This is a genomic window from Antarctobacter sp. (assembly GCF_965277915.1).
Lineage (GTDB): Bacteria > Pseudomonadota > Alphaproteobacteria > Rhodobacterales > Rhodobacteraceae > Antarctobacter.
This window is the reverse complement of record NZ_OZ255849.1, coordinates 1984596-2207472: the sequence shown is the minus strand read 5'-3', so window position 1 is coordinate 2207472 and position 222877 is coordinate 1984596. Positions and strand designations below refer to the sequence as shown.

Sequence of the window (222877 nt, the reverse complement as noted above, 5' to 3'; positions counted from 1 at the left end):
GGCGGAATAGGCATCCCAGCGGGCCAGCCCCTCGACGTCGATACGGCTGAGCTTCCACTGTTTCAGCGGGTCGTTCTCGCGCTTCAGAAAGCGACGCAACTGTTCGGCGCGGCCGACGTTCAGCCAGAACTTGAAGACATGGATGCCCTCGTCCACCAGCATCTTTTCGAAGGCGGGGACCTGGCTGAAGAAATGCTCGCGCTGTGCGTTGTCGCAAAAGCCGAAGACATGTTCGACCACGCCCCGGTTGTACCAGGACCGGTCGAAAAAGACGATTTCCCCGGCTGCCGGCAGGTGGTCGATGTAGCGCTGGAAATACCATTGCGTGGCCTCGGTGTCCGAGGGTTTGCCAAGCGCCACGACACGGGCGCCGCGCGGGTTGAGGTTCATCCGGAAACGCTTGATCGTGCCGCCCTTGCCGGCGGCGTCGCGTCCCTCGAAGACCAGCGCAAGGCGGGTGCCGCTTTCCTTGGCCCAGGCCTGCATCTTGACCAGTTCGATCTGCAGGCGTTCCATTTCCTTGTCGTAGGTCTTGCGCTTCATTTCCTCGGAATAGGGATAGCTGGTGTCGAGGATGTCGTCCTTGTCGGCGCGGCTGATCGCCTCGCGCACGGGCTTGGGGGCGTCATGCTCGAAGTAGCTGGAGATGGCGCCGTCGAAGGGGAGCGTCATGGAGGGCCTCGCGCGTCTAAGTGACCGGCACTATGGGATGTTAAGAGGATTAACGCAAACCATTGTCGCCCCCGTGACGGCCCGGGCGGGGGCGGGGATCAGCGCAGGCCCGCCCGTTCTGCGGCCCGTCGGATCGCCTCGACCACGGCGCCGGGGCGGGCGTGCTGGGGCATGTGGCCGACGCCATCCAGAGGGGTGACGCGGGCGTTGGGCAAGAGCTTGTCGGCGGCAACGCTGTGGATTTCATAGCCCACGGTCGTATCGGCGGTGCCATGCAGCAGTTCGACGGGAATCGTCATCTGCGGGTAGCGTTTCGACATTTCGACGAGCGCGGGGCGCAGGGCGGCGACCTGCCGGCCATTGGCGCGGATCGTCTCGCGCCGCAGGCTGAGGCCGGGGCCGATGTGGTCGAGGTAACCCTCGGGCACGTCCTGGGGCGCGAAGATGCCCGCCACCGCCTGCCGGGCGCGGTCGCTGCCGTAGTAGGCGGTCACGAATTGCGGCACGACGGCGCCGCCGAGTGGATTGCCCAGCACCTGGTACTGGCTGTCGAGCGACCCCGGCCAGGGCATGATCGCGCCGCCGAGGCTGACAACGGCGGCAGCGTCCTGGTCCAGCCCCCAGGCCATCGCCACCGCGCCGCCAAAGGAATGGCCGACCACCACGGGCCGCCGGATCCCCAGCTTTTCCGCTGCCGCCGCCAGCGCGGCAGCCTGGTCCTGCGGGGTTTCCGCGCGGGCGTTGAAGGCGCCCTGAAAGCGCGCCTCGCGCGTGGTGTAGCCCAGTCCCGGACGATCAAAGGCGGTCACGCGATAGTCGCGCGCCAGCCGGTCGACCAGTTGAAAGGTGAAGTCGCGCAGGTTGCCGCTGGCCCCGTGCAGCAGAACAACGTCGGGGCCGCTGCCCTTCTGGACGTAATGGACGCGGAGGCCATCGACCTCGACGAACTGGCCCACGGGGGGCCAGCGTGTCTCTGCCTCGCGTTCCATGCGGTCGGCGCGGATCTGCGTGACGGCGCAACCGCCCAGCAGCGAAAGAAGAAGAACAGCACCCAGAATACGCAACACCTTTTACTCCGTGTCGAACCGGGCCCCTGTCAGGCGTCGACGGGGGCCTTTCCGATCAAGGATAGTTCGAACGGCGTCGACTGGTAGATCTGGTTGATCCAGTTTCCGTAAAGAAGATGCGCATGGCTGCGCCAGCGGTTCTGCGGCGGTTTCGACGGGTCGTCGTCCGGATAATAGTTGGCGGGCACGTTGATCGGGTTTCCCGCCGCGACATCGCGATCGTATTCTTCCTTCAGCGTGCCGCTGTCGTATTCCAGGTGGTTGAAGATATAGAGCGCCCGGTGGCAGGAATCCTCGACCAGGCAGGGGCCGGTTTCCTCGGAGTCGATCAGGATCGGCAGACCGGCGGCGGACACTTCTTCGCGGTGGATTTCCGTCCAGCGCGACACGGGGATCACCATGTCGTCGGAGAACCCGCGCAGGTAGGGCGAGGCCGGTTCCAGGTTGCGGTGCCGCACGGCGCCAAAGGCCTTGGCCTCCAGCATGTGTTTCTTGACGCCGTGAAAATGGTTGATCATCGCCATCCCGCCCCAGCAGACGCCGAAGGTGGAATGCACATGGGTCTGGGTCCAGTCGAAGACCTGGCGCAACTCGTCCCAGTAGGTGACCTCGTCGAAGGGCAGATGTTCGATCGGGGCGCCGGTGATGATCAGCCCGTCGAACTTCTCGCCGGAGGCCGCAACCTCGGCGAAGGGCCGATAGAAGGTCTCCATGTGCTCGGCGGCGGTGTTCTTGGTCTGGTGCTCCGACATGCGGATCAGGCTGAATTCGATCTGCAGCGGCGTGGCCCCGATCAGGCGGGCAAACTGGTTTTCCGTCTGGATCTTCTTGGGCATCAGGTTCAGCAGACCGATGCGCAGCGGGCGGATGTCCTGCCGGGCTGCCTGTTCCTCGGTCATGACCATGACACCTTCACGCGTGAGCACGTCGAAGGCGGGCAGGTCGGAGGGCAGCTTGATGGGCATCGGTCGGGTCCTTTCACGGCGCGGAGGCCTAGATAGGGGATCGGCTGTCATGGGGCAAGCGGGAGAAACGGGCCGCCCGCACGGATCCGGGCCAAATGGCCGGGGCGGAGCCGGGGCAGCGGTGAAAACCGGGGATGAGGCGGGGGTACGGGAACCGTCAGGGCGGCCTTGTGCCGGAGACATGCGTCCCTGCCCGGATTGCCGGTCCGCCTCCGCGGGCACCGGCGCGCCGATGGGGCCGGGCCCCGGTTTGTCCGCCGGTCTTTCCGAATGTGAACCAGGATGTTCGCATATGCGCCCGACACTATGTGTCGGGATCATGCCGAGCAACATTCCCCGGCGTTTCCGGCAGAGATATTGCCGGGGGCGTCCAATTCTTGTGCAGCGACCGGTTCAGGTGCCGCGCATCAGCTCCGTGGCAGAGCGGCGGCGATCAGTTCAATGAAATCGGCCTGGTCGCGCACCTGCGCCATATCCGTGGCCTCGACCGTCACGCCCCAGTTCTCGGCCATCGCCTCGTACAGCGGCTGGCGGTGGGCCAGGGCCTGGGCATAGGTCCAGCGGATGAAGGTGTCGGGGTCGACCTGCTGTTCGGTCAGGTCGAATTCATCCAGGTAGCGGGCCCAGGCGTCCTCGAGGAAGGCGGGCTGGTAGGCCATCGGCTTGGGCGCGCGGTCGAACCGGCGGATCAGTTCCTCGGTATGGGCCTCGCTGCCCTTGATCCAGACCATCAGGGCCTGCTGGCTGAGCGCGGTCAGGATCTCGTCCTCGGGGTCCGCGGGGTCGACCCATTCGCAGATGCTGCCGCCGGTGTCGCAGATGAAATGCGGGTAGCCGTAGAGATCCTCGGCCCGCCAGATGAAATACTCGGTGTCCAGCAGGGCCTGGCGTTCGGCGCGTTCGAATTGCGACTGGCGCAGGCGGTAGGTGTCCATCGTCAGGCCGCCAAGCTCGGGGTTGCCGGGCTTGCCGAGGTAGGTCGAGACAGGCGTGAGGTTGTCGAAGGAGATATTGGAGCCGATGTAGATCGAATCCGTCAGCAGCAGCTTGCGGAGGAAAGGCACCTGCATGGCGTGACGCTTGGCATTGTCGGCGATGTATTCGCCCATGTAGCGGGTGCCGATGCGGTAATCGATGGAATAGTGGAACCAGCCGCCTTCCTCGCGCAGCAGGTTCGACACATGGGTCTTGCCAAGGCCCGACATGGCATAAAGCACAACGCGTTTGCGGGGCGCATCGCGCCAGGCCTGGGCAGTGGGGTAGAGCATCGTGGATCGCATCCCGTTTCGTCGGTTTGGGATGGATTACGCGGGCCATGCGCCCGCGTCAAACCCTGACCGCCGTCCGGAACAGCCGTCCGTCCAGAACGCACAGGCCAAGGGCAAGCAGCGCCAGCCCCGCGTAGGCGCCCGGGTGCAGGTCCTCGGCGCGCACCAGTGCGCCAAGCGCGATGGCCGTGGGCGGGATCAGCAGCGTGACCAGCATCAGGTTGCCCGCGCCCGCCATCGCCAGCACGCGGTAATACAGCAGGTAGGCCAGCGCGGTGGCGATCAGCGCATAGTAGAGGATGCCGACCCAGGTGGCCGGGGACAGCGCGAGGCTGGGCATCCCTTCGGTCATCAGGGTCAGCGGTGCCATGACCAGCGTCGAGGAGGTCAGCATTCCGGCGGCGGCGGCCAGCGGTGCCAGCCCGCGCAGGTGGATGCGCGCCCAGGCCCCCGCACAGGCGTAGGAGAACGTCCCGGCGATCACGGCCAGTTGCGCGGTCGAGGTCAGGTCGAGGCTCAGCAGCGCCGCCGGACCGATCGCGGTCACGACCCCGGCAAAACCCAGCGTGACACCCAGTGCCTTGCGCGGGGTCAGCCGCTCGTCTGCAAAGACCGCCGCGGCCACCAGCACCCCGAAGATTGCCGTCGTCGCGTTGAGGATCGAGGTCAGGCCGGAAGGAATGTGCAATTGCCCCCAGGCCATCAGGGTGAAGGGGATCACGTTGTTGAGCACGCCCATGACCAGCAGAGCGCGCCATGTCCGCCAGCCGCGCGGCAGGGCGATCCCGCGCCAGAGGATCACCGGCCAGAGCACGAGCGCCGCGATGCCGGTGCGAAAGAGGACGGAGGCCAGCGGCCCGATCTCGTCCAGCGCGGTGCGGATGGCCAGAAAGGAGCCGCCCCAGATCAGGCCCAGCAGGATCAGTTCGGCCCAGGCGCGGGGGGATAGCGAGGTCTGTGTCATGTCACCGGATTAGTCGCGAACGGCCCGCCGCGCGATCCGGAACCTGCGCATTGGACAGCGCCAGACGAAAAAACCGGGGCCGCTGGCAGCCCCGGGTCACTCCGTTCGGTGCGGTGCGGGATCAGAAGTTGACCGCGATTTTCATGCCGACGCCGATGGCGTGGTTGTCGTCAAAGGAGGTCGCGGGCGAGAAGGGGCCGACCTCGGTTTCCGCGTCGCCGATGCGGACATAGCGCACGCCGCCGGAAATCTCGTACTTGCCCTGGGTATAGGCGGCGCCGAGTCCGATGCTCCAGTTGCCGTTGGTCGGTCCGAGGTTGGAGGCGAAATTGCTGTTCGCGGGCTCATAGCCGACCGAGACGGAGCCGGCCCAGTTCTCGTTGAAGCGGCGGCCGACGCCGAGGTTGTAGGTGATCGTGTCATCCTCGTAGGCGACAAGAGCAACGCCCGGGCCGCCGGCCAGGGTGCCGGTCAGGGCGTCGTAATCGGTGGGACGGATTTCGAACTCGCTCCAGTCGACCCAGCGGACCGAACCGAAGAGCAGCGTGTCCTGGGCGATGCCGGTCTGGAATTCCAGGTTCACCGATTGCGGCGTCTTGATCCCGGTGGTCGAACTGTTGGCGAGGCCGATGGCCGAGCTTTCGACCGTCGGCAGATCATGCTGGATTCCCGAGTTGTAGGTCAGCGCGACGCGCAGGGCGATGTCGGGGCGTTCGTAGGCGGCCCCCAGCAGGTAGCCCCAACCGCCGTCACGGTCGGTATCCGCGCTATAGGGCGTGCCGGCCAGCGGCCCGGCGGGCAGCGTGATGTAGGGAATGAAGGCTTCGGCGGTGAGGCGCTGGTAGCGGACGCCGCCATGCACGCTGAAGTTCTCGTTGAACTTGTACCGCGCGACGGCTGTCAGCCCTTCGGATTGCAGCTTGGCGCTGGCGCTGGAAGCGAAGTAGCCGGTGCCGGTGTCGTATTCCACGTCGGCGCCGAAGGGTTGTTCAAAGATTAGGGCGACCGACAACTTGTCGTTGTAGTCGTGTTTCAGCGCGGCGCCGAATTGCAGGTAGCTGTTCGTCATGTCGCCGGACTTGCTGCCCGCCGTCGAGCCGCCCAGTGAGGCGGGAAAGGTGACGAGCTGCGTGCCGGACACGTCCGGCGAAACCGAGCCGAAGCTGAATTCGGCATAGGTGCCTTCTTCGAAGATCACGCCGATCGATTGGCCCGAACGGTCGATGCCACCGGCCTGCGCCGCCAGCGGTGCCAGCGCAAGCGCGCCCACCCCTATAAGTCGTTTTTTCATTTTGTCCCTCTATCCCCGAGTGTGGGAAGTCTCCTGTGGATAGGCTATTGAGGGGGTAAGGAAACGGTCAATCTGTGACGATACGTCATCACCCGTGTCCGCAACGCAACGTCACGAAATTGTAACACCTCGAATCCGGGCGCCATTGTCCGCTAAACGGTCCTGTTTAGCGTGTTTTGCGCGTTTCGAACCAGATGTTGCCGTAGTTGGCGCCGAAAATGACCAGCGCGCCCAGCAGGACCAGGGGGTCCAGCGCCTCGGCGTAGATCAGCATGCCGACCAGCGCGATCACCGGCAGCCGGGCAAAGTCGATGGGCATGACAACCGTTGCCGGCGCCAGCGAAAGCGCCGTGGTCAGGCAGAAGTGGGCCACCAGTCCGGCAATGGCGATCAGCACCACCCAGTGCAGGCTGCTGGCGGCGGGCACGGCGATGTCGCCGTCGATCCCTGCACAGACAAGGCCGAAGGCCGCCTGCATGACGGTCAACCAGAAGAGGATGCAGGTGATCCGCTCGGTCCGGGTCAGGAGGCGGGTAAAGACCGCCGATCCGGCAAAGCCGACGGCGGCCAGCGCGGCGGTCAGCTGGCCGATATGGGCGGTCTCGGGAGAGGGGCGGGTGACGATGAGAATGCCGATGAAGCCGAGGATCGCCGCACCCACACGGTTCGGGGTCAGCCGCTCGCCCAGGATCAGCGCGCTCAGCAGCATGACCCAGAAGGGCGAGGTGAACTCGATCGCGAAGACCTGCGCCAGGGGGATCGCGGTGATCGAGAAGAACCAGAGGTTCTGGCCGGAAAAGTGAAAGACGTTGCGCAACAGGTGGGTGCGCATGTTCCGCGTCGTGATGTGGGACAGGGTGCCCGCCATCCCGGCCACGGCCAGCACGATCAGGATGCCGATGAGCGAACGGTAGAGCATGATCTCGAAGGTATCGAGATCGAGGCTGACCGCGCGCCCTGCGATGGCCATGACAGTGAAAGAGGCGATGGCCCCTGTCATCCAGAGGCAGCCGCGCAACGTGTCGTGCATGTGGGAGGTCCCGTTCCGTATCTGCCGCGCATCTGTGCAGAGCGGCGCGGAAATGTCCAGCCGACAGCAGGCGAGGCATCCGGAGACCCGGCGCCGGAAACGGAAAGTCACATGCGGATCGCGCCGCTGAGCCGGTGCGGGGCAATCGCGCGATAGCGGTCGACGAGGGTCATGTGGTGGCGGGTCAGGGCCCCCACCTGCTGATCCTCGCGCGAGCAGGCCGTTCGGATCATCGTCATGCGTGGACGGGGGGCGGCGTTGTCGATCAGGCAGGTCGTCAGGACAATTGCCCGGCGGTGGACCTTGTCCAGCGGTCCGACCCATGCCCGCCCTTCCACATGGCTCCAGTCCGGGGCGTGCCGCAGCAGAGCAAATCCGGTGCCTTGCGCCAGAATGGCCTGCGCCTCGGGAACGGTGAGCGCAGCAAGGTCCGAGTCGTCGCAGGCCGCGTTGCGGGCCAGGTCCGCATAGCGGGCTTGGTCATGCCGGGCGACATCAATGGCATCGGATTCAAAGCTGACATGGACCTCTGCGCTCAGCGAGGCGGATCCATGTCGCAAGAGGCCCTTTTCATTGCGGGGAAAGTCCCCGGACAGATGGTAGAGGTATTCGCCGCAGGGTTCGACCTCCCATAGCAGCTGTTCGTAGGTGGTCTCGCTGGGCATGTCAGGGGCGATATCGACCCAAACCGGCAGGTCAAGCTCTGCCACGGTTCCGACCGGGCGGATCTGCACATAGGGATGGGCGGCCAGGTTTTCCTCGTGGTTGCGCTCGGCCATGACATGAGGCGAGGCAAAACGCGGGCGGAACAGGTTGAACAGGCGTTTCACTGTTGGGCTCCGGTGACGGGGAAACGGCACAAAAAAAAGCCGGCCAGGGCGGCCGGCTTTTCGCTCGTACGAGAGGCGCCTTCAGGCCTCTTTCATGACCTGGTCCTTGGCCATGACCAGCAGGGCTGCGCGCTTGTTGCGGATCTCGTCTGCCGTGGCCTTGTCGCCCAGATCGGCCGCGACCTTGCGCACCACGTCCTCGTGGCCGGTTTCTTCGAAGTCAGCCTTGATGACCTCGACCGCATAGGCGTCGGCGTCGGGGCCGGCCTTGCCCAGCAGTTCGGCAGCCCACAGGCCCAGAAGCTTGTTGGCGCGCGCCTCGGCCTTGAACTTCATCTCTTCGTCGTGGGCGTACTTGTTCTCGAACGCATTTTCGCGATCGTCGAAGGTGGTCATGAGCAGGGCTCCCTCGGCAACATGGCTTTCCCTTCGGATATGCCGCTCCGGGGCGCGCGGTGCAAGAGGTAGAAGCGCCGCAGGCCGCGCGTGGCTTGCAGCATTCCGGCCCCTGATATAAGGAAAACGCCACCGCGCCCGGATTCTCCATGCGCGGTCTATCCGTTTGGAAAGGGCCCCGATGGCACGGCGCAAGAAAATCTACGAAGGCAAGGCGAAGATCCTGTATGAAGGCCCCGAACCGGGCACCATCGTGCAATACTTCAAGGATGACGCCACTGCTTTCAACGCCGAGAAGAAGGACGTGATCGAAGGCAAGGGGGTGCTGAACAACCGGCTGTCCGAGTTCTTCATGACCGGGCTGAACGGTATCGGCGTCCCGACCCATTTCCTCAAGCGGCTGAACATGCGCGAACAACTTGTCCGTGCCTGCGAGATCGTGCCGCTGGAAATCATCGTGCGCAACTTTGCCGCCGGGTCGATGTCCAAGCGTCTTGGCATCGAAGAGGGCACGGCGCTGCCGCGTCCGATCGTCGAATACTGCTACAAGGACGACAAGCTGGGCGATCCGCTGGTGACAGAGGAGCATATCGCGGCGTTCGGCTGGGCCAGCCAGCAGGACATGGACGATATCGTGGCCCTGGCGCTGCGGGTGAACGACTATCTGTCGGGCCTGATGTACGGCGTCGGCATTCGGCTGGTGGACTTCAAGATCGAGGTCGGCCGGGTCTACGATGGCGATTACCAGCGCCTGATCGTGGCGGATGAGATCTCGCCCGACAGTTGCCGTCTGTGGGACATCGAGACCGGCCAGAAGCTGGACAAGGACGTGTTCCGGCAGGATCTGGGCAACCTTGCGGACGCCTACACTGAGGTGGCCCGCCGCCTGGGGGTCATGCCGAAATCCGCAACCCACATGGCGAAGCCCAAGCTCATCAATTGATGTTCGGCCTGTTCCGCAAGCGAAAGGCCCCTCACCGGGCGCGCAACGACGCGCTGAGGGCGGAGCTTGCGGAACGAGGCGACAACGGCACCGTTGCGCGGCGCGTGGTGCATCGCACGACGCCCAGCCCGGCAGGGGATATCAACGCCACCGTTGTCCAGGATTTCCTGGCCATGAAGGGATTCGAGCTCTGCGGCACAGAGGGCGGAGGCTTGGCCTTTGCCGAGGAATGCGCCGTGGCGGGCGAAGATTTCGACGCGCATACAGCCGAGCTTGAAAAGGCTCTCGGCGAATGGCGCTGGCGGTACGAGGGCTGGAACTGCACGGAGGAGTGAACGGGGCCTTGACGGCCGAGGTGTGACGTCACACCATTTTCTTGTCAGTGTGTTACGGATCAATGATGTTCAGAACGGTTGCTTGTGTCTTCGCCGTAGCGATCTTGATCCTTGGTCCGATGGTGCCCGCATCGCAGGCGCAGCCGTTCGATGGCGACCCATTGGCGTTTGGCCGGGTTCTCCAGCCGGTTCCTGTGAGGTCTGTCCGGGTTGGCGCCGCGGGTACGCGGAACATCAATACGGCGCTGTCGATCTTTGCCGAGACATCCCCGATGCGCATGGCCGCCCGGTCCGTCGGGCGGCTGGACGTGCTTTATTCCAGCCAAGGCAACAAGGTGCGCCACTGTACCGCCGTCGTGCTGGATGAGGATCTTGTCCTGACCTCCGACCTTTGCTTCCCCTCTGAGGGAGGTATCGTGATGGCGACGTTGGTGATGGGATTTGTCGATCGCGACAAGCCTTCGGCGGCACAGACCTTTACCGTCCATCACCTGCCGATCGAGATCGACCGTGACGCGGGCTATGCGCTCTTGCAGGTTCTTGGCGACCCGTCCCGGCGCTATGGTACCGCGCGGCTGGCAACGCGCGGGGTCCAGGACGCGCAGCCGTTATGGATGATCGGCCATCCATTGGCCGGCCAGATGCGGATCGCGCGCCGGGACTGTGCCGCGACAGACCCGGCCATGACCGAAGACGGCTGGCTGGGGCATGGCTGCGATAGCCTGCCGGGGGCTTCGGGTGCGCCGCTGTTCGACGTTTCGGGGCCACTGGCGGTGGCCGCGCTGCATCGGTGGGGTAACGGGCTGGCAGGCAATGCAATCGCGGTGCCCATCGACCGGATCATCGCGGCCAGCCCGAGGATCGCGCGGATCGCGCGGAAACAGGCCGAAACCTGCCATCCGGGGCCGGACGACGACTGCCTGCCTTAGCGCCGCGGCCCGGCGTCGGCAAAACCCGCCCTTGGTCTTTGTCCGGTGACGTCCTAGCGTGGGGGAAACTTCATTCGAGGCCAGGTCTCCATGATCCGATATTTCACGTTTGTTTTTGCCCTGTTCTGCGGTGCGCCCGTCGTGGCCCAACCGGTCGAGTTCGATCCGGCCGATTTCGGCAAGGTCATTCTGGCACCGAAACAATCCGCCGGAGGTGGTGGGCTGGCCTTTGAACAGGCCTTTGGCGCCTATCAGAACGAGCCGATCCTGACTTATGGCGAAAACAGCCTGCCGCGCCGTCTTGGCCGGCCCGTGGGGCGGTTGGATGTGCTGTATGACAACGGCAAGACCGGGGTCTGCACCGCCTTTATCGTCGATGCGCAACATATCCTGACCAACAACCACTGCATTTCCGGAGCCGGAGGAGCAGGGGTCGAAGCCGCGCAGTTCGTTGCCGGGTTCGTGGACGGGGGCCAGGCGCGTGGCGCGGAAAAGTTCCAGGTCTCGACCAAGCCGGTCGAAACCAGCGTTCCGCTGGACTATTCCGTGTTGCGGGTCTTTGGCGATCCCTCGGCGCGCTTCGGCAGGGCGGAACTGGCGTCAGAGGCGCCCGAGGATGCGGAACTGCTCTGGATCATCGGTCACCCGCAGGGGCAGGCGCAGCATATCAGCCGCGAGGGCTGTGCCGCCGACGATCCCGCCGTGTCGCCCGAGGGCAAGCTGGTGCACAGCTGTGACACGCTGGGCGGCAATTCAGGCTCGCCGGTCTTTCGGATCACCGATCGCAAGGTCGTGGCATTGCATCACGCGGGCGACAATCGGACGGGTTACAATTTCGCCATCCCGATGGCGCGCATCCTGGCCGAAAGCGCGGTGCTCAAGGCGGCGGCGCCGGTTCCGCAACTGCCGCAGGTGGATGCTCGCTGCGAGGCGATGCTGGAGGCCGCGCCGGATTATGGCTGCGCGGGCTACGAGACCTTCCTGGAGACCTGCGAGGCACATCCGCTGGCGGCGATGGTGTCGCGCCACGCGGAACGGGTCTGCGAGCTGGAGGCGGAAGAGGACGCCCGCCGTCTTGCCGCCGTGCCCGAGGAAAAGGCGCCCGACGCACCCGAGAAGCTGCCCGCCGGGGAGACCGCGCGGACCGATTCACTGCCGCCGACCAAACCCGATGTCCCGGCAGAGAACGTCGTCGATCTGGACGCGCTGTCGCGCGAGGCTCTGGAGGACTGGGCGCGGGAGACGGAGCGCGAGATCGAGGAGGTGCTTGACGATACGCGTTGGGCCCGGGCCGATGCGATCAACGCAAAAATCCTGACCGAAATCTTCGCCGAGGCGATGGACGGAAATCCCCTGGCCGCGCCTGCGCGTGAGGCTGTCGCGCCTCATGTAGCGAAGATCCTGGATATCCATGCCGAGGTCGAGGCCATTTATGGGGCGCGTGACCTGGAGGACAAGCGGATCCTGGCGCGGGTGCGCGGTGACCTTGCCATCATTCGCGAAGGTGCAGAGACCGCCGCGCGCGAGTCCGCAGCGGACTTGCTGGCGAGACTCCAACGCTACACGACAAAGAAAGACCGGCTGGTGCCGCTGGCGACCGACGTGAAAAAGCAACGCGAAGCGGCGATGAAAGCCTTGTCCGCCACCCTGATCGAACCCGATCCCGGCCCGCTGGCCGGGCTGCAGATCGTATTCTACGAGCGCAGCTACGATTTCACCGAGGACGCGTTAAGCAACTCGCAACGTCAGGATGTCACGGCGCACTTCATGCCCGCGCCGGATGGGCATGTGGCCTACCTGTGGTGCGAGGAGGGCAACAGCAAATGCCAGGGCTTCGTTCAACGCGACGGGTACAAGTTCGTGGCCGCCGACTATTCCGCCAGAGTCCTGGAACCGGGAAAGGGCTTGACCGGCGCGGACATCCTGAAAGACCGCGCCGCCTCGAAAGTTGAGATCACGGATGAGACGGGCGGTCCGTTCTATCCGATGCGCAACGGCAAGCGAATGACATGGACCGAAAACTGGGACTGGGACACGGATCCCGAACCGGAGGCCGTCTATCGCATGACCCTCGTGCAGCGGTGCTGCGAAGTCTATCGCACCGCACACTCGAGCCGGCGGCTGGTCTGGGAGATCGAATTCAATTTTGAAACCAGAAACCTGCAGGCAAGCTATTTCGATTGGTTCGATCCCGGTCTGGGCTGGGTTATTCGTTCCAAAGGCGAACAGGTCCGGACAGGATCGGACAAGGACGAACCCGGCAGATCGATCAACAAGACCCTGAGGGACGTGGTTTCCCGCCCGGACTAGGGCCAGAGATTCCGGACTTGGCGATAGGGGGCGACGCGGCGTAACCTGTCGCAACCCATTTGCCGATGAGGCCACAAATGCGCCATTCCGTCCTGAGTGTCCTTCTGACCGCCATGCTCGCCGCGCCGCTGGCCGCGCAGCCGGTGGAATTCGACCCCTCCGACTTTGGCAAGATCGTCGTGGCCAAGCGCCAGTCCGCGGGCACCGGGCTGGTTCTGGAACAGGCCTTTGGCGACTATCAGAACGAGCCGGTCATCTCATACGGCGAAAAGAGCATCGCGCGCCGCCTGGGCCGCCCGGTGGGGCGGCTGGACGTGCTCTACAAGAACGGCAAGACCGGCTATTGCACGGCCTTCATCGTCGACAGCCAGCACCTGGTGACCAACAATCACTGTATTCCGGGCATCGACGGCACGGGCGTGCAGGCGGCGCAGTTCGTCGTGGGCTATGTCGATGCCGCCAAGCCCGACCAGGCCGAGAAGTTCCAGGTGGGTCTGGAACCGCTGGAGACCAGCGCCGCGCTGGATTACTCGGTGCTGCGCGTTTTCGGCGACCCCTCGACACGTTACGGCACGGTCGAACTGGCCGATGCGGATCCTGATCCGTCGGAATTCCTCTGGATCATCGGTCACCCACAGGGGCAGGCCCAGCATATCAGCCGCGAGGGCTGTGCCGCCGGTGATCCCCCCGTCTCGACCGAGGGCAAGGTCGTGCATACCTGCGACACCCTGGGCGGCAACTCGGGCTCTCCGGTGTTCCGGATTTCCGACCGGCAGGTGGTGGCATTGCACCACGCCGGCGACAACCGCACCGGGTTCAACTTTGCCATCCCGATGGCGCGCATCCTCAAGGAAAGCGCGATCCTCAAGGCCGCCGCCCCGGTCCGTCCGCCGGAGCCGCCCAAGGGGCAGGACGCTTGCGAGATTCTCTGGACGGCGGCGGAACAGCATGGGTGCCTTGGCTACCAGACCTTCCTGGGCCAGTGCGCGGAACACCCGCTTGCGCCGTTGGCGCAGGGGTTGGCGGAACGGGCCTGCAAGCTGGCCGAGGAAACCGATCCGGACCCGGTCGACACGGACAAGGCCGACGCCCTGAAAGCACGTATCGACGAGGCCCTGCGTAGCGCCGAGGTGCAGCGGGCCGAGATTTCGCGCGAGGTCAGCGCCGCACAACGCGCGGTGCTGAGCCTGGAAGGCACGGTCAACCGCGCCCGTGCCCGCGCCGGGGATGCCGAAACCTCGGTCAACCCGGGCAGCGCCGAGGTGTCGGCGCTCTGGGACCGGATCACGCAGCGCTTGCGCTCCCCGCTCACCGAGGCGCAGGAGCGCGCCCGGGCGATGCCGACGCTGCTCAGTTCGTTCGACCGGGAAGTGGAGGTGCTGCGCGGCGCCACGACCGAGGCGGAGATCGAGTCGGCCTTGAAGCGCACCGCCACGCTGGCGGAGTCCAGCCGCGAGCGGCTTGCCTTTGTCTCGTCCCGCAAGAGCGAGGCCGAAACCCTGTTCAAGGACGGAGAACTGCGCGCCGTGGCGATGCTGAAGGACGCGGTGCAGGATCAACGTTCCGCTGCGTTGCGCCGCACGATCGACCGGGCGCTGATCAAGGCCAACGATGCCCGTCTGGCGATGAGCGTGGATCATGAAAAAGCCAAGGAACTGCTGGCCGTCTACGAGGCCCTGGTGGACCGGGCCAAGACGCAGGCCGCCACCGCCCGCCGGTCCGGTGGCCCCGGCGACGCCGAGGCGGCCGATGTCTGGGAAAGCCTTGGGCGCGGGCTGGCTGGCGAAACCCTGCGGGTGAAATCCCGCGTCGAAGGCATGGAGCGTTTTGGCCGTGCCATCGGAAGCGGGCTGGAGACCATCCGAAAGGCCGGAACCGAAACAGAGGTCCGCCAGGCGCTGGAGCGTGTCGAAAGCACGGCTGCGCTGGCGGATGACTGGCTTTCGGTGGTCGAGGCGCATCTCGCGGACGCCCGCGAACAATATGCCACGACCGAGGTCCGTGTTGCCGCGCTGCGGCTGGAGGCCGAAGAGACCGCCGCGCGCCCGCCCATCGTCATCCGCTGTCTCGAGGTTTCGATGCCCGTGTTCGCGGTCGAGGGAATTACCGGCGTGTCGCGCGCGGATTTCGATGCCGATGCGGCGGAACTGGCCTGCAGCGCGGCGCGCAAGGTCAGTGACGACCCGGCGGTGCACTACGGGTATGCCCGTGCCATGATCACCAAGAAACGCTATGACGAGGCTTTGCCGATCCTGCGGAACCCGCGCATGTCCGGTTTCATGCCCGCGCGCTATTCGCTGGGGGTGGCTTATAACAGCGGTCTTGGCGTGCGGAAGGATTATGACCGGGCGCTGGCCATCTACCGCGAGACCGCGTCGGCCGGACTGCCACAGGGCAAGTTCTCGCTCGGGGTCTACTACAGCCTCGGCCGTGCGGTGCGTGCCGATCACGTCCAGGCGGCGCGCTACCTGGTCGAGTCCATCGCCGATGGCTATGCCCATCCGATCACCCAGCTGCACAAGCTGCCCAATGCCACCACGCGCGAGATCCAGCGAGAGCTTGTGCGGCGCGGCTACCTGGGGGCAGGGCAGGTGGACGGCGCCTTTGGCCCGACCACGCGCGGCGCGCTGGAACGGCTTCAGCAGGCTTCCGGGCGCGGGTGATCACGCAGGCGTGAACGGGGCGGCAACAGCGGCGCGTTGCGTCGCTGTTTCGTCTTTTGAAACACAGTGATCGTTGCCCGAATCCACCGCACAACGGGCGCTGGCGCGACGTCAGGCAAGGAATTCTTTACTTGGCGGCAAGGCGGCGCTCAAAGTAGTTTCAAAGAGTATTCTTTCCAACGGGGACATTATCATGCGTCAACTCATGTCAGCACTCGCACTTTGTGCCGGGGCGGTGGCCGCATTCGGCCCAGCCGTAGCGCAGCAGGCTCCCGCCGAATTCGATCCCGCAGACTTTGGCAAGATCGTCATCCAGCCGCGCCAGGCGGCGGGCGGTGACGGGCTTGTCTTCGAGCAGGCCTTCGGCGATTACCAGAACGAACCGATCATCAAGTACGGTGAAAGCAGCCCGATCATCAAGCTGGGCCGGCCGATCGGCCGCCTGGACATGCTGTTCAAGAATGGCAAGACGGGCTTTTGCACCGCCTTCATCGTCGACGATCAGCACATCCTGACCAACCACCACTGCATTCCGGGCATGGACGGTGATCCCACCGGCCGTGACAGCGGCGTGCAAGCGGCGCAGTTCGTGGCCGGTTTCATCAAGCCCGGCAGCTCGGAAGGGGTGGATCGCTATACCGTCAGCCCGCAGATCATCGAGACCAACCGCGAGTTGGACTACACGGTGCTGCGCGTCTTCGGGAACCCGTCGACCAAATACGGCAAGCTGAAGCTGGCCGAGGCCGACCCGCAGGACAGCGAATTCCTCTGGATCATCGGCCACCCGCAGGGTCAGGCCCAGCACATCAGCCGCGAAGGCTGTGCCGCCGCGATCCCGGCGATCTCGGCCGAGGGCAAGCTGATGCACAGCTGTGACACGTTGGGCGGCAACTCCGGCTCGCCGGTGATCCGCCTGAGCGACCATGCCGTGATCGGCCTGCACCACGCGGGCGACAGCCGCACCGGCTTCAACATGGCGATCCCGATGACCCGCATCCTGCCGCAGAGCCGCGTGCTCAAGGCGACCGCGGGCATTGCCGTCGATCCCGGTCCCGGCCCCGATCCGGATCCCGTCGTCGACCCGAACCGGGGTCGCGCGCAGGCATGTTCGGCCATGTGGGCCGAGGCCAAGATCCTGGGCTGTGCCGGCTACGAAGTCTACGCCGCGCAATGTGGCGACCACACCTTTGCGCCGATGGCTCAGCGCATCATCGAACGTGAGTGTTCGATCCCCGATCGGACGGTCGACAATACCAAGAAACCCACCGAACACGGTGGCCCGGTTCTGACGGTCCGTCCCTCGGGTGGTGACTATTCCGACTTGTCCGCAGCCGTGGCCGCGGCAGAGCCCGGCACACGCATCGAGGTCTACCCGGGCACCTACACCCGTGGCATCGACGTTTCGAAGCCGCTGGAAATCGTCGGTGTCGGCAACAAGCGAGACATCGTCCTGAAGGTCGCCGACGACAATGCGATCCGCTGGACCGCGGAATCCGGTCTGGTCTCGAACCTCTCGATCCACCAGGACGGCGGCAAGTTCTTCAACTTCCACGTCGCGGCGGGGTCCGTCATCATCGAGAACAACGACATGACCTCGAAGGGCCTGGCGGTTCTGGCGATCCGGGCCAACGACGGTGCGACTGTCCGCAACAACACCATCCGTGACGGTGCTCAGGGCGGTATCTTCATGTTCGAGGCCGGCAGGGCGACGATCGAAGGCAACACCATCTTCGGCAACTCGCTGGCAGGCCTGGAACTGAAGGAAGGCGCCGATCCGGTCGTCAAGGGCAACACCTTCCGCGATGGCGGCGGCTCGGGCATCTTCATCAACGAAGGTGGCAAGGGGCGGTTCGAAGGCAATACGATCTTCAACAACTCGCTGTCGGGCATCGAGGTGAAGGCCGCGGATAATCCGATGATCTCGGGCAACACGATCCGGGACGGTCAGCAGGGCGGCATCATGACGTCCAACGGTGCCGTGGCACGGATCACTGGCAACGAGATCTACGGCAACGCCTACGCCGGGATCGAGATCAAGACCGATGCCAATCCGCAGATCTACAACAACAAGCTGCGCGACGGTCAGCAGTCGGGGATCTACATCCACGACGGTGGCCGCGGTGTGATCGAGAACAACGAGATCTTCCGCAACGGTTTCTACGGTGTCTCGGTCAAGGGTGACTCCAACCCGACGGTCCGTGACAACAAGATCTTCGGCAACATCTACGAGGCGATCCGCATCCGCGAAGGCGGCGGCGGCACCTATGAGCGCAACGACCTGTCGGGCAACACCGCCGGCACCTTCCGCATCGAACCCGATGCCGGCAAGGTCATCCGGATCGGCAACATCGAGGGCCCGGGCCAGGTTACCCGGACCCCGGATCCGGTCAGCACCAATGTCGTGACGGTCAAGGCCTCGGGGGGCGGTGACTACTCCAGCCTGGCGGATGCTGTCCGCGCGGCAGAGCCGAACGCCCGCATCGAGGTCTATCCCGGCGTCTACACCCAGGGCATCGACGTGTCGAAGCCGCTGGAAATCGTCGGGGTCGGCCCGGTCAAGGACATCGTCCTGCGGGTGGCCGATGACAACGCGATCCGCTGGACCGCAGAATCGGGCCGCGTGGCACGTCTCTCGATCCACCAGAACGGCGGCAAGTTCTTCAACTTCCACGTCGCGGCGGGGTCCGTCATCATCGAGGACAACGACATGACCTCGAAGGGCCTGGCGGTTCTGGCGATCCGTGACAACAAGGATGCCACCGTGCGTCGCAACACTATCCGCGACGGTGCACAGGGCGGTATCTTCATGTTCGAGGCCGGCAAGGCGACGATCGAAGGCAACACGATCTTCGGCAACTCGCTGGCAGGCCTGGAGCTGAAGGAAGGCGCCGATCCGATCGTCAAGGGCAATACCTTCCGTGACGGCGGCGGTTCGGGCATCTTCATCAACGAAGGTGGCAAGGGCCGGTTCGAGGGCAACACGATCTTCAATAACTCGCTGTCGGGCATCGAGGTGAAGGCCGCGGACGATCCGCTGATCACGGGCAACACCATCCGTGACGGTCAACAGGGCGGCATCATGGCGTCGGAAGGCACCATCGCCCGGATCACCAAGAACGAGATCTACGGCAACGCCTATGCCGGGATCGAGATCAAGACCAATGCCAACCCCTCGATCTTTGACAACATCCTGCGTGATGGTCAGCAGTCCGCGATCTACGTCCATGACGGCGGCCGCGGCGTGATCGAGAACAACGAGATCTTCCGCAACGGCTTCTACGGCGTGTCCGTCAAGGGCAAGTCCACCCCGCTGGTGCGTGGCAACAAGATCTTCGGCAATGTCTACGAGGCGATCCGCGTCCGCGAAGGCGGTGGCGGCACCTACGAGAACAACGATCTGACCGGCAACACCGCCGGCACCTTCCGGATCGAGGCGGACGCCGGCAACGTCATCCGCCGCGGCAACAAGGAATAAGCGGTCCTGACGGACTGCCACGGCGCCGCCCCTTCGGGGGCGGCGTTTTTCTTTGCCCTTGCATTCCAGCGCGTGATGCGGTTCCTGCCCAACAAGACAAGCAAGGGGATGATCATGAAAGTGCGCGTGCATGTGATGCTCAAGGACGGTGTTCTGGATCCGCAGGGCGAGGCGGTGCGCCATGCGCTTGGCGCCCTGGGCTTTGACGGGGTCGGATCGGTGCGCCAGGGCAAGGTGATCGAGATGGACCTCGCCGATGGCACCTCCGATGAGACCGTGGCCGAGATGTGTGAAAAGCTGCTCGCCAATACGGTAATCGAGAGTTACCGCATCGAGGTCCTGTGATGCACGCGGCCGTCCTGAGCGAGTACCAGGCGCCGCTGACCATCGAGACCCGTCCCGATCCGGCCTGTCCCGAGGACGGCGTCGTGCTCAAGGTTCTGGCCTGCGGTGTGTGCCGCTCGGACTGGCATGGCTGGATGGGCGAACACCCCCGGGTGAAACCGGGCGCCATTGGCGGGCATGAATTCTGCGGCGAGGTGGTCGAGGCCGGCCCGCGCGCGCAATTCGCTGTCGGCGACGTGCTGGTCGCGCCCTTCCTGCTGGGGTGCGGCACCTGCAACGACTGCCGGGCAGGGGCCCAGCACACCTGCAGCGACATGGTCTATCCGGGCATCGGCTCGGACGGGGCCTTTGCCGAATACGTCGCCGTGCCGCGCGACTTCAACCTGTCGCGCCTGCCCGAGTTCATGACGCCGACAACCGCTGCCGGTCTGGGTTGCCGGGTGATGACATCGTGGCACGCGCTGACCGACCGCGCGGGGCTGCAGCCGGGCGAATGGCTGGCTGTGCATGGAACCGGCGGGATCGGTCTTGCGGCGCTTCTGATCGGCAAGGCGATGGGCGCGCGGGTCATTGCCGTGGACGTTGTGCGTGAAAAGCTGGACCACGCGCTTGCACATGGCGCCGACGCGGTGGTCGATGCCTCCGACGGCAAGGCGCACCGCGCGATCAAGGACCTGACCGGCGGCGGCGCCCATGTCTCGATCGAGGCGGTGGGCATCGCGGCCACGGCCAATGCCTCGATCAAATGCCTGCGCCCGCTGGGGCGCCACGTCCAGGTCGGGATGCCCATCGGCCATACGGCCAGGATGGAGATCGACATGAACGGAATTTTCATGAAGAACCTCGCCGTCTACGGGTCGCGCGGAATGCCGCCCTGGCGTTACGAACAACTGTTCAGCCTGATCCAGTCCGGAGCCGTCGACATGGCGCCGATGATCGGGCGCGAGATCGGCCTTGGTCAGGTCTCGGACGAACTTGCCGCCTTCAACGGGCCGACGCCGCCGGGCGTGGCCGTCGTCACCGATTTCACCGCCTGACACTCACCGCCTGACAAGGAGCGTGCTGATGAAAGCTGCCGTCATCGTCTTTCCCGGGTCCAACTGCGACCGTGATCTTGCCGTTGCCTTCGAGCAGGCCGGCCTGCAGGTGCAGATGGTCTGGCACAAGGACACGGACCTGCCCGCAGGTATCGACCTGGTCGGTATTCCCGGCGGGTTCTCCTTTGGCGACTACCTGCGCTGCGGCGCCATCGCGGCCAACGCGCCCATCGTGAACGCGGTCAAGGCGCATGCCGAACGCGGCGGCTATGCCCTGGGGATCTGCAACGGCTTCCAGGTGCTGACCGAAACCGGTCTGCTGCCCGGGGCGCTGCTGCGGAACGCGGGGTTGAAATACATCTGCCGCACCGTGGGTCTGCGCGCCGAGGGCGCCAGCGTGTTCACCGAGGGTTATGGCCGCGATACCGAGATCGCGCTGCCCATCGCGCACCATGACGGCAACTATTTCGCCGACGAGGCGACGCTGGACATGCTGGAAGCAGACGACCGGGTGGCCTTCCGCTATACGGACAATCCGAACGGATCGGCGCGCGACATCGCCGGGGTGCTGTCGGCCAACCGGCGCGTGCTGGGCATGATGCCGCACCCCGAACGCGCAAGCGAAGCGGCGCACGGCAACGAGGATGGTGCGCGCCTTTTCGCCCATCTGGCAGGGGCCCTGACCGCCGCCTGACTTGAGGGTGCGGCCCGCGCAGCCTATTCTGGGCGCCATGGCATCGGATGGCACCAGAACTGGACTGCGTCGCGCCGGCCCGTTCTCGGGCCGTGCGCGCATCGCGCTAGTCCTGCTGCTGCTGGCCGCCGTCGGCACCGTCTGGGTCACCAACTGGCTGCTGACCGACCGTTTCACCGAGACCGTGCGCAACCGGGCCGAACTGCGCCTGGCGCTTTATTCCGGCAACCTGATCTCGGAGTTGCGCCGCAATGCCATCGTGCCGCAACTGCTGGCCCGCGACCCGGCCCTGATCGCCGCGCTGAACGCGCAGGACTACAGCCAGAGCTCTCAGCGCCTGATTTCCTTCGTTGACGAGATCGGCGCCGCCTCGCTGATGCTGCTGGACCGGGACGGACGTACCGTGGCCGCAACCGACCGTAACCGGCTGGGCCAGTCGCACCGCGAAGCGGCCTATTTCGTCGATGCGCTGCGCTCGAACACCACCGTCTTTACCGCTCTCCCGCTAGAGACGGGCAACTTCAGCTTTACCTATGCCCGGCGCATGGAAAGTGGCGGCGATACGGTCGGCGTCATCATGGTCGAGGTCGACCTGGCCAAGTTCGAACGGGCCTGGGCGGGGATCACCGATGCGGTCATGGTGACGAATTCCGAGGGCACGATCATCCTGGCGACGGAACCCCGCTGGCGCGGGCTGACACCCACGGACGCCTTGCAGCGCCAACCCGCCGAAGGTGCGATCGAACGCGCCATCCGCGCCACCGCCGATTGGACCGCGCAACAGGCGGACGCCTACCTGCGGGGCGAGGCCGTCATGCGGATAGACGGGCGTATTCCCTTTCGCGGCTGGACGCTGGTGACCTTCACCACCTATGCCAGCGTGCGCGAGCGGGTGAACGCGGTTCTGGCGCTGGAAATCATGGGGTTTGCGCTATTGGCGGCGCTGGTCTTCTACGCGCTCTCGCGCAAGACGGCGATCCGGATGGCGCTGTTCCAGCGGGACGCCACGGAATTGCGCGCGCTGAATGCCCGTCTGCAACGCGAAATCGCGGAACGTGAGCGGTTGCAGAAGAACCTGGCCGTTGCGGAACAGTCGCTGGCGCAGTCGTCGAAACTGGCCGCCCTTGGGGAGATGTCCGCCGCCGTCAGCCACGAGTTGAACCAGCCTCTGGCCGCAATGAAGACCTATCTGGCCGGCGCGCGCCTTCTGCTGCGCCGCAACCGCCCCGACGAGGCGCTCAGCGCCTTTCACCGCATCGACGACCTGATCGAACGCATGGGCGCGATCACGCGCCAGCTGAAGAGTTTTGCCCGCAAGGGGCAGGAACAACTCAGCCCGGTGGACATGGGAGAGGCGCTGGCCTCGTCGCTGGCGATGATGGAACCGCAGCTGAAATCGCGCCGCGTGAAGATCACCAAGATCCTTCCAGAGACGCCCGTGCGCGTCATGGGGGACCGGATGCGGATCGAGCAGGTTCTGGTCAACCTCTTGCGCAACGCGCTTGACGCCACCAAGTCGGTTGATGACCCGCAGGTGGACATCATCCTGGCCGCGGGCGAAACCGCGACACTGACCGTGCGCGACAACGGAACCGGGATCGAAAACCTCGATGCGCTCTTCGAGCCCTTTTACACAACCAAGCAGCCGGGCGATGGCGTGGGTCTTGGCCTCGCGATCTCCTCGGGCATCGTGTCCGAACTAGGGGGGCGCCTGACCGCCCGCAACGGAGAGGGCGGCGGTGCAGTCTTCGAGATGCAACTGCCCGTCTTGAACGAATCCACAGAAGCAGCGGAGTAAACTGCCAATGGCCAACGCAATGAAAATCGCCATCGTGGATGACGAACAGGACATGCGCCAGTCGATCAGCCAATGGCTGGCCTTGTCCGGTTACGACACCGAAACCTTTTCCAGTGCCGAAGAAGCGCTGGGGCGGCTCAATGCGGATTTCCCGGGCATCGTCATCTCGGACATCAAGATGCCGGGCATGGACGGGATCCAGTTCCTAAAAAAGCTGATGGGCACGGACAGCGCGCTACCGGTCATTATGATTACTGGGCACGGCGACGTGCCGATGGCGGTGGAGGCGATGCGCATCGGGGCCTTCGATTTCCTTGAAAAGCCGTTCAACCCGGATCGCATGTCGGAACTGGCGAAAAAGGCCACCAACGCGCGACGCCTGACGCTGGATACGCGCGCGCTGCGCCGGGAACTGGCGGATGGCAGCCAGATCATGTCCAAGCTGATCGGCGCCAGCCCCGCGATGGAACGCCTGCGCGAGGACATTCTGGACCTGGGCCAGGCGGACGGGCACGTCCTGATCGAGGGGGAGACCGGCACCGGCAAGACACTGGTGGCCCATGCGCTGCACGCGGTCGGCGCGCGGGCGGGCAAGAAATTTACCCTCGTGCGCTGCGCGGCAATGGACGAGGATGCGCTGACCCGGCGCCTGTTCGGCCCGATGCAGCCTGAGGACACGCGCCTGCCGGCCATGGAGGAGGCGCGCGGCGGCACGCTGGTTCTGGAAGATATCGAGGTCCTATCGGATGCGGCGCAGGCTCGCCTGCTGAACGCGATCAACGACGAGGGCACGCCGCCCGAAACACGCATCGTTGCCATTTCCAACCTGCAGGAAGAGGGCCGCACCTGCGAGCAGGCGCTGCGTCCGGATCTCTACTACAGGCTGGCCGCTCTCAAGATCGTCGTTCCGCCGCTGCGGTCGCGCGGTGAGGATATCCTGACGCTCTTTACCCGGCTGTCGGAAAGCTTTGCCGAGGAATACGGCTGCGATGCCCCCAAGGTCAGCGCACAGGAGGCCGCGCAGCTCTTGCAGGCGCCCTGGCCGGGCAACGTGCGACAGCTGATCAACCTTGCCGAACGTGCGGTGCTGCAATCGCGGCGCGGGCAGGGGACCATCGCCTCTCTGCTGATGAGCGACCATGACGACATGCAGCCGGTCATGACGACGGAGGGCAAACCGCTCAAGGAATACGTCGAGGCATTCGAACGCATGCTGATCGACAACACCATGCGGCGACACAAGGGCTCGATCTCGGCGGTGATGGACGAGTTATGCCTGCCGCGCCGGACGCTGAACGAGAAGATGGCCAAGTACGGACTGGCCCGCGCCGACTATCTCTGAGGCCCGTGATGGACCGCGCCCCCGATCTCGACAGTTTTTTTGCCGACGAGACCTGGGGCGGGGTTCTGTCCGCTTTGCGCGCGGTACTCGCGGGGACCGAGCTGGGCGAGACGCTGAAATGGGGGGCTGCCTGCTACACCTTTGGGGGATCCAACGTGGCGATCTTGGGTGGGTTTTCTGACGGCTGCCGGCTGGCCTTTTTCAAGGGTACCCTGATCGACGACCCGGAAGGCGCCTTGATCCTGACCGGTCCGCGCTCGCGTGCGTCGAAATATCTTCGGTTCCAGACATCAGAGGAGGTCGCTGCCCGGGCGGGGCAGGTCCGCGACTATGTCGCGCGGGCCATCGCCGTTGAGAAGAGCGGCGCAAAGGTCGATTTCGCCAAGGACGATCTGGACTACCCAGAGGAACTGACGGCACGGCTGGAAGAGGACGAGGCCCTGCGCGCGGCATTCGAGGCGCTGACGCCAGGACGCAGGCGCGGCTACCTGCTGCATTTTTCGGAGGCAAAACAATCGGCCACGCGCAGCGCCCGCATCGACAGGCATGCGCCGCGGATCCTGGCGGGCAAAGGAATGCATGACCGCTAGCGGGCTGTTGGGATCGGTCTTTGGGGGCGGTTTCGAAGAACTCGATCCCGTCGGCGCCAAGACCAATCAGGCGCAGCTCATAGCCGACATCGTCGGACACTTCTATATGCAGATGCGTCATCTCGGCAGGCAGAGTGGCCGGCTCGAACCCATCAAAGATCGGGGCCAGCTTTGGGACCAAACTGTCCAGGCGGGCGCGCAGAAAACTGTCAAATTCCCGTCGGAGGGTCTCGGGTCTTGCGGCGGCGGTCCGTCATCGTGACTGCGGATCCCCAAGAGCTTCTTTAGCCAATCCATCGTCTACCTGGAGAAGCAACATTACCGCGACCCTCACAAAGGGACGCGGCGAGAGCAAGGTTCTGATGCTCCGATCAATGCAGCAGGCGGCCCATCGCGGCGGCAACATCGGCCATGCGGGCGGAAAAGCCCCATTCGTTGTCATACCATGCCAGCACGCGGACCATGCGCTTGCCGACGACCTTGGTCTGGTCGGGGGCAAAGACCGACGAATGCGTGGTGTGGTTGAAGTCGATCGAGACCTTCTGTTCCGGATCGTAGGAGAGCACGGCGCCCATGCGGCCCGCCGCGGCCTCTGCCACCACTTCGTTGACGTCCTCGACGGTCACGTCGCGCGAGGCATAGAAGGTCAGGTCCACGGCAGAGACATTCGGTGTGGGCACCCGGACGGCAGAGCCGTCGAGCTTGCCCTGGAGGTTCGGCAACACCTCACCCAGCGCCTTGGCGGCGCCGGTCGAGGTCGGGATCATCGCCATTGCGGCGGCCCGGGCGCGGTAGAGATCGGCATGGCGCCGATCCAGCGTCGGCTGGTCGCCGGTGTAGCTGTGGATCGTCGTCATGATGCCGGATTCGATGCCGATGCCCTCGTCCAGCACCTTGGCCAGCGGGGCGAGGCAGTTGGTCGTGCAGGACCCGTTCGAGATCATGGTCTCGCCCTTGACCAGGTCACGGTGATTCACGCCGTAGACCACGGTGCGCTGCACGTTCTTGGCGGGCGCCGAGATCAGCACCGACTTTGCGCCCCGGTTCATGTGGGCGCTGGCCTTTTCGCCATCGTTGAACTTGCCGGTGCATTCCAGGACCACGTCGCAGCCGCTCCAGTCGAGGTCACCCATCTCGTAGGAGGACATCACGTCGATGGGGCCACGGCCCAGATCCAGCGCCTGGTCCTTGACTGTGACATCGCCGGGAAAGCGACCGTGGATGCTGTCGTAGCGCAGCAGGTGAGCATGGGTCTCGATCGGACCGGGTGCATTGATCCTGACGACCTGGACATCGTTGCGTGCGGATTCCGCGATATGCGCCAGAGTGCAGCGGCCGATGCGGCCAAATCCGTTGATCCCGATCGTGACGGTCATGCTCGCCTCCTGAAAATTCTGTCGGCTTCCGTATAAGGAGCCCTTCTGCATCTGCAAAGTCCAATAACCATTGTGGAACAATATGTTAGCGGTAAACGTGACAAGGATTCGCGTGGTGGCGCTAACCCTCCGATCGCGTTTGCGGTAACGTGGTGGGAACCACAGGGGATCTTCGCCATGCAGAGATGGAACAACCTTGTCAGCCTTGCCGGGCGCATCCTTATCGCGGCGCTGTTCCTTGCCGGGGCGGTGCAGAAGGCCATCGATTCGACCCCGGCCGGAGAGATGCTGGAAGGTTGGGGGCTGCCATTCGGGTTGGTCTGGGTGGCGATGGCCTACAACCTCGGGGCGGCGGTGGCGCTGATCCTGGGAATCGCGCTGCGTCCGGTGGCCCTGTCGCTGGCGCTGTATTGCATGGGGACGTCCTTCTTTCACCTGGTTCCGGACGATCCCTGGCAAATGAGCATCTTCGTCAAGAACTGGGCCATCGCCGGTGGCTGCCTGGTGCTGGCCGGGCAGGGCGGCGGGGCGTGGCGCTTGCGGTTTGCGTCCCAAGGGGTAGGTTCGCGATGAACAGGTTGAGTGGGGGCGCGGTATGAGCGGACTTCTGGCACTTCTTGATGACGTTTCTGCGATCGCCAAGGTGGCGGCGGCCTCGGTCGACGATATTGGCGCGGCGGCAATGAAAGCCGGGTCCAAGACCGCGGGCGTCATCATCGACGACGCAGCGGTGACACCGAAATACGTGCAGGGTTTTGAACCGGCCCGCGAATTGCCGATCATCTGGCGGATTGCGCGGGGGTCCCTGATCAACAAGCTGGTTTTCCTGATGCCGGCGGCCCTGTTGATGGCGGCTTTTGCGCCCTGGCTGGTCTGGCCCTTGCTGATCCTGGGCGGGTGCTACCTGTGTTTCGAGGGGGCAGAGAAGATCGTCCATGTGCTGATGCCCCATGACGATCATTCCGGTGGTCCGGACGGCAGCCATGACGTCGGCGATCCCACGCACCTTGAAGAGGCCAAGGTCAAGGGCGCGATCAAGACGGATTTCATCCTTTCGGCAGAGATCATGGTGATCTCGCTCTCGGCCATTGAGGCGCCGAATTTCGCCATGCAGGCCGCGACGCTGGCCGTGGTTGCGGTGCTGATCACCTTTGCCGTCTACGGCGCCGTGGCCATCATCGTGAAAATGGACGACGTGGGCCTGTGGTTGAGCCAACGCGGTCGCCTGGGCGCGACGCGCGGCTTTGGTCGTGCCATCGTCAAGTTCATGCCTTGGCTGCTGAAGGCGCTGGCGATCATCGGGACGGCAGCCATGCTTTGGGTTGGTGGGCACATCCTCACCAATTCGCTGAAGGAAATGGGATGGGGCGTGCCGTACCAGGCGGTGCATGACATCGCGCATTCCATCGGCAATGGAGATGCGCTGCTGGAATGGGGCGTGACGGCGGGGATCGACTTTGTGATCGGGTTCCTGGCCGGGCTGGTCCTTATTCCCATCGGGACCAAGCTGGTCGCGCCGGTCTGGGCGCGTTTCTTCGGAGAGGGTGACGCCAAGGCGCATTGAGTGCCCGGCAATGGACCGGAAACGAAAACGGCGCCCCGGTTTCCGGAGCGCCGACCAAATTCGGTCAGAGCCTCAGGGCCTGACGACGCTGACCTCCGCCAAGGCGGCGGTAAAGCCCTTGAGCGAGAGGGAAAGAGGAATCGGCTGGTTCATCGCAAGAAACGGCACAATGGTGATCGTCGCGACATTCCCGGCCTTGTAGGCCTCGACGTCCTCAGCGACGAGTCCATATCGCGACATGCAGCCGATACGCGAGCAGACGTCATAGGGGTATTGCTTGCCTTCGCGCCCGTCGATGGACACCTTGAGGCCATGTTTCAGTGAGCTTTCAAGGGGAACGATAACGGTCACAAGTGCCGCGATCTGACCAGCGTTCTCGACCCTTTTGACTTCGACCTGTGCGATGTCCTGGTTGTTCTGGGGATCTTTCAGGAGCTGAACCATCGTGCAGGCTTCGTTGTCAGCTTGATCCTTGATGCATTCGAGCGTCCAGTCGTCGTAGACCTCTTTGATATAGGGTTCGTTGCGAACAGGCTGCCCGAGTTCGATTCCCGGATCGGCCGGTTGGGCCGCCGGATCGCCGCCGTCGGCGGATTGGGCATAGCCCGTGCCTGCGCCCAACGAGGCGATCAACGACAGTAGGATAAGCGGTTTCTTCATGATGTCCTCTAAAATCCGGTCATTTGCCTGACCTGTCGATTAGCACGCGTCGGACGGACTGTCAGGGAAGAATTCCGCCGTGCCGCAGCGGCAATGCGCGACATGCCGCGGACATCTGGCAGAGCCTCGGCGCCGGTATCCCCGGGGACGGGCGTCTGCGATCAAAAGGAAAGGGGCCCGAGGGCCCCTTTCCATTTCACTCCCTGTCGGACCGGCCGACTTTGTCATTGGTCGTGACGCTACGAGAAGACTTGCGCTTGGTCAACAGGGATTTCCACCTTCTTTTCACGTCAGTAGGTGCAATTCTGCCGGAACAAAAAAGCCGCGCCCTAGGGCGCGGCCAGTCTGACAGGGAGGAAGTCTGCCCGGGACAGGAGAGGACATGTCGTCCCGGACCAGAAACATACTGGCATCAAATGGTTAACGTTGTATGTTCATGCCGTGCGAGCTGGGGGATCAATCATGAACAAGGCGGTTTTCGTGGGTGGCGCGGGCGAGAGTCATGACGTCAGGCAGTTTCTGGACCTTGGCTATGCCAACCGGCACGGGCTGGTGGCGGGGGCGACGGGCACCGGCAAGACCGTCACGCTTCAGATCCTGGCCGAGGGGTTTTCCGCCGCCGGTGTGCCGGTGTTTCTGTCCGACGTGAAAGGCGACCTGTCGGGTCTGGCGGTTGCGGGCAACGAGACGCACAAGCTGCACGGCGCTTTCATGGATCGCTGCGCCAAGATGGGGTTCGACGATTTCGCCTATGATGCCTTTCCGGTCAGGTTCTGGGACCTCTTCGGTGCCCAGGGCCACCCGGTGCGCACCACGGTGACGGAGATGGGGCCGCTGATGCTGTCGCGCCTGCTGGATCTCAGCGAGGCGCAGGAGGGCATCCTGAACATCGCCTTCCGGCTCAGTGACGAGGAGGGGTTGGCGCTGCTGGACCTCGATGACCTGCGGGCGATGCTGGTCTGGCTGGGGGAGAACCGCAAGGACCTGTCGCTACGCTATGGCAATATCTCCGTCGTCTCCATTGGCGCGATCCAGCGGCGTCTGCTGGTGCTGGAAAACGAAGGTGGCGCAGCGTTCTTTGGCGAACCGGCGCTGGACTTGGCGGACCTGATGCAGGTTGCGGCGGATGGACGGGGCATGGTCAACGTATTAGCCGCCGACAAGCTGATGGCGCGACCGCGCCTCTACGCGACCTTCCTGCTGTGGCTCTTGTCCGAACTTTTCGAGGAACTGCCAGAGGTGGGCGACCCCGAGAAGCCGCGGCTTGTCTTTTTCTTCGACGAGGCGCACTTGCTGTTCGACGACGCCCCCAAGGCACTGGTGGACAAGGTGGAACAGGTGGCGCGCCTGATCCGGTCCAAGGGGGTCGGCGTCTATTTCGTCACCCAGTCGCCGGACGATATCCCAGAGGATGTGCTGGGCCAGCTTGGCAACCGGGTCCAGCATGCCTTGCGGGCCTTCACCGCACGCGACAAGCGGGCACTGCGACTGGCCGCCGAGACCTACCGCGAAAACCCTGCCTTCGACATCGAAGTGGCGATCCGTACGGTCGGCGTGGGCGAGGCCGTGACATCGTTTCTCGAGGCGAAAGGCGCGCCCGGAATCGCGCAGCGTACGTTGATCCGTCCGCCGTCCTCGCAGCTGGGGCCAATCACCGAGGCTGAGCGACGCGCCGTTATGGCCGGGTCGGAGATGGCCGGGAAATACGACACTGCCATCGACCGGGACTCCGCCCACGAGATCCTGCGCGCCCGGGCCGAGGCCGCGGCAAAGGCCGCCGAGGCCGCAGAGCGCGAAGAGGAAGAGGCCGCGGCGCGTGAATTCCGCGCAGCCCGTCGGTATTCGGGCGTGCGAGTCAGCCGGTCGACCTCTCGCCCGGTACGGCGGGGCAAGAGCTTTGGCCAGGCGATGGGCGACATGGTCATGAAGGAACTGACCGGCACAACCGGACGCCGCATCGTGCGCGGCGTCCTAGGCAGCTTGTTTAAGGGCCGGTGATCCGGGCGCGCCCGGACGGGCAGGGCGCGCCCCTTTCGTTACAGCGTGAAGTCATCCGCCGTCAGGCCGGTCACGCCTGCGACGCGGATTTCCGCATCCTGTATGCCATCGCCATCGGCATCGAGAAGGACAAGCGTCGAGCCCGTGGCGGTTTCCAGCAGGCGCAGTTCGGGGTTGCCCGAAGGGGCAAATCCACCGGTGCCGCGGAACTCGAAGACACCCGGCGACAGCCCGGCGACCACGATCAGGTCGACGCCCTGCTCGAAGTCCAGGATCTGGTCCCGGTTGGCGCCCACGACCGTTTCTGCCAGCGAACGGAAGACGAAAATATCCGCATCCTGGCCGCCGGTCAGGAAATCCCGTCCAAGACCGCCCACCAATTCGTCTTCTCCAGCGCGGCCGCGCAGGATGTCGTTGCCGTCGTCGCCTTCCAGGCTGTCGTCCCCGTTGCCGCCTTCCATCGTGTCGTTTTGGGAACCGCCTTCGATAAGGTCGGAGCCGTCGCCGCCAACCAGCAAGTCATTGCCCGCATCGCCGGTGATGGTATCGGATCCGGCGCCACCGTTCACCGTGTCGTCGGAGCTTCCACCGATCATCGAGTCGTTTCCATCCCCGCCGATGAGCGTGTCAAAACCAGTGCCCCCATCCAAGGTGTCATCGCCGTCGTGGCCCACGAGCAGGTCATCGTCATTGCTGCCGGAAAGGTTATCGTCTGCTGCGCTGCCGATCAGAGTGTCATTGCCGTTTGAGCCAAAAACCTCGCCATCGACGAACCCGTTTATCAGACCGCGGTAAAGATCGGCTCCGTCGCCAAGGAGGACGTCGCCGAAGATCTTGCCGCTGTTGGAGACTTTGTCGTCCCCGCCAGCGGTAACGATCGCTGCGGCATTGGCGGAATCGATGGTGCCGTCGTTCCGGATCGTCTCGACGTCAGCGCCCGTGGTGATTGTTGCTAGTGAATTCGACTGAAGCAGTCCGGCGTTGAAAATGTAGTTTGCATGCGATCCGCCTTCGAACGTCGAATCGATCTGTATCGCATTGTCGGAGTTGGACGTTATCGTCCCGTAATTGTAGAGAAAGTTCCCGCCGGAAGCCAGCAGAAGACCATCGGACAATGCGCCGCTTCCGATGATGTCCCCGTAGTTCAACAGCCTCAGGCCGGTCAGCGCGGCGTTTGAGCCAGCGTCGATGACGGCCGGGAAGTTGCTGGTTTCCATTGTCCCGAAGTTGGTGATGGTGCTGAAGCCGACGGGGTCCGAGAACGCGTTGCCCTCGGTGTATATGAGTCCGTAGTTTGTCAACTTGGCGTTCCCGGATGGGGCCGAAACGGCCCCAGCCGACAAGACTATGCCTCCGGTCGACAGGATCAGCAGATCGTCATCGGACACGATGGATTGCGTGGTGTTAACGATTGTCGAAAGCGTTGTGATCGCCATGGATCGGTATCCTTGGAAATTGTGGAAAGGAAAGGCGGATGGAGCGTAACAATGTCTGGCCGTCATCAACAAGGCATGAGCCAGCCCGCATGGCCCCGCGGCCAGAGCCGATGCGGAGCGGCCGGATCACAACGATCAGACCACGGAGGCGTCCGCGAATCGAAGAGCGGGGGGAGTGGTAGGCCCGGAGGGACTCGAACCCCCAACCAAGGCGTTATGAGCGCCCTGCTCTAACCAATTGAGCTACAGGCCCACCGTGACGTTCTCACTACCACGGCGCCCTGCCGCGTCAAGCGTCCACGTTGCAGGGCGCCCTGCGATGCGCTAAGCGCGAGCGAAAATCGGGCACGGGCCTGAAGGAGATCCCAATGAGCGATGGCAAGAACGGGCTGACCTATGCCCAGGCGGGCGTGGATATCGACGCAGGCAACGCGCTGGTCGAACGGATCAAGCCGGCCGCGAAACGGACCACGCGTCCGGGCGTGATGAGCGGGCTGGGCGGCTTCGGCGCGCTCTTCGATCTCAAGGCCGCGGGCTACGACGATCCGGTGCTCGTGGCGGCCACCGATGGCGTGGGAACCAAGCTGCGCATCGCGATCGACACCGGCCATGTGGACGGCGTCGGCATCGACCTCGTCGCCATGTGCGTCAACGATCTGGTCTGCCAGGGGGCAGAGCCGCTCTTTTTCCTCGACTACTTTGCCACCGGCAAGCTGGAGACAGAGACCGCCGCGCGGGTGGTCGAAGGCATCGCCGAGGGATGCGTGCGCTCGGGCTGTGCCCTGATCGGCGGCGAGACGGCCGAGATGCCGGGCATGTACCCCGCAGGGGATTTCGACCTTGCTGGCTTTGCCGTGGGTGCGATGGAGCGCGGCGCGGCGCTGCCCGATGGGGTCAAGGACGGCGACGTCCTGCTGGGCCTGGCCTCGGACGGGGTGCATTCCAATGGCTACAGCCTCGTGCGCAAGCTGGTCGAAATGTCGGGACTGGGCTGGGACGCGGCCTGCCCCTGGGGCGGCGCGACGCTGGGTGAGGCGCTGCTGGCCCCGACCCGGCTCTACGTCAAGCCGGCCTTGGGGGCCATCGGCGTGGGCGGCGTGCACGCGCTGGCCCATATCACCGGCGGCGGCCTGACCGAGAACCTGCCGCGGGTGCTGCCCGAGGGGCTTGGCGCCGAGATCGACCTGAATGCCTGGGGTCTGCCGGATCTCTTCAAGTGGATGCGCGGCATCGGCGGCATCGAAGAGGGTGAAATGCTCAAGACCTTCAACTGCGGCATCGGCATGATCCTTGTTGTCGACCCCGAAAGCGAACATGCCATCGACGCGCTGCTGGCCGAACATGGCGAGAAGGTGTACCGGCTGGGCCGCCTCACCTCCGGTGACGGCGTCACCTACAGCGGGTCGCTGGGGTGAAACGGGTCGCCATCTTCATCTCCGGCGGAGGGTCCAACATGGTCACGCTGGTCGACAGCATGACCGGAGACCATCCGGCGCGACCGATCCTTGTCCTGTCGAACAATGCCGATGCGGGCGGGTTGCAGAAGGCGGCGGAGCGCGGCGTGCCGACCGCTGTCGTCGATCATCGCCCCTTTGGCGGCGACCGCTCAGCCTTTGAAGAGGCGTTGCAACAGGCGCTGGCTCCGCACGATCCGGACATCCTGTGTCTTGCCGGGTTCATGCGCGTCCTGACAGCGGGATTTGTGACGCCCTGGGAAGGGCGCATGCTCAACATCCACCCTTCGCTCTTGCCCAAGTACCGGGGGCTGAACACCCATGCCCGGGCGATCGAGGCGGGCGACACGGAGGCCGGCTGTACCGTGCACGAGGTGACGCCGGAACTGGACGACGGCCCGATCCTTGGACAGGCAAGGGTGCCGATCCTGCCGGGAGACAGGGCCGAGGCGCTGGCGGAGCGGGTGCTCAGGATGGAGCACCAGCTGTACCCGGCGGTCCTGCGCCGCTTTGCCGCCGGGGACCGGACGCGCGTGGACTTGCCTTGAGCCCACCTAGCCGTCGAGCCGCTGCATCGACGCGGAGTTGCCGTGCCAGCCCTCCGGGTCAGGCGCAGAAGCAGGGGCACTCAGCGCTGCCAGCCCGATGAAGGCCAGCGCCGCCAAGGTGACGATCATGGCGATCAGGCGCGGGGTTTCGGCGTTCTCGGACCGCGGGGCGGCCTGGTGAATGTGATGGTCTACGGTTGTCATATCGGCGGTCTCCTGTTTGCGATGACAAGCAGATAGGCGCGCCGCCTTCATTCTTTAAATGAATGTTTGGATCGCATCGGATCACGGTTCATGATGGGCCGCCATCCGGCGTGCGGCTTGCCAGACGGGCTTTGAATGTCCCCGGGTATTGTTCTATGGTGGCCGGACGCAAGGGGCCCATCGGCGCCATGACCTTGCCTGACCTTTCACGGAGCGGGCCTTACCTGGCCCGTGAATCCAGCCGGAGCCCGCATGAAAACCTTGACGACGACGGAAGAGCTGGCGGCCTTCTGCGAGGCAGCTGCCTCTGTTCCTTACGTGACCGTGGATACGGAGTTCCTGCGGGAGCGGACCTATTACTCCAAACTCTGCCTGATCCAGCTGGCCTTGCCGGGCCGGGATGACGCGGATGCGGTGCTGGTCGATCCGCTGGAAGGGGATCTTTCGCTGGACCCGCTGATGGCGCTGTTCCAGAACAAGGACGTGGTCAAGGTCTTCCATGCGGCGCGGCAGGATCTGGAAATCTTCCACGTCGATCATGGCGTGATCCCCGAGCCGCTGTTCGACACGCAGGTGGCCGCGATGGTCTGCGGTTTCGGGGAACAGGTCGGCTATGAAACGCTGGTCAAGCGGATCGCCAAGCAGCAGCTCGACAAGAGTTCGCGGTTCACCGACTGGTCGCGACGCCCGCTGACCGACGCGCAAAAGACCTATGCGCTGGCGGATGTCACGCACCTGCGCCAGATCTACGAATTCCTGAACGCAAAGCTGGAAGAGACCGGCCGCGCCCGCTGGGTGGCCGAGGAACTGGCGGTGTTGACCGATCCTCAGACCTATGTGACGCATCCAGAGGATGCCTGGAAACGCGTCAAGACGCGGTCGAACTCGCCGCGCTTCCTTGCCATCGTGCGCGAGCTTGCGGCCTTCCGAGAGGCCTATGCGCAGGAACGCAACATCCCGCGCAACCGGGTTTTCAAGGACGATGCTCTGGTCGAGCTGGCCTCGACAAAGCCGCAGAACATGAATGATCTGGGCCGGTCGCGTCTGCTGCTGCGTGAGGCGCGCAAGGGCGCCATCGCCGACGGAATCCTTGCGGCCGTCGCCGCCGGGCAGGAATGCCCCAAGGAGAACCTGCCCAATGTCGTGAACGACCGCGAGAAATTGCAGGTGAACCCAGCGCTCTCTGATCTTCTGCGTGTTCTCCTGAAGGCCAAGACCGAGAGCTACGGCGTCGCGTCCAAGCTCATCGCGCCGGCCTCGGACCTGGATGCCATCGCGGCAGGCCAGCGCGACGTGGCTGCGCTGACCGGCTGGCGCCGAGAAGTTTTCGGAGAGGATGCCCTGCGTCTCTGTGACGGTGAGATCGCTCTGGGGGCCAGGGGCAAGGCGGTCAAGGTCATCGACCTCTGACCGCCGCTAAGCGAGAGGGCTGCGCCGCTCAGCGGCGCGCGCTTCGCACGTTGTGGCGGCCCTTGACCTGGATCAGGCGCACGTCCAGCAGTTCGTTGTCGGTCAGCCAGACGGCCGCCGTATGGGTCCGCGACTGGGCGGGTCCCTTGGCGCCGCGCGGCTGCAATCCGCGAAAGGCGTAGGTCAGCGTGCCTTCGCCGCTTTCCTCGTCGATCTTGACCAGCTTGACGTCGAAGGCGCCCTGGTAATCGGCAACGGTGGTCGCGCGGACAATGGCGCCGCCGGGGCGACGTTCGATCACCAGTTCGGTGATTTCGCCCATGTCGGTTCCGCGATAGGTGGTGTCCTTTTCCTCGCGAAAGATCGACTCGCGCGCGCGGGGGATCAGGGTGTTCACCTCGTCGTTGACCGTGGCCACTGGGCGCGACTCGCTGCGCCCGAACCAGTTCACCGGGTTCAGGCGGCTGTCGCGTACTACACCGCAGCTTGTCAGCAGGATCGCCGCAAGTACGAGGGTGGATACCGGTTTGAACATGTTACGCCCCCAAGCAGATTTCACGGAGGGTTAGCGCAGAACTGCGCCGTTGAAAAGAACCTCGCGCCGGTTGGGGGCTGGACCTTTGTCGCGGCTCTGCCTAGGTCTGCGGCAAACGGAGGTCAGAATGGCACAGGCAGCATTCGAAGACGTGGTCGAGGATTTCGAGTTCCTGGAGGACTGGGAGGACCGCTACCGCATGGTGATCGAAATGGGCAAGGACATGGAGCCGATGCCCGAAGCACTGAAAGTGCCCGCCACCAAGGTCGAAGGTTGCGCCAGCCAGGTCTGGCTGCACATGACGCCCGAGGACGAAGTTTTCCGGTTCCAGGGCGACAGCGACGCGCTGATCGTCAAGGGGCTGATCGCGCTCTTGCACCGTCTGTACGACGGTTTGCCACTGTCCGAGGTGCCCGGCGTCGACGCGCGCGCGGAACTGGGCCGGCTGGGGCTGCACGAGCACCTGTCGGCGCAGCGATCAAACGGGCTGCGCGCCATGATCGAGAGGATTCGCCAGGAGGCGGCGGCTTAGGCTGCGGCGGCGATTGCCGCAAACCGAGGAAGCCCGCTGCCCCGGTTCAACCGTTGCCGTCGCCGGTGAAACGCGCCGCATCTGCCGCGGCGCGCCGGATCGCATTGGATTTGTGCACCGTCTCCTGGTACTCGGCCTCGGGGTCGCTGTCGTAGACCACGCCGCCGCCCGCCTGGATGTATAGTTTGCGGTCCTTCACCAATGCCGTGCGCAGGGCGATGCACATGTCCATGTCGCCGCCGGCGCTGAAGTAACCGACGCCACCGCCATAGACGCCGCGCTTTTCCGGTTCCAGCTCGTCGATGATTTCCATCGCACGGACCTTCGGGGCGCCGCTGACGGTGCCCGCAGGAAGCCCCGCCAGCAGGGCGGAGAGCGCGTCCTGATCCTCGGAAAGTTCGCCGACCACGTTCGACACGATGTGCATGACGTGGCTGTAGCGCTCGATGATGAATTTCTCGGTCGGTCGGACGGTGCCGATTTTCGACACCTTGCCGGTGTCGTTGCGGCCAAGGTCCAGCAGCATCAGGTGTTCGGCCAGTTCCTTCTGGTCCGCCAGCAGATCCTCTTCCAGCGCCTTGTCCTCGGCGGGCGTGGCGCCGCGCGGACGCGTGCCCGCAATCGGGCGGATCGTCACTTCGTTGCCGAAGACCCGTACGAGGATCTCGGGAGAGGCGCCGATGACCTGGAACCCGCCAAAGTTGAAGTAGAACATGAACGGCGAGGGGTTCGTGCGCCTCAGCGAGCGGTAGAGCGCGAATGGGGGCAGGGGGAAGTCCTGCGTCCAACGTTGCGAGGGCACAACTTGAAAGATGTCGCCCGCGCGGATGTACTCCTTGGCCTTGTCCACGGCTGACAGATAGGCGTCATGGGCAAAGTTGGAGACCGGTTCACCCAGGTCCGCCGCGTCGCCCAGATCGCGCGAGGCCTGAGGCAGGGCGCGTTCCAGATCCCGTACTGCGTCCATGACTCGTTCGGCGGCCTGCGCATAGGCGGCGCGCGCCGACAGCCCGTCCTGCACCCAAGCGGGTGAGACCACCGTCACCTCGCCCTTGACCCCGTCCAGCACCGCCACGACCGAGGGCCGCATGAGTAGCGCGTCGGGCAGGCCCAGCGGATCAGGGTTCACATTCGGCAGGTGTTCGACCAGCCGGATCATGTCGTAGCCTAGGTAGCCGAACAGGCCGGCCGCAGCCTGTGGCAAGTCGTCGGGCAGGTCGATGCGGCTTTCGGCCAGCAGCGCGCGCAGTGCGGTCAGTGGGTCGTCCTGCTGCGGCTCGAAGGCGTCGGGATCGAAGCGTGCCATGCGGTTGAGGCGGCTCTGGTCACCGTGGCATTGCCAGATCAGGTCCGGCTTCATCCCGATGATCGAATACCGCCCGCGCACCTCTCCGCCGGTCACGGATTCCAGCATGAAGGCATCGCGCGCTGCACCGGTCAGTTTCAGCATCAGCGACACAGGCGTGTCGAGATCGGCAGCCAGGCGGGCATAGACAACCTGGTTGCGGCCCGCCTCGTAGGCCGCGGCGAAGCCGTCGAAGGAAGGAATAAGCTGTACCATCGTCTCTACTGGAAGTTGGCGTGAACGGCGTTGATCGCCGCCTGGTCGAGGTCCACGCCGGCGCGGTCCTGGATGTCCGAGGCGAGGGCGCGGAACAGGTCCTGAGCCACGGCCTGTGCCGCCTGGTCGCGGAACAATTGTGCCAGTTGTTTGGCCTGTTCGTCTTCGGGATCGACGTCCAGGATCTCATCCAGCCGGACCACGACAGCCGATGCGCCGGTACTGACGGCGCGGACCTGGTTGGGCTCCATGTCAAAGACCGCTTCCAGCACGGCACGCGGCACCGCGCCGAAAGAGGTCCGGGTCAGCGCCTCTTCGGTCTGGGCGGTCAGGTTCAGGCCCTCGAAGGTTGCGCCTTCGCCCAGTTGACCCGCCAATGCCTGCGCCTGTTTCAACAACGCGTCCGCCTTCTGCACCTCGCGCCAGTCGGCCTCGACCTGCTCGCGCACCTCGTCGAAGGGGAAGGGCGCGGGGGGCTCGACTTCGTCCAGCCGCAAGGCAAAGACACCGCCGTCACCAAGGGTGGCGATGGCCGGGTAATCACCGTCTTTCGCGGCTTCAGCCGCGTCGCGGAAGGCGGGGTAGCCCGCGATGCCCTCATCGTTGTCGCCGGTCCATCCGATCTCTCCCAGGTCAAGATCGGTTGTCTCTGCCAGTTCCTCCAGCGTGAGACCCGCGGCAAGCTCGTCGTCGTACCCCTGGGCCTGGGCGTCGATCACCCGACGCGCGCGGTCCAGCGCAAGTTCGCCGCGCAGGCCGGGGATCGCATCCTCGAACGGGGTCAGCTGCGCCGGAAGGACGGCGTTGATCCGGAAAAGGGCCGGACCAAGCGGTGTCGGCGCGGGGCCGACCACCTGGCCAACCTCGCCGTCAAAGACCGCGTCCGCCGCATCGCGCAGGTCGGCGCGGGTGACATCGCCCATGTCGGTGTCTTCAAGCGCCAGCCCACGTTCGTCGACAAGGTCGCCAAAGCCGATCTCTCCCGAGGTGATGCGCGCCAGCGCGGCCTCGGCGGCGGCGGTGTCGTTGAAGACGAGCCGTTCCACGAGCCGCCGCTCGGGCAGGTCGAACTCGTCCTTGCGCTCATCATAGGCAGCGCGCAGGCTGTCTTCGTCCACTTCGACGCTGTCGACCAGCATCTCGGGCGTCACCCAGGCATAGGTCAGGCGCTTGGTCTCGGGGCGGGTGAACTTGTCGATGTTGTCATCGTAGTGCGTGCGCAGGTCCTCTTCGGTCGGCGCGGCGATGTCGAGGTCCAGCTGGCTTTCCCCGACCACGGCCCAGGTGATGCTGCGACGTTCGGCGGTATAGCCGATCAGCGTGTCGACATAGGAGTCGGGCAGTCGGATACCGGCCAGAACGGCGCTCTGCAGCAGCGAGCTGGCGCTTTCATTGCGCAGCTTTTCCTCGAACTCGCGTTCCGTGAGGCCCGCGTTTTCCAGGGTCAGCCTGTACGCCTCACGGTTGAAGCTGCCGTCAACCGCCTGAAAGGCGCGGATCTGGCGCAGATCCTCGGCAAGGCGGGTGTCGCCGATGGACAGGCCCAGCGTGTCGGCCTCGTTCTCCAGAGCGGCGGTGACGACCAGCTGGCTCAGCACCTGCTGTGTCAGGCCAAGGCTTTGCGCCTGCTGGAAGGAGAGCGCCTGTCCGCTCTGCTGCTGGATGTTGCGGATCTCGTTCTGCAGCGCCCGGAAATAGTCATTGGTCGAGATCTCGGCCTCGCCGACCTTGCCTATCGACCGCACCGTGCCCGAGAAATTGGTGGCGCCAAAGCCGCCGAGACCCAGTAGCAAAAGGCCCAGCAGACCCCAGACCAGGTACTTTCCCACGCCGCTCTTCTTGTCCGCCATCTCGACCTCCCGCTGTCGGTTTGCCCCTGTCTATGCGGCTCCCCCGGGGGCTGCAAGAGGCCCGTCGACCTGCGCCAGCCTGCGCGCGAACTCGGCGATCCCGGCGCGGTCCGTATTGGCGAAGGCGACCCGGAACTGCCGGTCGCCGCTGGGGTCGCCCTCGGGCGTGAACATCGTGGCCGGCAGGATCAGCACGCCCGCCTCGCGCACCAGCCGCGGCGCCAACGTGGCAGAGCCTTCGGCAAAGGGATGTTCGATATAGGCGAAATAGGCGCCGCAGCCCAAGAGCCGCCAGCCGCGCGCGGCCAGCGGTGCGAAACATTCCTCGATCGCGGCACGGCGATCCAGGATCTCGGCGCGCTGTTCGGCCTTCCACTGGCCAAGGTTTTCAAGCCCCCAGAGAGCGGCGCGCTGGCCCAGAGAGGGGGCGCAGATCGCCACGGTGTCCTGAAACTTCTCGATCTGGTGCAGCAACTCGGGCTGGCCGATGACGGCGCCGACACGGTGGCCGGTCAGCCGGTAGGCCTTGGAGAAGCTGTAGAGCTGCACCAGGACGCTGTCCCAACCCTTGCGCGTCAGCAATCCGTGCGGTGCCCCGCTGCGCGAGTCGAAATCGCGATAGGTTTCATCGACGATCAGGCGGATACCGGCCTCTGCACAGAGGTCGTAGAACCTCTCCAGCACCTCCGCCGGGTATTCCACGCCGCAAGGGTTGTTGGGGGTGACAAGCGCGATGGCCCGGGTGCGCGGCGTGATGAGCGCGCGCGCGGCCTCCGGGTCAGGCACGAGGTCTTTGCCGCAGGTCAGGGGCACTGCGTGCACCCCGCTCATGTCCAGCCACATCTTGTGATTGAAGTACCAGGGCACCGGCAGGATCACCTCGTCGCCCTCGCCGCAGTTGGCTGCGATGGTGGCAGCAAAGGCCTGGTTGCAGCCCGCCGTGATGCCGGTCTGGGCCGCCGCGACCGTGCCGCCATATTGGCGCGCCCAATCCTCCGCCAAGGCCTCGCGCAGCGCGGGCAGACCCAACACCGGTCCGTACAGGTGGCTGGCCGGATCCTCCAGCATCTCGGCCATCGCGGCACGCATGGGCGCGGGAGGCGGATCCGCGGGTGCCGCCTGGCTGAGGTTGATCAGCGGGCGCTCCGGCGGAAAGTCCACCCCTTTCAGCCAGCGCTGTGCCTCGGGGATGGGCGGGAAAAAGGTTGCCTCGGTGCGCGTGACCATCCGCGTGCTCCATCCATGTGGTTCTTTGGGCCGGAAATACTTCGGGAGCGCGAGGGCAGCGCCCTCGCCGGGGTTTGGGGGCCTTGCCCCCAAGAGTGAGAGGGCGCCGTCAGGCGCGCCTTTGGATCACGCGCTCAATCGTCGCCGCGATAGGGTTTGACGTATTGCAGAGCCATGTCCCACGGGAAGAAGATCCAGGTGTCCTGGCTGACCTCGGTGATGAAGGTGTCGACCTGCGGGCGGCCCTGCGGCTTGGCATAGACCGTCGCCACATGTGCCTTTGGGTACATGCTGCGAACCAGTTCCAGCGTCTTGCCGCTGTCCACCAGGTCGTCGATGATCAGAACGCCTTCGCCTTCGCCGACCAGCTCGGAATCCGGGGATTTCAGCACCTGTGCCTCGCGCCGCTGATCGGCCTTTCCGCCGCCCGAGTGGTAGCTCTTGACGCTGATCGTATCGACGGTGCGAATGTCCAGTTCCCGCGCCACGATCATCGCCGGCGCCATGCCGCCGCGGGTGATGGCCACCACCGCCTTCCAGTAACCGTTGTCCGGCCCCTGTCCCTGCAGCCGCCAGGCCAGCGCCCGCGCATCCCTGTGCAACTGGTCCCAGCTGACGTGGAACCCTTTTTCGTGGGGCAGGCGGTCGGTCATGGCATTCTCCTCGGCAAGCGCTGTGGACAGAGCCTATACGTCAGCGGCACAGCACGGGGCAAGCGCTCGTTACCGCGACAGCAACAGCCGCAGCCCCAAAGCCCCAAGCAGGGCCGCCGCCACCCGGTCGATCACCGGCTTGGCCCGCAGGTAACCGGTACGGGCGGGCGCGGTGGACAGGAGCGCGGCGAACAGCCCGTAGACCGTCACCTCGACCAGGAAATGATTGGCCACGATCAGTGCCTTGCCCCCAAGACCCATGTCGGCGGGAAAGATCACGACCAGGACGGAGGCGGCAAACAGCACCGATTTCGGGTTCAGCAGGTTCACCAGAAGCCCGCCCAGAAAGGCATTGGCGCCGGGCAGCGCACTGTCTGCCACCGGCTTGCGCGCATCGCGCCAAAGGCCCCAGGCAATCCACATGAGATACAGCGCGCCGGCCAGTTTCATGGCGCCGTAGGCAAAGGGAAAGAGCGCAAAGATCACCTCCAACCCCAGGAGCGCGGCACCGGTCCAGCAGGCGGCCATCAGGCCCAGGCCCGTGCCCGTCGCAACCCCGGTGCGGAACCCGCCCGCGATCGACTGGCGCAGCGCATAGAGCAGGGCAGGTCCCGGAGCCGCCATCGCGGCCAAAAGGGTCAGGTTGAAGGCCAGCAGATGTGTCCAGGTCATGGCGGCTCCTTCGCATCACGGGATCAGAACGTCAGAGCACTGCCGCGATGTCAAACGAAGAAGCCCCGGCACGGGGGCCGGGGCCGGGTTTCTGTCCCGTCCTGTCTGTCAGACGGGCAGGGCGCTCAGCCCTTGGTGATGTCCGGCGCGTCGACCGCTTTCATGCCGACGACGTGATAGCCCGCGTCGACGTGATGCGTCTCTCCGGTCACGCCCGCGCCCAGATCGGACAGCAGGTAGAGCGCGGAATTGCCGACGTCCTGGATCGTCACGTTGCGGCGCAAGGGCGAGTTGTATTCGTTCCACTTCATGATGTAGCGGAAATCGCCGATGCCGCTGGCGGCGAGCGTCTTGATCGGCCCGGCGCTGATGGCATTGACGCGAATGCCGTCCTTGCCCAGGTCCTCGGCCAGGTAGCGGACCGATGCTTCCAGCGCGGCCTTGGCAACACCCATGACGTTATAGTGCGGCATGATCCGTTCGGCGCCGTAGTAGGTCAGCGTGACCGCGCTGCCGCCCTTGGTCATCATCTTCTCGGCCCGCTGCATCACGGAGGTGAAGCTGTAGACCGAGATGTCCATCGTCATCGCGAAGTTGTCCTTGGACGTATCGACATACCGACCGCGCAGTTCGGACTTGTCCGAAAAGCCGATGGCGTGGACGATGAAATCCAGACTGTCCCAGCGTTCCTTAAGTCCGTCGAACAGCCCGTCGATCGAGTCCTCGTCGCTGACGTCGCAGGGCAGGACAAAATCCGATCCCAATTGCCCGGCCAGTGGATCGACGCGTTTCTTCAACGCCTCGCCCTGGTAGGAAAAGGCCAGTTCGGCGCCGGCGTCGGCACAGGCCTTCGCGATGCCCCAGGCAATTGACTTGTCATTGGCCAGGCCCATGATCAGACCGCGTTTTCCCGCCATCAACTGGTTTGACATGAGCGCCCTTTCCGCCAGATCGTCGATGGAGCGACCTTTAGGCGATCGGTCCGGGACCATCAAGCCTGCCGTGTACCCAAAACGGGGCTTGCATCCGGCACGACACAGGTCACATTTCCGGCGCGTCCGGCCCGGAACGGACAGAAGGAGAGCACGACGATGAGCGACCGCAGCGGGATTTTCGCAGGCGACGACCCCTTTCAGATCGCCCGCAACTGGCTGGAAGAGGCCGAGGACAAGGAGATCAACGATCCCAACGCCATCGCGCTGTCGACGGTAGACGCAGACGGTCTGCCCAATGCGCGGATGGTCCTTCTCAAGGATATCGAGGCGGATGCCTTCGTTTTCTATACCAACTACGAAAGCGCCAAGGCTTCCGAGATCGACCAGGCGGGCAAGGCGGCCTTCGTCATGCACTGGAAATCCCTGCGCCGGCAGGTGCGTGTGCGCGGTCTTGTCGAAAAGGAAGAGGGGCCGCAGGCCGACGATTACTATGCTTCGCGCTCCATCAAGAGCCGACTTGGCGCCTGGGCCAGCCGCCAGAGCCATCCGCTGGACAGCCGCGCCGCCCTCATGGCCGAGGTGGCTCGTGTCACCGCCCGGCATGGGGCCAACCCGCCGCGCCCGCCTTTCTGGGGCGGTTATCGAATCCGTCCGGTAGAAATCGAGTTCTGGGCAGACGGGGCGTTCCGCCTTCACGACAGGTTTCGCTGGGCGCGAAAGGATATGTCCTCCCCCTGGACTGTTGACCGTCTCAATCCGTGAACCATATTGGAATCAGGCAAATAGCTGGCCTGTTCACCGGGATTTTTAGGGCATCGCCCACCTATCTGACACAAAAAAGGACAATTCTCCGGGCTTGCGCTGCGAGAGGGCTTTGTTTCAAGAATTCTAATGGGGATAAGTTTGTACAATCGGGAACGACGTTGACACGAGAGGATACTGAAAACGAGGCGATCTCTGGACGGGTGAAATGGTTTGACCCGGTCAAAGGCTTCGGATTTGTGATTTCGGACACGGGGGGTCCGGACATTCTTCTGCACGCCAATGTCCTGCGAAATTTCGGACAGAGTTCGGTCGCGGACGGCGCCCGCATAGAAATCACGGTCCAGCGCACGGAACGGGGTGTTCAGGCGACACAGGTGCTGAAGGTGGAACCGCCCGAAGCCCCGGAAAGCGCGCCGCTTGCGGATTTCGAACAACTCGATCCCGAGATCATGGCCCAGGCGCCGCTGGAACCGGCACGCGTCAAGTGGTTCGACAAGGCCAAGGGTTTCGGGTTTGCAAATGTCTTCGGAAAACCGGAAGATGTGTTCATTCATATCGAGGTCTTGCGCCGCTCGGGCCTCGCGGATCTGCAACCGGGCGAGGCCCTGGCAATTCGCGTGGTCGAGGGCAAGCGCGGACGCATGGCGATGGAAGTGAACGCATGGGAAAGCGCCTTGTCGCGTTGAGTATGGTCGCCACGCTGGTTGCGTGGCCCGCCTGGAGCCAGGACGAAGGCTCTGTCATTCTGGAACAGGAAACCGCGCCGCCGCCACCGTCGGCCCAAGCGGCTCCGGACACGGAACCGGACGCCGCGCCGGTCGGGGACGGCCCGGCGCCGGCAGATCCCGTCGCCGAGGCGCCCGTGCCGGATCCCGTTCCGGGTGCTCCGGACGAAGGCGAACCCGTCGCGCGGGTGACCCCCGATCCCTCGGCCCCCGCAGAAGAGGCCCGCGAGCCCGAACCGGCACAGGAACCCTCCGATGAAAAGCCGCCACTGATCGACCCGATCCTGCCCATCGGCGACGAACCGCTGGCCGATGCCGCGCCGGAGCCGACCAAGGTAAAGGACCCGGACAACCGCGTCGGCGCGTGCCGTGAGGACACGCTTTATGTGCGCGGCGGTCACGCCTTGGCCCGTTTCAACGTGGATGTGGCCGATACGCCCGACAGCCGGGCGCAGGGGCTGATGAACGTCAAGTCCATGCCGGCAAGCAAGGGCATGCTGTTCATCTACCCGGCGCCGCAGCCGGTGGCCTTCTGGATGAAGAACACCTTCATCCCGCTCGACATCATCTTTGCGGATAGCCGGGGGGTGGTCGTCCATGTGCATGAGAACGCCAAGCCGCATGACGAGACGTCGATCCCCGGAGGGGAACAGATCCAGTTTGTCCTGGAGATCAACGGCGGCTACGCCCGGATGCTAGGGATCCAGGAAGGGGCGCAAATGCGTCACCCGGCGATCCGCCGCGCCGCCTGGCCCTGCTGATCTGCAAAAGGGGCTTTTCAAGCCCGTTCCGTGCGGCTAGACCGCACGGACCGTCGGGGCGTAGCGCAGCCTGGTAGCGCGTCTGTTTTGGGTACAGAAGGTCGTGAGTTCGAATCTCGCCGCCCCGACCACTTCCTGTAATCGCTGGTTCTAAATGAACTATTTCCGCGCGGCGCTATCGATCCCGACGCGATCAAGGTCTCTGGCGCTTCGGCTGAGCTGAAATTCCTCGGCTCAATGAAACTTTCTGATTCCTGAATCGTGACTTCGATCACGCGAAAAGCGACAGGAGGAAGTTTTCATGGCCCACTTGGCTTCAAATTACGATTCATTCGAAACGTTTCTGGATCAGGCGGATGCCTTCTGGACCGTAGATCTGGGCGCGCTGAACAGTTCGGGTGTGGAGGGCACCGCAGTGCTGGCGATGGTCACCGACGACGATGGCTCGGCCTATCTGAATGTCGCGATCTCGGCCACCGGGCTGACACCGTCGCAGACCCATGCACAACACATTCACGGTCTTTTCGACGAGACGGGCGCGCCGATCGATTCCGTGGCACCAACCATCGCGGACGACCTGGACCGTGATGGCATGGTCGAGGTACTCGAAGGGGTAGGCAAGTATGGCGACGTGATCCTGCCGCTGTCGATGGACGGCATGATGCCGATGGCGGACGCCTCGGGCCGAATCTCCTTCGTCCAGAGCTATGACCTCGGCGACAACAGCAACTTCTTCAGCCCGGTCACGATGACCGATTACCTTGCTTCCGACCTGATGCCGCTGGAACTGCGTGAGATCGTGCTGCACGGAGTCGAGATTCCAGATGGTATCGGCATGGGCACGGGCGGTGAGGTCGCCGGCGGCACGAACGGCTATATCGGCATCCTACCGGCCGCAGCCGGGGACATCGAGGTCGCCACCCGGGCAGAGGCCCTTGCCGTCTTGGCAGAGCACCGCGACACCGCAAGTGACACGGTTGTCCTGACCCCCAACCCCGACATGTTTGACGCCGGGCCCGGGGATGACATGGTCGACGGTCTGGCGGGCAACGACACGATCACCGGCGGCGCGGACAATGACTCGCTGATGGGCGGCCTTGGCGCCGACATCCTCGAGGGCAATGCCGGCGACGACATGCTGGATTCGGGCCAGATGGACGTCAATGGTCCCAACACCGCCGATGCGGGCGCCTCGGGGGGGCTGACGCTGGCCGACTATGACGGCGGCATCGCGGGTGGTGCCGGAAACGACATGATCATGGGCGGCGCGGGCGACGAGATCCTGACCGGTGACGACGACAGCCGCACCGCAGAGGCGACCGGATCGACCTTTGACGCGATGGCCGACGGAATGGACACGATCCACGGTGGCGCGGGCAACGACGAGATCCACACCGGGTCCTGGTCGGACAGCGACCAGGGTTTGCCCAATGCCCAGACCGGGATCATGGCCGACGTGGCCTATGGTGACGGCGGCGATGACATCCTGCGCGGGGCAGGGGGCGACGACATGCTGTTCGGCAACATGGGCGCGGACAACATCGGCGGTGGTGGCGGCGATGACATGATCTTCGGCGATGGCATGTTTTCCGGCGATATCGAAGGGATTACAGGCCAGATCTATCGCCTGTATGTCACCGCGTTTGACCGCAACCCGGATGGTCCCGGCTTTGAATCCTGGGCGACCGGAATCGGATCGGGCTCTTTCGGCCTGAGCGCGGCGGCAAACGGTTTCGCCAATTCGCCCGAGTTCAACGCCGTCTTTGGCGGCGGCACAAACGAGGACTTCGTTCGGGCGATGTACCAGAACACCCTTGATCGCGGCGCGGATCCCGGTGGTCTGGCGCATTGGGTCGGCCAGCTGGAGGCAGGTGCATCCCGGGCCGATGTCCTTCTGGGCTTTTCGGAAAGCCCAGAAATGCAGATGCGCAGCGCTTCGGACCTGGAAGACTGGGTCGATGCCCAGGGCACCAATGACGTGATTGCGGGCAACGGGGGTACCAACATCCTGTCGGGCGGCTACCTGTCGGACACCTTCGTCTTTGGCACCGACACGGGCAGCAGCCACATTGTGACCGACCTGGAATCCTGGGACATGCTGGACTTCACCGCCTTTGGGTACGTGGATGCGGATGCGGCCATCGGACAGATGATGCAGCAGGGTGACGATGTGGTTTTCATGGACCAGGATGTGACCGTCACGCTGCAAGATACGCAACTGGCGCAGGTCTCGGGCGAGATGATCTTGGTCTGAGCACAGCGTTCTGCCACGACCACAAGCGTCCGGGCCAGCGGCCCGGGCGCCTTTCTTTGCCGCCTGCCAAAGAATCGGTCACCACACTAGATGTGGTGGGGCTGGGGCGCTGTTCCGCGAATTGGCGTGTTGTGCGTGTTCGAACTGCAACATCGGTGGTCATCCGAGAAGTTAACAAAGATTAACCATTTAAGCCGTCATCCGCGAAGTTATCCACAAGCATTTGTGCATAAACTGCCGTCTCTCTTTGTATTTCCACGGTTTGCGGGAATTCGGAAATTATTAACAGATCCGGGATGAATCGGAGACCCCCTACCGCCCCTAGTAGAGTGCCGTTTGGTCAACACAAAATATATGTAGATATCTTAAAAAAACGCGTTGACGACTCCGGTCCGTCAGGGCCATTTTGTGTAGGCCGATCGCGACAGCCACTAGATGTAGTGGGCGGCGGCAAGGGACAGACAAGCACAACATGGATCTGAACGGGGCGTGGACCTCGGCCCGCGTGGCAACCGCGGGAGGGTGCCTTTGTCCTTTGCCTTGCCGACCGGCACGAAAAAACGGGACACACTTTAAGGGCATCCGGGATGAAAATCGAACGCAAATTCACCAAGGCCGGTCAGGACGCTTACGCCGAAATCGACTTTGTCACCACCAAGTCGGAAATCCGTAACCCTGACGGCACCACTGTCTTTGCGCTCGATCAGCTGGAAGTGCCCGCGGGCTGGAGCCAGGTGGCCAGCGACGTGATCGCACAGAAATATTTCCGCAAGGCCGGGGTTCCGACCGAGCTGAAGCGCGTCAAGGAAGAAGGCGTGCCGGAATTCCTGTGGCGCTCTGTCCCGGCGTCGAAGGACACGCCGCGCACCGGAGAAACCAGCGCGCGCCAGGTCTTTGATCGCTTGGCAGGCGCCTGGGCCTACTGGGGCTGGAAAGGCGGCTATTTCACGACCGAGGAAGACGCCCAGGCCTATTTCGACGAGATGCGCTACATGCTGGCCACCCAGATGGCCGCGCCGAACAGCCCGCAGTGGTTCAACACCGGCCTGCACTGGGCCTATGGCATCGATGGTCCCAGCCAGGGGCATTTCTATGTCGATTACAAAACCGGCAAGCTGGTGAAATCCAAGTCGGCTTATGAGCATCCGCAGCCGCATGCCTGCTTTATCCAGTCGGTTCAGGACGACCTGGTGAACGAAGGTGGTATCATGGATCTGTGGGTGCGCGAGGCGCGCCTGTTCAAATACGGTTCTGGCACCGGCACGAACTTCTCCTCCCTGCGTGCCGAGGGCGAGGCGCTGTCAGGCGGAGGCAAGTCCTCCGGCCTGATGGGGTTCCTCAAGATCGGCGACCGCGCCGCGGGTTCGATCAAGTCCGGCGGAACGACCCGTCGAGCAGCGAAGATGGTGATTTGCGACGCCGATCACCCGGACATCGAAGAATTCATCAACTGGAAGGTGAAGGAAGAGCAGAAGGTGGCGTCCATCGTCGCCGGCTCGAAGATGCACGAGAAGATGTTGAACGGCATCTTCGAGGCCATCCGTGTCTGGGACGGCGATGAAGCCGACGCATATGATCCCAAGAGCAACGAGACCCTGAAGGCGGCCATCCGTGCGGCCAAGGGCGCCATGATCCCCGAGACCTACATCAAGCGCGTGCTCGACTACGCACGGCAGGGCTATGCCTCGATCGAGTTCCCGACCTACGACACGGATTGGGACTCCGAAGCCTACGCCTCGGTCTCGGGCCAGAATTCCAACAACTCGATCCGCGTCACGGATGCCTTCCTCAAGGCGGTCAAGGACGACGCCGACTGGGAACTGATCCGTCGCACCGACGGCAAGGTCGCCAAGACTGTCAAGGCGCGCGACCTCTGGGAGCAGGTGGGCCACGCGGCCTGGGCCTGTGCCGATCCGGGCATCCAGTTCCACGACACCGTCAACGCCTGGCACACCTGCCCGGAAGACGGCGCGATCCGCGGTTCGAACCCCTGTTCCGAGTACATGTTCCTCGACGATACGGCCTGCAACCTGGCCTCGATGAACCTGCTGACCTTCCTCAAGGACGGCCGTTTCGAAGCCGAGGGCTATATCCACGCCACCCGCCTGTGGACCCTGACGCTGGAAATTTCGGTTCTGATGGCACAGTTCCCGTCGAAGGAAATCGCGCAGCTGTCGTATGATTTCCGGACGCTGGGTCTGGGCTATGCCAACATCGGCGGCCTGCTGATGAACATGGGGTACGGCTACGACTCGGACGAGGGCCGTGCGCTCTGCGGTGCGCTCACCGCGATCATGACCGGAACGTCCTATGCGACCTCGGCAGAGATCGCCGGTGAGCTGGGCGCCTTCCCGGGCTACGAGCGCAACCGCGAGCACATGCTGCGTGTCATCAAGAACCACCGCAACGCTGCCTACGGCGCGTCGGAAGGCTATGACAAGCTGGCGGTCAAGCCGGTGCCGCTGGATCTTGTGAACTGCCCGGACGAGGCCCTGGTGCACCTGGCCATGTCGTCCTGGGACGAGGCCTATAGCCTTGGCGAGAAGCACGGATACCGCAACGCTCAGGTTTCGGTCATCGCGCCGACCGGCACCATCGGCCTGGTGATGGACTGCGACACCACCGGCATCGAGCCCGATTTCGCCCTGGTGAAGTTCAAGAAGCTGGCCGGCGGCGGTTACTTCAAGATCATCAACCGGTCTGTCCCCGGCGCCCTGGAGAACCTCGGCTACACCTCCAGCCAGATCGAAGAGATCATCTCTTATGCGGTGGGCCACCAGACGCTGGGCAACGCGCCGGGCATCAACCACACCGCCCTGATCGGCCACGGCTTCGGCCCGGCGCAGATCGAAAAGGTGGAAAGCGCGCTGGCCTCGGCCTTTGACATCCGCTTTGTCTTCAACCAGTGGACACTGGGCGAGGAGTTCTGCTGCGACGTCTTGGGCATTCCGGCGGAGAAACTGGTCGATCCCAGCTTTGACCTGCTGCGGCACCTGGGCTTTTCCAAGGCCGACATCGAGGCGGCGAACGACCATGTCTGCGGCACCATGACCTTGGAAGGGGCGCCGCACCTGAAAGAGGAACACCTCAAGGTCTTCGACTGCGCCAACCCCTGCGGCAAGAAGGGCAAGCGCTTCCTCTCGGTCGACAGCCACATCACCATGATGGCGGCGGCGCAAAGCTTCATCTCGGGCGCGATCTCGAAGACGATCAACATGCCCAACGATGCGACCATCGAGGATTGCCAGAAGGCCTATGAACTCAGCTGGTCGCTGGGGGTCAAGGCGAACGCGCTTTACCGTGACGGTTCGAAACTGTCGCAGCCTCTGGCGGCCGCGCTGGTCGAGGATGACGACGAGGCGGCGGAAGTGCTGGAAAGCGGCTCGCAGCACGAAAAGGCACAGGTCCTGGCCGAGAAGATCGTCGAAAAGGTCGTGATCAAGGAAGTGGCCCGTGCCGGCCGCACCAAGATGCCCGAACGTCGCAAAGGTTATACGCAAAAGGCGATCGTCGGTGGGCACAAGGTCTACCTGCGGACCGGCGAATACGAGGACGGCAACCTTGGCGAGATCTTCATCGACATGCACAAGGAAGGCGCCGGCTTCCGTGCAATGATGAACAACTTCGCCATCGCCGTGTCGGTCGGCCTGCAATATGGCGTGCCGCTGGAGGAATTCGTCGACGCCTTCACCTTCACCAAGTTCGAACCGGCGGGCATGGTACAGGGCAACGACTCGATCAAGAACGCCACGTCGATCCTTGATTACATCTTCCGCGAACTGGCCGTGTCCTACCTGGACCGTACTGACCTGGCCCATGTCAAACCCGAGGGCGCCAGCTTTGACGACCTTGGCCGGGGCGAGGAAGAGGGCGTGTCGAACGTCCAGGAACTGTCGGAAACCGCCGCCAGCCGCAGCCTGGAAGTGCTGAAGCAGATCAGCTCGACCGGCTACCTTCGCAAGCGTCTGCCGCAGGAACTGGTGGTGCTGCAGGGTGGCCAGGCGACTGTCGCGCTGGAAGCTGGGACAGACCCCGATCAAGTGCTGCGGACCCTGGTGCCCGCCACCGCGGCGGGACCGAAGTCCGGCGGCTCTGCCTCTTCGGCGATGGCCATGACGGCGGTCACCAAGGCCAAGATGCAGGGCTACGAGGGCGAAGCCTGCGGCGAGTGCGGCAACTACACGCTGGTGCGCAACGGCACCTGCATGAAGTGCAACACCTGCGGCGCGACCTCGGGCTGCAGCTGAGGAGCGAGAGAATGGCGTCCTTCCGGATGGACTGCGTGCTTGAATGGGATGGCATACTCAGCGATCCCATGACCCTCACGGTCAACGTGATCCCGGATGGTCCGGATCACCGCGGCGCCGGGTCCTTTGCAATGCCCACGCGCTTCATCGGGACGGCAATGCGCAGCGAGGCGCCCCTGAGGGCCGTCGCGCATGACGGCAGCGGGTTCGACCTGACGGTCCACCGCTTCGACATGACCACGGGCATTGCCTATTTCCGGACGCTTGGCGCCCTGCCGGTCGAGGACCGGCGGAGCGCCTGAAGAGACACCCCTGGGGGGGTGATGCGGGGACACGTTGCCAGTGACCCCGCGTGGTTAGGGTGGTCCGGGAGTCCCGTCCCGCCATCCGTTCCAGGGGCCGGTGCGCTGGCCCCAGACGCTGACAAGGCCGCAGGCAGAAAAGACACGGGCGGTGAATCAGATGAGCCTTGTACGCGAAACTCGGGGCGTCCTTTCCCCAAAGGGACGCCCCCTTTCTTTTCCCTGACATCGGCGCGGGCAGGTTCCCGCCAACGACCCCCGGAGAGCGTCTTCGGCGGTGTCATGCCGGAATGCGCGTGCCCTGTATGCGGGGTCCCGCGTGCGGCTTGGCGCCGGCCAAGGTCCGCTTGCGCGAAGCAGCATTTCCGGCAGTTTGCCGCGTGTTTTCAAGCGGCTGGCCGCAAGACCTCGAAGCGGGGAAAAACTCGTCCCATGTTTGGCTCACTTCCAACCAACCACTCATGGAGGAAAGACTATGAAAACGCAGATCCTGACCGGCGCCGCACTGGCCCTGTTCACCCTTCCCGCCTTTGCGCAGGACATGGAGGGCGACGTGGCGCTCGACACCGACGGTGACGGCATGGTGTCGCTGGAAGAGGTGCAGGTCATGTACCCGGACGTCTCGCAGGACGACTATGCCCAGGCGGATGCCGATGGCGACGGCCTGCTGAGCGCCGAAGAGCTGGACACGGCCCGCGCCGACGGGTTGATCCCGGCAAACGACGCCTGATCGGCTTGGACCATGCCCCTGTCCCCGGGGCATGACATCGGCGCGCGGCGGCCTCTGGTCGCCGCGCGTTTTTCTTTGCAGATCAGCGGGTCAGGAGGTCAGCGGAATTCGATCCGGCAGTTCACCAGTTCGCCAAAGATCGTCCGCTGGCAGACCCGGACGCGCTGTCCCTCTGGTTCCGGCGCGGGCGCATCGGCCGAGGCCGGCGGGTTGAAGACCGGGGCAGGGGCGTTGCGCAGCCGTTCCTGTTCTTCTTCCTCGCGCCGTTGTTCCTCGGCAAAGACGCCGTAGAGCGAGGCGCTCTGCCGGTTCAGCATGTCCAGTTGCGTACGATCCAGGAACCCGGTCGGCTCCAGCCCGTTGCTGCGCTGCCATTCGCGCATCGCGTCACGGGTTCCGGGGCCAAAGATCCCGTCGGCGCCGCGGGTGTCAAACCCCAAGAGCGTGAGGCGGTTCTGTATTTCCTGCCGGTCGTCGAACAGCAGGCCAAGCGCGGCTTCTGTGCCCAGCGTGGTGGCCGGCAGGTCGCGAACGGGTGACACGATGATCGAAGAACTGGCATCCGGCGCGGTCATCTTGCGCGCCTCGGCCAGGGTCTGGTTCTCTGGAATCAGCTTCCAGAAATCGCGAAAAGGCACGCCGGTCCAGTCTTGCGGCAGAAGGGCCTTGTGCACCTGAAAGAGCGTCGGATTGCCGCCCGAGGTCCAGTCCGGACTGGTGCGCAGACGCAGCGCGGCGGCAGTCTGTCCTTCGGCGGGCGGGGAAGTGTTCAGTTCCACCTGGCAACCAAGCCAGGACGGAACGCCGTCGATGATCGCCTCGACGATGTATGTGGCCTTGCGATGCGCCGTCGCACCCTGTTCGCGCAGAACACGGTGATCGTAGACGGACCGCCCCGGGCTGGTGTGATCCGGGTCGAAATCCCGGTTGGACTGGATGCAGGAGCGCGTCACCATCGTGTCGCTCAGGCTGCTGGGGGCCTCGAATCCTTCGAGTTGCAGACCAAGGGCGCGGGCCTCGTCCACGCGGTCGACTGCCAATTGTTCGTTGCTGGTCAGGGCAAGGATCTGGGCGGCAAGATCGGTGGGAATGTCGAGCGTGTCGAGCCGCGCGGTGAATGCGCTCGCTGCCTGCATTGCGGCGCCATAGACCTCGGCCACCTGATCGGGGGTATAGGTCTGCTGTGCGATGGGCAGGTGCAGGCCCCCAAATGCCACATTTGCGTTCAGATGCATCCGTTTGTTCGGCACCGGCCCGGCGTCGCGCGTCAGGCGGCTGCCACCCAGCAGGACAAGCGCACAGGCGTTCAGGCATTCCGCACCGTCATCGACAGCGGTGGGGATACCGCGTTCTTGCAGGAAATCCGCGATCCTGAGGCTCTCACCAAAGGAACCGCCGGGGCTGTCCAGGCAGAGCGGTCGGTCCCCATTGGCAAAAGCGCGCATGTCAAGTGACTGGATTCGCCCAAGATCGCCGGGTTGGATCGTGCCTGTCAGCGTCGCCGCACAGTCGAAATGCGCGCCGGGCGCGGTTGTGATCTCGCCCGCCTGGCCGGTCTGCGGCGCAAGCGAGGCGGAGGCAAGAAGCGCGGGCAGGAGGAAACGGGAAAGAAGAGCAGATTTCATGAGGGACTCCGGGGCCTGTCGCGTGGCAGCAACCCAAGTCATAGCCCCTTGGGGCGGATTCTTCCAAGCCAACGATGGGTTTGGCAGGTGACGGTGCAGCAGCGGTGCAACCCTTTTTCCACCGGGGCTGAAGGCCGGGGGCGTTTCAGGGTGCAGGCGATGGGTGAGGAGGTGCAGGTAACCTGTTGAAAAAGCGCGTCTTCACACGCTCCTTGAGCCATGATCAGGAACGGGCCACGTAGCGGTCGCGGCGGTGGTTGATCGTCACCATCAGGTTCAGGATCACCGCGCCCGTCAGCGACACTGCCACGGTCATCCAGTCGAAGATCGCCAGCGCCAGGGCAAAGACACAGAGGTCAAATCCCAACTGTACGTTTCCTGCGGGAATGCCGCGCGTATCCTGCAACCACAGTGCCACGATTCCCACGCCGCCCAGCGTTGCACCGTGCCGGAACAGCACGATCAGGCCCAACCCGGCCAGCAGGCCAAAGAGCACGGCGCTGACCAACGGATGAACTGGCTCCAGCCGCAGGACCGTGGGCAGATACTCGGTCTGCAGCGACAAGAGACCGACGGCGGCAAAGGTGCGCAGGGTAAAGCGCCACCCCATCTGCCGGACGGCAAGAATGTAGAAAGGCAGGTTCAGAACGAAGAAAACCGCCCCAAAGGACCATCCCGCCGCATAGCTGACGATCAGCGAAAGGCCCGCGATCTGTCCGGTGATCAGCGCGCTGGATGTCAGGAACATGATCGCCAGCGCCATCATGCAGGTGCCAACGATCAAGCCCAGGGCATCTTCCCAGAGGCTGTGACGGTCGGCAGGGGGCTGAGACAGAATGGTCATGCAGGTCCGATGCCCGTCGGCATCGCCTTTGGCAAGTCAAACGGGCGCAGATATTTCTGCGCCCGCACCACTTGCCCGTGAAACGGGCATCAACCGGCCAGAGCCTTGTTGAGGTTCTCGTCGATCTTTTCGAGAAAGCCCATCGTGGTCAGCCAGCCCTGGTCTGGGCCGACAAGCAGCGCCAGGTCCTTGGTCATGTGGCCGGCTTCGACGGTCTCGACGATGACGCGTTCCAGCGTTTCGGCAAAGGCCCGCAGGGCGACGTTCTGATCCAGCTTGGCGCGGTGCTTCAGACCGCCGGTCCAAGCATAGATCGAGGCGATAGAATTGGTCGAGGTCGACTGTCCGGCCTGGTGCTGACGGTAGTGACGAGTGACGGTGCCATGTGCCGCCTCGGCCTCGACGATCTTGCCGTCGGGTGTCATCAACTGGCTGGTCATCATGCCAAGGCTGCCGAACCCCTGGGCCACGGTATCGGATTGGACATCCCCATCGTAGTTCTTGCAGGCCCAAACAAATTTCCCGTTCCATTTCAGGGCACAGGCGACCATGTCGTCGATCAGGCGATGTTCGTACCAGATACCGGCCTCTTTGAACTTCTCCTCGAACTCGGCCTCGTAGACCTCTTGGAAGAGATCCTTGAAACGGCCGTCATAGGCCTTGAGGATGGTGTTCTTGGTCGACAGGTAGACTGGCCAGCCAAGGTTCAGACCATAGTTCAGCGAGGCGCGCGCAAAGTCGCGGATCGAGGCGTCCTGATTGTACATGCCCATGTAGACGCCCGCATCCGGCGCGTCATAGACCTCGCGCTCGATCACCTCGCCGTCGGCGCCTTCCCATTTCATCGTCAGCTTGCCGGCGCCGGGGAAATGGAAATCCGTGGCCTTGTACTGATCGCCGAATGCATGGCGTCCGACGACGATCGGAGAGGTCCAGCCGGGCACGAGGCGCGGCACGTTGCGGCAAATGATCGGCTGGCGGAACACCACACCGCCCAGGATGTTTCGGATCGTCCCGTTGGGCGATTTCCACATCTTTTTCAGGCCGAATTCCTCGACGCGCTGTTCGTCCGGGGTGATCGTGGCGCATTTGACAGCCACGCCGACCTCTTTGGTCTTTTCGGCGGCGTCGATGGTGATCTGGTCCTCGGTCCGATCGCGTTCTTCGATCCCCAGATCGTAGTACAGCAGGTCGAGGTCCAGGTAGGGCAGGATCAGCTTTTGCTTGATGAAGTCCCACATGATGCGGGTCATCTCATCCCCGTCCATCTCGACGATCGGGTTGTCGACCTTGATCTTCGTCATCCTACGATTCCCATGTTGGCTGGCGGCAGTTCCCTGCCTCTCTAGCCGATCACTGCCCGGGGGACCAATGGCGGTAGGGGGCGGAAACGGGAATTCGTCTTGTGAGCCTGTGACGAAACAGGATCGCCGCCCAATCGGGCGGCGATGTCTGGATGCGGCGGCTTACTCGGCCGGTTGTTGCATCTCTTCGCGGCTGGCCATTCGGGCCATGATCCAGAGCGCACCGACCAGAAAAACCAGGATCCCGGCGACCACGGGCAGCGGTGTCCCGTCAAAGGCAAGACCGACCGGCACCGCAAGGATGACCGCCCCGACCGTGCCAAGCGCCCCCATGACCGAGGCGGCCAGCCCCGCGATATGGCCCATCGGCTCCATCCCCAGGGCATTGAGATTGCCCATCGTCAGGCCGATCATGAAGAAGATCGAGGTCTGCCAGATCACGAAACAGGCAAACAGCGCGGTTCCCTCGATGCCGGCAAGCAGGACCAAGGTCATCGATGCGCTCAGAATGACCTCGACCGTCAGGACGATCGTCACCATCCTGCGCATGCCGATCTTCATCACGAGAGCCGCGTTCAACAGGCTGGCCGAGGCTGAAAGGATGGCGATCCCGCCGAACCACAGGGGAAAACTGCCCGCGCGGTCAAAGAAGGTGTCATAGATCGGCTGGATGTTCGAGATCATCACCACCAGCGCGCCAAAGCACAGCATCTGGGCGATCATGGATTGCCGGACGACCTGATGTGACACCATTTCGCGCAGCGCCTCGTTCAGTGCGCCAAAGCGGAAAGGGCGCCGGTCTTCGACGGCCAGGGTCTCTGGCAGGCGCAGCGCCAACCAGCCGCTGGACAGCGTCGCGAAGATCGCAAAGGCCCAGAACACCGATTGCCAACCGCCAAACCAGATCAGTCCGGCCCCCAGCGTCGGGGCAAGCGCCGGAACGATGGTGAAGATCACCATGACAAAGGACATGATCCGCGCCATTGCCCGCCCGGAATAAAGGTCACGCACGATGGCCAGCGCCACGACACGGGGCCCGGCGGCGCCAAGCCCCTGCATGAAGCGTGCGAACAGCAGCATTTCCAGGCTCTGCGCCAGCAGCGCGCCGAGGGCGGACAGGATATACAGGGCGGCGGTGCCCAGCACCACGGCCTTGCGTCCAAACGCATCCGACAACGGACCGGTAAAGAAGGTGCCCATTCCCATGCCCAGCATGAAGATCGTGACGATAAGCGGCACCCGATTCGGATCGTTAGGCGAGAATTGCGCCGTCAGCTCGGGGAATGCGGGCAGCATGGCGTCGATGGAAAAGGCAATGCTGGCAAAAAGCATCGCAACAATGGCGATGAACTCGCCTCTACTGGGAAGACTTGACATGGAAACCTCGGGACTCGGGAAAAAGGGCCAATCCGCCCTTCCTCGAAATCCCAGCTATATCCGAACATTCCGCGATTGAAAGGCCAAGTTCGGTGATCTGACGCACAGACCGAAGGCCGTTCGTGCACTCGGAGCGGGAAACTATTGCTCTCTTGACGCCTTTTCGATGCTTTCGGGCGAGTCATCCCTGTTGGCGGCATCCGTGTCGCTGCCCAGGCGCGCGATGAGCCATTCGGTATGTTCCTCACGCTTGCGCATGGCAAAGACCCCGAATTGCTGGATCGCCACGGCGAAGATGCCCAACCCCAGCAGGATGAAGACCGTCGTGCCGATCTTGCCCGCAGGTGTCTGCGGCACCAGTTCACCGTAACCCACGGTCGACAGGGTCACGACAGAAAAGAAATAGGAGTCCAGCCAGGACCACCCCTCGACCAGGCGGAAAAAGACCGTGCCGGCGGCGATGATCGCCGCCAGCGTCAGCGCAAGCGTCAGAAAGCGCAGCCGCGTCATGCTTCCGGATCGACGCCGGTGCGCAATTCTTCGATGACCCGGTTCCACAGCTCCGGCGGCTGGGCACCCGGGACCGCGTGCTGCCCCGCGACGATGAAGGTCGGGACCGAGTTGATGCCCATGCCGCGCGCCGCCGCATCGCGTTCCACGATCTCGCGCCGGTCTTCGTCCGAGGCCAGCAGACGCAGCACCAGGCTGGCATCCATGCCGAGGCTGTCGGCCACATCGGCCAGCACCTCTGCCTCGCCGATGTCACGCCCCTCGACGAAATACGCTCGGAACAGCGCCGAGACGATGGGTGTCTGCCGCCCCTCGATCCCTGCCCAGTGGATCAAACGGTGGGCGTCGACGGTGTTCGGTGTCTTTTCGATCCGGTCCAGGTGCATGGTCAAACCGGCATTGGCCGCGTGCTCCTCGACCGGCAGATAGGCCTGCACCGCGCCCTCCCGACCACCGAACTTGCCTTCGAGATAGGCGCGCCGGTCCATGCCGGCGGCGGGCATCTCCGGGTTCAGCATGAAGGGCAGCCAGCGGACCTGGAACGGATGGTCCGGGTTCGCCTCCAGTGCGCGGTCAAGGTAGGCCTTGCCGATGTAGCACCAGGGGCAGATCGGGTCGGAGAAGATGTCGAGCTGGATCATGATAGCCTCCCTGAGCTACTGATTACACGGCTTGTCCGGCCAGGGCGATTGCCCTTAACCGTCCAGCACGTGATCCTTGAGCGCCTTGCGTTGCAGTTTCCCGTTCGGATTGCGTGGCAGCGTGTCTATGCGGATGAAGGCGCGCGGGCACTTGTAGCGGGCCAACCGTTCAGCGGCTGCGGCTTTCAGGGCCCCTTCGTCCAATTCCGCATCGGCTGTATAGAAAGCGGCAACGATGCGCACGTCCTCCTTGACCGCGATATCCGTCACCGCCAGTTCGGTGACCCCTGGAAGATCCGCAAGCGCCGCCTCCACCTCCAGCGGCGAGACGCGGTAGCCGCCCGCATTCATCATGTCGTCGTCACGGCCAAGATAGGTGATGTTTCCCTCGGAATCCATCGCGCCCCGGTCGCCGGTCAGATACCAGTCGCCGCGAAATTTCTCGGCCGTTGCCTCGGGCGCGCCGACATAGCGCAGCATCAGGCCGGGGTCATGACGGTCGATGGCGATCGTGCCTTCGGTCCCCAGGGGGACTGGCGCGGCGTCCTCGCCCAGGATCGCGACGCGGCGGCCCGGTTGTGGCCGGCCCAGCGTGCCGGGCAGGGCAGGCCGACCGGGGGCCGATGAGATGAAAGTGGAGCACTCCGACATGCCGTAGGCCTCGTAGATTTCCGTTCCCGTGGCCTCGCGCCAGCGGTCCCTCAACGCCTCGGACAGTTTTTCGCCTGCGGCCAGCGTATGGCGCAAGGCGGGCATCTCGGGCACCGGGAATTTCAGCACCTGTCGAAAGACACCCGGCGCGGCGGCAAAGATCGTCGCCTCGAACCGTTTCATCAAGAGCGCCAGTTGCGCCGGATCGGTGCCTGCCGCCGGGATCAGCGCCGTGGCGCCCAGTGTCCAAGGATCCATCAACCCGGTGCCAAGTGTATAGGTCCAGTTGAAGGCGCCGGCATGCAGCAGGCGGTCTTCGGCGCGCAGGCCATACCAACCCTCCATCATCATCTGCCGCGCCCAGATGGCGCGGTGGGCATGACCCACCGCACGGGGCGTGCCGGACGTACCCGAAGTGTAAATGATATAGGCCAGCCGGTCCGGATTCCCCATCTGGTAGTCCGCCGGCGGCAGATCGTGCCAGGACTCGTAGTCGCCAGGTCCGAAGACCGGAAGATCGGTCTCCGGGCAGGGGATGTTTTCGGCACGAAGAATGGCCTTTGGCGCAAGATGCTCGATGATCCGGGTCACTTCCGGCGCGGTCAGCTGTGACGATGTCGGCACCGGCACCACGCCGGCCGCGATCGCGCCAAGGTAGGCGATCGGGAAGTCCACCGTGTTCCCCAACCGCATCAACAGGATGTCCCCCGGTTCCAGCCCCGCCCGCAAGAGGCCGGTCGCCGTCCCACGCACTGCCGCAATCAGTTTTCCATAGGACCAACGCTGAGCGCCCGAGGGTTTGACCACCGACAGGGCGATCTTGTCGGGGGTGGCGGCCCCTGCCGTCAACACATGCTTAGCCAGGTTGAACGGAGCGGGGCAGGGGTCAAAGCGCCCCTCGTCGAAAAGCGAGGCATCCAGGGTCATGCCCATCGCCTAGACCGCGGCGCGGGGACCTGCAAGAGGGGCGCTTGCACAAGGAGGGGGCGCGGCCTATAGCAAGAGCCCATGTCGCGTGATCCAAAGACCCTCATCAGCATCGCCCGTGACAGCGGCGAGACACCCCAGGCCGAACCGCTCGATCTGGGTCAGCGCGTGCGCGATCTGCGCAAGGAACGCAACTGGACGCTGGAACAGGCAGCGCGACAGGCCGGCCTCGCACGATCCACCTTGTCCAAGATCGAGAACGGGCAGATGTCGCCCACCTATGACGCGCTCAAGAAACTGGCGGTCGGGCTTGAGATCACTGTGCCTCAGCTATTCACGCCGCCACAGCAGGACAAGGTCAATGGCCGCATGGTCGTGACCCGCTCGGGCGAGGGCCAGCGCCACGCGACAGCCACCTACGAACACGACCTGCTGGCCGAGACCCTGACCCGGAAAAAGATGCTGCCTTACCGTGCCCGTGTGCGTGCGCGGCGGATGGAGGAGTTCGACGGTTGGGTGCGTCACGACGGCGAGGAATTTCTCTTTGTCCTCACCGGGGTCATCACGCTCTACACCGAGTTCTATGAACCCATCGAGATGAAGCGCGGCGACAGCGCCTACTACGACGCCACGATGGGGCACAACGTCGTTTCGGTCTCACCAGAGGATGCGACGATCCTCTGGGTGACGTCGCTGGCCTGATCTGCCTCAACGGCTTTCGAGTTCGCTCGCCCGCCGTGCCAGCGCTTCGCGGTCCATGAATTCCTCCAGGGCATCATGTGCCTCGTGCAGGGTCAGTTCGTGCATGTCCGCGATATGATGGGTCAGCTCCCGGCGATCCCGGGGCGCCCTGGACAGGCTGTTCCGGTCGATCGCGGGAAAACGGCGTTTGAGTTTGCCGAACATGCTATCCCAGTTGGCTGAAAGCTCGTGCCAGTCCATCTTGGTCACTCCTTCGTGTCCGCCAAATATCAAATGTATCTTTTTCGTGACGTGGCGATAGTGGTCAGGCTGCCGCAGGCCCTACGACTTTAGCATGGGATCGTTGTCGCGGGGGGCCAAGAAAAAGGCCCGCACCACGCGGCGCGGGCCTTTGTCGGGTCAGGCAAGGTGCCTCAGCGTTCCGGCAGCAATCCCCGGGGCGAGAAGCGCAGCACCAACAGCAAGATCACTCCCATCGTCAGCAGACGCATGTGTTGCACGCTGTCGAGAAGGTGCGCCTTGAGGCCCGAGTCGTCCGGCAGCGCGCCGGTGATCCAGGTCATGAAGCCGGGGCCAAGTACCTCGACCTGAACCCAGAGGAACCAGATCAGGAATCCGCCCAGGACCGCGCCCAGGTTGTTGCCCGAACCGCCGACGATCACCATCACCCAGATCAGGAAGGTATAGCGCAGCGGCTGATAAGACGTCGGGATCAACTGACCGTCCAGCGTGGTCATCATCGCGCCGGCGATGCCGCAGATCGCCGAGCCAAGGATGAAGACCTGCAGATGGCGGAAGGTGACGTCCTTGCCCATCGCGCGGGCCGAGGTTTCGTTGTCGCGGATCGCGCGCATCATCCGGCCCCAGGGTGAGTTCAGCGCAAGTTGCGCCAGCACGAGAAGGATGATCAGCACCGCGGCGAACATCAGCCCGTAGCCGATCTTGATGTAGAGCGTCGAGGCGGCGGTCGGGTCAAAGCCAAGGTTCGCGGCCCGTTCGACGAAGCCGGGATCGTTCTGCAGGTCGATGGCATCGGGCACCGGGCGCGGCAGGCCGGTGACGTTCTTGACGCCGCGGGTCAGCCATTCCTCGTTCTTCATGATGGCAATGATGATCTCGGAGATCCCCAGCGTCGCGATGGCCAGGTAGTCCGAACGCAGGCCGAGGGCCGTCTTGCCGATGATCCAGGCCGCGCCTGCCGCCAGCAGCCCGCCGACCATCCAGCCGATCACCACCGGCAGGCCAAGGCCGCCAAGGAAACCGGTGCCTGCCGGGTTGACCGCCTCGATGGCGTCGACGCCTGGGTCCCGCACCATGCGGTAGATCACGAAACCCGCGATCAGGATGGCGGCGGTCAGCCAGCGGTTCTTGGTCTTTTTCCAGGCGAGGACCGTGGCGACGATGGTGGCGGCCCCAAGGACCAGAGCAAGGATCGCGCGGGCGCCGCCTGCGGCCCATGCCTCTGCCACCGGATCCACGGAGGCTAGCACGACGGCCATGCCGCCAAGCGCGACAAAGCCCATGACACCGACGTTGAACAGCCCGGCGATGCCCCATTGCAGGTTCACCCCAAGCGACATGATGGCGCTGACCAGCCCCATGTTCAGGATCACGAGGGCAAGGTCCCAACCTTGCAGAAGGCCCGTGCCGATGATCAGCAGCGCGACGAGCGCGAACAGCGCATATGTGCGGATCGACTGGCTCATACCGATTTCCCCTTGAACAGGCCCGTGGGCTTGAAGAGCAGCACCACCACGAGGATCATGAAGCTGACCGCGAACTTGTACTCCGTGGCCATGAGTTGGACGAGCCCGGAGGGCTCCAGCGCCTCGGGCATCAGGTAGACCAGCACCTTTTTCCAGGCATATGTGATCGCCACCTCGGAAAAGGCGATGACGAAACCGCCGGCAATGGCGCCCAGCGGGCTGCCCAGACCGCCGACGATGGCCGAGGCAAAGATCGGCAGCAGAAGCTGGAAGTAGGTGAAGGGCTTGTATGACTTGTCGAGCCCGTAAAGCGTGCCCGCCACGGTGATCAGTGCCGCCACGATCAGCCATGTCACCATGACGACACGTTCCGGGTTGATCCCCGACAACAGCGCCAGGTCCTCGTTGTCGGAATAGGCGCGCATGGATTTGCCGGTGCGCGTGCGGTTCAGGAACCAGAACAGCAGCGCCACGACGATGATGGCCGTCACCACGGTCAGACCCTGCGTGGTCTTGATGCCCAGACCTTCGTCGAGCCCGGTCATCTGCTTGAATTCGCGGGCATTGATGATGAACCGTTCACCATCGGCAAAACGCTGGTCGTCGGCGCCCAGGATAAATCGGGTCAGCCCGTTGTAGATGAACATCACGCCGATCGAGACGATCACGAAGACCACGGGTTTCGCCTTTTGCCCCCGGTAGAACCGATAAATGCCCCGGTCGGTGATCAGTACCAGCGCGGCGGTGCCCGCGATGCCGAAAGGGATCGCCAAGAGCGCGGTCGGCAGTGGGCCGAGGCTGATGCCCCAGGACTGGAAAAGCCAGGTGAACAGGATCACCACCATCGTGCCGAAGGCCATCGTGTCGCCGTGCGCGAAATTCGAAAACCGCAGGATGCCATAGATCAGCGTGACCCCCAGCGCGCCAAGCGCCAGCTGGCTGCCATAGGCCATCGCCGGGATGATCACGAAGTTGGATAGCGCCACGATGGCGTTGAGAAAATCCATCAGTCGTTGCCCTCGTTGGTCGGCCGCGCGGTTGGCCCGGCGGCTCTTGTCATGGTCTTGATGGGATTGCGAGCGGTCACTCGGTCACCACGCATTCGCCGTGATAGGTGACGACGGTCAGCGGATCGGCGAACTGCACGCTCAGCTTGGCCAGTCCTTCGGGCGTTTGGCTGAGCAGGTAGCTGCCGTAGCCATCGTGCGCAAAGATCACCAGCACGTCGTTCACCACCTGGGCCGTGCCCATCGCCGGGCCCGTGCCCAGGACCAGTTCGGCCTCGCCAGGCATTTGCTTGGGCAGGTCGACGTCATGTCCGAACTGCGCAAAGGTGCAGGCCTCTTCGTCGAAACATTCCACGGTGTAGTTGCAGGACATTAGGGAGGCGCCCGGGGTTTCGATGATATCGGCCAGGGACGCGCCCGCGCATCCTGCCAGCGCGAGGGCCAGTACCAGTTTCTGCATTACCCGATCTCCTTGCATTGCCCCTGCCAGGGGCGTTCCCCGTGATCGCTCATGCGGGCCGTGCCGTCCGGCGCCACCGTCATCAACGCGCCCCGCGTCGCGGCCCAGAACCCGTGAGAGCCGTCCTGGCCCAGGATTGCCTCGGCCTCGAACTCAGCTTCTCCCATGCGGACGCGGCTGACGCGCCGGCGCGGAGGATCGGCCGGATCGACAGGCGGCGCGAAACTCGCCGGGTCGAGGTCGAACCGCAGCTTCATGCGGGTGCTGTCCCGGCTGAGAGTGCAGTCGAAGGTATCCACCGCAGCGTGGGCGGGTGCGTGGACCGCAGGCAGGGCGAGGGACCACAAGGCCGCCTGGGTGAGGGGCCGCATCGCCTCAGCCCCCCAGAAAGCTCTTGCGCACCTCGGGATCGGCCAGCAGTTCCTTGCCTGTCCCGGTATAGGCGTTGCGCCCCTGCACGAGGACATAGCCCTTGTCGGCGATCTCCAGTGCCTGGCGTGCGTTCTGCTCCACCATGAGGATCGAAATGCCGGTGCGGGCCACCTCGATGATCCGGTCGAACAGTTCGTCCATCACGATGGGCGAGACACCGGCGGTGGGTTCGTCCAGCATCAGCACCTTGGGTTGGGTCATCAGAGCACGGCCCACGGCCACTTGCTGACGCTGACCGCCCGACAGTTCGCCCGCCGGCTGGCGGCGCTTTTCCTTGAGGATGGGAAACAGTTCGTAGACCTGTTCCATCGTGCTGGTGAAATCATCCAGACGGATGAAGGCGCCCATCTCCAGGTTTTCCTCGACGGTCATCGAGGTGAAGATGTTGGAGGTCTGAGGCACAAACCCCATGCCCTGCGCCACACGGTCCTGCGGGGTCAACTGGGTGATGTCGTGCCCGTCCAGCCGAACCGCGCCCGAACGCACGTCCAGCATGCCGAAAACGGCCTTCATCGCGGTCGATTTGCCCGCGCCGTTGGGGCCGACGATGACCGCGATCTCGCCCTTGTCCACGGCAATGGTGCAATCGTGCAGGATATCGGGGCCCTTGCCATAGCCGCCGGTCATCGTGTCGCCGATAAGGTATGGCCCGCCGGGCGCTTCCGTCATGGGCCCCGAACGCTTGGTCGAGTCGATCTCGCTGGGTTTGCCGGGCCGGGTGATCGAGGCGTCCTTGTTGCCGCGGTCGTTCTGGTATGGGTTGTCGCTCATACGGTTGCCACCTGGTCCTTGTTCTTGAGCCCGGTGCCCAGATAGGCCTCGATCACATGCTCGTTGGCCTTGATCTCGTCCAGCGTGCCCTCGGCCAGCTTCTTGCCTTCGGCCATGACGATGACCGGGTCGCAGATGCGTCCGATGAAATCCATGTCGTGCTCGATCACGCAGAAGGTGTAATCTCGCTCCTTGTTGAGCCGAACGATGGTGTCCGCGATTGTGTTCAGGAGGGTCCGGTTCACCCCGGCGCCAACCTCGTCGAGGAAGACGATCTTGGCGTCGACCATCATGGTTCGGCCAAGTTCCAGCAGCTTTTTCTGGCCACCGGAGACCGCGCCTGCCGGGTGATCGGCGAGGTGCGAGATGGTCAGGAAGTCGAGCACCTCGTCGGCCTTCGCCCGCAGGGCGCGTTCCTCGTCGGCGATGCGTTTGCGCCCGAACCAGGTGTTCCACAACGTCTCGCCCGATTGTCCGCCCGGCACCATCATCAGGTTCTCGCGGCAGGTCATCGAGTGGAATTCATGTGCGATCTGGAAGGTGCGCAGCAAGCCCTTGTGGAACAGTTCGTGCGGCGGCAGGCCGGTGATGTCCTCACCGTCCATCGTGACGGTGCCGCTGGTCGGCGGCAGGGCGCCCGCGATCACGTTGAAGAGCGTCGTCTTGCCCGCGCCGTTCGGTCCCACAAGCCCGGTGATCGATCCCGTGGCAATCTCGAGCGAGGCACCGTCAACGGCCCGGAACGCACCGAAATGCCGGTGCAGGTTGTCCACCTTTATCAATTGGATAGCCCCCGAAAGGCGGTGCCGCGAACGGCACCCCCGTAAAGCAGGAAGAGCAGCTGGGACTGGCCCAGCTGCTCTTTTGCATGGTGTCGGTTACTTGAACTCGACGGTTTCCGCGGCACCACCGGTGATGGTGTAATGGCGGTAGGTCCCGGCGGCTTCACCCGGGCCGATCAGTTCGACACCCGAGGCGCCGACATAGTCGACCTCGCCACCTTCGGCGAGGATCTCCAGCGCCTTGGCCAGTTCACCCGGCAGGATCGGCTCGCCCGGGGCGTTGGCCACGTCCAGCAGGTTGGCTGCGATGGCGTCGGAGGTGGCGGCGCCGCCCTTCATCATCGCCAGCGCCATCAGCGCCGCGGCGTCATAGGACTCGCGGGTGAAGGAACTGGTTGGGTCGACACCGGCAGCTGCGGTGATCGTCTCGAAGGCTTCTGCGCCCGCGCCGGTCGCCCAGGGCACGGTACCGTAGGAGCCTTCCAGTGCGTCGGATAGCTCCGAGAACAGGTTGGACCCGAACATGCCGTCGGCCATGACATAGGTGTCAAATGCACCGGTGTCGTAGGAAGCCTGGATGATCCCTTTGCCACCCTGGTCGGTGTAGCCGAAGACCATGAGGGCCTCGCCACCGGCCGAGGCCAGCGCGCCGATCTCGGCCGAATAGTCTGCCTTGCCGTCGTCATGCGGCGCGGAAAGCGTCACGGTTCCGTCAAAGGCCGATGCGAAGGCATCTGCCAGGCCCTTGCCGTAGTCGTTGTTGGTGTAGGTCACCGCGACTTCGGTGATGCCCTTTTCAGCAAGGATTTCCGCGATAACGGCGCCCTGGCGTGCGTCCGACGGGGCGGTGCGGAAGAACAGGCCGTTGTCTTCGGCGGTCGAGAGTGCCGGCGAGGTCGCCGAGGGCGAGACCATCGGGATGCCGTTCGGCACGGCCACGTTCGACAGGATCGCGCCGGTCACACCGGAACAGTCGGCGCCCATGATGCCCACGACGCCTTCGGAGACAAGGCGTTCAGCCGCTGCGGTGGCCGCTGCGGCATCGATGCAGGTGGAGTCCGCGCGGGCAGGGGCCAGCATGACACCGTCCAGGAACTTGCCCGAGTCGTTGACTTCGGAAAGCGCCAGTTCGGCTGCATCGGCCATCGCCGGCGTGATGGATTCGATCGGACCAGTGAAACCGAGGATGATACCGATCTTGGCTTCGCTCGCGTGGCTTTCGGCATAGGCGGCCGAAGCGGTCAGAGCGGCAGCCGTCGTGGCCATCAGCAATTTCTTCATTTGATAACTCCCATGTTGGATCTTGATGTCCTGGCGGAAGCCTAAGCATCGTTTTCCGAAAAGAAAAGGCCCCACGCGCCGAACGCCGGGAGGCGGACGCCAAGTCAGTCTGGCTCTGCCGCCCCCCGGAACCAAAAGCCTGTCCGGGGGTTCACGCCTTGGGCAAACGGAGTAGCGCAATGAAACGGAATTCACTGGTGGCAATCCTGGCGGGTGGCGTGATCGGCTTGGGGGGTGTCCTTCCGGCCTCGCCGATCCAGACAGAGGCCGGGCCGATGGAAATCCTTCCCGTGGTCGAGGGGCTGGACATTCCCTGGGCCTTCGATTTTCTGCCGGACGGCACCATCCTCGTCACCGAGCGCGGGGGGCGACTCCTGCGGATCAAAGATGGCAGCTCGACGGTGGTCGATGGGACGCCGGACGTCGTGGACAGCGGTCAGGGTGGCCTCCTGGACGTCATGGTCCCTCGTGATTTCGAGACCAGCCGCGAGGTCTTCTTTACCTACGCGCGCAAGCAGGGTCAGGGCGCCGGAACAGCCGTGTTCAAAGCCCGCCTGTCCGAGGACGGCGCCCGGCTGGAGGAGGGTGAGACGATCTTCGAGATCGCCGAGGGCACGCGCGGCGGACGCCATTTCGGCTCGCGCCTTGTCGAGGCCGAGGACGGGCATCTCTTTGTGACCGTGGGCGATCGGGGCGATGGCCCCAAGGCGCAGGACCTCTCGATGCACAATGGCTCGGTGTTGCGCATTACACGCGACGGGGCCCCGGCGCCGGGCAATCCGTTCGTGGATGCGGAGGGGGCACTGCCCGAGATCTGGTCCTTTGGCCATCGCAACCCGCAGGGCGCGGCCTTGGATGGCTCGGGCCAGCTTTGGGCCGTGGAACATGGGGCCCGCGGCGGCGACGAAGTGAACCGGATCGCGGCCGGTACGAACTATGGCTGGCCGGTGATATCTTACGGCGTCAATTACAATGGCAGCAAGATCGGCGAGGGTACGCAGAAAGAGGGGATGGCGCAGCCGGTCTACTACTGGGATCCGTCTATCGCGCCCTCGGGTATGACCTTTTACGACGGGAACGTGCCGGACTGGTCCGGAAACGCGTTCATCGGATCGTTGAAGTTCGACTACATCTCGCGCTTGTCCGGCGACCCTCTGGCCGAAGTCGAACGGATCGAGAGCGATGAAACCCTGCGGGTCCGTGACGTGGACCAAGGGCCGGACGGTGCGCTTTGGTTCCTCAGCGTCGGAAACGGGGCACTTTACCGGATGGTGCCGTCCTCGGACGGCTGAAGTTCTTCGCGATAGTCCAAGAAGAGACGGCCCCGGATGACCTTCGGGGCTGTTTTTCGTCTGGACGGTGGGTCATTTGACTGACAAAAGTCAGAAAAAATATCGAGGCCTGCATGACCATCGACGCCATCGCCCGCACCCGCCGTTTTCATCGCGCCGTGACCTCCGAGGTCGGGGCGCTTGATTCCTCTTTCCTGGGCCGAGGGCGTCCGCTTGGTCCTGCACGGGTTCTGCATGCAATCGGCAACGGGGTGTCGGACGTGGCAGAGATCCGGGCGCACCTCAAGCTCGATTCCGGCCTGATGAGCCGCCTTCTGCGGGGGCTGGAGGACGAGGGGCTGGTCACGGTCACGGCGTCAGTCAGTGATGCACGCCGTCGACAAGCCCAACTGACCCCTGCCGGGAAGACGGAATTCGCGGCATACGAGGCACTCTCTGACGCGCAGGCGGGGGCGATCCTGTCCCGACATCCCCATCCCGAGGCGCTCTTGCAGGCGATGGATCTTGTCGCCACGGCGTTGGGATTCGATCGGACCGCAATCCAGCGCGTGCCGCCTTCGGACCCGCGCGCGCAGCATTGTCTTGCCACCTACTACGCAGAGCTTGCCGAGCGGTTTTCAGGCGGGTTTGACGTCAACTTATCCGCCGATCCCGAAGCGCGGGACATGGAACCACCGCGCGGCGCCTTCCTGCTGGCGGTTCTGGACGGCCTGGCAATCGGCTGTGCCGGGTTGAAGGGCACGGACAAGGGGTATGCCGAGGTCAAACGTGTCTGGGTCGCGCCTTCGGCGAGGCGCATGGGACTGGCCGGCCTTCTGATGCAGGCCATCGAGGACGAGGCGCGAGGGCTGGGGATCAGGACGCTGCGACTGGACACCAACAGCGCGCTGCCGGAGGCGGTGCGCTTTTACCGAAATTCCGGGTGGAGCGAAATTCCGCGCTTCAATGACGATCCGTATCCGGATGTTTTCTTTGAGAAACAAATGTGAATCAGGTCAGGTCGCGTTCGTAGTAGGCGCTGTCGCACCATTCCCATCCACCGTAGAGAAAGTTCTTTTCCTCGGTTCTCAGGTGGGTGAATCCGAGTTTCTCCAGCAACCGGGCAGAAGCGGCATTGCGCGGGTCGATCTCGGCGGTCAGCTTTGACAGATCCGGCCGTTGCCGGACCAGTTCCGGCAAGAGCACCGAGAGGGCCTCGAAGGCCAGCCCTTTGCCCCAGTGGTCGGGATGCAGGATGTAGCCAAAGTCCGGCGCCTGCCACATGCCCGCCTTGCCGATGCATCGGCCCTGATATTCGATCACCAGGTCAAAGTTGTCGGGACGGTCGTGCATGAGGCCTTGCAGATAGCCCAGCGTTTGCGTGATGTCGTCATGTGCGGGGTGCGCCCAATACCGCATGGCGCGCGGATACGACAGCACGGCGTGCAACGGCTCCAGGTCCGTTGGCCGCGCACGCCGCAACAGCAGGCGCGCGGTCCGGATCACACCGACAGGCGCGAGGACTGGGCGCCGCGTTCCCGGTACGGGGTCGTCTTGTAATGCGCGCGGTAGCATTTCGAGAAATGCGAAGGCGAGGCAAAGCCGCAGGCCAGCGCCACGTTGATCACGCTCATTTCCGTCTGCATCAGCAGGTTCCGGGCCTTCTGCAGGCGCAATTCCATGTAGTAGCGCTTGGGCGAGCGGTTGAGGTAGCGCCGGAACAGCCGTTCAAGCTGGCGCGTGGACATGCCGACTTCCTTGGCCAGCACCGATGGGCTGATTGGTTCCTCGATGTTGCTTTCCATCATCTGGATGACCTGGCTCAGCTTGGGGTGCCGAACGCCGATGCGGGTCGGCACGCTCAGCCGCTGGGTGTCCTGGTCGGTGCGGATCGAGGAATAGATCTGTTGGTCTGCCACTGCCGTGGCCAGTTCTTCGCCGTGGTCATTGGCGATGATCTGCAGGAAAAGGTCGATGGACGACGTGCCGCCCGCCGTGGTGAGCCGGTTGCCGTCGATGGTAAAGACCGACTTGGTCAGCTCCACCTCGTCGAACTCTTCCGCGAAACTGTCCTGGTTCTCCCAGTGAATCGTCGCCCGCTTGCCATCCAGCAGCCCGGCCTTCGCCAGGGTATAGGCAGCGGTGCAAAGCCCTCCGATCACCAGCCCCTTGCGGGCCTCGCGGCGCAACCAGCTGAGAAGGCGTTTCGAGGTCGCCTTCTGCACGTCCGAGCCTCCGCAGATCACGATGGTGTCTTCGCGGTGCAACTCGTCAAGGCCGCCGTCGAGCTGAAAGACCGTATCGGTGGAGCAGCTGGCCGTTTCACCGCCTTCGCTGACGACGCGCCATTCATACAGGTTCTTCTGCGACATGCGGTTGGCAAGGCGCAGGCAATCCAGCGCCGCGGCAAAGGACAGCAGAGTGAAATTGTCGAGGAGGACGAAGACGAAACGGCGAGGCTTGGCCGGAACCGTATCAAGTTCGATGACCTGGCGCTGAGGCGGGGGAAACATGAGATGCCACCTTCTTGATCGTGCTGCGGCAGCCGGACCGCAGATCTGTCGAAGCACATGGGCAGATGTGATCAGCAGCGTCAAGACATGTCGCGAAAAACACGGCTGGTCACGCGAAGTGCCGCAGAGTATACAGCCTCTCCGTTAGCGCTCGAAAACGATCAACCGGAGAAAACAGATGACCGAGTGGCAGAAAACGAACTGGCGTGCCAAGCCGCGGGTTCAGATGCCCGAGTATACGGACGCCGAGGCCCTGCATGCCGTAGAGGCGCAGTTGGCCAAGTATCCGCCGCTGGTCTTTGCCGGTGAGGCGCGCACGCTCAAGAGCCACCTGGCCGCCGCCGGCCGTGGCGAGGCCTTCCTGCTGCAGGGCGGCGATTGCGCCGAGAGCTTTGACCAGTTCTCTGCCGATGCGATCCGCGACACCTTCAAGGTGATGCTGCAGATGGCGATGGTCCTGACCTATGGCGCCAAGGTCCCGGTGGTGAAGGTGGGTCGCATGGCGGGTCAGTTCGCCAAGCCGCGCTCCGCGCCCACCGAGGTCAAGGATGGCGTCGAACTGCCCAGCTACCGCGGCGACATCATCAACGAACTGGACTTCACGCCCGAGGCCCGGATCCCCGATCCGTCTAAGATGCTGCGGGCCTACACCCAGGCGGCCGCCACGCTGAACCTGCTGCGGGCTTTCTCGACCGGCGGTTACGCCGATGTGCACCAGGTGCACCAGTGGACGCTCGGCTTTACCGAGGGTGAGAAGGCCTCCAAGTACCGCGAGATGGCCGGTCGGATTTCCGACACGCTGGACTTCATCAAGGCGGCCGGCGTGACCGGGGCCCAGGCGCACACCCTGTCGATGGTAGAGTTCTACACCTCGCACGAGGCATTGCTGCTGGAATACGAAGAGGCGCTTTGCCGCCGAGATTCGACCTCGGGCAACTGGCTGGCTGGGTCCGGCCACATGATCTGGATCGGCGACCGCACGCGGCAGCCGGATGGCGCGCATGTGGAATTTGCTCGCGGCGTGCTGAACCCCGTGGGACTCAAGTGCGGCCCGACGACCACTGCCGAGGATCTCAAGGTGTTGATGCAACGCCTGAACCCGACGAACGAGGAAGGCAAGCTGACCCTGATCGCGCGTTTCGGTGCAGGCAAGGTCGGCGAGAACCTGCCGCGCCTCATCAAGGCGGTCCAGGAAGAAGGCGCCAACGTGACCTGGGTCTGCGACCCGATGCACGGCAATGTCATCAAGTCGGCCACCGGCTACAAGACGCGGCCCTTCGACTCGATCCTGCGCGAAGTGCGCGAGTTCTTCTCGATTCACGAGGCCGAGGGCACGACCCCGGGCGGTGTGCATTTCGAAATGACCGGTCTCGACGTGACCGAATGCACCGGCGGTGTCCGCGAAGTGACCGAAGAGGACCTGTCGGATCGCTACCACACCGCCTGCGACCCGCGCCTGAACGCCTCGCAGTCGCTGGAACTTGCCTTCCTCGTGGCCGAGGAACTGGTCGCGCGTCGCGAAAAGGCAAAGGAAGCGGCCAGCGCCTGAGAAGGCTGATGGCCCCGCAATGAGGAACGCCCCCGCAGGAAACTGCGGGGGCGTTTTCACTTGGGCCACTTCGTGTTTCGGGGCGTCCCGCGGGCGATGACGGCCCGTCTCAGTCGTTCTTGACTATCAGCTTGAGGTGGCCGCGTTCCGTGATCGGTGCGCGCGTGCTTTCATTCGGTTCGCTGGCCCGGGGGGCAAAACGTGCGGGGTCCTCGCGCAAGCTCGGCTCGATTTCCTTGGGGCGCTGCGCCGGGACGACATCCTTTCCGGTCAGGGCCGGTGTCACCTCGACATGGCGCAGCACGAAGCGACGCGGCGTACGCCCGATCCGGCCGTGGCTGACAAGTGCGCCCAGCGCGCGGGTCTGGTCGCCGAAATCCGAGCGCAGCGGAAGAAGCACCATGTTGGCCTCCATGTCCGGCTTGCCGAACCCGCCTTCGGCGGTGAGGTCGATACGGACGATACAGGGGCCGGCGAAAAGCTCTGCCACCGCCTGGCCAAAACGTTCGCGGTCCGAGGGCGCGATCAGGCTGGACAGGGGCATCCCGGCGATCTGCATGCCCATCAGGTCGTTGAGATGCGTGCCTGCCACGCGGATCTTTGCCATCGTGGGCGCGATACGTTCCATCAGGAATGCGCTTTCCAGCGCGTCCTCCATGCCGCGCGGGTCGATCTGGCTGCGCAGCGGCACGGCATCGCGGGCGCAAAGGCCGTGCCAATAGGCCTCGACCTGCCGCAGTGGCGCCAGCCGCCGCATCTTTTCCCGATCCGTCATTGAAACGACGTCCTCGCCACTTCCGCCTTTGCCCAACATGCCAAATTTCCTGTCGTCCGGTGCAGCATGGCGGGCCCCCTGCCACCAAGCCTGCTTAATCAAGGTTACGAAATCATTACTAGCAGAGGTTCGCCTCAAATTCGTCCTATTTCCAAACCGAAGGTTAACGAACCGGCAGGGTGCTTGCGCCCGGACGCGTCTGCCGATACCCCCTTTGGCAATACGAGGGGAGAGGCGAGATGCGGCAATCCATGACGGGCTTCGCCAGCCAGAATGGCCAGGGTTTTGGCCGCAGCTGGACATGGGAATTGCGCGGGGTCAACGGCAAGGGGCTGGACCTGCGACTGCGCATTCCGGACGGGATCGAAGGGCTGGAGGCCGGCGTTCGGGCACGCTGCGCGGAACGGCTGAAACGCGGGAACGTGCAGATCTCGCTGAAGCTGGCCGCAGAAGAGACCGAGGGCGGGCTGCGCGTCGACGAGGCGCAGTTGGCCGCCGTCCTGGCCGCGATGCAGCGGATCGAAAGCGACGCGATGGACAAGGGGCTGTCACTGGCGCCGTCAACCGCGGCAGAGATCGTGGCCCTGCGCGGCGTGCTGACTGCCGAGGTGCCCGAGGCGGACCCGAAGGCGCTGTGCACCGAGCTGCTGGCGGACTTCGACCTGGCGCTGAACAGCTTTGTCGCCATGCGCCGGTCGGAAGGCAGCGCGCTTGCCCGTATCCTGACCCAGCAATTGGACGAGATCGCGGAACTGGTGGACGAGGCCGAGACAGCCGTGGCCGAACGCCAGCCGCATCAGACCGAGCGCCTGAGAGAACAGTTGCGTCGCGTGACCGAAAATGCCGATGGCGTCGACGAGGCGCGCCTGGCACAGGAACTGGCCCTGATCGCGGTGAAATCCGACATAACCGAGGAAATCGACCGGCTGCGTGCCCATATCGCCGCCGCCCGCGAACTGCTGGAGGTCAAGGGGGCCGTGGGACGCAAGTTCGATTTCCTGATGCAGGAGTTCAACCGCGAGGCCAACACGCTCTGTTCGAAATCCGGCGACACGCAGTTGACGCGCGCGGGCCTGGCGCTGAAGACCGTGATCGACCAGATGCGCGAGCAGGTCCAGAACGTAGAGTGATCCTGACCATGACCCCCGACACGAACCGCCGCGGTTTGCTCATCATCCTCTCCTCGCCCTCGGGGGCGGGGAAATCCACGCTCTCGCGGCGCCTGCTGGACTGGGACCCGTCGTTGCGGTTTTCGGTCTCTGCCACAACGCGCAAGCCGCGCCCCGGCGAGGTGGATGGCGAGCATTACCATTTCATGACCGAGGAAAGCTTCAAGCGGTCGGTCGCCGAGCAGGGCATGCTGGAACACGCGCATGTGTTCGGCAATTTCTACGGCAGCCCCCGCGCACCCGTCGAAGAGGCGATCGGACAGGGCTGCGACGTGCTGTTCGATATCGACTGGCAGGGGGCGCAGCAGATCCGCAACTCTGCGCTTGGCCAGCATACGCTGTCGGTCTTCATCCTGCCGCCGTCGATCGAGGAACTGCACCGCCGGCTGGTCAGCCGGGGACAGGATGCGCCGGATGTGATCGCCAAGCGGATGCAGAAAAGCTGGGACGAGATCAGCCATTGGGATGGCTATGACTTCGTGTTGGTCAACGATGATCTGGACGCCACCTTCGACCGTCTGAAGACAATCGTCACCGCAACCCGCCTGCGGCGCTCGCAACAGCCTGCGCTGGTTGAACACGTCCGCCACCTGCAAACCGAATTCGAGGAACTGTCATGACGCTGTACGCATTGGACGGGATCGCCCCGGAACTGGCCTCGGACGCTTGGGTCGCGCCGGATGCCAACCTGATCGGCAAGGTGGTGATGGAGGCGAAATCCTCGGTCTGGTTCGGCTGCACGCTGCGCGGCGACAACGAGGAAATCCGTGTCGGCGAAGGATCGAACCTGCAGGAGAACACTGTCTGTCACACCGACATGGGGTATCCGCTGGTGATCGGGAAGGGCTGCACCATCGGGCACAAGGTCATGCTGCACGGCTGTACCATCGGGGACAACACGCTGATCGGCATGGGGGCGACGATCCTCAACGGCGCCAAGATCGGGCGGAATTGCCTGATCGGTGCCGGCGCTCTCGTGACCGAAGGCAAGGAAATCCCCGACGGCAGCCTGGTGATGGGGATGCCGGGCAAGGTTGTTCGTCAACTGGACGAGGCAGCCATCGAGGGTCTGAAGAAATCCGCCCTTGGCTACCAGGCCAACGCGGTACGTTTCGCCGCGGGCCTGAAACCGGTCTGAAGAGCGGTCGGCGCAAAGACGGGGTCGATCGGTGTGCGGGGGCCATCCGCACGACGGCCCGTCCGGCGGTCCTGACACGCCTTCGACGCAACGGTCTGTTCCGGCTCGGGACAGCGCGGATGAAATCTGGACTGCATTCTTGTCGCTGCGTCGAACGGAGATGGCTCTCCGGGACTATCGACGACGCCGGGACGATGGGCTAAGCAGCGTCGGCGCAGACAAAAGGAACCACCACACATGAAAAAAACCCTGCAACGTCCGGCCGGTTGGCCCGCATCTCTCTCGACGCCGGTGATTTCTCCGATTGCACCTTCGGTGGTTTATGCATCGACCTCTCCGGATGAACTCGACTCCCAGTACGAGGGCCGCGAAACCGGCTATACCTACGCGCGTGAGGGGCACCCGAATGCGGATATCCTGGCGCAGCGTATCGATGCGCTCGAAGGGGCCAGCGGGGGGCTTGTGGTCGGCTCTGGCATGGCGGCGGTCAGCGCGGTCCTGCTGGGCCTGTGCAAGACCGGCGACCATGTGATCGGTGCAGATCAACTGTATGGCCGGTCGTTGCGCATGATGGCCGAGGATCTGCCGCGCCTTGGGATCGCGACCACGCTGGTGGATGCCACCGACGCGACCGCAGTGGCCGAGGCGATCCGCCCGGAAACCCGAATGGTGCTGATCGAAGTGGTCTCAAACCCGACCATCCGCATTGCGGACCTGGACGCCGTGGCAGAGGTCTGCGCGGAACATGGCGTGCTGCTGGTGGTGGACAATACCTTCACCACGCCTCTGGGCATCCGGCCCTTCGAGCATGGCGCCGACATCGTTCTGCATTCGGTGACCAAGCTGCTGGCCGGCCACTCCGACGCCACCCTTGGGTGGGTCGCGGCAAAAGACCCGGAACTGGCCGAGCGGATGCGCATCTTTGCCGTCACCACGGGCATGACGCCCAGCCCCTTTGATTGCTGGCTGGCCGAACGGGGTCTTGCGACCTTTGCGCTGCGCTATGCACGCGCGCAGGACACATCGCAACGCCTGGCGGATTACCTTTCCGGCGCCGAGGGCGTGACGCGCGTGTTGTATCCCACCCGGCCCGATCACCCCGAGGCAGCGCGTGCGCAATCGCTGCTCAAGGGGCAGGGCGGTCACATGGTCAGCTTTGAAATCGACGGCGGGCGTGCAGCGGCCAATGCCTTTGCCGAAGCCGCCAGCGGCATCGCCTTTGCGCCCACGCTGGGCGACGTGGGCACCACGCTGTCGCATCCCGCATCGTCCTCGCACCGGGCCCTGACACCCGAGGCGCGCGCAAAGATGGGTGTGTCCGAAGGGTTCTTCCGCGTCTCCGTTGGCCTTGAAGACCCTGACGCCCTGATCGCCTGTTTCGCTGACGGGCTTGCCGCGGCACGGGGCGCCGCCTGATGTCCGACTTCGTCGCCGGTTTTGTCGACGCGGTGCCGATGCCCGCCCTGGTGATCCGCAGCGACGAACGTATCGAGGCGGCGAACGAACCGGCCCGCGCCTTGTTGGGCGCGGGCATCGGCGGGCGGCATTTCCTGACGGCGCTGCGCCAGCCGCAATTGCTGGACGCCATCGAGAACTGCCTGCGCGACGGGGCGCCGCGTGCCACCGACTACCTTGGCAACGACGGTCGTCAGGACACCACCTTTCGCGTGTCCGTGCGTGCGGTGAACCTGCCCACCGGCGGCGGTGTCATGGTCTCGTTCGAGGACGTGACCCATGCGCATCAACTGGTGCAGATGCGGCGCGATTTCGTCGCCAACGTCAGCCATGAACTGCGCACGCCGCTGACCGCTCTGATCGGGTTCATCGAAACCCTGAAGGGACCGGCTCGCAACGATCCTGCCGGGCAGCAGAGATTCCTCGACATCATGGAGGCCGAGGCCCACCGGATGAACCGCCTTGTCGGCGATCTGCTGTCCCTGAGCCGGGTCGAGGCCGAAGAGCGCGTGCGCCCGACCTCTCGGCTGGACCTGGCGGAACTGGTGATTTCGACCATCCAGGGGCTGACGCCGATGGCAGAGGACAACGGTGTGACCCTGGCCCATGATCTGCCAGAGGGGCGGCGAGTGATGGTGCCCGGGGATGAGGACCAGTTGCGCCAGGTCCTGACCAACCTGATCGAAAACGGCATCAAGTACAGCGGGGAAGGCACGACGGTCACGGTGCGCCTGTCGGCCGCTGACTATGTTTCGCGCCTGCAGGGGCAGGGCGTGACGCTGGTCGTCGAGGACAGCGGCCCGGGGATCGATCCTATCCATCTGCCGCGGCTGACCGAACGGTTTTACCGGGTCGACAACCACCGCTCACGCGAGATGGGCGGCACGGGCCTGGGGCTGGCGATCGTCAAGCATATCGTCAACCGACACCGCGGACGGCTCCGGATCGACAGCAAAAAGTGGCAAGGCACCCGCTTTACGATCATCCTGCCCGTGGGCTGACCTGGCCCGACAGTTCCCGCCCATACGGCCCTCCGTTTCGATTCGGGGGGCCTTTTCGATGGCGCCGAATGTAACAGTAGCTTGCGTCGCTTGGTCCTTGCTGACGTCGGGTCCGGCCTGTTGCCTTTGCTGCCGATCCGCCGGGTGGGTTCGATTCGTCAGCCCTGACAGGGGGTTGATCGGCCTCAAATGGCGGGTGTCATAAAACTGTTACCGAAGCGTCACAAAACCATAGCGCGGGGCCTTTAGCGGTCCGGGCCAAGGTCATCGTGGGGATGACTGATTCCTAAGTTCAGGGAGCTATCCATGAAATTCGCTAAACTGACCGCCTCCGCCATGGCGATCGCAGCTGTCTCGGCAACCGCCGCTGCTGCCCGTGACAACATCCAGGTGGCCGGTTCCTCGACCGTTCTGCCCTACGCCTCGATCGTGGCCGAAGCCTTTGGTGCCAACACTGACTTCCCGACCCCGGTTGTTGAATCCGGCGGCTCCTCGGCTGGCCTGAAGCGTTTCTGCCAGGGTGTCGGCACCGAGCACACCGACGTGGCCAACGCGTCGCGCAAGATCCGCGAAAAGGAAATCAAGGCCTGCGCCGAAAACGGTGTGACCGACATCATCGAAGTCCGCATCGGCTATGACGGCATCGTCTTTGCCTCGCAGCAGGACGGCCCGGCCTACAACGCCTTCACCCAGGCAGACATCTTCAACGCCCTGGCGCCGAAGGTCATGGTCGACGGCGAGCTGGTCGACAACCCCTACACCAAGTGGTCGGACTTCAACGCCGATCTGCCGGACGCCGAGATTCTGGCCTTCATCCCGGGCACCAAGCACGGCACCCGTGAAGTGTTCGAAGAGAAGGTGATCGCGGTTGGCTGCGAGATGACCGGCGCCCACGACGCGATGATCGCGGCCGGCATGTCCGAGGACGACGCCGAAGACGCTTGCCTCGAGGTTCGCACCGACGGCCGTTCGGTCGACATCGACGGTGACTACACCGAGACCCTCGCCTCGATCGACGCCAACGCACACGGCATCGGCGTGTTCGGCCTGGCGTTCTACGAGAACAACACCGACAAGCTGAAAGTCGCCACCATGGCCGGCGTCATGCCCTCGACCGAGACCATCGCGTCGGGCGAGTACCCGGTGTCGCGCCCGCTGTACTTCTACGTCAAGAAGGCCCACATCGGCGTGATCCCCGGCCTCAAGGAATACGCCCAGTTCTTCGTCGCTGACGAGCTGGCAGGCCCCTCCGGCCCGCTCGCCAACTACGGCCTGGTGTCCGACCCCGAACTGGCCAAGACCCAGCAGATGGTCGCCGACGAAGTCGTGATGGGCGAAGGCATGTAATCACCCCTTCGAGGGTCGATTTCACCTGACGCCTGCGGGGGCGGCATATTCCGCCGCCCCCACTGCTTTTAGGACCTTTTCAATCATACCTGACTTCGGGGGGCACATGCCTGTTTTCTGGCTCATCGTGATCGTGCTCGCGCTGGCGGCGGCGGGGTATTTCCTCGGCCGTGGCCGCGCGTTGCAAAGCGCCGGGGGCGACCGCCGTCACCTGCATTCGCTGCCGACCTACTACGGGTCGAACGTGGCGCTGAAGGCCGTCGTTCCGGCCTGCTTGCTGTTGGTCGTCTGGCTCGTGGCCCAGCCATTCTACGTCACCAACGTGATTTCCGGCATGATCCCGGCCAGCGACATCCCCGAGGGTTCGAGCCGCGGACTGGTACTGTCCGAGGTGCGCCGCACCGCCGAGGGGCTCGACAACGCGGTGGCAGCCGGTGTGATGACAGAGGAATTCGCGCGCAACGCGCGTGCCGATTTCACCGATGTCACGCAGCGTCTGAAAGACGCCAACCAAGTCGTGACCAACCAGATCACGCAGCCGGTCCTGCGCGCCGCGCAGAAATACCGCATCGTCAACGGCACCGGCAACATGGTCATGACCGGCGCGGTGATCCTGGTCGCGCTTCTGGGCGCGTTCTGGGGTCTCAAGGAGACGCACAAGGCGTTCCGCGCCCGCAACTCGGTCGAAAAAGGTGTCATGGCGCTGCTGATCGCGGCCGCCTCGATCGCGGTCTTGACCACAGTCGGCATCCTGTTTTCGCTGATCGGCAATACCATCGAGTTCTTCCGCCTTTATCCCGCCAGCGAGTTCTTCACCTTACTGGAATGGGCGCCCAGCTTTTCCGGCCGGGGCGGCGCGTCCAGCCTGGGGGTTCTGCCGCTGCTCTGGGGGACCTTGTACATTTCGCTGGTCGCGCTGATCGTGGCGGTGCCGATCGGCCTTTTTGCAGCCGTCTACCTGTCGGAATACGCTTCGAAGCCGGTGCGCAGCTTTGCCAAACCGATGCTCGAGGTGCTGGCCGGAATCCCGACCATCGTCTACGGTCTTTTTGCTCTGCTGACCATCGGCCCGATGCTGCTGAGCGTCTTCGGCCCCGACGGGACCGGCTGGATGGGTGGCCAGCGTGCGGTGATCACTGCGGGCCTGGCCATGGGCATCATGCTGATCCCCTTCGTCAGTTCGCTCAGCGACGACATCATCAACGCGGTTCCGCAAGCGATGCGTGACGGTTCTTACGGGTTGGGCGCAACCAAGTCCGAGACCATCAAGCAGGTGATCCTGCCCGCCGCCTTGCCGGGCATCGTGGGGGCCGTGCTTCTGGCAACCTCGCGCGCCATCGGTGAAACCATGATCGTGGTTCTGGGGGCAGGGGCCGCCGCCCGGCTCAGCCTCAACCCCTTCGAGGCAATGACCACCGTGACCGCCAAGATCGTCAGCCAGCTGACCGGCGACAGCGACTTTGCCTCGCCCGAGGCTCTGGTGGCTTTCGCCCTGGGGATGACCCTCTTCATCATGACGCTGGGGCTGAACGTCTTCGCCCTCTACATCGTGCGCAAATACCGGGAGCAGTACGACTAATGACCGACGCAAGCATGGATACGCCCCGGCCGCGCCGGGCCAAGACCTCTCTGGTGAGCGAAGACGCGCGCACGAAAAAGCGCAACGCGGCGGAAAAACGGTTCCAGGCCTACGGGATCCTCGCCATTGCCACCGGCCTGTTCTTTCTTGCCGTTCTGGCATTCTCGATCGTCCGCTCGGGCCTGCCGGCCTTCACCACGACCGTTGTCGACGTCAATTTCACCCTGACGCAGGAAGAGTTCGACGAGGCCGAGGGCCAGCTGTTCAAGACCAAGGCCTATTCCGGCTACTTCATCTCTGCCCTGCAGAAAAAGCTGGAGACGGAGAATGTGCAGGTGGCCTTTGACGAGGCGGCCATCGAACGGATCATGGGCAAGATCGGCAGCACGCTGCGGGAATACTACACCGCAAACCCCGATCAGCTGGGCGAGGAAGTGGCTTTCAAGCTGAACGCCGCCTCGCGCGTGGACGGCTATTTCAAGGGCCGCGTGCAGCGCGAGACCCTGCAGGACAGCCGCTTCCTGACGCTGGCCGATCTCGATCTCGTGGACGCTCTCGCCGAGGCCGGCATCATCCACACCGCGTTCGACTGGGGGTTCATCACCGGGGCGGATTCCGGCGTGGACAACCCCGGGGGCGCAGGCATCGGGGCGTCTGTGGTGGGCTCGTTCTTCATGATGCTGGTGGTGCTGTTGCTGTCGCTGCCCATCGGTGTCGCGGCCTCGATCTACCTCGAGGAATTCGCGCCGCAGAACCGCTGGACCGACATGATCGAGGTGAACATCTCGAACCTTGCAGCCGTCCCGTCGATCGTCTTCGGCATCCTGGGTCTGGCCGTCTTCATCCAGTTCATGCACCTGCCGCAATCGGCACCTCTGGTCGGTGGCCTGGTCCTGACGCTGATGACCCTGCCGACGATCATCATCTCGACACGCGCCTCGCTCAAGGCGGTGCCGCCCTCGATCCGCGACGCGGCGCTGGGTGTGGGCGCCTCCAAGATGCAGGCGGTGTTCCACCACGTTCTGCCCCTGGCCATGCCCGGCATCCTGACCGGCACGATTATCGGCCTGGCGCAGGCGCTGGGAGAGACCGCGCCGCTCTTGCTGATCGGCATGGTGGGCTTTGTCGCCCGCGGTTATCCGGATGGGTTCATCAGCGGCTTCACCGACCCGAACTCGGCCATGCCCGCGCAGATCTACACCTGGGCTGCGCGCGCGGATCAGGCGTTTTACGAAAAGGCCTGGGGCGGTATCATCATCCTGCTCATCTTCCTGCTGACCATGAACATCATCGCAATCATTCTGCGCCGCCGTTTCGAGCGCCGCTGGTAAGGCCCGGGCAGCGGATCTAGGAGAGTAACAATGTACGACGCACCGCATACGGAGAGAGACGTGGACCAGCAGGACATCAAGATCAGCGCCCGCAAGGTGCAGGTCTATTACGGCACCACCCATGCCATCAAAGACGTGGACTGTGACATCGAGGACAAGACCGTCACAGCCTTCATCGGCCCGTCTGGCTGTGGCAAGTCCACCTTCCTGCGCTGCCTGAACCGGATGAACGACACCATCGACGTCTGCCGCGTCGAAGGTGACATCATGATCGACGGCGAGGACATCTACGACAAACGGGTCGACCCGGTGCAACTGCGCGCCAAGGTCGGCATGGTCTTCCAGAAGCCGAACCCGTTCCCGAAGTCGATCTATGACAACATCGCCTACGGCCCGCGCATTCACGGGCTGGCCAAGTCCAAGGCGGATCTCGACGAGATCGTCGAGAAAAGCCTGCGCCGCGGCGCCATCTGGGACGAGGTCAAGGACCGTCTGGACGCGCCGGGCACCGGCCTGTCGGGCGGCCAGCAACAGCGCCTGTGCATCGCCCGCGCCGTGGCCACCGAACCCGAGGTCCTGCTGATGGACGAACCCTGTTCGGCGCTTGACCCGATCGCGACCAGCCAGGTCGAGGAACTGATCGACGAGTTGCGGCAGGACTACTCGGTCGTCATCGTGACCCACTCGATGCAGCAGGCCGCGCGCGTCAGCCAGAAGACCGCCTTCTTCCACCTGGGGAACCTCGTGGAATTTGGCGACACCGGCAAGATTTTCACCAACCCGGTGGACAGCCGGACGGAAAGCTACATCACGGGACGGATCGGCTAATGTCAGACCTCAATCAACATATCGCCAGCGCCTTCGACCGCGATCTGGAAGGCATCCAGGCCCAGATCATGAAGATGGGGGGGCTTGTCGAGGCCGCCATCATGCAATCCGCCAAGTCGCTGGAGACCCGCGACGAGGAACTGGCCGATCTGGTGCGCCGCAACGATGCCGCCATCGACGCGCTGGAGGAAAGCCTGAACGAAGAGGCGGCCCGGGTGATCGCCTTGCGGGCGCCGACCGCATCGGACCTGCGCATCGTCCTGTCGGTCATGCGCATGTCGGCCAACCTGGAACGCATGGGTGACCTCAGCAAGAATATCGCCAAGCGGACCGGCGTGCTGGTGCAGATGCAGGCCATCGGCGGCACGGCGCCCTCGTTGCGCCGCATGGCGCGCGAGGTCGAACTGATGCTCAAGGACGCGCTCGACGCCTATATCCAGCGCGACGTAGCCCTGGCCGAGGACGTGATCGAGCGCGACCGGGACGTGGACCAGATGTACAACACGCTGTTCCGCGAATTCCTGACGTTCATGCTGGAAGATCCGCGCAACATCACCGCCTGCATGCACCTGCATTTCATCGCCAAGAACATCGAACGCATGGGCGACCATGTGACCTCGATCGCCGAGCAGGTCGTTTTCCTGACCACCGGCCGCAAGCCGGAAGAGCCTCGGGAAAAGGCGGACCGCACATCGACCGACGCCGCCCTGGCGCCGGATGCGGATTAGAACGGAGATTGATCACATGGCCGCAGATCAGCCGACAGTCCTGGTGGTCGAGGACGAAGCCGCGCAACGGGAGGTCCTGACCTACAATCTCGAAGCCGAGGGGTTCCGCGTCGCGCGGGCCGAGAACGGTGAAGAAGCGCTGGTGCTGATCGACGAGGAAAGCCCGGACATCATCGTGCTGGACTGGATGCTGCCCAACGTCTCGGGGATCGAGGTCTGTCGCCAGATCAAGACCCGTCCCGACACCCGCAGCGTGCCGATCATCATGCTTTCGGCCCGGTCCGAAGAAGTGGACCGGGTGCGCGGGCTTGAAACCGGGGCGGATGACTACGTGGTCAAACCCTACTCGGTGATCGAACTGATGGCTCGGGTGCGCGCACAGCTGCGGCGCGCGCGTCCGGCCGCTGCCGGGTTGCGCCTTGAATACGAGGACATCGTGCTCGACAGCGAAACCCACCGCGTGACGCGCGACAACAAGGCGCTGAAACTGGGGCCGACGGAATTCCGTCTGCTGACGACATTCATGGAAAAGCCCGGCCGGGTCTGGTCGCGCGAACAGTTGCTTGACCGGGTCTGGGGGCGCGACATCTATGTCGACACCCGCACCGTGGATGTTCATATCGGGCGCCTTCGCAAGGCGTTGTGCCAGCATGGCGGAAACGATCCGCTGCGCACGGTGCGCGGCGCCGGTTATGCTTTGGGGTGATGCAAAAGGGCAGGGCGGTGTCCTTTTCTCCGTCCTCGCCACTGACCGCTTGATCTGCGAAGTGAACGCGTCATCTTATCTGCTGTGCAGCAGGTGAGGATGCATTCCGTGATACGCGGCTTTCTGACAGTTCTGGCCTTCGTGGTTCCGCTTGGCGCGGTAGAGGCGCATGAGGTGCGTCCGGCAATCGCCGATCTTGAGACACCGGATGGCCGGATCACGCTTGTCCTGCGCATGAGCATGGAACCGGTCCTGGCCGGGATCGACCTCGAAGGTGTCGAGGATACCAACGAGACCGACCGTTCCGATGCCGTCGACCAGTTGCGCGCGCTGCCCGCAGAGGAATTCAAGGAACGGATCGAGGCGGAAACCGGGGACGTTCTGGACAGGGTGACGATCCGGGTCGACGGAAAAACGGTGCCCCTCCGCGTGACAGAGATCCAGGTGGACGAGGTCGCGGACGTCTCTTTGCCTCGGGAAACGCGGCTGTTCCTTGCCGGCACTTTGCCTGACGGCGCACGGGCCCTGAGCGTCGGCTGGCCGTCCGAATATGGCACGCTGATCCTGCGCCAGATGGATGTGGACGACGGGTTTACCGGCTACCTGACGGGCGGATATTCCGATCCCATCGCCATCGAGGATGACAGCGGTTGGGGCTTTCTGGACGGGATCTTTCGCTGACCTTGGCCACCCGGGCCCTTTGCCCCTTGCGCCCCTTGTGAAACCGCTGTAATGCGCGCGGCACGAACCCCGCAGGCGGGGGCGGGCCTATTGGACAGACATCCCCAAAGGTCCACCGGTTGAGGCAGTTGCCTTGATCCCCCGCCGAGGATTGAAACCGGAAAGGATAGAAGGCATGGCTCTTCCCGAGTTCACCATGCGTCAGTTGCTGGAAGCTGGCGTTCATTTTGGCCACCAGACGCAGCGCTGGAACCCCCGCATGGGCGAGTTCATCTACGGTGCGCGCAACGGCATCCACATCATGGACCTGACGCAGACCGTCCCGATGCTGGACGCTGCCCTGAACGCCATTCGCGAATGTGTGGCCAAGAACGGCCGCGTGCTGTTCGTCGGCACCAAGCGTCAGGCTGCCCAGCCGATCGCCGAAGCCGCCGAGAAATGTGCACAGTACTACATGAACCACCGCTGGCTGGGCGGCACGCTGACCAACTGGCAGACCGTGTCGCAGTCGATCAACCGCCTGCGCGAGATCGACGAGCAGATGGAAGGTGGCGCCGAAGGCCTCACCAAGAAAGAGCGCCTCAACATGGAGCGTGACCAGGCCAAGCTGCAGGCATCGCTGGGCGGGATCCGCGAAATGGGCGGCGTGCCGGACATGCTTTTCGTCATCGACGTCAAGAAAGAGCAACTGGCCGTTGCCGAAGCCAACAAGCTGGGCATCCCGGTTGTGGCCGTCGTCGACACCAACTGCTCGCCCGAGGGCGTCGACTACATCATCCCCGGCAACGACGACGCGGCCCGCGCCATCGCGCTGTACTGTGATCTCGTCAGCCGCGCTGCGCTGGACGGCATGACCGGCCAGATGGAAGCGGCAGGCGTCGATCTGGGCGCGCTCGAGGAAGCACCGGCCGAGGAACTGCTGGCCGACGCGGGCGAGAACGCCGAGGGCTGATCCCCGGGGCCTGTGTCGCAAAAACGATACAGGTCCGTGACATGAGGGGTGGCCAAGGCCCGGGGGATCCCCGGCGGCCGGGGCCACCCGACCTCCTGCAAAGAGACGATGAGGAGAGCCAAGACATGGCGATCACTGCAAAACAGGTGAAAGAACTGCGCGAAATGACCGGCGCAGGCATGATGGACGCCAAGAAGGCGCTGACCGAAACGGACGGCGACTTTGACGCGGCCATCGACTGGCTCCGCACCAAGGGCCTGGCCAAGGCGGCCAAGAAATCCGGCCGCACCGCGGCAGAGGGCCTCGTCGCCGTCAAGGTCGACGGCGGCAAGGGCGTGGCCGTCGAGGTCAACTCGGAAACCGACTTCGTTGCCAAGAACGCCGAGTTCCAGCAGATGGTTGCCGGCATCGCCGAAACCGCGCTGAACGTGGCGGACGTCGAGGCGCTGAAAGACGCGGACATGGGCGGCAAGGCCGTCAACGAACGCATCACCGACGCTGTCGCCAAGATCGGCGAGAACATGTCGCTGCGCCGCATGGCATCCGTCGAAGGCGACGTCGTGGCCGCCTATGTCCACAACGCGGCCGCTGACGGCATGGGCCAGATCGGCGTTCTGGTCGCCATGAAGGGCGGCTCGGAAGAGTTCGGCAAGCAGGTTGGCATGCACATCGCGGCCATGAACCCCGCCGCTCTGAACGAAGCCTCGCTGGATCCGGCCGTGGTCGAGAAGGAAAAGCAGGTCCAGATCGATATCGCCAAGGAATCGGGCAAGCCCGACGCCGTGATCGAAAAGATGATCGTCGGCCGCATGAAGAAGTTCATGGCCGAAGTGACGCTGCTGGGCCAGGCTTTCGCTCTGGACACCGACAAGACCGTCGAGCAGGCCGCCAAGGACGCCGGCGCAGAGATCGTCGGCTTTGTTCGCCTGCAGGTCGGTGAAGGCATCGAGAAGAAAGAAGAGGATTTCGCAGCCGAAGTGGCCAAGGCCGCCCAGGGCTAAGTCGGTCCTGAAAGGGCAGGGGCTCCCTGCCGGTTGCGAATCGAGAAAGGCGCCGGACCGAAGGTCGGCGCCTTTTTCTTGTTTGTTTTCTGGGATTTCAGGGCGAGATAGGCGGGACTTTGCCGGTGTTCAATATCGGACTGGTGTCGTGCTTGCGCCCGAGTCAGATCCCGCATAGGTTGAGTTTGAGATGAATTCGGGGTCCCCGGTTGAGGCATTGGGGATGAGATCCAGGGACCCCGAAAGGATGCTGGCCGACGGAAAGCGCTAATTGCCTCCGTCGTACCAGCGCCCGGTTTACACCGGAGGTTCCGCAGGGCCCGGTAATACGCGGGTTACGGTCCCTTCGTTCCATGGCCAAAGCCACCACTCACGGAACATGTGAACAATCGCAATTTACCTTGGGTTAGGGAAGTACGGATTTCCTGACCAAAGGGTAAAGGCGAAAAATTCACGCGGGAATCACGCGGACAGACGTCGCTAACGTCTTGCCCGTGCACCATTTCCCGACATTTGTGGCTACTGTGCCTCAAGAATGTACATTTGGTTGTGAAACGCGGCCTTGGCGACGGCTTGGGCGGTTGTTTCCACATTCAGGGTCTCTCTCGCCAGACGCAGGTGCTTTTCCACCGTTGCCTGCGTGAGTCCCATGATCTGCGCGATGTCCTGCATGGTCTTGCCATCCCCAACCCATTCCAGAGCCTCGCGCTGACGTGGTGTCAGGTTCTGGCCAGCGAGGGGCAGGGGCAGGGTGAGGATCTTGAGGTGTACGAGGTTGTTCAGCAGAACGATATCCTGACCGTGCTCGGCCCAGACCGCGTCTGCTTCATCCTGGTTCATCTCGGCGCGCGTGGTCAGAGAGATCGCCCCCTTGGCCCGGTGCGAGACCGACTGAAAGCTGATCGTGTACCCAGCATGCACCTTGTGCTGCAGGTTGAAGGCCACCACCTTGGCGGCCTTGTCGTCCAGCGTGCCCTTGTTGATCTGTTCGGCCATGACGCGCCAGCTGCAGTGGCCTTCGTTTTCCAGCGCCCAGCGAACCATTGGGGCGTGACGGTAAAGTCCGTCTTCGACGAAGCCCTTGCGGTAGGCAGGGGTGTGGTTGGTCAGGACGATGAAGTCATTGGGATCGCCGAAACTGGTCGCCGTCAGGAACCGCGTGAACCCGTAGAGCAGCCTGTCGAAGCCGTAGCTGTCCATCTTGGCACAGTGCTTTTCCCAGAGGTCCTGGACCTCTTCGGCATTCGTGACCTCGATCAGGTAGTCTCTTAGTTCAGGTGTCATTACCGGGTCTCCAGAAAGCCGAGCAGCGCGTCTATAGCCAGTTTATACCCGTTTGCGCCGAAACCCGCTATCACTCCAATTGCAACAGGCGCGATGAATGACTTGTGCCGGAATTCCTCGCGCGCATGGACATTGGAGAGGTGCAATTCGATGGTCGGCATCTCGGCGCCCTTGATGGCATCCATCATCGCGATCGAGGTATGCGTGTAGGCACCCGCGTTCAGGACAATGCCCGCATGGGTGCCGCGGGCCTCCTGGATGTGGGTCACGAGCGCGCCTTCATGGTTCGACTGGGCGCAGATCACGTCGATCCCGCGCGCCTTGCCGTGTTCGACGCACATCGCCTCGACATCGGCCAAGGTCGTGTGGCCGTAAATTTCGGGCTGACGGGTGCCCAGCAGGTTCAGGTTCGGTCCGTTCAGGACGAGGATCGAGGTCATACGCAACTCCGGAAGCTTTACGTCCGGGTATGAGATTTGCGGCGTCTCTGTCCAGCGCGGCATCGGTTTCGGGTTGGATTATCGGATAATCGTTGCGCTGCGGACGCTTGGGGTGCGGCTCGGCACGCTCTGTTATTTACATAATACAGATTATCAGATTGACGGATGCACAGATCTAGCGTCGTTCCGACCGACGTGTTCTGAGCAACGGTAGCCGGACGGCGATCCGTCCGGCCACGGGTTCGGATCAGAAAAACGCCTGCAGTCCGGTCTGCGCGCGGCCCAGGATCAGGGCATGAACATCATGCGTGCCTTCGTAGGTGTTCACCGTCTCGAGGTTCAGCATGTGGCGGATCACCTGGAATTCGGCCGAGATGCCGTTGCCGCCGTGCATGTCGCGCGCCATCCGCGCGATCTCCAGCGCCTTGCCGCAGTTGTTGCGCTTGAGGATCGAGATCATCTCGGGTGCGCCCTGCGCCTCGTCCATCAGGCGTCCCACGCGCAGGCAGCCCTGCAGCCCAAGCGCAATTTCGGTCTGCATGTCGGCAAGTTTCTTTTGGAACAGCTGGGTCTGTGCGATGGGCTTTCCGAACTGCTTTCGGTCCAACCCGTACTGCCGCGCGGCGTGCCAGCAGAACTCTGCCGCGCCAAGCGCGCCCCATGCGATGCCGTAGCGTGCGCGGTTCAAACATCCAAATGGCCCTTTAAGCCCTTGAACATGAGGCAACAACGCCTCTTCTCCAACTTCGACGCCTTCCAGAACGACCTCACCGGTCACGCTGGCGCGCAGGCTCAGCTTGTTGGCCACCTTGGGCGCTGACAGGCCCTTGGCACCCTTGTCCAGGACGAAGCCACGGATCTTGCCGTCATGGGCGTCGGACTTGGCCCAGACAACAAAGACATCCGCCACCGGCGCGTTGGAGATCCACATCTTCGATCCGGTCAGGCGGTATCCGCCGTCGATCTTCTCGGCGCGGGTTTTCATGCTGCCCGGATCGCTGCCTGCGTCGGGTTCGGTCAGGCCGAAACAACCGATCCATTCGCCGCTGGCCAGTTTCGGAAGGTATTTCTTGCGCTGCTCTTCCGAGCCGTAGGCATAGATCGGATACATCACGAGGCTGGACTGCACCGACATCATCGAGCGATAGCCCGAGTCCACGCGCTCGATTTCCCGCGCGACAAGGCCGTATGAGACATAAGATCCGCCGAGGCCGCCATATTGCTCGGGTACGGTGATGCCGAGCAGGCCCATTTCACCCATCTCTGCAAAGATCGACGGTTCGACGGTTTCTTCCTCGAAGGCTTCGACGATACGCGGCGCGAGCTTTTCCTGGGCAAAGGCGCGCGCGCCCTCGGCGAGCATCCGTTCTTCTTCGCTCAACTGGTCTGCAAGGCGGAACGGATCTTCCCAGGTGAAACCACCCAGGTCCGGGGCATCCTTTGGTTTCAGTTCGGGTTTGGTCATCTCGTTCATGGCAGGCTCCTGTTCTTGGTTGGGCGCAGTATAGCTTGCACCTGTCGCATGGAAAAACGACAATATTGCAGGTATTCATGAGGAATGGGAATGCATCTGCCACCCCTGCCCGCCTTGCGCGCGCTCGAAGCGCTGGATCGCCTTGGCAGCGCCACTGCGGTCGCACAAGAACTCAACCTGACGCAAAGCGCCGTCTCGCGCCAGCTCAAGACCCTTGAAGACCAATTGGGCGTCACGCTTTTCCTGCGTGGAAACAGGGCGTTGCGCCTCACTCCTCAGGCGCGCAGCTTTGCCGGCACGGTGCGCGAGACGCTTGATCGGCTCACAGAGGCGGCAATGGCGCTGCGTCTCGACCCTTCGGGTGGAGCTCTGAACCTTGCGATCCTGCCGAGTTTCGGGATGCGCTGGCTTGTGCCCCGCCTTCCGGATTTCACCCGACGCCATCCAGAGGTGACGGTAAACCTGACCACACGATTGCGCCCGTTCAACTTTGCCACCGAACCCCTTGATGCTGCATTGCATTTCGGCGCACCTGACTGGCCGGACACGCATCACCTGCGCCTGATGACCGAGACCGTGCAACCGCTTGCGGCACCGGCGCTAATGCCGGAAGGGCCGCTGCCGCTGGAGGCGCTGCGGCGCTTGCCGCTGTTGCATATACAGACCCGGCCGGATGCCTGGGCAGATTGGTTCACGACGCAGGGGCTGTCACCCGGGCCCTTGCCCGGGCCGACCTTCGACCAGTTCACCGCCATTCTGCAGGCCGCACTGCACGGGTTGGGTGTGGCACTCTTGCCCGATTACCTCAGCACTGCGGAGCGCGCGGCGGGCACGTTGCAACCCGCGCATGAGGCCGCGCCGGTCAGTCTGGGAGCCTATTACCTCGTCTGGCCGGCCGACCGTCCGGCGCCGCCCGCACTTGTTGCCTTTCGGGACTGGCTGGCGCTTTGCGCCGACGAAGAGGACATGCTGCCACGATAAGGGACGGTTGCGGCTTGCACCGCCCTGCCCTTCGCGCCAAAAACGCGGCAATGAAAACGCGTGACCCGGATATTCTCTGCATCGGTTCCGTCCTGTGGGACATGATCGGCCGCTGTGACCAGACCATGCAGGCCGGCAATGACAAGCCGGGCCGCATCCGTCTGATCCCCGGTGGTGTGGCGCTGAACATCGCCATGACACTGGCCGGACTTGGGATGCGGCCGGCGCTGCTTTCGGTGGTCGGACAGGATGCCGAAGGCACGGCGCTGGCGGCGGAATGCACGCGCTTGGGGCTGGATACGACGCATCTGACGCGCGCGGCGGACCTGCCCACGGATCGCTACATGGCGATCGAAACGCCGGAGGGGCTGCTGGCTGCCATTGCCGATGCGCATTCCCTGGAACAGGCCGGCGCCCGCATCCTGTCGCCGTTGATCGATGGGCCACTGGGGACACCTCAGGCCCCCTACGAAGGCCGTATCGCGTTGGACGGCAACCTGACAGAGGCCCTGCTGGCCGAGATCGCGGCGCACCCGGCCTTTGCCCGTGCCGATCTGCGCATCGCCCCCGCCAGCCCCGGCAAGGCAACGCGGCTCTCCGCCTTTCTGCGCGCGGGACGCGGGACGCTTTATGTCAATCTCGAAGAAGCGTGCCTGCTCTGCGAGGCGCCGCTGACCAATGCCGCCGAAGCCGCGCGGGCCTTGGTCGAACGGGGGGCCGCGCGGGCGCTCGTCACGCATGGTGGCGCGCCCTGTTGCGATGCGACGGCGGATGCCAGCCATACGGAGACCCCGCCGCCCGTCACCGTGACCCGCGTTACCGGCGCGGGCGATACCTTCATGGCGGCGCATATCGCCGCTGAACGCGACGGCTTTGACCGGCCCGAAGCCCTGCGCCGCGCGCTGGCCGCCGCCGCGACCCATGTTTCCGGAGGAACCTAACGATGAGCCCGTTCAAATGCTCTCACGCCGTGGCCGAGGCCTTGGCCGATGGCCGCCCCGTGGTGGCGCTGGAAAGCACCATCGTCACCCACGGCATGCCCTGGCCGCAAAACCTCGAGGTGGCGCGCCGGGTTGAGGCGACGGTGCGCGAAAACGGCGCAGTGCCGGCCACAATCGCGGTGATCGACGGCACGCTCTATGTCGGGCTGGAAGATGCCCAGCTGGAGTCTCTGGCGCAGTCGAAGAAGGTGGCCAAACTGTCGCGTGCGGACATGGCCGTCTGCATGGCGCGCGGTGGCACCGGGGCGACCACCGTTGCGGCCACGATGATCGCCGCGCAACTCGCAGGGATCGAGGTCTTTGCCACCGGCGGCATCGGCGGCGTGCATCGCGGCGCCGAGACCAGTTTTGACATCTCCGCGGATCTGCAGGAACTGGCAGAGACCCGCGTGACCGTTGTTGCGGCGGGTGCCAAGGCCATTCTCGACCTGCCCAAGACCCTTGAGAGGCTGGAAACCCTTGGCGTCCCTGTCATGGCCTATGGCCAGGACCAGCTTCCCGCCTTCTGGTCGCGCGAGGCGGGCCTGCGGGCGCCGCAGCGCGCCGACAGTCCGGCAGAGATCGCCGCGGCGCACCGTATGCGCGCTCGGTTGGGTCTGCCTGGCGGGCAGCTTGTCGCCAACCCGATTCCCGCCGAGGCCGAGATCCCGCGCGAAACCCTGGCCCCGATCATCGCCGAGGCAACACGCGACGCGGAAACCCACGGAATCGCAGGCAAGGACCTGACACCCTACCTGCTGCAACGCATCTACGAACTGTCCGGGGGGCGCACGCTCGAGGCCAACATCGCGCTGGTTCTCAACAACGCCCGGCTGGCCGCCGGAATTGCGCAGGAATTGAGCGCCTTGCCCGCCTGATCGTCTTTCGAATGCAAAGCCCATTGTAGAGCCCGCGCGATGCACCTACTTTCGTCTCAATCGTCCCGGGACCTGCGATGACCACACCATTCGAGCCTACAACCCGCAAGCGGCCGGGTCTTTTCACGCGGCTGCGCACGTCTTTCCTGACCGGTATCGTGGTGATCGCGCCGGTCGGTCTGACCGTCTGGCTGATCTGGACCGTTGTCGGCTGGGTTGACGGGTTCGTCTGGCCTTTCGTGCCGGATGCCTACCAACCCAATGCGCTGCTCAATCGCTGGATGACCGGCCCCGACGGTCCGCGTCTTCCGTGGTTGTTCGACCTGCTTGACGCGGATGACGATGGCCGGATCGAGGTCAACGTGCGCGGCCTCGGCGTCTTTGTCTTCCTGTTCTTCACAATCGTCGTCGGCTGGATCGCCAAGGGGCTGATTGGTCGATCGATGATCAATTTCGCCGAAAGCCTGGTGGAGCGCACGCCGGTGGTGCGGTCGATCTACTCGGGCATCAAGCAGTTGGCCGAAACCATCTTTGCCCAGAGCGAGCGCAGCTTTGAAAAGGCCTGCCTGATCGAATACCCGCGCAAGGGCATCTGGGCGATCGGGTTCATTTCGACCGTGGCCAAGGGGGAGGTCGCCCGTCGAGCCATCACAAGCGGGGAGCTGGTGTCGGTCTTCGTTCCGACCACGCCCAACCCGACCTCGGGGTTCCTGCTGTTCTTTCCCAAGGAAGATGTGATCGAGCTGGACATGAGCCTTGAGGACGCAGCCAAGCTGGTGATTTCGGCAGGGCTTGTCTATCCCAACGGGCAGGACGCCAAACAGGCGCTCGAGGCACAGTTCCGCAAAGCGTCCTGAGGCGTCGACGTCAGCTGAACATCGCCCGCAAATCCGCCGTCTGACGGTGCCCCAGATCGCCCTTGTGGCTGTCCAGGAACCTGCCGGCCGCGCGGCGTCCGGCCTCTTTCAACTGGGCGATCACGGTGGGCACGGGCACCATCTTTGTCGCCACCGAAAGCGCGTTCATCAGCGCGTCGTCGGCGATCATGTGAATGCGCAGGTCCTTCATCGTTCCCGGCGTCAGCGCGCCGGTTTGCAAAAGCCTTTGCACGAAATCGATCGCCCGCAGTTCGCGCAGAAGCGAGGCGTTGAAACTGATCTCGTTGATCCGGTTCTGGATCTCTGGCGGGCTGACCGGGGTCTTGTCGCGCAGAAGCGGGTTGATGTTCACCACGATCACGTCGTCGGGCAGGTGCTTTTCGAACAGCGGAAACAGCGCCGGATTACCGGTATACCCCCCGTCCCAGAAGGGTTCCATGGTGCCGGTCTGCGGGTCCTCCAGTTCGACCGCCTGGAAAATTGTCGGCAGGCAGGCCGACGCCATGATCACCCGCGTGTTGAGCTGGTCGCCGGAGAACACCCGGATCTTGCCGTCGCGCACCTGGGTCGCGCAGACATAGAATTCCGGCCCCTCATGGGCACAGACCCGGTCAAAGTCGAACCGTTCGACGATCTTTTCCAGTGGGTTCCGGTAGAGGGGCCCCCAGGCGTAGGGCGAAACCATCCGCCCGACAGCCTCACCCCAGCTATAGGGAAGCGAATACTCCAGGCTCTTGCTGACCACCTCCGGGTGCGGCATCCAGCCTTGCAGCCAGTCGGGCATGGCCTCGTCGCGCAGGGCGCCGATCTGGGACCAAAGCCAGTCCAGCATCTCGCGCGCGCCCTCGTGGCCGCCCACCAACATGCCCGATTTCAGCGCCGCACCGTTCAGTGCCCCGGCCGATGTGCCGGTGATGGCCGAGATCTCGATCTCGGGCTCTTCCAGAAGGCGATCCAGCACGCCCCAGGTAAAGGCGCCGTGCGCGCCGCCGCCTTGCAGGGCCAGATTGATGCGAACGGACTTCGCCATGCGCCGCGCTCCCGTGCTTGCTTGGTTTCGGAAATGCCTTGGGGTGTATGTGCCGAAGGCCCGGAGGGGGTGAGCCCCCTCCTGCCCTGCTAGGTCAAAGTGCGGTCCAGCCGCCGTCGACGCTGATCGTCGTGCCGGTGATCTGCGCCGCCGCGTCGGAACAGAGGAAGACCGCAGTACCGCCCAGTTGTTCGACCGTGGCGAATTCCTTGGACGGCTGGCGCTTCAGCATCACCTCCTTGATCACGGTTTCCCGGTCCATGTCGTATTCCTTCATGGTGTCGGGGATCTGCGCCTCGACCAGCGGTGTCAGCACGTAGCCCGGGCAGATCGCGTTGGCGGTGATCGGTTCCTCGGCGGTTTCCAGCGCCGCGGTCTTGGTCAGGCCGACGATACCGTGTTTGGCGGCGATATAGGCGCTCTTGTAGGGCGAGGCGGTCAGACCATGCGCCGAGGCGATGTTGACGATGCGTCCCCATCCGGCGGCGCGCATTTTCGGCAGCGCGGCAGCCGTCGTGTGAAAGGCCGAGGACAGGTTGATCGCGATGATCGCGTCCCATTTTTCCGCCGGGAACTGGTCGATTGGGGCAACGTGCTGGATGCCCGCGTTGTTGATCAGGATATCGCAGGCGCCTGCCGTTTCGACCAGCGCGCGGCATTCATCCGGCTTGGACATGTCGGCCTTGATATAGCGCGCCTCGACGCCGTGTTCCTCGGCGATGGATTTCGCCAGGGCGTGATCTTCGTCGGAATCGGTGAAGGAATTGATCACCACCGAAGCCCCTGCCTTTGCCATCTCGTGCGCGATGCCAAGGCCGATGCCCGAGTTCGATCCGGTGATGATGGCGGTCTTTCCCTGAAGCGACATGTAGGCTCCCCGATGCTGGTTGTGTTCGCAGATGCAGCATAGTCCTGGATGCGGCGGTATGCACCCGCTCAATCACCGAGGTCCGGGGGAAATTCGGGAAGGCACCGGCGGGAACTTGCGCAGGTCGAAATGCCGCGCAAGCCCCCCGCTGACCGGGCTCAGAAACCTGTGACACCATGCCTGTCGAATGGCCAAAAAAAAACCCCGGCGCAAGGCCGGGGTTCAGTCATTGAGGCAGGTTTCATACAGGCAAGAAACCTATCGAGCAGTGCCCTCTGTATAAGCTTTTCGCCGCGTGAGTCCAAGCTAAAAGTTTGAAAAGGCGTAAAAGGAGCGATACGTTCCCCTCCAAGAAAACAAGGGCAGACAGGGATCGTTGCCAAAATGCGCGTAAATTTTTTCCGAAATCGGGTCGCAAAAATCGTCGCAGCCGGAGCGATTCTTTCCGCAGGCAGCCTGTGGGCGGACCCGCAGCATGGCATAGCTATGTATGGGGACCCGCAGCTTCCACCCGATTTTGTGTCGCTCCCCTACGCCAATCCGGAGGCGCCGACAGGTGGCCGGATCGTCACCGGAGAGCTTGGTAGCTACGACAGCCTCAATCCACTCATCCTGAAAGGCTCTGCACCCTGGCAGTTGCGCTTTCTGGTTTACGAAAGCCTGATGGGCCGGAACTACGACGAACCATTCTCTCTTTACGGTCTTCTGGCCGAATCGATAGAGGTCGGGCCGAATCGCGAATGGGTTGAAGTCACCCTCCGTCCCGAGGCCGAATTCTCCGACGGCTCCCCGGTGACGGTCGAGGATGTCATGTGGTCCTACGAGACGTTGGGCACCAAGGGACACCCGCGCTACCTCGGTCTCTGGGGCAAGGTCGAGAGCATGGAGCAGACCGGCGAGCGCTCCGTGCGTTTCACCTTCAACGAAGAAAACCCGGAACTGGCCCTGATCATCGGCATGCGCCCGATCCTGAAAAAGGCCCAGTGGGAAGCGTTGGATTTCGAAAATTCCAGCCTCGACCTCGTGCCGATCACCTCGGCGCCCTATGTCATTGGGGATTACGAGGCCGGCCGCTATGTCGAGTTGAACCGTAACCCGGATTATTGGGGCAAGGACGTCAACTTTCGCCGGGGCACCAACAACCTGGATACCATTCGGCTGGAATTCTTTGCGGACGATACCGCGTTGTTCGAAGCCTTCAAGGCCGGGATCATCAACACCATCCGCGAGACCAACGCCGAGAAATGGAAGACCCAGTACGATTTCCCGGCAGTCCGCAACGGCGACATCGTCAAGTCCGAGATCGCGCATCAGCGCCCCACCGGGATCACCGGTTTCGTCATGAATACGCGGCGCCCCAAGTTCGCCGACTGGCATGTGCGCGACGCGCTGATCCACGCGTTCAACTTCGAATACATCAACGACACGCTGACCGGCGGTGCGCAGCCGCGCATCACCTCCTATTACGGCAACTCTTTGCTGGGTATGCGTGACGGCCCCGCCGAAGGGCGGGTCCGGGAGTTGCTGACACCCTTTGCGGACGAGCTGCTGCCCGGAGCGCTGGAAGGCTACACCCTGCCGGTTTCCGATGGCAGCCCACGCAATCGCGAAAACTTGGCGAAGGCCATCGACCTCATGGCGGAGGCCGGCTGGACGGTGCAGGACGGGGTGATGAAGAACGCCGCGGGCGAGCCCTTCACCTTCGACATCCTGTTGCAGCAGGGCCAGGGCGAAAACGTCGCCATGGCCGAGATCTTCATTCGCGCGCTCGAGCGTATCGGCATCACCGCCGAAGTGACGATGATCGACCCGGCACAATACAAGGAACGCACCAACCAGTTCGATTTCGACATGACCAGCTTTCGGCGCGGTCTCTCGCTCAGCCCCGGCAATGAGCAGTTCCTCTACTGGGGCAGCGAGGGTGCCGACCAGGAAGGCTCCCGCAACTGGATGGGGATGAAGTCGGCCGCGGCGGATGCCATGATCAATGCCCTGTTGAGTGCGCAAAGCCGCGACGACTTCCTCGCCGCTGCCCGCGCGCTGGACCGTGTGTTGATCAGCGGTCGCTACGTGATCCCGGTGCAGGACAAATACGCCGTCAGCCGCATTGCCCACGCCAAGGAACTGACCTTTCCCAAGGATGACTTGCCGATCTATGGTGATTGGCTGGGCTTTCAGCCTGATGTATGGTGGTGGGAGGACGAGTGATCTCGTCCCTCACCTGACGGCGACAAGACCGGACAAGAGGCAGATATGAGAGTGGTTTTCGTGATCGCGCTGGCCGCGGGGCTGGCAGGATGTGGCACCGTCGACGGATTCGGGCAGGATATTTCCGCCGGGGCACGGACGGTACAGAGCTGGTTCTGACCAGAGGCACTGTCCTTTGGCATCAACGAAGGCGCGCTGGTGGCCCCCGCGCGCCTATTGCTGTTGGGCGTCGTTACAACATGCCCTTGCACCTGCTGGGCGATCCATCCTTGCCCAGGTGGTGAGGATTCAGGACGATGATCCAGCGCACGGGCTGGCCCGGTGCCTGCGTTCGGCGATAGGTGCAGCCATCGGGCGTTGTCATGGAGTCACCCAGCGGCACCGCGTACCCCTGCGTGCCGACAAACGGCTGAGCCTGCGCAAAGACCATCGTCTTGGGCGTCTCGGCATCGGTGGTGCTGAACGTGGCAAGCTCAATGGTTGCGGCGGCGACAAGCGGCAAGATGGCCATCTGGGAACTCCTGAGTTTGGTCTGCGGGCAAGCTGACCCAGAGTCCTTTCAGCCAGATGACCGCGGCTCGGCGAAACCGTGGCATATCCAGAGGATTTTACAAATATTGCGCTGACAGAGGTTCTGGCGGGCCGCGGTTCACAGCGCGATGACGATATCGGCACGCAGGCCACCCAGGCTCTTGCTTTCGCCCAGGCGCAGAACGCCCCCGTGCGCCCGCGCGATGTCCGCCGCGATCGCCAGGCCCAGCCCGACACCAGAGCCACGATCCTGGTTGCGTGCCGGGTCCAGCCGGACGAAGGGCCGCAACGCATCCTCGCGCCGGTCGGCCGGAATACCCGGGCCGTCATCTTCTACCCGAATGCGCAAAGACCCGTCGGTCAACTGCACCGACACGCGACAGGCCGAGGCGTAGCGGCGTGCATTCGCCATGAGGTTCTCCACCGCACGGCGCAAGGCGCGCGGACGCAGCATCGCCCTCCCCTCGCCCTGCATTTCGCCAAGCTCGACCTTTTGCCCGCCACGCTGCGCATCCTCGACGATCCTCTGGATCAGCGCAAAGGGGTCGGTCTGTTCCGAGGTATCGGTCTCGGCATCCCCGCGTGCGAAGTCGAGGAAAGCGTCGATCAACTGCTGCATCTCTTCGACATCACGTTCCAGCGGTTCGCGATCTTCGTCGTCCAGCAGCGAGAGGCCCAGCCGGAGCCGTGTCATGGGGGTACGCAGGTCGTGACTGACCCCCGACAACATCATGGTGCGTTGTTCGATATGTCGTTCGATCCGGTCCCGCATTTCCAGAAAGGCATGACCGGCGGCCCGCACCTCCGTAGCGCCGGCCGGCGAGTAGCGCATGTGACGCCCCTTGCCAAAAGCCTCTGCCGCGGCCGCCAGCCGGGTGATCGGCCTTAGCTGGTTGCGCATGTAGAGAAAGGCGATGAGCGTCATCAGCGCACCGAAGAAGGCCATATTCACGAACAACTGGTGCGGGTTCGAGGCAGAGACACGGGATCGTTCGAGGCTGGCCCGGTAAAGTTGGTCGTCACGTCGCAGGAACAGAACCACTTCTCGGTCGCTGGGTAGCAATATGCGTTCCAGCGCCGGGATCCGCATGTCCAGTTCGCGGATCACCACAAGCCCGGTGAAATCGTACCAGCGTCGATAATTGCCGTCCGGCATCGCGTCGTCCGGCACGGCTCTTGGGCGAATGCTCAGCCGTATCCCGTTGGACTGGTCCGGCAAGTCTGCGACCACCAGATTGACCTCGCGCGCCAGTTCCTTGCTCATCTGGACAGTGACGCCTTCGAAATGACGCTGGATGAAGACGACCGACACGACCAGTTGCAGCGCCACCACCGGCAGCACGAGGATCAGTGCGGCACGGCCATACAGGCTGCGGGGCATATATCGTTTGAGCCAGCGGAAGAACATGCGCTAAGCCTAGCCCGCGCCGCCCCGGCCCGCCATCGCCAAAAGGACCATCCGATGCAGGACCCGCAACCCGATTTCCAGCCCCGGCCGGGCGTTGCCGAAGAGCTTTCGCCGGGCCTGCGCCGTGTAGTGGCGCCGAACCCCTCGCCGATGACCTTTCGCGGTACCAATACCTACCTGCTTGGGACCGGCGGCATCGCGGTGATCGATCCGGGGCCGGAGGATCCGGCCCACCTGCAGGCCTTGTTGGACGCGCTGAGCCCGGGGCAGGAAATCACGCATATCCTGGTGACCCATGCTCACCTGGACCATTCCCCCCTCGCCCGAGAACTCTCGCGCCGCACAGGGGCGCCGGTTCTGGGTTTCGGCCCGGCCGAGGCCGGTCGCAGCGCGGTCATGCAGAAACTCGCCGCCGAGGGGCTGGTCGGGGGCGGTGAAGGCGTCGACACGGGCTTTGTTCCGGACATAGCGCTGTCCGATGGCGACAGGATTGCCGGGGACGGCTGGACCGTCGAAGCCCTGTATACGCCGGGACACATGGCCAATCATCTGTCCTTTGCCTGGGGTGATATCCTGTTCTCCGGGGATCTAGTGATGGGCTGGGCGACCTCGCTGGTGTCGCCTCCCGACGGGGATCTGACCGCCTTCATGTCTTCGCTGGAACGCCTGCAAGAGCGGTCGTGGTCCCTGTTCCATGCCGGCCACGGCGCGCCGGTGCCCGCGCCCGCCGAGAGGCTTGCGGCGCTTCTGACGCACCGTCGCGGCCGCGAATCCGCCATCCTCTTGGCGCTGGCCCATGCCCCCGCCACCGCTCGCGACCTGGCCGAGCGGATCTATACCGACGTCCCGCCCGCCCTTCTTCCGGCAGCCAGCCGGAACGTCCTGGCTCACCTCATTGATCTGACGTCGAAATCACGTGTTGCCCCGGTCGGAGAACTGTCCGTCGATGCCGTTTTCCGTCCAATCTGATGCGGCAAACAAAAAACCTCATTTTTGTGACGAAACCCTCTGGACGCCCGGATTCCACATTGTTATAGACCGCCGCATGTTCCGGCGTAGCTCAGCGGTAGAGCAGTTGACTGTTAATCAATTGGTCGTAGGTTCGATCCCTACCGCCGGAGCCAAAGAATTCAAAGGCTTAGCATGTTTTGCTAAGCCTTTTTTCTTTGTCGAACTGGAGGCTTGGACGCAGATAGGACACGGCTAGCTGTGGGATGATTTCGTAACATCTGGGTGTGAATGGTACCTACGGACTACCACTCGCTTGCTATTTTTCGCACGCCTAACACTTCAGGAAGAAGCGAAAATCCCGGATGGGACGTCCGGTATCAAGCTGTATACAATCAGCCGCAAGGTTTCAGCGGAGCAGCTGAGGAACGTATGGTGTAGTCCTGCAGTTTGACCCCAAAGCTGCCGTCACATTAGACGTCTGGAATATACCTGTGTGATGTATCTACTATCACGCGCAAGAACATCGCTGTAGCCCCGCAGCATCTTGCTGAACATGCTTGATGACGTGATGTAAGGCACCGTGCCCTTATTCGAAGAAAAGCTGCACGCACGCATTGACGCGCGCTGGTTGCATGCGAGCACTTCCGATTGCTTTTCAAAGGTAGGAATGACGACAAGGAACGCGCTAATGTGTGTGTGACCGCCTACCTAAGCCGACGAACGTCAGCGTCAGCAAACGTCAACCTTAGCTGCCGAAGCAGCCTCGGCGATCTAGCACAAGAACCTTGCCGCCGAAGAGTACTTAGCCGGAAAAATACACTGGTGGCAACCTACGCTTGACGAGTTCAAAACCCGGCCCGCTCAAGTCCCAGTTGGTGTGGCGGACGCATCGAGCTAGCTCATCGAAAGCCGGTTTGCTCAATCCGTCGCCGCCAAGTTTGTCTTGGAATGCTTTCCAACGAACATCTCTGTCTATTGCCGGGCACGATAAGGTATCGCAAAATATAAGGTAATCTTCGCAACTTACCTCGATGTCGAACTCGCTTGTTAGTATTCTTTCAATCAGATTATCTACGAAGAACGTTTTGCTCTCCGCGTCGATGTGCTGCACTGAGTTAAGCGCATGGAGTGCACACAGGACCGAAAAATAGCATCGATGTTTTCCCGTTAAGATGTTTCTCAGGAGTTTTGATGAGCAGTCCTGCATTCCAAAAAGGTTTGGCTCGACAACCAAACCAAGAATAAAAGTATTTGCCACTTCTAGGCTTACTGTCTCGTCCTCTTCGACGTAGTGCGACGCCATCAATTCGCTTAGTTCATATACCAGGTATCCGGTGATCGCTTCGCGATACGGCTGGGAAAACTTCTTGGAAAGCTTCATAACTTCCTTTAATATCAGAGACAAACGAATGATTGGAGGAACCCGAAAATCTATCGCCGCGAGATAAAAGAGGATACGGACAACAGCTTTGACTCTTGCGACCAAATCTTCAGACTGGACGTCGCTTAGATCGAAATCCGCCATCTTTTCTAAAGCTCGGACAATCCGACTGAGAGTTGTAAAAACCTCGGACATGGCACTTGGTAGAAGCGTTCTCTCAGTTCCTCCAATGTGTCGTAACGCATCAAGAGAAACCCTAGCTTTGCGCAATGTATCATGAGTCTCGGTCGAACTGCCGTCATCCGCGCTTAGATCAAACGTCAGCTCGTCATAAAGCTTTGCGCAAATACTACTAACTTCGAATTTCAACCGTGAAATACCCGTCACAAACGGCCGCTCGACATCCTCACTCTTTCCCGTATTCAGGAACAGTTTGTAACCCTCGAGAATTTCAGCAAGTACGTACTCCACTTTATCCAGAACGTCTTCATCATTAGAAAACAAATGAAAATCGTCAACGTACCTCCTTACGTCATAATCGCGACCGCACTTCAAATTCAGTCGCTTGGCAACCAGTCGCTCAAGTTCAACATCAACCCTTTGAAGAATAATCTCCGCGAATATACGAGACACTTCAGGCCCAACAAGAATACCAGCGGTCTCGTTGTAGTTGGAATGCTGCATCAAGCTATCGAACTGTTGCTCAAAGGAGTAATTTTTCGCATTTCTTTTTGAAAAGTCCTTTTCCTTGATCGACCAGCTTATCGAATGAGTGTAAATATTAAAAAAACACTTGGAAATATCCAGCATCCGCAGTTTGGAATACTTGGCTTCCAGCCTTATTATTTCATTTGAGGAGAAGAACTTGTCGAGCAAAAGATATTTGCGATAAGCAAAGTAGGAAGAGGTATAGGGTGTCTTCATTGAATCCCCGACATTCTCCTCAGGGAGCCCCAACTCCCATCTCTTTCGCACGTCTTTCGTGCTGTCTTTAGAGTATATTCGCAAAGACTCATAAGGATAGCGGATCGAGAAAGTACTCCTACTGCAAGACTGAATGATGGTCTGCTCAAACTCAGAATAGAAGTTTGCAATCCTAAGCTGAACAGCCGGATGAATTATTGCCAACGTGTTCCTAGACCGGCGTGATCGGTTGATACTGTAAAGATAGGGCTTAGTATAGTTGTGATGAGGTCGCCTTAACCTATTAAGATAGTGTTTCTGAATGTCAGTCATCTGATCTAACCTCAACTCAGAGAGGAATAGATTTTCGTTTGTAAAGCCAAGAGGTAACTCGAACGGAAGTGTTTCCGTGAGAACCGCACGAACTTCACGCATACGGTCGTCGATACTACTCATTGTTCCAAACCTTGAATATTTCGGAAACCCGCGCGCGCGAATGGCGGCGTATGATGCGTGCTCGATAGCCCTGAGCAAACGAGAGTTTCCTCAACTCCGTCAGGAAATGAGGAGCTAGGGCCAAAATATCGGCAGAGAATTCGCTAGTAGGACCGAAAAGCAGCGTCTTTAGGTAGCCATCAAGCGCAACGAGTTCTGTTGCGGGGTGGTCTTGTTTCTTACGCCCTCGCTTCGATGCAGGGTAAAATCCGCACCGGCTGTAGTTATAGTATATACCTGTTCGCACTTTTTGCTTAGGCTTCCCACGCGAGTGTTTTGTTCGATATATCGAGTGATTTGACGTTATGTATCGAAGCCGATCAATCAGCAGCGGCGCATCCTTGTGCCGCTGGAATGATTTCAGCGCAAGATAGACTCTTGTTTGCCTCTTCTTCAGTTTAACTTCTGCAATTGATAAATTAAACTCGCGGCTCTCAAAACTTCTAACACTATTGTTTGCAGAGAACTTGTAGCCCAAAAAATCAAAATCTTCTTTGGTATCGGGCTTGGCCGCACTTGGCTTTTCCGATTTAACATGGGTTACTGTCGTTTTTTCGTTAACCTCCAACCCCAAATCACTTAATAGTGATTGAATCTCGCTCAATATGTCGTACCGCGGCAGATGGAAGATAATCATATCGTCCGCAAACCGGAAGTATCTGTGGACTCCCGGCATTTTACGTACATATTCATCGAAATTTCTCAAGGTCAGCTCGGCCAGCACTGTACTGATGGCCAGACCACGGGGCGCCACAGAAGGAGGAACAGCGCCACCACCTGGGTCATAGAGCCATTCAATTACTGCACGGAGACTACCATCTGTGCGAGTGTCTGAAATGATCTTCTTGATTATTGGCTTCGCATCAATACTCTCATAGAAGGAACGGATGTCGCATCGAGTTATGGCGTAAGGGCTGCCTTCGCTAACGGCTTCTATAATTCCAGATATTATTGATTCTCTGTTTGGCAGCAAGATGTTGTATTGCTTTACCAAACGACGATAGGTCGCGCGAAGTATCAAATCTGTTTCGATGTCAGCGGCAAACCGGTGAACTACGCCAGAAGCATCAGTTCGCGACGACAGACCTAGTACAACCGGCCTCTGTTCAGCCCGTTCCGCCGCTGAATTGGCGATTGTCTCCAGCTGCGTATCAAGGTCCACTTTCCATCGTCCGCCGTCGCCAACGCGAAAATGACCCTTAAGTGCGTCTCTGGAGTATGGAGATGTAGACACGTTCTTCTATTTACCTATCGTCAAGAAGTTATCTTCCGTATTATCCCAACGTTAACGCTTTAGCGACTGGTTGCAATCGATTGTAAGAACATCAAGTGTTCGAGCTAACCTTGCTGCGACACTCCGACGCGTCCGCTTGGGACGCAACTACAACCTCGTGGATTTCGTCGGACAACATGCCGTCTCGCGTAGCTCGACGGCTGCGCTTCGGCTGACGCCTGCCAGCGCAGATTTTTTAGGTCGCTGCGCTCCGGCTCGCTGCGCTCGCTTGAAGGGCATGCACCTCTCGCGCCATCGCGGCCCCCGGCTGAGTCATCAGTTCTCGAAGCGCGAACTCGTAGCTAGCTGTCACGCTATACACTGAATGCCTAACGAACCGCAGCACGCATGCGTTGCACAAACGGGTTATCGTAGGGCGAAGCTCTGAGCCATTGCGTACCGTCACACGCCCGATGTCGCGTAGCGAGCGGATGATTTCCTCGGCGACGTGACTGTCCTCAGATAGGAACGCAATCGCGATGCACAGATCGTCGCGGGTGTTTTGTTCGCCCAGAGGTTCTACTGTTTTATTCAATTCGGCAAAGGTTTGTTGTAGCTGCCGCGTAGCATATTCGCGCAGCCGGTCCAATGCGTCCGAGAATTGACTTGAGGACAACTGCGTTCGGCGACCGACAAGCCGACCAAGGCACTTGCGGGAATACTTCACCTCGAACCGAATACGGCGGTTCGTTTTTGCGTAAGTGGTTTGTTTGATGCCCTCTGCAAGATCGATCTGCATCGCAAGGCTGTGCGGTCCGAATGTTCTAACTTGCCCCGTCAGCTTGCGTTTGTAGATGTTGCCACTTCGCCCTTGCCTAGACAAAGACGGCATAAGGTGCTTCACCTGCCTTCGAGGATCAAGAGTCAAAAATTCTACATACCACTCCGCTTTATTCAGGGCGAAGCGCGGAACAAACTCTATTCGGTCATTTTCGATATGAGGGCTATCGCTCAAAAAGGTCAAAACTAATCCCACAATCTCATTCATCAGGCGGTTGAGGTGCGTAATCGGACCACCAAAACTTGCGTAAGCATAGACCCGCTCGTCACCCATCAAGACATTGCCGTCTCCGCCAAACATTGTTTCATCGTCAGTCTGAATAGCCTCCCTAGGTCCTGCCATTTTCAAGGGTTGCTGTGCCGCTACCGGATCAAACAACCCCGCTCCATTAAAAATCTGTGCAGCAACGAAACGGGCGACGTTTAGGTTCAAGTCCAATTTAATGTCTACGGCCTCGTTGGAACCGTACAAAAACTCATTCAGTCTGACAGGTTTTGCGACCACGCGACCAGAGAATACGGGTGCGGTCTTCGTTCCACGCACAATCACATGTTCCGCCCGTACCTTCGCGGTCAAAGGGCGTGTGCCTCTGCGTCGCCGTGGTTGATTAAACAAGCGCACCGAACCGTTTGCGGACAGGACTCTAATCGTATTGAGCGTTTCCAACGCAACCATCGTAGGCGCGGTGTCGCCACACACACGCAGCCCCTCTACCGAGACCTCTACAAGATCGAGGAACATTTGCCGTGGGTCGAGGGAAAGCGGCCACGACAACTCCGGGACTAGAACATCGCGCATTTCAGGGACCTAACAGATTAACTCTACACTGCATGGGTTATACTATGCCGCTTGGTTACTGAGGCGCTGCCAAGCGCGAAACACACTCGACGGGTGCCACTGGCCCCCGCGCGCGGTGGGAACGTTCAACTCGTTGAGGCGGTCGGCTGCCGCGCGGAAAGTAAGTTGTTGATCAACGATCATCTGCCGCAACGAAGTTTCGATAGACTTGGCAAAAACCACAGCTTCCCTCTTGTTTTGTAACGCTAAATACTTTCCGTTCTCGCCTAGCTTCGTTCCGCGTGATTTTGCCGCTGCCAGCGCCGCCTTGGTACGTTCGCTGATCTTCCGGCCTTCTTCCTCCGCGATTGCAGCATAGACGTGCAACATGAAGCGATCAGCGTTCGGCATATCGATTGCAACGAACCGAACCCCGCTTTCGAGCAAGTTCGCGATGACAGCGACATTGCGAGCGAGTCGGTCAAGCTTGGCTATAAGCAAAGTTGCGCCGGATTTTCGGCAGGCAGCAAGTGCGGCCTCAAGTTCGGGACGGTTCTTCTTTTTGCCGCTCTCGACTTCCGTGAAGGTTTGAATCAACTGTCCACCGGAGGACATAACGAATTTCGCAGTCGCGCTGCGCTGCGCTTCCAAGCCTAGTCCGCTCTCGCCCTGACGGGTCGTTGAGACCCGGTAATAAGCGATGAATTGATTGGAGGTCATTTCTTGTTCCTTCACAAGTAATCGTTGGTTTGCTTGGAACAGATCTGGTCACCAACGCGAAGATTTTTAGGTTCGGCATGACAATTTACGATGCGCGGCAACATTATTTTCCCGGCGGACGAAAAATCGACATTTTTCCCGCAAAACCAGATACTTGCCAACATGACGCGATATGATTCTAGTGCCGCTTCACCAGTGTAGCGAAGATTTTTCGAAATTACACAACAGATTCAGGTGCATACGGGAGAAAATGGTAGATTCCGTTATGCACAGAAAGCAGATTTCTCCACTTCCGAAGTGTGCAGACACCTTTGTGAGCGTTTACTGTAATCATGTTATGTCGGCATCAAAGGAAAGTGTTATATGCATTTTGATTTTTTGATGGAATTTTTTCGACTTTGTGTGTGATGGGGGGGTCATGAAATGCCGTTCGTGAAAGAAATTTACGCATCATCTTCCCGCGCATTTCTCAGGCCCCATCCGTTTTCAAGCCAACGGTCTAGCTCTGCAATCTTGTAGCGGACCGCACCACTTTTGTCGTAGACCATAGGCCCGGTTCCTTCGGACTTCATGTTCCTAAGACGTTGCTCGGAACGCCCAACCCTGCGAGCTGCGTAAACAATATCGCACCAAACGCCGTCATCCGAGACCCAGCCTCCCTCCAGCTTCTTCTCAAGCTCCGCAACCCGACGTTTCAGGCGTGCAATCTCAGCCCTTTGTTTCATACCAGTTCGGCGGAATTCTGGTTTTAAGCGTCGCTTCCTTAACTTTTCTGGTTGGCTCACTTGGACGTCCTCGTTTTGCGCCTGCGTATCGTCCGCTTGGGCGTTGATTTCCGCCCGGTCGCATGCTGATGATTGTGCTCAATTTTATTGATAGCTTCGTTCAGATCGTGGCGCACGGCAACATCGAACGGGTGCGCGTATCTCGTCGTCATGGCGGGCGTAGTATGGCGTAAGATCACTTGGGCAGAGTACAAGTTGCCGGAAGCCGCGATGTATGTTGCTACCGTGTGGCGGATGTCGTGAAGGCGCGCGTTGCTCAGCTGAGCGACCTCGCAAATTCGTTTCCAAGGTCTGACAAGCGAGGTTAGATGTCTATCCGGATCGGCTCCGGGAAATACCCACGCCCCGGTACGTTGTGCTGCAATCGATTGCAGGAGATTGACCGCTGAGTTGGAGAGTGGAAGCCTTGCTTCTCCGGTCTTGGTCATATGCAATGCAGCGGTCCGACCCGACAAGTCGATGTCTTCCCAGCGAAGACGGAGAACCTCGCCGGGTCTACAGCCCGTGTAGAACAGCAGCATGATAGCATCGAAACCGTTTTCGCTCTTAGGCATCTTCGGACGCAAGTGTTCGATGGCAGAAAAAATCTTGGCCTGCTCGTCATCGGTGAAATAGCGGATGCGTCGCTTTTCCTTGTTCATCTTGATGCGGGCAGCCGGATTGCTTCGCTTGGGTAGAAGATCCCAGTCTTCGGCCTTGTTCAGCATGGCTTTGAATACGGCGAGCATTCGATTGGCGTTCACCGGGGTTGCCGCCATAGATCGATGCAAACACTCGATGTCGCTTCTGGTCAGGTCGGCCAATGGCACCGCGCCGAGGCTTGGCACGACCTTCTTTCGTAGAACCGCCTCGTACCGCTTATACGTGGCAGGTGACAGCTTTGGCTTTGCATCATCTTTCAGATAGATTTCCACCAGTTCCGCTACCTTGATTGTCTTTTTGTCGGCCCGCCCCTGTGCGGGATCGCCACCAGAGAAGATCTGTGACCAATGTCTGACTGCGGCTTCCCGTGCAACGGCTACCGTCATTTCTGGGAACGAACCAAGGGTCAGTTTCCGTTGCCGGTTGGACTCTGTGCGGTATCTGAGCACAAAGACTTTTCGGCCACTTGCTGTTACCTTCAACGACAGACCGCGCGTAGCGGGATCATGTATCCACTGGTCAGTTCCATTGGGTTCGATACGTTGCAAGTCCCTGACGTTGAACGAGTAACGCAGCTTCACGGCTCTGGGCCTTTTGATTTTCTTAGGACGCATATAGGGCACAAAAGTCTGGTAGGTTTCGTTATCCCACAACAGTAATCTCCACCCTCAAGTCAGAAAAGAGTGAAATAAAACAGTAAGTTAGTATGTTTTGAGAGATGGCGGTATATTCTGGTAGCTGCGCTAGAAAGGCCTGTTAATCAATTGGTCGTAGGTTCGATCCCTACCGCCGGAGCCAAAAATGTTGCCCTTGCCACCATCGCAATGGGCAAGATGTTGGTTATATCCTCATAAAATCAAAACACTACCTGATACTTCCGGTTGAGTTGTCTACCGACAACCACCGACAACATTGCTGACCAGCCGGTCAAAATTCGGTCAAAGCGATGGAGACGGCCATGCCGCACCAGAAGATCACCCAGGCCCTCGTTGACGGCCTGTCTTTTCAGGATTCCGGGACGCACTGGGTCCACGACACCGACCTTGCAGGGTTCAACCTGTCAGTCGGGCGACGCACCAAGACATACAATGCCGCCGGCGAAGCAGGAGGGCGCTTCATCCGCGTGAAAATCGGGTGCGCTGACTTGACCAAGGCGAACGAGGCCGGCGCCGTTGCGCGCGACATTCTGCTGCCGGAAATCCGTCGCGGTGTTGATCCCCGCGCGAAGCAACTCGGAGACGACGACCGCACCCAGACATGAAGCGCGTTGCTGTGTCCTCCCGCCCGCGCCGGATGCGCCCCGGCGATCAGCGTACCATCCGCGACCTGTCCGACCTTGGTGAGGTGTGGACAGGGTGAAACACCAGAGAATCGAACAGATCGACGAAGCCGCCCACTGGGCGGCTTCTTCCGTCTCGGAGCACCTGTCTGCTCGGTCGATCAAAGAACCTTGGGTTGGCACGCTGCTGATCGTCGTGGCGGCGTTGCCGCTGATATACCCGCCCCTTGCTTGGGCGCTCTTGCGCTGCTTCCTCGCGGTCCTCATGTTGCGCGCAGCCGCCCTCGTTGGGTGGAGGGATCGCGACGACCCAGAACCTGACCGCTGGCCGCACCTGACAATCCTGCTACCCGTCTACCGCGAGCCGTCGGTGATTGCAGAACTCGCCCGCGCGATGCGCGCGCTCGACTACCCGTCGCCCGAGATCGTGCTGCTCGTCGAGGAAGACGACCAGGAGACGCGCGCGGCGCTCGACTTCTGGCCGTATCGCGTCCTCGTCGTCCCGGATGGCAAGCCGTGCACGAAGCCGCGCGCCGTGAACTACGGCCTCCTGCATTCCACGGGCGAGGTCGTCGTGGTGTTCGATGCGGAGGACCGTCCCGCTCCTGTCCAGCCGAAGAGCGCCGTTGCCCGGCTTCTGGCTGACCCTCGGTGCGCCGTCGTCCAGGGCGTGCTTGCATGTGATCACGTCGGGCCTTTGGTCACGCGGCTACGCGCCGTCATTTCAGCCAGAGTGCCAAAGCTGATCTGACAGGGCTGGGTCGACCTCGGTCATGGGGGCAGATCGGCCGGACCTTGCGCCGATAGTGTCCCGCCTCGGCCCCACCTACGCCAATCGGTCCGCCTGTGCCTTCCGGCGTGTTCCAGTTGCAAGAGCCACACCGGTCGAAGAACCGTCCCCATGCGTCCACAGGCGTCAGACCGTACCCTGTCTTGCGTGGAACACGAAGGACCGCATCGAAACCGCTGCGAGATCGATGGCGTCCGTCATGAAGGTCAGGTCGTCGCGCGCATCCGAGGCGCCGGAGATGGTGAGCGCGGGCAAATAGTGATCCACCGACGGATGCGCCATCTGGAACAGCGACCCAAGCCCCTCTCGGTCAGCCAGTGCGGCAAAATCCCGATCGGTCAACTTGTCGGCAAAGAGCTGGTCGAACTCCAATGCGAAATCATGTGGTTGGATCTCCCTGCCCCATTCGACGGCGCGCAGGTTGTGCACCACGTTGCCGGAGCCAAGGATCAACACGCCACGGTTGCGCAGTGCCGAAAGAGACCGCCCGATCTCCAGTTGGTGACCAAGGCCGCGGCTCATGTCGATGGAAACCTGGAAAACCGGAACATCGGCGTCGGGATATAGGAATTTCAGAACTGTCCACGCGCCGTGGTCGAGGCCCCAACTGTCGTCCTCTTCGGCGTGGTGGCTGGCTAGAAGGCTGGTCACCTCGCGGGCCAGTTCCGGAGCGCCGCGTGCCGGGTACCTCTGGGCAAAAAGTTCATCCGGGAAGCCGTAGAAGTCGTGGATGGTCCTTGGCACGACCGAGACATCAACCAAGGTTGTGCCCCGGGTCATCCAGTGCGCAGACACCACCAGGATTGCCTTGGGGCGAGGCAGCGACTTGCCGAGATCCGACCATGCACGGCTGTAGGCCGTGTCCTCGATGGCGTTCATCGGACTGCCGTGGCCGAGAAAGACCAGCGGCATCCGGTCGGAGAGCGAAAAACGGGCTTTCAGATCGTCAAGAGTGCGTGTGGCAAGCATCTCGTGGCCTTTCATCGGCGAAATGAAGATTTGACGCGCCAAGCATTTGTGCCGGCGCGTCATGCGGCCTTTGACCTAATGTGCGCCAAGTGACGTCATCGGGACAGGGAGGGCATTGCGTCAGGCAAACTGTCCCAGGCTACGTTGCAGCGCCGGGATGCGCAGCGCGAAGGCGCCGGCGCCAAGAAGCGCCACGGCCAGTTGCGCGACGGCCCAGAACAGCGGGAATTCCCAGCCGCCGCCTTCACCCGAGAACAGCCAGCCGTTGCCGATGTGCACCCAAGTGGCGCCCAGCAGGACCGGGATCAGGGCCAGCGACACAAGCCGCACGGCAACACCAAGGATCAACGCGAGGCCGCCACCCAGTTCGGCGGCGATGGTCAGGTAGGCCAGGAAACCCGGAAGACCCAGGCTTTCGAAATAGCCGACGGTGCCCGCGATGGTGAAGACGTTCACCTTGAGCAGCCCGTGGGCCAGGAAAAGAACACCGCTGGAAACGCGCAGCAGCGTGGCGGCATAGTCGGTCGACGTGGTCATGTCATCTCTCCATTCAGGTGCCCTGCCCCGGCGTCTGTCTATCGGGTCGGGCCGTTGCTCTTACCGACACCTAGGCCTTGCAGCTTTCCAATAAAATGGCGACATTGTGGAATGACTATCTCGTAAATGTTCCGAATGAGTATCCCATGGACGTTGTCGACGAAATCAGGGCCTTCGTGGCCACGGCCAAGACCGGGTCGTTCACGGCCGCTGCCGATCAACTCGGGGTCTCGAACCGGCTGACGTCGAAATACGTCGCCGAACTGGAAAGCAGGCTGGGGGTCAGGCTGCTTCAGCGCACGACGCGCAGGGTCGGGCTGACGCCAGCGGGCGAAGATCTGCTGGCCCGCGCGCCTGCACTATTGGATGACCTCGACGACCTCCTGGCCGAAGTGTCCGAAGACTCGCGCGGGTTTACCGGGATGATCCGGATCTCGGCCCCTGTGACATTCGGTGAGATCTATGTCGCGGGCCTCCTGTCGCGCTTCGGTGATGGCAACCCGGGGCTGCGTTTCGATCTTCGTCTGGGCGATGACTACGTCGACCTTGCCAGCGAGGGGATCGACCTTGCCTTTCGCATCGGGCGGTCGGACATGCTGTCGCTCAAGTCCCGCAAGTTGGGAGAGATCCGCTCTGTTGCGGCGGCAAGCCCGGACTACCTGGCCCGGCATGGAACGCCCGAGACCCTGGAAGACCTACGGCAGCACGCCTGTATCCTGGACACCAACCGCCGCGCGCCGCGTCGTTGGATGTTTCGCCCAGATGGGGTCGAGGAGATGGTCGAGGTGCAAGGAAGGTTTCAGGTGAACTCTGCCAGCGCGGCGGTGCAATTGGCCGCCGAGGGGCTTGGCGTCTGTTATGGGCCACGGTTTGCCTTGCGCGACGCACTGGACGCCGGTCGCCTTGTGCCGGTTCTGCAGGAAGTGCCGAGCGAAACTGCCCCTGTCAGCGCCATCTACCTCGAAGGTCGCGCCTTGCCGCGCAAGATCCGGGCCCTGATCGAGTTTGCCGCCGAGGACATTCGCCGCAACGGCAATCTGTAGCCCATGCGATGGCCGCAGAACGCGGCCACTCCAAGGTTGCCGATTGTTATCCCAACATGGTCTTCAGCGTGTCGCGCATCGGCGTCGTCGGACGCCCGATCAAGCGCGACAGGTCGCGGCTCTGCGTGGACAGGGCCCCGGTCGCAGCGCGCGCGTCGCTGTCGGCCAGGATCGCGGCAAAGTCCTCGGGAAGGCCGGCGCCGACCAGTGCCGCAGTATAGCTGGCCTCGTCGAGATCCACATAAGTCACCGGCTTGCCGGACACCTCGCTCAGGAGCGCCGCGTAATCGGACAAGCTGAAGTCGGTGTCGCCGCCCAGTTCATAGGTCTTTCCCTCATGCCCGTCACCGGCCAGCACGACCGCCGCGGCCTCTGCGAAATCCTCGCGCGACGCGGTGGCAAAGCGTCCCTTTCTTGCCGCCCCGAAATGCTGCCCCATCTCCAATGCCTGCGGCGCGCTCCCGGCGATATTTTCGGAGTACCAGCCGTTGCGCAGGATCGCGTGGGGCAGACCGCTCTCGCGCAACGCCGCCTCGGTGGCGTTGTGTTCCTTCGCCAGCGCCATGCCGCCGGTATCGGCGTTTAGGATCGAAGTATAGGCCACGAAGCCCACGCCGGCATCCTTGGCCGCTTCCAGCACGTTTCGGTGCTGCTCCGCACGCTTTCCGACCTCGGACGAGGAAATCAACAACAGCCGGTCGCCTCCGTCGAAAGCTCTGCGCAGACTGTCGAGGTCATCATAGTCGCCCTTGCAGGTAGTGACACCCGTGGCGTGGAAGGCCTCTTGCGCCGAGTCGGAGCGCACCATTGCGATGATGTTTTCCGCGGGGACAAGCTTGCGCAGGTGGTCCACCACGCGTTGCCCAAGCTGCCCCGATGCACCGGTGACCAGGTAAGTCGTCATTGCCGTTCCTTTCACGTCTCGAATCGAATACAGGTCTCATTTAGAGACCTAACCGCCGCCGCGTAAGGAGGCAGGTTTTTGGAACAAGGTCACAAAAAGGGAACCCGGAGATGCCCGAAGTGAGTGCGAGGAAATTGCAGGACTGGACGGAACAGGGGTTCGAACCGGGCAATTGCCCCGTGCGCCAGGTGCTGGACCATGTGTCGGCCAAGTGGCCCGTCCTGATCCTTCTGGAGCTTGGCCTAAAACCGATGCGGTTCAACGAGTTGTTGCGTGCCCTACCCGATATTTCCAAGCGGATGCTGACCCAGTCCCTGCGCAACCTCGAACGTGATGGCATCCTGCGCCGCGAGGTCTTTGACACCAAGCCGCCGAGCGTGACCTACAGTCTTACGGACCTCGGAGAGGGGTTCCTGCCGCACCTGCTGGCACTGGTGGACTGGGCCGAAAAGGGCATGCCCGAAATCGTCGCCGCGCGGCAACGCTTCGACCGAACCTGACAGGTGTCAGGTCAGCTGGTTCGCTTTGCGCGCGGTCAAACGCCACTCGGCGCGCGAGAGAGGGGCCGGGCCAAGCGCCGGACAGAAAAAGTGCCGCGCAAGCGCGCGGCACCTTGAATCGTTCGGCCAATGCTCCTCAGACCAGGATCATATCCTCTGTGATCTCGCCCAAGGCGGTGTTCAGGTAGACGATGGTTTCACCCTGATCGGTGAACACGACGTCGTTGCCCACCTGGCTCATGTTGGCGCGCGCCTCTGCGGCAGTGCCATAGCCGAAGCCGACGAACTCGATCATGTCCCAAGCCTCGACGCCGACCACCTGGTCGTTGCCCGCTGCCGCCGCGTCGAACTGGAAGGTGTCGGAGAGGACGCCACCGAACAGGAGGTCGTCGTCCGCACCACCAACCAACAGGTCGTCCTGGCCGAGCGAACGCATGTGGTCGAGCAGGTCGTCCGCCTGCGCATTGACCGCCCCCGCCCCCTTGGCAAGGATCGAGATGACCTGCGGACGGGTCATGGTGCCCGCATCCAGCTGCGCCGGCCAGAGGCTGAGTGCCATCGGATCAGCGCCCCGCTCAAGCAGCGTCTGGTAGAGGATTTCGACGAACTCGACATTCGTCGTTCCACCGTAGAGGGCGGTCGCCGCATCCGAGGCAAAGAGCTCGGTCGCCACCTCCAGCATCGTGACCCCTTCTGCCAGATCCATCGTCAGCGTCTCGATGACCGATACCGAGGGTTCCTCGCCGGTGACCCCGACATAAAGCTGATAAGCCTCATCGGTGTAGTCCTGCTGATAGCCCGCCTGCGAGAATTCCAGCGCCACGGGGCTGGTCTTGGCGATCGCCTCAGGGCTGTCCGCGAAAAAGGCCATGACGTCCGCACGGGACCACGTGTCGGCGTCCAGCAGCGCGACCCAACCGGTCAGCCCGCCGTCGGGTGCACGGTCAAGCGCGTTTTCATACATGGCGGTCACGAACTCGGTATTGGTCAGTGCGCCGTAGGCCGCGACACCCTCTGCCGAGTTGAGGAAGGTCTGCGCCATGTCCACAAGGTCCATGTTCCCTGCAACGATGGCCGAGGTCCAGCCAAAGTGGCCGGGACGGTCCGGCAGGCGGTCAAAGGCGGTCTGGTACATCCGGAACACCTGTTCGGCCGCGGCGTCAAAGACCGGATCAACCGGCTCTGCCATCAGATCGTCATCGCCGGCTCCGCCCAGCAGGACATCCTCGCCGCCCTCGCCCAGGATGGTGTCGTTGCCTTCCATGCCGTCGATGACGTTGTCCCCCGGCGTGCCGACCAGCAGATCGTCGCCGCTGGTCCCGTCCACGGGCACGGCCGGCGCGCGGTTGATCAGCAGGAAGTCCTCGATCGTCAGCTCTTCGGTGACGCCCGCGAGCACCGCGATGCGGTTGCCGTCAATCGCGATCTCGAGGTTGCCGGCAACGACCGTCTGGGTGATCTTGGTGTCGAAGTTGACGTCATTCACGCCCAGGTCGATCAGGCCGATCACGTCCTCCCCGTCGGTGAAATCGTTGATCGTGCTGGTGGCAAAGATCGTGTTTCCGTCCTTGCCGTAGGACAGGACGAAAAGATCATCGCCTTCACCGCCGGTGAACGTGTTGCCACCCTGCCCTACGAGGTGATCCGCCTCGGCGGTGCCGTTGATTGCGACGGCCTCGTCGTGGATCGCGATTTCCTCGTACTCCATCAGCAGCGTGGTGTCGTAGAGCATTGCCGGCTTGATGTCGCCCTTGACGTAGAAAGCCACGTCGAAGCCGTCGGTCATGTTCAAACCGTTCTCGGATACCAGGCCCGAGTTGTTCTGCCAGCCGGCGCTGATAGACAGCGGCGAGACAGGGAATTCCCAGTCCAGCAGGTTGATGACGGTCGTGTCATCCGCGCCCACTTCGTATTTGACCTCGCTGCTGGTGATCGGCAGCGGGTCGCTGGGATCGGTCGGGATCACGACGCCGGGCAGGTCCTGGCCGTACTTGTCCGGTTGCAGGCGCCAGCGCGGACCAGAGATGTATTCGCCGTTCGTGTCGAAGTCCGCCTCGAAGGGCTCACGGTCCATCGTCGTGTACCAGGCGTTGGTATACCCTTCCAGCAAGTCCTCCGAGGCAAGCCCGCCCGCCGCAAGGGCGGAAACCGCCGCCTGCTGGGCCAGCCATGCGTCCTTGAGGATCGTGCCCGCCGGGTACAGCGTGCCGTCGCCGGCGTAGTAGTCGTCGGTCGTTACCCAGACCTCGCGCGGGCCGTTGCCGTCAAGGTTGTAGTCCGGGACGATGGCATAGGTCGGCAATTTGCCGATTGCGGCCTCGTTCTCGTAGTCCTCGGGGCGGATCTGATCGTTGGGGTTGTTGGTGATGGTGTGGTTGGTCACCAGTTCCGCGCCCGTGACCTTGTAAAGCGGTTGCAGGCCGCTTGCCGGATCCGTCTCGCTCCACTCGTCCGGCAGTTCCATCGTTGCCTCAAGCCGGATGTCGTTGGGACGCTTGACCATGTTCCCCCAGCGATAAAGCAGCTTGCCGTCGTCCTTGAGGGTCACCGAATAGTCGCTGCTGTAGGCGATGTCGTATTCGATCGTGGATTCATTGGGGTTGAGCAGGTCGCGAATGTCCAGGACCCCGTCGTTGTTCCGGTCGGTGACACCGTAGGTCGCCGGGTCCGCCAGCAAGTCAGAGACGTACTGTCCGTCCCATGCGGGATTCTGGCTGAGCAGGATCAGGTTATCGTCCAACTGGTAGACCGCGTCGGGATCGCCCGGGTATTTCTGGTCGGACAGGATGTTCTGCATGACCGAGTAGTGCTCGGTCGAGGCCTTCACCGAATTGAAGCCCAGGCCGGACAACCAGGTGCCCAGCACGGCAGGCGTGCGGAAAGTGTCGGTTGCCGCGTCCGAGACGACGATGCCCAGCTGTTCACCGGCTGGTCCCGTCAGGTCGCCGACCCAGCCTTCGCCATAGTCGAAGTCGCGTATCTTGTCCTCGGCTCCGACGAAATCGGTGACGTAGAACCCGAACTCGCTGTCGACGGGGTACAGCATGATCCCGTCCTTGGTCACCATCGGCGCGGCCGTGAAATCGACGATCGGCGCGTCTCCAGGCAGGATATCGCCCTGGGTCAGACCGTCATAGGTTCCGGTGACGTCAGCCGTGCTGAAGGTATGAGTTGCGGTGTAGGTCGGGGTCGTGATTGTCGGGCTGTCGGCCATGATCATTGTCTCTTGATACGGTTGCGGGGCGAGAACTACCGGGACACATTCCACTAACTATATATACGTGCTTCGCTATGTATCTTGAGGATTCCGACCGTGGCATTGATATGAATCAACAAATTTCAAATCTTGCATGTTTCGGGAAAAACGAACCCAGGGGTGATTGTCGGACCGCCGAAGATCCTGAAGATGCGCAGCTGACCCGCGTGTGCAGCATCATCCGCGAAGACCGGTACGGCCTCTTGACGCCATCACGGCGTGAACGAGCGCACCGCCTCGGACAGTTCCGCCTCAAGGCCATTTGGCAACACCAGCACACGTTTCAGCGTATACCAGTCCGCTTGTTCAGCATCCGGCTCACGGTGGCACTGATCACACCTGCCCCCCTCCGACTTTCGAGATCGCCGCAGTCCTGATGGGTTTCCCATCATTTTTTTCTGACTAGAGGGTTTCGGCATTAGCGGTAACTGGGCATACTCTCGTACATAAACGGGAGGATGCCGCCGGAAAGGCGGCACATACGCACAGACATCGACACGCCCGCCACGGGCGTCATCCGACGGGCGGGTTTTCCGGCCCGGACAGGGTGTTGCCGGCCATCTCTGGTGGCGGATCAACAGTCGTGCGAACAAGGGAGGAAGCTGCGCATGAGCCTGATGGAGCTCAGACAGGTCACCAAGAGTTTCGGCGCCATCCACGCGCTGAACGGGGTGGATCTGAGCATTGCCCCCGGCGAGGCCATCGGCCTGATGGGCGACAACGGGGCCGGGAAATCCACGCTGATGAAGATCATCGCTGGAAACTTTCCCCCGACGTCCGGCGAAATCCGCATCGACGGCAGCCCGGTGCATTTCACCCGTCCCCTCGACGCACGGGAAAACGGGATCGAGATCGTCTACCAGGACCTTGCGCTGTGCGACAACCTGACAGCGGCGGCGAACGTCTTTCTGGGCCGTGAGATCAAGTCGGGCATCTGGCCGTTCCGCAGCCTCAACTACAACGCCATGTACCAGAAGGCCGGAGAACTGTTTTCCGAACTGAAATCGGAAACTCGCCCCCGCGACCTGGTCAAGCAGATGTCCGGCGGCCAGCGGCAGGCGGTGGCCATCGCGCGCACACGCCTGTCCGATCCGAAACTGGTGTTGATGGACGAACCCACTGCCGCGATTTCCGTCCGCCAGGTCGCCGAGGTTCTGAATCTCATCAAGCGGCTGAAATCCACCGGCCACGCGGTGATCCTCGTCAGCCACCGGATGCCCGACGTTTTCGAAGTCTGCGACCGGGTGGCCGTCCTGCGGCGCGGGACAAAGGTGGCGGACAAGCGCATCGACGACACCAGCCCCGAGGAAGTCACAGGCCTGATTATCGGAGCCATCGAGGCAGCATGACCGACAACACGAACACCCCGCAAGACGCCCATGACAAGACCGCGCAGACACCGGTCGATCACGCCGCCATCGACGACAGCATCACCTCGCGCCGAGAGGTCTCTGGCATCGGTGCCATCATCCGCACCCAGCCTTTCTGGGTCTTCATCGCCATCCTCACCATCGGCGTGGTGATGACCTTCGTTTCCGATGCGTTCCTGACCGAACGCAACCTCTTCAACATCACCCGCAACATGGCCTTTTTCGGCATCATGGCGCTGGGCATGTCGGCGGTGATCTGTACGGCGGGTATCGACCTGTCCGTGGGCTCGCTGCTGGGCCTCTGCGGCATCAACCTTGCACTGGTCTTGCAGGCCGGCTGGGGAGTCGAGATCGGATTTCTCGCCTGCATCGGCACGGCCGCGTTGGTGGGGTTCATCAACGGCGTGCTGATTGCCTATGTCCGGCTTGCGCCTTTCGTGGTGACATTGGGGATGTTGGCGATGGCGCGGTCCATCGCGATGGTGATTTCCAACAACAAGATGGTCTACGAGTTCGGCCCCGACCAGGAGATCTTTGAGTGGATCGGCGGCGGCAGCGTGCTGGGCGTCCCCAATGTCGTCTGGGTGCTGACCATCATGACGCTGTTTTTCCTCTGGATCTGGCGCTACTCGGAATGGGGCCGCTGGGTCATCGCCATCGGCGGCAACGCCCATGCGGCGAAACTCTCGGGCATCCCGGTCGAACGGGTGATCGTCTCTGTCTACATGGTCTGCTCGATTTGTACCGGCATCGCAGCCTTCATGTTCATCGGCTACACCGGGTCGGCGACAAATGGCATGGGCGCGACCTATGAGCTGAACGTGATCGCGGCCAGCGTGATCGGCGGCGCCAACCTGATGGGCGGTATCGTCTACGCCCTTGGTGCGCCAATCGGTGCCGCGCTGGTCGAACTGATCCGGAACTCGCTGCTGCTCGCCGGGATTCCGGCGCTCTGGCAGCAATTCTTTGTCGGGTTGTTCCTCATTCTAGCAGTCTTGCTGGAACAGCTTCGCAATCGAGGGGGCAAATAAGCCCCACACTTCATGAAACTCAGGGAGGAGAAAGACATGAAGAAACTGCTGACCGCAACCGCGCTCTGCGCGCTGGCACCGGTGATGGCCTCGGCCGATTACACCTTTGCCCTTGTCCCCAAGGCGATGAACAACCCGTTCTTCGACCTCGCCCGTGACGGCTGCTATGCCGCACAGGAGGAACTGGACGACGTGACCTGCGAATACATCGGCCCCGGTGAGCACACGGAACTGGAGCAGATCCAGATCGTCCAGGACCTCATCACCAAGGGGGTCGACGGGATCGCGGTGGCGCCTTCCAACGCCCCCGCGATGGCCAAGGTTCTGCGCGCTGCGGCCGATGCGGGCATCCCGGTGATGACCTGGGACTCGGACCTTCTGCCGGAGGATCAAGACCTGCGCACCACCTATGTCGGCACCAACAACTACAACATCGGCGTGCACCTTGCGGAACTAGTCATGGAACGGCACCCCGATGGCGGCACCATCTGCCTGCAGACCGGCGGCGCCGCAGCGGCCAACCACAACGAACGCCTCTTGGGCGCGCGCGAAACCCTGGCCGGGGCCGAGCTGGGCGATCCTCCGGGCCGCCCGCTGGACGGCGACAACGGCTGGACCGAAATCGCGGGCTGCCCGCTGATCACCAACGACGACGGCAACGTCGCCGTGCAGGGTCTGACCGACATCCTTGCCGCCAATCCTGACCTGACGGCCTTCCTGTCGACCGGCGCCTTTACCCAGTGGTTCGACAACGCCTACCGCAATGCGGCCGAGCCCTACAAGGCAGAGATGGACAGCGGCGAGCTGACCATTGTCGTGGCCGACACGCTGCCGATGCAGATCGCGCAGACCAAGGACGGTCTGGGCAATGGCCTTGTCGGCCAGCGTCCCTACGAAATGGGCTACAAGGCGATGTACATCCTCAAGGACATCGCCGAGGGCAAGGACGTGGATGACCCGATCTTTACCGGGCTGGACGTTTGCAACAACGACAACATCGACACCTGTGTAAAGTGATCTCCGGGTGACGAAACTGGACGGCGGCGCAGCCCTGCGCCGCCGTTTTCGCGGGGATTGCCTCGTGAGGATTAAAGGAGAAAGTGATTGCAACGGGTACGTTACGCGGTCGTCGGCGTTGGCTGGATTTCGCAGATCGCCTTTCTGCCGGCAGTGGCCCAGACCGGCAATTCCGAGGTCACGGCCATCGTCAGCGGCAGCACGGATGCGGCGCGAAAACTGGCCGAGTTCCACGGTATCCCCGAGGTGCTGACCTATGAGGACTACGACGCCCTGCTCGCCTCGGACCGGATCGACGCGGTCTACATCGCCCTGCCCAACTCCTTGCATGCCGATTACGCCATCCGTGCGCTCAAGGCCGGCAAGCACGCGCTGGTCGAAAAGCCGCTGGCCCCCACGGTGGCCGAATGCCGTGCGATGATCGAGGCCGCAGACGCCTCTGGCGCCTATCTGATGACCGCCTACCGCCTGCACCACGAACCCGGCACCGTCAAAGTTCTGGACCGCATCCGCCGCGGAGAAATCGGCGACCCGCGCGTCTTTACCTCGGTCTTCGGCTTCCAGTCGGCGGCGGACAACCATCGCCTGCGCCCAGAACACTGGGGCGGCCCTCTGCAGGACATCGGCGTCTATTGCCTGAATGCGGCCCGTCACATCTTTGGCGATGAACCGACAGAGGTTGCCGCGATGGGCTCAAACGGCGACGGCGATCCACGCTTTGCCGAGGTCGAGGAAAGCGTCGCCGTCACCCTGCGGTTCCCGAGCGGAAGGCTGGCGCAATTCATCGCAAGTTTCGGCACGGATGAGCAGGACAGCTATACGGTGCTGGGCACCAGGGGCACGCTGGATGTCTCTCCGGCCTTCAGGTTCGAAACCGACGTCGCCCTGACCCAGCGCGCCGCCGGGGTGCCGCAAGACCACGTCGTTGCGCCCGAATGCGATCATTTCGGTGCCCAGACCGCCTATTTCTCGGATTGCATCCGGACGGGTCAACCGCCCGAGGACGACGGCGCCGAGGGGCTGGCCGACGTGACGATCATGCGTGCCATCGAAGAGGCCATGCGAACGGGCAAGGCACAATCCGTCGCCCTGCCCCCGCGTCCGTCCCACCCCGGGCCGGACACGCTGCGCCGCGTCCCGCGCACCGATCACCGGCTGGTTCTATGACGGAGGCAGGCATGGACCATATCGATTCCCACCACCATTTCTGGCACCCGGCGCGCGGCGATTACGGCTGGATGCCCGCCGATGACCCGGTCTTGAGCCGCCCCTATCACCCCGCGGACCTTGGCGAGGGCCTGCAGGCGAGCGGTGTCGCGCGAACGGTGCTTGTGCAGGCGGCGCCCACTCTCGCCGAAACCGAATACCTTCTGGGGATCGCCGATAGCACGCCGCATGTGGCCAAGGTCGTCGGCTGGATCGACTTCGAGGATCCCGCCCAGAAGAAGCCACTGCAACGCCTTGCCAAACATCCCAAATTCGCCGGCGTCCGCCCGATGATCCAGGATATTCCCGACGATCGCTGGATGCTGAAGCCAGAGGTGCAATGGGCCTATGAGGCCCTGATCGACCAGGACCTGACTTTCGACGCGCTGGGCTTTCCCCGTCACCAGGCACCCTTTCTCGAACTGCTGAACCGCTATCCCGACATGCGGGTGGTGCTGGACCATTGCCTGAAACCGCAACTGCGCAGCCATTCCGAGGAGAGCTTCCGCACCTGGGCCGAGGGCATGACCCGCCTGGCGGAAGAAACCGGTGCTTTCTGCAAGCTGTCTGGCCTTGTGACCGAGGCCGATGACCTGCCGTCGGACGATCTGCTGCAGCCCTATGTCGATCACGTCCTGTCCGTCTTCGGACCGCAGCGCGTGATGTGGGGATCGGACTGGCCCGTTGCCCGCCTGCGCTGCGACTATACCGACTGGCACGCGCAGGCCCTTCGGCTGACCGCCTCCTTGTCAGAGGCGGACCGCGCGCAGGTGTTCAGCGGAACCGCTGAGCGGTTCTACCGGCTCTGATGATTGTCGAAGTTCGCCGCCCAAGCCTTTGATAACTATCAAAGGATCGCCGGTGCAGAAGGCAGTTCCATCGCCTCGACCTCGCGCAGCATCTCGACAAAGCCAGCCACCTGGTGCCGCGCGGTCGCCTCGCCTTTCTCTGCGGTCGCAATCGAAGCATCGCCCACCGTCCCCGCCGGGTTCAGGTCCGAGGCGATCCACCCCCGGCTGATCGGGCCCGTCGGTGGAATCGCGGCCTCTTCGGCGGCCGACCGGAAATTCTCGGCCCGGCCCATGTCCACGCAGTGCGGCTGGCAGGCCAGCATGATCGAGGTTTCGACATCGCCGCCATGAATGCCATAGCGCCGCTCGTGGTCGGAATACATCCCCTCGGGATGGCCGAAGTTTCCCCATTGGCATTTCACCGCCAGCATCCCCGCCTGTACCCGCAACTCGCGCGACAGGATCGAGATCAGGTCCAGGTTGCCGCCGTGCGAATTGGCGATGACGATCTTGCGCACCCCCGCACGCGCCACGGACAGGCCGATCTCTGTCCAGGCGGCCAGGGCGGTCGCCGCGCCGAGCGTCAAGGTGCCCCGCGCCCAGAGATGTTCGTTCGACTTGCCCACCGCCATGACCGGCAGGATCGCCAGGTCCAGGTCCTCGGGACAGGTCTCGCGCAGCAGATCCAGCATGTAGTCGGCGATCATCGTGTCGGTGCCGACCGGCAGATGCGGCCCGTGTTGCTCCACCGCCGCCGTGGGCAGCACGGCGATGGTCTTCATCGGGTCTACGGCCTCGAATTCCGGCGCGCGCCGTTCGGTCCAGTCCAGTCGTCTCAAGCCTCAATCTCCTTTGTATGTGGCGTCCAGCCGCGACCGCAGGTAATCGGCCCCGGTGATCGGCGCGTAGCGTGGCCTGCCCGTGCCCGGCAGGGCCGCAATCACGCTGTCAGGGTTCGGATCCAGGAAGAACGCGACCGACCTGCGCGCCCGCGCCGGGGGCAGGACGCGATGCGGCGTGGATCGGTACAGGTCGTTCGACCAGCGCATCAGGCAATCGCCGATGTTGACGACAAAGGCGCCGGGCACATGCGGCACATCGATCCAGTCCCCGGACAGGGCCTGCACCTGAAGGCCCGGCTCGCCATCGGTCATCAGCAGGGTGATCGACCCGTAGTCGCTATGCGCCCCGGCGCCGATCTCTCCGGCTGCGCCGCTGGCGGGCGGATAGGACAACAGCCGCAGCGTCGCCATCGGCGCGGTGAAATGCGGTGCGAAATAGCCGGGGTCCAGCCCGAAGTCCCGCGCGAAGGCACCGTGCAGCGCCACGCCAAGCTGCCACGCCCGGTCATAGTAGCCCAGCAGGGTCTCACGAAACCCGGGAAGGTCGGGCCAGACATTCACGCCCCGGAACGGCTCGCCGCGCAGCACACGCGCATCGTCTTCGGCCAGGTCCAGCCCGATGTTGAAGGCTTCCTTGCGATCCACATGCCCCGATGCCTCGTCAAGCCGCTCGCTGCCCATCCTGGCCCAGCCCCGGTTGTGCGGTGTATGCGCGATGTCCAACACCGCCTTCTCCGCCTCGGGCAGGGCAAAGAACCGGTCGACCTGCTCAAAGACCTGCGTGATCTCCGCCTCTGGCACCCCGTGCCCCGTCAGGCAAAAGAATCCGGTGCCACGGCAGGCCGCCCCTAGGCGCGCGCTGACCCCTTCGGGATCGTTCTGATACAGCGACCAGTCCAGTACTGGGATCATGTCTGCCTCCGTTGTCATGCCAGGAACCTGTCCAGCACCCGGTGCAACCGGGCCAGGTGCCGGGCGCGGCTGGCCGGGCTGGAACTGTCCATCAGGTAATGCGCGGCAAAGGCGGTACGGCAGCGCCGAGCGCAAAGCAGGCGCACCCCGCGCAAGAGCGTCCTGCGTCCCGGCGCGCCGATCCAGCGCGTCAACCACCAGCTTGCCCCGCAGGTGGTAAAGACCCCCAGCCGCGTGATCTGCGTCAGTCCCGGCGCGATGTTGTCCCCCTCTGCCTTGGGCATTTCAAAGGCCACGCCCGGCAGCATCACCCTGTCCAGCCAACCTTTCAGCAAGGCCGGCAACCCGTACCACCAGGTTGGGTAGACAAAGATCAGCGTGTCGCACCATTGCAGGTCTTCCACCTCCGCGGCCACCGTGGTGCGGTTGCCCGGCTCCTCCAGGTAGCCGGCCCATTCCCCGGGCGACAACACCGGGTCGAAGCCGCGCGCATAAAGATCATGCTCGCGTACCTCGGCGCTTCGGGCCTCCAGCCGCGACAGCACCATGCCCCGCACCGCGGCGGTAAAGCTCTCGGGTGAGGGATGACAGTAAACCACCAGGGCCCGCATGTCAGAACCTCGCCATTTCGCGTTCCACGCGGTCCAGGAACCCCGCGTGCTGCGCCTCCGTCGCCCGGTTCATGCCGTACAGAGACAGGTACCGCATCTTCTCGGGCCGGGTGACGTGCCACACCGCCCGGCGCACGATCTTTCGCGGCGGGTCACCCGCCATGAAGGCACGCCAGCGCGTCCCGCCGTAGGTCGTGACCGCCGCCAGCCGGGTGATATGCGTCAGGTTCGGCTTGACCCGCCCGGCTTCCAGCCGAAAGGAGACCCCGGGCAGAAAGACCCGGTCGAAATATCCCTTCAGGATCGCCGGAAAGCCGAAGTTCCAGACCGGAAAGACCAGCACCAGCGCCTGCGCCGCGCGCAGACGCTCGACGTGCTCTGCCACGGGGCCAAGGTTTGCCGGCACCTCGTGATAGCCCCGACGTTCGGCCTCGCTCAGTACCGGATCGAAGCCTTCGGCATTGAGGTCGCAGTCATCCACGTCCCAGCCGCGCGCCTCCAGCGTCTCGACCACACGGGCATGCAGCGCCGACGACAGGCTTTCCGGACAGGGATGGGCAAACAGAACAAGCGCCCGCATCTCAGCGCGCCCTCCCGACAGCCAGGTTCATTCCGCGGCCTGCATGCGCGGATAGGAATACATGCGCTCATACCCCCAGTCGGGATCGTCCCAGGCGATCATCTTGCCGGGGTTCAGCAGGCCCTTGGGGTCCGCTTCGCGCTTGAAGGCCAGTTGCCTGTCGTCCACCGACTGCCGCCCGCCTTCCTCCAGCGTGTAGCGATGCGGGTTGAAGACCAGCGCGCCCTTTTCCTCGTGGATGCGTACGATCTCGTCCAGACGCTCCTCGGTGCTGAACTTGACCAGCGTCAGCCCGGCAAAGCCAACCTTTCCATTCGCCCGGATCGACTCGAGATGCTGGATGCATTCCCCCGGAAAGGTCTGGCGGATTTCCTCGACCAGCGCCCGGTGATCCGGGAACCCATAGCGCACCTGGAGATAGGTGATCGACGGATCGACCTTGAGCGCGCGCAGCGTCGTGTGGTTCCAGCCGTATTCGAACACCGGCCCCGGCCGGCGCGGCCAGTCGTGATCGTCGGAACGATAGATCATCCGCACTCCGGGCCGTCGCGCGAGGAAGGTCAGGAAACCGTCCATGCCATGTGGTGCCACCATCAACCCGACGAGGTGATCGCCCTCGGTCACATGTGGGCGTACACGTTGGAAATAAGCGTGCGCCGTGGGCGCCTCGTAGACGCTGGCCAGCTTGATCAGGATGCCATCCTCATTCGCCAGATCGTCGGCAAATGCCATCGCGGCGCCGAAGTCCTCGGAGGCGACAAAGATGTCGATCCAGTCATAGGCCGGCGCCAGCGGCATCTCGATCTCGGTGATGATGCCGTTGGTGCCATAGGCGTGGCTGACGCGGGCCAGTTCCTCGCCGGTGAACTCCAGCACCCGCGGCTCGGCCTCCATCGTCACCACGCGAAGGCGGATGATGTTTCCCAGGTCGCGCAGACTGCCCCATGTGACCGACCCGACCCCGCCGGAACCGCCCGCAATGAATCCGCCGATCGTCGCCGTCGCCCAGGTAGAGGAGAACATGCGGATTTCCTGCCCGGTTTCACGGCAGGCGGCATCCAGATCCTTGAGCAGGCAGCCGGGCTCCACCACCACGCGGCCCGGCACGATTTCCTTGACCTCTGTCATCCGGCTCAGGTGCAGGACACAGCCACCCTCGAAGGGCATGGCCTGTCCGTAATTGCCGGTGCCCGCGCCCCGTGTCGTCACCGGCACGTTGTGCTGATAGCAGGTTTTCAGAACCTCGATCACCTCGGCCTCTGTCCGGGGGCGAACGACGAAATCCGCTGTGACGTGATCCAGCCGCGCTTTCAGCACCGGCGAATACCAGAAGAAATCGCGAGAGGCGGCGCGCACCGGGGTTTCGGCATCTACGAGGTCCAGGTGCGCCAATGCGGCCTTGGCGGCGGTGATGTCTGCGGTCATGAGGTCTTCCAGAGGTTGTCGAGGTCGGAGTAGTCGGGCAGCTTGCGGTCGATGGCCTCGCCCCCGCGCAACACGATGCGGTCGCTTTGGGGACGGGCAAAGAACTCGGTCCAGTCGCGGGCGCGAAAGATCACCAGGTCGGCTGGCGCACCCTCTTCCAGCGCGCTGATACCGAAACCGCAGGTCGCCTCGGGCGTGAGCGTAAAGCTCTTGATCCAGTCGGTTTCGCAGTGGTCCAGGTGGGCGATACGGGTGGTCTCGCGCAGGACCTCGACCATGTCCATGTCGCCATAGGCATAGAACGGATCGCGCGTGTTGTCGGAGGCGAAGCTGACCGGGATGCCCCGCGCCCGCATCTCGTGGACCAGCGTCACGCCCCGGCGCCGCGGCGTGCCGGTGCCCCGGTCCTGCAGGTAAAGGTTGCACATCGGCAGGCTGACCACATGCAGTCCGGCCCGGGCGCAAAGGTCCAGCGTGTCCAGCGCCCGCGCCTCGTCCTGCGTCGACAGCGAACAGCAATGCCCCACCACGACGCGGCCCTGATAGCCGGTTTCCAGCACCGTCTCGGCAATCATGCGCAGGGTTTCGGATGAGGCATCCATCGTCTCGTCGGTGTGGAAATCCACGTCCAGCCCATGCGTGTCGGCAGCCGCGAAATGCCCCAGCAGACGCTCCTTGAGATCCGGCACCGGGTAGGTGACCATGCCCAGAACGCCGCCGTATTCCGCAACCGTGCGGGTGATTTCGGGGTATTCCTCGGTGCCGTAGGCCTCGCAGGAGACCAGGCTGGCGGCCTGCAGTTCCATCCGTCCGACCCATGCCTCGCGCAGGTCAGCAAAGACGGGCCAGCTGCGCAGGTATTGCCCGTTCATCGAATCGAGGTGCGTCCGGATCTGCTTGGTGCCATGGGCCCAGGCGCTCCGCAGGGAAAAGCCCATGCGGGTTTTCAGGTCGTCCTCGGTCCAGTTGACGTGATCGGCGCGCACGGTGGTCAGCGCGCCCATGAAGGTGCCATCGGGGTTGGACGCGCGGGGCCAGATGTGGCCCTTGTCCAGATGCGTGTGCATGTCGGTAAAGCACGGCAGGACCATCGCACCGCGCATGTCCACGGCCACGCCCCCCGGCGCGGCGATGCGGCCCGCCTCGATCCCCATGTCGGTCCGGACAAGGTCGCCCTCCTGCCCGACAAGACAGGCGGGCACGGTGACATTGGCCAGGGTGAAGGCCCCGTGCGGCAGAGAAGTGAAATCCATCAACCGTCCTTTTTCAGCGCGCTTTCGTGCCAGCGGAACAGCGCGAGGTGACTGATCAGGCTCATGACCGCAAAGATCGTCACGCCCATCAGGGAAATCAGGATCAGCGCCGCGTAGAGCCTGCCGAAGTTGAACCGGTAGGACGCCTCGAGCAGCGTCGAGGCAAGCCCCAGCCCGGTCCCGGCCCGGCCGATCACGAATTCCGCCACCACCGCCCCGATCAGCGCCAGCCCGCCCGCGATCTTGAGACCCGAGAGAAAGTAGGGCAAGGCCGAGGGCGCCGCGAGATGGCGCAGCCGCTGCCAGCGGCTGGCCCCGTAGATGGTAAAGAGGTCCTCGAGGTTGCGGTCGGTGCTTTTCAACCCGACGGTCGTGTTCGAGAGGATCGGGAAAAACGCCACGATCCAGGCACAGAGCAAGGCCGCGACAAAGGGACTGTCGAGGTAGATCTGCAACAGCGGCGCAATCGCCACCACCGGCGTCACCTGCAGGATCACCGCGTAGGGAAAGAAGGACATCTCGATCCATTTCGACTGGGTGAAGGCCACCGCCAGCAGCGCCCCGCCCAGGATCGCGAACCCCAGCGCCAGCAGCGTCAGCCGCCCAGTTGTCAGCGTGGCGGCCCACAGCAGGTCCCAGTCCTCGATCAGCTTGTCCAGCACCAAGAGCGGCCCCGGCAGGATGTAATGCGGCACCTCCGAGAGCGTGACATAGAGGTGCCAACCCAGCAGCGTCAGGACCATGACCAGCGAGGGCAGCGTCCATTTCGCGATCCGCAGCACCTGTTCGCGCCGTGCACGCGCCGCTTCCTCGTGATCGACCAGGGGCGTCTTGGTGTCCGTCATGCTCATGCCGCCTCTCCCGTGGCGCGGTGCAGCGCATCGGATGCCAGGCGGCAATACCGTGCATATTCCGCCGAGGTGCGGAACGCCTCGCTGCGCGGATAAGGCGCGTCGACAGTCAGTTCCTCGATCACCCGCCCGGGCCGGGCCGCCATGACAACCACGCGGTCGGAGAGAAAGACGCTTTCAAAGACCGAATGGGTGACGAAGATCACCGTGCAGCCGATCTTTTCGCGCAACGACAACAGGTCGTTGTTCAGCTTGAAGCGCGTGATCTCGTCCAGCGCGGCAAAAGGTTCGTCCATGAGGATCAGCCGGGGTTTCGTGACCAGGGCCCGCGCGATGGACACGCGCATCTTCATGCCGCCCGACAGTTCGCGCGGAAAGGCGCGCTGGAATTTCTCCAATCCCACAAGGCGCAGAACCTCCAGCACGTCGTCGCGGACCTCGGCAAAGGGCACGCCCCGGATTCGGAACGGCAGGTAGACATTGTCCATCACCCGCGCCCAGGGCATCAGCGTCGGTTCCTGGAAAACAACTCCCAGATCCCCTGCCCCCTTGTCCCCGGCAGCCTCCTCACCGGTCCAGGTGATGCGGCCCGATGTCGGCTGCATCAGCCCCGTGACCAGTTTCAGCGCCGTCGATTTGCCGCAGCCCGATGGCCCCAGCAGCGAGATGAAATCTCCTTCGTTGACGGTCAGGTTCATGTTGCGCAAGGCGATGACGCCGCCGTGGAATGTCTTTTCCACCTGCGCCATCTTGAGCAGTTCAGGGCGTTGGCCCAAGGGTTGGCGGGACGGTATCATCGCATCGCTGTCCCGGATTGCGTCGAGCCGCGAACCGGGCCTTTCCTTACTTCAGGTCCATTCCTACGCCCTTGCCCACGAACTCCGTGGTATAGGCGGACTGCCAATCGACCTCGCCGATCACGCCGGCCTCGACCATCTTGGCGTAGAAATCGCCGACCTGCGCGTCGGTGATGACGCCGATCCCCGCCTCAAGCGTATCGCCGGAGTCCACGATGCCGTGTTCCTTCATCTTCTCGATGGCAAAGGCGATCTTGTCGTCGGTCATCTCGGGGTTGTCGGCCTTGATCATCTCGTTGGCGGCCGCGTTGTCGCCATAGAGATAGGTGTACCAGCCCTTGATCGAGGCATCGACGAAACAGCTGACCTCGTCCGGCTTCTCGGCGATCGTGTCGGCCATGACCTCGATCGTCGAGGCATAGGTGGAATAGCCCGCGTCGGCGATCAGGAAGACATCCGGGGTAAAGCCGCCTTCCTTTTCCACCAGGTAGGGTTCGGACGACAGGTAGCCCTGCATCCCGGTATCCTCGTTGGCAAGGAAAGGCCCGGGGTTGAAGGTATAGGGCTGGCGCTGTTCGGCGGTGAAACCATATGCCGCGATCATCCACTGGTAGTAGGACTGATAGCCGTTGTCGCCGATAAGCAGGTCCAGCGCCTTGAGATCCTCGAAGCTCTCGGCCTTGCCCGGGTGGGTCACGATGACCTGCGGGTGTTTCTGAAAGATCGCCGCGACCGAGACCACCGGGATGCCCTCCTGCACGGCGTTGAAGGCCTGCAGCAGGTCGCCGCCCATGTGGTAGTCGATCCGCCCCGCCAGCAGCAGCGCGCGGTTGTTCACCTGCGGACCGCCCGGCAGGATCGAGACCTTGAGCCCGCAGGCCTCGTAGGTGCCATCGGCCACGGCCTGGTAGAACCCGCCATGTTCGGCCTGGGCCAGCCAGTTTGTGCCAAAGGCGACCTCGGTCAGATGCGATTCCGCAAAGGCGGGCGCGGCAAGTGTGCCGGCCGCGGCACATGCAAGGGCAGTGAACTTCATGGAGGACCTCTCTGTCGCGGTTTTGCGTCTTTGCGCCGACCCTGAGAGCGCGCCGCAGTCCGGGCAATCGGCATCTCTGACCGGATGGTCCGCTTTTCCGGGAAGACGCACAGAATTCATGCAGTTACGGCGCGCCCGCTGAATTAAGCAGCGCCCGGAAAGCGCGTTTCGCAAGAGATCTGGTCAATTTGGCGCTCTGGCGCCAATGTGCCCCCGCACAACGGAGCCCCAGACATGCCAATCGACAGCCTGATCCCCGACACGATCGCCGCCCCCTTCGCCCGCTATGCCCACGGCGTCGCAACCGAAAACCTTGTCCTGACATCGGGGCAGTTGCCGTTGGCCATGGATGGCAGCGTGCCCGAAGGCCCCGAGGCGCAGGCCGCGCTCTGTTTCGCCAATATCGACGCCATCCTGGCAGAGGGCGGAACGTCGAAACATCACGCCCTGCGCATCAATGCCTATGTCACGCACCGCGATCACATGCAGGGCTACATGGCCGCGCGGGATGCCTGGCTCGCGGACGCGCGCGTGCTGCCGGCCTCGACGCTTATGATCGTCTCGGGCTTTACCCGGCCCGAATTCCTGGTCGAGGTCGAAGTCACCGCCCTGCGCCCCTGATCGGATTGCACTCTGCCGACCTCCCTGAAAGAGTGCCGCCCAAAGAGAGTGCCATGACCGCCTTCCGTTTCATCCATGCCTCGGACCTGCACCTGGGGCGCCGCTTCGCCAATATCCCCCAGCCCGAGGATGGCAACATCCGCGGGCGCCTGATGGAGGCGCGCCACGGCGTCATCGCGCGGCTGGCGCAGGCCGCCCGCGATACCGGCGCGGCGCATATCGTGCTGGCAGGCGATACATTCGACACGGCCACGCCTTCTCCGACCGTGTTGCGCCAGGCGCTGACCGCGATGGCAGAGGATGTAAGCCTGACCTGGTGGCTGCTGCCCGGCAACCACGACAACATGGCCAATGCCGAACCGCTCTGGGAACGGATGCTGGCCGTAGCGCCGGAAAACGTGCGGCCACTGTTGGACGCCGCGCCCCGGATGATGGCCGATGGCGCCAGCCTGCTGCCGGTCCCGGTCACTCACCGCGCCCCGGGCCGCGATCTGACCGAGGGGCTTGGCGCCGTACCAACGCCCGAGGGCGCGCTGCGGATCGCGCTTGCCCACGGCGGCGTCACCGATTTCGAGGATACGGGCGCGCATATCCCGCCCGACCGTGCGGCCCGCGCCAACCTGGACTACCTCGCGCTGGGCGACTGGCACGGACGGTTGCAGATCGACGCCCGCACGCACTACCCGGGCACGCCGGAACAGGACAGGTTCAAGCACGGGCGGCGCGGGCTGTGCCTGGCCGTGACCATAGACGCGCCCGGCGCGATACCGCAGGTCGCAGAGGTCGAGACCGGCCAGTTCTGGTGGACCGAAACGGAATTGCCGGTACAGGCCGGGCTGGACACCGCTGCGGCGCTGGAGGCGCTGTTGCCCGCCACCGGACGCCGCGATGTGCTGATGCGGGTCCGGGCCACCGGCTGGGCCAGCCTCGCGCAGCGCGCTGACCTGTCGCGTGCGGCCAATGACGCCGCACCTGACTTTGCCTGGCTGACGTTGAACACCGAAGGCCTTGGCGCGCTGCTGGACGACGTGGATCTCGACACGATCGACCACGCGGGCGCCCTGCGCCAGGCCGCCGAGACGCTCAAGACCGAAGCCGAGAACCCCGACCTCTCCGCCGAGGATCGCGGCATCGCCGCCGAGGCGCTGGCCCGGCTTTATGCCTATGTGACGGAGCAGCCCGCGTGAAACTTCGCCGTATCGCCGTCCAGAACCTGCGCCGCTTCACCGCGCCCGTCCAGATCGAGGGCCTGGCCGACGGGCTGAACGTGCTCAGCGCCCCGAACGAACAGGGGAAGTCCACGCTTTTCGACGGGTTGCAGGCGCTGTTCTTCACCGCGCACGGCGGCAGCGGCAAGGAGATCAAGGCCCTCCAGCCCCATGCCAAGGGCGCGCCCGAGGTGCTGGCGGAGATCGAGACGGCCGAGGGGCGTTTCACGCTGGCCAAACGCTGGCTGTCAAAGCCGCGCGCTCATGTCTGGCAGGACGGGCGCCTCATTGCCCAGGCCGATGCCGCCGAAGCCTGGATTTCGCAACTGGCCGCCGCCGATGCCGGCGGGCCCGCCGGGCTTCTGTGGGTGCGGCAGGGGCTGACCGGTTTCGACGAAAACGGCAAAAAGGCGCAGGACACGGCCCGTGAGGCGCGGCGCGACCTGCTGTCGTCGATCGCCGGAGAGGTCGACACGATGACCGGTGGCGCCCGCATGGACGCCGCGCTGAAACGCTGCCGCGAGGAACTGGGCCGCTTTGCCACCGCCACCGGGCGCCCGCTGAAGACCGGCCCCTGGAAGGCGGCCCAGGACCGCGTCGACGAGTTGCAGGCGGAACACGACCGGCTGGATCAGCTAGTGGCCGAACTGCGCCATGACCTTACCGCCCGCACCCGCGCCCGGTCAGAACTGGCAGAGCTGACCGAGCCGGAGGCCGCCGCGCGCCGGCAGTCCCGGCTGGCAGAGGCCGAGGCCGCCCATGCCCGTGCCGAACGCCATGCGGCGCAGCTCGATACGCTCACCCGGGCCGCCGAGACCGCGCGCCTGCGGCTGGACGGGCTGGAAAGCCGCCGCAAGGCGCGCGCCGTGGCGCTGGCCGAACGCGACGAGGCGGCGCGGGCCACCGAGGCGGCCGGAACACGCAAGGCCCATGCCGAGGCCGCGCAGACCGGGGCCGAACGCGCCGCGTTGCAGGCCAGAGAGGCGTTGAAAAACGCCCGTGCCCGGCTGGCCGAGGCGGAAACCGAACTGCGCCTCGCGCAACAGGCGCGGCACGCCCGCGAGGCCGAGCATCAGCGAAAGGAACTGACCCGGCGCATCGCCGAGGCCGAGGATCTTCGGCAACAGGCCGACGCCGCCCGCCGCGAGGCGTCTCAAGGCCCCGATGCCAAGGCGATCGACCGGCTGGAAAGCCTGGCCCGTGCCTTGGAGCAGGCCCGCGCCCTGCAGGCCGCCAGCGCCGCGCGATTGGAAGTCTCTTACGCGGCGGGGCGCGACGGGGCGATCACGCTGGATGGCCAGCCACTGCCAGGCGACAGGGCGATGCCGCTCTTGCGGGTCACGACGCTGGACCTGCCCGGCCTCGGCAAGCTGACCCTCACCCCCGGCGATACCGGCGACGATACCGCGGTCGACAGCGCAAGCGAGGCTCTGTCGGCCGCCTTGCGGAAACTTGATCTGCCCGACATCGACGCTGCCCGGCAATCCGCCCGCGCGCGCGGCGAGGCCGAGCGCCGCCTGTCCGAGATCACCGCCACCCTGCGCGCCCTCGCGCCCGACGGGGCCGAGGCCCTGCGTCAACGGCTGACCTCCCTGCCCGCGCCCCTGCCGGCGGATGCGCCCGAACCGCCCACAGTTGAGGCGGCGGAAACCGCGCTCCGTCAGGCCGAGAACGCCCGGCAAGAGGCCGAGATCCAGGCGGAAACGGCGCGTGACCAACTCGAGGCCACGCGTACCGAGACCGCCCACGCCCTTGCCGGCGCGCAGGCGGCGGCTGACCGTCAGACCCGGGCGGAAACCGCCCTCGCGCAGGCGCCCGAGACACCCGAAGCAGAGCACGACGCCGCGCAGGCGGCCCTGGCGCAGGCCGAAGAAGCCCGCGCCAGGGCCGCAACCGAGGCGCCCGATCTCGAAAGCACCCGGGCCGCGCTGTCGCGTGCGCAATCCGCCGAGACCTCCGCGCAAGAGGCCATCGCGCGTCTGAACCTCGATCTTGCCCGCCTGGACGAACGTGTTCGCCGCAGCGCCGAAGGAGCGGTCGAGGAACGGCTGGCCGATCTGGCACAGGATCTGGAAACCGCGCGGGCCGATCTGGCCCGGATCACCCGGGACGTGGCCGTCCTGCGCCGCCTCGAAACCGCCCTCGAGACCGCGCGCATCGCCGCAAGGGATCGCTATTTCACACCGGTTGCCAATGCCTTGCGCCCCCTGCTTCACCTTCTGTGGCCAGAGGCGCAGCTGGATTGGGACGACACCGACCTGTTGCCCCGGAACCTGATCCGCAACGGCACCGAGGAGCCGATCGACATCCTGTCCGGCGGAACGCAGGAACAGCTGGCGCTCCTGGTGCGGCTGGCTTTTGCCCGTCTGCTGGCCGAGGACGGACGCGCGGCTCCGGTGATCCTGGACGATGCGCTGGTCTATACCGACGATGACCGGATCGAACGCATGTTCGACGCCCTGCACCGCCAGGCCTCGGACGTGCAGATCCTTGTCCTGACCTGTCGCCAGCGCGCTTTCCGCGACCTCGGCGGGCAGCAGTTGCAGATCCGCGCCATGGATCCGGCGCCCGACAGCCTGCTGGAAAGATGAGCGCGCCGCCCGCGACCCGAAATCATTGAAAGAAAGCGGGGTTGCGGCCTCCGACGCAGACGAATCCCCTTTGCAATCGCGGCAGGCATCCCTATATTCACCCTGTCCCTTCGGGGACTATGGGCATAAACGCGCATGTAATAAACGGATCGGACCCGGGGGCGGTACCCGGCGGCTCCACCATACATCCTTTGTTGGGGGATCATGGGGCCGAAATAGGATCGACGAACGCGTAAAGATGTAGCTTTGTCCCGGTGAGATACCACCGTTATCGGTTCGCTAAGTACAATTGCCAACAACAATCGTGCTCCGGTTGCTCTGGCTGCGTAAGCAGTCCGAAAGACCGAAATCTAAGTCCTTGCGCCTAGCCGCGTAAGGCGGGGTTCGCAGGCACCTGGCAACAGAAGCCTGCACTTTCCCCAAAAAGAATTCCCGACAGGACACCCGGCGCGCCGTCTGTCTGCTTGTCCTCGCCGGGTCCGCCGCGGTCGCGGACCGCAGTCGGGACCTCGTGATCGTCAATCCCTGCGAAAGCCGGACCTGGCAAAGCATGGTCAAACAATCGCCGCGCGACGATGTTGGGTCAAGAATGGCTGGTGGGAACCGGGGCCAAAGTCCCGCATCAACCCGCTTAGCGACGGCAAACGCCTGCGCCACCGCGACAATGCCAGGCTATATGTCTTCTACGAGACGGTCGACGGGCGCAAACGGGCCAAGGGCGACTATGGCATCCGCTACCAAGGCGACTATTTCGAGGGGGTCGAGGCGGTGCGGATCCTGCGCGGGCCGGAGGTTAAATACTGGATCGGAGGCTGTTGATCGCCTGCTGCGGGTCTTGACCCCGGGCGCCGACCTGTCACACCGGCGTCGTCCCCCGTTGCTAGGCCCCGAGGTCATGACCGCCTATTCCACGCTGATTCAAGTCTTTGGCCGTATCGGGGTTCTGTCCTTTGGCGGCCCGGCGGCGCAAATCGCCCTGATGCACCGCGAACTGGTCGAGGAACGGCCCTGGCTGACGGAACAGCAATTCCTGCGCTCCCTGAGTTTCTGCATGTTGCTGCCCGGACCCGAGGCGATGCAACTTGCCACCTATGCCGGCTGGCGCCTGCGCGGCATTCCCGGGGGGCTGATCGCGGGCGGGCTCTTTGTGCTGCCCGGCGCCGTGGTGATCGCCCTGCTGGCGCTGCTCTATGCGCAGTATGGTGCGCGCCCCGAGACCGAGGCGCTGCTATTGGGCGTCAAGGCCTGCGTCGTGGTGATCGTGGCACAGGCGCTGGTACGGCTGTCGCATAAGGCACTCAAGGGAACAGCGGACTACCTGGTCGCCGCGCTGTCCTTTCTTGCGATCTTCCTGCTTGGCCTGCCCTTTCCGCTGATCATCGCGCTGGCCGCGCTCTGGGGCGCCTGCCGGGCCGCCGCACCGTCAGAGACACCTCCGGACCCCGCCGCGCGTCGGACACGCCCCGCAACGATCCTGCTCTGGGCTGCGCTCTGGCTCATGCCCCTGCCGATCCTCTGGCTGACCGGGCAGGATCTGCTGTTCGACCTGGCCCTGTTTTTTGCCAAGCTGGCCGTCGTCACCTTTGGCGGGGCCTACGCGGTTCTGGCCTACATGGCGCAGGAAGTGGTCGAGACCCGCGCCTGGCTGGACGCCACGCAGATGGTCGACGCCCTGGGCCTGGCCGAGACCACGCCCGGCCCGCTGATCCTGGTGACGCAATTCGTGGGACAGTTGACCGGGCACGCCCACGGAGGCCCCTGGCTGGCACTGGCGGCGGGTGGACTGACGCTCTGGATGACCTTCGTGCCCTGTTTCCTGTGGATTTTCGCGGGCGCCCCCTACATCGAAAACCTGCTGGCGCGGCCCCGACTGCAATCGGCGCTGGCGGCCATCACCGCCGCGGTCGTCGGCGTGATCCTCAATCTTTCGCTCTGGTTTGCGCTGCATGTCGTCTTTGCAACGCTCACGCCCGTCGGGCTGGGCCCGGTCACGCTGGACCTGCCCCGGCTGGACTCGCTGCGCTGGGAAGTCCTGCCCCTGACATCCCTTGCCACGCTGCTGCTTGTCTGGGCAAAACGCGGTGTCCCTGTCACACTCGCCCTCTCGGCGGCGCTGGGATGGGCGCTTGCGCTTGTGTGACAATCGCCCCTTTTCCTTCACGTCAAAAACAATATGGTGAGGGCACGTTCAGAAAGGTCCCCAAATGTCCGAAGGCATCGATTACGGCAAACTCATGCACCGCGCCATGCGCGGGTTGATTCAGCAGGTTCTCGAGGATGTTCAGGAAAACGGACTGCCCGGGGATCACCATTTCTTCATCACCTTCGACACCGGTCACCCGGATGCCGAGCTGGCCGATTGGCTGGCCGATCGCTATCCCGAGGAAATGACCGTGGTGATGCAGCACTGGTATGACGGGCTGGATGTGGGCGATGACGGATTCGCGGTCACGCTGAACTTTGGCGATGCCCCGGAACGGCTGTACATCCCCTATGATGCGATAAAGACCTTCGTCGATCCCTCGGTGGAATTCGGCCTCCGCTTTGAAAGCCAGGAGGACGAGGAAGACGGCGACGACGATCCGACGCCCCCCGATGACGACGGTCCCGGCGGCGAGCCGCAAGAGGAACACCACGACGCAGAGGTGGTCAGCCTCGATCGTTTCCGTAAGTGAACCCCGGAACAGCCTGACAATATCCCGGTGCCGCGCCCAGACGGGTCACGTGGCACCGGCATTCTGACGCATGTTAACGGTATCCCGTGGTATGCCGCCTTGTCTTTCCGCACTTCTGGGGTAAGAGGAAGGCAACCGCACGAAGGAGGCATGTCCATGACCGCGACCCGCACCGAATCCGACAGCTTTGGCCCGCTCGAAGTTCCCGCAGACAAGTACTGGGGTGCACAGACCCAGCGTTCGATCATGAACTTTCCCATCGGTTGGGAAAAACAGCCCGTGGCCATCGTGCGCGCGCTGGGCGTGATCAAGCAGGCCTGCGCGATGCAGAACAAGGCCACCGGCAAGCTGGACGCGAAACTGGCCGACGCCATCATCCAGGCCGCCAGTGAGGTCGTCGCGGGCAAGTTCGACGACAACTTCCCGCTGGTGGTCTGGCAGACGGGGTCGGGCACCCAGTCGAACATGAACTCCAACGAGGTCATTGCCAACCGCGCGATCGAGATCCTCGGCGGGACCATCGGCAGCAAGGACCCGGTGCACCCGAACGACCACTGCAACATGGGCCAGTCGTCCAACGACACCTTCCCCACCGCCATGCATATCGCCACCGCGATGAGCGTGCGGGACGTGCTGATCCCCGGCCTGACCAAGCTGGCCGAAGGGCTGGAACAGAAGGCCGAGGAATTCAAGGACATCATCAAGATCGGCCGCACCCACACGCAGGATGCGACGCCGCTGACGCTGGGCCAGGAATTCTCGGGCTATGCGCATCAGATCCGCCAGGGCCTGAAGCGGGTCGAGGCCGCGATGCCCGGCATTTACGAACTGGCCCAGGGCGGCACCGCCGTCGGCACCGGCCTGAACACCGTCCCCGGCTGGGGGGAGGCGGTCGCCGGCCACATGGCCAAGATCACCGGCCTGCCCTTCGTCACTGCCCCCAACAAGTTCGAGGCACTGGCCGCGCATGACGCGATGGTCTTCCTCTCGGGCGCCTTGGCGACGATTGCGGGCAGCTGCTACAAGATCGCCAATGACATCCGCTTCCTCGGCTCTGGCCCGCGTTCGGGCCTGGGTGAACTGATCCTGCCGGAAAACGAACCGGGCTCCTCGATCATGCCGGGCAAGGTGAACCCGACCCAGGCCGAGGCGCTGACCCAGGTCGCCGCGCATGTCATGGGCAACGACGCGGCGATCAAGTTCGCTGGCTCTCAGGGCCACTTCGAACTGAACGTCTACAACCCGATGATGAGCTACAACCTGCTGCAGTCGATCCAGCTGTTGGGCGACGCAGCGGACAGCTTCACCGAGCGGATGCTTCTGGGCATCGAGGCCAACGAGCCCCGCATCGACAAGCTGATGAAGGAATCGTTGATGCTGGTCACCGCGCTGGCGCCGACCATCGGCTATGACAACGCCACCAAGGTCGCCAAGACCGCGCACAAGAACGGCACGACCCTCAAGGAAGAGGCCATCGCTTTGGGCTTTGTCGACGAGGCGACCTTTGACGCGGTGGTGCGCCCTGAGCAGATGATCGGCCCGAAGGCCTGATGTCACCCGTCGGCGCGGGCACGACGCCCCGCCCCTGACAGAGACATGACAAGAACCCAGACAGGGGCGCCGGGCAAAATTGTCCGGCGCCTTTTCCGTTGATGCCCCGGCTTGTACAAAACGTTGGAAACCGCGTACGTTTTGTACAAAACGTACAATTCCCGGCGGAGCACAGGTCATGTCCAAGGTGGTCAATCTCAACCGCTTCAAGAAGCAGAAAGCGCGCGAGGACAAGCGCCGCGTTGGCGACCGGAATGCCGCGCGCCACGGGATTAGCAAGTCGGAAAAAGACCTGGCCGAGGCCCGGCGGTCAAAGGCCGAACGCGATCTGGACGGACACGAAAAGGAATGAGCGGCCGCCCGGTCAAGCATTCCCTGACCCTCAAGGGACACCGGACATCGGTCTCGCTGGAAGAGGAATTCTGGCAGGAGTTCCGCCGCATCGCCCGAGAAGATGGCCTTACAATCAATGCCTTGGCGGCCAATATTGATGTAAGCCGCGACCCCGAGGTCGGGCTTGCATCCTCGATCCGTGTGTACGTCCTGCAAAGGGCGCTTGCCTCACGCGATGCGTGAGGAGTTATCCACAAGAGCCTGTGAACACGTCAGGAGGCCGGGAAGACAAAGCAGCGGTCGCGGCGGATGCTCAGCCACATCGGTGTGCCCGGTTTCGGCAGAAAGACGTTGGGCACCGTGGCACGCAGTTTCTCGCCGTCATGGTCCATGCGGAACTCCACCAGGCTTTCCGACCCCATGAACCGCGCCCGCTTCACCACGCCGCGCGCCGGCGCGCCGGTCTTGGCCGAAGGACTGGGCCCCTTGCCCGCACGGTCAAAGTCGATGCCGACGTGCTGGGGCCGAAAGACGATCTCGACGTGGCTGCCATCGGCATAGCCCGGGGCCAGGAACTGGCCAAAGGGCGTGGCCACGAGAGCACCTTTAACTTCACCCCTGATCGTATTGATATCGCTGAAGAAAGCGACTGCCTCACGGTCAGCCGGGGCGTTGTAGATATTGTAGGGTGCGCCCTGCTGGACGATATGCCCCTGCCGCATCAGGGCGATCTCGTCGGCCATGCGCATCGCCTCTTCGGGTTCATGCGTGACCAAGAGAACCGAGGTCCCCTCTTCCTTGAGCAGTTCCAGCGTCTCATCCCGGATGCCATCGCGCAGCCGGTTGTCGAGGCCGGAGAACGGCTCGTCCATCAGCATCAGGCGCGGCTTCGGCGCCAAGGCGCGGGCCAGGGCCACACGCTGTTGTTCGCCGCCCGAAAGCTGATGCGGATAGTCGTCGATGTAGCCGGCCAAGCCAACCCGTTCGAGGTATTCCTTGGCCCGTGCGCGTTTCTCGGAGGCCGATGTCTTGAGCCCGAAAGCCACGTTCTCGCCCACGCTAAGGTGCGGAAAAAGCGCGAAATCCTGGAACATCAGCCCGACGGAGCGGCGCTCTGGCGGCACCCGGAAAACCGTGTCGCAGATCAAGTTGCCATCGATGAAGATCGAACCGGAATCCTGCATCTCGACCCCGGCGATGATCCGCAAGGTCGTCGATTTTCCGCAGCCGGAGGGCCCCAGAAGGCAAGTCACCTTGCCCGGTTGAATCGTCAGCGAAACATTGTTCACCACCGCCTTGCCGTCATAGCGGCGGATGATGTTTCGGATCTCCAGTCGGGGTGCCTGCACGGGGTGTCCTTTGTCGTCTCCGACGGAAAGCATCGGGATTTTAGCGACAGATAAAGCGCACGGCCCCGCCCCGCAAGGTCAGCCGCCCAGAGCCTTGCCCAGGCGCGGCAACCGCGCCTTTTTCATCAGGGCCCGCATGGTCCAGGCCTCGCCCGAGAGCCGTTCCGCCTCGGCCCGCACGTATTCACCGACCTGCGCCATGACGTCCGGCTGCGCCCGGTGAAATCCCAGAAGGAAGCCATCCGGATCGGCACGACTCAGCCCCTCCTCGGCCAGGACGTTCCGCGGGAAGTCGCTGGCATTCATGGTGACGATGACATCCGCATGCCCCGCAATACCCGCAGCCAAAACATGGGTATCATTGGCATCGGGCAGCCACAGGCGCTTTTCCAGCGACGGCGGGTAGGTCACTTCGGCCTTGGGCCAGGCGGCGCGGACAAGGGCGATCTCGGCCCGTGCCTGCGCCTCGCCGTCCGGGCCCAGCTTGCGTGCGGCACGGGCCCATTCCTCGAGAATGCGCTCCGACCAGAGCGGCGTGTAGAACCCCGCCCGCGCGGCGCCCAGAAGGACCTCGCGCATCACCGTCGGATACAGAACGCAGGTGTCCAGCAGGACCTTCACAGGCGGAAGACCAAGGCCTTGAGATAGCCGGATTCGGCCAGTTGAGGCAGCAGCGGGTGATCCGGTCCGGCAAAGCCGGTGTGCAACAGCTGCGCCCGACGCCCGGACCGGCCGATCCCCCGCAGGCAAGCGCCGGTAAAGGCGGTCAGGTCCGCCGCATGGGAACAGGAGCACAGCATCAGGTAGCCGTCCTTTGCTACCAACGGCGCGGCCAGGCGCGCCACGCGCTCATAGGCGCGCAGGCCCTTTTCCAGCGCGGGCTTGTTGGGCGCAAAAGCAGGCGGATCGCAGATCACCAGGTCAAAGCGCGCATCTTCGTCCGCCAATGCCTCGAGCGTGGCAAAGGCGTCACCTTGTCGGGTGGCAAAGCGGTCAGAGGCCTCCATGCGCCGCGCGCCTTCTTCGGCCAGGGCCAACGCGGCCGCGGATCCATCGACCGCGAGGGCCCTGCTGGCACCGCCCGCAAGCGCCGAAAGCGCAAAGCCGCCAACATGGGAAAAGACATCCAGGACCGAATGGCCCCGCGCAAGCCGGGCCGCAAACCCCTGGTTCTCGCGCTGGTCATAGAACAGGCCGGTTTTCTGTCCACCGGTCAGGTCCGCCATGTAGGTCGCGCCGTTCATCTCGACCGGAACCGACGCCTTGGGTGCCGTGCCCCGCAGCACCGCATCCACGTCGTCCAGCCCCTCCAGCGCACGGCCGCGCCCGGCGGCGTTCTTCAGCACGTTGGTCACCCCGGTGACGTCGACCAAGGCCTCGGTCAGGGCATCCAGGTGTGTCTCGGCCCAGGCGGCATTCGGCTGCATCACGCAGGTGTCGCCAAAACGGTCGATCACCAGACCCGGCAACCCGTCGCCCTCGGCATGGACCAACCGGTAGAAGGGCGCGTCGTAAACCGCTTCGCGCAGCGACAAGGCTTTGCGCAGGCGCTCGGCCAGCCATTCCCGATCGACAACCGCCGTCGCGTCGCGGTCCAGCACCCGGGCCACGATCCGCGAGCCGGGATTCACGGCGACCGTGGCCAACGGCTTGCGGTCGCCATCTTCCAGCGTCGCGATGCTGCCGGGGGCCAGCGCCTTGCTGCGCCGGTCCATGACCAGCTCGTTATCAAAGACCCAGGGCGCACCACGTCGAATGGCGCGCGCGTTGGCCTTGGGTTTCAGCCGCAGGACCGGGCGGTCGGGTATGGTCTTGGAATCCGTCATGCGCTTCGCTTAACTGCATTTGCGCGCCTGGGAAAGCGCCGCCGTGCAGGCAATTGCCCAACCCATCGGGGTTGCCACACGATCCGGCCTTTACCGTTAGCGCTAACTGTCGTATGTGAGGCGCATAGCCAAGCCAGAGACGATCCCAGGAGGGAGACCCGAATGCCGCTTGATGCCACCATCGCGCGTGTCACCGCCCGTATCGAAGCCCGTTCCGAGCAGATGCGCAGCACTTATCTTGACCGTATGCGCCGCGCCGCCGACGAAGGCCCGCGCCGCGCGCACCTGACTTGCGGCAACCAGGCCCATGCCTATGCCGCCATGACCGGCGACAAGGATACGCTGGCGGCGGGCCGCGCCCCGAACCTCGGGATCGTGACCGCCTACAACGACATGCTCTCGGCGCACCAACCGTTCGAGACCTATCCCAACGTGATCCGCGCCGCCGCGCGTGAGGCAGGCGGGACCGCGCAGGTCGCAGGCGGCGTGCCCGCCATGTGTGACGGCGTCACCCAGGGCCAGGTCGGCATGGAGCTTTCTCTGTTCTCGCGCGATGTGATCGCTCTGGCGACGGGTGTCGCGCTGAGCCACAACACCTTTGACGCTGCCGTCTACCTCGGGGTTTGCGACAAGATCGTGCCGGGGCTGGTGATTGCGGCGGCGACCTTCGGCTATATCCCCGGGTTGTTCATCCCCGCCGGTCCGATGACCAGCGGTTTGCCCAACGACGAAAAGGCCAAGATCCGCCAGCAGTTCGCCACGGGCGAGGTTGGCCGGGACAAGCTGATGGAGGCCGAGATGGCCTCGTACCACGGGCCGGGCACCTGCACCTTCTACGGCACCGCCAATTCCAACCAGATGCTGATGGAATTCATGGGGCTGCACATGCCGGGCACCAGTTTCATCAACCCGGGCACGCCGCTGCGCGAGGCGCTGACCGTCGAGGCCGCGAAGCAGGCGCTGTCGCTCACCAAGCTGGGCAATGCCTATCGCCCGGTCTGCGACGTGTTGGACGCCAAGGCCTTTGTGAACGGTATCGTCGGGCTGATGGCGACAGGTGGGTCGACCAACCTCGTGCTGCACCTGCCCGCGATGGCCCGTGCCGCCGGGATCGCCCTGGAGTTGGAGGATTTCGACGAGATCAGCTCGGTTACGCCGCTGATGGCCAAGGTCTATCCCAACGGTCTTGCCGACGTGAACCATTTCCACGCCGCAGGCGGGCTGCAGTACATGATCGGCGAACTCCTGGACGCGGGCCTGCTGCAGGATGACGTCAAGACCGTGGCGGGCGACGGGCTGTCGCTCTACACGCGTGAGCCGGTGCTGGAAAACGGCGCAGTCTCTTACCGGGACGGCCCCAGCGAAACGCAGAATGACAAGATCCTGCGCCCCGCGCGCGACCCATTCCAGGCCACCGGCGGGCTGAAACAGCTTTACGGCAACCTCGGCCACGGCATGATCAAGGTTTCTGCCGTCGCACCGGAACGGCACGTGATCGAAGCGCCGGCGCGCATCTTCCACGACCAGGAAAGCGTCAAAACCGCCTTCAAGGCCGGAGAGTTCACGTCCGACACCGTGGTTGTCGTCCGCTTCCAGGGCCCGTCCTCGAACGGGATGCCGGAACTGCACGGGCTGACGCCGACGCTGGCGGTCCTTCAGGATCGGGGCCTGAAGGTGGCGCTTGTTACCGATGGCCGGATGTCCGGTGCAAGCGGCAAGGTGCCCGCCGCCATCCATGTCTCGCCCGAGGCGGCGAACGGCGGTCCGCTCGCGCGACTGCGTGACGGTGACGTGGTGCGCGTGGATGCGGTCAAGGGGACGATCGAGACACTGGCCGAGGATTTCGACAGTCGCGAGCCGGTACTGGCGGATCTGTCCGGCAATGGCCATGGCGTCGGACGCGAATTGTTCGAGGCCTTCCGCCAGAATGTCGGCCTTGCCTCCAATGGTGCCGCCGTGGTGGTGTGACCGACTGCACCTCGTTATAGAGAACACTCAAGCCCAAACACCCAAGGGAGCTTTGCCCATGACCCCCCAGGACGCCAGCCAGAGCAACGAAGCGCTCTGCCGTCTTGCCCCCGTGATCCCCGTTCTGGTGGTCGATGACGTCGCAACCGCCCGCCCGCTGGCCGAGGCGCTGGTGGCCGGCGGCCTGCCGGTGCTGGAGGTGACATTGCGCACACCGGTTGCGCTGGACGCGATCCGCGAGATGGCAAAGGTCGAGGGCGGCATCGTCGGCGCGGGCACCTTGCTGACACCGCAGGACGTGGCAGCCGCCAAGGAGGCCGGCGCGAAATTCGGCGTCTCGCCCGGCGCGACCGACCGCCTGCTGCAGGCCTGCGAGGACGCCGACCTGCCGTTGCTTCCCGGTGCCGCCACGTCTTCGGAGGCGATGCGCCTGCTGGAACGCGGCTATTCGGTGCAAAAGTTCTTTCCGGCCGAGGCCAACGGCGGCGTCCCCGCGCTGAAGTCCATCGGCGCGCCCATCCCGCAGGTGCGGTTCTGCCCCACCGGCGGTGTCAGCCCGTCCAATGCGCCCGATTACCTGGCCCTGTCCAACACGCTCTGCGTTGGCGGCAGCTGGGTCGCGCCCAAGGATGCCGTGGCCAAGGGTGACTGGGCCCGGATCGAGGACTTGGCCCGCGAAGCGGCCGCCCTGCCCCGAAGCTGACCCTTTGGCGGGCCGCGCTTACGAGCGCGGCCTTGACTTCCACCCGCCCCGGCGGCGCGGCTTTTGCGCCTGTTCCAGCCCCTCGCGCAGCACCTGCGTCATCGGGTGGTCAGCGTTTTCAGCGTAGCGCGCCAGCAAGGCCGCGATCTGCGTTTGCATGTCGACGCCATCCGGCGCCGACAGCGCCCAGTCGAGGAAGATCGACCGGCATTCCTCGGTGCTCAGCCCCTCCATCGCATAGGCATCCACCATCAGGCCCTTGGGGTCGCTTGAATCGCCCTTGCTCATGTCTCGCTCTCCGGTTCCGGCAGCACTTTGCCGATAATCTCTGCGGCGCGGCCTGCCCGGGTCTCAAGGTCCGATCGCATGGCCTCCATGTCGGGGGCCTCGGCGAGGCGCAACAGGAAGGCGCACCCGCCCTGGCCCAGCTTTTCCGGGTCGATCGCGTCTTCGCTGACCAGCCGCGCGCCGATCTGCAAGGACCAGAACAGTTCGTAGGCGGCGATCAACGCGGTGCGGTCGGCCTCATCCAGCCACTTCGCCAATCGCAGCGCACGCGGCGCCTCGCGAACGGGGCGCCCGGCCTCCAGCGCGCAAAGCTGGGCGAACAGTTCGATGTCCTGAAGCCTTCCCGGCCCGATCTTGGCGTCCAAAGGCCCGCCCGGCCCCTTGGCCGCCGCGATCCGCGCGCGCATCTCGGCCACGCCGCGCCGGATTTCCTTAACGTCGCGCGCCTTGCCGATGACCTCCTTGCGCAGCGCCTCGACGTCCTCGGCCAGTTCTGTCGGCCCGGCGACCACGCGCGCCCGGGTCAGCGCCAAATGCTCCCAGACCCAGGCCTCTTCGCGTTGGTAGCTCTGGAACGAGGCCCATGACGTCGCCACCGGTCCCTGGTTGCCCGAGGGCCGCAGGCGCATGTCGATCTCGTACAGCTTGCCCTCGGCCATCGGCGCGGTCATGGCGGTGATCAACGCCTGCGTCAGCCGCGCGTAATAGGTGCGGCTGGCCAGCGGTTTGCGCCCGTCCGAGGAGTCGACGCCCTGGGCATCGTAGATCACGATCACGTCGAGATCGGACCGCGCATGCTGGCGCCGCGCACCCAGCGATCCCATGCCCAGCACGACGGCCCCGCGTCCTGGCGGGGGGCCGTGCTTCTCGGCAAACATCTTTTGAACCTCGGGCCAGACGGCGGCCAGCGAAGCGCCTGCGAGGTCGGCATAGGCCTTGCCGGCTTCCTCGGGTCCCATCAGACCTCGCAGAAGATGCACGCCGATGCGGAAATGCCAGTCCTTGGCCCAACGGCGGGCGGCGTCCAGCTTGCGCTCGTAATCCCCGGCGTCTTGCAGTTGCTTGACCAGCGCCGCACGCAACGCGTCCGCCCCCGGCCAGTCGCTGAAGAAATCGCCCGCGATCACCGCGTCGAAGACGCTGGCATTGCGAGACAGGTAACGGGCCAGGTCCGGCGAGGTCCCGACGATATCGACTAGAAGGTCGATCAGCTGGTGGTTTGCCTCGAAGAGCGAGAAAAGCTGTACTCCGGCAGGCAGACCCGCAAGGAAATTGTCAAAGGCCTTCAACGCCTCTTCGGGGCGGTCTGTCTGGCCCAGCCGGCGCAGGATCTCTGGACGCAGTCGTTCGAATATGGTGACCGCCCGCTGTGACCGCAGGCAGGGATAACTGAGCCAGCGGCCCGGCACCGGACTGTCGGCAAAGACCTCGGGCACCTCCTGGTCCGTGCCCGTTCCGGGAGCGAAGAAACCTTCCGTCAGGTCGTGCACCTCGGTCAGGCGGTCGGTCAGTTCGCGCTCGATCTCCTTCAGGTCGCGGCCCATCAGGCAGGCCAGACGCTCCATTCCCTCCGGAGATTTCGGCAAGTCGTGTGTCTGCGCGTCGCCAATCATCTGGATGCGGTGTTCGACTTCACGGTGGGCCCGGTAGTGACCGCTCAGAACCTTGGCCACGTCGCCGGGAATCCAGCCCTTGTCCGCCAGCCGTTCCAGACCTTCGACCGTCCCGCGCACGCGCAATTCCGGGTCGCGCCCGCCGGCGATCAATTGCCGGGTCTGGGTAAAGAACTCGATCTCTCGGATGCCGCCGCGACCCAGCTTCATGTTGTGGCCCGGCAGGGTGATCCCGCCGCCCAGGCCCTTGTGCTCGCGGATGCGCAGACGCATGTCATGCGCGTCCTGAATGGCCGCGAAATCCAGGTGCTTGCGCCATACGAAGGGTGTCAGCACCTCCAGGAACCGCGCTCCAGCCTCCAGGTCACCCGCCGATGGGCGCGCCTTGATGTAGGCGGCGCGTTCCCAAGTGCGACCGACGCTTTCGTAATAGCGCTCAGCCGCTTCCATCGCCATGCAGACGGGCGTCACCGCCGGATCGGGACGCAGGCGCAGATCGGTGCGAAAGACATAGCCCTCCCCGGTCAGGTCGTTCAGTGTCGCGGCCATCTTGCGCGTGGCGCGCACCAGGCTGGCGCGCGCCTCATGATAGTCAGCCGGATCGTACTGCTGTTCATCGAAAAGACAGATCAGATCGATGTCCGAAGAGTAGTTCAGCTCTCCGGCCCCCATCTTGCCCATCGCCAGGGCCACCATGCCGCCGGCCGTGGCAATGTCTTCCTCTGTCTTGCCGGGCAGCTTGCCACGGGTGATCTCGGGTGTGATCGCCGCACGAAGAGCCAGCGAGGCCGACAGGTCCGCGAAATCGGTGAGCGTTCCCGTGACCTGTTCCAGATCCCAAGCGCCCGACAGGTCGCACAGCGCGATCAACAGCGCCATCCGACGCTTGGCCTGCCGCAGGGCCGCCCCGACCTGCGTCGGCGCGACCTCGTCGAGATCGGCATAGAGCCCCCTGACCGCGCTCTCCGGGTCCTGGACCGCGCCTTCCAGCCAGCCGCCCTCCTTGCCCATGAGGCCCCTCAGGTAGGGGCTGGACCCGCCCGTTCCCTTGATCAGGTCGGCCATAGCCCCTGTGGCCCAGGGGCAGTCTTCCAATGCCTCCGCGCCCCGGTCGGGTTCGAAGGCGTGCGGCGTGCGGGTCATGCGTCGTTCCAGCATCATGGCGGCAGATGGCCACCAAACGCGACCGAGCGCAACTCCCTTGCAGCCGTCCCGCCCCTGCCCCAATCTGCACCCGGAACCAACATGGACCAGAGTGATGAGCAAGAGTTTGAAACGGGTCCAAAAGTCCCTTGAGGACGCAGGACTTCCGCACGACATCCGCGAGGTCGGCCATGCCCGCACCGCGCAGGAGGCCGCCGACAGCGTCGGCTGCGCACTCGACCAGATTGCCAAGTCCATCATCTTTCGCGCAGAAGACAGCGGCGAGGCGGTGCTGTTCCTGACCGCCGGTGGCAACAGGGTCTGCGCGGAAAAGGCCACGGTCCTTGCGGGCGAACCCCTGGGCAAGGCGGACGCTGCGCTGATCCGAGCACAAACCGGATTCGCCATAGGCGGGGTCTCGCCTGTCGGCCACCTGAACCCGATCCGGGCCTGGATCGACCCGCGGCTTATGGAATTCAATTCCGTCTGGGCTGCCGCCGGAACACCCCGGCATGTCGTGGCGATGGACCCGCGAGAGTTGCCGCGCCTGACCGGGGCGACCGAGGCCGATTTCACCCTCTGAAAGCCCCCGGATAAACGACCCCGGCCTCTCTTTGAGCAAAAGAACCCGCGGGAAAGGCGCCTGCCGGGCGTAGGGAGGACCTCATATTTTTGCAGCAACCATCTGATAAATCATGCGATTTTCAATAATGTAAAAAACATTCACATCGACCCTTGAAAGGTCACCCCCAAATTCCGATCTGATGTAATGTGAAAAGCATTCACATAGCGAACAAACGGAGAGAGACATGACCACCGCCGCTTATACGAGCCACCTGCCCGCCAATGCCGGCTGGTTCGCACGGGCAGAGGCATGGCTGGATCACAAGGGGAAAGGCGCATGGATCGCGGCAATGGTCCTGGGCTTCATCTTCTTCTGGCCCGTCGGCCTCGCCTTTCTCGCCTACATGATCTGGAGCAAACGAATGTTCAGTAAGTCCTGCCGCTACGCCTCGCGTCATCATGAGGGCCGCAAGGCCGCCTGGGCCGCGATGAAACCGTCGGGCAACAGCGCCTTCGACGCCTACAAGGCAGATACGCTGCGCCGCCTCGAAGCGGAACAAGAGGCCTTTGAGCAGTTCCTGGAACGCCTGCGCGAAGCCAAGGACAAGTCCGAGTTCGACCAGTTCATGGAAGATCGCGAGCGCCGGGCCAAGGCCGAAACCGACGAAGCCGAAAACGCCTGAACGACCGGGCGCCCCCAATTCGGGGGCGCCCTGCACTTTACCTCGCTGGAGTTGACGATGTATTCCGACACCATGTCTCACCTGCCCGATCCTGACCGCCAGGCGGCTTTCTACGATGGCGTGACCGTCAAGCGCGGCATGGCCTGGGTGATGGACACCGTGCTGATTTCCCTGATTACCCTGCCCATTGCCGTGTTTTCCATCGTCGGGCTTTTCATGTTGCCGCTGATGTTCCTGGTGATCGGGTTCATCTACCGGTGGATGACCATTGCCGGAAAATCCTCGACCCCGGGGATGCGCCTTATGAACATCGAGTTCCGCAATGCCTGGGGGGAACGCTTTGACGGTGGAGAGGCCTTTTTGCACACGCTGGGCTATACGCTGATCGCCACCACGGTGATTCTGCAGATTGCCTCGATCGTGCTGATGTTTGTCAGCGAACGCGGCCAGGGCCTGCACGACATGGTGCTGGGCACCGTCGCCCTGAACCGTCGCGCCTGAGGCAACAGAGACGCTCAATTCTTGGGATTTATCCCTGTATGTGGGCGGTTTACCAAGAAATCAGAAAGGCCCCGCCGTCGCGGGGCCTTGACGAGTCGAAAGGCTTGGCGCGCGGCGGGATCGTTGTTACCGTTTCGTTAAATTTGCCGAAGGTTTCTGCTCGATGCGTCATTCGCTTCCGCTTGCACCGCAGTTCTACGTCACTGCTCCCCAGCCTTGCCCGTACCTTGCGGACAGGATGGAACGGAAGCTGTTTACCGCCCTGCAAGGCGATTCTGCGCAAAAGCTGAACGATTCCCTGTCCAAGCAGGGATTCCGCAGGTCGCAGAATGTGCTGTACCGGCCGTCCTGTGCCGATTGCGCGGCCTGCCTGTCTGCCCGGATCGACGTCAGGCGCTTTCAGCCCACGCGCAACCAGCGCAAGGTCATCAAGCGCAACGCGGGCCTGGAACGCCGGGCGACCAGCCCCTGGGCAACAGAGGAGCAGTACGACCTGTTCCGTCGCTATCTGGATGCCCGTCACGCCGATGGCGGCATGGCCGACATGGACGTGTTCGAATTTGCCGCGATGATCGAGGAAACACCGATCCGCAGCCGCGTGATCGAGTATCTCGACCCCGAGAGCGACAAGCTGGTTGCAACCTGCCTGACCGACATGCTCGATGACGGGCTATCGATGGTCTATTCCTTCTACGAGCCGGACATGGCGCGCCGCTCGCTGGGAAAGTGGATGATCCTCGATCATATCGAGATCGCACGCGAGGCGGGCCTGCCCTACGTCTACCTCGGCTATTGGGTGCCGGGCAGCGACAAGATGGGATACAAGGCCCAGTTCGACGCGCTCGAGATCTACCGCCGCGGGGTCTGGGAGCGACTGGAGAACGCCAGCGACTTTTCGTCGGACACGCATCCGCTGTCGACCGACCCCATCGCCGAGCAGGTCGCGAACATCTCTTTCCCAGACACGCGTGGTTAAAGAACGGGCAGTTTTTTGAGAACTGACCGGTCCGTTTCGTTGCTGGACCGAAAATCTCGTAGCCCCACGCAATTCCCGGTTGCATAGAGGGCATGTTGCGTGCATCCCTGAATTTTGATCAGTTGGTAAAAATTTATCCGGAACCAGCCACCGAAGGACCGATCGGATGCCCTCTCACGAAGATCAGTTGCGCTCTATCCTGAACGGGCTGGATTCCTGCGACCTGGAAACCAGGATCGAAGTCGTGCGAGAGGTGACCGTGCCCCTGCTGGAACACCTGGGCTATTCTCTGGCACGCGATGCTGCGGCGACGGCGGCCTCCTCCGCTTTCATCATGGCGGCGGACCTTGAGAAACGACTGGCCAAGATCGGGTTCATGGTGTCGGACAACGGTCACTAGCGCCCGCGTTTTTTCCCGACAGCAAAAGGGCGGGCCTGTTGGCCCGCCCTTTGTCTTTCCGGTGTCGCCGCCGGGTCAGTGTCCCAGGATCGACGGAACGATGGTCACGATCCCTGGGAACAGCGCCAGGATCGCCAGCCCGACCACCTGGATCAGCACGAAGGGCATCACCCCGCGATAGATGTGGCCGGTCGTGACTTCCTTGGGGGCAACCCCGCGCAGATAGAACAACGCAAAGCCGAACGGCGGTGTCAGGAAAGAGGTCTGCAGGTTGACCGCGATCATGATCGTCACCCATTTCGGATCGAAATGCGCGCCGTAGATCACCGGCCCGACAATCGGGATCACGATGTAGATGATCTCGAGAAAGTCGAGCACGAAGCCCAGGATGAACAGGATGATCATCACGATGATGAAGGCCGTGCGCGGATCGTCGTAGCTGCGCAGGAAGTCCTGGATGTATTCCTCGCCCCCGAAGGAGATGACCACCAGGTTCAGAAGCTGCGAAGCCACGAGAATGGTAAAGACCATCGACGTCACCTTGGCCGTTTCCCGCACCGCCGGGGTCAGAACCCCGGACCGGAACAGGACCCAGCAGCTGAACAGCAGCCCGAAGAAGGCATAGAGCCAGCAGGCATAGGCAAAAAGGAAGGCAAGCCAAGTTGCGCCGCTGACCTCTTCGACATTGACCCGGAGGTCAAAGTTGATGCCGGTCAGGATCATCAGGATGACCGCGAGGGTCGACCAGATGATGATGCGCGGGCTGCGTTCTTCTTCGGACAGCTTGCGGTAGGCGGCCAGCATGATGGCCCCGGCCGCCCCAAGCGCCGCGGCGGGCGTCGGATTGGTGATGCCGCCCAGGATCGAGCCCAGCACCGCAACGATCAGGACCAGCGGCGGAAAGACCACGCGCAGCAACTCGTTCTTGGACAAGAGCTTCATCGCGTAGACGCAGCCGTAGATCGTGATGGCCCAGGGCAGGATCATCAGCACGACGGTAAGCATGGCCGAACTCGTCGGTCCGATCAGCAGGATGTCCACCACGAGGCCCAGGATGATCCCCACCGCGCCGATCTGCAGAGGCAGCGGGTTCGACGAGGGTGAAACGCCCCGCGCCACGGCCAGGATCAGGCCGAAGATCACCGCCAGGGTCGCGATGCCCGTGCCGATGGGCGCCGCGTTGGCGATCTTTTCAGCCTGCAGTTCGGCGATGCGTTCGTCGCTCAGGCGGGTGCTCTGCTGGGCACCGCCCTGGGCGTCGATCTCGGCCTGTTCGGCCACCGCCCTGTCCCAGGCCGCCTGCCCGTGCAGGTCGATCATCGAGGCCTTGCACTGGTCGGACACATTGGTCCGCAGAGACGCGGCATCGCCGGATTCCGAAAAGCTGTCGACCTGGACCGACTGACTGCCGACCATGCCGACCTCTGCCAACAGGATCGTGCCCGCGATCAACGCGATCGGCACGCCGAGGAACCAGGTGAAGGCTTCACCGCGGGTGACGGGCTCTCCCTCGCCGCCGTCCAGCGTGACCGCCGGCGCCTTGGAGGGGTTCAGCATCGCGTAGCCGAAGGCATAGAGCGCATAGAGCAGCGCCAGCAGGATGCCCGGCAGCAGCGCCGCCTGGAACAGCGTGCCGACCGAAACCACAGCAGGTTCACCAAGGAAGGTCAGCGCATCCGAACAGCCCGCCAATTGGGCCCGGTCTTCTTGTGCCGCGGAATAGAGATCCCCGGCCAGAGTACCCAGCAGAACGATCACGATCGAGGGCGGGATGATCTGCCCCAGCGTGCCGGAGGCCGCGATGACCCCGGTGGCCAGTTCCGGCGCATAGTTGTTGCGCAACATGGTGGGCAAAGCCAGCAGGCCCATCGTCACCACGGTCGCGCCGACGATCCCCGTCGAAGCGGCCAGAAAGGCGCCGACGACGACGATGCTCACAGCCAGACCGCCCGGCAGCGGGCCAAAGACGCGCGCCATGGTGGTCAACAGGTCGTTGGCGATCTTCGAGCGTTCCAGAACGATGCCCATCAGGACGAACATCAGAACCGCCAGCAGCGTCTCGATCGACTGCCCCGCGATCACCCGTTCGTTGATCCGGTTGACGATGAACGAGATGTTGCGGTCCATCGCGGTTTCCCAGCCTTGCGGGAAGACCGGAACCTCGACCCTTGGCAATTCCGGGTATCGGAAGATCGAAATCGCCTTCTCGTTGGCCCCGCTTGCCAGCAGGGCATTGTAGGCCTCCGACCCGGTGTCGATGGCCTGGTGTATCAGCAGGCCCGCGCTATCGAGGGCCGCGATGATCCCGAAGGAAATGATCCCCGCGCCGCCGATGGCAAAGGCCACCGGAAACCCCGACAGGATCGCCGAAAAGAGCGTCAGAAAGACGATGATCAGGCCGATCTCGACGCCATCCAATCCAAACAACATGCGCCTGCCTCTCAGAATTCCGCGTGGTCGTAGGGCTCTTCGCCCGCTTCAAGCTGGTCTCGGTCGAGGTATTTGCCCGCCGACTCCTCGCCTTCCTTCCACTCGAGGAACGAGCGGTAGAAGAAGGCCCAGGCCTGGATGAAGATCAGCGCCAGCATGATCGCGACCAGGATCTTGAACAGGAAGTAGGCGTTGAACCCGTTGGGGCTGAACCCGATCGTCTCGACGTTCCATCGCACCGCGCGCGCCTTGAGCAGCAGCCGGTCCAACCCGTCCGAGGCCGAGGGTTTCGGCACGATCAGGTGACGCCACATGAAGAACCAGGCATACAACCAGATCAGCGTCGCAACCGGGATCATGAAGAACAGCGCGCCGAACATGTCGATCATGCGCTTTACCCGGTGGCTGACCGCCGAATAGACCAGATCGACGCGGACGTGCCCGCCCTGCACGAAGGTGTAGGTCAGGCAAAGAGCGACAACCATCGCGTTGTAAAGCTTCAGTTCCTCGGCGAACCAGGAAATATCGAACTGCACCGGGATACCGAAGCCGATCGAGATGTCGGGCCGGGCAAAGATCCGTTGCATGAAGACGATCATCACCTGCTGCAACACCATGATCAGACCCGCCCAGGCGAAGAAGCGCCCGACGGTATTGGCCATGCCCTCCAGCACGCGCACGGTCCCCCAGAGGAACCGGTTGCTGTAGAGCCCGGCCAGAAAGATCACCAGGAAGAAGGTGAATACCACAAAGAAGAACTCGACCGAGGCTCCGTAGTAGACGAAGCGCATGACCGCTTCCTTGTCTTCCGTCGTGTTCTCCCAGCTCAGCCAGTCCAGCCAGGCCATCGGATGCGAAATCGCATAGCCAAGGTTCCAGAAGGCAAGGGCGATGTTTTGCACCACCCAGACCAGGAACCCGCCGATGGCGCCGAAGAACGAGCCCGTCGCGGCCTCTGCTTCCATCATGTCCCCCAAAATATCGGTCCGGCACCCTGGCCGGCATCACGAGTCGCCACGCCAGTCCCGCGTGGCGCAACGGCGGGCTGGCAAAAACGCCGCCCGCCAATGCCGAAAAGGCCCCCGCGCTGCAAGGGCCTTTCCAGTGATCGGAGCGGGATCAGCCCAGCACGCGGTCGCGCTGTGCGACGTAGGTGCCCGAGGATGTCTGGATCCAGGCCGAGGACGACTTCATCGAGGCCATCGCGCTGTCGTGGATGCGCTTGTACAGGTCGTCGCCCATGTTCTCGGCATGGACCTCTGCGGATGCCTTTCCGAAAGCTTCCCAGACGCTGTCGGGGAATTCGCGGATGGTCACGCCGGCGGACTGCAGACGCTGCAGGGCGGCACCGTTGGCGGACAGGAACTGGCCCAGGTTCCACTGGTGCGCTTCGGCAGAGGCGATCTCGATGATCTTCTGGTGCGCCGGCGACAGGCTTTCAAAGACGTCGCGGTTGGTTGCGACAGAGAGGCTTGCGCCCGGCTCGTGGAAACCGGCGGTGTAGTAGATCTTGGTGATCTCCTGGAAACCGGCCTTTTCGTCGGCCCAGGGGCCGATCCATTCGGTGCCGTCGATCGCGCCTGAGGACAGTGCCTGGTAGACCTCGCCGCCGGGGATGTTCTGGACCGATGCACCCAGCTTGCCCAGGGCCTGGCCGCCAAGGCCCGGCATACGGAACTTGAGGCCGTTGAAGTCCTCGGGGCCGGTGATCTCGTTGCGGTACCAGCCGCCCGCCTGCGCGCCGGTGTTGCCGCCGAGGAAGGATTTGAGACCGAAGATCTGGCCCAGTTCGTCGTGCAGCTCCATGCCGCCGTCGAAGTAGTACCAGTTCACCTGTTCCTGAGCGGTCAGGCCAAAGGGAACGGCGGTGAAGAAGGCATAGCCCGGGTGCTGACCGACAAAGTAGTAGTCCGCACCGTGGTACATGTCGGCCTGACCGGCGGTCACGGCGTCGAAGACCTCGAATGCGCCCACGAGTTCGCCCGCGGCCTTGAGATCGACGGTCAGCTGGCCGTCGGTCATCTCGGTGATGATGGTCGCAACACGCTCGGCGGCGTCATGCACACCGGCCAGACCACGGCTCCAGGTGGTGACCATTGTCAGCGTGCGCTTGCCCTGAGCGTAGGCCGGAGCGGCCAGCGTCGAGGCGGCCGCAGCACCGGCACCCACGGTCGAGTTGCGAAGGAAAGAACGACGATCCATTGAAATCCTCCCAGATTCTGTTTCTGCACGGGGCTCCCCACCTCGCGCGGATCGGTTTGAGTGCGGGCACCCTAGGGATTGATTCCGACGTTGGGAATACCCAGTGCTACGGAGAAAAGCCGGAAAAACGGCTTGCCCTTGCGGAATGCGGGCGGGATCCAAACGCGCCCTGCCCCGGGTTTTGCCCCGGAGGCGCCTCCGGGGCGTTCCCATCGCCGCGGGCTTGTGGTTTTCTAAGGGCATGTTCGCGCGGTTCCGCCTTAGCTACGGGCAAAAGCTCTTTCTGCTGGCCAGTGTGCCGCTGGTCCTGGCGGTCTCGGCCATTGCGCTGCTGGTTGCCCAGCAGGCCCGCAGCCTGGCCGAACGCGAGATCCAGGGGCTGGAAACGCAGCTGCTGGCGGCCAAGAAACGCGAATTGCGCAATTACGTCACGCAGGCCCGCAACGGGTTCTACTTTGTCTATGGTTCTGCCGCACCGGACGACGCGGTCGCCAAGACGCAGGTCCTGCAGATCCTGGCCGCCATGATCTACGGCGAAGAGGGCTTTTTCTTCGTCTACGACTACGACGGCCAGAACCTCGTCTCACCCCGCCAGACCGATCTGATCAACACCAATCAGTGGAACCTGACCGACAGCGAGGGCACCTTTGTGGTGCAGGAATTCATCGAGACGGCGCGCCAGGGGGCAGGCTATGTCGATCACCTCTGGCCCAAACCCTCGACCGGCGAAGAGGGGCGCATGGTGACCTATGTGCTGGGCCTGCAGGACTGGCGTTGGGCCGTGGGCACGGGGGTCTTCATCGACGACGTTCTGGGCAGCGTCGCCGCCTCGCGGGCCGAGGTCGAGGCGCGCGTTCAGCGCAATTTCATCTATATCGGGGCCATTACCCTGGGTGCGCTGCTGCTGGTCTTTTTGTCCGGTCTGATCCTGAACCTGCGTGAAAGGCGGCTGGCGGATGCCAAGCTTAAACAGCTGACGCAAAGGGTGCTGGACGCCCAGGAAGAGGAACGCGGTCGCGTGGCGCGCGAGCTGCACGACGGCATCAGCCAGATCCTCGTCGGGGTGAAATATGCGCTCGACATCGCTCGGCGCCGCGTGATGTCGGGCGATCCCCGCGCCGAAGAGACCCTCGCCAAGGGCGCCGACCACCTCGGTCAGGCCATCAACGAGGTGCGCCGTATCAGCCGCGACCTGCGACCGGGCGTGCTGGATGACCTGGGCCTTGGCCCCGCCATCAAGGCGCTGGCCGAGGAGTTCCGGCAGCGCACCGGCATCGAGACCGAATTCACAACGGTTGTCTTCCGCAACCGGCTGGATCAGGAGGCCAAGATCGCCCTGTTCCGCATCGCGCAGGAGGCCCTGACGAACATCGAGCGCCATTCCGGCGCCAGCCAGGTCAGCATCGACATTCGCGGCCACCGCGCCGGGGCGACCCTGCGTGTCGCCGACAACGGAACGGGGATGCGTGACACACCGGGCGCCGCCCGCGGGATTGGGTTGCGCAACATGCAGGAACGCATGGACCAGCTGAACGGAACCCTGCGCGTCTTGTCGTCCCGCGATGGCACAGTTATCGAGGCACAAGTGCCCTTGACCCACCTGCTTCCGCCCGAAGAAAGCGCCGACCCGCAACCGAAAGCCCGCGCATGACCCCTGCCCCCACCCGAGTCGTTGTTGTCGATGATCATCCGATGGTAGCCGAAGGCATCGAGGCGATCCTGGAAAGCTACGACGATATCGACGTGATCGCCACGCTCTCGGACGGTCAGACCATGATCGACCGGCTCGACAGCCTGTCTCCGGATGTCATCCTTATGGATCTCAACATGCCGGGCCTTGGCGGGTTGTCGGCGACCGAGATGATCCTGGAACGCCGACCGGCGACGCGCATCCTGATCCTCTCCATGCACGACTCGCCCGAGTACATCTCGACCGCGCTCAGCCATGGCGCTCGCGGCTATGTACTCAAGGACGTGCCGACCGATGAGATCAAGCGCGCCATAGACGTCGTGATGGTGGGAGAGAAATATCTCTGCCCCGGGGCAGAGGGCGCACTCGCGCCGCACGGGCAGGAACGTGAACAGCTGACCAATCGCGAACAGATGGTTCTGCTGCAACTGGCGCAAGGAAAGTCGAACAAGGAAGTGGCTGGCGCGCTGGATATTTCCGTGCGCACCGTGGAAACGCACCGCAAGAACATCCGCCGCAAGCTGGGAGTCAGCAGCACCGCCGCGCTGATGCGTTATGCGCTGGAACACGGGGTATTGCAGGGGACCGGCGCGAACCTCTGACCGCGCCCGTCATTTCCGCAAGTCGCCTCGGTCCGTCAGGTCAGAGATCGACGCCGACCTGTTCGCGATCGCATTCGTCCCAGAACTTGTAGACCATCGCCGGGACGATCCTCGCCTCCGACAACTCGGGTTGGGTTTCCGCAACGCGTTTGGAGGGCACGCCGCCAAGAGCCGCCGCCAGCCCCATGAGGACCACAAGGGCCACGGCTTTGCAGATCGTGAAATCGCGGTAGAAAATGTTCTTTTTCATGTCGAGACCCTCGTCTCCTCTAGATGCATCCTCAGCATCGCCGATGCCCTTGCTTCGCACAACTCACGTTGCCGCGCGCGATTGTTGCAATTCAATCAACCGGTCCCGTACGAGATCATGCGCGCCTTTGTCAGGCTGGTGCCGCTGTCGTGGTGCCCCGCCTGCAGGCCAAGCCCCAGGGCAATGCATAGCGCAAGACACAGCGCCTTGAACGCGGTGAAATTCCTGACTTTCCGAGAGCGCATCATGGCTTTTCCCGTCCGAAGTGAACTGTCGGGTTCGGTTTGCCAGATACCCTGCCCTGACGGCAATTCCTGATTTGCGCATATCCGCACAGCGTTTCTGCATGGGTTGACTTGTGTGCGCGGGGCTGGTTTGGGCAATTTTTGGAAAGGCCACGCCGTCCTGAATGAAATTTGCTTTCTTCCACTTCAACGGTTGACGCTTCGTGCCGCGCGCCATAGTCTCCCCGCGCGATACAAAGGAGCCTCGGGCATGTCCACGCTAGTGGTAATCGTAGGAACAAGGCGCATGGGCCGGTAATCCGGAACCCTTCCAGGACCCCATGCGCCCCCGAACTGACCCTCGGGGGCTTTTTTGTGCGCAAACGTACAGTGTCGTGAACGGAGAACAATGCGATGACACGTCAGATGACCGGAGCGAAAATGGTGGTTCAGGCCCTCAAGGACCAGGGCGTGGACACGGTATTCGGCTATCCCGGCGGCGCTGTACTACCCATCTATGATGAGGTCTTTCAGCAGAACGACATTCGCCACATCCTGGTCCGTCACGAACAGGGCGCGGTTCATGCCGCCGAGGGCTATGCCCGCGCGACCGGCAAGCCGGGCGTGGTTCTCGTGACGTCTGGCCCCGGGGCGACCAATGCCGTCACCGGCCTGACGGATGCCTTGATGGACTCGATCCCGATCGTCGTCCTGACCGGTCAGGTGCCGACCTTCATGATCGGCTCGGACGCCTTCCAGGAGGCCGATACCGTCGGCATCACCCGCCCCTGCACCAAGCACAACTGGCTGGTGAAGGACACCGCGCGGCTGTCGTCGACCATCCACGAGGCCTTTCACGTCGCCACCTCGGGCCGTCCCGGTCCGGTTCTGATCGACATTCCCAAGGACGTGCAGTTCGCCAGCGCAGAGTACCAGCCGATCCCGAAAACCTCGGTCAGCCACTACCAGCCGCAGGTCAAGGGCGACATGGAGATGATCGAGGCGCTGGTCGAAGCGATCGAGATGGCCGAGCGCCCGGTCTTCTACACAGGCGGCGGCGTCATCAACTCGGGCCCCGCGGCCAGCCAACTGTTGCGGGAACTGGTGGATGCCACGGGCTTTCCGATCACCTCGACCCTGATGGGATTGGGCGCCTACCCGGCCTCGGGCCGTCATTGGCTGGGAATGCTGGGAATGCACGGTCTCTACGAGGCCAATCTTGCGATGCACGGCTGCGACCTGATGATCAACGTGGGCGCGCGTTTCGATGACCGGATCACCGGCCGCATCGACGCCTTCAGCCCGAACTCGCACAAGGCGCATATCGACATCGACCCGTCGTCGATCAACAAGGTGATCAAGACGGACATCCCGATCATCGGTGACGTCGGCCATGTCCTGGAAGACGTGCTGAAGGTCTGGAAATCGCGCGGCCGCAAGGTCAATCGCGAGGCGCTGTCGAAATGGTGGTCGCAGATCGAGGAATGGCGCAAGGTCGACTGCCTCAAGTTCAAGCCTGCGGAAAACACCATCAAGCCGCAGCACGCGCTTGCCCGGCTTGAGGCGCTGACCAAGGGCCATGACCGCTACATCTGCACCGAGGTCGGTCAGCACCAGATGTGGGCAGCGCAGTATCTTGGATTCGAGGATCCCAACCGCTGGATGACCTCCGGTGGCCTGGGCACGATGGGCTATGGCTTCCCGGCCTCTGTCGGTGTGCAGGTGGCGCATCCCGATGCACTGGTCATCAACGTCGCGGGCGAGGCGTCCTGGCTGATGAACATGCAGGAGATGGGAACCGCGGTTCAATACCGCCTGCCGGTCAAGCAGTTCATCCTGAACAACGAACGCCTGGGCATGGTGCGCCAGTGGCAACAGTTGCTGCACGGCGAGCGGTATTCGCATTCCTGGAGCGAGGCGCTGCCCGATTTCGTCAAACTGGCCGAGGCCTTTGGCGCCAAGGGCATCATCTGCAAGGACCCGGCGGACTTGGACGACGCGATCATGGAGATGATCGAGCACGACGGGCCGGTGATCATGGATTGCCTTGTCGAGAAGCACGAGAACTGCTTCCCGATGATCCCCTCGGGCGAGCCGCACAACAAGATGCTGCTGGGCGACGCCAAGGCGACCAATGCCATCGCCGGCAAGGGCGCGGTGCTGGTCTGATCCGGCAAGCTCTGAACCAACAGGTACGCGTCGGCCCCGGTGGTCGACGCGTTTTTCTTTGCCCCCTGACCGCACCGCAGGTGACGCGGCGCAATTTCGCCCAAGTTCCGGAATAGCCGAACCCCCATGGCCCCGTCCCTGTCATCATACTGCGCGCTGTGGCCCGCAGGAATTGCCAGCCGAAGCCGCCGCGTTCGACGGGCGGGACCGAAGACATGCGTATGGGCGGCACGATGAAGGGCGCGGCGGCGCGACTGCGTTGGCTGGACCGAGCCAAGGGCGCGGGCATCATCCTCGTAGTCTTCGGCCATGCCTGGATCAGCGCGCAAGCGGCAGGTCTGATGGCCCCTGGCCCGCTGTTTCGCACCGTCGAGGCGCTGATCTACAACTTTCACATGCCATTGTTCTTCTTGCTGTCCGGCGTCACCTTCGAGGCTTCGGCCCGTCGACGCCCGCTGGTTCGCGGCATGAAGGACAAGGCGATCCGCCTGCTTTGGCCGCTGCTGCTGTGGACCTATGTCTTTGCCGGTTTCCGTTTTCTGGCCGGAGGCGCGGCGAACACTCCCGGGGGCCTGTCGGATCTCATCGGCTGGCCCCTTCCGCCGCGCGATCACCTGTGGTTCCTCTGGGCGCTTTTCCTGATCCAGTTGCTGGGGCTACTCGTGGCGGTGCCCGGGGAAAGGCCGCGTCCCGCCTGGCTGTGGCTTGTCCTTGCGCTTGCTGCCGGCGGGCTGGTCTCTGTGCCCGGCCTGCCGCTGGGCCCCCTGACGGTGAATGCCGCGCTGCACCTGGGGATCTTCCTCCTGGGCATCTGGCTGGCGCGACAACCACCACTGCCCTCGGGCGTACCGATGGCGCTGAGGGCGTTGACCGTCTTCGGCGTCGTGCAACTGGTCAGCTTTGCCCTGCCTCAAACCGTGTTGGGCTTTCAGGTGGTCGCGGCGCTGCTCTCGCTCTGTTTCATCGTGATGATGAACGCCCCGCAGGGAGATGGCGGGCGCCTGGGCCGCATGCTGGAGCGGTTGGGACAGCTCTCGATGCCGATCTACCTGGCGCACACGCTGTTCACGGCTGCCACTCGGATCGTCCTGTTCAAGCTCACGACCGATGTGATGGTCCATCTCGTGCTGGGCACCGTGGCCGGTCTGATTGGCCCTGTCGTACTGTACTATGCGGCGCGCCGCGTTGCTTCCCCAAAGCTCCTGGGGTTCTGAGCGGCGCAAACCGAGTCCCGTGGCCCACCGCTAGCTGCCTGGCGATGGCCCGCGTCCGGGTGGAACTGCGTACGGGCTTGCTCAGCAACTCGTCCATGTCGACCACCCGGGTCTATTCACCGTCCTTTTCGAAGGCATTGCCCGTCAGCGCAATGATCGCGCGTTGGAGCCCGCCCCTTCTGCCCGGTCAGCCGCAGCAACAGGTGCCGAAGGTCCTCGAGCAGTGACGTCCGGGCCAGGCCAGCACTGCGGAACAGGCATAGCGCAAACCGATTGCCGGGCCATTAAATGCCGTGAGGGCGGCGTTTTGCACCGCTCGCTTCTGGTCAAAGCTGCCGATCTTGGCTAAACCTTCCGCGGCCCGTCGCCCGGCGGGCCGGCACTCCTCAGAAAGGCCCAGAGATGTCAGCACTCAAGATCAAGAAAGGCTCGAGCAAGCACTCCGCCTACAACCTCCGCCCGAACTTCTCGGACGTGCAGGAGACCCATACCGTCGCCGTGCTTGTAGAGAACGAGCCGGGCGTGCTGGCGCGTGTGATCGGGCTGTTCTCGGGACGTGGCTACAACATCGACAGCCTGACCGTGGCCGAGGTCGACCATGAAGGCCACCTGAGCCGGATCACGATCGTCACCAGCGGCACGCCGCAGGTCATCGAACAGATCAAGGCACAGCTGGGTCGGATCGTGTCGGTGCGCGACGTGCACGACCTGACGGTCGAAGGCAAGTCCGTCGAACGCGAACTGGCACTGCTGAAGGTCGCCGGATCTGGGGACAAGCGGGTCGAGGCACTGCGGCTGGCGGATATCTTCCGCGCCAATGTCGTCGACTCGACCCTGGAAAGCTTTGTCTTTCAGTTGACCGGCACACCGGACAAGATCGACGCTTTTGCCGATCTCATGCGTCCTCTCGGCCTGATCGAGGTTGCTCGGACAGGTGTCGCCGCCCTGGCCCGCGGGGTCTGACAGGTATTGAAGGCGTGGTCAGGATCCGCAGGGTCCCGACCAGCCGTTTCAGCTGGCGCGACGCGCTTCCGGAAAGCGGACCACATTGCCCGCGGTCGAGGTTTTGCCCGGTCCGCGGGTTTTCAATTCGTGAACGATCGCCGGTGCGAACCCCGCGTCCACCCGGCGCAGGTTACGCGCCCTGCGAACGTCCCGCTCTTCACGCAGGTCGAACTGGATCAGGTCTCCTGCGTCGAGGTCCAGACCGTCGTGCAGGTTTTGCTCCGCTGCCGTGTAATAGGCGAGATTTCCATGGTCTTCGCACCAGATCACAGCTTTGCTGTCACTGGCATCCGCCCACAATACAACGCCAAACATCTGATCTTGCATAAGTACACCCACTGATGGTCGCATGATCAGGGTGAATGAATCCTTGCCGAGCCGACAGATTATTTTCCGTGTCGCCTCCTTGATTTTTGTGGCGCAAGGCGGCACTTTTGGCGCCAATGCGCATCAGCGGTGACGCCACTTAGCATCAAATACCATCGCTGGTTGAGGTCAAAAGACAAAAATGCTGCACTTCAAAGGCACTATGAGACAGGATCGGAACATCATGGCGGAGAAACGTGCCACAAATGCGACCAAACAAGGCCCGACTCCGTCCGAACTCCGCAGCATGCTTGGCGCCAACCTGAGACAGCTGTCACAACGCGCACCCTCGATCTCGGCCCTGTGCCGTGAATTGGGGATCAATCGCACGCAGTACAACCGCTACCTGGCCGGTGAGAGTTTCCCGCGGCCGGACGTGCTGCATCGGATCTGTACCTATTTCAACGTGGATGCGCGCATCTTGCTGGAACCGGTCGGCGACATCTCCAGCGGCAATAGCAGCATCTTCAACAATCCCGCGATCTCGGATTTCCTTGGCGGGGCAACCCGGCCCGTCGCCGAAGAGGACTTCCCCAGCGGGTTTTATCGCTTTGCACGGCGCAGTTTTCTGGACGAGAACATGTTTGTGCGCGGTCTGATCTATGTCTTTCGCAACCGCCAGGGCACCTTCCTCAAGGGGTTCGAAGCAAAGGATGCCATGCGCCAGCAGGGCCTGAATACAGATCCCGCCACGCGAGAGTTCCGTGGTGCGGTAATTCCACAGGAGGACGGCATTGCTGCCCTGGTCAGCCGTCACGGCTCGATCACCTCGTCCTTCAACTATCTGGCGCGCATTCCTTCGTTTGAGAACAACTTCTGGGCCGGCTACGTCACCCGAACGGTCCGGGAAAACGTTGCCGGGCGGCGGGTTGAGCGCCTGGTCTACGAATACCTCGGAAGCCGGATGAAGGACGTCCTGCCCGCTGCGCGCAGTTCCGGATTCTGCCTTGAATCCGACCTGCTGACCTATCAGCGCAACCTGCTGAAACCGGGCGAACCCTTCGTCTGAACGCGCTCGGCGCCATCCAAGGTCGCTTTGATACAATCCGTGTCGGGTTTGTTCGGGACAAGTGCACATTCTGCAACTAACGCGGAGTCCATTCCACGTCAGCAGAAGGCCCTTCCCCATGACCATTGCCCAGACCGATCTTGACAGCGTCCGCCGTCCCGTCGCCCAGGCCAATGGCCTGCCGAACGCACATTACATCGACCCGGGCGTCTTTGCCGAAGAGCGCGACGCGCTGCTCTTTTCCCAGTGGGCCGGCCTGGCCGTGGCTGCCGACGTGCCGGAAAATGGCGATGCCAAGCCGATCACCTTTCTCGGAATGCCGCTCTTGCTGCTGCGGGGCCGTGACGGCACCGTACGCGTGTTCCAGAACATCTGCCGCCACCGCGGCATGATCCTGGTCGACGAGGCCCGCAAGATCGAGGGCGCGATCCGTTGCCCCTATCACTCCTGGTGCTACGGGTCCGATGGCCGCCTGGTCAGCACGCCACATGTGGGCGGCCCCGGCCACAACACCCACGAGGCGATCGACCGGAGCACCCTTGGCCTGATCGAGGTCCGCAGCCACATCTGGCGCGACATCGTCTGGATCAACGTCTCGGGCGACGCGCCCGCCTTTGAAGAGGCCATGAGCGACGTCATGACCCGCTGGGCGGAATTCGAACAGCCGGTCTACCACGGGGGCGCCGACAGCACGATCACGCTGGAGGTCCAGACCAACTGGAAACTCGCGGTCGAGAACTACTGCGAAAGCTACCACCTGCCGTGGGTGCACCCCGGACTGAACTCCTATTCCCGGCTCGAGGATCACTACAACATCGAACAGCCCGGCGCCTATTCGGGTCAGGGCACGCTGGTCTACCGGCAGGTCACGAACGAGAACGGAGAGCCCTTCCCCGATTTCGAAGGTATCTCGGACAAGTGGGATACCGCCGCCGAATACATCGCCGTCTATCCCAACGTCCTTCTTGGCGTGCACCGCGACCATGCCTTTGCCATCGTCCTCTTGCCCGAGGGTCCGGGCAAGACGATCGAGAGCGTCCATCTCTATTATTCCCAGCCCAAGACCGACAGCGGGCTGCGACAGCGCAACACGCAACTCTGGAAGACGGTCTTCGAGGAAGACATCTTTGTCGTCGAGGGCATGCAGCGCGGGCGCTACGCCTCGGGCTTTGACGGCGGCCGCTTCTCGCCCGCGATGGACAGCCCCACGCATTGTTTCCACGACTGGGTCGCCAGCAAGATCCAGACCCATCGCAGCCTGTCGGAGGCGGCCGAATGAAGGCGCTGGACGACAGGCTGCTCGCAGCGCACGCGGCGGACGACCGCCCCGCGCTGGTGGGCCTGTATGCGCAGGCAGCGGAGACGGTGAACGATCTGGATGCCGCCTGCTTCTACCTGACCCATGCCTATGTCTTTGCGCTGGAGCTGGGTGACACGCGCGCCACGGCACTGCACGCGCGTCTCAAGGCCGAGGGGCGGGAGACCTGACAACATCGCCGAGAGGCGCTGTAAGGTGCCTCTCAGGCCACCACATGCGCCCCGGCCTCGTGCTCGGCGCCATAGGCGATCATGTCATACAGGTGCCAGGTCGCATGCCCCAGGAGCGGCAGCGAGATGAACAGCCCCAGGAACCCCGGCAGCATCGACAGCAAGGTGACCGCCGCCACGAAGACGGCCCAGGCTAACATCGGCACCGGGTGCCTCTGGACGTAGCTGAACGAGGTGATCATCCCGGTCACGAAATCGATGTCCCGGTCCAGCAGCATGGGCAGCGACAGAACCGAGATCATGTAGAGCACGACCGAAAAGACCGCGCCAACCCCCGTTCCCACGGCCAGCATCATCAGCCCATTGGCGGTAAAATAGATGTCCAGCGAGCTGGAGACATTGGTCATTGTCGACAGGCCAAGGAACAGCGCAAAGATCATATGCGCGAGAAAGAACCAGAACAGGAAGATCACCAGCACCACGGCCCCCAGCCAGGGCAGCTGCCCGCCGCCAGAGCGTTTCACCACGCTCAGGATCTCAATCCAGTCCAACGGCCTGTCCTGCTCGATCCTGCGGCTGACATCGTAGAATCCCACCGCCGCAAAGGGCGCGATCAGCGGAAAACCGATGGCCGCGAAGACCAGCCAGTAACTATGCCCGGTGATCCAGGTGACCCAGGCCATGAACCAGCCGCCCAGGACGTAGACAGAGGCGAAGAGCACGGCAAATCCCGGCGCGCGCCGCAGGTCGCTCCAGCCGCGCCGCAGCGCCTCGCGCAGCATCTCGGCATCGACCGGGCCAAGGTCCGGAACACCTGGCTTGGGTGTATCGGGCATCGCTTTCCTCCTGCCGATCGTCTCCTCCGGCATTCAGTAAACGAGATATGACCCGCGCAGGCAAGAACAGGTTTGGCGCCGGGGCCATTGCAAAACGCGCCAGCAGACGTTTAGGCCGACACCCCCTCCCTCGGGCACGCCTTCGTCGCGCCAGGGGCGCGGCGCATGTTCTTGGTTTGAAAACAACACGGAGGCGGCGACGGCACGGGGCCGCGCACCTTCGCTGAGGGTCAGTCCTCGGCCTGGGCGTCCGCGCGGCTCTTGCCTGCCACGTTCATCGCCAGTGTCGCGGCCATGAAGGGATCAAGATCGCCGTCCAGAACGCCCGAGGTATCGGCGGTCTCGTAGTTGGTCCGCAGGTCCTTGACCATCTGGTAGGGCTGCAGGACGTAGGACCGGATCTGGTTGCCCCAGCCCGCGTCGCCCTTGGCCTCGTGCAGGGCGTTGACCTCGGCGTTCCGCTTGTCCAACTCCAGCTGGTACAGCCGCGATTTCAGCGCCTTCATGGCGATATCACGGTTCTGGTGCTGCGACTTTTCCGAAGAGGTCACGACGATCCCCGTCGGCGCGTGCGTGATCCGCACAGCAGAGTCGGTGGTGTTGACGTGCTGACCGCCCGCGCCAGAGGACCGGAAGGTGTCGATGCGGATGTCGGCCGGGTTCACCTCGATCTCGATATTGTCGTCGATCACCGGATAGGCGCCCACGGCGGCAAAGCTCGTCTCGCGCGTGCCCTTGCCAAAGGGCGAAATCCGCACAAGGCGATGCGTGCCGCTTTCGGATTTCAGCCAGCCATAGGCGTTCGGCCCCTTGATCTGGTAGGTGGCGGATTTGATGCCCGCCTCGGCGCCCGCCTGTTCTTCCTGAAGATCGACCTCGAAACCGCGTTTCTCGGCCCAGCGGACGTACATCCGCGCCAGCATCTGCGCCCAGTCGCAGGCCTCGGTGCCGCCGGCGCCCGCCTTGATTTCCAGGAAGGCATCGTTGCCGTCGGTCTCTCCGTTCAAGAGCGCCTCGAGCTCTTTCTTGGCCGCCTTGTCCACCAACGAAGCGATCGCCGCCTCTGCCTCGGCGACGACCTCCTGGTCATCCTCCATCTCGCCCAGCTCGATCAGTTCGATCTGGTCGGCGAGGTCCTGTTTCATGGCCGTGTAGGTTTCCATCGCGTCGACCAGCTGCTGACGCTCGCGCATCAGTTTCTGCGCCGCCGCCGGATCATCCCACAGGTTCGGGTCCTCGACGCGGGCGTTGAATTCCTCCAGCCGGTGCTGGGCCGTGTCCCAGTCCATGCGCTGGGCCAGCAGGTCGAGTGATTTCTCGATCTTTTCCACGTGGTTCTGGGTCTCTGCGCGCATGTCTTATGGTCCTGTCTCGGTCCTCTCGGGTGATGCGTGATAGCAAGGGGCAGGCGGACGGGCAAGCCGGGGAACCGCCCTGCCCGTCGGACCGGCCAAAGGCGTCAGTAAAGACCGCCCGAGCTGAGCGTGCCAAAGCCGGCCTTGGGGCCCACGATGGCCTTGTCGCCGGTCGAGGTCGTGACCTCCTGCGCGACGGTCGATCCGTCCGGCTGGATCACGTCGAAGGTGCCCGAGATCGCAAAGCCGCCGTCGAACATCACGCCAAAGATCGGCTCTTCGCCAAGACGGAAGCACTCGGACACGACGTTGGGACCGCTGGCATCGGCCGGCAGGCGCGCACCCGAGAAACGGTCGATCTTGATGAACTGGCATTCTTCGGGAACCTTGAAGTTGCCCCCGCCGTATTTCTTGACCGCTTCCTGCATGAACTGGTTGAACACCGGTCCGCACATGCCGCCGCCCGAGGCGCCACGGCCCAAGGAACGCGGCGTGTCATACCCGATGTAACAGCCCGCCACGATGTTCGAGGTGAAGCCCACGAACCAGACGTCCTTGGCATCGTTCGTAGTGCCGGTCTTGCCGGCGGTCGGCACGCTGAGGTTGACCGTGCGCGATGCGGTGCCGCGGTCCACGACGCCACGCATCATCGAGGTCAGCTGGTAGGCGGTGACCGCGTTCATCACCCTTTCGCGTTCGTCGGCAATCCGGGGCGCCTGTCCCTGCGGCAGGTCCGGGTTGTCACAATCCACGCAGACCCGTTTGTTGCCAAAGACGGACTCATGCGAATAGACGGTGCTGCCATAGCGATCCTGCACCCGGTCCACCAGCGTCGGTTCGACCCGTTCGCCGCCATTGGCGAACATGGCGTAGGCGGCGACCATGCGGAACAGCGTCGTTTCGTCCGCGCCCAGCGAGTTCGCGATGGAAAGCCCCATCCGGTCGTAGACGCCGAATTTCTCCGCATAGCTAGCGACGATATCCATGCCCACTTCCTGCGCCAGGCGAATGGTCATCAGGTTCCGAGAGCGTTCGATCCCGGTGCGCAGCGGCGTCGGGCCGTAATACTGGTGCGAAGCGTTCTTGGGCCGCCAGACGCCGGCGCCGGTGTCCACCTCGATCGGCGCGTCGACAACGATGGTCGCGGGCGAATAACCGGAATCCAGCGCCGAGGCATAGACGAAGGGCTTGAAGCTCGACCCCGGCTGGCGCATCGCCTGCGTCGCCCGGTTGAAGACCGAGTTCTGGTACGAGAACCCGCCCTGCAGGGCGATGACGCGCCCGGTGTGGGCGTCCATCGCCATGAAGCCGCCCTGCACTTCGGGCACCTGCCGCAGGGTCCAGCGGATGAAGGCGCCATCGCTGTCCTGGGTCATCTGGCGGACGTGGATCACGTCGCCGGGTTCGAAATTGTCAAAGAGGCTGCCCTTGAACCAATCGGTATCGGATCGCGGCACGGTCATGCCGCGCGGATCGTCCAGCGCCACGTCCTCGATCCCCAGAAGCAGCGAGTTGTCGCGCACCTCGCGCACCACGGCCACATGCCAGGGGTGTTCCAGAACGATGTCGCGGGCCACGCGCAGATCCGCCAGCGCCTCGCGCCACTTGGCCTCGTCGCCCAGCGTGTCGGCGGGTATCGTCTTGCCGGTGCCACGCCATTCCCCGCGCGAACGGTCGTATTTTTCCAGCGCGCTGCGCAACGCCAGGGCCGCCTGGCCCTGCATTTCCGGGTCGAGGGTCGCGCGAACGGAATACCCGCCGGAGAAGAACTGTTCCTCGCCGAAGTCCCGGCTCAGCTGGCGGCGGATCTCGTCGGTGAAATAGTCGCGCGGCGGCAAAGAACGCTGGTAGGGTTCGAAATCGCCGTTCTGGACGGATTTCAGCGGCATTGCGACCTCGGCCTGGTACGTGGCCTCATCGATGTAGCCGTTTTCGAACATCTCCTTCAGAACGAAATCGCGGCGTTCCCGCAGGCGGTCCTTGCGGCGGACCGGGTGATAGTCGGACGGTGCCTTGGGCAGCGAGGCCAGAGTGGCCGCTTCGTGCGGGGCCAGTTCCGACAGGGTCTTGTTGAAATAGACCTGTGCCGCAGCGGTGACGCCATAGGCGTTCTGACCAAGGAAGATCTCGTTCAGGTACAGTTCGAGGATCTTTTCCTTGTCCAGCGCACCTTCGACGCGGCTGGCCAGGATGATTTCCTTGATCTTGCGTTCGACGCGACGATCGCCCGACAGCAGAAAGTTTTTCATCACCTGCTGGGTGATCGTCGAGGCGCCGCGCGTGTTGCCGCGGGCCGTGTCGATGGCCGCCGACACGATGGCGCGCGGATCATAGCCATTGTGGGTATAGAACGACTTGTCCTCGGCGCTGATGAAAGCGTTTTTTACCATGTCCGGAATTTCCCGGGCGGGCGTGAACAGGCGCCGTTCCTGCGCGAATTCGTCGATCACGCGGCCCTCGGCGGAATAGATCCGGCTGATCGTGGGCGGCGAATACTGTGCCAGGTGTTCATGGCTGGGCAGATCGCGCCCGTACATCCAGAAGACGGCCCCGATGGTCAGCGCCACCATCATGGCGCCCATTGTCACGACCGAGAAGATCGCCCCGAAGAAGGAAAAGATGAAACGCAGCACATGCGGCTCCCGCTACCCGAATGAGGCCGTGTTTATAGCGCATAAGGGCATGGGTCAAAACACATCGACGCGCGTCGGGCGGCGGTTTGCCGAAACGGCGCCTATTGCCGGCGCAGGCGCGACAGGGCTTCGTCCTCCAGCGCCCAGGCCGCGATCCCGTCCCGGAGCCCGCGCGCCATGCCCGCGCGCCAGACCGGATCCTGCAGGTTGCGCAGATCCTGCTCCGTGGACAGGAACCCCAGTTCGACGAGGACGGACGGGATGTCGGCAGATTTAAGAACCGAAAAGGCCGCCTGCCGCAGCGGGTCCTTGTGGACATGTCCCAAAGCACCGTCGATGCCGGCGACGATGTGTTCGGCCAGCGCCTGGCTGCGCGGCGTGTTGTCCAGCCGCGCCAGATCCATCAGGATCTGGGCGACCCTGTCATCGGTGCCGGTCAGGTCCAGCCCCGCCAGCAGGTCGTCCCGGTCATGCCGTTCGGCCAGCGCCGCCGAGGCCGCGTCGGAGGCCTCTTCGGCAAGGGTATAGACCGCAGCCCCATGCGCCACCCCCTCTTCCAGCGCATCCGCGTGCAAGGAAATGAACAGGTCCGCACCAACCTCATGGGCGTATTTCACCCGCCCTTCGAGCGAGACAAAGCGATCCTCCTGCCGGGTCAGCCGCACATCGTAGTCACCGGACCGCAACAGAACCTCTCGCAGTTCCAGCGCGAAGGTCAGAACAAGGTCCGCCTCGGTCACGCCATCTCTCTGTGCGCCCGGGTCGATGCCGCCATGCCCCGGATCCAGCACGATGGTCAGGGGGCGATCCGGGTCAGGATCGGTGCGGCGCGCCCGGGGGCGGGTCTGGACCCAGGACGGATCTGCCGGCGGCCCGGCGGTGCTGGCGAAACGCTCGGCATCGCCCTGTTCCAGTTGCAGGGTCAGCTCTGCCCCTGCGCCATCGGGCAGAACACGCATCCCGGCGCTTTGCACCAGCATCGGCTCCGCCAGTTCGGCCACCAGCCGGGACCATCCCGGACGAAACAGCCCAATGCGCAAGGCGCTGATCCGGTCACTCTGGTCCAGTTCGGCAGGATCGGCGCCCTGCCAGTCGACCTCGGCGAAATCCAGCACCAGGCGGTCCGGCGCGGTCAGGGTGAACATCCGCCAAGGCACGCCCTGCGACAGGGTCAGGGTCAGTTCAGTTCCGCCGAAACGACGATCCTCGATCCGTCCGTCGATCAGCCGCGCCAGCCCGGCATCCTGGGCGGCTGCACTGCCAGCCCAGAGGCTCAGCGCCAACAGGAAAGTAAATAATCTGCTCATGTGCCCCGGTTCCGGTGTTTGCTGCACTCTATGGGAATCCGGCAAGGTCGTTCAATCCCGGACAGACCGGCTCAGGCGGCGCCCTTCCCGCGCGCGGCCATGAAGGCGCCGAGCCGTGCCAGGCCTTCCTTGATCTCGTCTGTCGACTGGGCATAGGCAAAGCGCAGCGTGCCGCCGCCCCGCACCGGGTCGAAATCCAGTCCCGGCGTCACCGCGACCCCCGCATGGTCCAGGATCTCGCGGGCAAAGGCCCGGCTGTCATTGGTCAGGTGGCTCACGTCGGCATAGACGTAAAAGGCCCCGTCCGGCGGCGCGATCCGGTCGAATCCAATCCGTGGCAACCCGTCCAGCATCAACTGCCGATTGCGCGCATAGACGGCAAGGCTTCCTTCCAGTTCGTCCTGTGCATCCAGCGCCGCAAGGGCCGCGACCTGGGCGGCATGTGTCGGACAGATAAACAGGTTCTGGGCCAGGCGTTCGAACTGGCGGACCATGTCCTCGGGCACCACCAGCCAGCCGATCCGCCAGCCGGTCATCGAGAAATACTTGGAGAAGGAGTTGATCACCACGACATCGTCGCTGATTTCCAGCGCCGAGACCGCGCCCTTTTCGTACTCGATCCCGTGATAGATCTCGTCCGACAGGAAGGCTGCACCGCGCGCCTGCGCGTCCGCGATAAGCGCCGCAAGTTCCGGCTTTTCCAGCATCGTGCCGCTGGGATTCGCCGGGCTGGCAACCAGGAGCCCCTCGTAGTCGATGTCCGCGAGGTCGTCGGGCGTGGGCTGATAGCGGTTTTCCGCCGAGCACTGCACCTCGACCGTGGTCACGTCCAGCGCCTTGAGGATTTGCCGGTACGACGGATAACCGGGCGCGCCCAGGGCCATGCGGTCGCCCGCATCGAACAGCGCGGTGAAGGCAAGAATGAAGCCGCCGGAGGACCCCGGCGTCACCACCACCCGGCCCGGGTCCAGGTCGATCCCGTACCACTCATCATAGAGTTTCGCGATGCGCGCACGCAGTTCCGGCAGCCCAAGTGCAACGGTGTACCCCAGCGGATCGCTTTCCATGTCGCGCGTCAATGCGGCACGGGCAGCGGCGGGCGCGGGGGTGCCGGGCTGGCCCAGTTCCATGTGGACGATGCTGCGTCCGTTCGCCTCGGCCTGCCGAGCGGCTTCCATCACGTCCATCACGATAAAGGGATCAACCGCACCCCGCCTTGAATTCCGCATGCCCGCCTCTCTACTGTGTCGCCAGTGAGGCTTACGAGCACAAGGAGCAGCCCGTCAATGATCCGCCACACGATCCTGTCCCGTCTGACCGCCTTGGTGATGTCTCTGTCCATTCTGGCAGCAGCTCCGGCCCAAGCGGCCACCACGCTGCTGCGCGACGCGGACATGGAATATGCGCTGCGCCAGCTTGCCTCGCCCATCCTTTCCGCCGCCGGCCTCAGCCCGCAGCAGGTCAAGATCATCGTGATCGACGACGGGTCACTGAACGCCTTTGTCACTGATACGCGGCATATCTTTCTGCATTCCGGCCTGATCATGCGGCTGGACAGCGCCGAGGCCTTGCAGGCCGTGATCGCGCACGAGGCCGCACATATCGCCAACGGCCATATCGCGCGCCGCCTTGGCAACCTGCGGGCTGCGCGCACCGCCGCCGGGATCGGCATGGCTCTGGCCGCCGCTGCCGCCGCCGCAGGTGCCAACAGCCAGGCAGCGGCCGCCGCCGCCATAGGGTCGCAATCCTCGGCCATGCGGCTGTTCATGTCGCATACCCGGGCCGAGGAATCCGCCGCCGACATATCCTCTGTCCGGTTCATGATGCGCGCCGGCGTCGATCCGCGCGGCGCGCTGGAGGTGCAAGAGCTCTTTCGCGGCCAAGAGGCGCTGTCGGTCGGTCGTCAGGACCCCTACATGCGCACCCACCCGATGACCCGTGACCGGCTCCGCGCGCTCAAGGCGCTGGTGGCCGGACAGAAAAGCCCCGGCCGGGATGCCACCGCGCAATACTGGTTCAAGCGGGCACAGGGCAAACTGACCGCCTTCAAGCGCGCGCCTTCGTGGACGCTGCGACGGCTCAAGGACAGCGGAAGCCAGGACATCGCCCACATGCGCGAGGCCGTGGCCTGGCACCGCCAGTCGAACCTCAAGAAATCCCTCGCCGCGATCGACCGCGCCATCGCGCTGCGCCCCAGCGATCCTTACTTGCTGGAGCTCAAGGGCCAGATCCTGCTGGAGTCGCGCCAGTTCGGTGCCGCCGTGCAGGTTTACCAGGCGGCCGCCAATCGCGCCCCGCGCGAACCGCTGATCCTGGGGGGCTTGGGTCGATCGCTGCTTGCCACCGGCAACCATCGGCAGGCGTTGAAGGCGTTGGAGGCCGCCCGCGGGCGCGACTTCACCGATGCCCGCGTGCTGCGCGACCTTGCCGTGGCCTATGCCAAGACCGGCCAGCCGGGCATGGCCTCGGTCGTGACGGCGGAACGTTACGCCCTGCAGGGGCGCCTCAAGGACGCAAGGCTGCACGCGGAACGCGCGGTTGCCACCCTGCCCCGCGGCTCTGCCCCGTGGCAACGGGCACAGGATGTGCTAAGTGCGGCGAAACGGGCCAAATAACAAACAACACCATTGGGAGTCCCCATATGTTCACCTCGACCAAATTCCTTCGCGGCAGTGCCGCTGCCCTCTGTCTGCTTGCGGCCCCGATGGTGCAGGCGCAGGACGACGACGGCTTTGATTTCTCGTCCATGTCGCCCGACCAGCGCGCCGCCTTCGGCGCACAGGTGCGCGAGTACCTGCTGGAAAACCCGCAGGTCATCATGGAGGCCGTCGCCGTTCTTGAAGACCGTGAAAAACAGGCACAGGCCGCGCAGGACGACGCCCTTGTGTCGGACAACATGGCCCGCCTGCTGGACGACGGGTTCTCCTGGGTCGGCGGCAATCCCGACGGCGACGTTACGGTGATCGAATTCATGGATTACCGCTGTGGCTATTGCCGCCGCGCCCATCCCGAGGTCGAAGAGCTGATCGCCAGCGACGGCAACATCCGCTACATCCTCAAGGAATTCCCGATCCTGGGCGAGGCGTCGATGGTGTCATCGAAATTCGCCGTCGCCACGCATATCGTGGCCGGAGACGAGGCCTACAAGGCCGTGCATGACGCGCTGATCACGCTGGAAGGCAACCCGGGCAACGGACCTCTGCGCCGGATCGCGCAGACGCTGGGCCTGGATGCCGATGCGATCATGGCAGAGATGGACAGCGACGAAGTCGCCCGCCGCATCGCGGAAACCCGTGAACTGGCGCTGGCCATGAACATCAACGGCACCCCCAGCTTTGTCTTCGGCGAGGAAATGGTGCGCGGCTATGCGCCGCTGCCCACCATGCGCCAGATCATCGAAGACCAGCGCGCCGCCGAGTGATCCGGGCCGCACTCGTCATCATTGCCTTCTGCGCCGGCCCTTCGCTGGCGCAGGAGATGTCGCTGTCGGAGCGTCTCAGGGCGCTCAGCGCGCCGGCGCCAACAGACTTCTATGCAGACGAACGCCAAGGCGATCTCGACCTGATCGCCCGCCATGCACCGGCGCTATTCGGCAAGCAGGGCGCCGTGATCGCCATGTTCAGCGGGCCGGACTGCGACAGTTGTGCCGCCGCTTGGGCCGATCTGCAGGACATGGCCCGGGCGCAGGGCGTCTCTGCAAGATTGCTGGACACGGCCGAGCCAGAAAACGCCGCGCTGATGCAGGTGCTCACGCTGGACACCTTGCCTTCTTACGTCATGCGCGACAGGCTGATCCGGGGTGAGATGCCGGCCTTTGTCCTGGGCCGGTACCTGACGGAATGAGGCGGGTTACTCCGCCGCCTCGGTCTGTCCGGCCTCGATGACCTCTGCCCGCTTTTCGACCTCTTCGACGATATGGTCGATCATCTGGTCGTTGGACATCTTGTGGCTGGCCTTGCCGGCAAGGTAGACCATGCCGCTGCCCGCACCGCCGCCGGTAAAACCGACGTCCGTCATCAACGCCTCGCCGGGGCCGTTCACGACGCAGCCGATGATCGACAGGCTCATCGGCGTCTTGATGTGTTCCAGTCTTTTTTCAAGCACTTCCACGGTCTTGATCACGTCGAATCCCTGCCGTGCGCAGGAGGGGCAAGAGATGATATTGACACCGCGATGGCGCAGGCCAAGCGATTTCAGGATCTCGTAGCCGACTTTGACCTCTTCGACCGGATCCGCCGACAGGGACACGCGGATCGTGTCGCCGATCCCCATCCACAGCAGGTTTCCCAGCCCGATGGCGGATTTGATCGTGCCGGACATCAGGCCCCCGGCCTCGGTGATGCCAAGGTGAATCGGCGCATCGGTCTGTTCGGCAAGCTGCTGGTAGGCGGCCGCGGCCATGAAGACATCCGAGGCCTTGCAGCTGATCTTGAACTCGTGGAAATCGTTGTCCTGCAGGATCTTGATGTGATCCAGCCCGCTTTCGACCATCGCGTCGGGGCACGGTTCGCCGTATTTCTCCAGCAGGTGTTTTTCGAGGCTGCCGGCATTCACGCCGATCCGGATCGAGCAATTGTGATCCCGCGCGGCCTGGATCACCTCCCGCACGCGGTCCTGGCTGCCGATGTTGCCCGGGTTGATGCGCAGGCAGGCGGCGCCGGCCTCGGCGGCCTCGATCCCGCGCTTGTAGTGAAAATGGATGTCGGCGACGATCGGCACCGGGCTTTCGCGCACGATTTCCTTCAGCGCGCGCGAGGAATCCTCATCGGGAACCGACACCCGGACAATGTCAGCCCCCGCTTCAGCTGCGGCCTGCACCTGCTTGATCGTACCGGGAATATCCGTGGTGACCGTGTTGGTCATCGTCTGGACGCTGATCGGCGCATCCCCCCCGACGGGGACATTGCCGACCATGATCTGCCGGGATGTGCGACGATAGATGTTGCGCCACGGGCGGACGTGATTGAGGCTCATGCGCTCTGTCCTGTGTTTGCGTTGGTCTCGAGGCGGACACTAGTCGTTGCGCGCGCCACAGACCAGCCCGTGCGCCATCGCGCCGCGTGTCGTTACTGGTCCTGCAGTTGCAGTTCCGCGACGACCTTGGCCAGTGTCTGGTTCCGGGTCAGATCGGCGACCTGCATCTCGCGCTGGATGTCGCCGGCCGACAGGGCAAGATCACGCCCGAACTGACCGCTGGGCCCATAGGGGCCGTAGGTCTCGCCATTGACGGCAAAGAAGACGCCGCCCGCATTGCCCGAGAAGATCGTCGGCGCCTGGTCGGTCTGCGGCACCTTGTAGGTGTCGCCCGGCTTCAGCAGTCGCGCCAGCAGTTTCTTGCCCGAGGGCGAGGTGATCTCGACCCAGGTTTCCGCCACGGCCACGACGGTGATGCCGGGCGCGGGTTCGGCGGTGACGCGCGGTACGTTGGGCTGCACGAGTTCCGGCGCGGGCGCCGGTTCCGCCACTTCGACGGGGTCGGGCGCAGGCGCGACCGGTTGCGGCGCAGGAACCGAAGGAGCGGGCGCCGCGGCAATGGCGGCTGCCAGCGCGATGCTTTCGGGCCGTGCGACCGGCGGGACGTTCGGCACGTTCCGCGCCAGGTCGGTAGGGATCGGTTTCTGAGCAGCAGGCTGCACCGGCTCTGCCCGGGCCACCTGCGGCGCGGCCAGGTTCAGATCTCCAAGAACGGAGGCCAGATCCCGGTCCTGTGCCGAATCCGCGATATCGTAGCGATCCACCACGTCCGCCCCGGCAAGAGAGATGTTGCTGGTCACACGCCCCGGTCGACCGGCGGGGCCGTAGGTCCGACCGTCGACGTTGAAGTAGACGGCACCGGATTCGCCGACCCGGATACGCGGGCTGGAGGCCTCACGCGGCACGGCAAAGGTCTCGCCCGCGTTCAAGACGCGAGAGACCAGAACGCCATCGTTCTCGGAACGGACCTCGACCCAGGCGGGACGCACGGCGACAACCGTCACGCCGCTGGCCACGGCAAGCGGGCTGGCAGGCGACGGACCATCAGAGGAGTCCGGGATGACGCCTTCGGCAACGAGACGATCCGCCAACGCCGCGGCGGCCAGCGAACTGTCCTGCACATTCGGCAAACCGCGCGGACCTCCACCACCGGCAAAGACGCCGACACGTTCGGGGTCCAGGGTGGAAATCGGGGCATCGCGCGCCACCAGAACCGGAACATCCAGTGCCTGCGGTCGATAAAGACGATCAAATGCCTCGGTCGTCGGCGGGGTAAAGACGCCGGCCTGCGTGGTTTCGTCACCCTCTTCGCGCGCACTGGGGGCGATGGCCGCTTGCAGCGGGTCCAGTTCGCTGAGCACGATAGGGGTCTGGTCGACAGGCGTCACCTGAACGCGCTGCACCTCTTGCAGCACGCGGTAACCGCCGTAACCGATGCCACCGATCAGGGCCAAGAGCACCAGCGACGACCCAAGCGCACCCGGTTCGACCCGCGACAGGATGCTGTCATTTGCAGGGGCGAAGGGCATGCGCGGTTCCGCGATGGAATCGCGGTTGCGCGCGCGTGCCTTGTCATTCTTGGGCTTGCGGATGACAGAGGCCTCTTGCGACATGCCGTGCGCAACGGAAAAGCCGCTTTCCGCGCAGAAATGCGCAAATGCCTCGTCCGGGTCCATCCCGAGGTATCGAGCATAAGAGCGGACGTAGCCGGCGATGAACCCCGGCGTATCAAAGGCGGAAGGATCGCAATTCTCGATTGCTGCAATGTAGCTTGCCTTGATGCGCAGCTCTCGCTGAACATCCAGCAGCGACTTGCCCATTGTCGCCCGTTCACCGCGCATGACATCACCCAGCTTCAGGGTGTAGTCATCAAAGCTCTGTGGCGACTGGTCATCGCCACTGTCGTCACGGTGCTGGGATTTGCGCCCGATCATTGCGAGACTGCCCCATTCTACCCATCATTTATGTGCCTGCCCGGTCCGGGCTACACGATTCGTGCAACCCGGTTATTGCGATAAGGCTAACACATCTCAAGCCATTTGACAGGTATTGGCGGGGTTTAGCCGGCGAGTTCAGCGCGATTCAGCGCACAATGGCTCCACAATTCGTCCATCGCGCCCACCAAACGATCCATTTCGTTCGGGCCGTGCACCGGCGAAGGCGTAAAGCGCAGACGTTCGGTGCCACGCGGCACGGTGGGGAAGTTGATCGGCTGGACGTAGATGCCGTAGCCCTCGAGCAGCATGTCGCTCAGCTGCTTGGTGTGGACCGGATCGCCGACGATCACCGGCACGATATGACTGCCGTGATCGATGATCGGCAGCCCCATGCCCTTGAGCCGGGTCTTGAGGATCTTCGCACGTTCCTGGTGCAGGTCGCGCAGTTTCTGACCCTCGGAGGTCTTGAGGAAAGCGACAGAGGCCCGCGCGCCCGCCGCCAGCGCCGGCGCCAGAGAGGTCGAAAAAATGAACCCCGGCGCGTAAGACCGCACCGCGTCACACATTTTCGCCGAGGCAGCGATATAGCCGCCCATCACGCCATAGGCCTTGGCCAGCGTCGCGTTGATAATGTCGATACGGTGCATCAGGCGGTCACGCTCGCATACACCGGCGCCGCGCGGACCGTACATGCCGACCGCGTGCACCTCGTCGATATACGTCAGCGCGCCGAATTCGTCCGCCAGGTCGCAGATCGCCTCGATCGGCCCGAAATCGCCATCCATCGAGTAGACGGATTCAAAGGCGATCAGCTTGGGGGCCGCGGGATCGTCCGCTTCCAGCTTGGCGCGCAGATCGTCCAGGTCGTTGTGCTTGAAGATGCGCTTGGCGCCACCGTTGCGGCGCACGCCTTCGATCATCGAGGCGTGGTTCAGCTCGTCCGAATAGATGATCAGGCCCGGAAAGAGTTTCGGCAGCGTGCTCAGGGTCGCGTCGTTGGCGACATAGGCGGAGGTGAACAGCAAGGCAGCTTCCTTGCCGTGCAGATCGGCAAGTTCTGCCTCCAGAGCCTTGTGATAGACCGTGGTGCCCGAGATATTGCGCGTCCCGCCCGAACCAGCACCGGTGGCGTCGATGGCCTCGTGCATGGCCTCCAGGACAACCGGATGCTGCCCCATGCCAAGGTAGTCGTTGCCGCACCAGACGGTGATCGGAGTCTCGCTGCCGTCCGGCTTGCGCCAGGTGGCATGCGGGAACTGGCCGTTCTTGCGCTCGATGTCGATGAAGGTGCGGTAACGGCCTTCTTCGTGCAGACGGTTCAGGGCGTCATCCAGTTTCGCGGTGTAGTCCACCGGGCTCCTCCTTCTACTTTCGACCCTCGCCAACGGGCCGGTGCTGCAGTCACACCCTATTCAATTTCATGAATAACTAACGAACGCGAGGTGATGTGTCCACCGTTTAGAACCGGACCATCCGTCGCATCCTTGATCTGAATCAACGGACTGACCATTACAACTTTGATCGTAGTTACATAATGTCGCGTATCGGAAACATGATTCATTGCCTTGACCCGGCCACGTCCTAACCTGCAAGACGTCTTGGCAGAACCGGAGCAGGCATGACAACCCGAAGCGACATCGAGGCCCTGATCGCGCGCGTCGCATTGCGTGACCGCGGCGCCTTTGGGGCCCTCTATGATGCCACCAGCGGCAAGCTACTGGCGATTTGCCTGTCGGTCCTGAAAGACCGCGAAGAGGCCGAGGATACCCTGCAAGAGGTCTTTCTGCGCATCTGGAACAAGGCTGACCGCTATGCCGTCACCGGCCACAGCCCGATGACCTGGCTGATCACCATCGCCCGCAACATCGCCATCGACCGCCTGCGTGCGCGCCAGCGCTCGCAATCCGGCCAGGACAGGACGGAAACAGACGCGCTGCCCGATTCCCGCCCCGGGCCCGAGGCCTCGACCATTGCCGCCTCCGAAAGCCAGCGCATCGTCAGCTGCCTTGATGAACTGCCGGACCAGCGCGCAAGAGCGGTGCGCGGGGCCTACCTCGAAGGGGCCAGCTATGCCGATCTCGCGGCGCGGTTCGAAGTGCCACTCAACACCATGCGGACCTGGCTGCGCCGGAGTCTGCAGAGCCTCAGGGAGTGCATGTCCCGATGAGCTCTGATCTGCCCGAAATGCCCGAAGACGACGACGATCTGCTGGCCGCGGAATATGTCCTGCGCCTGCTCTCGGCGGATCTCGAAGGCGTGGCCGCGCGCCGCGTGGCCGAGGATCCGGAATTTGCCGCCCGTGTCCACCATTGGGAATCCCGCCTTGCGGACCTGGCCGATGAACTGGACGAGGTGAGGCCCTCGCCCCGGGTGCGGCGTGCGCTGCTGGCCTCTGTTGGCGGGGCGCCGGAATCGCGGGCCCGTCGCTGGTGGCTGGGCGCAGGGCTGGGCGTCGCAACGCTGGCCGCGCTGGCCTATGTCGCTCCCCTGCCCTTCATGACCCGCGGTCCGGATCTTGGCGCTGAACTGGCCTCTGCCGACGGCACCTTGCGCTATGAGGCGCAGGTGACCGGTGACGAACTGGTGCTGGCCCGGCTCGAAGGTGGCCCGCGCGAAGGCCGGGCGTTGGAACTCTGGCTGATCGCCGAGGACGATCCGGCACCGGTTTCGCTGGGTGTGCTGCCGGATGCGGATGTGGCCGAGGTCGCGCTGACGCCGGCGTTGGCAGCCCGGATGGCCGGCGGCACACTTGCCGTTTCGGACGAACCGCCCGGCGGTTCGCCCACCGGAGCCCCCACCGGAGAGGTTCTGGCCGCCGCGCCGCTTGTCGAACTCTGATCCGGCTGGACAGTCCCAAGCGGTCTGTTAGCCTCGCCGAAAAATCAGGAGTTCCCATGTCTCTCGACGCCACGCTTGCGCGCATCGACGCCGATCTTCCCGCTGCCCTGGACCGCCTCATGGCGCTCTTGCGGATCCCCTCCATCTCGACCGACCCGGCCTATGCCGACAAGTGTCGGCAGGCGGCGGAGTGGCTGGTCGAGGACCTGAAAAGCCTGGGCATCGCCGCCGAAACCCGGACCACGCCAGGTCACCCGATGGTCGTGGGCCATGTCGAGGGCGATGGCCCGCACGTCCTGTTCTACGGCCATTACGACGTCCAGCCGGTCGACCCGCTGGACCTTTGGGACCGCGATCCCTTTGATCCGGCGATCGAAGAGACGGCCAAGGGCAAGGTCATCCGCGGACGCGGCTCCTCGGACGACAAGGGCCAACTGATGACCTTTGTCGAGGCCTGCCGGGCGTGGAAGGCGGAACATGGTTCGATGCCTTGCCGCATCACCTTCTTCTTCGAGGGCGAGGAAGAAAGCGGCTCCCCGTCGCTGATCCCGTTCCTGAAGGAAAACAAGGAAGAGCTGAAAGCCGACATCGCCCTGATCTGCGACACCGGCCTGTTCGAAAGCCGCGTGCCCGCGATCATGACGCAGTTGCGCGGGCTGCTGGGCGAGGAAATCACCCTTACCGGCCCGGACAAGGACCTTCATTCCGGGATGTACGGCGGCGTTGCGCGCAACCCGATCCGCGTGCTGTCGCGCATTCTGGCCAACCTGCACGACGACAACGGCCACATCCAGGTGCCACATTTCTACGACGGGGTGCCGGAACTCTCGGACGAGATGAAGGCGCAGTGGGAGGCACTGAAATTCGACCACGGCACATTTCTGGGCGACGTCGGCCTGTCGAAACCGGCCGGGGAACAGGATCGCAGCGCTCTGGAAATGATCTGGTCGCGCCCCACGGCCGAGATCAACGGCATCATCGGCGGCTATACCGGCGACGGTTTCAAGACGGTGCTGCCGTCACAGGCCTCGGCCAAGGTCAGCTTCCGGCTGGTCGGCCAACAGGATCCCCACGCCCTGCGCGAACATTTCCGGGCCTGGGTCCGCGCGCAGTTGCCCGAGGATGTCACGGTCGAATTCCATGGCCACGGCGCCTCGCCCGCCAGCCAGATGCAGACGACGCATCCCGCTTTCGAATCCGCGCGCAGCGTCTTGGGAGCCGAATGGGGGCACGATGCGGCCTTTACCGGCTGTGGCGGCTCGATACCCGTGGCAGGGTATTTCAAGTCGATCCTCGACATGGACACGATGCTGGTCGGCTGGGGCAAGGACGACGACCAGATCCATTCCCCGAACGAGAAATACGACGTCGAGAGCTTTCACAAGGGCATCCGCAGCTGGGCCCGTATCCTGGACGCGATCCGCTGACGGCGCGCCGCGCCCCCGGTCGACCGGGGGCGCGAACCGGCGGACTTCTTGCGAACCTCGCGAATTGAAAGCGAAAGCCCGGTTCTCGCCACATTCCGACGCCAATCCTGCCCGAAAGTTCCGTTAACGATAAATGCATGACCATGCCTTATCGCCCCACCGTCTTCCGCAAGCAGGATCACAGCGACTTCAGCCGCCGCGTCCGCCGTATCGACCCAGAGGCACAGGCCCGCGGCATCGCCGGGCGAGCCCGAGCACAGCCCAAGATGCTGACAGCCGGTCTGACCGGGTTCGGCGCCGCCTATGCGACCGCGGCCATCGCCACCAACCGCGACCGGATCGAATTGGCCCTCAGACAGGAAGGTCTGGCGGCGGACACCCAGCACCTCGTCCTTGCCGCCCTGACTGCGGCATTGGCGGCCACGCTGGTCATGCTGACCTTCCAGGTCTTGCGCGCGGCCCTGACCGCCGGCGTGGCGCGCAAGAATGGACGTGCCTTTTTCCTCGGGGCCGTGGCTGCCTTTGGCATGTTCTATACGCCCGACTTTGTCTGGCAGTTCGGTTTTGACCTGATGGACGGGCGGTCGCAAAATGTCCTTGCCAGTGCCGGATCCTTCTTCGAAGACAAGTTTCCCGGCCTGAACATCGACCAGATCAGCTTTACCTCCTCACGCGCCTTCTAGGTCAGATCAGCCCCATGAACCGGTCGGGCAGCAGGTACTGCTGCGCGTATTCCGGACGCTTGAAGGCATGGAATCCCGTCTCGCCACGCGGTCCCCAGGTCCGCGCCATGCGCTTGCGCACCCAGCCAAGGTCAAAGCCGTTCTCCATCGGCAACTCGGTGAAAGTCACGAACAGAGCCCTGTCCTCTCCCCGTGCCTCGGCGAACCAGTGACGCCCGATGGCGGTCTCCTGCACGTCGGTCCCGATCTCCTGCGTGACGGAATTCCGGGCGTTCATCGTCTGCACGTAAGTGCCGAAATCGCAGAACTTCAGGTGAAAGAGATACAGCTCATCCGGCGTGATCAGCTTGTCATACTGGGTGAAATGCCCGCCGCGCGCGATCTTGACGCCCCGGCTGATGATGCAGGGCTTGGAATAATGCGGGGCCAGCCGCACATGGCGGCGCGGGCCTAAAATTGGGCCGGTGATTTCGTCGCGTTCGACGTCGACCCGGTGGATGATTTCCAAACCCAGCGGCGTCAGCACGCGCCGGGGTTTCTGGGTCCGAAGGTAGTCCAGCAACGAACCGCCATGTGCGGGATCCACCACCACCAGCTCATCCACGTCGCCCACGACCACATGCGTGTAGTAGCAACGCAACCCCTGGACAAGATTGTTGAGAAGTCGCCAGCGCTTCATGTCGAAATTTGGATGAGGGTCGCCGGGTATCCCAATGATATTGCAACCTTCTGCAAGCTCCTCCACATCCGCGCCGCGACCGTGATTGACGATGTAGCAATTCTCGCGCCCGAAGGTCTCGCCGTAGTGTCGCAACCAGGCTTTCAGGAAAAAGGCATCTCCGCGCACCATAGTCAGCGCCGCCGCCACCGATTGCATCTGCCCTGGCCTCTTTGTCGTTGTTTTGCCGCGCAGACTACCGCAATGACGACGATATGAGAATCGCATTCTCAGAAATGGGCGGCTAGGTTTGCCTCGGGATCAGCACGAGGCGGACATGATCGGACAGGCAGTCGCGAACACCGGGTGGCAGATGGCAAAGGGACCGAGCCAGCCCCGACGGTTCCAGGTGTTCGGCGAACGCTCTTCCGGAACGAATTTCGTCAAGCGGCTGATGGCACGCAACAGCGCTCTGACCCCGACCGAATACATGGGCTGGAAACACGGGTTTCCCCACATGACGGCAATCCCCGGCGACATGCTGGTGATCTGCTGCGTCCGCGACGCACGCGCCTGGTCGCTGTCGATGCATGCGAAACCCTGGCATTGCCCGCCCGCAATGCAGCTTATGCCCTTTGCCGAGTTCCTGCGCGCCGAATGGGGCACGATCGCAGACCGCAAACGCTATTTCCCCAAGGTGGCCGAACACGGCGGGATCGGGCAACCCCTTCAGCATGACAGGCATCCACTCACGGGACGGCCCTTTGCCAATCTTCTCGCCCTGAGACAGGCGAAACTGACGGGCCTGTTGTCCTTTTTCGAGCGGGAGTGTTCGGTCGTTTTCTGCCGGCTCGAGGCCGTGCAAGCGGACCCGGAGCATTTTGTCACCGCGCTGTCAGTGAGCTTTGACTTGCCGGTCCATGCGCAGCCATTCCGGCCGGTGGTCAAACGCCTGGGATCGAAGTTCCTGCCCGTCGTGCCCGAGCGCCCCGAAACCCCGCGCCGGTTTCCCGAGGCAGATCTTGCCTTCCTGCGGGCGGAACTGGACCTCGCCACCGAAACCGCCCTTGGGTATGACTATACCTGAGGAAAGATCAGTACGGCCCTGAAATCATTGACGTTTGTCCCCGTGGGCCCGGGGGAAAAGAGATCACAAAGAGCCTCGAAGGCGCTGTAGGGATCCTGCCCCTGGATATAGCCCATCGGATCCTTGCCCTGCGCCCGAAGCCGGTCAAAGCTGCCGCCATCGACAAAGGCCCCTGCGTTGTCCTCGGTCCCGTCGATGCCGTCGCTGTCCGCCGCCAGGGCGGTGATCCCGGTGAGCCCCTCGATGCCCTCGGCGAACCCCATCAGAAAGGCCGTGTTCCGCCCACCGCGCCCGGGGTTTTGCCCCAAGGTCACGGTGGTCTCGCCCCCTGACAACAGAACCACCGGCGCGCGGAACGGGCGATTGCGCAAGGCGATTTCGCGGGCCATTGCCGCGTGCACGCGCCCCACGTCATAGGCCTCTCCCTCGATCGCGTCAGACAGGATCGCGACCGTCAAACCCGCGGCTTCGACCTGCTCCGCCGCCGCCTCAAGCGACAGGCGCGCCGAAGCGATGACGTGCACGGCATTCCCGTCGAAACAGGCGTCACCCGGCCTTGGCGCGGCGCTTGCTTCACTTGAGATGTGCTTCATAACATTTTCTGGCAAAACAATGTTTCGCGCCTTTATCATGGCAAGCGTATCCTGCCGGGTCACCGCATCCGGTACGGTCGGCCCGGATGCGACCTGTGCAGGATCGTCGCCAGGAACATCCGACACCACCAGAGAGACCACTCTTGCCGGATGCGCAGCGGCGGCCAGCCGCCCTCCCTTGATGCCGCTGACATGCTTGCGGATTGCATTCATCACGCCAATCGGCGCACCGGATGCCAGCAACGCCCGGTTCAGCGCCTGCTCATCGTCCAGGGACAGCCCCGCAGGTGGCGCGGGCAGCAGAGCCGAACCACCACCACAGACCAATGCGACCACAAGATCATGCTCTGTCAGCCCCTCGACCGCGCGAAAGACCGCCTCTGTCGCATTCAGGCCGGCCTCGTCCGGCACCGGGTGCGCGGCCTCCATAACCGGCAAGTGGCGGCAGGGGGTGGCATAGCCATAGCGCGTGACCACGACGCCCTCGACCGGATCCTGCCAGAGCTCCTCGAAGGCGGCCGCCAGCTGCGCAGCCCCCTTGCCCAGGGCAACGACCACGGTCCGTCCTTTTGGCTTGCCCGGCAGCACCCCGGCAAGAGCCCGCTTGGGATCCGCCGCAGCCACCGCGACCTCGAACAGTTCGGTCAGAAAGCGTCGTTCGTCCATGTTCTGTCCTTGTTTCTTTCCTGTCGCGTCAAGGGGTTGGCCGTCAGCCGTCGGCGTGCATCCGCGCCAGACGGTCGACGTTTTCACGCACATGATCCAGCGGCGGGCAACTGCGGCGCGTCTCCAGCGAGACATGCAACATGAACTGATCACCGGTGGCCAGCACTTCTCCGTCCGACGCACGTTTCATCTCGTGCCAGAGGCGCAGCTTCTTGCCTTCACCCAATGTCACGCGCGTCTCGACGAAAATCTCTTCTCCGGCAAGAGTTTCCGCCAGGTACTTGATGTTGGTTTCCGCGGTGAAATAGCTGTTGCCCGCGTCGATATAGGCCTGGTCGGCGCCGACATGCGTCATCAGTTCCTCGGAGGCGTCCGAGAAGACCTGCCCATAGCGCCCTTCGTTCATGTGACCGTTCAGATCGGTCCAGTCCACCGGCACGATCCGCCGCACGGTCACCATTGGCACGGTTTCCTCCAGCGGGCCGCGCATCCGGTCGTCCTGCGCCCGGATCAGCCTGCCCGCCGCAGCGCCCTGCATCTTGAGCGCCCGCAGGATCGCCACGAGGTTGTCGTCCCGCAGTCGTTCCAGTTCACGGATCGACAGATGCCCGGATTGCGCGTCCGACTGCTCGGCGATCAGGTCGACCAGCTCGTCGGTGAATTCGGGCACATCCATCAACTTGGTCCAGGGCCAGGACAGGCACGGCCCGAACTGGGCCATGAAATGCCGCATCCCGGCCTCGCCACCGGCCACGCGGTAGGTCTCGAACAGACCCATCTGCGCCCAACGCAGGCCAAAGCCATAGCGGATTGCGTTGTCGATCTCTTCGGTGGTGGCGATCCCGTCCTTGACCAGCCACAGCGCCTCGCGCCAGACCGCCTCGAGGAAACGGTCCGCGATATGGGCGTCGATCTCGGCCCGGACATGCAGCGGGTACATGCCGATTCCGGTCAGGATCTCGCGCGCCTTTTCGACGATATCAGGCGCTGCCCCCTCACCCGGGACCAGTTCCACAAGCGGCAAGAGGTAGACCGGGTTGAAGGGATGCGCGACGATGATCTGGCCGGGGCGCGCCGCCCCCTCCTGCAACTGCGAGGGTTTGAACCCGCTGGTCGAAGAGGCCAGCACCGCGCCGGGTGCGCAGGCGGCCTGGATCTCGGCATAGACCCTGTGTTTCAGGTCCAGCCGTTCCGGGACGCTTTCCTGAATGAACTCGGCGCCTTCGACGGCCTCGGCAAGGCTGTCGTGGAAACTGATCGGGCCCGGCGCCGGCATCGGCGCCTCGAACAGCATGGGCAGGGCGCGCGCGGCCCCGGCCATGACCTCGTCGATCTTGCGCGCGGCCTCGGGGTCGGGGTCGTAGACCCGCACCTCCCAGCCCATCAGCGCGAAACGCGCCGCCCAGCCGCCGCCGATGACACCACCGCCGATGATCGCTGCCCGTCTTGCCACGTCACACTCCCTGTTTGATTTCGTTTCCACCCTAAGCGGCCCTTTATCTGACCGAAAGTGCCCCGCGCCCTCTGCGCGCTCTCAAGGCGCCAGTGTTTCCGTATGCCCGTCGATCGCCAGGATCTGCCCGGAAATCTTGCGGGCCGCGGGCGAAGAGAGCCAGAGAACCGTCTCGGCGACTTCATCTGCGGTGACCCAGCTGCGCAAAGAGACGCCGCGCACATAGAGCGCGCGCACCTCCTCGGGGCTGAGGCCCGACGCCGCGCTTTCCATCGCGACAACCCTGTCCATCCGGTCGCCCTCGACCGCGCCGGGGCAGATCGCGTTCACGCGCACGCCCGCCGGGCCCAGTTCCATCGCAAGCGTCTTGGTCAGCCCGACGACGGCCCATTTGGCCGAGGCATAGGGCGCGCGCAAGGGGTAGCCATGCAGGCCGGCTGTCGAACTGGTCAACACGATCAGCCCGTCGCCCTGCGTGCGCATGACCCGCGCCGCCCAGCGGCAGGTCAGGAAAGCGCCCGTCAGGTTGACGTCGATACAAGCCCGCCAGGCGTCCAGGTCCAGCGTTTCGATCCGGCCCGCCTGCCCGCCGGTTCCGGCGTTGGCACAGACCACGTCCACTCCGCCGAAGCTCTCTTCGACCCGGGCAAGGAAGGCGGTCATGGCGACCTCATCGGTCACATCGACGACCTCTGCCAGGGCCTTTGGATGCGCGGCGCGAAACTCGCTGACCGCGGATGGATCGATGTCGCAGACCGCCACCCGGTCGCCCCGGGCCAGAAAGCCCTCGGCCATCGCCCGGCCCAGCCCGGCGGCCCCTGCGGTGATCAGAACCCGCTTCATCCCTGCTCCAACCGTTCCAGGTCATAGCCATACCAGGCCAGGATTTCTCGCGCGGCGCGCAATCGCTCACCAGGCTGGCCGCTGCGGTCCATGATCCAGACCCGCCGTCCGTCGGGATCGCCAAGCGCCGCCGTCCTGTTGTCGGCGTCGATCCAGTAGACCCAGACCGGCGCACTATCGAGTGTCAGCCGTCCCTGCCCCTCATCCCTGACCGGCATCGCGCGCCCGCCAATCACCGCTTGTCGTTTATCGAACCGCACCCGAGTGCCGGGTCGCAGCTCCGCGCCCTGCACAACCAGCCATTCCCCGCTGAGACGCCCCAAAGCCGCATCCGCCTGCGAGGCCACGGGCGCCGTGGGATTGCGCAGGGGCAGGTCTCCTCTGGGCGGGGCAGCAGCGCATCCGGCCAGCGCGAGGACAAGGCACAAGGCCCTCACGCCAAACGCTCCGCGAGCACCCCGGCCAACGTCTTGCCAAAGCGGTGATGCGCCTCCGGCTCCCAGTGGACACCGTCCTTGGGCGATACGGTGACGTGATCTCCGGCGCGCAGGAAGCCGCACCCCTGCCGCTCGGCCGCTGCCGCGATGAACGCTTCGATCCCGTCCTGCCGCGCTTCCGCCCCGGCAAAGACCTCGCGCAGAGCGCCGGTTTCCTGCACCGGAGCAGGTGAGACAAGGACAATATCGCCCACCACACCTTCGGCCCGTGCCATGAGCGTCAGCCGCTCGACAGAGCGTGCGATTTCCCAGGCACTGACGGAAAAGCGGATCTTCAGGTCGTTGGTGCCCAGCATCAGCACCATCAGGTCGATCGGCTTGTGACTGTGCAGGATGGCAGGCAGCACCGTGGCACCGTTGCGCATCCCGCCCTCGACCACGTCGTCATGCACGGTGGTGCGTCCGGGCAGCCCCTCGTCGATGACGCGAAAACCGGCCCCCAGCTCGGCGGCCAGAACATCGGGCCAGCGATCGCCGGGCGGATGGCGCAGGTCGACCCCGGGCGCCGGAAGCGGCGCCGTGCCGTGGGTGTTGCTGTCGCCGTAACACAGGATCGTCTTCATGCCGCCCTCCCCGCTTTGCGCCCATCCAGACGGCATCGCAAGGGGGCGTCAATCCCTCAAATGCAGGGTTTCAGCTTGTTTCTTGCGCCACGACACGGCACAAGACCTGATGTTGACCCTGCGTCCGCACCCCAAGGCCCGCTGCCACACGAGAGGCCCATGCGCGACAGCGATGACCCAAATGCGTCCTTGCGCGGGGCGCGGCACGCGCGGCTGTTCGCGTTGTACCAGCAGGAACACCTGCCGGATGACGACGTGCCTGCCCCTGTCGCGCGGGAACCGGCCCTCACGCCTGAAGAGGCGCGCCGCCTGCAAGAGACGGCCATTGCCTCTCTCAGCCGCGGAACCCCGTGGCGACAACGAATTTTTCGCTTGAATCGGACCGGCTCGCCGGCGGCTTGAAATTCGCGACTTTCCCGAACCGGCGCTTGAGTTCGGCCTGAAGGCTGCCTTCGGCCCCGCCCTGCAGCACCTTGGCGACAAAGGTGCCGCCCTCCTCCAGCACGTCGAAGGCCAGGTAGGCCGCCGCTTCGCACAGGGCGATGATCCGCAAATGGTCGGTCTGCTTGTGCCCCGAAGAGGCCGCGGCCATGTCCGACATGACCACATCGGCCTTGCCGCCCAGCCAGGCCTTGACCTTGTCGTCGGCACCGTCCTCCATGAAGTCCAGCTGATGGATCTCGGCGCCCGGGATCGGCTCGACCTCTTGCAGGTCGACACCCAGGACAAAGCCTTGCGCCTTGCCCTGCTTTTCCCCCAATGCATTGACCCGAGGCACCGCCACCTGGCACCAGCCGCCGGGCGCACAGCCCAGGTCGACCACCCGCGCGCCGGGCACGAGGAACCGGTACTTGTCGTCGATTTCCAGGATCTTGAAGGCCGCGCGGCCGCGGAACCCCTCGTCCTTGGCGCGTTTGACGTAAGGATCGTTCAGCTGCCGTTGCAGCCAGCGCGTCGAGGAAAGCTTGCGCCCCCGCGCGGTCTTGACCTTGACCTTGAGGTCACGCTGCCCGCGCCCCGAGCTGTTCTTGCCGCCGGAATTACTGCCTGTGGGTTTCTTCGCCATCTCACCGCGACCTTGCTTTGGGAACCCCTTGCATACGCCAATGTGGCGCCACTCGAAAGACCGTTCCCATCCGCGACAGGCCTGTTGCCTTTTCAAGGCGAACGCGACCAAATGACGGTGCGATACCGCGACAGGAGAGCCCCATGCCCTATTACGACATTTTCCTTGCCCCGATCCCGGATGCCAAGAAAGCCGCCTACGGCGATTTCGTCAAATTCACCCAGGACATGTTCATCGGTCTCGGCGCGACGGATGTCGTCGATCTCTGGCCCAGCGATGTGCCCGATGGCGAAGTCACGTCGCTTCCGCTGGCGGTCAAGCTGCAAGAGGGCGAAAGCGTCGCCGCCGGATACATCGTCTGGCCGTCGAAAGAGGTCCGCGATGCCGGCTGGGGCAAGATGATGAGCGACGAGGACCCCTTCGACATGCCCTTCGACGGCAAGCGCATGATCTTTGGCGGGTTCGAAGAGCTGTTGCGCACCACCGCCTGAGCGGTGCGCCCGTCAGAGCGGGCCGTCCTCCAGCACGCCATCGGCGGACATCTGGGCGTATAGCAGCCCCTCGCGCAGGCCCCGGTCGGCCACCGACAGCCGGTCGGTCGGCCAGAGCCGGAGCAGCGCCTGCAGGATCGCCGACCCGCTCATGATCAGCGCATGACGGTCCGGGCCGATGCGCGGGTCCTTGCGGCGGCCCGCCGGTCCCATCGCAAGGTACCGCTGGATCACCGCCTCGATCTGGTCCGAGGACATGCGCAGCCCGTCCACCTTGGTCCGGTCGTAACGGCGCAGTCCCAGGTGAGAGGCGGCGACGGTCGTGACCGTGCCAGAGGTGCCGACGATCTGGAACCCCTCGCGGGCCTGTTCATCCTGGTAGGGCGCGAATTCGGCCAGGTTCTCCTCGAAATACCAGCTCATCAGCGCATATCGCGCGGCGTCGTCCATGACGTCGGAAAACTGGTCACGCAGCGTCGCCACGCCCAGAGGCACGCTGATCCAGTCCACGACCTTGGCCGAGGGGAACGGGCTGTCGGGCGGATGAAATCCCGCGTGCAGGCGCATGATCGCGCGCGGCCTTTCGCGGGGCGCAACCTTGCTGAGGTCGATCCAGACAAGTTCCGTCGATCCGCCGCCGATATCCACCACCAAAAGCTGTTCGGTCTTGGTCGAGACCAGCGGCGCGCAGGAAATTACCGCAAGCCGCGCCTCTTCCTCGGGCTGGATGATTTCCATCTTCAGCCCGGTTTCCCGCTGGATGTGACGGATGAACTCCCGCGCGTTGCGTGCCCGCCGACAGGCCTCTGTCGCGACCAGCCGCATCCGCGTCACCTTGTGGCGTTCGATTTTCTGACGGCAGACGTGCAGCGCCGACACCGTACGCCCCATCGAGGCGCGGCTGAGCCGCCCAGTCTTTTCGAGCCCGTATCCAAGCTGGACGGACTTCGAGAAGCTGTCGACCACATGAAACTGGCTGCCCTTTGGCTGGGCAATCAGCATGCGGCAACTGTTTGTACCCAGATCCAGCGCCGCGTAAAGTGCGTTGGGATCTGGCCGTGACGGCGCGGGGCTCTCGACCGGTTTCGGGAAAGCGCCCGCAGCCTTGGGACGCTTTGGCGCCATGACGTCGCGCCTTTTCCGAGATCAACTTGCCCTCACGATACGCGCCGATCCCCTATCGCGCAAGCATCATGTATCCGGGGTCCCAGCGGATTGACAAAGTAATCGCGCAGGTAGTCGTACTGGGCGTCCAACAGCGGGCGCAGCCGGTCGATCGTGCGCCCCTCCAGGTCGAAAATCGACAGCTTTGCGCCGCTGGAATTGGCATGCGGCATCCGGACCGTCTCGCCGGTGCGCCGGCTCAGGTCCGCCGCCAGGTCGTCCAGCTCACCGGTGCGGTAGACCCGGTCGTAATCGCTGCGCAGGTCGGGCCCCAGGAACAGCTCGGCCCCAAGGACGTGGTGCTTTACGATGGATGACTTGCGCCGGTAGCGCGGCAAGCGGCAAAAGAAAGTGTCGGGATCCGGGGCCACCGGCAGGCCGCCTGCCGCGCGCACCCTGGGGCTGTCCTTGAGCGCCCGCCGTTTGACCACGATGTCCGTATAGCAGGACATCAGCCGCCCCGCCGGGTCCCGCACCACGCAGAACCGAAAGAAATCGGCGTGCTCGGACCAGCGACCGGGATGAAACCGCCGTGTCTGGTAGATCCGATGCCAGGTCTGGAAATCGGGCTTGTCCGGAACGGCCACGCAGGGGTCCAGCATCGCCAGCGCCATTTTCACCGATGAACACCCCGCCTTTGGCAGGGCGGCATAGGCCAGTTTCCAGGCGTCGATTGCGATGACCAAGGCGCGTCCCCTCCCTTGCCTGCCCTGCGGGCAACAGGGGCATGCGGCAAGAATCGGCGACAAACCTTAATTTTCCTCATCTAGATGGTGAGAACTTCTGACCTTTGTTGCGGTTGGAACCCGGACGCACCCGGCATAAGCTGTCGCGCATGGTGCGGGACAAGTCGAAAATCGACCCGTGCCCATGTCGTACCGCGCGTAAAGAAGCAAGAAGAAGCAAGGGAATCGGACCTATGGCAGAGCTGACCATCGTCTACTGGCGCGACATCCCCGCCCAGGTCATCGTGGGCAAGGGCCGCCGTGGCGCCAAGGTCCAACTGCCCGAACGGTTCGAGCAGGCCATCGACCGCGCTGCCATGAAAACTGGCGCCGCAGAGACGGATGCCTATCTTGCAGAGTGGCGCAAGGTGGCCTCCGGCACGGTCGAGGGCGACCCGCAGGAAGCCGCAAACGCCGAAGCCGCTCGGCTCGAGGCGGAGTTCGATCAAGAGCGCATCAAGGCGCTTATCGCCAACGACGGCTGGGCCTGAGGCCCGGTTCACGACATGACCCTTAAGGAGACGCTCATGGCCCTCTTGAACTTCCGCAAGCGCGACGAGCCCCCCAGGACCGCAAACCCCGACATGGAGGCCTTCCTGCAGAATTACTCGATCGAGGTCATGCCGCGCACGGCCTCCAAGGTCGAGGATTTCCGCGCGCTCCTGCCCGAGGGTACCCGCGTCTACATCGCCCACATCGAGGGCACGCCGATCGAGGAAATGGTCGCCACGGCCAAGCGCCTGTCCGGCGAGGGCTACAACGTCATGCCGCATTTCCCGGCCCGCATCATCAAGGATGCCGCGACGCTGGAAAACTGGATCGCCATGTACCAGGGCGAGGCGGGCGTCGAACAGGCGCTGCTGCTGGCCGGTGGCGTGGCAGAGCCGCACGGCGACTTCCACAGCTCGATGCAGCTGATGGAGACAGGTCTCTTTGACAAGGCGGGATTCAAACGCCTTCACGTCGCAGGCCACCCCGAAGGCAACAAGGACATCGACCCGGACGGCGGCGATGCCACCGTAATGGAGGCGCTGCGCTGGAAACAGTCGTTCAGCGAACGCACCGACGCGCAAATGGCCCTGGCCACCCAGTTCGCCTTTGACGCCGGTCCGATCATCACCTGGGCCAACCGCCTGAAATCCGAAGGCATCGACCTGCCCGTGCACATCGGCATCGCGGGCCCGGCCAAGCTACAGACACTGATCAAGTTCGCCATCGCCTGCGGTGTCGGCCCCTCTCTCAAGGTTCTGCAAAAGCGCGCGATGGACGTGTCCAAGCTGCTGCTGCCTTACGAGCCGACCGAGGTCCTGTCGCAGCTTGCGGCCCACAAGGCGGCCAATCCGGACTTCAACATCGAACAGGTCCACTTTTTCCCGCTGGGCGGCATCAAGACGAACGCCGAATGGGCCATCGCCAATGGCGGCGCCGCGACCCGTCCCGCAGCGGCACACGGCTGAGGCATGACACGACCCGCCCTGCTGTTCGACCTGGACGGCACAATGCTGATGACCGATGACATTCATCGGGAGGTCTTCGTCGACCTGATGGTGCCCTATGGCATCGAGGTGAACGAAGAGTTCTACATGAGCCATGTGCACGGCCGGCTGAACACGGATTTCTTTGCCGAGTTCCTGCCGGATCTCGAAGACCCGCAGGGCCTGTCGGACCTCAAGGAGGCGCGGTTCCGCGACCGCCTGCCGCGTCCCTACCCGGCCATGCCCGGGGCCGAAACACTGATCGACCGGGCGCGCGCCGAAGGCTGGGCGCTGGCGGTGGTGACCAATGCCAACCGCCTCAACGCCGAGGCCATGCTCGAGGCCGTGGGCCTGCGCGACGCCTTCGAGGTCGTGGTGATCGGCGAGGAATGCACCCGGGGCAAACCCGACCCCGAGCCCTACCTGGCGGCGATGCGTGCGCTGGACATCGCGCCCGACCACGCCGTCGCCTTCGAGGACAGCCCATCGGGGCTGCGCGCCGCCGCCGCCTCGGGGGCCTATACCGTGGGGCTCCGGTCGGGGCTTGCGGATGCAGACCTGCGTGCCCACGGCGCACAGGAGACGATACAAGATTTCAACGACCCCGCGCTCGAGCTGATCCTCGGGCGCCTGACAGGAGAGCCAGCTCAATGACCCGCACCATCGTCGAGTCGAAAACAAAAACCGCCGTCATCGGCTTTGACGAACCGTTCTGCGTGATCGGCGAGCGGATCAACCCCACGGGCCGCAAGATCCTGAACGTAGAGCTGGAAGCCGGCGATTTCAGCCGCGTCGAGGCCGACGCCATCGCCCAGGTCGCCGCCGGCGCCACCGTTCTGGACATCAACTCGGGCGCCGTCTTTTCCAACAAGATGGCAGAGGATCCGCGTTACGCCGACAACAACTTCGTCGAGCCGACCCTAATGAAACAGCTGGTCGAAGTCGTCCAGAACGTCGTCGACATCCCGCTCTGCATCGACAGTTCGGTGCCTGGCGCGCTGGAGAACGGCCTGGCCGCAGCCGAAGGCCGCCCGCTGCTGAACTCGGTCACCGGCGAGGAAGAGCGGCTGGAACTGGTACTGCCGCTGGTCAAGAAATACAACGTGCCGGTCGTGGCGATCTCGAACGACGACACGGGCATCTCCGAAGACCCCGAGGTGCGGTTCGCCGTTGCGAAAAAGATCGTCGAGCGCGCCGCCGATTACGGCATCCCCGCGCATGACATCGTGGTCGACCCGCTGGTGATGCCGATCGGCGCGATGGCCACCGCCGGCCTGCAGGTCTTTACGCTGGTCCGTCGCCTGCGCGAGGAACTGGGCGTCAACACCACCTGCGGCGCGTCGAACATCTCTTTCGGCCTGCCGAACCGTCACGGCATCAACAACGCCTTCCTGCCGATGGCGATGGGCGCCGGCATGACCTCGGCCATCATGAACCCGGTTGCCCTGCCGGTGAACGCCACCAAAATCGCCGAGAAAAAGGCCGAGGTGGCCGCCGCCGGGATCATCCTGCCCGAGGACATCGACGACGAGACCTTTGTCACCCTCTTCGGCATGGGCTCGACCAAGCCGCGCGCCGGCAAGGAGATGGAGGCCATCCGCGCCGCCAACTTCCTGACGAACAACGACGACGGCGGCGCCGCATGGATCGAGTTCAACCGCCAGGCCCCCAAGGCCGGCCAGGAAGGCCGCGGCCGCGCCGGCCGCACCGGCGGACGTCGTCGGCGGGCCTGAGCCCACGGATCAAGGGCCCGGCTGGCCGCCGGGCCTTTTTTCTAGCAACGTCGTGAACAGAGGTTCTCGCAGGGGATCCCGTCGTTGTCCCCGTCGCGCACCTTTTGCCCGCATTGAACCAGCTTGAAACACGCTTCTTCGCAAGAGCGCAGGCGCTTGCAGCTCACGTTTCTGCAATCAAAAGCCTGCGCTGTCCGAAACTGTTCAATGCGCTCTGTCGGGGTTGGTTTGCTTGGATCGGCAAGGCTGGAACCTGCGGCAAAGACCATCGACATAAAGAGCAATCGGCCCATAATACCACCATCAATCGTTAACGAATTGTTAACTTTTGACGCGGCACGCGCAGCTAGGCAACGGGAAATATCTCCGAACCGTTGCCCGTTCGTCCGGCGGCCAGCCGAAAAAATCGGTCAGAGAGCCAGCCCCAACTGGCGCAGCTTGGTGTTTTCCGCCGCACAGTAAAGCCCGTCCCGCAGCCGATCCGGCGTCAAGGGCAGTCGCAAAGAGGCGTCCGCGATGGCACTGCGCTCCAGCGAGGTATCGTCGCGCACGAACTCGGACGACATCACAAGGATGGTCAGCTTGGGGTTCGTGCGGCGCAAGGACAGCAGGACATCCACCGCCTGTTCCAGGGGCCCGAAGACGTCGATGTTCACCAGAAAGGCGGCGCTGTCGCCGTCCACGCGTTCCGCGATCCGCAACGCATCGCGCACCTGGCCAAAGACCGTCACCGAGGCTACCCACTCTCCAAGTTCGCCAAGCTGGTCCGCAATGCCGTCCCGGGGCGCCTGCAAAATGAACAGATCCAGATCCCAGATATCCAGTGCCCGCTCATCTACGGAGAGATCGGTCAGCGTGTCATAGGTGGCGAATGCCTGGTCCGCCTGGGCGGCCGTTCCTCTGCGGGTCCGAAGGAAATGAACTTCTGCACTTTCCGTCCAGAGCTCTTTGGAATTGATTCCCACCGGCAAAACCTCTCCCTGCGGGCCAAAGCCCGTTATTTCGTCTATGCAGGCTGTCGCCTTCTTTCAACTTAGTGGTGTGGAAACGATCCCAAAGCTGACCTTCGCGGTCAAGCTTTAGACTATCCGGAAGGCTAGTTTCCGCCTATCGCCCGCGTGCGGTTCCACATCACTTGAGGCTTAGTAAGCAGACCGAATCCGGAAAACAAGCATCCACCAGGCATATTCTGAAACGCGACGAGTTAACTAAAAACAATGACTTCAAAGCATTAATCCATGTATCGAAAGACATTTCACCATTTAGGTCCAAACCGAATCAGGGGGCCGCAGCCCTGACCCGGCCAGTGGCGGGATCCCGCCCACACGCGCCCGGTGCTGCGCAGCAAACGGCCAATTGTCCGGACGTTGGTCTAAAGTCGGGCCCTTGCCAGGTCCAACACAACCCCCGCGTGATCGCTGGCATGTGGCCGGTGATGGCCGGTTTCCGGCAGACGCCTGGCGCCTTCCGGTCCAGCCTCGCGCCCCATGCCGGCCCGCAGAATCCGTGGCACAACCCCATCGAGCCGCGCGGCGAGCCTGGGAGAGGCGATCAAGGCATCCGGCGCGCCGTATCTCTGCTCATCGGGTTGGAAATAGGTCCACCGCTCTGCCGCAGGCAGCCGCCGCATCAGGTTTTCGCCAAGCACCTCAAGCGGCGCCACCGCCCTTTCCGTCGAACCGCCCGGTTCATTCAGATCCCCCGCCACCAGCCACAAGGACCCGGCCCCGGCCACCAGTCGGGCAAGCGCCTGCGCCTCCAGCCGCCGCACCGCCCAGGCCCGTGCCGCATCCGGATATGGCGCCTTGAAATGCACCACGAAGAGCGTCAGTTCGCCAAAATGCACCTCCAGCGCGTCGCGTCGAAAGATCGGTGCGTCGGCGGCCATGTCTTGGGGCGGAGCAAGCCCCAGGTCATCGGCCGTCAGCGCCGCATGGCTGGCAGCGTGATCCCAGGGGACGCGCGACATGATCGCCACGTCCAGCCCACGGCCATCATTGCCCGGCAGGCACAGCCGCCAGGGATAGGCCCGACAGACAGGCACCAGGTAACGGTCGTGAAAGGCATCCAGGCTGGCCCGGTCAAAGACCTCTTGCAAGGCCAGGACATCCGCATCCGCCTGCGCAAGCAGTGCCGCCGTCAACCGCCGGTCTGCCTGATCCAGCGCCGGGCTTTCGTCATCGTCGCGGTCGCGCGCCCCGAAAACCGTGCCATCCGGCATAAGCCGCAGGTTCTGCATGTTCAGGGTCGCGATCCGCATGACACAGTGTCAGACCGCCCCGCCACCACGGTCAAGCCCGCCCGCGCCTGCGCGTTTGACCGGAATCGCCTGCGACGGAATACTGAAGATGCAATTTCGGAGCATGCCCATGAAACACCTTGTCCTGGCACTTTTCGGTCTGTTCGCCCTGCCCGCACATGCGGCCGAGCTGCGGGTGATCGGCATGACGAACGATGCCTTCGACATCCAGAGGCCTGACCCGAACATAGCCTGCACCCACCGGATCACCGGCCAGTTCGCGCCGGGCGATGCCGACCGCATGGCCCACGGCCTGCGCAGCTCGATCGAAGGCTGGCGGGATCAGGGCCAATACGGCGTCTCCGTCATCTGCCTTGACAGTCCCGGAGGCGCCATTTCCGAAGCGCTGAAACTGGGCGCGGTGCTGCGCGAGATGGCCATCGGAACCCGGCTGGAGGCGGGCGCGCGCTGTGAAAGCGCTTGCGCCCTGCTGTTCATGGCGGGCAGTTTCCACGCCCACGAAAGCGGATACTACAAATGGCGGGTGATGCATCCGACCGCGCGGCTGGGATTTCACGCGCCCTCGCTGCAGGTCGGGCGCGGCGATTACGACGCGGCAACCGTGACCCGCGCCTACGCCCTCGCGATGGAAACGCTGGCCCGCACCATCGAGGACCTGATGCAGAACCGTGGGTTCCAGGACGGCGAGCACCTGAAACCCTCGCTGATTGCCACGATGCTGCGCACGCCGCCCGACCGCATGTTCCACGTTGAAACGGTGGATCAGGCCGGCCGCTGGGGCATTCGGATCGGGCCGTTGCGCCCCACGTCCCGAACCATGACAGAGATGGATTTCCGGCGCGCCTGTGCCAACCAGAAAGCCTGGGAGGCGGATGAAAGCGCCACGGCGAACACCTACTGGCAACAGAATTTCGTCAACTGGAAGACGGATCAATGGGGCGATACCGTCGAGGTCATCACCAATGACATGACCGGCGAGGGCTGCGAGTTTCCGGTCCCCAAGGGCGCCTCACGCAGCAAGCGCGTACCCGTCTCGCAGGTGCAATACGGATATTTCTCGATCGTCGATGCCGAGGATCCGGAGATGCGCCTTGACCGGCTGCCCCATTGACGCGACCGGACAATAGGCCCGCCGCACGGCCGGGAAAGGCCATGACAGTCGTTCAGCCCTCACCGCTCAGCGTCCTCAATCCCCGCGGGGAGACGTAAAGCCCGGCCCCGGTTTCAGGCCTTGGCCTTCTTCTTTTCGGCAACCACCTTTTCGGCCAGGTCACGGGCAATGGCAAAGGCGCCCTGGATCTTGTCCTTGTCGCGCTTCCAGTCGCGGCGCACCACGATCTTGTTCTCGCGCACCTTGGCAAGTCCATCCTGCGCCTTGATGAATTCCACCAGCCCCTGCGGCGAGGCGAACTTGTCGTTGTGGAACTGGATCGTGGCGCCCTTGGGGCCGCCATCCAGCTTGGCGATGCCCGCCTTCTTGCACATGGCCTTGATCCGCACCACCAAAAGCAGGGTGTTCACTTCGCGCGGCAGCTTGCCGAAACGGTCGATCAGCTCGGCGGCGAACCCTTCCAATTCCACCTTGGTGGTCAGCCCCGACAGGCGCCGGTACAGGCCCAGGCGTACGTCCAGATCGGGCACATAATCCTCGGGGATCAGCACCGGGACGCCCAGGTTGATCTGCGGCGCCCATTGATCGTCCGCCTCGGCCAGACCGTCCATCTCTCCGGCGCGGATCTTGGCGATCGCCTCTTCCAGCATCGACTGGTACAACTCGTATCCCACGTCGCGCATCTGTCCCGACTGTTCCTCGCCCAGCAGGTTGCCTGCCCCGCGAATGTCGAGGTCCTGCGACGCCAAGCTGAACCCCGCGCCCAGCGTGTCGATGCTGCCCAGCACCCGCAGCCGCTTTTCCGCCGTCTGGGTCAGCTTCACGCGGGGTTTCGTGGTCAGGTAGCAATAGGCACGCGTCTTGGACCGGCCAACGCGCCCCCGGATCTGGTAGAGCTGGCTGAGGCCGAACATGTCGGCACGGTGCACCACCATCGTGTTGGCGGTGGGAATGTCGAGCCCGGATTCCACGATGGTCGTGGCCAGCAGCACGTCGTAGCGCCCGTCGTAAAAGGCGTTCATGCGGTCGTCCAACTCTCCCGCCGCCATCTGGCCATGCGCCACGACATAGGACACCTCGGGCACCTGTTCCTTCAGGAACTCCTCGACCTCCGGCAGATCGCTCAGGCGTGGGACGACGAAAAAGCTCTGCCCGCCCCGGTAATGCTCGCGCAACAGCGCCTCGCGGATCGTCACCGGGTCGAATTCGGACACATAGGTGCGGATCGACAGACGGTCGACCGGCGGCGTCCCGATGACCGACAGGTCCCGCACGCCGGTCAGAGACAATTGCAGCGTGCGCGGGATCGGCGTGGCGGTCAGCGTCAAGACATGGATGTCCGAGCGCAGCTGTTTCAGCCGTTCCTTGTGCTGGACGCCGAACCGCTGTTCCTCGTCGATGATCAGCAGGCCCAGGTTATTGAACCGGATGCCCTTGGCCAGCAGCGCATGGGTGCCCACGGCAATGTCGACGGTGCCCTTGGAAATCCCGTCGCGGGTCAGCGCGGCCTGCCGGGAGGACACGAAACGCGACAGTGGATTGACCTCCAGCGGAAAGCCCCGGAACCTCTCGGCAAAGCTGTTGTAGTGCTGGCGGGCCAGCAGCGTCGTCGGCGCGATCACCGCAACCTGAACGCCGGACATGGCCGCGACAAAGGCCGCGCGCATCGCAACCTCGGTCTTGCCGAACCCCACGTCGCCGCAAATCAGCCGATCCATCGGCTGACCGGAGTGCATGTCCTCCATCACGTCCTCGATGGCGCGCAGCTGGTCGTCGGTTTCCTGGTAGGGGAAGCGCGCGGCAAAGGACTCATAGGCCCCCGCGGGCGGGTCCATGATCGGCGCCTTGCGCAGGGCGCGTTCGGCGGCAATCCGGATCAGGCGGTCGGCCATCTCGCGGATGCGCTGTTTCAGCTTGGCCTTCTTGGCCTGCCATGCACCGCCGCCCAGCTTGTCCAGCAGGCCTTCCTCGTGGCCGTACTTGGACAGCAGCTCGATATTCTCGACCGGCAGGTAAAGCTTGGCGCCCTCGGCATATTCCAGCGTCAGGCATTCATGCGCCGCGCCCGCGGCGGTGACCACCTCCAGCCCGAGATACCGCCCGATGCCGTGATCGACGTGAACCACCAGGTCACCGGGCGAAAGCGACTGGTGCTCGGTGATGAAATTCTCGGCCTTGCGGCGCTTTTTTGGCTGTCGGATCAGCCGGTCGCCCAGAACGTCCTGTTCCGAGATGACCGTCAGGCGGCCCTTGTCCCCCGCCTTTTCCCACGGCGCGGCAAAGCCCGCCTCCAGCGACCAGACCGCAAGATGCAGGCCGCGCTTGTCGATCCGGGTGCCATTGGTGATCGGGATCACCTCGGCCAGCCCCTCGTCCTCGATCAGCCCGGTCAGGCGTTCCCGCGCCCCCTCCGAGTAGGAGGCGATGACCACCGGCCCATCCTGAAGGCAGGTCTGAACATGATCCGCCAGCGTCTTGAAGAGGCTGATGTTTTCCTGCTGGCGCTCGGGCGAGAAGTTGCGCCCGATGCGCCCGCCCGCATCCACGACACCCGGCCCGCTGGCCTGCGGCAGCGGGTGGAACTGCACCTGACGCTTGCCTTCCAACGCCGCTTCCCAGGCGCCATCGTCCAGGTACAGGGTCTCGGGCGGGATCGGCTTGTAAACCGTGCTGCCCAGTGTCTTTTTCTGGCTCAGGGCGTGGCGACGCGTCTCGTACTGGTCCGCGATACTGTCCCATCGCGACAGGCGCGAGGGCGTCAGTTGATCGTCCATCAGCACCGGCGCATCGGGCAGGTAGTCGAACAGGGTTTCCAGCCGCGCATGGAAGAAGGGCAACCAGTGCTCGACGCCCGCGTGCTTGCGCCCCGCGCTGACCGCCTCGTAGAGCGGATCGTCCGTCCCCGCCGCGCCGAACTCGATCCGGTAGTTCTGCCGGAACCGCGTGATCGCCGCCTCGTCGAGGATCACCTCCGACACGGGCGCCAGTTCGACCACGTCCAGCTTCTCGGTCGTGCGCTGGCTGACCGGATCGAAACGCCGCGCGCCGTCCAGAACGTCACCGAAAAAATCCAGCCGCACCGGCCCGCCTTCGCCCGGCGGGTAGATGTCGATGATGCCGCCGCGGACCGCATAATCGCCCGGCTCTGTCACCGTGGGCGCCTGGCTGAACCCCATGCGGACAAGGAAAGCCCGCAACGCGACCTCGTCCACGCGGTCACCGACACGGGCGGCAAAGGCCGCCTCGCGCAGGACCTCTCGCGCTGGCAAGTACTGCATCGCTGCGGAAAGCGTCGTCAGCAGGACAAATCGCGACGGCCCGCCATGCACCAGTCCCGCCAGCGTCGCCATGCGGGCGGCGGAAATATCGGCATTGGGCGACACCCGGTCATATGGCAGGCAATCCCAGGCCGGAAAGTGTACCGCCGGCATCTCCGGCGCAAAGAAGGCCAGCGCATCGCGCATGGCCGCCAGCCGCTTGTCGTCGCGCGCGATGTGGATGACCGGCCCCTTGGCCCGCTCCACTTCGCGCAGCACCAGCCGGGCGTCGTAACCCTCGGGCGCGCCGCCCATGATGATCCGCTGCTCTGTCATGGAGGCTCAAATGGCGCGCTGCGCGGGCGCCGTCAACCTGCGCTTTGCCCGGATCAGAAAGGCAAGACCGTCAGGTTCATGTACATCCCCCACAACGCGGTGACAAAGATCGACACCATCCCGATCAGCTGCGTCAGCATCCGGTGGATGCGCAGCCGCCGCCACAGCGCCTCTCCCTCGCCCTCGCCTTCGCGGATCAGGCGGGCCGACCGCACGCTGAGCAGCCCCACCAGCGTCATCGGAAAGGCCAGCAGGAACACGGCCTGGGCGAACTCGATCCAGTAGCCCGGGTAGAAGCCCAGGATCGCCACACCCGACAGGAAGGCCGAGCCGATGGCCACGATCCACAGCCCCGATTCCTCGGCGATGAACAGCAGGCGGTTGGTGTTGATCCGCACCAGGTCCTCCAGGTCCTGCGCCGCCTGCCCGCCGTTGCGCCGGGCGCGCGCGACCATGTCATAGGGCACGCCCATGACCCAATGGCTGGTCGAGGACCAAAGAACGGCAAGCACGATCCAGAACCACAGGTTGGAAAAGCTGCGAAGGTCAATCAGCTCGAATACGGTGTCGTGCCAGTCCATATGCCCTGTCCTTGCCTGTGACCCGCCTCATAGCGCGGGCAAATCCAAATGCCCAGAGGGGGCTGGACAAGCCCGCGCGCGCGGGTGCATCCCTTGTCCCGACCAATGACGGAGCGCCCGATGCAGCCGACCTTTGCCCCCTTCCCCGCCACCCGCCTGCGCCGCCTGCGCCGCACCCCCGCGATCCGCGCATTGGTGCAGGAAACCACGCTTTCCCCGGCGGATTTCATCTGGCCGGTCTTCGTGCGCGACGGCGAGGGCGTGGTGGAACCGATCCACTCGATGCCCGGGGTCAACCGGCTGTCGGTGGACAAGGTGGCAGAGGCCGCCGTCGAGGCGCAGGCGCTGGGGATCCCGGCAATCTGCCTGTTTCCCTACACCGATCCCGCGCTCAAGACCGAGGATTGCGCCGAGGCCTGGAACCCGGAAAACCTCAGCAACCGCGCCACGCGGGCGATCAAGGCGGCGGCACCGGACATCGCCGTGATGACCGACGTGGCGCTGGACCCCTACAACATCAACGGCCATGACGGTTTTGTCGAGGGTGGCGAGATCGTCAACGACCGCACGGTCGAGGCACTGGTGAAACAGGCGCTCAGCCAGGCGGACGCCGGTGCCGACATCATCGGGCCCTCCGACATGATGGACGGGCGCATCGGCGCATTGCGCGGCGCGCTCGAAGGAGCGGGACACCAGAACGTGCTGCTGCTGAGCTATGCCGCGAAATACGCCAGCGCCTTTTACGGGCCGTTCCGCGACGCGGTCGGCGCCTCCGGCGCGCTGAAAGGCGACAAGAAGACCTACCAGCAGGACCCCGGCAATTCGGACGAGGCGATGCGCCTGATCGCCCGCGACCTGGCCGAGGGCGCGGACATGATCATGGTGAAACCGGGCATGCCCTACCTCGACATCTGCCGCCGCGCGCACGAGATGTTCGGCGCGCCCACCTTCGCCTACCAGGTGTCCGGCGAATACGCGATGATCGCGGGCGCCGGCGAACGCGGCTGGGTCGATGGCGAAAAGGTCATGATGGAAAGCCTGGTGAGCTTCAAGCGCGCCGGCTGCGACGGCGTGCTGACCTACTTCGCCCCGGCGGCGGCCCGGCTGCTGAACGGGTGATCCCGCCCATGTCGGCCAAAGCCTTGCGTGCGGTCTCTTGCCGATTTGCCACAACATGTCGTGACATCTCTTGCCCCTATGCCTATATTGCGCCGCAACCGGCGAAACAGCCGGAATTGAGGCCAATCGAGGAACAGGCGGACCCATGACACTCAACAGACGTAATGTGACCTTCGGGCTTGGTGCTACCCTGGCACTGGGCGCGTGCAACGGCGTCGGCAGCGGCGGCGATGCGCGCATCGACGCGCGCGTCGACCAGACCCTGTCGCGCCTCTACAGCGACTACCCGGCCACCCGCGATCTTGCGGCGAAATCCGTCGGCATGCTGGTGATGCCGGTGGTGACCGAGGCGGGCCTCGGCTTCGGCGGCGGCTATGGCCGCGGCGCGCTGCGGATCAACGGCGCTTCGGTGGACTACTATTCGGTGGCCAAGGCCTCGGGCGGTCTTCAGATCGGCGCGCAACAGTATTCGCACGTTCTCTTCTTCATGACCAACAGCGCGCTGGAAACCTTCCGCCGTTCGCCGGGCTTCGCGGCTGGCGCGAACCTGGAATACGCGGTGCTGGAACGGGGCGAGACGCTGGCGGCGGAAACCACCACCTCGCTGGCGCCGGTGATCGCGGTGATCTTTGGCCAGGCCGGTCTGCGTGTGGGCGCGACACTGGAAGGCGTGAAATACACCCGGATCATTCCCTGACGCCCGGGGACAGGGGCGGCCCAGACCCGGACCGCCCATTTTCACATTTCTTTCCTAGATCCTAACGCTTTGTACGTTTTGCCGGAATCAACGTACAAAACGTACGTTTTGTACAAAGTTCACGGCCTCCGGCGGCGGCTCAATGGTAGCGGAATTCGCCCACCACGTTGCGCCATTCCCCGGGCGAGATCATCTTGCGATGGGTGAACCGCACAGAGTGCAACGGCCCTTCGATCTCGTCGTGCCAGAACTCGATGAACTCGAACAGCCGGGGATGATCCGGCGCCAGGTCGTACTCCTGCCAGATAAAGGTGTTCAGGACATGGGCATAATCGGGCATGTGATAAAAGAACTCGGCCGTGGTCAGGCCATACCCCTTGAGCATCAGCTCGGTCTCGGACTCCTGCATCGTTTTTACCTCGATTGACAACTCGTAGGTAAATGCTGCCAAGCAAATCTTTACTTATCAATAAAAACAATGTGTTAGCAGACAGGCCCGCTGGCTGCCAAAATGCTGCCCCGGGCTGCCATTGCACCCCACAGATAGTCTCTGATATACCCTCTCCAACAAGATATGGCAGATCAACTGACAGGCCCCTGACGTGAGCGATACGCCCGAACCCCCTGAAAACGAAGACGAAAATCGTCCGGCACCGCGCGGCCCCTCGATCTCGATCGAAAACGAGATGAAGTCGAGCTACCTCGACTACGCCATGTCGGTCATCGTCAGCCGCGCGATTCCGGATCTGCGCGACGGCCTAAAACCTGTGCACCGGCGCATCCTCTACGCCATGTACGAGGGCAATTACACGCCCGACAAGGCCTATCGGAAGTCGGCGAAATCCGTCGGCGAGGTGATGGGCAACTATCACCCGCACGGCGATTCCGCGATCTACGACGCGCTTGTGCGGATGGCGCAAGACTTCTCGATGTCGCTGCCGCTGATCGACGGTCAGGGCAACTTCGGCTCGATGGACGGCGACCCGCCCGCCGCCATGCGATACACGGAAAGCCGGCTGGCGAAATCCGCCCTTGCTCTGTTGACCGACATCGACAAGGAAACCGTCGATTTCCAGGACAACTACGACGGCAAGGAAAGCGAGCCCACGGTCCTGCCCGCGCGCTATCCCAACGTGCTGGTCAACGGTGCCGAAGGCATCGCCGTCGGCATGGCAACCCGGATTCCGCCCCACAACCTGGGCGAGGTGATCGAAGCCACGCTGGCGTTGATCGAGAACCCGGACATGTCGACCGAGGAACTGATCGAATACATCCCCGGGCCTGACTTTCCCACCGGGGGCGTGATCCTTGGCCGCTCGGGCGCGCGCAAGGCCTACCTGGAATGCCGTGGCAGCGTCATCATCCGCGCCAAGACCCGGATCGAGGAGTTGCGCAAGGACCGCTATGCCATCGTCATCGACGAGATCCCCTACCAGGTGAACAAGGCGACGATGATCGAGCGCATCGCCGAGGCCGCGCGCGACAAGAAGATCGAGGGCATCGCCCACGTCCAGGACGAATCCGACCGCGACGGCGTGCGGGTGGTGGTCGAACTCAAACGCGACGCCACCGCCGAGGTGGTGTTGAACCAGCTTTTCCGCTTTACCCCGATGCAGGTCAGTTTCGGCTGCAACATGCTGGCGCTGAACGGCGGCAAGCCGGAGCAGCTGACGCTGTATGGTTTCCTCTCGGCCTTCATCGACTTCCGCGAGGACGTGGTGGCGCGGCGCACGGCCTACCTGCTGCGCAAGGCACGCGAACGGTCGCACATCCTGTGCGGTCTGGCCGTGGCGGTTTCGAATGTCGACGAGGTGGTGGCCACCATCCGCTCCAGCGCCGACGCCCCCGAGGCGCGGCAACGCCTGATGGAGCGTCGCTGGCCGGCGGAAGAGATCCTGCCCTATATCGCGTTGATCGACGATCCGACCCACAAGGCCAACGAGGACGGCACCTACAACCTGTCCGAAACCCAGGCCCGTGCCATCCTTGAACTGCGCCTGCAGCGCCTGACCCAGCTGGGGGTCAAGGAAGTCACCGACGAACTCGAAGATCTGGCCGCCAAGATCAAGGACTACCTCGACATCCTTTCGTCGCGCGAACGCATCATGGGCATCATCAAGGACGAGATGATTGCCATCCGCGATGAATTCGCCGTGCCGCGCCGGACCGAGATCACCGAATGGGCCGGCGACCTCGAGGACGAGGACCTGATCGAGCGTGAGGACATGGTCGTGACCGTGACCCAGTCCGGCTATATCAAGCGCACCGCCCTGGCCGATTTCCGCGCCCAGAAACGGGGCGGCAAGGGCCTGTCCGGCATGGCGACCAAGGATGACGACGTCGTCACCACGCTGTTTGTCGCAAACACGCATACGCAGCTTCTGTTCTTCACCACCGACGGCATGGCCTACAAGCTCAAGACCTGGCGCCTGCCGCTGGGCGGGCGGACCTCCAAGGGCAAGGCCATCGTCAACATCCTGCCGATCCCTTCGGGCGTCTCGATCGCCGCAATCATGCCGGTCGACCGGCCAGAGGCGGACTGGGACGACCTCCAGATCGTGTTTGCGACCAACAAGGGCAGTGTGCGGCGCAATAAGCTGTCGGATTTCACCAACGTGAAGTCGAACGGCAAGATCGCGATGAAGTTCGAAGATGAGGACATGCGCCTGATCAATGCGCGCATCTGCTCCGAGGACGACGATGTCATGCTGGTGACGGATTCCGGCCGTGCGATCCGCTTCCCCGTGCCAGAGGTGCGTGTCTTCAACTCGCGCAATTCCACCGGGGTGCGCGGAGTGCGCCTGTCAAACGGTGACGAGGTCGTTTCGATGTCGGTGATCCGTCACTTCGAGGCCAGCTCGGACGAACGCGCCTCGTACCTGAAGATGCGCCGCGCCATGGCCGGGCTGATCGACGAAGGTGAGACACCGGAGGAAGAAGAGGGGAATGCCGACAGCGCCATCACGCAGGAACGCTATGCACAGATGTCGGCGGCGGAAAACCTGATCCTGACCATCACCGCCAAGGGCCTGGGCAAGCTGTCGTCCAGCCATGACTACCCGGTTCGGGGTCGTGGCGGCATGGGCGTCACCGCCTGGGAGAAGTCCATGCGCGGCGGCGAAATTGTCGCTTCCTTCCCCGTCGAACTTGACGACCAGATCATGCTGGCCACCTCGACCGGGCAGTCGATCCGCGTACCGGTGGATGGCATTTCCTTCCGGTCGCGCAGCGCGGGCGGCGTCAAGGTCTTCAACACCGGCGCGGGTGAGACCGTGGTTTCCGTGGCCTGGATCGCCGATCAGGGCGAGGCAGACAACGAGACCGACCAAGACTAGGACAGACTGAGGATTTCCGGCGCCATGCGCATCATTTCACTTCTGATTACGCTCGTCGCTTTCGGCGTGGGTGTGTTTTTCATGTACGGGCGCTACGAACGCTACCAGCAGAACCAGCGGATCGAGGCTCAGAACCACCGCAAGAATGACGCCAACCGGGTCATCAAGCTGATCAACTCTTTCGACGGTCGGTCGCGTGAGTGCACCGATTGGTTTGTCGGTCTGGCCAGCGGGAGCTTCGATCTGCCGACGACCACGCCCAGAAACGCGCTCATGTTCAGCGAATCCTGCGGCGAGAGCATGGTCGAACGTGCCGATGAGGCCAGCGACCTGGTCAACAGGCTTGCGGCCAAGGAAGAGACGCAACCGGGTCGGACGGAGTTCCTGACCGAAGCACGCGCCCTGATCGAAGCCTATCGCAGCCAGTCCGACGATTTCGCGCAGGCTTACAGGATCCTGAATGCGGCGCCGGACCAGGACGCGCGATCGGCCCTGCGCCCGCAGGTGGCCCAACTGGTCAACCGGGCCATCCCCGCGATCAACCGCGGCCTGGGCAACCTCGAATCCGCGCGCAAGGCATTCATCTACCCCAACAGCTGATCCGCGTTCATATCGAATGCACGGGGGCGGGGCCGCGATTGCGGCGCCGCACTTTTTTTTCGATGCGGGTGGTCAATCCGTGCCAGAGGCAGATCCAACGGCAACCACGGCCAGGACCGCGCCCGTCAGGACCATCGGAGCCAGCGCAAACGGGTCCCCGTCGGCAACTGCCGCGCCCTTGACCCGCCGGCAATAGCGCATGACGTGTCCGTCGCGCTCTTCGGTGTCGGGGCGGCAATTGTAGGTGACGCCGTTGGTCCCCAGAACCTGCAACGAATAGACGGGCAAGCCCGACGGGCCGATCACCCGTGCCTCTGTCGTGGTCTGAGCAAGGGCGGGTTGCGCAAGCCCGGCGCAAAGGCCGGTGGCCAAGAGAATTTGCTTCATGATTGCTCTCCGCTCGCTGGATCATCAGTCACGGTGCTACCAAAGCCCCCGCAGCGGCCGAAACGGGAAAACCGCCGGACTTGCATCATGACGCGCGGGCGTCTGCTCACACCCACGCGGCCGGATCCGACTCTGATTTACAACCCGTAGATCGCGCCGAACTTCTCTTCGAGGTAGTCCAGCAGCGGTGCCTCTGACGGCGCCGTTCCACTGGCCTTCTCGATCACCTCACGCGGTGTGTAGAGGCCGCCGTGCTGCTGGAGGTTGTCGCGCAGCCAGCCCGTCGCGCCCGAGGTATCGCCCTGCGCCAGCTGCCCGTCCAGCTCCGGCACCGCATCGCGCAGGGCCTTGTAAAGGCAACCCGCATAGACATTGCCCAGAGAATAGGTCGGGAAATAGCCAAACAGGCCGGCTGACCAGTGCACATCCTGTAGGACCCCGTCCGAGGGCTTGTCGACCGCAAAACCGAAATCCGCCAGGAACCGGTCATTCCAGGCGGTTTCAAGGTCATCGACCTGCAGGTCGCCGGAAATCAGCGCGCGTTCCAGGTCAAAGCGCAGCAGGACGTGAAGGTTGTACTGGAGTTCGTCCGCCTCCGTCCGGATATAGCCGTTGCGGACCTTGTTCACCGCCGCGTAGAACCCGTCCCCGTCCGCGATGCCGATGTCGCCGAAAGTGTCGCGCATCTGGCCATAGAGCCAGCCGGTGAAGGCCCGCGAGCGCCCGATCTGGTTCTCGTAGATCCGGCTCTGGCTTTCGTGCACACCCATCGACGCGCCCGCCCCCAAAGGCGTCAACCGGTACGTCGGGTCGATGTTCTGTTCATAGCTGCCGTGGCCAACCTCGTGGATGGTCGAGTAGAAACAGTTGAACGGTTCCAGCGGCATGGTGCGCGTGGTGATGCGCACATCGTCGCCCGAGCCGGAACTGAAGGGGTGCACTGCCTTGTCCACCCTGCCCCGTCTCATGTCGTAGCCGAAGGTCTTGGCCAGAAGGCGCGCCAGTTTCATCTGCCCCGCCTCGTCAAAGGTGCCCGTCAGGCCCTGTGGCGCGGGCTTTGACAGCACCGCTTCGCGCAGCGCCACCAGTCGCGGCCGCAGGGCACCGAACATCGCCTCGAGGTCCGCCGCCTTGGCGCCGGGTTCGTAGTCGTCCAGCAATGCGTCATAGACATCGCCACCCGCCGCCAGCGCAGCCCCCTCTTCCTGCCGGAGCGCGATGAGCTCTTTCAGCACCGGGGCGAAGGCCGCGAAATCGTCGTCCGCACGCGCCTCGGCCCAGATAACGTGGCTGCGGCTGACCATGCGGGCGATTTCCGAAGCAAGCCGTTCAGGCACGCGCACGCTGCGGTCATGGCTGCGGCGGATGTGGCGCAGTTGGGCGCGGGCGACCGGATCAAGGTCCTTGTCTGCTATGGCCGCCAGCCAGTCTCCGACGCGCGGGTCGGTGCGGCGCTGGTGCAGGATCGCCTCCATGGCGGCGCGTTCATCGCTGCGCTGGTCCGCCGCGCCACGCGGCATCATGGTTTCCTGATCCCAACTCAACCGGCCTGCAACCTGCGCCAGCGCCTCTGTGTCACGCTGGAACGCCATCAATTCGTCATATGCACTCATTCAACTCGTGCCTCTTATGCTTTGTGGTGCGGGATAGCGCGCGGCAAACCGCGCCCGCAATATCAGTGCCAAAAGTGCAACCGCCCCCAGTTGGTGCACGATGGCAATGTGCCAGGGCGCGGCATAAACAACCGTGACGATACCCAGCACAATCTGCAGCAACAAGACGGCAAAGACGGCGTTGAACCGAAAGCGCGTGTCGCTGTTGGCTGACCGCCGCGCGCGCAGCCAGACCACGACGCCGAATGCAAACAGCAGGTAGCCGGTCACTCGGTGCATGAATTGCACAAGGCCCGCGTTTTCAAAGAAGTTCCGCCAGAGCGGCTCAAAATCGAACGCGTTGGAGGGAAAGACCTCTCCGCCCATCAGCGGCCAGTCGTTGTAGCTCCGGCCCGCGTCGATGCCGGCCACCAGTGCGCCCAGCAGGATCTGCAGGAAGGCGAAGTGCATCAGCCCCGTGGACATGGAAAAAAGCTTGGGCTCGGCGCTGCGCCGGGCCTGCATCAGGGCGCGTTCCTCATAGGTCAGGTGATACACATACCACGCGATCAGCCCCAGGATGACAAAGGCCAGTCCAAGGTGCGTGGCCAAGCGATAGGACGCCACGTCCAGCATCTCGCCACCAAGACCCGAGGAGACCATCCACCAGCCGATGGCCCCCTGAAGGCCGCCAAGGGCCCCCAGGCCCAGCAGCCGCCCGGTCCAGCCCGGCGGAATTGCCTTGGCCAGCAGGAACCCGAAGAAACCCAAGGCCCAGACCAGGCCGATCACCCTGCCCAGCTGGCGATGCCCCCATTCCCACCAGTAGATCGTCTTGAACTCGGACAGCGACATGCCCTTGTTCTGCAACTGGTACTCGGGGATCTGCTTGTATTTCTCGAACTCGGTATCCCAGTCGGCCGCATTCATCGGCGGCAGCGCCCCGGTGATCGGTTTCCACTCGGTGATCGACAGTCCGGAATCCGTCAGCCGTGTCAGCCCGCCGACCGCGATCATCACCACAACCAGCAGGAAAAGCACCATCAGCCACAGGCGCACCGCTCCGCGCGCGCCTCGTTTTCCCGCGTCGATCATGCCGCCTGCCGGGGCCGCCGGTTTCGGCGCGCCCTCGCCCACTTCCTCGAACAGCTTGCGTTTCTCTGCCATCCCAGCCTCCGCATTTTGAACGGACAGTAGAGCGCCCGACGGGGGCCTTCAAGCGGCGCCCCTGCGGCATGTCGCGGGGTCCGGAATACCTCCGTCAGGAATGCCTGACTTATGAAATCGGGGGGCAAACCGTAAATTATGGGCACAGGTTAACGAAGACGACAGACCCCGCCAGATCATCGACCCAAAGGACCAGACCCATGAAAAAGCTCATTCTTTCCGCCATCGTCGCAGCAACCGCCATGACCGCCTCGGCCGCCTCGGCCACCCAGGCCTGGATCGGCCACAACCACCTGAATGCCCGTTCCGGACCCGGTGTCCAGTATCACAAGCTGGGCGTGTTCAAGCCCTGCACCCCGGTGCACGTGGTCAAGTTCACCCGCGACTACTATGGCAACCCGACTTGGTACAAAGTCTACTTCAACCACAAATACTACTGGGTGAAGGCCGACTACGTGCAGGGCCACGCCTGCCACTGGACCCCGAAAAAGCATCACTGGGGCCACAAGAAGCAGCACTGGGGCCACAAGAACCACTACTACAATTACTGATCTCTTCCCCTGGGGCGCCGGATCCTCCTCCCTGTCCGGCGCACCTCCCCTCGCGGACCGATCCCCCACGGATCGGTCCGTTTTTTCTTGTCCGGATCACCGACAGAGCTCGGGGCCTGAAACCAGGCTCATGTCACGCCGCAGGGTCGGGAATACCTCCGTCAGGAATGCCTGACTTATGCGCGGGCCTCGAAAGTCATAGGTTGGTGTCACGGAACAAGACGACCACCCAGACCAGCAAGCACTACAGATCAAAGACTTAGTTCAAAGGACCAGACCGATGAAAAAGCTCATTCTCTCCGCCATCGTCGCTGCAACCGCCATGACCGCCTCGGCCGCTTCGGCCACGCAGGCCTGGGTTGGCAAGACCCCCCTGAACGCGCGTTCGGGCCCCAGCACGCATTACCAGGTGCTTGGTGTCTTCAATCCCTGCACCCCGGTCCACATCGTCGCTTACAAGCACGGCTGGGCCAAGGTGAAATTCCAGCACAACTACTACTGGGTTTCGGCCAAGTACCTGAGCAAGCATTCCTGCCACTGGGCCCCCAAGAAGAAGAAGTCCTGGGGCCACAAGAAGAACCACCACTACAACTACTGATCCTTTCCTCCCTTCGGCGCCGGTCTTCTCCTCCCGGACCGGCGCCCCTCCTCCCGGACCGATCCCTGCGCGGATCGGTCTTTTTTGTTTCCAGTTGGACAATGCCTACCCGAAGCAGACCGCCAGGGCGGTCAGGAATGTCTGACTTATGCACGGGGCAGCCGAGGTTTACCTTGGGTCCACAGGTTAACGAATATCCGATCACCGGCTCTTGTCAGACGATTATAGCCCCTAAAGGACCTATCCCATGAAGACTTTCCTCATCTCCGCCGCCGTCGCCGCCGCAACGCTCGCCGCCTCCGCCGCTTCGGCCGGGCAGGCCTGGGTCGGCCAGAGCCACCTGAACTACCGCACCGGTCCGGGCCAGAACTACCCGGTGGTGGGCACCTTCAGCCCCTGCACGGCGCTCGACACCTACGACACGCAATACGGCTGGGTGCAGATCCAGTACCAGGGCCAGTACTACTGGGTCCATGGCGACTACATCCTGAACTACGCCTGCACCTACACTCCGCCGAAGAACACCTACACGCCGCCCAAGAAGAAGGGTTATTCGGGTGGGTATTCCGGCGGCTATTCGGGCGGCGGCAACTACTGACCGCGGCCCAACCCGGCGCCGGATCTTCTCCCTGGCCGGCCCGGCCTTCTGGCGGACTGATCCCCCACGGATCAGTCCGCTTTCTTGTTTCTCCAACGCACCATCTGGCGCATCATACCGTGCAGCATCTGCACCTCGGCCCGGGTCAGCGGCAGGCGGGACCACATGTTGCGCAGGTTGACCTTCATGCTCTCGGCCTTGTGCGCCGGAAAGAAGAAGCCGGCCTCTTCCATGCGTTCCTCGTAGTGGCGCGCCAGATGATCGACCTCGTGCTGCAAAGCCAGTTCCGTTCCGGCCAGGGACTCGGCGACCTCGGGCATCTCTGCGCTTGCCCTGCGCCATTCGTAGGCACAGAGCAAAACGCATTGCGCGAGGTTCAGCGAGGCAAACTCGGGGTTGACCGGGACCGAGATGATGCCGTTGCAGGGTGCGATGTCCTCGTTTTCCAGTCCGGCGCGTTCCGGGCCGAAGATCACCGCCACCTTCTCTCCCCCCGCGATTCGGCGCGCGCATTCGGTCATCGCCGCTTCGGGCGTCCAGATCGTCTTGGTCAAATCGCGGGGCCGGGCGGTGGTGGCCAGAACGAACGAACAATCCCCGATCGCCCCCGGCACATCCTCGGACAACTGCGCCTCGTCCAGCAGGCGCCCGGCGCCGCTCGACATGGCCACAGCCTTGGAGTTGGGCCAGCCATCGCGCGGATCGACGATCCGCATCCGGTCGAGACCGAAATTCCACATCGCCCGCGCCGCCGCGCCGATATTCTCGCCCATCTGGGGCCGAACCAGCACAAAGGCCGGTTGGGGGGTGCCTGTCGCCATCTCGCTCTCTCCGTTCGATCGGCGGAGGGGTAATGCCCCTCCGCCCCGGGGGCAAGCCTTGGCGAGAGATGAAAAACCCGGGTGCAAAGGCTGCAAAGCCGCGTTATGAGAACCTTCGGTTCAGGAGAACACCATGACGACCCAAGACCCCGATGCCCCGCAGATCTATCTGGTCACGCCACCAGAATTCGACCTGGGCACATTTCCCGACCGGTTGGCCCGCGTGTTGGACGGGGTCGAGACCGCCTGCCTGCGCCTGAGCCTGGCCACCCGCGACGAAGACCGGCTGATGCGCGCCGCCGATGCCGTGCGTGAGATCGCGCACCGGGTCGACGTGGCGCTGGTGATCGACACGCATGTGATGCTGGCCGACCGGCTTGGCCTGGACGGTGTCCACCTTGTCGACGGCGCTCGGTCCGTGCGCACGGCACGCAAGACACTTGGCCCCGATGCCATCGTCGGCGCCTGGTGCACCCAGTCGCGCCATGACGGCATGACCGCCGGCGAACACGGCGCCGACTACGTTGCCTTCGGCCCCGTCTCTGGCGCCTTGGGCGATGGCGAAGTGGCCGAGCATGAGCTCTTTGCCTGGTGGACCGAGATGATCGAGGTCCCTGTCGTCGCCGAAGGCGGGTTGACGCCTAAACTCGTCCGCAGCCTGGCCCCGGTCACGGATTTCTTTGCCGTCGGCGAGGAAATCTGGCGCGAGGAAGATCCGCTGGCAGCCCTGCAGTCCCTGCGCGACGCCATGCGCGGCTGATACGGACCGGCTGTCGCGGCCAAGGCCCCTGTTTCGTGGTGACATGTGGTGCCATATCGGCCGACCACAGCTTTATCGCGCAAATCGAAAGGAGGCGGGGGAGGTCCCGAAATTCGGGGCCGCGCCCCGAAAGCCACCGTACGCCGGGCTACGCTCCGCCCAGCAGCTCCGGTGCCACGGGGCCAAGTTCCGCTGCGTGCCCCTCCCGGACCCGGATTTCCAGCGCGTGCGCCAGGCTCTTGCGGTTGGCGAAATCATCCACCCGGACCGGCGGATGATAGTTCAGCACCACCCTGCCCTGTCGCGGTGCCGCGAGGATCCGCAGCAGGGAGGCACCGAAATCCATATCGCCCCACCATCCATAAAACCGCGGGTGCGCGCCCCGGGGCGGATGATAGACCACGCTCACCGGCTGCACCTGCAACCGGTGATGCAGGCATTCGGAATAGAAGGCGGCGAAAAGCGTCGTCTTGAACGGCAGAACCCTCAGCCCGTCGGTCGAGGTGCCTTCGGGAAAGAACAGCAGTCGGTGTCCGTTCAGCAAACGATCCTCGAAGGCCTGCGCCTGGGCCTGCGCCTCGCGCCGGTCGCGGTTGATGAACAGAGTGCCCGTAGCCCGCGCCAGCCATCCGATTCCGGGCCATCCCGCCACCTCGGCCTTGGAAACGAAATAGATCGTCTTTCGGCTGTTCAGCACGAAAATATCTAGCCACGAGGTATGGTTGGCAACGATGGCACCCGGCCCCTTCATGCGTTGCCCGCGCATTTCGACGGGCAACCCCATGATCACCAGCACGGTGCGGCAGACAAAGCGGGTGATGTGCGGCGTCACGGGTCGCCCGGCCCCGCAAAGCGGCCGTTCCACCAGACGCACCAGCAAAAGCAGCCCCAGGCATCCGAAGATCACCAACGCCATGAGCGGTGCGCGCCAGGCGATACGCAGCCAGCCCCGCGCACCGATCGGGGGCCAGTCCGGCTCCTCGGCGCCGTTCCAGGTCTGGCTCATGCCCGCCTCATGTGGCGCGTTCCTGGGTATAGAGCGCGCGCTGCCGGTCGGTCATGCGCGCGGTGTCCATCACCAGGCAGACATCCACGGTGTTGAAGGAGTGATCGACAAAGGCGCCGTCCCCCACGCACCCCCCCAACCGCAGGTAGGCCTTGATCAGCGCCGGCACCTGCAACATCGCTCGGCGCCTGTCGATCTGGTCTTCGGGCAACAGGTTCATCGACAGGAATTCACGCGCCCTCGGGCGCAGTTCGCGCGGCGCCAGGTGACGATGATGCAAGAGCGAGAGCGGACCGGCCAGCCTGTCCACATCCGTACCGTGGAAACTGGCGACGCCGAAGAGAACCTCTATCCCGTGGTCCAGAACGTAACCCGCCAATCCCTGCCAGAGGTGGAACATGGCCGCACCGCCCCGGTAGTCGCGATGCAGGCAGGAGCGGCCCAGTTCCATCAGGCGGCGACCACTGTTGCGCAACGCGCCAAGATCATACTCGTCCTCGGAGTAAAACTGGCCCGCCAGGGCAGCCTGGTCGTCGCGCAGCAGGCGGTATACACCGACCACGGCACCGCCCTTGCTGTCATCGCAGACAAGAAGATGATCGAAGAAGGGATCGAACCGGTCGCGTTCCAGCCCTGCATCGTGATCGACCAGCGCGCCGTCGCCCCCCAGTTCGGTCACGAAGACATCATACCGCAGACGCTGCGCCGCGGCGATATCCTCGGCATCTCTCGCCAGCCGGACCGAGAAGGCCTCTGTCACTGTCATCTCTCCCAAGCGCTGCGGTCGGACCTGTCGGACGGTCATAGGCAAGCGGGCCTGCGAGTGCAACGCTTGCGGTTCCGTCCTAACCTTGGTTAACCCTTCATCAACCTGTGGCCGACTAGGTTAACCATCATGAACGGGGAGTAACGTGACCCGGGCACTGTCCAGGACGACCTTGCCCTCTTCCCGAAAGTTTACGGTGATCCGGCCCCCGATGTTGGACTGCACCTGCCCAGTACCCCAATCGGGCTGTTCGGGATGCCGCACCAGCATTCCTGGTTCGAGTAACGAGTTGAGTTCTTTCATTCCTGTACCCTCCAGATCGGAGATTGCCATGTCCCAGTCCCAAGCTCAGCTCGCCGCCCTCGTCGGTTCGCGGCTGTGCCACGACCTTATCAGTCCTATCGGCGCCATCCAGAACGGGCTGGAGTTGATCGCCCTTGCCGGGCCCACCGATCTGAGCCCCGAAATGGCGCTGATCCAGGACAGTTGCGAAAGCGCCGCCGCGCGCATCCGCTTTTTTCGTGTCGCCTTCGGCCAGGCCGGTGAACAACAGATGATGGGCCGACGAGAGATCGCGTCCACCCTGACGGCCCTGGGCAAGGGTGGCAAGCTGCAGGTGGACTGGACCCCGCAAGAGGACCTGCCCCGCCTTCAGGTGCAGCTGGCCTTCCTCGCCTACCTTTGCTGCGAAAGCGCGCTGCCGCATGGCGGCACGCTGCGTGTCGATCGGGATGCGGCGGGTTGGACGCTCCACGCCACGGGACCGCGCATTGCCGCAGACCCGCAGCACTGGAAACACCTCGATGGCAGTGCCCCGTCTGACTGGCCCGGGGCGGACCGCGTGCATTTCGTGCTCTTGCCGATCCAGGCCGAGGCGTCGGGCCAGAGGATCTATGCCACCCCGACCGACGATGCCATTACGATCAAGATCGCCTGACCGGCCCGGACGGTGCAGGCCTCAGGCCCGCACCGTCCCGTCACCGGTCACCAGGTACTTGAAGCTGGTCAACTGCTCGGCGCCCACGGGGCCCCGGGCGTGCATCTTGCCTGTGGCGATCCCGATTTCCGCACCCATGCCGAACTCTCCGCCATCGGCGAATTGGGTCGAGGCATTGCGCATCAGGATCGCGGAATCCAGTCGTTCGAAAAAACGCGCCGCCGCTGCGTCATCCTCTGTCAGGATCGCGTCGGTGTGGTTCGAGCCGTACTTTCGGATGTGCCCGATGGCCTCGTCGATGTCGTCGACGACCCGCGCCGCTATGATGCTATCCAGGTATTCTTGGCCCCAGTCCTCGGCTTTGGCGGGCACGGTGCCCGGAATGGTCTGCAACCCGGCATCGGCACGCACTTCCACTCCTGCATCCAACAGCGCGCGGATCACGCCCTGGCCGACGGTCTCGACCACGTCGCGATGGATCAGCAGACATTCGGCCGCACCGCAGATACCGGTGCGCCGGGTCTTGGCATTGCGGACCACGGACAACGCCTTGACCGGGTCGGCCTCCTTGTCGATGTAGATATGCACGATGCCCTCGAGGTGGGCAAAAACGGGCACCCGCGCTTCGCGCTGAACGAGGCCGACCAGCCCCTTGCCTCCGCGCGGCACGATCACGTCGATGAAGTCGGTCATCTTC

At 63.7% G+C, this 222877-nt stretch carries 212 protein-coding genes, 3 tRNA genes and 1 other RNA gene (2 of these 216 only partly in view); 110 read left to right on the top strand and 106 right to left on the bottom strand.

Annotated features, from left to right (window positions below; translation table 11 throughout):
- The 9 genes from ppk2 to ACQY5B_RS11540 all read right to left on the bottom strand — a co-directional run.
- Nucleotides 1–672, bottom strand: the 5' portion of a protein-coding gene (gene ppk2, locus ACQY5B_RS11580; RefSeq protein ID WP_420325163.1) for a polyphosphate kinase 2. It extends 198 nt beyond the left edge of the window; only the first 672 of its 870 coding nucleotides appear in the window; its start codon is at nt 670–672; the stop codon falls past the left edge of the window.
- Between the two features lie 98 nt (nt 673–770).
- Nucleotides 771–1739, bottom strand: coding sequence for an alpha/beta fold hydrolase (locus ACQY5B_RS11575; RefSeq protein ID WP_420325164.1), 969 nt, complete (start codon nt 1737–1739; stop codon nt 771–773).
- Between the two features lie 29 nt (nt 1740–1768).
- Entirely contained in the window at nt 1769–2704 is a 936-nt protein-coding gene (locus tag ACQY5B_RS11570) for a homoserine O-succinyltransferase (protein WP_420325165.1), read from the bottom strand.
- Nucleotides 2705–3111: 407 nt separating this feature from the next.
- Entirely contained in the window at nt 3112–3972 is an 861-nt protein-coding gene (locus ACQY5B_RS11565) for an ATPase (protein ID WP_420328659.1), read from the bottom strand.
- A 58-nt stretch (nt 3973–4030) separates the two neighbouring features.
- Nucleotides 4031–4936 (bottom strand): DMT family transporter, encoded by a 906-nt coding sequence (locus tag ACQY5B_RS11560; protein ID WP_420325166.1) that lies wholly within the window; start codon nt 4934–4936, stop codon nt 4031–4033.
- A gap of 121 nt (nt 4937–5057) precedes the next feature.
- Nucleotides 5058–6227 carry an OmpP1/FadL family transporter gene (locus ACQY5B_RS11555; RefSeq protein ID WP_420325167.1) on the bottom strand — a complete coding sequence of 390 codons (1170 nt, stop codon included), beginning with the start codon at nt 6225–6227 and terminating at the stop codon, nt 5058–5060.
- A gap of 166 nt (nt 6228–6393) precedes the next feature.
- Complete coding sequence (locus ACQY5B_RS11550; protein ID WP_420325168.1) at nt 6394–7257, bottom strand: DMT family transporter; 864 nt, start codon at nt 7255–7257, stop codon at nt 6394–6396.
- A 107-nt stretch (nt 7258–7364) separates the two neighbouring features.
- Nucleotides 7365–8087, bottom strand: coding sequence for a hypothetical protein (locus ACQY5B_RS11545; protein ID WP_420325169.1), 723 nt, complete (start codon nt 8085–8087; stop codon nt 7365–7367).
- 81 nt (nt 8088–8168) lie between these two features.
- Nucleotides 8169–8483 (bottom strand): DUF1476 domain-containing protein, encoded by a 315-nt coding sequence (locus ACQY5B_RS11540; protein WP_420325170.1) that lies wholly within the window; start codon nt 8481–8483, stop codon nt 8169–8171.
- Nucleotides 8484–8664: 181 nt separating this feature from the next.
- Here ACQY5B_RS11540 and purC point away from each other — a divergent pair, with 181 nt between their 5' ends.
- The 13 genes from purC (at nt 8665) to ACQY5B_RS11475 (ending at nt 25206) form a co-directional block, all read left to right on the top strand.
- The gene (gene purC / locus ACQY5B_RS11535; protein WP_305970269.1) at nt 8665–9426 is read left to right on the top strand and encodes a phosphoribosylaminoimidazolesuccinocarboxamide synthase; all 762 of its coding nucleotides are present in this window, start codon (nt 8665–8667) and stop codon (nt 9424–9426) included.
- A complete protein-coding gene (locus tag ACQY5B_RS11530) occupies nt 9426–9761 on the top strand; it encodes a hypothetical protein (RefSeq protein ID WP_420325171.1) in 336 nt (111 codons plus the stop codon). The genes purC and ACQY5B_RS11530 overlap by 1 nt, the downstream gene beginning before the upstream one ends.
- Before the next feature lie 278 nt (nt 9762–10039).
- Entirely contained in the window at nt 10040–10690 is a 651-nt protein-coding gene (locus ACQY5B_RS11525) for a trypsin-like serine peptidase (protein WP_421917660.1), read from the top strand.
- 90 nt (nt 10691–10780) lie between these two features.
- Complete coding sequence (locus ACQY5B_RS11520; RefSeq protein WP_420325173.1) at nt 10781–13000, top strand: trypsin-like serine peptidase; 2220 nt, start codon at nt 10781–10783, stop codon at nt 12998–13000.
- A gap of 77 nt (nt 13001–13077) precedes the next feature.
- On the top strand, nt 13078–15663 hold the full coding sequence (locus ACQY5B_RS11515) for a trypsin-like peptidase domain-containing protein (RefSeq protein WP_420325174.1): 2586 nt from the start codon (nt 13078–13080) through the stop codon (nt 15661–15663).
- A 193-nt stretch (nt 15664–15856) separates the two neighbouring features.
- Nucleotides 15857–19138 (top strand): right-handed parallel beta-helix repeat-containing protein, encoded by a 3282-nt coding sequence (locus tag ACQY5B_RS11510; protein ID WP_424976038.1) that lies wholly within the window; start codon nt 15857–15859, stop codon nt 19136–19138.
- A 114-nt stretch (nt 19139–19252) separates the two neighbouring features.
- A complete protein-coding gene (gene purS, locus ACQY5B_RS11505) occupies nt 19253–19483 on the top strand; it encodes a phosphoribosylformylglycinamidine synthase subunit PurS (protein ID WP_420325176.1) in 231 nt (76 codons plus the stop codon).
- A complete protein-coding gene (locus ACQY5B_RS11500; protein ID WP_420325177.1) occupies nt 19483–20520 on the top strand; it encodes a zinc-binding dehydrogenase in 1038 nt (345 codons plus the stop codon). Before purS ends, ACQY5B_RS11500 begins: the two co-directional genes overlap by 1 nt.
- 28 nt (nt 20521–20548) lie before the next feature.
- Complete coding sequence (gene purQ, locus ACQY5B_RS11495; protein ID WP_420325178.1) at nt 20549–21214, top strand: phosphoribosylformylglycinamidine synthase subunit PurQ; 666 nt, start codon at nt 20549–20551, stop codon at nt 21212–21214.
- 37 nt (nt 21215–21251) lie between these two features.
- Nucleotides 21252–23012 (top strand): sensor histidine kinase, encoded by a 1761-nt coding sequence (locus tag ACQY5B_RS11490; protein WP_421917662.1) that lies wholly within the window; start codon nt 21252–21254, stop codon nt 23010–23012.
- A gap of 7 nt (nt 23013–23019) precedes the next feature.
- Nucleotides 23020–24354: a sigma-54-dependent transcriptional regulator gene (locus tag ACQY5B_RS11485; protein ID WP_305970259.1), complete on the top strand. Its 1335-nt coding sequence runs from the start codon at nt 23020–23022 to the stop codon at nt 24352–24354.
- An 8-nt stretch (nt 24355–24362) separates the two neighbouring features.
- Nucleotides 24363–24944 carry a YdeI/OmpD-associated family protein gene (locus ACQY5B_RS11480; RefSeq protein ID WP_420325180.1) on the top strand — a complete coding sequence of 194 codons (582 nt, stop codon included), beginning with the start codon at nt 24363–24365 and terminating at the stop codon, nt 24942–24944.
- On the top strand, nt 24934–25206 hold the full coding sequence (locus ACQY5B_RS11475) for a hypothetical protein (RefSeq protein ID WP_428400344.1): 273 nt from the start codon (nt 24934–24936) through the stop codon (nt 25204–25206). The genes ACQY5B_RS11480 and ACQY5B_RS11475 overlap by 11 nt, the downstream gene beginning before the upstream one ends.
- A 109-nt stretch (nt 25207–25315) precedes the next feature.
- Here the strand turns inward: ACQY5B_RS11475 and gap are convergent, their stop codons facing one another.
- Nucleotides 25316–26320 (bottom strand): type I glyceraldehyde-3-phosphate dehydrogenase, encoded by a 1005-nt coding sequence (gap, locus tag ACQY5B_RS11470; protein ID WP_420325182.1) that lies wholly within the window; start codon nt 26318–26320, stop codon nt 25316–25318.
- A 177-nt stretch (nt 26321–26497) separates the two neighbouring features.
- Here gap and ACQY5B_RS11465 point away from each other — a divergent pair, with 177 nt between their 5' ends.
- Together ACQY5B_RS11465 and ACQY5B_RS11460 are read left to right on the top strand one after the other, a co-directional pair.
- Nucleotides 26498–26893, top strand: a complete 396-nt coding sequence (locus tag ACQY5B_RS11465; RefSeq protein WP_420325183.1) for a DoxX family protein — start codon at nt 26498–26500, stop codon at nt 26891–26893.
- 22 nt (nt 26894–26915) lie between these two features.
- Entirely contained in the window at nt 26916–27884 is a 969-nt protein-coding gene (locus tag ACQY5B_RS11460; RefSeq protein WP_420325184.1) for a DUF808 domain-containing protein, read from the top strand.
- Between the two features lie 72 nt (nt 27885–27956).
- On the opposite strand, the gene ACQY5B_RS11455 is transcribed toward ACQY5B_RS11460, so the two are convergent.
- Nucleotides 27957–28544, bottom strand: a complete 588-nt coding sequence (locus ACQY5B_RS11455; protein WP_420325185.1) for an invasion associated locus B family protein — start codon at nt 28542–28544, stop codon at nt 27957–27959.
- Nucleotides 28545–29006: 462 nt separating this feature from the next.
- Here ACQY5B_RS11455 and ACQY5B_RS11450 point away from each other — a divergent pair, with 462 nt between their 5' ends.
- On the top strand, nt 29007–30542 hold the full coding sequence (locus ACQY5B_RS11450; RefSeq protein WP_420325186.1) for a helicase HerA-like domain-containing protein: 1536 nt from the start codon (nt 29007–29009) through the stop codon (nt 30540–30542).
- Nucleotides 30543–30580: 38 nt separating this feature from the next.
- Here the strand turns inward: ACQY5B_RS11450 and ACQY5B_RS11445 are convergent, their stop codons facing one another.
- Entirely contained in the window at nt 30581–31978 is a 1398-nt protein-coding gene (locus ACQY5B_RS11445; protein ID WP_420325187.1) for a calcium-binding protein, read from the bottom strand.
- Nucleotides 31979–32154: 176 nt separating this feature from the next.
- A tRNA-Ile gene (locus ACQY5B_RS11440) sits at nt 32155–32231 on the bottom strand.
- 115 nt (nt 32232–32346) lie between these two features.
- Here ACQY5B_RS11440 and purM point away from each other — a divergent pair.
- A complete protein-coding gene (gene purM, locus ACQY5B_RS11435) occupies nt 32347–33393 on the top strand; it encodes a phosphoribosylformylglycinamidine cyclo-ligase (RefSeq protein WP_420325188.1) in 1047 nt (348 codons plus the stop codon).
- A complete protein-coding gene (gene purN, locus ACQY5B_RS11430; RefSeq protein WP_420325189.1) occupies nt 33390–33980 on the top strand; it encodes a phosphoribosylglycinamide formyltransferase in 591 nt (196 codons plus the stop codon). Before purM ends, purN begins: the two co-directional genes overlap by 4 nt.
- Before the next feature lie 6 nt (nt 33981–33986).
- On the opposite strand, the gene ACQY5B_RS11425 is transcribed toward purN, so the two are convergent.
- Nucleotides 33987–34184 carry a hypothetical protein gene (locus ACQY5B_RS11425; protein WP_420325190.1) on the bottom strand — a complete coding sequence of 66 codons (198 nt, stop codon included), beginning with the start codon at nt 34182–34184 and terminating at the stop codon, nt 33987–33989.
- Nucleotides 34185–34436: 252 nt separating this feature from the next.
- Here ACQY5B_RS11425 and rnd point away from each other — a divergent pair, with 252 nt between their 5' ends.
- Nucleotides 34437–35594 (top strand): ribonuclease D, encoded by a 1158-nt coding sequence (gene rnd / locus ACQY5B_RS11420; RefSeq protein ID WP_305971363.1) that lies wholly within the window; start codon nt 34437–34439, stop codon nt 35592–35594.
- 28 nt (nt 35595–35622) lie between these two features.
- Here rnd and ACQY5B_RS11415 read toward each other — a convergent pair whose 3' ends face one another.
- Nucleotides 35623–36129: a hypothetical protein gene (locus ACQY5B_RS11415; RefSeq protein WP_420325191.1), complete on the bottom strand. Its 507-nt coding sequence runs from the start codon at nt 36127–36129 to the stop codon at nt 35623–35625.
- Between the two features lie 127 nt (nt 36130–36256).
- On the opposite strand from ACQY5B_RS11415, the gene ACQY5B_RS11410 reads away from it, so the two are divergent.
- Entirely contained in the window at nt 36257–36661 is a 405-nt protein-coding gene (locus tag ACQY5B_RS11410) for a SufE family protein (protein ID WP_305971365.1), read from the top strand.
- A gap of 46 nt (nt 36662–36707) precedes the next feature.
- On the opposite strand, the gene trpE is transcribed toward ACQY5B_RS11410, so the two are convergent.
- The 6 genes from trpE to fabI form a co-directional block, all read right to left on the bottom strand.
- A complete protein-coding gene (trpE, locus tag ACQY5B_RS11405; RefSeq protein WP_420325192.1) occupies nt 36708–38222 on the bottom strand; it encodes an anthranilate synthase component I in 1515 nt (504 codons plus the stop codon).
- 5 nt (nt 38223–38227) lie between these two features.
- A complete protein-coding gene (locus tag ACQY5B_RS11400; RefSeq protein ID WP_420325193.1) occupies nt 38228–40072 on the bottom strand; it encodes a peptidyl-prolyl cis-trans isomerase in 1845 nt (614 codons plus the stop codon).
- A gap of 30 nt (nt 40073–40102) precedes the next feature.
- On the bottom strand, nt 40103–41299 hold the full coding sequence (locus tag ACQY5B_RS11395) for an aminotransferase (protein ID WP_420325194.1): 1197 nt from the start codon (nt 41297–41299) through the stop codon (nt 40103–40105).
- A gap of 134 nt (nt 41300–41433) precedes the next feature.
- A complete protein-coding gene (gpt, locus tag ACQY5B_RS11390; protein WP_420325195.1) occupies nt 41434–41952 on the bottom strand; it encodes a xanthine phosphoribosyltransferase in 519 nt (172 codons plus the stop codon).
- A gap of 69 nt (nt 41953–42021) precedes the next feature.
- Nucleotides 42022–42624 carry a LysE family translocator gene (locus ACQY5B_RS11385; protein ID WP_420325197.1) on the bottom strand — a complete coding sequence of 201 codons (603 nt, stop codon included), beginning with the start codon at nt 42622–42624 and terminating at the stop codon, nt 42022–42024.
- Nucleotides 42625–42749: 125 nt separating this feature from the next.
- Nucleotides 42750–43556 carry an enoyl-ACP reductase FabI gene (gene fabI, locus ACQY5B_RS11380; RefSeq protein WP_305971371.1) on the bottom strand — a complete coding sequence of 269 codons (807 nt, stop codon included), beginning with the start codon at nt 43554–43556 and terminating at the stop codon, nt 42750–42752.
- A 159-nt stretch (nt 43557–43715) separates the two neighbouring features.
- On the opposite strand from fabI, the gene pdxH reads away from it, so the two are divergent.
- The 8 genes from pdxH to ACQY5B_RS11340 all read left to right on the top strand — a co-directional run bounded on the left by pdxH (nt 43716) and on the right by ACQY5B_RS11340 (nt 53343).
- Nucleotides 43716–44321 (top strand): pyridoxamine 5'-phosphate oxidase, encoded by a 606-nt coding sequence (pdxH, locus tag ACQY5B_RS11375; protein ID WP_420325198.1) that lies wholly within the window; start codon nt 43716–43718, stop codon nt 44319–44321.
- A 161-nt stretch (nt 44322–44482) separates the two neighbouring features.
- Nucleotides 44483–45010, top strand: a complete 528-nt coding sequence (locus ACQY5B_RS11370) for a cold-shock protein (protein ID WP_305971373.1) — start codon at nt 44483–44485, stop codon at nt 45008–45010.
- A complete protein-coding gene (locus tag ACQY5B_RS11365; protein WP_420325199.1) occupies nt 44986–45810 on the top strand; it encodes a DUF192 domain-containing protein in 825 nt (274 codons plus the stop codon). The genes ACQY5B_RS11370 and ACQY5B_RS11365 overlap by 25 nt, the downstream gene beginning before the upstream one ends.
- A gap of 54 nt (nt 45811–45864) precedes the next feature.
- A tRNA-Pro gene (locus tag ACQY5B_RS11360) sits at nt 45865–45941 on the top strand.
- A 170-nt stretch (nt 45942–46111) separates the two neighbouring features.
- On the top strand, nt 46112–48064 hold the full coding sequence (locus ACQY5B_RS11355) for a DUF4214 domain-containing protein (protein ID WP_420325200.1): 1953 nt from the start codon (nt 46112–46114) through the stop codon (nt 48062–48064).
- A 587-nt stretch (nt 48065–48651) separates the two neighbouring features.
- Nucleotides 48652–52311: a vitamin B12-dependent ribonucleotide reductase gene (locus tag ACQY5B_RS11350; protein WP_420325201.1), complete on the top strand. Its 3660-nt coding sequence runs from the start codon at nt 48652–48654 to the stop codon at nt 52309–52311.
- 11 nt (nt 52312–52322) lie between these two features.
- Entirely contained in the window at nt 52323–52613 is a 291-nt protein-coding gene (locus tag ACQY5B_RS11345) for a hypothetical protein (RefSeq protein WP_420325202.1), read from the top strand.
- 475 nt (nt 52614–53088) lie between these two features.
- Nucleotides 53089–53343, top strand: a complete 255-nt coding sequence (locus tag ACQY5B_RS11340) for an EF-hand domain-containing protein (RefSeq protein WP_305971377.1) — start codon at nt 53089–53091, stop codon at nt 53341–53343.
- Nucleotides 53344–53441: 98 nt separating this feature from the next.
- On the opposite strand, the gene ACQY5B_RS11335 is transcribed toward ACQY5B_RS11340, so the two are convergent.
- The 7 genes from ACQY5B_RS11335 to ACQY5B_RS11305 form a co-directional block, all read right to left on the bottom strand.
- The gene (locus ACQY5B_RS11335) at nt 53442–54968 is read right to left on the bottom strand and encodes a peptidoglycan-binding protein (protein ID WP_420325203.1); all 1527 of its coding nucleotides are present in this window, start codon (nt 54966–54968) and stop codon (nt 53442–53444) included.
- Nucleotides 54969–55191: 223 nt separating this feature from the next.
- The gene (locus tag ACQY5B_RS11330; protein ID WP_305971379.1) at nt 55192–55812 is read right to left on the bottom strand and encodes a YitT family protein; all 621 of its coding nucleotides are present in this window, start codon (nt 55810–55812) and stop codon (nt 55192–55194) included.
- 89 nt (nt 55813–55901) lie between these two features.
- On the bottom strand, nt 55902–57116 hold the full coding sequence (locus ACQY5B_RS11325) for an NADP-dependent isocitrate dehydrogenase (RefSeq protein ID WP_420325204.1): 1215 nt from the start codon (nt 57114–57116) through the stop codon (nt 55902–55904).
- Nucleotides 57117–57278: 162 nt separating this feature from the next.
- Nucleotides 57279–58493 carry a multidrug effflux MFS transporter gene (locus ACQY5B_RS11320; protein ID WP_420325205.1) on the bottom strand — a complete coding sequence of 405 codons (1215 nt, stop codon included), beginning with the start codon at nt 58491–58493 and terminating at the stop codon, nt 57279–57281.
- A 141-nt stretch (nt 58494–58634) separates the two neighbouring features.
- Nucleotides 58635–59003, bottom strand: a complete 369-nt coding sequence (locus ACQY5B_RS11315; RefSeq protein ID WP_305971382.1) for a potassium channel family protein — start codon at nt 59001–59003, stop codon at nt 58635–58637.
- On the bottom strand, nt 59000–59644 hold the full coding sequence (locus ACQY5B_RS11310) for a DsbA family oxidoreductase (protein ID WP_420325206.1): 645 nt from the start codon (nt 59642–59644) through the stop codon (nt 59000–59002). Before ACQY5B_RS11310 ends, ACQY5B_RS11315 begins: the two co-directional genes overlap by 4 nt.
- Before the next feature lie 54 nt (nt 59645–59698).
- The gene (locus ACQY5B_RS11305) at nt 59699–61222 is read right to left on the bottom strand and encodes a class I adenylate-forming enzyme family protein (protein ID WP_420325207.1); all 1524 of its coding nucleotides are present in this window, start codon (nt 61220–61222) and stop codon (nt 59699–59701) included.
- Nucleotides 61223–61303: 81 nt separating this feature from the next.
- Here ACQY5B_RS11305 and ACQY5B_RS11300 point away from each other — a divergent pair, with 81 nt between their 5' ends.
- Nucleotides 61304–61924, top strand: a complete 621-nt coding sequence (locus ACQY5B_RS11300; RefSeq protein WP_305971385.1) for a helix-turn-helix domain-containing protein — start codon at nt 61304–61306, stop codon at nt 61922–61924.
- 6 nt (nt 61925–61930) lie between these two features.
- Here ACQY5B_RS11300 and ACQY5B_RS11295 read toward each other — a convergent pair whose 3' ends face one another.
- The 8 genes from ACQY5B_RS11295 to ACQY5B_RS11260 form a co-directional block, all read right to left on the bottom strand.
- On the bottom strand, nt 61931–62164 hold the full coding sequence (locus tag ACQY5B_RS11295; RefSeq protein WP_305971386.1) for a hypothetical protein: 234 nt from the start codon (nt 62162–62164) through the stop codon (nt 61931–61933).
- Between the two features lie 173 nt (nt 62165–62337).
- Nucleotides 62338–63630 (bottom strand): branched-chain amino acid ABC transporter permease, encoded by a 1293-nt coding sequence (locus ACQY5B_RS11290; protein WP_305971387.1) that lies wholly within the window; start codon nt 63628–63630, stop codon nt 62338–62340.
- Entirely contained in the window at nt 63627–64637 is a 1011-nt protein-coding gene (locus ACQY5B_RS11285; protein WP_305971388.1) for a branched-chain amino acid ABC transporter permease, read from the bottom strand. Before ACQY5B_RS11285 ends, ACQY5B_RS11290 begins: the two co-directional genes overlap by 4 nt.
- Before the next feature lie 76 nt (nt 64638–64713).
- A complete protein-coding gene (locus ACQY5B_RS11280; RefSeq protein WP_305971389.1) occupies nt 64714–65097 on the bottom strand; it encodes a hypothetical protein in 384 nt (127 codons plus the stop codon).
- Nucleotides 65097–65468 (bottom strand): hypothetical protein, encoded by a 372-nt coding sequence (locus ACQY5B_RS11275; protein WP_305971390.1) that lies wholly within the window; start codon nt 65466–65468, stop codon nt 65097–65099. The genes ACQY5B_RS11280 and ACQY5B_RS11275 overlap by 1 nt, the downstream gene beginning before the upstream one ends.
- A 4-nt stretch (nt 65469–65472) precedes the next feature.
- Nucleotides 65473–66300, bottom strand: a complete 828-nt coding sequence (locus ACQY5B_RS11270) for an ABC transporter ATP-binding protein (RefSeq protein ID WP_305971391.1) — start codon at nt 66298–66300, stop codon at nt 65473–65475.
- Nucleotides 66297–67082, bottom strand: a complete 786-nt coding sequence (locus tag ACQY5B_RS11265; RefSeq protein ID WP_305971392.1) for an ABC transporter ATP-binding protein — start codon at nt 67080–67082, stop codon at nt 66297–66299. Before ACQY5B_RS11265 ends, ACQY5B_RS11270 begins: the two co-directional genes overlap by 4 nt.
- Before the next feature lie 96 nt (nt 67083–67178).
- On the bottom strand, nt 67179–68363 hold the full coding sequence (locus ACQY5B_RS11260; RefSeq protein ID WP_420325208.1) for an ABC transporter substrate-binding protein: 1185 nt from the start codon (nt 68361–68363) through the stop codon (nt 67179–67181).
- Between the two features lie 179 nt (nt 68364–68542).
- On the opposite strand from ACQY5B_RS11260, the gene ACQY5B_RS11255 reads away from it, so the two are divergent.
- Together ACQY5B_RS11255 and ACQY5B_RS11250 are read left to right on the top strand one after the other, a co-directional pair.
- Entirely contained in the window at nt 68543–69655 is a 1113-nt protein-coding gene (locus tag ACQY5B_RS11255; protein WP_420325209.1) for a PQQ-dependent sugar dehydrogenase, read from the top strand.
- Nucleotides 69656–69768: 113 nt separating this feature from the next.
- Nucleotides 69769–70644: a bifunctional helix-turn-helix transcriptional regulator/GNAT family N-acetyltransferase gene (locus ACQY5B_RS11250; RefSeq protein ID WP_420325210.1), complete on the top strand. Its 876-nt coding sequence runs from the start codon at nt 69769–69771 to the stop codon at nt 70642–70644.
- A 1-nt stretch (nt 70645) separates the two neighbouring features.
- On the opposite strand, the gene ACQY5B_RS11245 is transcribed toward ACQY5B_RS11250, so the two are convergent.
- Both ACQY5B_RS11245 and ACQY5B_RS11240 read right to left on the bottom strand, forming a co-directional pair.
- Nucleotides 70646–71140, bottom strand: coding sequence for a GNAT family N-acetyltransferase (locus ACQY5B_RS11245; RefSeq protein ID WP_420325211.1), 495 nt, complete (start codon nt 71138–71140; stop codon nt 70646–70648).
- Nucleotides 71137–72147 (bottom strand): GlxA family transcriptional regulator, encoded by a 1011-nt coding sequence (locus ACQY5B_RS11240; RefSeq protein ID WP_420325212.1) that lies wholly within the window; start codon nt 72145–72147, stop codon nt 71137–71139. Before ACQY5B_RS11240 ends, ACQY5B_RS11245 begins: the two co-directional genes overlap by 4 nt.
- Before the next feature lie 178 nt (nt 72148–72325).
- Here ACQY5B_RS11240 and ACQY5B_RS11235 point away from each other — a divergent pair, with 178 nt between their 5' ends.
- Entirely contained in the window at nt 72326–73696 is a 1371-nt protein-coding gene (locus ACQY5B_RS11235) for a class II 3-deoxy-7-phosphoheptulonate synthase (RefSeq protein ID WP_420325213.1), read from the top strand.
- Nucleotides 73697–73805: 109 nt separating this feature from the next.
- On the opposite strand, the gene ACQY5B_RS11230 is transcribed toward ACQY5B_RS11235, so the two are convergent.
- A complete protein-coding gene (locus ACQY5B_RS11230) occupies nt 73806–74471 on the bottom strand; it encodes a PAS domain-containing protein (RefSeq protein WP_420325214.1) in 666 nt (221 codons plus the stop codon).
- 239 nt (nt 74472–74710) lie between these two features.
- On the opposite strand from ACQY5B_RS11230, the gene ACQY5B_RS11225 reads away from it, so the two are divergent.
- The 14 genes from ACQY5B_RS11225 (at nt 74711) to tsf (ending at nt 88387) form a co-directional block, all read left to right on the top strand.
- Nucleotides 74711–75601, top strand: coding sequence for a YicC/YloC family endoribonuclease (locus ACQY5B_RS11225; RefSeq protein WP_421917664.1), 891 nt, complete (start codon nt 74711–74713; stop codon nt 75599–75601).
- An 8-nt stretch (nt 75602–75609) separates the two neighbouring features.
- A complete protein-coding gene (gene gmk, locus ACQY5B_RS11220; protein ID WP_420328660.1) occupies nt 75610–76260 on the top strand; it encodes a guanylate kinase in 651 nt (216 codons plus the stop codon).
- A complete protein-coding gene (locus tag ACQY5B_RS11215) occupies nt 76257–76778 on the top strand; it encodes a gamma carbonic anhydrase family protein (protein WP_420325216.1) in 522 nt (173 codons plus the stop codon). Before gmk ends, ACQY5B_RS11215 begins: the two co-directional genes overlap by 4 nt.
- 237 nt (nt 76779–77015) lie before the next feature.
- Nucleotides 77016–78194, top strand: coding sequence for a trans-sulfuration enzyme family protein (locus ACQY5B_RS11210; RefSeq protein ID WP_420325217.1), 1179 nt, complete (start codon nt 77016–77018; stop codon nt 78192–78194).
- Nucleotides 78194–79234: an ATP-binding protein gene (locus tag ACQY5B_RS11205; RefSeq protein WP_420325218.1), complete on the top strand. Its 1041-nt coding sequence runs from the start codon at nt 78194–78196 to the stop codon at nt 79232–79234. The genes ACQY5B_RS11210 and ACQY5B_RS11205 overlap by 1 nt, the downstream gene beginning before the upstream one ends.
- 306 nt (nt 79235–79540) lie before the next feature.
- The gene (locus tag ACQY5B_RS11200; RefSeq protein ID WP_305971404.1) at nt 79541–80581 is read left to right on the top strand and encodes a substrate-binding domain-containing protein; all 1041 of its coding nucleotides are present in this window, start codon (nt 79541–79543) and stop codon (nt 80579–80581) included.
- Between the two features lie 106 nt (nt 80582–80687).
- Nucleotides 80688–82160 carry a phosphate ABC transporter permease subunit PstC gene (gene pstC, locus ACQY5B_RS11195; protein WP_420325219.1) on the top strand — a complete coding sequence of 491 codons (1473 nt, stop codon included), beginning with the start codon at nt 80688–80690 and terminating at the stop codon, nt 82158–82160.
- The gene (gene pstA / locus ACQY5B_RS11190) at nt 82160–83491 is read left to right on the top strand and encodes a phosphate ABC transporter permease PstA (protein WP_305971406.1); all 1332 of its coding nucleotides are present in this window, start codon (nt 82160–82162) and stop codon (nt 83489–83491) included. Before pstC ends, pstA begins: the two co-directional genes overlap by 1 nt.
- A 30-nt stretch (nt 83492–83521) precedes the next feature.
- Nucleotides 83522–84319, top strand: a complete 798-nt coding sequence (gene pstB, locus ACQY5B_RS11185) for a phosphate ABC transporter ATP-binding protein PstB (protein ID WP_305971407.1) — start codon at nt 83522–83524, stop codon at nt 84317–84319.
- Nucleotides 84319–85047 carry a phosphate signaling complex protein PhoU gene (gene phoU / locus ACQY5B_RS11180; RefSeq protein ID WP_420325220.1) on the top strand — a complete coding sequence of 243 codons (729 nt, stop codon included), beginning with the start codon at nt 84319–84321 and terminating at the stop codon, nt 85045–85047. Before pstB ends, phoU begins: the two co-directional genes overlap by 1 nt.
- 16 nt (nt 85048–85063) lie before the next feature.
- Nucleotides 85064–85753, top strand: a complete 690-nt coding sequence (phoB, locus tag ACQY5B_RS11175; RefSeq protein ID WP_305971409.1) for a phosphate regulon transcriptional regulator PhoB — start codon at nt 85064–85066, stop codon at nt 85751–85753.
- A 108-nt stretch (nt 85754–85861) separates the two neighbouring features.
- On the top strand, nt 85862–86434 hold the full coding sequence (locus ACQY5B_RS11170) for a hypothetical protein (protein WP_420325221.1): 573 nt from the start codon (nt 85862–85864) through the stop codon (nt 86432–86434).
- Between the two features lie 175 nt (nt 86435–86609).
- Nucleotides 86610–87386, top strand: a complete 777-nt coding sequence (gene rpsB, locus ACQY5B_RS11165) for a 30S ribosomal protein S2 (RefSeq protein ID WP_305971411.1) — start codon at nt 86610–86612, stop codon at nt 87384–87386.
- Between the two features lie 125 nt (nt 87387–87511).
- Entirely contained in the window at nt 87512–88387 is an 876-nt protein-coding gene (tsf, locus tag ACQY5B_RS11160) for a translation elongation factor Ts (protein WP_305971412.1), read from the top strand.
- A gap of 519 nt (nt 88388–88906) precedes the next feature.
- On the opposite strand, the gene ACQY5B_RS11155 is transcribed toward tsf, so the two are convergent.
- The 3 genes from ACQY5B_RS11155 to ACQY5B_RS11145 all read right to left on the bottom strand — a co-directional run bounded on the left by ACQY5B_RS11155 (nt 88907) and on the right by ACQY5B_RS11145 (nt 91585).
- Nucleotides 88907–89671, bottom strand: a complete 765-nt coding sequence (locus ACQY5B_RS11155) for a helix-turn-helix transcriptional regulator (RefSeq protein ID WP_305971413.1) — start codon at nt 89669–89671, stop codon at nt 88907–88909.
- Nucleotides 89671–90111 (bottom strand): type II 3-dehydroquinate dehydratase, encoded by a 441-nt coding sequence (gene aroQ / locus ACQY5B_RS11150; protein WP_420325222.1) that lies wholly within the window; start codon nt 90109–90111, stop codon nt 89671–89673. The genes ACQY5B_RS11155 and aroQ overlap by 1 nt, the downstream gene beginning before the upstream one ends.
- A gap of 247 nt (nt 90112–90358) precedes the next feature.
- Complete coding sequence (locus tag ACQY5B_RS11145) at nt 90359–91585, bottom strand: acyl-CoA dehydrogenase (protein WP_420325223.1); 1227 nt, start codon at nt 91583–91585, stop codon at nt 90359–90361.
- A 90-nt stretch (nt 91586–91675) separates the two neighbouring features.
- Here ACQY5B_RS11145 and ACQY5B_RS11140 point away from each other — a divergent pair, with 90 nt between their 5' ends.
- The 4 genes from ACQY5B_RS11140 to ACQY5B_RS11125 all read left to right on the top strand — a co-directional run bounded on the left by ACQY5B_RS11140 (nt 91676) and on the right by ACQY5B_RS11125 (nt 95281).
- Nucleotides 91676–92566 (top strand): LysR substrate-binding domain-containing protein, encoded by an 891-nt coding sequence (locus ACQY5B_RS11140; RefSeq protein ID WP_305972505.1) that lies wholly within the window; start codon nt 91676–91678, stop codon nt 92564–92566.
- Between the two features lie 50 nt (nt 92567–92616).
- Nucleotides 92617–93507: a PfkB family carbohydrate kinase gene (locus ACQY5B_RS11135; RefSeq protein ID WP_305972506.1), complete on the top strand. Its 891-nt coding sequence runs from the start codon at nt 92617–92619 to the stop codon at nt 93505–93507.
- A gap of 2 nt (nt 93508–93509) precedes the next feature.
- A complete protein-coding gene (locus ACQY5B_RS11130) occupies nt 93510–94424 on the top strand; it encodes a pseudouridine-5'-phosphate glycosidase (RefSeq protein WP_420325224.1) in 915 nt (304 codons plus the stop codon).
- Between the two features lie 77 nt (nt 94425–94501).
- Entirely contained in the window at nt 94502–95281 is a 780-nt protein-coding gene (locus tag ACQY5B_RS11125) for a DUF502 domain-containing protein (protein ID WP_305972508.1), read from the top strand.
- Nucleotides 95282–95291: 10 nt separating this feature from the next.
- On the opposite strand, the gene ACQY5B_RS11120 is transcribed toward ACQY5B_RS11125, so the two are convergent.
- Nucleotides 95292–96332, bottom strand: a complete 1041-nt coding sequence (locus tag ACQY5B_RS11120; RefSeq protein WP_420325225.1) for a patatin-like phospholipase family protein — start codon at nt 96330–96332, stop codon at nt 95292–95294.
- Nucleotides 96333–96426: 94 nt separating this feature from the next.
- Nucleotides 96427–97200 (bottom strand): 3-hydroxybutyrate dehydrogenase, encoded by a 774-nt coding sequence (locus tag ACQY5B_RS11115; protein ID WP_305972510.1) that lies wholly within the window; start codon nt 97198–97200, stop codon nt 96427–96429.
- A 384-nt stretch (nt 97201–97584) separates the two neighbouring features.
- On the opposite strand from ACQY5B_RS11115, the gene ACQY5B_RS11110 reads away from it, so the two are divergent.
- Together ACQY5B_RS11110 and ACQY5B_RS11105 are read left to right on the top strand one after the other, a co-directional pair.
- The gene (locus ACQY5B_RS11110) at nt 97585–99408 is read left to right on the top strand and encodes an extracellular solute-binding protein (protein WP_420325226.1); all 1824 of its coding nucleotides are present in this window, start codon (nt 97585–97587) and stop codon (nt 99406–99408) included.
- Between the two features lie 45 nt (nt 99409–99453).
- A complete protein-coding gene (locus ACQY5B_RS11105; RefSeq protein WP_305972512.1) occupies nt 99454–99567 on the top strand; it encodes an entericidin EcnA/B family protein in 114 nt (37 codons plus the stop codon).
- Between the two features lie 73 nt (nt 99568–99640).
- Here ACQY5B_RS11105 and ACQY5B_RS11100 read toward each other — a convergent pair whose 3' ends face one another.
- Together ACQY5B_RS11100 and ACQY5B_RS11095 are read right to left on the bottom strand one after the other, a co-directional pair.
- Nucleotides 99641–99919 carry a hypothetical protein gene (locus ACQY5B_RS11100; RefSeq protein ID WP_420325227.1) on the bottom strand — a complete coding sequence of 93 codons (279 nt, stop codon included), beginning with the start codon at nt 99917–99919 and terminating at the stop codon, nt 99641–99643.
- A 138-nt stretch (nt 99920–100057) separates the two neighbouring features.
- On the bottom strand, nt 100058–101347 hold the full coding sequence (locus ACQY5B_RS11095; RefSeq protein WP_420325228.1) for an ATP-binding protein: 1290 nt from the start codon (nt 101345–101347) through the stop codon (nt 100058–100060).
- A 54-nt stretch (nt 101348–101401) separates the two neighbouring features.
- On the opposite strand from ACQY5B_RS11095, the gene ACQY5B_RS11090 reads away from it, so the two are divergent.
- Nucleotides 101402–102316 (top strand): MBL fold metallo-hydrolase, encoded by a 915-nt coding sequence (locus ACQY5B_RS11090; RefSeq protein WP_420325229.1) that lies wholly within the window; start codon nt 101402–101404, stop codon nt 102314–102316.
- 80 nt (nt 102317–102396) lie between these two features.
- Nucleotides 102397–102471, top strand: a tRNA-Asn gene (locus tag ACQY5B_RS11085).
- 629 nt (nt 102472–103100) lie between these two features.
- On the opposite strand, the gene drt3b is transcribed toward ACQY5B_RS11085, so the two are convergent.
- The 6 genes from drt3b to ACQY5B_RS11055 all read right to left on the bottom strand — a co-directional run bounded on the left by drt3b (nt 103101) and on the right by ACQY5B_RS11055 (nt 110708).
- Nucleotides 103101–105017 carry an antiviral reverse transcriptase Drt3b gene (drt3b, locus tag ACQY5B_RS11080; protein WP_424976730.1) on the bottom strand — a complete coding sequence of 639 codons (1917 nt, stop codon included), beginning with the start codon at nt 105015–105017 and terminating at the stop codon, nt 103101–103103.
- A 13-nt stretch (nt 105018–105030) separates the two neighbouring features.
- On the bottom strand, nt 105031–106311 hold the full coding sequence (gene drt3a / locus ACQY5B_RS11075; protein ID WP_420325231.1) for an antiviral reverse transcriptase Drt3a: 1281 nt from the start codon (nt 106309–106311) through the stop codon (nt 105031–105033).
- A 235-nt stretch (nt 106312–106546) separates the two neighbouring features.
- Nucleotides 106547–107872 carry a hypothetical protein gene (locus tag ACQY5B_RS11070; RefSeq protein WP_420325232.1) on the bottom strand — a complete coding sequence of 442 codons (1326 nt, stop codon included), beginning with the start codon at nt 107870–107872 and terminating at the stop codon, nt 106547–106549.
- Nucleotides 107873–107971: 99 nt separating this feature from the next.
- On the bottom strand, nt 107972–108628 hold the full coding sequence (locus ACQY5B_RS11065) for a recombinase family protein (RefSeq protein WP_420325233.1): 657 nt from the start codon (nt 108626–108628) through the stop codon (nt 107972–107974).
- A gap of 443 nt (nt 108629–109071) precedes the next feature.
- Nucleotides 109072–109413, bottom strand: coding sequence for a LapA family protein (locus tag ACQY5B_RS11060; RefSeq protein ID WP_420325234.1), 342 nt, complete (start codon nt 109411–109413; stop codon nt 109072–109074).
- Nucleotides 109410–110708 carry a site-specific integrase gene (locus tag ACQY5B_RS11055; RefSeq protein ID WP_420325235.1) on the bottom strand — a complete coding sequence of 433 codons (1299 nt, stop codon included), beginning with the start codon at nt 110706–110708 and terminating at the stop codon, nt 109410–109412. The genes ACQY5B_RS11060 and ACQY5B_RS11055 overlap by 4 nt, the downstream gene beginning before the upstream one ends.
- Before the next feature lie 305 nt (nt 110709–111013).
- Here ACQY5B_RS11055 and ACQY5B_RS11050 point away from each other — a divergent pair, with 305 nt between their 5' ends.
- Together ACQY5B_RS11050 and ACQY5B_RS11045 are read left to right on the top strand one after the other, a co-directional pair.
- Nucleotides 111014–111316, top strand: a complete 303-nt coding sequence (locus tag ACQY5B_RS11050; protein WP_420325236.1) for a hypothetical protein — start codon at nt 111014–111016, stop codon at nt 111314–111316.
- Between the two features lie 94 nt (nt 111317–111410).
- Nucleotides 111411–112085 carry a glycosyltransferase gene (locus ACQY5B_RS11045; RefSeq protein WP_420325237.1) on the top strand — a complete coding sequence of 225 codons (675 nt, stop codon included), beginning with the start codon at nt 111411–111413 and terminating at the stop codon, nt 112083–112085.
- 165 nt (nt 112086–112250) lie between these two features.
- Here ACQY5B_RS11045 and ygiD read toward each other — a convergent pair whose 3' ends face one another.
- Both ygiD and ACQY5B_RS11035 read right to left on the bottom strand, forming a co-directional pair.
- A complete protein-coding gene (gene ygiD, locus ACQY5B_RS11040) occupies nt 112251–113093 on the bottom strand; it encodes a 4,5-DOPA-extradiol-dioxygenase (protein WP_420328661.1) in 843 nt (280 codons plus the stop codon).
- Nucleotides 113094–113213: 120 nt separating this feature from the next.
- Complete coding sequence (locus ACQY5B_RS11035) at nt 113214–113630, bottom strand: DoxX family protein (RefSeq protein WP_305969866.1); 417 nt, start codon at nt 113628–113630, stop codon at nt 113214–113216.
- Nucleotides 113631–113776: 146 nt separating this feature from the next.
- Between ACQY5B_RS11035 and ACQY5B_RS11030 the strand changes: the two genes are divergently transcribed.
- Nucleotides 113777–114673, top strand: a complete 897-nt coding sequence (locus ACQY5B_RS11030) for a LysR family transcriptional regulator (RefSeq protein ID WP_420325239.1) — start codon at nt 113777–113779, stop codon at nt 114671–114673.
- Between the two features lie 46 nt (nt 114674–114719).
- Here the strand turns inward: ACQY5B_RS11030 and ACQY5B_RS11025 are convergent, their stop codons facing one another.
- Complete coding sequence (locus ACQY5B_RS11025) at nt 114720–115577, bottom strand: SDR family oxidoreductase (RefSeq protein WP_420325240.1); 858 nt, start codon at nt 115575–115577, stop codon at nt 114720–114722.
- Between the two features lie 110 nt (nt 115578–115687).
- Between ACQY5B_RS11025 and ACQY5B_RS11020 the strand changes: the two genes are divergently transcribed.
- Nucleotides 115688–116077, top strand: a complete 390-nt coding sequence (locus tag ACQY5B_RS11020) for a winged helix-turn-helix transcriptional regulator (protein ID WP_305969863.1) — start codon at nt 115688–115690, stop codon at nt 116075–116077.
- Between the two features lie 136 nt (nt 116078–116213).
- On the opposite strand, the gene ACQY5B_RS11015 is transcribed toward ACQY5B_RS11020, so the two are convergent.
- A complete protein-coding gene (locus ACQY5B_RS11015) occupies nt 116214–119291 on the bottom strand; it encodes a DUF4214 domain-containing protein (RefSeq protein WP_420325241.1) in 3078 nt (1025 codons plus the stop codon).
- 650 nt (nt 119292–119941) lie between these two features.
- Between ACQY5B_RS11015 and ACQY5B_RS11010 the strand changes: the two genes are divergently transcribed.
- The 5 genes from ACQY5B_RS11010 (at nt 119942) to ACQY5B_RS10990 (ending at nt 124766) form a co-directional block, all read left to right on the top strand.
- Nucleotides 119942–120682 (top strand): ATP-binding cassette domain-containing protein, encoded by a 741-nt coding sequence (locus ACQY5B_RS11010; protein ID WP_305969861.1) that lies wholly within the window; start codon nt 119942–119944, stop codon nt 120680–120682.
- A complete protein-coding gene (locus ACQY5B_RS11005; RefSeq protein WP_305969860.1) occupies nt 120679–121734 on the top strand; it encodes an ABC transporter permease in 1056 nt (351 codons plus the stop codon). The genes ACQY5B_RS11010 and ACQY5B_RS11005 overlap by 4 nt, the downstream gene beginning before the upstream one ends.
- 36 nt (nt 121735–121770) lie before the next feature.
- A complete protein-coding gene (locus ACQY5B_RS11000) occupies nt 121771–122751 on the top strand; it encodes a sugar-binding protein (RefSeq protein WP_305969859.1) in 981 nt (326 codons plus the stop codon).
- A gap of 87 nt (nt 122752–122838) precedes the next feature.
- On the top strand, nt 122839–123918 hold the full coding sequence (locus tag ACQY5B_RS10995) for a Gfo/Idh/MocA family protein (RefSeq protein WP_420325242.1): 1080 nt from the start codon (nt 122839–122841) through the stop codon (nt 123916–123918).
- Nucleotides 123919–123929: 11 nt separating this feature from the next.
- On the top strand, nt 123930–124766 hold the full coding sequence (locus ACQY5B_RS10990; RefSeq protein ID WP_420325243.1) for an amidohydrolase family protein: 837 nt from the start codon (nt 123930–123932) through the stop codon (nt 124764–124766).
- Between the two features lie 38 nt (nt 124767–124804).
- Here the strand turns inward: ACQY5B_RS10990 and ACQY5B_RS10985 are convergent, their stop codons facing one another.
- The 9 genes from ACQY5B_RS10985 to ACQY5B_RS10945 form a co-directional block, all read right to left on the bottom strand.
- Nucleotides 124805–125587 carry a creatininase family protein gene (locus ACQY5B_RS10985; RefSeq protein WP_420325244.1) on the bottom strand — a complete coding sequence of 261 codons (783 nt, stop codon included), beginning with the start codon at nt 125585–125587 and terminating at the stop codon, nt 124805–124807.
- A 3-nt stretch (nt 125588–125590) separates the two neighbouring features.
- On the bottom strand, nt 125591–126502 hold the full coding sequence (locus ACQY5B_RS10980; protein ID WP_420325245.1) for an isopenicillin N synthase family dioxygenase: 912 nt from the start codon (nt 126500–126502) through the stop codon (nt 125591–125593).
- Between the two features lie 14 nt (nt 126503–126516).
- Nucleotides 126517–127113 (bottom strand): NAD(P)H-dependent oxidoreductase, encoded by a 597-nt coding sequence (locus tag ACQY5B_RS10975; RefSeq protein WP_420325246.1) that lies wholly within the window; start codon nt 127111–127113, stop codon nt 126517–126519.
- Nucleotide 127114: 1 nt separating this feature from the next.
- Nucleotides 127115–127693 carry an NAD(P)H-dependent oxidoreductase gene (locus tag ACQY5B_RS10970; RefSeq protein WP_420325247.1) on the bottom strand — a complete coding sequence of 193 codons (579 nt, stop codon included), beginning with the start codon at nt 127691–127693 and terminating at the stop codon, nt 127115–127117.
- Nucleotides 127694–127720: 27 nt separating this feature from the next.
- Complete coding sequence (locus ACQY5B_RS10965) at nt 127721–129118, bottom strand: FAD-binding oxidoreductase (RefSeq protein ID WP_420325248.1); 1398 nt, start codon at nt 129116–129118, stop codon at nt 127721–127723.
- On the bottom strand, nt 129115–130371 hold the full coding sequence (locus tag ACQY5B_RS10960) for a cytosine deaminase (RefSeq protein WP_420325249.1): 1257 nt from the start codon (nt 130369–130371) through the stop codon (nt 129115–129117). Before ACQY5B_RS10960 ends, ACQY5B_RS10965 begins: the two co-directional genes overlap by 4 nt.
- The gene (locus tag ACQY5B_RS10955; protein WP_305969850.1) at nt 130371–131222 is read right to left on the bottom strand and encodes an ABC transporter permease; all 852 of its coding nucleotides are present in this window, start codon (nt 131220–131222) and stop codon (nt 130371–130373) included. The genes ACQY5B_RS10960 and ACQY5B_RS10955 overlap by 1 nt, the downstream gene beginning before the upstream one ends.
- Nucleotides 131219–131971: an ABC transporter ATP-binding protein gene (locus ACQY5B_RS10950; protein ID WP_420328662.1), complete on the bottom strand. Its 753-nt coding sequence runs from the start codon at nt 131969–131971 to the stop codon at nt 131219–131221. Before ACQY5B_RS10950 ends, ACQY5B_RS10955 begins: the two co-directional genes overlap by 4 nt.
- A 94-nt stretch (nt 131972–132065) precedes the next feature.
- Nucleotides 132066–133055, bottom strand: coding sequence for an ABC transporter substrate-binding protein (locus tag ACQY5B_RS10945; protein WP_420325251.1), 990 nt, complete (start codon nt 133053–133055; stop codon nt 132066–132068).
- Nucleotides 133056–133289: 234 nt separating this feature from the next.
- Here ACQY5B_RS10945 and ACQY5B_RS10940 point away from each other — a divergent pair, with 234 nt between their 5' ends.
- The 9 genes from ACQY5B_RS10940 (at nt 133290) to ACQY5B_RS10900 (ending at nt 142277) form a co-directional block, all read left to right on the top strand.
- Nucleotides 133290–133676, top strand: coding sequence for a RidA family protein (locus ACQY5B_RS10940; protein ID WP_305969847.1), 387 nt, complete (start codon nt 133290–133292; stop codon nt 133674–133676).
- Nucleotides 133677–133729: 53 nt separating this feature from the next.
- Nucleotides 133730–134863: a metallophosphoesterase family protein gene (locus ACQY5B_RS10935; protein WP_420325253.1), complete on the top strand. Its 1134-nt coding sequence runs from the start codon at nt 133730–133732 to the stop codon at nt 134861–134863.
- Entirely contained in the window at nt 134860–137475 is a 2616-nt protein-coding gene (locus ACQY5B_RS10930; protein ID WP_420325254.1) for an AAA family ATPase, read from the top strand. The genes ACQY5B_RS10935 and ACQY5B_RS10930 overlap by 4 nt, the downstream gene beginning before the upstream one ends.
- A gap of 65 nt (nt 137476–137540) precedes the next feature.
- Nucleotides 137541–137890, top strand: a transfer-messenger RNA (tmRNA) gene (gene ssrA, locus ACQY5B_RS10925).
- A gap of 480 nt (nt 137891–138370) precedes the next feature.
- Nucleotides 138371–139615: a chromate efflux transporter gene (gene chrA / locus ACQY5B_RS10920; RefSeq protein ID WP_420325255.1), complete on the top strand. Its 1245-nt coding sequence runs from the start codon at nt 138371–138373 to the stop codon at nt 139613–139615.
- 64 nt (nt 139616–139679) lie between these two features.
- The gene (locus ACQY5B_RS10915) at nt 139680–140150 is read left to right on the top strand and encodes an SspB family protein (protein WP_305969843.1); all 471 of its coding nucleotides are present in this window, start codon (nt 139680–139682) and stop codon (nt 140148–140150) included.
- Between the two features lie 156 nt (nt 140151–140306).
- Nucleotides 140307–141701: a class II fumarate hydratase gene (gene fumC / locus ACQY5B_RS10910; RefSeq protein ID WP_420325256.1), complete on the top strand. Its 1395-nt coding sequence runs from the start codon at nt 140307–140309 to the stop codon at nt 141699–141701.
- A 178-nt stretch (nt 141702–141879) separates the two neighbouring features.
- On the top strand, nt 141880–142053 hold the full coding sequence (locus ACQY5B_RS10905) for a DUF4169 family protein (protein WP_420325257.1): 174 nt from the start codon (nt 141880–141882) through the stop codon (nt 142051–142053).
- Nucleotides 142050–142277: a ribbon-helix-helix domain-containing protein gene (locus ACQY5B_RS10900; protein WP_305969840.1), complete on the top strand. Its 228-nt coding sequence runs from the start codon at nt 142050–142052 to the stop codon at nt 142275–142277. Before ACQY5B_RS10905 ends, ACQY5B_RS10900 begins: the two co-directional genes overlap by 4 nt.
- A gap of 29 nt (nt 142278–142306) precedes the next feature.
- On the opposite strand, the gene ACQY5B_RS10895 is transcribed toward ACQY5B_RS10900, so the two are convergent.
- The 3 genes from ACQY5B_RS10895 to ACQY5B_RS10885 all read right to left on the bottom strand — a co-directional run bounded on the left by ACQY5B_RS10895 (nt 142307) and on the right by ACQY5B_RS10885 (nt 145209).
- Nucleotides 142307–143383, bottom strand: a complete 1077-nt coding sequence (locus tag ACQY5B_RS10895; protein WP_420325258.1) for an ABC transporter ATP-binding protein — start codon at nt 143381–143383, stop codon at nt 142307–142309.
- A 78-nt stretch (nt 143384–143461) separates the two neighbouring features.
- On the bottom strand, nt 143462–144004 hold the full coding sequence (locus ACQY5B_RS10890; RefSeq protein WP_420325259.1) for an RSP_2648 family PIN domain-containing protein: 543 nt from the start codon (nt 144002–144004) through the stop codon (nt 143462–143464).
- Nucleotides 144001–145209 carry an RSP_2647 family RNA methyltransferase gene (locus tag ACQY5B_RS10885; protein ID WP_420325260.1) on the bottom strand — a complete coding sequence of 403 codons (1209 nt, stop codon included), beginning with the start codon at nt 145207–145209 and terminating at the stop codon, nt 144001–144003. The genes ACQY5B_RS10890 and ACQY5B_RS10885 overlap by 4 nt, the downstream gene beginning before the upstream one ends.
- A 162-nt stretch (nt 145210–145371) precedes the next feature.
- Here ACQY5B_RS10885 and edd point away from each other — a divergent pair, with 162 nt between their 5' ends.
- Both edd and ACQY5B_RS10875 read left to right on the top strand, forming a co-directional pair.
- Nucleotides 145372–147177 (top strand): phosphogluconate dehydratase, encoded by a 1806-nt coding sequence (gene edd / locus ACQY5B_RS10880; protein WP_420325261.1) that lies wholly within the window; start codon nt 145372–145374, stop codon nt 147175–147177.
- Between the two features lie 58 nt (nt 147178–147235).
- Nucleotides 147236–147880: a bifunctional 4-hydroxy-2-oxoglutarate aldolase/2-dehydro-3-deoxy-phosphogluconate aldolase gene (locus tag ACQY5B_RS10875; RefSeq protein WP_420325262.1), complete on the top strand. Its 645-nt coding sequence runs from the start codon at nt 147236–147238 to the stop codon at nt 147878–147880.
- An 18-nt stretch (nt 147881–147898) separates the two neighbouring features.
- Here ACQY5B_RS10875 and ACQY5B_RS10870 read toward each other — a convergent pair whose 3' ends face one another.
- Together ACQY5B_RS10870 and ACQY5B_RS10865 are read right to left on the bottom strand one after the other, a co-directional pair.
- Complete coding sequence (locus ACQY5B_RS10870) at nt 147899–148168, bottom strand: hypothetical protein (RefSeq protein ID WP_420325263.1); 270 nt, start codon at nt 148166–148168, stop codon at nt 147899–147901.
- Nucleotides 148165–150942 (bottom strand): [protein-PII] uridylyltransferase family protein, encoded by a 2778-nt coding sequence (locus tag ACQY5B_RS10865; protein WP_420325264.1) that lies wholly within the window; start codon nt 150940–150942, stop codon nt 148165–148167. The genes ACQY5B_RS10870 and ACQY5B_RS10865 overlap by 4 nt, the downstream gene beginning before the upstream one ends.
- 97 nt (nt 150943–151039) lie before the next feature.
- On the opposite strand from ACQY5B_RS10865, the gene ACQY5B_RS10860 reads away from it, so the two are divergent.
- The 5 genes from ACQY5B_RS10860 to ACQY5B_RS10840 all read left to right on the top strand — a co-directional run bounded on the left by ACQY5B_RS10860 (nt 151040) and on the right by ACQY5B_RS10840 (nt 154048).
- Complete coding sequence (locus tag ACQY5B_RS10860; RefSeq protein ID WP_420325265.1) at nt 151040–151507, top strand: YbaK/EbsC family protein; 468 nt, start codon at nt 151040–151042, stop codon at nt 151505–151507.
- Between the two features lie 226 nt (nt 151508–151733).
- Nucleotides 151734–152171, top strand: coding sequence for a DUF2852 domain-containing protein (locus ACQY5B_RS10855; RefSeq protein ID WP_305969831.1), 438 nt, complete (start codon nt 151734–151736; stop codon nt 152169–152171).
- Between the two features lie 57 nt (nt 152172–152228).
- Complete coding sequence (locus ACQY5B_RS10850; protein WP_420325266.1) at nt 152229–152672, top strand: RDD family protein; 444 nt, start codon at nt 152229–152231, stop codon at nt 152670–152672.
- Nucleotides 152673–152835: 163 nt separating this feature from the next.
- A complete protein-coding gene (locus ACQY5B_RS10845; protein ID WP_305969829.1) occupies nt 152836–153648 on the top strand; it encodes an arginyltransferase in 813 nt (270 codons plus the stop codon).
- Between the two features lie 166 nt (nt 153649–153814).
- Nucleotides 153815–154048 carry a hypothetical protein gene (locus tag ACQY5B_RS10840; protein WP_420325267.1) on the top strand — a complete coding sequence of 78 codons (234 nt, stop codon included), beginning with the start codon at nt 153815–153817 and terminating at the stop codon, nt 154046–154048.
- A gap of 75 nt (nt 154049–154123) precedes the next feature.
- Here the strand turns inward: ACQY5B_RS10840 and ACQY5B_RS10835 are convergent, their stop codons facing one another.
- The 3 genes from ACQY5B_RS10835 to ACQY5B_RS10825 form a co-directional block, all read right to left on the bottom strand.
- The gene (locus ACQY5B_RS10835; protein WP_305969827.1) at nt 154124–156478 is read right to left on the bottom strand and encodes a TRAP transporter large permease subunit; all 2355 of its coding nucleotides are present in this window, start codon (nt 156476–156478) and stop codon (nt 154124–154126) included.
- Between the two features lie 11 nt (nt 156479–156489).
- A complete protein-coding gene (locus tag ACQY5B_RS10830; RefSeq protein WP_420328663.1) occupies nt 156490–157443 on the bottom strand; it encodes a TRAP transporter small permease subunit in 954 nt (317 codons plus the stop codon).
- Between the two features lie 154 nt (nt 157444–157597).
- Complete coding sequence (locus ACQY5B_RS10825) at nt 157598–158680, bottom strand: TRAP transporter substrate-binding protein (protein WP_305969826.1); 1083 nt, start codon at nt 158678–158680, stop codon at nt 157598–157600.
- Between the two features lie 241 nt (nt 158681–158921).
- Between ACQY5B_RS10825 and ACQY5B_RS10820 the strand changes: the two genes are divergently transcribed.
- Together ACQY5B_RS10820 and ACQY5B_RS10815 are read left to right on the top strand one after the other, a co-directional pair.
- Nucleotides 158922–160331 (top strand): cache domain-containing protein, encoded by a 1410-nt coding sequence (locus ACQY5B_RS10820; RefSeq protein WP_305969825.1) that lies wholly within the window; start codon nt 158922–158924, stop codon nt 160329–160331.
- Nucleotides 160328–160972: a response regulator transcription factor gene (locus ACQY5B_RS10815; RefSeq protein WP_305969824.1), complete on the top strand. Its 645-nt coding sequence runs from the start codon at nt 160328–160330 to the stop codon at nt 160970–160972. The genes ACQY5B_RS10820 and ACQY5B_RS10815 overlap by 4 nt, the downstream gene beginning before the upstream one ends.
- 40 nt (nt 160973–161012) lie before the next feature.
- On the opposite strand, the gene ACQY5B_RS10810 is transcribed toward ACQY5B_RS10815, so the two are convergent.
- The gene (locus ACQY5B_RS10810) at nt 161013–161222 is read right to left on the bottom strand and encodes a hypothetical protein (RefSeq protein ID WP_305969823.1); all 210 of its coding nucleotides are present in this window, start codon (nt 161220–161222) and stop codon (nt 161013–161015) included.
- A gap of 95 nt (nt 161223–161317) precedes the next feature.
- Complete coding sequence (locus tag ACQY5B_RS10805; protein ID WP_421917665.1) at nt 161318–161470, bottom strand: hypothetical protein; 153 nt, start codon at nt 161468–161470, stop codon at nt 161318–161320.
- Nucleotides 161471–161860: 390 nt separating this feature from the next.
- Here ACQY5B_RS10805 and ACQY5B_RS10800 point away from each other — a divergent pair, with 390 nt between their 5' ends.
- The 3 genes from ACQY5B_RS10800 (at nt 161861) to ilvN (ending at nt 165792) form a co-directional block, all read left to right on the top strand.
- On the top strand, nt 161861–163615 hold the full coding sequence (locus ACQY5B_RS10800; RefSeq protein WP_420325269.1) for an acetolactate synthase 3 large subunit: 1755 nt from the start codon (nt 161861–161863) through the stop codon (nt 163613–163615).
- Nucleotides 163616–163830: 215 nt separating this feature from the next.
- A complete protein-coding gene (locus ACQY5B_RS10795) occupies nt 163831–164829 on the top strand; it encodes an acyltransferase family protein (RefSeq protein WP_420325270.1) in 999 nt (332 codons plus the stop codon).
- Between the two features lie 402 nt (nt 164830–165231).
- The gene (ilvN, locus tag ACQY5B_RS10790) at nt 165232–165792 is read left to right on the top strand and encodes an acetolactate synthase small subunit (RefSeq protein WP_305969819.1); all 561 of its coding nucleotides are present in this window, start codon (nt 165232–165234) and stop codon (nt 165790–165792) included.
- A gap of 48 nt (nt 165793–165840) precedes the next feature.
- Here the strand turns inward: ilvN and ACQY5B_RS10785 are convergent, their stop codons facing one another.
- The gene (locus tag ACQY5B_RS10785) at nt 165841–166161 is read right to left on the bottom strand and encodes a hypothetical protein (protein ID WP_305969818.1); all 321 of its coding nucleotides are present in this window, start codon (nt 166159–166161) and stop codon (nt 165841–165843) included.
- Nucleotides 166162–166447: 286 nt separating this feature from the next.
- On the opposite strand from ACQY5B_RS10785, the gene ACQY5B_RS10780 reads away from it, so the two are divergent.
- The 3 genes from ACQY5B_RS10780 (at nt 166448) to ACQY5B_RS10770 (ending at nt 168697) form a co-directional block, all read left to right on the top strand.
- Nucleotides 166448–167209 (top strand): helix-turn-helix domain-containing protein, encoded by a 762-nt coding sequence (locus ACQY5B_RS10780; protein ID WP_420325271.1) that lies wholly within the window; start codon nt 166448–166450, stop codon nt 167207–167209.
- A 118-nt stretch (nt 167210–167327) separates the two neighbouring features.
- Nucleotides 167328–168488 carry an aromatic ring-hydroxylating oxygenase subunit alpha gene (locus ACQY5B_RS10775; RefSeq protein ID WP_305969816.1) on the top strand — a complete coding sequence of 387 codons (1161 nt, stop codon included), beginning with the start codon at nt 167328–167330 and terminating at the stop codon, nt 168486–168488.
- The gene (locus ACQY5B_RS10770; protein ID WP_305969815.1) at nt 168485–168697 is read left to right on the top strand and encodes a hypothetical protein; all 213 of its coding nucleotides are present in this window, start codon (nt 168485–168487) and stop codon (nt 168695–168697) included. The genes ACQY5B_RS10775 and ACQY5B_RS10770 overlap by 4 nt, the downstream gene beginning before the upstream one ends.
- A gap of 32 nt (nt 168698–168729) precedes the next feature.
- Here the strand turns inward: ACQY5B_RS10770 and ACQY5B_RS10765 are convergent, their stop codons facing one another.
- The 5 genes from ACQY5B_RS10765 to ACQY5B_RS10745 form a co-directional block, all read right to left on the bottom strand.
- Nucleotides 168730–169533 carry a DUF2189 domain-containing protein gene (locus tag ACQY5B_RS10765; protein WP_420325272.1) on the bottom strand — a complete coding sequence of 268 codons (804 nt, stop codon included), beginning with the start codon at nt 169531–169533 and terminating at the stop codon, nt 168730–168732.
- A 230-nt stretch (nt 169534–169763) separates the two neighbouring features.
- Complete coding sequence (prfB, locus tag ACQY5B_RS10760; protein WP_305969813.1) at nt 169764–170888, bottom strand: peptide chain release factor 2; 1125 nt, start codon at nt 170886–170888, stop codon at nt 169764–169766.
- Nucleotides 170889–170992: 104 nt separating this feature from the next.
- Nucleotides 170993–173521: a penicillin-binding protein 1A gene (locus ACQY5B_RS10755; RefSeq protein WP_420325273.1), complete on the bottom strand. Its 2529-nt coding sequence runs from the start codon at nt 173519–173521 to the stop codon at nt 170993–170995.
- Between the two features lie 101 nt (nt 173522–173622).
- The gene (locus ACQY5B_RS10750; RefSeq protein WP_420325274.1) at nt 173623–174828 is read right to left on the bottom strand and encodes an N-acetylmuramoyl-L-alanine amidase; all 1206 of its coding nucleotides are present in this window, start codon (nt 174826–174828) and stop codon (nt 173623–173625) included.
- 71 nt (nt 174829–174899) lie between these two features.
- Entirely contained in the window at nt 174900–176057 is a 1158-nt protein-coding gene (locus tag ACQY5B_RS10745) for a pyridoxal phosphate-dependent aminotransferase (RefSeq protein ID WP_420325275.1), read from the bottom strand.
- Nucleotides 176058–176114: 57 nt separating this feature from the next.
- Between ACQY5B_RS10745 and ACQY5B_RS10740 the strand changes: the two genes are divergently transcribed.
- Genes ACQY5B_RS10740 through ACQY5B_RS10730 form a run of 3 tightly spaced genes read left to right on the top strand, consistent with a single transcriptional unit; the run spans nt 176115 to nt 178671 of the window.
- On the top strand, nt 176115–177443 hold the full coding sequence (locus ACQY5B_RS10740; protein WP_420325276.1) for a M48 family metalloprotease: 1329 nt from the start codon (nt 176115–176117) through the stop codon (nt 177441–177443).
- Nucleotides 177444–177469: 26 nt separating this feature from the next.
- Nucleotides 177470–178249: a DsbA family protein gene (locus tag ACQY5B_RS10735; protein WP_420325277.1), complete on the top strand. Its 780-nt coding sequence runs from the start codon at nt 177470–177472 to the stop codon at nt 178247–178249.
- Nucleotides 178246–178671, top strand: a complete 426-nt coding sequence (locus ACQY5B_RS10730; protein ID WP_420325278.1) for a hypothetical protein — start codon at nt 178246–178248, stop codon at nt 178669–178671. Before ACQY5B_RS10735 ends, ACQY5B_RS10730 begins: the two co-directional genes overlap by 4 nt.
- Nucleotides 178672–178677: 6 nt before the next feature.
- Here ACQY5B_RS10730 and ispG read toward each other — a convergent pair whose 3' ends face one another.
- The 3 genes from ispG to hemA all read right to left on the bottom strand — a co-directional run bounded on the left by ispG (nt 178678) and on the right by hemA (nt 183091).
- Nucleotides 178678–179802, bottom strand: a complete 1125-nt coding sequence (gene ispG / locus ACQY5B_RS10725) for a flavodoxin-dependent (E)-4-hydroxy-3-methylbut-2-enyl-diphosphate synthase (protein WP_305969806.1) — start codon at nt 179800–179802, stop codon at nt 178678–178680.
- A 92-nt stretch (nt 179803–179894) separates the two neighbouring features.
- Complete coding sequence (locus tag ACQY5B_RS10720; RefSeq protein WP_420325279.1) at nt 179895–181736, bottom strand: helix-turn-helix domain-containing protein; 1842 nt, start codon at nt 181734–181736, stop codon at nt 179895–179897.
- A 125-nt stretch (nt 181737–181861) separates the two neighbouring features.
- Nucleotides 181862–183091, bottom strand: coding sequence for a 5-aminolevulinate synthase (gene hemA, locus ACQY5B_RS10715; protein ID WP_305969804.1), 1230 nt, complete (start codon nt 183089–183091; stop codon nt 181862–181864).
- 266 nt (nt 183092–183357) lie between these two features.
- Here hemA and ACQY5B_RS10710 point away from each other — a divergent pair, with 266 nt between their 5' ends.
- From ACQY5B_RS10710 to ACQY5B_RS10695, 4 genes are all read left to right on the top strand, one after another.
- On the top strand, nt 183358–183906 hold the full coding sequence (locus ACQY5B_RS10710; RefSeq protein ID WP_305969803.1) for a sigma-70 family RNA polymerase sigma factor: 549 nt from the start codon (nt 183358–183360) through the stop codon (nt 183904–183906).
- A complete protein-coding gene (locus ACQY5B_RS10705; RefSeq protein WP_420325280.1) occupies nt 183903–184577 on the top strand; it encodes an anti-sigma factor in 675 nt (224 codons plus the stop codon). The genes ACQY5B_RS10710 and ACQY5B_RS10705 overlap by 4 nt, the downstream gene beginning before the upstream one ends.
- Nucleotides 184578–184633: 56 nt before the next feature.
- Nucleotides 184634–186004: a M20/M25/M40 family metallo-hydrolase gene (locus ACQY5B_RS10700; RefSeq protein ID WP_420325281.1), complete on the top strand. Its 1371-nt coding sequence runs from the start codon at nt 184634–184636 to the stop codon at nt 186002–186004.
- Between the two features lie 143 nt (nt 186005–186147).
- Nucleotides 186148–186687, top strand: a complete 540-nt coding sequence (locus ACQY5B_RS10695) for a hypothetical protein (RefSeq protein WP_306043387.1) — start codon at nt 186148–186150, stop codon at nt 186685–186687.
- Between the two features lies 1 nt (nt 186688).
- Here ACQY5B_RS10695 and ACQY5B_RS10690 read toward each other — a convergent pair whose 3' ends face one another.
- Entirely contained in the window at nt 186689–187564 is an 876-nt protein-coding gene (locus tag ACQY5B_RS10690) for a glycosyltransferase family protein (protein ID WP_420325282.1), read from the bottom strand.
- Between the two features lie 118 nt (nt 187565–187682).
- Here ACQY5B_RS10690 and ACQY5B_RS10685 point away from each other — a divergent pair, with 118 nt between their 5' ends.
- The gene (locus ACQY5B_RS10685) at nt 187683–188432 is read left to right on the top strand and encodes a hypothetical protein (RefSeq protein ID WP_420325283.1); all 750 of its coding nucleotides are present in this window, start codon (nt 187683–187685) and stop codon (nt 188430–188432) included.
- Here the strand turns inward: ACQY5B_RS10685 and ACQY5B_RS10680 are convergent.
- The 6 genes from ACQY5B_RS10680 to ACQY5B_RS10655 all read right to left on the bottom strand — a co-directional run bounded on the left by ACQY5B_RS10680 (nt 188423) and on the right by ACQY5B_RS10655 (nt 194113).
- Nucleotides 188423–189691: a glycerate kinase type-2 family protein gene (locus ACQY5B_RS10680; protein WP_420325284.1), complete on the bottom strand. Its 1269-nt coding sequence runs from the start codon at nt 189689–189691 to the stop codon at nt 188423–188425. The genes ACQY5B_RS10685 and ACQY5B_RS10680 overlap by 10 nt on opposite strands.
- A 43-nt stretch (nt 189692–189734) precedes the next feature.
- Nucleotides 189735–191144: a carnitine 3-dehydrogenase gene (locus ACQY5B_RS10675; RefSeq protein WP_420325285.1), complete on the bottom strand. Its 1410-nt coding sequence runs from the start codon at nt 191142–191144 to the stop codon at nt 189735–189737.
- Between the two features lie 81 nt (nt 191145–191225).
- Nucleotides 191226–191987 (bottom strand): SDR family oxidoreductase, encoded by a 762-nt coding sequence (locus tag ACQY5B_RS10670; protein ID WP_420325286.1) that lies wholly within the window; start codon nt 191985–191987, stop codon nt 191226–191228.
- The gene (locus tag ACQY5B_RS10665; RefSeq protein WP_420325287.1) at nt 191984–192424 is read right to left on the bottom strand and encodes a lipocalin family protein; all 441 of its coding nucleotides are present in this window, start codon (nt 192422–192424) and stop codon (nt 191984–191986) included. Before ACQY5B_RS10665 ends, ACQY5B_RS10670 begins: the two co-directional genes overlap by 4 nt.
- Nucleotides 192421–193047 carry a GDSL-type esterase/lipase family protein gene (locus ACQY5B_RS10660; protein ID WP_420325288.1) on the bottom strand — a complete coding sequence of 209 codons (627 nt, stop codon included), beginning with the start codon at nt 193045–193047 and terminating at the stop codon, nt 192421–192423. Before ACQY5B_RS10660 ends, ACQY5B_RS10665 begins: the two co-directional genes overlap by 4 nt.
- 334 nt (nt 193048–193381) lie before the next feature.
- Nucleotides 193382–194113, bottom strand: coding sequence for an RlmE family RNA methyltransferase (locus tag ACQY5B_RS10655; RefSeq protein ID WP_305969792.1), 732 nt, complete (start codon nt 194111–194113; stop codon nt 193382–193384).
- Nucleotides 194114–194256: 143 nt separating this feature from the next.
- Between ACQY5B_RS10655 and ACQY5B_RS10650 the strand changes: the two genes are divergently transcribed.
- Entirely contained in the window at nt 194257–194604 is a 348-nt protein-coding gene (locus ACQY5B_RS10650; RefSeq protein ID WP_420325289.1) for a DUF1428 domain-containing protein, read from the top strand.
- Between the two features lie 12 nt (nt 194605–194616).
- Here the strand turns inward: ACQY5B_RS10650 and ACQY5B_RS10645 are convergent, their stop codons facing one another.
- Together ACQY5B_RS10645 and ACQY5B_RS10640 are read right to left on the bottom strand one after the other, a co-directional pair.
- The gene (locus ACQY5B_RS10645) at nt 194617–195729 is read right to left on the bottom strand and encodes a Ppx/GppA phosphatase family protein (RefSeq protein ID WP_043138673.1); all 1113 of its coding nucleotides are present in this window, start codon (nt 195727–195729) and stop codon (nt 194617–194619) included.
- 32 nt (nt 195730–195761) lie between these two features.
- A complete protein-coding gene (locus tag ACQY5B_RS10640; RefSeq protein WP_420325290.1) occupies nt 195762–196454 on the bottom strand; it encodes a sulfotransferase family 2 domain-containing protein in 693 nt (230 codons plus the stop codon).
- Nucleotides 196455–196687: 233 nt separating this feature from the next.
- Between ACQY5B_RS10640 and ACQY5B_RS10635 the strand changes: the two genes are divergently transcribed.
- From ACQY5B_RS10635 to ACQY5B_RS10620, 4 genes are read left to right on the top strand one after another with little or no spacing between them, the layout of a single operon-like run.
- Nucleotides 196688–196984 (top strand): virulence factor, encoded by a 297-nt coding sequence (locus ACQY5B_RS10635; protein WP_300436932.1) that lies wholly within the window; start codon nt 196688–196690, stop codon nt 196982–196984.
- A gap of 36 nt (nt 196985–197020) precedes the next feature.
- Entirely contained in the window at nt 197021–197950 is a 930-nt protein-coding gene (locus tag ACQY5B_RS10630; protein ID WP_420325291.1) for a methylenetetrahydrofolate reductase, read from the top strand.
- Between the two features lie 3 nt (nt 197951–197953).
- Nucleotides 197954–198622, top strand: coding sequence for an HAD family hydrolase (locus ACQY5B_RS10625; RefSeq protein WP_420325292.1), 669 nt, complete (start codon nt 197954–197956; stop codon nt 198620–198622).
- Nucleotides 198619–199701, top strand: a complete 1083-nt coding sequence (locus ACQY5B_RS10620) for a methyltetrahydrofolate cobalamin methyltransferase (protein ID WP_305969786.1) — start codon at nt 198619–198621, stop codon at nt 199699–199701. Before ACQY5B_RS10625 ends, ACQY5B_RS10620 begins: the two co-directional genes overlap by 4 nt.
- 410 nt (nt 199702–200111) lie before the next feature.
- Here the strand turns inward: ACQY5B_RS10620 and ACQY5B_RS10615 are convergent, their stop codons facing one another.
- Nucleotides 200112–200666, bottom strand: a complete 555-nt coding sequence (locus tag ACQY5B_RS10615) for a hypothetical protein (protein ID WP_305969785.1) — start codon at nt 200664–200666, stop codon at nt 200112–200114.
- 407 nt (nt 200667–201073) lie between these two features.
- Entirely contained in the window at nt 201074–201961 is an 888-nt protein-coding gene (locus ACQY5B_RS10610; RefSeq protein WP_420325293.1) for an endonuclease/exonuclease/phosphatase family protein, read from the bottom strand.
- A 109-nt stretch (nt 201962–202070) separates the two neighbouring features.
- On the opposite strand from ACQY5B_RS10610, the gene ACQY5B_RS10605 reads away from it, so the two are divergent.
- Nucleotides 202071–203072, top strand: a complete 1002-nt coding sequence (locus ACQY5B_RS10605; protein WP_420325294.1) for a COG3904 family protein — start codon at nt 202071–202073, stop codon at nt 203070–203072.
- Nucleotides 203073–203185: 113 nt separating this feature from the next.
- Here the strand turns inward: ACQY5B_RS10605 and mfd are convergent, their stop codons facing one another.
- Nucleotides 203186–206665, bottom strand: a complete 3480-nt coding sequence (mfd, locus tag ACQY5B_RS10600; protein ID WP_420325295.1) for a transcription-repair coupling factor — start codon at nt 206663–206665, stop codon at nt 203186–203188.
- Between the two features lie 53 nt (nt 206666–206718).
- Nucleotides 206719–207246 (bottom strand): component of SufBCD complex, encoded by a 528-nt coding sequence (locus tag ACQY5B_RS10595; RefSeq protein WP_305969781.1) that lies wholly within the window; start codon nt 207244–207246, stop codon nt 206719–206721.
- Between the two features lie 120 nt (nt 207247–207366).
- Here ACQY5B_RS10595 and hemB point away from each other — a divergent pair, with 120 nt between their 5' ends.
- Together hemB and ACQY5B_RS10585 are read left to right on the top strand one after the other, a co-directional pair.
- Entirely contained in the window at nt 207367–208365 is a 999-nt protein-coding gene (hemB, locus tag ACQY5B_RS10590; protein ID WP_305969780.1) for a porphobilinogen synthase, read from the top strand.
- Between the two features lie 145 nt (nt 208366–208510).
- Nucleotides 208511–209062: a lipid-binding SYLF domain-containing protein gene (locus tag ACQY5B_RS10585; RefSeq protein ID WP_305969779.1), complete on the top strand. Its 552-nt coding sequence runs from the start codon at nt 208511–208513 to the stop codon at nt 209060–209062.
- 139 nt (nt 209063–209201) lie between these two features.
- Here ACQY5B_RS10585 and ACQY5B_RS10580 read toward each other — a convergent pair whose 3' ends face one another.
- Nucleotides 209202–209471 (bottom strand): usg protein, encoded by a 270-nt coding sequence (locus ACQY5B_RS10580; protein WP_305969870.1) that lies wholly within the window; start codon nt 209469–209471, stop codon nt 209202–209204.
- A gap of 193 nt (nt 209472–209664) precedes the next feature.
- Between ACQY5B_RS10580 and gyrA the strand changes: the two genes are divergently transcribed.
- Nucleotides 209665–212397: a DNA gyrase subunit A gene (gene gyrA / locus ACQY5B_RS10575; protein ID WP_305969778.1), complete on the top strand. Its 2733-nt coding sequence runs from the start codon at nt 209665–209667 to the stop codon at nt 212395–212397.
- Nucleotides 212398–212421: 24 nt separating this feature from the next.
- The gene (locus ACQY5B_RS10570) at nt 212422–212997 is read left to right on the top strand and encodes a hypothetical protein (RefSeq protein ID WP_420325296.1); all 576 of its coding nucleotides are present in this window, start codon (nt 212422–212424) and stop codon (nt 212995–212997) included.
- Between the two features lie 72 nt (nt 212998–213069).
- On the opposite strand, the gene ACQY5B_RS10565 is transcribed toward ACQY5B_RS10570, so the two are convergent.
- The 3 genes from ACQY5B_RS10565 to ctaA all read right to left on the bottom strand — a co-directional run bounded on the left by ACQY5B_RS10565 (nt 213070) and on the right by ctaA (nt 216143).
- The gene (locus ACQY5B_RS10565; RefSeq protein WP_420325297.1) at nt 213070–213384 is read right to left on the bottom strand and encodes a hypothetical protein; all 315 of its coding nucleotides are present in this window, start codon (nt 213382–213384) and stop codon (nt 213070–213072) included.
- Between the two features lie 137 nt (nt 213385–213521).
- Entirely contained in the window at nt 213522–214997 is a 1476-nt protein-coding gene (locus tag ACQY5B_RS10560; protein ID WP_420325298.1) for a carboxypeptidase M32, read from the bottom strand.
- Entirely contained in the window at nt 214998–216143 is a 1146-nt protein-coding gene (gene ctaA / locus ACQY5B_RS10555; protein ID WP_420325299.1) for a heme A synthase, read from the bottom strand.
- A 200-nt stretch (nt 216144–216343) separates the two neighbouring features.
- Between ctaA and ACQY5B_RS10550 the strand changes: the two genes are divergently transcribed.
- The 3 genes from ACQY5B_RS10550 (at nt 216344) to ACQY5B_RS10540 (ending at nt 217890) form a co-directional block, all read left to right on the top strand.
- Nucleotides 216344–216694 (top strand): SH3 domain-containing protein, encoded by a 351-nt coding sequence (locus tag ACQY5B_RS10550; RefSeq protein ID WP_420325300.1) that lies wholly within the window; start codon nt 216344–216346, stop codon nt 216692–216694.
- Between the two features lie 280 nt (nt 216695–216974).
- Entirely contained in the window at nt 216975–217292 is a 318-nt protein-coding gene (locus ACQY5B_RS10545; protein WP_305969772.1) for an SH3 domain-containing protein, read from the top strand.
- Nucleotides 217293–217539: 247 nt separating this feature from the next.
- Entirely contained in the window at nt 217540–217890 is a 351-nt protein-coding gene (locus ACQY5B_RS10540) for an SH3 domain-containing protein (RefSeq protein ID WP_420325301.1), read from the top strand.
- Nucleotides 217891–217961: 71 nt separating this feature from the next.
- Here the strand turns inward: ACQY5B_RS10540 and ACQY5B_RS10535 are convergent, their stop codons facing one another.
- Nucleotides 217962–218711, bottom strand: coding sequence for an RNA methyltransferase (locus ACQY5B_RS10535; protein ID WP_420325302.1), 750 nt, complete (start codon nt 218709–218711; stop codon nt 217962–217964).
- Between the two features lie 133 nt (nt 218712–218844).
- Here ACQY5B_RS10535 and ACQY5B_RS10530 point away from each other — a divergent pair, with 133 nt between their 5' ends.
- The gene (locus tag ACQY5B_RS10530) at nt 218845–219471 is read left to right on the top strand and encodes a thiamine phosphate synthase (protein ID WP_420325303.1); all 627 of its coding nucleotides are present in this window, start codon (nt 218845–218847) and stop codon (nt 219469–219471) included.
- Nucleotides 219472–219619: 148 nt separating this feature from the next.
- Here the strand turns inward: ACQY5B_RS10530 and olsA are convergent, their stop codons facing one another.
- From olsA to ACQY5B_RS10515, 3 genes are all read right to left on the bottom strand, one after another.
- Nucleotides 219620–220477 carry a lyso-ornithine lipid O-acyltransferase gene (olsA, locus tag ACQY5B_RS10525; protein ID WP_420325304.1) on the bottom strand — a complete coding sequence of 286 codons (858 nt, stop codon included), beginning with the start codon at nt 220475–220477 and terminating at the stop codon, nt 219620–219622.
- 7 nt (nt 220478–220484) lie between these two features.
- Nucleotides 220485–221243, bottom strand: coding sequence for an L-ornithine N(alpha)-acyltransferase (olsB, locus tag ACQY5B_RS10520; RefSeq protein ID WP_420325305.1), 759 nt, complete (start codon nt 221241–221243; stop codon nt 220485–220487).
- A gap of 120 nt (nt 221244–221363) precedes the next feature.
- The gene (locus tag ACQY5B_RS10515) at nt 221364–221546 is read right to left on the bottom strand and encodes a DUF3553 domain-containing protein (protein ID WP_305971821.1); all 183 of its coding nucleotides are present in this window, start codon (nt 221544–221546) and stop codon (nt 221364–221366) included.
- Nucleotides 221547–221574: 28 nt separating this feature from the next.
- Here ACQY5B_RS10515 and ACQY5B_RS10510 point away from each other — a divergent pair, with 28 nt between their 5' ends.
- Nucleotides 221575–222180, top strand: coding sequence for a histidine phosphotransferase family protein (locus ACQY5B_RS10510; RefSeq protein WP_420325306.1), 606 nt, complete (start codon nt 221575–221577; stop codon nt 222178–222180).
- Nucleotides 222181–222201: 21 nt separating this feature from the next.
- Here ACQY5B_RS10510 and ACQY5B_RS10505 read toward each other — a convergent pair whose 3' ends face one another.
- Nucleotides 222202–222877: the 3' portion of a glutamate-5-semialdehyde dehydrogenase gene (locus ACQY5B_RS10505; RefSeq protein ID WP_420325307.1), read on the bottom strand. Its footprint extends 590 nt past the window's final position; 676 of the gene's 1266 nt are visible here — the last part of the coding sequence; the start codon falls outside the window, past its right edge; it ends in the stop codon at nt 222202–222204.

What these genes read in the sequence shown, in the direction of transcription:
- ACQY5B_RS11565 (WP_420328659.1), bottom strand. Translation starts at nt 3,972, where the DNA reads ATGCTCTACCCCACTGCCCAGGCCTGGCGCGATGCGCCCCGCAAACGC.
- ACQY5B_RS11365 (WP_420325199.1), top strand. Translation starts at nt 44,986, where the DNA reads ATGGGAAAGCGCCTTGTCGCGTTGAGTATGGTCGCCACGCTGGTTGCG.
- chrA (WP_420325255.1), top strand. Translation starts at nt 138,371, where the DNA reads ATGACCGCCTATTCCACGCTGATTCAAGTCTTTGGCCGTATCGGGGTT.
- mfd (WP_420325295.1), bottom strand. Translation starts at nt 206,665, where the DNA reads ATGACAGAGCAGCGGATCATCATGGGCGGCGCGCCCGAGGGTTACGAC.
- ACQY5B_RS10655 (WP_305969792.1), bottom strand. Translation starts at nt 194,113, where the DNA reads ATGGCGAAGAAACCCACAGGCAGTAATTCCGGCGGCAAGAACAGCTCG.
- ACQY5B_RS10825 (WP_305969826.1), bottom strand. Translation starts at nt 158,680, where the DNA reads ATGGATCGTCGTTCTTTCCTTCGCAACTCGACCGTGGGTGCCGGTGCT.
- ACQY5B_RS10710 (WP_305969803.1), top strand. Translation starts at nt 183,358, where the DNA reads ATGACAACCCGAAGCGACATCGAGGCCCTGATCGCGCGCGTCGCATTG.
- ACQY5B_RS10835 (WP_305969827.1), bottom strand. Translation starts at nt 156,478, where the DNA reads ATGTTGTTTGGATTGGATGGCGTCGAGATCGGCCTGATCATCGTCTTT.
- ACQY5B_RS11355 (WP_420325200.1), top strand. Translation starts at nt 46,112, where the DNA reads ATGGCCCACTTGGCTTCAAATTACGATTCATTCGAAACGTTTCTGGAT.
- ACQY5B_RS10645 (WP_043138673.1), bottom strand. Translation starts at nt 195,729, where the DNA reads ATGGCGCCAAAGCGTCCCAAGGCTGCGGGCGCTTTCCCGAAACCGGTC.
- ACQY5B_RS11290 (WP_305971387.1), bottom strand. Translation starts at nt 63,630, where the DNA reads ATGAGCCAGTCGATCCGCACATATGCGCTGTTCGCGCTCGTCGCGCTG.
- ACQY5B_RS11325 (WP_420325204.1), bottom strand. Translation starts at nt 57,116, where the DNA reads ATGACGAAGATCAAGGTCGACAACCCGATCGTCGAGATGGACGGGGAT.
- ACQY5B_RS10680 (WP_420325284.1), bottom strand. Translation starts at nt 189,691, where the DNA reads ATGGACGAACGACGCTTTCTGACCGAACTGTTCGAGGTCGCGGTGGCT.
- ACQY5B_RS10970 (WP_420325247.1), bottom strand. Translation starts at nt 127,693, where the DNA reads ATGCGGGCGCTTGTTCTGTTTGCCCATCCCTGTCCGGAAAGCCTGTCG.
- ACQY5B_RS11395 (WP_420325194.1), bottom strand. Translation starts at nt 41,299, where the DNA reads ATGGTCACGCGCACCGAGGCAACCTTTTTCCCGCCCATCCCCGAGGCA.
- ACQY5B_RS10795 (WP_420325270.1), top strand. Translation starts at nt 163,831, where the DNA reads ATGCGTATGGGCGGCACGATGAAGGGCGCGGCGGCGCGACTGCGTTGG.
- ACQY5B_RS10545 (WP_305969772.1), top strand. Translation starts at nt 216,975, where the DNA reads ATGAAAAAGCTCATTCTCTCCGCCATCGTCGCTGCAACCGCCATGACC.
- ACQY5B_RS11445 (WP_420325187.1), bottom strand. Translation starts at nt 31,978, where the DNA reads ATGGCGATCACAACGCTTTCGACAATCGTTAACACCACGCAATCCATC.
- ACQY5B_RS11050 (WP_420325236.1), top strand. Translation starts at nt 111,014, where the DNA reads ATGCCGCACCAGAAGATCACCCAGGCCCTCGTTGACGGCCTGTCTTTT.
- ACQY5B_RS10810 (WP_305969823.1), bottom strand. Translation starts at nt 161,222, where the DNA reads ATGAAAAAGAACATTTTCTACCGCGATTTCACGATCTGCAAAGCCGTG.
- purS (WP_420325176.1), top strand. Translation starts at nt 19,253, where the DNA reads ATGAAAGTGCGCGTGCATGTGATGCTCAAGGACGGTGTTCTGGATCCG.
- drt3b (WP_424976730.1), bottom strand. Translation starts at nt 105,017, where the DNA reads ATGCGTGAAGTTCGTGCGGTTCTCACGGAAACACTTCCGTTCGAGTTA.
- ACQY5B_RS11510 (WP_424976038.1), top strand. Translation starts at nt 15,857, where the DNA reads ATGCGTCAACTCATGTCAGCACTCGCACTTTGTGCCGGGGCGGTGGCC.
- ACQY5B_RS11475 (WP_428400344.1), top strand. Translation starts at nt 24,934, where the DNA reads ATGACCGCTAGCGGGCTGTTGGGATCGGTCTTTGGGGGCGGTTTCGAA.
- ACQY5B_RS10780 (WP_420325271.1), top strand. Translation starts at nt 166,448, where the DNA reads ATGCTTGGCGCCAACCTGAGACAGCTGTCACAACGCGCACCCTCGATC.
- ACQY5B_RS11515 (WP_420325174.1), top strand. Translation starts at nt 13,078, where the DNA reads ATGCGCCATTCCGTCCTGAGTGTCCTTCTGACCGCCATGCTCGCCGCG.
- ctaA (WP_420325299.1), bottom strand. Translation starts at nt 216,143, where the DNA reads ATGGCAGAGAAACGCAAGCTGTTCGAGGAAGTGGGCGAGGGCGCGCCG.
- ACQY5B_RS10935 (WP_420325253.1), top strand. Translation starts at nt 133,730, where the DNA reads ATGACCGCCTTCCGTTTCATCCATGCCTCGGACCTGCACCTGGGGCGC.
- ACQY5B_RS11095 (WP_420325228.1), bottom strand. Translation starts at nt 101,347, where the DNA reads ATGTTCTTCCGCTGGCTCAAACGATATATGCCCCGCAGCCTGTATGGC.
- ACQY5B_RS11540 (WP_420325170.1), bottom strand. Translation starts at nt 8,483, where the DNA reads ATGACCACCTTCGACGATCGCGAAAATGCGTTCGAGAACAAGTACGCC.
- ACQY5B_RS10805 (WP_421917665.1), bottom strand. Translation starts at nt 161,470, where the DNA reads ATGATGCGCTCTCGGAAAGTCAGGAATTTCACCGCGTTCAAGGCGCTG.
- ACQY5B_RS11285 (WP_305971388.1), bottom strand. Translation starts at nt 64,637, where the DNA reads ATGGATTTTCTCAACGCCATCGTGGCGCTATCCAACTTCGTGATCATC.
- ACQY5B_RS10605 (WP_420325294.1), top strand. Translation starts at nt 202,071, where the DNA reads ATGAAACACCTTGTCCTGGCACTTTTCGGTCTGTTCGCCCTGCCCGCA.
- fumC (WP_420325256.1), top strand. Translation starts at nt 140,307, where the DNA reads ATGACCGCGACCCGCACCGAATCCGACAGCTTTGGCCCGCTCGAAGTT.
- ACQY5B_RS10870 (WP_420325263.1), bottom strand. Translation starts at nt 148,168, where the DNA reads ATGAGCAAGGGCGATTCAAGCGACCCCAAGGGCCTGATGGTGGATGCC.
- ACQY5B_RS10740 (WP_420325276.1), top strand. Translation starts at nt 176,115, where the DNA reads ATGATCCGCCACACGATCCTGTCCCGTCTGACCGCCTTGGTGATGTCT.
- ACQY5B_RS11065 (WP_420325233.1), bottom strand. Translation starts at nt 108,628, where the DNA reads ATGACCTCCAATCAATTCATCGCTTATTACCGGGTCTCAACGACCCGT.
- ACQY5B_RS10700 (WP_420325281.1), top strand. Translation starts at nt 184,634, where the DNA reads ATGTCTCTCGACGCCACGCTTGCGCGCATCGACGCCGATCTTCCCGCT.
- ACQY5B_RS11455 (WP_420325185.1), bottom strand. Translation starts at nt 28,544, where the DNA reads ATGAAGAAACCGCTTATCCTACTGTCGTTGATCGCCTCGTTGGGCGCA.
- ACQY5B_RS11250 (WP_420325210.1), top strand. Translation starts at nt 69,769, where the DNA reads ATGACCATCGACGCCATCGCCCGCACCCGCCGTTTTCATCGCGCCGTG.
- ACQY5B_RS10975 (WP_420325246.1), bottom strand. Translation starts at nt 127,113, where the DNA reads ATGCGGGCCCTGGTGGTTTACTGTCATCCCTCACCCGAGAGCTTTACC.
- ACQY5B_RS11255 (WP_420325209.1), top strand. Translation starts at nt 68,543, where the DNA reads ATGAAACGGAATTCACTGGTGGCAATCCTGGCGGGTGGCGTGATCGGC.
- ACQY5B_RS10580 (WP_305969870.1), bottom strand. Translation starts at nt 209,471, where the DNA reads ATGCAGGAGTCCGAGACCGAGCTGATGCTCAAGGGGTATGGCCTGACC.
- rnd (WP_305971363.1), top strand. Translation starts at nt 34,437, where the DNA reads ATGAAAACCTTGACGACGACGGAAGAGCTGGCGGCCTTCTGCGAGGCA.
- ACQY5B_RS11155 (WP_305971413.1), bottom strand. Translation starts at nt 89,671, where the DNA reads ATGACACCTGAACTAAGAGACTACCTGATCGAGGTCACGAATGCCGAA.
- olsA (WP_420325304.1), bottom strand. Translation starts at nt 220,477, where the DNA reads ATGAGCCAGACCTGGAACGGCGCCGAGGAGCCGGACTGGCCCCCGATC.
- ACQY5B_RS11215 (WP_420325216.1), top strand. Translation starts at nt 76,257, where the DNA reads ATGACGCTGTACGCATTGGACGGGATCGCCCCGGAACTGGCCTCGGAC.
- gmk (WP_420328660.1), top strand. Translation starts at nt 75,610, where the DNA reads ATGACCCCCGACACGAACCGCCGCGGTTTGCTCATCATCCTCTCCTCG.
- ACQY5B_RS11270 (WP_305971391.1), bottom strand. Translation starts at nt 66,300, where the DNA reads ATGAGCGACAACCCATACCAGAACGACCGCGGCAACAAGGACGCCTCG.
- ACQY5B_RS10990 (WP_420325243.1), top strand. Translation starts at nt 123,930, where the DNA reads ATGGACCATATCGATTCCCACCACCATTTCTGGCACCCGGCGCGCGGC.
- ACQY5B_RS10830 (WP_420328663.1), bottom strand. Translation starts at nt 157,443, where the DNA reads ATGGAAGCAGAGGCCGCGACGGGCTCGTTCTTCGGCGCCATCGGCGGG.
- ACQY5B_RS11330 (WP_305971379.1), bottom strand. Translation starts at nt 55,812, where the DNA reads ATGACCATTCTGTCTCAGCCCCCTGCCGACCGTCACAGCCTCTGGGAA.
- ACQY5B_RS11570 (WP_420325165.1), bottom strand. Translation starts at nt 2,704, where the DNA reads ATGCCCATCAAGCTGCCCTCCGACCTGCCCGCCTTCGACGTGCTCACG.
- ACQY5B_RS11410 (WP_305971365.1), top strand. Translation starts at nt 36,257, where the DNA reads ATGGCACAGGCAGCATTCGAAGACGTGGTCGAGGATTTCGAGTTCCTG.
- ACQY5B_RS11135 (WP_305972506.1), top strand. Translation starts at nt 92,617, where the DNA reads ATGAAAACGCGTGACCCGGATATTCTCTGCATCGGTTCCGTCCTGTGG.
- ACQY5B_RS10565 (WP_420325297.1), bottom strand. Translation starts at nt 213,384, where the DNA reads ATGAAGCAAATTCTCTTGGCCACCGGCCTTTGCGCCGGGCTTGCGCAA.
- purM (WP_420325188.1), top strand. Translation starts at nt 32,347, where the DNA reads ATGAGCGATGGCAAGAACGGGCTGACCTATGCCCAGGCGGGCGTGGAT.
- ACQY5B_RS11025 (WP_420325240.1), bottom strand. Translation starts at nt 115,577, where the DNA reads ATGACGACTTACCTGGTCACCGGTGCATCGGGGCAGCTTGGGCAACGC.
- ACQY5B_RS10750 (WP_420325274.1), bottom strand. Translation starts at nt 174,828, where the DNA reads ATGAGCAGATTATTTACTTTCCTGTTGGCGCTGAGCCTCTGGGCTGGC.
- ACQY5B_RS11205 (WP_420325218.1), top strand. Translation starts at nt 78,194, where the DNA reads ATGTCCGACTTCGTCGCCGGTTTTGTCGACGCGGTGCCGATGCCCGCC.
- purC (WP_305970269.1), top strand. Translation starts at nt 8,665, where the DNA reads ATGGCACGGCGCAAGAAAATCTACGAAGGCAAGGCGAAGATCCTGTAT.
- ACQY5B_RS11480 (WP_420325180.1), top strand. Translation starts at nt 24,363, where the DNA reads ATGGACCGCGCCCCCGATCTCGACAGTTTTTTTGCCGACGAGACCTGG.
- aroQ (WP_420325222.1), bottom strand. Translation starts at nt 90,111, where the DNA reads ATGACCTCGATCCTCGTCCTGAACGGACCGAACCTGAACCTGCTGGGC.
- ACQY5B_RS10570 (WP_420325296.1), top strand. Translation starts at nt 212,422, where the DNA reads ATGCGCATCATTTCACTTCTGATTACGCTCGTCGCTTTCGGCGTGGGT.
- ACQY5B_RS10630 (WP_420325291.1), top strand. Translation starts at nt 197,021, where the DNA reads ATGGCCCTCTTGAACTTCCGCAAGCGCGACGAGCCCCCCAGGACCGCA.
- purQ (WP_420325178.1), top strand. Translation starts at nt 20,549, where the DNA reads ATGAAAGCTGCCGTCATCGTCTTTCCCGGGTCCAACTGCGACCGTGAT.
- ACQY5B_RS11400 (WP_420325193.1), bottom strand. Translation starts at nt 40,072, where the DNA reads ATGGCGGACAAGAAGAGCGGCGTGGGAAAGTACCTGGTCTGGGGTCTG.
- phoB (WP_305971409.1), top strand. Translation starts at nt 85,064, where the DNA reads ATGGCCGCAGATCAGCCGACAGTCCTGGTGGTCGAGGACGAAGCCGCG.
- ACQY5B_RS11070 (WP_420325232.1), bottom strand. Translation starts at nt 107,872, where the DNA reads ATGTTCCTCGATCTTGTAGAGGTCTCGGTAGAGGGGCTGCGTGTGTGT.
- ACQY5B_RS11485 (WP_305970259.1), top strand. Translation starts at nt 23,020, where the DNA reads ATGGCCAACGCAATGAAAATCGCCATCGTGGATGACGAACAGGACATG.
- gpt (WP_420325195.1), bottom strand. Translation starts at nt 41,952, where the DNA reads ATGACCGACCGCCTGCCCCACGAAAAAGGGTTCCACGTCAGCTGGGAC.
- ACQY5B_RS11015 (WP_420325241.1), bottom strand. Translation starts at nt 119,291, where the DNA reads ATGGCCGACAGCCCGACAATCACGACCCCGACCTACACCGCAACTCAT.
- ACQY5B_RS11145 (WP_420325223.1), bottom strand. Translation starts at nt 91,585, where the DNA reads ATGAACGAGATGACCAAACCCGAACTGAAACCAAAGGATGCCCCGGAC.
- ACQY5B_RS10770 (WP_305969815.1), top strand. Translation starts at nt 168,485, where the DNA reads ATGAAGGCGCTGGACGACAGGCTGCTCGCAGCGCACGCGGCGGACGAC.
- ACQY5B_RS11555 (WP_420325167.1), bottom strand. Translation starts at nt 6,227, where the DNA reads ATGAAAAAACGACTTATAGGGGTGGGCGCGCTTGCGCTGGCACCGCTG.
- ispG (WP_305969806.1), bottom strand. Translation starts at nt 179,802, where the DNA reads ATGAGCCTCAATCACGTCCGCCCGTGGCGCAACATCTATCGTCGCACA.
- ACQY5B_RS10905 (WP_420325257.1), top strand. Translation starts at nt 141,880, where the DNA reads ATGTCCAAGGTGGTCAATCTCAACCGCTTCAAGAAGCAGAAAGCGCGC.
- trpE (WP_420325192.1), bottom strand. Translation starts at nt 38,222, where the DNA reads ATGGTACAGCTTATTCCTTCCTTCGACGGCTTCGCCGCGGCCTACGAG.
- ACQY5B_RS11450 (WP_420325186.1), top strand. Translation starts at nt 29,007, where the DNA reads ATGAACAAGGCGGTTTTCGTGGGTGGCGCGGGCGAGAGTCATGACGTC.
- ACQY5B_RS11010 (WP_305969861.1), top strand. Translation starts at nt 119,942, where the DNA reads ATGAGCCTGATGGAGCTCAGACAGGTCACCAAGAGTTTCGGCGCCATC.
- ACQY5B_RS11225 (WP_421917664.1), top strand. Translation starts at nt 74,711, where the DNA reads ATGCGGCAATCCATGACGGGCTTCGCCAGCCAGAATGGCCAGGGTTTT.
- ACQY5B_RS11320 (WP_420325205.1), bottom strand. Translation starts at nt 58,493, where the DNA reads ATGTCAAGTCTTCCCAGTAGAGGCGAGTTCATCGCCATTGTTGCGATG.
- ACQY5B_RS11230 (WP_420325214.1), bottom strand. Translation starts at nt 74,471, where the DNA reads ATGACGGATCGGGAAAAGATGCGGCGGCTGGCGCCACTGCGGCAGGTC.
- ACQY5B_RS11335 (WP_420325203.1), bottom strand. Translation starts at nt 54,968, where the DNA reads ATGAAATCTGCTCTTCTTTCCCGTTTCCTCCTGCCCGCGCTTCTTGCC.
- ACQY5B_RS11110 (WP_420325226.1), top strand. Translation starts at nt 97,585, where the DNA reads ATGCGCGTAAATTTTTTCCGAAATCGGGTCGCAAAAATCGTCGCAGCC.
- ACQY5B_RS10685 (WP_420325283.1), top strand. Translation starts at nt 187,683, where the DNA reads ATGATCGGACAGGCAGTCGCGAACACCGGGTGGCAGATGGCAAAGGGA.
- ACQY5B_RS11005 (WP_305969860.1), top strand. Translation starts at nt 120,679, where the DNA reads ATGACCGACAACACGAACACCCCGCAAGACGCCCATGACAAGACCGCG.
- ACQY5B_RS11000 (WP_305969859.1), top strand. Translation starts at nt 121,771, where the DNA reads ATGAAGAAACTGCTGACCGCAACCGCGCTCTGCGCGCTGGCACCGGTG.
- ACQY5B_RS10720 (WP_420325279.1), bottom strand. Translation starts at nt 181,736, where the DNA reads ATGATCGGGCGCAAATCCCAGCACCGTGACGACAGTGGCGATGACCAG.
- ACQY5B_RS11530 (WP_420325171.1), top strand. Translation starts at nt 9,426, where the DNA reads ATGTTCGGCCTGTTCCGCAAGCGAAAGGCCCCTCACCGGGCGCGCAAC.
- pstA (WP_305971406.1), top strand. Translation starts at nt 82,160, where the DNA reads ATGACCGACGCAAGCATGGATACGCCCCGGCCGCGCCGGGCCAAGACC.
- pdxH (WP_420325198.1), top strand. Translation starts at nt 43,716, where the DNA reads ATGAGCGACCGCAGCGGGATTTTCGCAGGCGACGACCCCTTTCAGATC.
- ACQY5B_RS11460 (WP_420325184.1), top strand. Translation starts at nt 26,916, where the DNA reads ATGAGCGGACTTCTGGCACTTCTTGATGACGTTTCTGCGATCGCCAAG.
- ACQY5B_RS10735 (WP_420325277.1), top strand. Translation starts at nt 177,470, where the DNA reads ATGTTCACCTCGACCAAATTCCTTCGCGGCAGTGCCGCTGCCCTCTGT.
- ACQY5B_RS10955 (WP_305969850.1), bottom strand. Translation starts at nt 131,222, where the DNA reads ATGAGCATGACGGACACCAAGACGCCCCTGGTCGATCACGAGGAAGCG.
- ACQY5B_RS10530 (WP_420325303.1), top strand. Translation starts at nt 218,845, where the DNA reads ATGACGACCCAAGACCCCGATGCCCCGCAGATCTATCTGGTCACGCCA.
- ACQY5B_RS10940 (WP_305969847.1), top strand. Translation starts at nt 133,290, where the DNA reads ATGCCAATCGACAGCCTGATCCCCGACACGATCGCCGCCCCCTTCGCC.
- ACQY5B_RS10670 (WP_420325286.1), bottom strand. Translation starts at nt 191,987, where the DNA reads ATGAAGCGGGTTCTGATCACCGCAGGGGCCGCCGGGCTGGGCCGGGCG.
- ACQY5B_RS10595 (WP_305969781.1), bottom strand. Translation starts at nt 207,246, where the DNA reads ATGGACTGGCACGACACCGTATTCGAGCTGATTGACCTTCGCAGCTTT.
- ACQY5B_RS10820 (WP_305969825.1), top strand. Translation starts at nt 158,922, where the DNA reads ATGTTCGCGCGGTTCCGCCTTAGCTACGGGCAAAAGCTCTTTCTGCTG.
- ACQY5B_RS11500 (WP_420325177.1), top strand. Translation starts at nt 19,483, where the DNA reads ATGCACGCGGCCGTCCTGAGCGAGTACCAGGCGCCGCTGACCATCGAG.
- ACQY5B_RS11275 (WP_305971390.1), bottom strand. Translation starts at nt 65,468, where the DNA reads ATGCGGCCCCTCACCCAGGCGGCCTTGTGGTCCCTCGCCCTGCCTGCG.
- pstC (WP_420325219.1), top strand. Translation starts at nt 80,688, where the DNA reads ATGCCTGTTTTCTGGCTCATCGTGATCGTGCTCGCGCTGGCGGCGGCG.
- ACQY5B_RS11490 (WP_421917662.1), top strand. Translation starts at nt 21,252, where the DNA reads ATGGCATCGGATGGCACCAGAACTGGACTGCGTCGCGCCGGCCCGTTC.
- ACQY5B_RS10885 (WP_420325260.1), bottom strand. Translation starts at nt 145,209, where the DNA reads ATGACGGATTCCAAGACCATACCCGACCGCCCGGTCCTGCGGCTGAAA.
- ACQY5B_RS11200 (WP_305971404.1), top strand. Translation starts at nt 79,541, where the DNA reads ATGAAATTCGCTAAACTGACCGCCTCCGCCATGGCGATCGCAGCTGTC.
- phoU (WP_420325220.1), top strand. Translation starts at nt 84,319, where the DNA reads ATGTCAGACCTCAATCAACATATCGCCAGCGCCTTCGACCGCGATCTG.
- ACQY5B_RS11350 (WP_420325201.1), top strand. Translation starts at nt 48,652, where the DNA reads ATGAAAATCGAACGCAAATTCACCAAGGCCGGTCAGGACGCTTACGCC.
- ACQY5B_RS11560 (WP_420325166.1), bottom strand. Translation starts at nt 4,936, where the DNA reads ATGACACAGACCTCGCTATCCCCCCGCGCCTGGGCCGAACTGATCCTG.
- ACQY5B_RS10915 (WP_305969843.1), top strand. Translation starts at nt 139,680, where the DNA reads ATGTCCGAAGGCATCGATTACGGCAAACTCATGCACCGCGCCATGCGC.
- ACQY5B_RS10785 (WP_305969818.1), bottom strand. Translation starts at nt 166,161, where the DNA reads ATGCAAGATCAGATGTTTGGCGTTGTATTGTGGGCGGATGCCAGTGAC.
- ACQY5B_RS11235 (WP_420325213.1), top strand. Translation starts at nt 72,326, where the DNA reads ATGACCGAGTGGCAGAAAACGAACTGGCGTGCCAAGCCGCGGGTTCAG.
- ACQY5B_RS10775 (WP_305969816.1), top strand. Translation starts at nt 167,328, where the DNA reads ATGACCATTGCCCAGACCGATCTTGACAGCGTCCGCCGTCCCGTCGCC.
- ACQY5B_RS11105 (WP_305972512.1), top strand. Translation starts at nt 99,454, where the DNA reads ATGAGAGTGGTTTTCGTGATCGCGCTGGCCGCGGGGCTGGCAGGATGT.
- ACQY5B_RS10840 (WP_420325267.1), top strand. Translation starts at nt 153,815, where the DNA reads ATGCCCTCTCACGAAGATCAGTTGCGCTCTATCCTGAACGGGCTGGAT.
- ACQY5B_RS10860 (WP_420325265.1), top strand. Translation starts at nt 151,040, where the DNA reads ATGAGCAAGAGTTTGAAACGGGTCCAAAAGTCCCTTGAGGACGCAGGA.
- ACQY5B_RS11415 (WP_420325191.1), bottom strand. Translation starts at nt 36,129, where the DNA reads ATGTTCAAACCGGTATCCACCCTCGTACTTGCGGCGATCCTGCTGACA.
- ACQY5B_RS11295 (WP_305971386.1), bottom strand. Translation starts at nt 62,164, where the DNA reads ATGGACTGGCACGAGCTTTCAGCCAACTGGGATAGCATGTTCGGCAAA.
- pstB (WP_305971407.1), top strand. Translation starts at nt 83,522, where the DNA reads ATGTACGACGCACCGCATACGGAGAGAGACGTGGACCAGCAGGACATC.
- ACQY5B_RS10550 (WP_420325300.1), top strand. Translation starts at nt 216,344, where the DNA reads ATGAAAAAGCTCATTCTTTCCGCCATCGTCGCAGCAACCGCCATGACC.
- ACQY5B_RS10660 (WP_420325288.1), bottom strand. Translation starts at nt 193,047, where the DNA reads ATGAAGACGATCCTGTGTTACGGCGACAGCAACACCCACGGCACGGCG.
- ACQY5B_RS10585 (WP_305969779.1), top strand. Translation starts at nt 208,511, where the DNA reads ATGACACTCAACAGACGTAATGTGACCTTCGGGCTTGGTGCTACCCTG.
- rpsB (WP_305971411.1), top strand. Translation starts at nt 86,610, where the DNA reads ATGGCTCTTCCCGAGTTCACCATGCGTCAGTTGCTGGAAGCTGGCGTT.
- ACQY5B_RS11300 (WP_305971385.1), top strand. Translation starts at nt 61,304, where the DNA reads ATGTCGCGTGATCCAAAGACCCTCATCAGCATCGCCCGTGACAGCGGC.
- ACQY5B_RS10650 (WP_420325289.1), top strand. Translation starts at nt 194,257, where the DNA reads ATGCCCTATTACGACATTTTCCTTGCCCCGATCCCGGATGCCAAGAAA.
- ygiD (WP_420328661.1), bottom strand. Translation starts at nt 113,093, where the DNA reads ATGCTTGCCACACGCACTCTTGACGATCTGAAAGCCCGTTTTTCGCTC.
- ACQY5B_RS11550 (WP_420325168.1), bottom strand. Translation starts at nt 7,257, where the DNA reads ATGCACGACACGTTGCGCGGCTGCCTCTGGATGACAGGGGCCATCGCC.
- ACQY5B_RS10540 (WP_420325301.1), top strand. Translation starts at nt 217,540, where the DNA reads ATGAAGACTTTCCTCATCTCCGCCGCCGTCGCCGCCGCAACGCTCGCC.
- ACQY5B_RS10620 (WP_305969786.1), top strand. Translation starts at nt 198,619, where the DNA reads ATGACCCGCACCATCGTCGAGTCGAAAACAAAAACCGCCGTCATCGGC.
- ACQY5B_RS11305 (WP_420325207.1), bottom strand. Translation starts at nt 61,222, where the DNA reads ATGACCCTGGATGCCTCGCTTTTCGACGAGGGGCGCTTTGACCCCTGC.
- ACQY5B_RS11260 (WP_420325208.1), bottom strand. Translation starts at nt 68,363, where the DNA reads ATGAAGAAATTGCTGATGGCCACGACGGCTGCCGCTCTGACCGCTTCG.
- ACQY5B_RS10900 (WP_305969840.1), top strand. Translation starts at nt 142,050, where the DNA reads ATGAGCGGCCGCCCGGTCAAGCATTCCCTGACCCTCAAGGGACACCGG.
- ACQY5B_RS11310 (WP_420325206.1), bottom strand. Translation starts at nt 59,644, where the DNA reads ATGATCCAGCTCGACATCTTCTCCGACCCGATCTGCCCCTGGTGCTAC.
- ACQY5B_RS10690 (WP_420325282.1), bottom strand. Translation starts at nt 187,564, where the DNA reads ATGCAATCGGTGGCGGCGGCGCTGACTATGGTGCGCGGAGATGCCTTT.
- ACQY5B_RS10625 (WP_420325292.1), top strand. Translation starts at nt 197,954, where the DNA reads ATGACACGACCCGCCCTGCTGTTCGACCTGGACGGCACAATGCTGATG.
- ACQY5B_RS11340 (WP_305971377.1), top strand. Translation starts at nt 53,089, where the DNA reads ATGAAAACGCAGATCCTGACCGGCGCCGCACTGGCCCTGTTCACCCTT.
- ACQY5B_RS10815 (WP_305969824.1), top strand. Translation starts at nt 160,328, where the DNA reads ATGACCCCTGCCCCCACCCGAGTCGTTGTTGTCGATGATCATCCGATG.
- ACQY5B_RS11345 (WP_420325202.1), top strand. Translation starts at nt 52,323, where the DNA reads ATGGCGTCCTTCCGGATGGACTGCGTGCTTGAATGGGATGGCATACTC.
- ACQY5B_RS10635 (WP_300436932.1), top strand. Translation starts at nt 196,688, where the DNA reads ATGGCAGAGCTGACCATCGTCTACTGGCGCGACATCCCCGCCCAGGTC.
- ACQY5B_RS11465 (WP_420325183.1), top strand. Translation starts at nt 26,498, where the DNA reads ATGCAGAGATGGAACAACCTTGTCAGCCTTGCCGGGCGCATCCTTATC.
- ACQY5B_RS11240 (WP_420325212.1), bottom strand. Translation starts at nt 72,147, where the DNA reads ATGTTTCCCCCGCCTCAGCGCCAGGTCATCGAACTTGATACGGTTCCG.
- ACQY5B_RS11525 (WP_421917660.1), top strand. Translation starts at nt 10,040, where the DNA reads ATGGCCGCCCGGTCCGTCGGGCGGCTGGACGTGCTTTATTCCAGCCAA.
- ACQY5B_RS10845 (WP_305969829.1), top strand. Translation starts at nt 152,836, where the DNA reads ATGCGTCATTCGCTTCCGCTTGCACCGCAGTTCTACGTCACTGCTCCC.
- ACQY5B_RS11035 (WP_305969866.1), bottom strand. Translation starts at nt 113,630, where the DNA reads ATGACCACGTCGACCGACTATGCCGCCACGCTGCTGCGCGTTTCCAGC.
- ACQY5B_RS10515 (WP_305971821.1), bottom strand. Translation starts at nt 221,546, where the DNA reads ATGAAAGAACTCAACTCGTTACTCGAACCAGGAATGCTGGTGCGGCAT.
- ACQY5B_RS11425 (WP_420325190.1), bottom strand. Translation starts at nt 34,184, where the DNA reads ATGACAACCGTAGACCATCACATTCACCAGGCCGCCCCGCGGTCCGAG.
- prfB (WP_305969813.1), bottom strand. Translation starts at nt 170,888, where the DNA reads ATGCGCGCAGAGACCCAGAACCACGTGGAAAAGATCGAGAAATCACTC.
- ACQY5B_RS11385 (WP_420325197.1), bottom strand. Translation starts at nt 42,624, where the DNA reads ATGACCTGGACACATCTGCTGGCCTTCAACCTGACCCTTTTGGCCGCG.
- ACQY5B_RS11030 (WP_420325239.1), top strand. Translation starts at nt 113,777, where the DNA reads ATGGACGTTGTCGACGAAATCAGGGCCTTCGTGGCCACGGCCAAGACC.
- ACQY5B_RS10865 (WP_420325264.1), bottom strand. Translation starts at nt 150,942, where the DNA reads ATGATGCTGGAACGACGCATGACCCGCACGCCGCACGCCTTCGAACCC.
- ACQY5B_RS10695 (WP_306043387.1), top strand. Translation starts at nt 186,148, where the DNA reads ATGCCTTATCGCCCCACCGTCTTCCGCAAGCAGGATCACAGCGACTTC.
- ACQY5B_RS11280 (WP_305971389.1), bottom strand. Translation starts at nt 65,097, where the DNA reads ATGCAGAAACTGGTACTGGCCCTCGCGCTGGCAGGATGCGCGGGCGCG.
- tsf (WP_305971412.1), top strand. Translation starts at nt 87,512, where the DNA reads ATGGCGATCACTGCAAAACAGGTGAAAGAACTGCGCGAAATGACCGGC.
- ACQY5B_RS10945 (WP_420325251.1), bottom strand. Translation starts at nt 133,055, where the DNA reads ATGAAGTTCACTGCCCTTGCATGTGCCGCGGCCGGCACACTTGCCGCG.
- ACQY5B_RS10765 (WP_420325272.1), bottom strand. Translation starts at nt 169,533, where the DNA reads ATGCCCGATACACCCAAGCCAGGTGTTCCGGACCTTGGCCCGGTCGAT.
- ACQY5B_RS11140 (WP_305972505.1), top strand. Translation starts at nt 91,676, where the DNA reads ATGCATCTGCCACCCCTGCCCGCCTTGCGCGCGCTCGAAGCGCTGGAT.
- ACQY5B_RS10875 (WP_420325262.1), top strand. Translation starts at nt 147,236, where the DNA reads ATGACCCCCCAGGACGCCAGCCAGAGCAACGAAGCGCTCTGCCGTCTT.
- ACQY5B_RS10535 (WP_420325302.1), bottom strand. Translation starts at nt 218,711, where the DNA reads ATGGCGACAGGCACCCCCCAACCGGCCTTTGTGCTGGTTCGGCCCCAG.
- ACQY5B_RS10980 (WP_420325245.1), bottom strand. Translation starts at nt 126,502, where the DNA reads ATGATCCCAGTACTGGACTGGTCGCTGTATCAGAACGATCCCGAAGGG.
- ACQY5B_RS10510 (WP_420325306.1), top strand. Translation starts at nt 221,575, where the DNA reads ATGTCCCAGTCCCAAGCTCAGCTCGCCGCCCTCGTCGGTTCGCGGCTG.
- ACQY5B_RS11315 (WP_305971382.1), bottom strand. Translation starts at nt 59,003, where the DNA reads ATGACGCGGCTGCGCTTTCTGACGCTTGCGCTGACGCTGGCGGCGATC.
- ACQY5B_RS11125 (WP_305972508.1), top strand. Translation starts at nt 94,502, where the DNA reads ATGACCACACCATTCGAGCCTACAACCCGCAAGCGGCCGGGTCTTTTC.
- ACQY5B_RS11115 (WP_305972510.1), bottom strand. Translation starts at nt 97,200, where the DNA reads ATGTCGCTTCAGGGAAAGACCGCCATCATCACCGGATCGAACTCGGGC.
- ACQY5B_RS10560 (WP_420325298.1), bottom strand. Translation starts at nt 214,997, where the DNA reads ATGAGTGCATATGACGAATTGATGGCGTTCCAGCGTGACACAGAGGCG.
- ACQY5B_RS11100 (WP_420325227.1), bottom strand. Translation starts at nt 99,919, where the DNA reads ATGGCCATCTTGCCGCTTGTCGCCGCCGCAACCATTGAGCTTGCCACG.
- ACQY5B_RS10855 (WP_305969831.1), top strand. Translation starts at nt 151,734, where the DNA reads ATGACCACCGCCGCTTATACGAGCCACCTGCCCGCCAATGCCGGCTGG.
- ACQY5B_RS11130 (WP_420325224.1), top strand. Translation starts at nt 93,510, where the DNA reads ATGAGCCCGTTCAAATGCTCTCACGCCGTGGCCGAGGCCTTGGCCGAT.
- hemB (WP_305969780.1), top strand. Translation starts at nt 207,367, where the DNA reads ATGCAGCCGACCTTTGCCCCCTTCCCCGCCACCCGCCTGCGCCGCCTG.
- ACQY5B_RS11020 (WP_305969863.1), top strand. Translation starts at nt 115,688, where the DNA reads ATGCCCGAAGTGAGTGCGAGGAAATTGCAGGACTGGACGGAACAGGGG.
- edd (WP_420325261.1), top strand. Translation starts at nt 145,372, where the DNA reads ATGCCGCTTGATGCCACCATCGCGCGTGTCACCGCCCGTATCGAAGCC.
- ACQY5B_RS11210 (WP_420325217.1), top strand. Translation starts at nt 77,016, where the DNA reads ATGAAAAAAACCCTGCAACGTCCGGCCGGTTGGCCCGCATCTCTCTCG.
- ACQY5B_RS11120 (WP_420325225.1), bottom strand. Translation starts at nt 96,332, where the DNA reads ATGGCGAAGTCCGTTCGCATCAATCTGGCCCTGCAAGGCGGCGGCGCG.
- ACQY5B_RS10965 (WP_420325248.1), bottom strand. Translation starts at nt 129,118, where the DNA reads ATGACCGCAGACATCACCGCCGCCAAGGCCGCATTGGCGCACCTGGAC.
- ACQY5B_RS11520 (WP_420325173.1), top strand. Translation starts at nt 10,781, where the DNA reads ATGATCCGATATTTCACGTTTGTTTTTGCCCTGTTCTGCGGTGCGCCC.
- ACQY5B_RS10850 (WP_420325266.1), top strand. Translation starts at nt 152,229, where the DNA reads ATGTATTCCGACACCATGTCTCACCTGCCCGATCCTGACCGCCAGGCG.
- ACQY5B_RS11090 (WP_420325229.1), top strand. Translation starts at nt 101,402, where the DNA reads ATGCAGGACCCGCAACCCGATTTCCAGCCCCGGCCGGGCGTTGCCGAA.
- ACQY5B_RS10745 (WP_420325275.1), bottom strand. Translation starts at nt 176,057, where the DNA reads ATGCGGAATTCAAGGCGGGGTGCGGTTGATCCCTTTATCGTGATGGAC.
- olsB (WP_420325305.1), bottom strand. Translation starts at nt 221,243, where the DNA reads ATGACAGTGACAGAGGCCTTCTCGGTCCGGCTGGCGAGAGATGCCGAG.
- ilvN (WP_305969819.1), top strand. Translation starts at nt 165,232, where the DNA reads ATGTCAGCACTCAAGATCAAGAAAGGCTCGAGCAAGCACTCCGCCTAC.
- ACQY5B_RS10705 (WP_420325280.1), top strand. Translation starts at nt 183,903, where the DNA reads ATGAGCTCTGATCTGCCCGAAATGCCCGAAGACGACGACGATCTGCTG.
- ACQY5B_RS10950 (WP_420328662.1), bottom strand. Translation starts at nt 131,971, where the DNA reads ATGGCGCAGGTGGAAAAGACATTCCACGGCGGCGTCATCGCCTTGCGC.
- ACQY5B_RS10960 (WP_420325249.1), bottom strand. Translation starts at nt 130,371, where the DNA reads ATGGATTTCACTTCTCTGCCGCACGGGGCCTTCACCCTGGCCAATGTC.
- ACQY5B_RS10610 (WP_420325293.1), bottom strand. Translation starts at nt 201,961, where the DNA reads ATGCGGATCGCGACCCTGAACATGCAGAACCTGCGGCTTATGCCGGAT.
- ACQY5B_RS10800 (WP_420325269.1), top strand. Translation starts at nt 161,861, where the DNA reads ATGACACGTCAGATGACCGGAGCGAAAATGGTGGTTCAGGCCCTCAAG.
- gap (WP_420325182.1), bottom strand. Translation starts at nt 26,320, where the DNA reads ATGACCGTCACGATCGGGATCAACGGATTTGGCCGCATCGGCCGCTGC.
- fabI (WP_305971371.1), bottom strand. Translation starts at nt 43,556, where the DNA reads ATGTCAAACCAGTTGATGGCGGGAAAACGCGGTCTGATCATGGGCCTG.